208 protein-coding genes, 1 tRNA gene and 1 riboswitch (2 of these 210 running past the window's edge) are annotated in these 225,725 nt (G+C 71.5%); of the genes, 113 read left to right on the forward strand and 96 right to left on the reverse strand.

Annotated features, from left to right (window positions below):
• The 5 genes from BLT23_RS20300 to BLT23_RS20320 form a co-directional block, all read left to right on the forward strand.
• On the forward strand, positions 1-241 hold the 3' end of the coding sequence (locus BLT23_RS20300) for a S8 family peptidase (protein ID WP_245744062.1). Its footprint begins 851 nt before the window's first position; the window shows 241 of its 1,092 coding nt (coding positions 852-1,092); its start codon lies beyond the left edge, outside the window; the stop codon is at positions 239-241.
• Between the two features lie 110 nt (positions 242-351).
• Positions 352-1,530 carry a S8 family peptidase gene (locus tag BLT23_RS20305; protein ID WP_090051379.1) on the forward strand — a complete coding sequence of 393 codons (1,179 nt, stop codon included), beginning with the start codon at positions 352-354 and terminating at the stop codon, positions 1,528-1,530.
• A 139-nt stretch (positions 1,531-1,669) separates the two neighbouring features.
• On the forward strand, positions 1,670-3,445 hold the full coding sequence (aspS, locus tag BLT23_RS20310; RefSeq protein ID WP_090051380.1) for an aspartate--tRNA ligase: 1,776 nt from the start codon (positions 1,670-1,672) through the stop codon (positions 3,443-3,445).
• Positions 3,445-4,386 (forward strand): DUF389 domain-containing protein, encoded by a 942-nt coding sequence (locus BLT23_RS20315; protein WP_090051381.1) that lies wholly within the window; start codon positions 3,445-3,447, stop codon positions 4,384-4,386. Before aspS ends, BLT23_RS20315 begins: the two co-directional genes overlap by 1 nt.
• A gap of 112 nt (positions 4,387-4,498) precedes the next feature.
• Positions 4,499-5,671, forward strand: a complete 1,173-nt coding sequence (locus tag BLT23_RS20320) for a hypothetical protein (RefSeq protein WP_090051382.1) — start codon at positions 4,499-4,501, stop codon at positions 5,669-5,671.
• Here the strand turns inward: BLT23_RS20320 and BLT23_RS20325 are convergent.
• Together BLT23_RS20325 and BLT23_RS20330 are read right to left on the reverse strand one after the other, a co-directional pair.
• On the reverse strand, positions 5,653-7,047 hold the full coding sequence (locus BLT23_RS20325) for a sensor histidine kinase (protein WP_090051383.1): 1,395 nt from the start codon (positions 7,045-7,047) through the stop codon (positions 5,653-5,655). The genes BLT23_RS20320 and BLT23_RS20325 overlap by 19 nt on opposite strands.
• Positions 7,025-7,741, reverse strand: a complete 717-nt coding sequence (locus BLT23_RS20330; protein ID WP_281248865.1) for a response regulator transcription factor — start codon at positions 7,739-7,741, stop codon at positions 7,025-7,027. Before BLT23_RS20330 ends, BLT23_RS20325 begins: the two co-directional genes overlap by 23 nt.
• A 147-nt stretch (positions 7,742-7,888) precedes the next feature.
• On the opposite strand from BLT23_RS20330, the gene BLT23_RS20335 reads away from it, so the two are divergent.
• The 4 genes from BLT23_RS20335 to BLT23_RS20350 all read left to right on the forward strand — a co-directional run bounded on the left by BLT23_RS20335 (position 7,889) and on the right by BLT23_RS20350 (position 13,548).
• Entirely contained in the window at positions 7,889-9,538 is a 1,650-nt protein-coding gene (locus BLT23_RS20335; protein ID WP_090051633.1) for a bifunctional metallophosphatase/5'-nucleotidase, read from the forward strand.
• 117 nt (positions 9,539-9,655) lie between these two features.
• On the forward strand, positions 9,656-9,982 hold the full coding sequence (locus tag BLT23_RS20340) for a sunset domain-containing protein (RefSeq protein ID WP_090051385.1): 327 nt from the start codon (positions 9,656-9,658) through the stop codon (positions 9,980-9,982).
• Between the two features lie 41 nt (positions 9,983-10,023).
• Positions 10,024-10,524, forward strand: a complete 501-nt coding sequence (gene mug, locus BLT23_RS20345) for a G/U mismatch-specific DNA glycosylase (protein WP_090051386.1) — start codon at positions 10,024-10,026, stop codon at positions 10,522-10,524.
• A 189-nt stretch (positions 10,525-10,713) separates the two neighbouring features.
• On the forward strand, positions 10,714-13,548 hold the full coding sequence (locus BLT23_RS20350) for an AfsR/SARP family transcriptional regulator (RefSeq protein ID WP_176946836.1): 2,835 nt from the start codon (positions 10,714-10,716) through the stop codon (positions 13,546-13,548).
• Here the strand turns inward: BLT23_RS20350 and BLT23_RS20355 are convergent.
• Positions 13,538-14,089, reverse strand: coding sequence for an NlpC/P60 family protein (locus tag BLT23_RS20355; RefSeq protein WP_090051388.1), 552 nt, complete (start codon positions 14,087-14,089; stop codon positions 13,538-13,540). The genes BLT23_RS20350 and BLT23_RS20355 overlap by 11 nt on opposite strands.
• A 194-nt stretch (positions 14,090-14,283) precedes the next feature.
• Here BLT23_RS20355 and BLT23_RS20360 point away from each other — a divergent pair, with 194 nt between their 5' ends.
• From BLT23_RS20360 to BLT23_RS20375, 4 genes are all read left to right on the forward strand, one after another.
• Positions 14,284-15,753: an alpha/beta hydrolase gene (locus tag BLT23_RS20360; RefSeq protein WP_218133803.1), complete on the forward strand. Its 1,470-nt coding sequence runs from the start codon at positions 14,284-14,286 to the stop codon at positions 15,751-15,753.
• A gap of 87 nt (positions 15,754-15,840) precedes the next feature.
• Complete coding sequence (locus tag BLT23_RS20365) at positions 15,841-16,311, forward strand: hypothetical protein (protein WP_090051390.1); 471 nt, start codon at positions 15,841-15,843, stop codon at positions 16,309-16,311.
• A gap of 43 nt (positions 16,312-16,354) precedes the next feature.
• On the forward strand, positions 16,355-17,104 hold the full coding sequence (locus tag BLT23_RS20370) for an LLM class flavin-dependent oxidoreductase (RefSeq protein WP_090051391.1): 750 nt from the start codon (positions 16,355-16,357) through the stop codon (positions 17,102-17,104).
• A gap of 50 nt (positions 17,105-17,154) precedes the next feature.
• Complete coding sequence (locus BLT23_RS20375) at positions 17,155-17,610, forward strand: SRPBCC family protein (protein ID WP_090051392.1); 456 nt, start codon at positions 17,155-17,157, stop codon at positions 17,608-17,610.
• A 7-nt stretch (positions 17,611-17,617) separates the two neighbouring features.
• On the opposite strand, the gene BLT23_RS20380 is transcribed toward BLT23_RS20375, so the two are convergent.
• The 3 genes from BLT23_RS20380 to BLT23_RS20390 are packed head-to-tail and all read right to left on the reverse strand — an operon-like array spanning position 17,618 to position 20,552.
• Positions 17,618-19,156, reverse strand: a complete 1,539-nt coding sequence (locus BLT23_RS20380) for a phytoene desaturase family protein (protein WP_245744063.1) — start codon at positions 19,154-19,156, stop codon at positions 17,618-17,620.
• Positions 19,153-20,016, reverse strand: a complete 864-nt coding sequence (locus BLT23_RS20385; protein WP_090051394.1) for an NAD-dependent epimerase/dehydratase family protein — start codon at positions 20,014-20,016, stop codon at positions 19,153-19,155. Before BLT23_RS20385 ends, BLT23_RS20380 begins: the two co-directional genes overlap by 4 nt.
• Complete coding sequence (locus tag BLT23_RS20390) at positions 20,013-20,552, reverse strand: hemerythrin domain-containing protein (RefSeq protein ID WP_090051395.1); 540 nt, start codon at positions 20,550-20,552, stop codon at positions 20,013-20,015. The genes BLT23_RS20385 and BLT23_RS20390 overlap by 4 nt, the downstream gene beginning before the upstream one ends.
• A 209-nt stretch (positions 20,553-20,761) precedes the next feature.
• Between BLT23_RS20390 and BLT23_RS20395 the strand changes: the two genes are divergently transcribed.
• Positions 20,762-22,000, forward strand: a complete 1,239-nt coding sequence (locus tag BLT23_RS20395) for an ABC transporter substrate-binding protein (RefSeq protein ID WP_090051396.1) — start codon at positions 20,762-20,764, stop codon at positions 21,998-22,000.
• 63 nt (positions 22,001-22,063) lie between these two features.
• Here BLT23_RS20395 and BLT23_RS20400 read toward each other — a convergent pair whose 3' ends face one another.
• On the reverse strand, positions 22,064-24,397 hold the full coding sequence (locus BLT23_RS20400) for a Tex family protein (RefSeq protein ID WP_090051397.1): 2,334 nt from the start codon (positions 24,395-24,397) through the stop codon (positions 22,064-22,066).
• Between the two features lie 48 nt (positions 24,398-24,445).
• Between BLT23_RS20400 and BLT23_RS20405 the strand changes: the two genes are divergently transcribed.
• From BLT23_RS20405 to BLT23_RS20415, 3 genes are all read left to right on the forward strand, one after another.
• Entirely contained in the window at positions 24,446-25,534 is a 1,089-nt protein-coding gene (locus BLT23_RS20405) for an alkaline phosphatase family protein (RefSeq protein ID WP_245744064.1), read from the forward strand.
• Positions 25,535-25,593: 59 nt separating this feature from the next.
• A complete protein-coding gene (locus BLT23_RS20410; RefSeq protein WP_245744065.1) occupies positions 25,594-26,457 on the forward strand; it encodes a patatin-like phospholipase family protein in 864 nt (287 codons plus the stop codon).
• Positions 26,458-26,536: 79 nt separating this feature from the next.
• A complete protein-coding gene (locus BLT23_RS20415) occupies positions 26,537-27,436 on the forward strand; it encodes an alpha/beta fold hydrolase (RefSeq protein WP_090051399.1) in 900 nt (299 codons plus the stop codon).
• Here BLT23_RS20415 and BLT23_RS20420 read toward each other — a convergent pair.
• The gene (locus tag BLT23_RS20420; RefSeq protein ID WP_245744066.1) at positions 27,433-28,815 is read right to left on the reverse strand and encodes a WS/DGAT/MGAT family O-acyltransferase; all 1,383 of its coding nucleotides are present in this window, start codon (positions 28,813-28,815) and stop codon (positions 27,433-27,435) included. The two genes, BLT23_RS20415 and BLT23_RS20420, sit on opposite strands and share 4 nt — an antisense overlap.
• 221 nt (positions 28,816-29,036) lie before the next feature.
• Between BLT23_RS20420 and BLT23_RS20425 the strand changes: the two genes are divergently transcribed.
• A complete protein-coding gene (locus BLT23_RS20425) occupies positions 29,037-29,858 on the forward strand; it encodes an esterase/lipase family protein (protein WP_143035985.1) in 822 nt (273 codons plus the stop codon).
• Here BLT23_RS20425 and BLT23_RS20430 read toward each other — a convergent pair.
• Positions 29,855-30,634 (reverse strand): helix-turn-helix transcriptional regulator, encoded by a 780-nt coding sequence (locus tag BLT23_RS20430; protein ID WP_218133804.1) that lies wholly within the window; start codon positions 30,632-30,634, stop codon positions 29,855-29,857. The genes BLT23_RS20425 and BLT23_RS20430 overlap by 4 nt on opposite strands.
• Positions 30,635-30,700: 66 nt before the next feature.
• Here BLT23_RS20430 and BLT23_RS20435 point away from each other — a divergent pair, with 66 nt between their 5' ends.
• The gene (locus tag BLT23_RS20435) at positions 30,701-31,438 is read left to right on the forward strand and encodes an SDR family oxidoreductase (protein ID WP_090051402.1); all 738 of its coding nucleotides are present in this window, start codon (positions 30,701-30,703) and stop codon (positions 31,436-31,438) included.
• A 109-nt stretch (positions 31,439-31,547) separates the two neighbouring features.
• Here the strand turns inward: BLT23_RS20435 and BLT23_RS20440 are convergent, their stop codons facing one another.
• The 3 genes from BLT23_RS20440 to BLT23_RS20450 form a co-directional block, all read right to left on the reverse strand.
• On the reverse strand, positions 31,548-32,804 hold the full coding sequence (locus BLT23_RS20440; protein ID WP_090051403.1) for a hypothetical protein: 1,257 nt from the start codon (positions 32,802-32,804) through the stop codon (positions 31,548-31,550).
• A 320-nt stretch (positions 32,805-33,124) separates the two neighbouring features.
• Positions 33,125-34,042: a hypothetical protein gene (locus BLT23_RS20445; RefSeq protein ID WP_176946837.1), complete on the reverse strand. Its 918-nt coding sequence runs from the start codon at positions 34,040-34,042 to the stop codon at positions 33,125-33,127.
• A gap of 11 nt (positions 34,043-34,053) precedes the next feature.
• A complete protein-coding gene (locus BLT23_RS20450) occupies positions 34,054-35,022 on the reverse strand; it encodes a DUF2332 family protein (protein WP_176946838.1) in 969 nt (322 codons plus the stop codon).
• A gap of 102 nt (positions 35,023-35,124) precedes the next feature.
• On the opposite strand from BLT23_RS20450, the gene BLT23_RS20455 reads away from it, so the two are divergent.
• Complete coding sequence (locus tag BLT23_RS20455; protein WP_090051404.1) at positions 35,125-35,883, forward strand: enoyl-CoA hydratase/isomerase family protein; 759 nt, start codon at positions 35,125-35,127, stop codon at positions 35,881-35,883.
• A gap of 88 nt (positions 35,884-35,971) precedes the next feature.
• Here the strand turns inward: BLT23_RS20455 and BLT23_RS20460 are convergent, their stop codons facing one another.
• From BLT23_RS20460 to trxA, 7 genes are all read right to left on the reverse strand, one after another.
• On the reverse strand, positions 35,972-36,571 hold the full coding sequence (locus BLT23_RS20460) for an MBL fold metallo-hydrolase (RefSeq protein WP_090051405.1): 600 nt from the start codon (positions 36,569-36,571) through the stop codon (positions 35,972-35,974).
• Positions 36,571-37,659, reverse strand: a complete 1,089-nt coding sequence (locus BLT23_RS20465) for an S-(hydroxymethyl)mycothiol dehydrogenase (protein ID WP_090051406.1) — start codon at positions 37,657-37,659, stop codon at positions 36,571-36,573. Before BLT23_RS20465 ends, BLT23_RS20460 begins: the two co-directional genes overlap by 1 nt.
• A 46-nt stretch (positions 37,660-37,705) precedes the next feature.
• A complete protein-coding gene (locus BLT23_RS20470) occupies positions 37,706-38,224 on the reverse strand; it encodes a VOC family protein (RefSeq protein WP_090051407.1) in 519 nt (172 codons plus the stop codon).
• Between the two features lie 114 nt (positions 38,225-38,338).
• Positions 38,339-38,608, reverse strand: coding sequence for a DUF4235 domain-containing protein (locus BLT23_RS20475; protein WP_090051408.1), 270 nt, complete (start codon positions 38,606-38,608; stop codon positions 38,339-38,341).
• Positions 38,605-38,895, reverse strand: coding sequence for a DUF3618 domain-containing protein (locus BLT23_RS20480; protein WP_090051409.1), 291 nt, complete (start codon positions 38,893-38,895; stop codon positions 38,605-38,607). The genes BLT23_RS20475 and BLT23_RS20480 overlap by 4 nt, the downstream gene beginning before the upstream one ends.
• Entirely contained in the window at positions 38,892-39,281 is a 390-nt protein-coding gene (locus BLT23_RS20485) for a phage holin family protein (RefSeq protein ID WP_090051410.1), read from the reverse strand. Before BLT23_RS20485 ends, BLT23_RS20480 begins: the two co-directional genes overlap by 4 nt.
• 33 nt (positions 39,282-39,314) lie before the next feature.
• The gene (trxA, locus tag BLT23_RS20490) at positions 39,315-39,686 is read right to left on the reverse strand and encodes a thioredoxin (protein WP_090051411.1); all 372 of its coding nucleotides are present in this window, start codon (positions 39,684-39,686) and stop codon (positions 39,315-39,317) included.
• Positions 39,687-39,835: 149 nt separating this feature from the next.
• Here trxA and BLT23_RS20495 point away from each other — a divergent pair, with 149 nt between their 5' ends.
• Genes BLT23_RS20495 through BLT23_RS20510 form a run of 4 tightly spaced genes read left to right on the forward strand, consistent with a single transcriptional unit; the run spans position 39,836 to position 44,002 of the window.
• Entirely contained in the window at positions 39,836-40,741 is a 906-nt protein-coding gene (locus tag BLT23_RS20495; RefSeq protein WP_090051412.1) for an ABC transporter substrate-binding protein, read from the forward strand.
• A complete protein-coding gene (locus BLT23_RS20500; protein WP_090051413.1) occupies positions 40,731-41,567 on the forward strand; it encodes an amino acid ABC transporter permease in 837 nt (278 codons plus the stop codon). The genes BLT23_RS20495 and BLT23_RS20500 overlap by 11 nt, the downstream gene beginning before the upstream one ends.
• A complete protein-coding gene (locus tag BLT23_RS20505; protein ID WP_176946839.1) occupies positions 41,554-42,312 on the forward strand; it encodes an amino acid ABC transporter ATP-binding protein in 759 nt (252 codons plus the stop codon). Before BLT23_RS20500 ends, BLT23_RS20505 begins: the two co-directional genes overlap by 14 nt.
• A 1-nt stretch (position 42,313) precedes the next feature.
• Complete coding sequence (locus BLT23_RS20510) at positions 42,314-44,002, forward strand: aminotransferase class V-fold PLP-dependent enzyme (protein WP_090051415.1); 1,689 nt, start codon at positions 42,314-42,316, stop codon at positions 44,000-44,002.
• Here BLT23_RS20510 and BLT23_RS20515 read toward each other — a convergent pair.
• A complete protein-coding gene (locus BLT23_RS20515; protein ID WP_090051416.1) occupies positions 43,975-44,787 on the reverse strand; it encodes a helix-turn-helix domain-containing protein in 813 nt (270 codons plus the stop codon). The genes BLT23_RS20510 and BLT23_RS20515 overlap by 28 nt on opposite strands.
• Before the next feature lie 143 nt (positions 44,788-44,930).
• On the opposite strand from BLT23_RS20515, the gene BLT23_RS20520 reads away from it, so the two are divergent.
• The 5 genes from BLT23_RS20520 to BLT23_RS20540 all read left to right on the forward strand — a co-directional run bounded on the left by BLT23_RS20520 (position 44,931) and on the right by BLT23_RS20540 (position 50,316).
• The gene (locus BLT23_RS20520) at positions 44,931-47,249 is read left to right on the forward strand and encodes a chitobiase/beta-hexosaminidase C-terminal domain-containing protein (RefSeq protein ID WP_090051417.1); all 2,319 of its coding nucleotides are present in this window, start codon (positions 44,931-44,933) and stop codon (positions 47,247-47,249) included.
• Between the two features lie 116 nt (positions 47,250-47,365).
• Positions 47,366-47,755, forward strand: a complete 390-nt coding sequence (locus BLT23_RS20525) for a PPOX class F420-dependent oxidoreductase (RefSeq protein ID WP_090051638.1) — start codon at positions 47,366-47,368, stop codon at positions 47,753-47,755.
• Complete coding sequence (gene cbiE, locus BLT23_RS20530) at positions 47,736-48,881, forward strand: precorrin-6y C5,15-methyltransferase (decarboxylating) subunit CbiE (protein ID WP_090051418.1); 1,146 nt, start codon at positions 47,736-47,738, stop codon at positions 48,879-48,881. The genes BLT23_RS20525 and cbiE overlap by 20 nt, the downstream gene beginning before the upstream one ends.
• Positions 48,878-49,618 (forward strand): precorrin-4 C(11)-methyltransferase, encoded by a 741-nt coding sequence (gene cobM / locus BLT23_RS20535; protein WP_090051419.1) that lies wholly within the window; start codon positions 48,878-48,880, stop codon positions 49,616-49,618. The genes cbiE and cobM overlap by 4 nt, the downstream gene beginning before the upstream one ends.
• Positions 49,615-50,316: a cobalt-precorrin-6A reductase gene (locus BLT23_RS20540; RefSeq protein ID WP_176946840.1), complete on the forward strand. Its 702-nt coding sequence runs from the start codon at positions 49,615-49,617 to the stop codon at positions 50,314-50,316. The genes cobM and BLT23_RS20540 overlap by 4 nt, the downstream gene beginning before the upstream one ends.
• On the opposite strand, the gene BLT23_RS20545 is transcribed toward BLT23_RS20540, so the two are convergent.
• The 3 genes from BLT23_RS20545 to BLT23_RS20555 are packed head-to-tail and all read right to left on the reverse strand — an operon-like array spanning position 50,288 to position 53,351.
• Positions 50,288-51,739, reverse strand: coding sequence for a precorrin-2 C(20)-methyltransferase (locus BLT23_RS20545; protein ID WP_090051420.1), 1,452 nt, complete (start codon positions 51,737-51,739; stop codon positions 50,288-50,290). The two genes, BLT23_RS20540 and BLT23_RS20545, sit on opposite strands and share 29 nt — an antisense overlap.
• The gene (locus BLT23_RS20550) at positions 51,736-52,356 is read right to left on the reverse strand and encodes a precorrin-8X methylmutase (RefSeq protein ID WP_090051421.1); all 621 of its coding nucleotides are present in this window, start codon (positions 52,354-52,356) and stop codon (positions 51,736-51,738) included. The genes BLT23_RS20545 and BLT23_RS20550 overlap by 4 nt, the downstream gene beginning before the upstream one ends.
• Positions 52,353-53,351, reverse strand: coding sequence for a hypothetical protein (locus BLT23_RS20555; protein WP_090051422.1), 999 nt, complete (start codon positions 53,349-53,351; stop codon positions 52,353-52,355). The genes BLT23_RS20550 and BLT23_RS20555 overlap by 4 nt, the downstream gene beginning before the upstream one ends.
• A 37-nt stretch (positions 53,352-53,388) precedes the next feature.
• A riboswitch (adenosylcobalamin (AdoCbl) riboswitch) is annotated at positions 53,389-53,481 on the forward strand.
• A gap of 45 nt (positions 53,482-53,526) precedes the next feature.
• On the opposite strand from BLT23_RS20555, the gene cobN reads away from it, so the two are divergent.
• Complete coding sequence (cobN, locus tag BLT23_RS20560) at positions 53,527-57,090, forward strand: cobaltochelatase subunit CobN (protein WP_090051423.1); 3,564 nt, start codon at positions 53,527-53,529, stop codon at positions 57,088-57,090.
• Here the strand turns inward: cobN and BLT23_RS20565 are convergent.
• Entirely contained in the window at positions 57,051-57,728 is a 678-nt protein-coding gene (locus BLT23_RS20565; protein WP_090051424.1) for a helix-turn-helix transcriptional regulator, read from the reverse strand. The genes cobN and BLT23_RS20565 overlap by 40 nt on opposite strands.
• A gap of 112 nt (positions 57,729-57,840) precedes the next feature.
• On the opposite strand from BLT23_RS20565, the gene folE reads away from it, so the two are divergent.
• Positions 57,841-58,386, forward strand: coding sequence for a GTP cyclohydrolase I FolE (gene folE, locus BLT23_RS20570; protein ID WP_425434403.1), 546 nt, complete (start codon positions 57,841-57,843; stop codon positions 58,384-58,386).
• On the opposite strand, the gene BLT23_RS20575 is transcribed toward folE, so the two are convergent.
• Positions 58,351-58,887, reverse strand: coding sequence for an EF-hand domain-containing protein (locus BLT23_RS20575; RefSeq protein WP_090051426.1), 537 nt, complete (start codon positions 58,885-58,887; stop codon positions 58,351-58,353). The two genes, folE and BLT23_RS20575, sit on opposite strands and share 36 nt — an antisense overlap.
• 54 nt (positions 58,888-58,941) lie before the next feature.
• Positions 58,942-61,503, reverse strand: coding sequence for an AAA family ATPase (locus tag BLT23_RS40825; protein WP_176946841.1), 2,562 nt, complete (start codon positions 61,501-61,503; stop codon positions 58,942-58,944).
• Between the two features lie 280 nt (positions 61,504-61,783).
• Between BLT23_RS40825 and BLT23_RS40830 the strand changes: the two genes are divergently transcribed.
• Positions 61,784-64,399, forward strand: coding sequence for a helix-turn-helix transcriptional regulator (locus BLT23_RS40830; protein WP_176946842.1), 2,616 nt, complete (start codon positions 61,784-61,786; stop codon positions 64,397-64,399).
• Here the strand turns inward: BLT23_RS40830 and BLT23_RS20590 are convergent.
• The 3 genes from BLT23_RS20590 to BLT23_RS20600 form a co-directional block, all read right to left on the reverse strand.
• Entirely contained in the window at positions 64,353-64,766 is a 414-nt protein-coding gene (locus tag BLT23_RS20590) for a LapA family protein (protein ID WP_090051429.1), read from the reverse strand. The genes BLT23_RS40830 and BLT23_RS20590 overlap by 47 nt on opposite strands.
• A 51-nt stretch (positions 64,767-64,817) precedes the next feature.
• A complete protein-coding gene (locus BLT23_RS20595) occupies positions 64,818-65,171 on the reverse strand; it encodes a DUF742 domain-containing protein (protein ID WP_176946843.1) in 354 nt (117 codons plus the stop codon).
• A gap of 216 nt (positions 65,172-65,387) precedes the next feature.
• Entirely contained in the window at positions 65,388-66,311 is a 924-nt protein-coding gene (locus tag BLT23_RS20600; RefSeq protein ID WP_090051431.1) for an anti-sigma factor RsbA family regulatory protein, read from the reverse strand.
• 101 nt (positions 66,312-66,412) lie between these two features.
• On the opposite strand from BLT23_RS20600, the gene BLT23_RS20605 reads away from it, so the two are divergent.
• Positions 66,413-67,234 (forward strand): MerR family transcriptional regulator, encoded by an 822-nt coding sequence (locus BLT23_RS20605; RefSeq protein WP_090051432.1) that lies wholly within the window; start codon positions 66,413-66,415, stop codon positions 67,232-67,234.
• A 20-nt stretch (positions 67,235-67,254) separates the two neighbouring features.
• On the opposite strand, the gene BLT23_RS20610 is transcribed toward BLT23_RS20605, so the two are convergent.
• Genes BLT23_RS20610 through BLT23_RS20620 form a run of 3 tightly spaced genes read right to left on the reverse strand, consistent with a single transcriptional unit; the run spans position 67,255 to position 69,458 of the window.
• Entirely contained in the window at positions 67,255-67,887 is a 633-nt protein-coding gene (locus tag BLT23_RS20610) for a GTP pyrophosphokinase (protein WP_425434401.1), read from the reverse strand.
• Between the two features lie 16 nt (positions 67,888-67,903).
• Complete coding sequence (locus tag BLT23_RS20615) at positions 67,904-68,884, reverse strand: D-cysteine desulfhydrase family protein (RefSeq protein ID WP_090051433.1); 981 nt, start codon at positions 68,882-68,884, stop codon at positions 67,904-67,906.
• A gap of 43 nt (positions 68,885-68,927) precedes the next feature.
• A complete protein-coding gene (locus tag BLT23_RS20620) occupies positions 68,928-69,458 on the reverse strand; it encodes an NUDIX domain-containing protein (protein ID WP_090051434.1) in 531 nt (176 codons plus the stop codon).
• Between the two features lie 177 nt (positions 69,459-69,635).
• Between BLT23_RS20620 and BLT23_RS20625 the strand changes: the two genes are divergently transcribed.
• A complete protein-coding gene (locus BLT23_RS20625; protein WP_090051435.1) occupies positions 69,636-69,983 on the forward strand; it encodes a hypothetical protein in 348 nt (115 codons plus the stop codon).
• Positions 69,984-70,037: 54 nt separating this feature from the next.
• Here BLT23_RS20625 and BLT23_RS20630 read toward each other — a convergent pair whose 3' ends face one another.
• Positions 70,038-71,381, reverse strand: coding sequence for an IucA/IucC family protein (locus tag BLT23_RS20630; RefSeq protein WP_090051436.1), 1,344 nt, complete (start codon positions 71,379-71,381; stop codon positions 70,038-70,040).
• A 23-nt stretch (positions 71,382-71,404) separates the two neighbouring features.
• On the opposite strand from BLT23_RS20630, the gene BLT23_RS20635 reads away from it, so the two are divergent.
• The 6 genes from BLT23_RS20635 (at position 71,405) to BLT23_RS20660 (ending at position 80,012) form a co-directional block, all read left to right on the forward strand.
• Entirely contained in the window at positions 71,405-72,880 is a 1,476-nt protein-coding gene (locus BLT23_RS20635; protein WP_218133805.1) for an IucA/IucC family C-terminal-domain containing protein, read from the forward strand.
• A 34-nt stretch (positions 72,881-72,914) separates the two neighbouring features.
• Positions 72,915-74,141, forward strand: a complete 1,227-nt coding sequence (locus tag BLT23_RS20640; RefSeq protein WP_245744068.1) for a GDSL-type esterase/lipase family protein — start codon at positions 72,915-72,917, stop codon at positions 74,139-74,141.
• 152 nt (positions 74,142-74,293) lie between these two features.
• Positions 74,294-75,169 carry a CPBP family intramembrane glutamic endopeptidase gene (locus BLT23_RS20645; RefSeq protein WP_090051438.1) on the forward strand — a complete coding sequence of 292 codons (876 nt, stop codon included), beginning with the start codon at positions 74,294-74,296 and terminating at the stop codon, positions 75,167-75,169.
• Positions 75,170-75,270: 101 nt separating this feature from the next.
• A complete protein-coding gene (locus BLT23_RS20650; RefSeq protein WP_245744069.1) occupies positions 75,271-77,781 on the forward strand; it encodes a glycosyltransferase in 2,511 nt (836 codons plus the stop codon).
• Positions 77,781-79,181 carry a radical SAM protein gene (locus BLT23_RS20655; protein WP_090051439.1) on the forward strand — a complete coding sequence of 467 codons (1,401 nt, stop codon included), beginning with the start codon at positions 77,781-77,783 and terminating at the stop codon, positions 79,179-79,181. Before BLT23_RS20650 ends, BLT23_RS20655 begins: the two co-directional genes overlap by 1 nt.
• A 243-nt stretch (positions 79,182-79,424) precedes the next feature.
• Positions 79,425-80,012, forward strand: a complete 588-nt coding sequence (locus tag BLT23_RS20660; protein ID WP_090051440.1) for a LysM peptidoglycan-binding domain-containing protein — start codon at positions 79,425-79,427, stop codon at positions 80,010-80,012.
• Positions 80,013-80,036: 24 nt separating this feature from the next.
• Here the strand turns inward: BLT23_RS20660 and BLT23_RS20665 are convergent, their stop codons facing one another.
• Positions 80,037-81,578, reverse strand: a complete 1,542-nt coding sequence (locus BLT23_RS20665) for a sensor histidine kinase (protein ID WP_342713682.1) — start codon at positions 81,576-81,578, stop codon at positions 80,037-80,039.
• 84 nt (positions 81,579-81,662) lie between these two features.
• Positions 81,663-82,028: a VOC family protein gene (locus tag BLT23_RS20670; RefSeq protein WP_090051441.1), complete on the reverse strand. Its 366-nt coding sequence runs from the start codon at positions 82,026-82,028 to the stop codon at positions 81,663-81,665.
• Between the two features lie 58 nt (positions 82,029-82,086).
• On the opposite strand from BLT23_RS20670, the gene BLT23_RS20675 reads away from it, so the two are divergent.
• Positions 82,087-82,536, forward strand: a complete 450-nt coding sequence (locus BLT23_RS20675) for a MarR family winged helix-turn-helix transcriptional regulator (protein WP_090051442.1) — start codon at positions 82,087-82,089, stop codon at positions 82,534-82,536.
• 27 nt (positions 82,537-82,563) lie between these two features.
• Here BLT23_RS20675 and BLT23_RS20680 read toward each other — a convergent pair whose 3' ends face one another.
• The 5 genes from BLT23_RS20680 to BLT23_RS20700 are packed head-to-tail and all read right to left on the reverse strand — an operon-like array spanning position 82,564 to position 88,118.
• Positions 82,564-83,553 (reverse strand): ABC transporter ATP-binding protein, encoded by a 990-nt coding sequence (locus tag BLT23_RS20680; protein ID WP_090051443.1) that lies wholly within the window; start codon positions 83,551-83,553, stop codon positions 82,564-82,566.
• Complete coding sequence (locus BLT23_RS20685) at positions 83,550-84,455, reverse strand: ABC transporter permease (protein WP_090051444.1); 906 nt, start codon at positions 84,453-84,455, stop codon at positions 83,550-83,552. Before BLT23_RS20685 ends, BLT23_RS20680 begins: the two co-directional genes overlap by 4 nt.
• Positions 84,455-85,435 carry an ABC transporter permease gene (locus tag BLT23_RS20690; RefSeq protein WP_090051445.1) on the reverse strand — a complete coding sequence of 327 codons (981 nt, stop codon included), beginning with the start codon at positions 85,433-85,435 and terminating at the stop codon, positions 84,455-84,457. Before BLT23_RS20690 ends, BLT23_RS20685 begins: the two co-directional genes overlap by 1 nt.
• A complete protein-coding gene (locus BLT23_RS42270) occupies positions 85,432-86,463 on the reverse strand; it encodes an ABC transporter ATP-binding protein (protein ID WP_090051446.1) in 1,032 nt (343 codons plus the stop codon). The genes BLT23_RS20690 and BLT23_RS42270 overlap by 4 nt, the downstream gene beginning before the upstream one ends.
• The gene (locus tag BLT23_RS20700; RefSeq protein WP_090051447.1) at positions 86,460-88,118 is read right to left on the reverse strand and encodes an ABC transporter substrate-binding protein; all 1,659 of its coding nucleotides are present in this window, start codon (positions 88,116-88,118) and stop codon (positions 86,460-86,462) included. Before BLT23_RS20700 ends, BLT23_RS42270 begins: the two co-directional genes overlap by 4 nt.
• Before the next feature lie 198 nt (positions 88,119-88,316).
• On the opposite strand from BLT23_RS20700, the gene BLT23_RS20705 reads away from it, so the two are divergent.
• From BLT23_RS20705 to BLT23_RS20730, 6 genes are all read left to right on the forward strand, one after another.
• Positions 88,317-89,525, forward strand: coding sequence for an ROK family protein (locus BLT23_RS20705; protein WP_090051448.1), 1,209 nt, complete (start codon positions 88,317-88,319; stop codon positions 89,523-89,525).
• Between the two features lie 78 nt (positions 89,526-89,603).
• Positions 89,604-92,015, forward strand: coding sequence for a glycoside hydrolase family 3 C-terminal domain-containing protein (locus tag BLT23_RS20710; protein WP_090051449.1), 2,412 nt, complete (start codon positions 89,604-89,606; stop codon positions 92,013-92,015).
• 8 nt (positions 92,016-92,023) lie between these two features.
• Complete coding sequence (locus BLT23_RS20715; protein WP_090051644.1) at positions 92,024-93,037, forward strand: LacI family DNA-binding transcriptional regulator; 1,014 nt, start codon at positions 92,024-92,026, stop codon at positions 93,035-93,037.
• Positions 93,038-93,201: 164 nt separating this feature from the next.
• Positions 93,202-95,346, forward strand: a complete 2,145-nt coding sequence (locus BLT23_RS20720) for a discoidin domain-containing protein (protein WP_245744070.1) — start codon at positions 93,202-93,204, stop codon at positions 95,344-95,346.
• Positions 95,343-96,098 carry a substrate-binding domain-containing protein gene (locus tag BLT23_RS20725; RefSeq protein ID WP_090051451.1) on the forward strand — a complete coding sequence of 252 codons (756 nt, stop codon included), beginning with the start codon at positions 95,343-95,345 and terminating at the stop codon, positions 96,096-96,098. Before BLT23_RS20720 ends, BLT23_RS20725 begins: the two co-directional genes overlap by 4 nt.
• Before the next feature lie 346 nt (positions 96,099-96,444).
• Positions 96,445-96,996 carry a malectin domain-containing carbohydrate-binding protein gene (locus tag BLT23_RS20730; protein WP_090051452.1) on the forward strand — a complete coding sequence of 184 codons (552 nt, stop codon included), beginning with the start codon at positions 96,445-96,447 and terminating at the stop codon, positions 96,994-96,996.
• 122 nt (positions 96,997-97,118) lie between these two features.
• Here BLT23_RS20730 and BLT23_RS20735 read toward each other — a convergent pair whose 3' ends face one another.
• Positions 97,119-98,027 (reverse strand): DUF1996 domain-containing protein, encoded by a 909-nt coding sequence (locus BLT23_RS20735; protein ID WP_090051453.1) that lies wholly within the window; start codon positions 98,025-98,027, stop codon positions 97,119-97,121.
• Positions 98,028-98,211: 184 nt separating this feature from the next.
• On the opposite strand from BLT23_RS20735, the gene BLT23_RS20740 reads away from it, so the two are divergent.
• Complete coding sequence (locus tag BLT23_RS20740) at positions 98,212-100,332, forward strand: discoidin domain-containing protein (RefSeq protein ID WP_090051454.1); 2,121 nt, start codon at positions 98,212-98,214, stop codon at positions 100,330-100,332.
• A gap of 1 nt (position 100,333) precedes the next feature.
• Here BLT23_RS20740 and BLT23_RS20745 read toward each other — a convergent pair whose 3' ends face one another.
• On the reverse strand, positions 100,334-100,831 hold the full coding sequence (locus BLT23_RS20745; protein ID WP_090051645.1) for a mycothiol transferase: 498 nt from the start codon (positions 100,829-100,831) through the stop codon (positions 100,334-100,336).
• A 52-nt stretch (positions 100,832-100,883) separates the two neighbouring features.
• Positions 100,884-101,714 (reverse strand): helix-turn-helix transcriptional regulator, encoded by an 831-nt coding sequence (locus tag BLT23_RS20750; RefSeq protein WP_090051455.1) that lies wholly within the window; start codon positions 101,712-101,714, stop codon positions 100,884-100,886.
• A gap of 152 nt (positions 101,715-101,866) precedes the next feature.
• On the opposite strand from BLT23_RS20750, the gene BLT23_RS20755 reads away from it, so the two are divergent.
• Complete coding sequence (locus BLT23_RS20755; RefSeq protein ID WP_090051456.1) at positions 101,867-102,109, forward strand: Atu4866 domain-containing protein; 243 nt, start codon at positions 101,867-101,869, stop codon at positions 102,107-102,109.
• Positions 102,110-102,117: 8 nt separating this feature from the next.
• Here BLT23_RS20755 and BLT23_RS20760 read toward each other — a convergent pair whose 3' ends face one another.
• Complete coding sequence (locus tag BLT23_RS20760) at positions 102,118-102,858, reverse strand: SGNH/GDSL hydrolase family protein (protein WP_245744071.1); 741 nt, start codon at positions 102,856-102,858, stop codon at positions 102,118-102,120.
• 102 nt (positions 102,859-102,960) lie between these two features.
• Between BLT23_RS20760 and BLT23_RS20765 the strand changes: the two genes are divergently transcribed.
• From BLT23_RS20765 to BLT23_RS20775, 3 genes are read left to right on the forward strand one after another with little or no spacing between them, the layout of a single operon-like run.
• Positions 102,961-103,635, forward strand: a complete 675-nt coding sequence (locus tag BLT23_RS20765; protein WP_090051458.1) for a response regulator transcription factor — start codon at positions 102,961-102,963, stop codon at positions 103,633-103,635.
• Positions 103,632-105,044: a sensor histidine kinase gene (locus tag BLT23_RS20770; protein WP_090051459.1), complete on the forward strand. Its 1,413-nt coding sequence runs from the start codon at positions 103,632-103,634 to the stop codon at positions 105,042-105,044. Before BLT23_RS20765 ends, BLT23_RS20770 begins: the two co-directional genes overlap by 4 nt.
• Positions 105,041-105,514, forward strand: coding sequence for a GerMN domain-containing protein (locus BLT23_RS20775; protein WP_090051460.1), 474 nt, complete (start codon positions 105,041-105,043; stop codon positions 105,512-105,514). Before BLT23_RS20770 ends, BLT23_RS20775 begins: the two co-directional genes overlap by 4 nt.
• Here the strand turns inward: BLT23_RS20775 and BLT23_RS20780 are convergent.
• Positions 105,507-106,703 (reverse strand): acyltransferase family protein, encoded by a 1,197-nt coding sequence (locus tag BLT23_RS20780; protein WP_090051646.1) that lies wholly within the window; start codon positions 106,701-106,703, stop codon positions 105,507-105,509. The genes BLT23_RS20775 and BLT23_RS20780 overlap by 8 nt on opposite strands.
• Before the next feature lie 133 nt (positions 106,704-106,836).
• On the opposite strand from BLT23_RS20780, the gene BLT23_RS20785 reads away from it, so the two are divergent.
• Positions 106,837-108,099, forward strand: coding sequence for a GAF domain-containing protein (locus tag BLT23_RS20785; protein WP_090051461.1), 1,263 nt, complete (start codon positions 106,837-106,839; stop codon positions 108,097-108,099).
• Here the strand turns inward: BLT23_RS20785 and BLT23_RS20790 are convergent.
• Entirely contained in the window at positions 108,089-108,868 is a 780-nt protein-coding gene (locus BLT23_RS20790; RefSeq protein ID WP_090051462.1) for an NAD(P)H-dependent oxidoreductase, read from the reverse strand. The two genes, BLT23_RS20785 and BLT23_RS20790, sit on opposite strands and share 11 nt — an antisense overlap.
• Before the next feature lie 140 nt (positions 108,869-109,008).
• Here BLT23_RS20790 and BLT23_RS20795 point away from each other — a divergent pair, with 140 nt between their 5' ends.
• On the forward strand, positions 109,009-109,839 hold the full coding sequence (locus tag BLT23_RS20795; protein WP_090051463.1) for a helix-turn-helix transcriptional regulator: 831 nt from the start codon (positions 109,009-109,011) through the stop codon (positions 109,837-109,839).
• Positions 109,840-109,843: 4 nt separating this feature from the next.
• Here BLT23_RS20795 and BLT23_RS20800 read toward each other — a convergent pair whose 3' ends face one another.
• Positions 109,844-110,452, reverse strand: a complete 609-nt coding sequence (locus BLT23_RS20800) for a TetR/AcrR family transcriptional regulator (RefSeq protein ID WP_090051464.1) — start codon at positions 110,450-110,452, stop codon at positions 109,844-109,846.
• A 98-nt stretch (positions 110,453-110,550) separates the two neighbouring features.
• On the opposite strand from BLT23_RS20800, the gene BLT23_RS20805 reads away from it, so the two are divergent.
• Both BLT23_RS20805 and BLT23_RS20810 read left to right on the forward strand, forming a co-directional pair.
• Positions 110,551-110,943, forward strand: a complete 393-nt coding sequence (locus BLT23_RS20805) for an ester cyclase (protein ID WP_090051465.1) — start codon at positions 110,551-110,553, stop codon at positions 110,941-110,943.
• 29 nt (positions 110,944-110,972) lie between these two features.
• On the forward strand, positions 110,973-111,659 hold the full coding sequence (locus tag BLT23_RS20810; protein ID WP_090051466.1) for an SDR family NAD(P)-dependent oxidoreductase: 687 nt from the start codon (positions 110,973-110,975) through the stop codon (positions 111,657-111,659).
• 46 nt (positions 111,660-111,705) lie between these two features.
• Here BLT23_RS20810 and BLT23_RS20815 read toward each other — a convergent pair whose 3' ends face one another.
• A complete protein-coding gene (locus BLT23_RS20815; RefSeq protein WP_090051467.1) occupies positions 111,706-112,575 on the reverse strand; it encodes an alpha/beta fold hydrolase in 870 nt (289 codons plus the stop codon).
• Positions 112,576-112,661: 86 nt separating this feature from the next.
• Between BLT23_RS20815 and BLT23_RS20820 the strand changes: the two genes are divergently transcribed.
• The 3 genes from BLT23_RS20820 to BLT23_RS20830 all read left to right on the forward strand — a co-directional run bounded on the left by BLT23_RS20820 (position 112,662) and on the right by BLT23_RS20830 (position 114,635).
• On the forward strand, positions 112,662-113,141 hold the full coding sequence (locus BLT23_RS20820) for a MarR family winged helix-turn-helix transcriptional regulator (RefSeq protein ID WP_090051468.1): 480 nt from the start codon (positions 112,662-112,664) through the stop codon (positions 113,139-113,141).
• Positions 113,142-113,236: 95 nt separating this feature from the next.
• The gene (locus BLT23_RS20825; protein ID WP_090051469.1) at positions 113,237-113,968 is read left to right on the forward strand and encodes an Atu4866 domain-containing protein; all 732 of its coding nucleotides are present in this window, start codon (positions 113,237-113,239) and stop codon (positions 113,966-113,968) included.
• A 157-nt stretch (positions 113,969-114,125) separates the two neighbouring features.
• On the forward strand, positions 114,126-114,635 hold the full coding sequence (locus tag BLT23_RS20830) for a hypothetical protein (RefSeq protein WP_090051470.1): 510 nt from the start codon (positions 114,126-114,128) through the stop codon (positions 114,633-114,635).
• On the opposite strand, the gene BLT23_RS20835 is transcribed toward BLT23_RS20830, so the two are convergent.
• From BLT23_RS20835 to BLT23_RS20845, 3 genes are all read right to left on the reverse strand, one after another.
• Complete coding sequence (locus BLT23_RS20835) at positions 114,622-115,155, reverse strand: RDD family protein (protein WP_090051471.1); 534 nt, start codon at positions 115,153-115,155, stop codon at positions 114,622-114,624. The two genes, BLT23_RS20830 and BLT23_RS20835, sit on opposite strands and share 14 nt — an antisense overlap.
• 108 nt (positions 115,156-115,263) lie before the next feature.
• Positions 115,264-115,833 (reverse strand): TetR/AcrR family transcriptional regulator, encoded by a 570-nt coding sequence (locus BLT23_RS20840; RefSeq protein WP_090051472.1) that lies wholly within the window; start codon positions 115,831-115,833, stop codon positions 115,264-115,266.
• A 3-nt stretch (positions 115,834-115,836) separates the two neighbouring features.
• Positions 115,837-116,745 carry an oxidoreductase gene (locus BLT23_RS20845; protein ID WP_090051473.1) on the reverse strand — a complete coding sequence of 303 codons (909 nt, stop codon included), beginning with the start codon at positions 116,743-116,745 and terminating at the stop codon, positions 115,837-115,839.
• Positions 116,746-116,856: 111 nt separating this feature from the next.
• Between BLT23_RS20845 and BLT23_RS20850 the strand changes: the two genes are divergently transcribed.
• From BLT23_RS20850 to BLT23_RS20880, 7 genes are all read left to right on the forward strand, one after another.
• Positions 116,857-117,981, forward strand: a complete 1,125-nt coding sequence (locus tag BLT23_RS20850; protein WP_090051474.1) for a glycosyltransferase — start codon at positions 116,857-116,859, stop codon at positions 117,979-117,981.
• The gene (locus BLT23_RS20855; RefSeq protein ID WP_176946845.1) at positions 117,978-118,583 is read left to right on the forward strand and encodes a TetR/AcrR family transcriptional regulator; all 606 of its coding nucleotides are present in this window, start codon (positions 117,978-117,980) and stop codon (positions 118,581-118,583) included. The genes BLT23_RS20850 and BLT23_RS20855 overlap by 4 nt, the downstream gene beginning before the upstream one ends.
• 212 nt (positions 118,584-118,795) lie before the next feature.
• Positions 118,796-119,596, forward strand: coding sequence for a hypothetical protein (locus BLT23_RS20860; RefSeq protein WP_090051476.1), 801 nt, complete (start codon positions 118,796-118,798; stop codon positions 119,594-119,596).
• A 543-nt stretch (positions 119,597-120,139) separates the two neighbouring features.
• The gene (locus tag BLT23_RS20865) at positions 120,140-122,083 is read left to right on the forward strand and encodes an FAD/NAD(P)-binding protein (RefSeq protein ID WP_090051477.1); all 1,944 of its coding nucleotides are present in this window, start codon (positions 120,140-120,142) and stop codon (positions 122,081-122,083) included.
• A gap of 14 nt (positions 122,084-122,097) precedes the next feature.
• Positions 122,098-123,813 carry an AMP-binding protein gene (locus BLT23_RS20870; RefSeq protein ID WP_090051478.1) on the forward strand — a complete coding sequence of 572 codons (1,716 nt, stop codon included), beginning with the start codon at positions 122,098-122,100 and terminating at the stop codon, positions 123,811-123,813.
• 71 nt (positions 123,814-123,884) lie between these two features.
• Positions 123,885-124,304 carry a cupin domain-containing protein gene (locus BLT23_RS20875; protein WP_090051479.1) on the forward strand — a complete coding sequence of 140 codons (420 nt, stop codon included), beginning with the start codon at positions 123,885-123,887 and terminating at the stop codon, positions 124,302-124,304.
• A gap of 95 nt (positions 124,305-124,399) precedes the next feature.
• Positions 124,400-125,692: an MFS transporter gene (locus BLT23_RS20880; protein WP_090051480.1), complete on the forward strand. Its 1,293-nt coding sequence runs from the start codon at positions 124,400-124,402 to the stop codon at positions 125,690-125,692.
• A 190-nt stretch (positions 125,693-125,882) separates the two neighbouring features.
• On the opposite strand, the gene BLT23_RS20885 is transcribed toward BLT23_RS20880, so the two are convergent.
• The 18 genes from BLT23_RS20885 to BLT23_RS20970 form a co-directional block, all read right to left on the reverse strand.
• Positions 125,883-126,086, reverse strand: coding sequence for a hypothetical protein (locus BLT23_RS20885; protein WP_090051481.1), 204 nt, complete (start codon positions 126,084-126,086; stop codon positions 125,883-125,885).
• Between the two features lie 144 nt (positions 126,087-126,230).
• Positions 126,231-127,028, reverse strand: a complete 798-nt coding sequence (locus BLT23_RS20890) for an isocitrate lyase/PEP mutase family protein (RefSeq protein ID WP_090051482.1) — start codon at positions 127,026-127,028, stop codon at positions 126,231-126,233.
• Between the two features lie 9 nt (positions 127,029-127,037).
• Positions 127,038-128,465: a lyase family protein gene (locus BLT23_RS20895; protein WP_090051483.1), complete on the reverse strand. Its 1,428-nt coding sequence runs from the start codon at positions 128,463-128,465 to the stop codon at positions 127,038-127,040.
• Between the two features lie 177 nt (positions 128,466-128,642).
• Positions 128,643-130,619: an FAD/NAD(P)-binding protein gene (locus tag BLT23_RS20900; RefSeq protein WP_218133807.1), complete on the reverse strand. Its 1,977-nt coding sequence runs from the start codon at positions 130,617-130,619 to the stop codon at positions 128,643-128,645.
• A gap of 82 nt (positions 130,620-130,701) precedes the next feature.
• Positions 130,702-131,760: a 3-deoxy-7-phosphoheptulonate synthase gene (aroF, locus tag BLT23_RS20905; RefSeq protein WP_218133808.1), complete on the reverse strand. Its 1,059-nt coding sequence runs from the start codon at positions 131,758-131,760 to the stop codon at positions 130,702-130,704.
• A gap of 108 nt (positions 131,761-131,868) precedes the next feature.
• On the reverse strand, positions 131,869-133,545 hold the full coding sequence (locus BLT23_RS20910; RefSeq protein WP_090051484.1) for a class I adenylate-forming enzyme family protein: 1,677 nt from the start codon (positions 133,543-133,545) through the stop codon (positions 131,869-131,871).
• Between the two features lie 11 nt (positions 133,546-133,556).
• Positions 133,557-134,426, reverse strand: a complete 870-nt coding sequence (locus tag BLT23_RS20915; protein ID WP_090051485.1) for a prephenate dehydrogenase — start codon at positions 134,424-134,426, stop codon at positions 133,557-133,559.
• The gene (gene pabB, locus BLT23_RS20920; protein WP_090051486.1) at positions 134,423-136,468 is read right to left on the reverse strand and encodes an aminodeoxychorismate synthase component I; all 2,046 of its coding nucleotides are present in this window, start codon (positions 136,466-136,468) and stop codon (positions 134,423-134,425) included. Before pabB ends, BLT23_RS20915 begins: the two co-directional genes overlap by 4 nt.
• 33 nt (positions 136,469-136,501) lie before the next feature.
• Positions 136,502-136,807: a chorismate mutase family protein gene (locus BLT23_RS20925; RefSeq protein WP_090051487.1), complete on the reverse strand. Its 306-nt coding sequence runs from the start codon at positions 136,805-136,807 to the stop codon at positions 136,502-136,504.
• Positions 136,808-136,945: 138 nt separating this feature from the next.
• Positions 136,946-137,557: a mycothiol-dependent nitroreductase Rv2466c family protein gene (locus tag BLT23_RS20930; RefSeq protein ID WP_090051488.1), complete on the reverse strand. Its 612-nt coding sequence runs from the start codon at positions 137,555-137,557 to the stop codon at positions 136,946-136,948.
• Complete coding sequence (locus BLT23_RS20935; protein ID WP_090051489.1) at positions 137,554-138,771, reverse strand: aminotransferase-like domain-containing protein; 1,218 nt, start codon at positions 138,769-138,771, stop codon at positions 137,554-137,556. The genes BLT23_RS20930 and BLT23_RS20935 overlap by 4 nt, the downstream gene beginning before the upstream one ends.
• A gap of 42 nt (positions 138,772-138,813) precedes the next feature.
• Entirely contained in the window at positions 138,814-139,866 is a 1,053-nt protein-coding gene (locus BLT23_RS20940) for a histidinol-phosphate transaminase (RefSeq protein ID WP_425434404.1), read from the reverse strand.
• The gene (locus BLT23_RS20945) at positions 139,866-141,113 is read right to left on the reverse strand and encodes an MFS transporter (protein WP_090051491.1); all 1,248 of its coding nucleotides are present in this window, start codon (positions 141,111-141,113) and stop codon (positions 139,866-139,868) included. The genes BLT23_RS20940 and BLT23_RS20945 overlap by 1 nt, the downstream gene beginning before the upstream one ends.
• Positions 141,110-142,363 (reverse strand): ATP-grasp domain-containing protein, encoded by a 1,254-nt coding sequence (locus BLT23_RS20950; protein ID WP_090051492.1) that lies wholly within the window; start codon positions 142,361-142,363, stop codon positions 141,110-141,112. The genes BLT23_RS20945 and BLT23_RS20950 overlap by 4 nt, the downstream gene beginning before the upstream one ends.
• A complete protein-coding gene (locus BLT23_RS20955; RefSeq protein WP_090051493.1) occupies positions 142,360-143,679 on the reverse strand; it encodes an ATP-grasp domain-containing protein in 1,320 nt (439 codons plus the stop codon). Before BLT23_RS20955 ends, BLT23_RS20950 begins: the two co-directional genes overlap by 4 nt.
• 248 nt (positions 143,680-143,927) lie before the next feature.
• Entirely contained in the window at positions 143,928-144,122 is a 195-nt protein-coding gene (locus tag BLT23_RS20960; RefSeq protein ID WP_090051494.1) for a hypothetical protein, read from the reverse strand.
• The gene (locus BLT23_RS20965; protein ID WP_090051495.1) at positions 144,119-144,772 is read right to left on the reverse strand and encodes a hypothetical protein; all 654 of its coding nucleotides are present in this window, start codon (positions 144,770-144,772) and stop codon (positions 144,119-144,121) included. The genes BLT23_RS20960 and BLT23_RS20965 overlap by 4 nt, the downstream gene beginning before the upstream one ends.
• A 50-nt stretch (positions 144,773-144,822) precedes the next feature.
• Complete coding sequence (locus tag BLT23_RS20970; RefSeq protein ID WP_143035989.1) at positions 144,823-145,701, reverse strand: hypothetical protein; 879 nt, start codon at positions 145,699-145,701, stop codon at positions 144,823-144,825.
• A 194-nt stretch (positions 145,702-145,895) separates the two neighbouring features.
• Between BLT23_RS20970 and BLT23_RS20975 the strand changes: the two genes are divergently transcribed.
• Positions 145,896-146,099 (forward strand): hypothetical protein, encoded by a 204-nt coding sequence (locus tag BLT23_RS20975; protein ID WP_090051497.1) that lies wholly within the window; start codon positions 145,896-145,898, stop codon positions 146,097-146,099.
• 105 nt (positions 146,100-146,204) lie between these two features.
• Here the strand turns inward: BLT23_RS20975 and BLT23_RS20980 are convergent, their stop codons facing one another.
• A complete protein-coding gene (locus BLT23_RS20980) occupies positions 146,205-149,321 on the reverse strand; it encodes an AfsR/SARP family transcriptional regulator (RefSeq protein WP_090051498.1) in 3,117 nt (1,038 codons plus the stop codon).
• A 167-nt stretch (positions 149,322-149,488) separates the two neighbouring features.
• On the opposite strand from BLT23_RS20980, the gene BLT23_RS20985 reads away from it, so the two are divergent.
• The 9 genes from BLT23_RS20985 (at position 149,489) to BLT23_RS41325 (ending at position 160,539) form a co-directional block, all read left to right on the forward strand.
• Positions 149,489-150,700: an MFS transporter gene (locus tag BLT23_RS20985; RefSeq protein WP_090051499.1), complete on the forward strand. Its 1,212-nt coding sequence runs from the start codon at positions 149,489-149,491 to the stop codon at positions 150,698-150,700.
• Positions 150,701-150,867: 167 nt separating this feature from the next.
• Positions 150,868-151,470: a serine O-acetyltransferase EpsC gene (epsC, locus tag BLT23_RS20990; RefSeq protein ID WP_176946846.1), complete on the forward strand. Its 603-nt coding sequence runs from the start codon at positions 150,868-150,870 to the stop codon at positions 151,468-151,470.
• Between the two features lie 37 nt (positions 151,471-151,507).
• Positions 151,508-152,464: a PLP-dependent cysteine synthase family protein gene (locus BLT23_RS20995; RefSeq protein WP_090051500.1), complete on the forward strand. Its 957-nt coding sequence runs from the start codon at positions 151,508-151,510 to the stop codon at positions 152,462-152,464.
• Positions 152,461-153,744 carry an ATP-grasp domain-containing protein gene (locus BLT23_RS21000; protein ID WP_090051501.1) on the forward strand — a complete coding sequence of 428 codons (1,284 nt, stop codon included), beginning with the start codon at positions 152,461-152,463 and terminating at the stop codon, positions 153,742-153,744. The genes BLT23_RS20995 and BLT23_RS21000 overlap by 4 nt, the downstream gene beginning before the upstream one ends.
• Positions 153,741-154,985 (forward strand): ATP-grasp domain-containing protein, encoded by a 1,245-nt coding sequence (locus tag BLT23_RS21005; RefSeq protein WP_090051502.1) that lies wholly within the window; start codon positions 153,741-153,743, stop codon positions 154,983-154,985. The genes BLT23_RS21000 and BLT23_RS21005 overlap by 4 nt, the downstream gene beginning before the upstream one ends.
• Positions 154,982-155,119, forward strand: coding sequence for a hypothetical protein (locus tag BLT23_RS40835; protein WP_176946847.1), 138 nt, complete (start codon positions 154,982-154,984; stop codon positions 155,117-155,119). Before BLT23_RS21005 ends, BLT23_RS40835 begins: the two co-directional genes overlap by 4 nt.
• Positions 155,116-156,333, forward strand: coding sequence for an MFS transporter (locus BLT23_RS21010; protein WP_090051503.1), 1,218 nt, complete (start codon positions 155,116-155,118; stop codon positions 156,331-156,333). The genes BLT23_RS40835 and BLT23_RS21010 overlap by 4 nt, the downstream gene beginning before the upstream one ends.
• A 156-nt stretch (positions 156,334-156,489) precedes the next feature.
• The gene (locus BLT23_RS21015; protein ID WP_218133809.1) at positions 156,490-160,305 is read left to right on the forward strand and encodes a non-ribosomal peptide synthetase family protein; all 3,816 of its coding nucleotides are present in this window, start codon (positions 156,490-156,492) and stop codon (positions 160,303-160,305) included.
• Between the two features lie 12 nt (positions 160,306-160,317).
• On the forward strand, positions 160,318-160,539 hold the full coding sequence (locus BLT23_RS41325) for a tautomerase family protein (RefSeq protein WP_090051504.1): 222 nt from the start codon (positions 160,318-160,320) through the stop codon (positions 160,537-160,539).
• 33 nt (positions 160,540-160,572) lie between these two features.
• On the opposite strand, the gene BLT23_RS21025 is transcribed toward BLT23_RS41325, so the two are convergent.
• From BLT23_RS21025 to BLT23_RS21035, 3 genes are read right to left on the reverse strand one after another with little or no spacing between them, the layout of a single operon-like run.
• Positions 160,573-161,016 carry an SRPBCC family protein gene (locus BLT23_RS21025; protein WP_090051505.1) on the reverse strand — a complete coding sequence of 148 codons (444 nt, stop codon included), beginning with the start codon at positions 161,014-161,016 and terminating at the stop codon, positions 160,573-160,575.
• A gap of 13 nt (positions 161,017-161,029) precedes the next feature.
• Entirely contained in the window at positions 161,030-161,440 is a 411-nt protein-coding gene (locus BLT23_RS21030) for a DUF6069 family protein (RefSeq protein ID WP_090051506.1), read from the reverse strand.
• Complete coding sequence (locus tag BLT23_RS21035; protein ID WP_090051507.1) at positions 161,437-162,666, reverse strand: FAD-dependent monooxygenase; 1,230 nt, start codon at positions 162,664-162,666, stop codon at positions 161,437-161,439. Before BLT23_RS21035 ends, BLT23_RS21030 begins: the two co-directional genes overlap by 4 nt.
• Before the next feature lie 128 nt (positions 162,667-162,794).
• Between BLT23_RS21035 and BLT23_RS21040 the strand changes: the two genes are divergently transcribed.
• Positions 162,795-163,463 carry a TetR/AcrR family transcriptional regulator C-terminal domain-containing protein gene (locus BLT23_RS21040; RefSeq protein WP_245744072.1) on the forward strand — a complete coding sequence of 223 codons (669 nt, stop codon included), beginning with the start codon at positions 162,795-162,797 and terminating at the stop codon, positions 163,461-163,463.
• Between the two features lie 99 nt (positions 163,464-163,562).
• Positions 163,563-165,146: an alpha/beta hydrolase gene (locus BLT23_RS21045; RefSeq protein WP_090051652.1), complete on the forward strand. Its 1,584-nt coding sequence runs from the start codon at positions 163,563-163,565 to the stop codon at positions 165,144-165,146.
• Positions 165,147-165,290: 144 nt separating this feature from the next.
• On the opposite strand, the gene BLT23_RS21050 is transcribed toward BLT23_RS21045, so the two are convergent.
• From BLT23_RS21050 to BLT23_RS21060, 3 genes are read right to left on the reverse strand one after another with little or no spacing between them, the layout of a single operon-like run.
• A complete protein-coding gene (locus BLT23_RS21050; RefSeq protein WP_090051508.1) occupies positions 165,291-166,073 on the reverse strand; it encodes an MBL fold metallo-hydrolase in 783 nt (260 codons plus the stop codon).
• Entirely contained in the window at positions 166,034-167,281 is a 1,248-nt protein-coding gene (locus tag BLT23_RS21055) for a multidrug effflux MFS transporter (protein WP_090051509.1), read from the reverse strand. Before BLT23_RS21055 ends, BLT23_RS21050 begins: the two co-directional genes overlap by 40 nt.
• The gene (locus BLT23_RS21060; protein ID WP_090051653.1) at positions 167,278-168,138 is read right to left on the reverse strand and encodes an NAD(P)H-binding protein; all 861 of its coding nucleotides are present in this window, start codon (positions 168,136-168,138) and stop codon (positions 167,278-167,280) included. Before BLT23_RS21060 ends, BLT23_RS21055 begins: the two co-directional genes overlap by 4 nt.
• A 124-nt stretch (positions 168,139-168,262) precedes the next feature.
• Here BLT23_RS21060 and BLT23_RS21065 point away from each other — a divergent pair, with 124 nt between their 5' ends.
• Positions 168,263-168,706, forward strand: coding sequence for an Rrf2 family transcriptional regulator (locus BLT23_RS21065; RefSeq protein WP_090051510.1), 444 nt, complete (start codon positions 168,263-168,265; stop codon positions 168,704-168,706).
• A 68-nt stretch (positions 168,707-168,774) separates the two neighbouring features.
• Here BLT23_RS21065 and BLT23_RS21070 read toward each other — a convergent pair whose 3' ends face one another.
• Both BLT23_RS21070 and BLT23_RS21075 read right to left on the reverse strand, forming a co-directional pair.
• Positions 168,775-168,984 carry a DUF2795 domain-containing protein gene (locus tag BLT23_RS21070; protein WP_090051511.1) on the reverse strand — a complete coding sequence of 70 codons (210 nt, stop codon included), beginning with the start codon at positions 168,982-168,984 and terminating at the stop codon, positions 168,775-168,777.
• Positions 168,977-170,371, reverse strand: a complete 1,395-nt coding sequence (locus BLT23_RS21075) for an XRE family transcriptional regulator (RefSeq protein WP_176946848.1) — start codon at positions 170,369-170,371, stop codon at positions 168,977-168,979. Before BLT23_RS21075 ends, BLT23_RS21070 begins: the two co-directional genes overlap by 8 nt.
• Positions 170,372-170,587: 216 nt before the next feature.
• On the opposite strand from BLT23_RS21075, the gene BLT23_RS21080 reads away from it, so the two are divergent.
• A complete protein-coding gene (locus BLT23_RS21080) occupies positions 170,588-172,813 on the forward strand; it encodes an ATP-binding protein (protein ID WP_090051513.1) in 2,226 nt (741 codons plus the stop codon).
• Positions 172,814-172,988: 175 nt separating this feature from the next.
• The gene (locus tag BLT23_RS21085) at positions 172,989-173,648 is read left to right on the forward strand and encodes a helix-turn-helix transcriptional regulator (protein ID WP_090051514.1); all 660 of its coding nucleotides are present in this window, start codon (positions 172,989-172,991) and stop codon (positions 173,646-173,648) included.
• Between the two features lie 214 nt (positions 173,649-173,862).
• Here the strand turns inward: BLT23_RS21085 and BLT23_RS21090 are convergent, their stop codons facing one another.
• Entirely contained in the window at positions 173,863-174,204 is a 342-nt protein-coding gene (locus BLT23_RS21090) for a hypothetical protein (RefSeq protein ID WP_090051515.1), read from the reverse strand.
• 643 nt (positions 174,205-174,847) lie between these two features.
• On the opposite strand from BLT23_RS21090, the gene BLT23_RS21095 reads away from it, so the two are divergent.
• The 10 genes from BLT23_RS21095 to BLT23_RS21140 all read left to right on the forward strand — a co-directional run bounded on the left by BLT23_RS21095 (position 174,848) and on the right by BLT23_RS21140 (position 185,930).
• The gene (locus BLT23_RS21095) at positions 174,848-175,969 is read left to right on the forward strand and encodes a cytochrome P450 (RefSeq protein ID WP_218133811.1); all 1,122 of its coding nucleotides are present in this window, start codon (positions 174,848-174,850) and stop codon (positions 175,967-175,969) included.
• A gap of 30 nt (positions 175,970-175,999) precedes the next feature.
• Positions 176,000-176,839, forward strand: a complete 840-nt coding sequence (locus BLT23_RS21100) for an SAM-dependent methyltransferase (protein ID WP_090051517.1) — start codon at positions 176,000-176,002, stop codon at positions 176,837-176,839.
• An 89-nt stretch (positions 176,840-176,928) separates the two neighbouring features.
• Positions 176,929-177,702: a hypothetical protein gene (locus BLT23_RS21105; RefSeq protein ID WP_090051518.1), complete on the forward strand. Its 774-nt coding sequence runs from the start codon at positions 176,929-176,931 to the stop codon at positions 177,700-177,702.
• Between the two features lie 24 nt (positions 177,703-177,726).
• Positions 177,727-177,984 (forward strand): acyl carrier protein, encoded by a 258-nt coding sequence (locus tag BLT23_RS21110; RefSeq protein ID WP_090051519.1) that lies wholly within the window; start codon positions 177,727-177,729, stop codon positions 177,982-177,984.
• Entirely contained in the window at positions 177,981-179,081 is a 1,101-nt protein-coding gene (locus BLT23_RS21115) for an SDR family oxidoreductase (RefSeq protein ID WP_090051520.1), read from the forward strand. Before BLT23_RS21110 ends, BLT23_RS21115 begins: the two co-directional genes overlap by 4 nt.
• Entirely contained in the window at positions 179,078-179,857 is a 780-nt protein-coding gene (locus tag BLT23_RS21120; RefSeq protein WP_090051521.1) for a hypothetical protein, read from the forward strand. The genes BLT23_RS21115 and BLT23_RS21120 overlap by 4 nt, the downstream gene beginning before the upstream one ends.
• Positions 179,854-182,484, forward strand: a complete 2,631-nt coding sequence (locus tag BLT23_RS21125) for a phosphoenolpyruvate synthase (protein ID WP_090051522.1) — start codon at positions 179,854-179,856, stop codon at positions 182,482-182,484. Before BLT23_RS21120 ends, BLT23_RS21125 begins: the two co-directional genes overlap by 4 nt.
• The gene (locus BLT23_RS21130; RefSeq protein WP_090051523.1) at positions 182,481-184,115 is read left to right on the forward strand and encodes a hypothetical protein; all 1,635 of its coding nucleotides are present in this window, start codon (positions 182,481-182,483) and stop codon (positions 184,113-184,115) included. Before BLT23_RS21125 ends, BLT23_RS21130 begins: the two co-directional genes overlap by 4 nt.
• The gene (locus BLT23_RS21135; RefSeq protein WP_090051524.1) at positions 184,102-184,803 is read left to right on the forward strand and encodes a dTMP kinase; all 702 of its coding nucleotides are present in this window, start codon (positions 184,102-184,104) and stop codon (positions 184,801-184,803) included. Before BLT23_RS21130 ends, BLT23_RS21135 begins: the two co-directional genes overlap by 14 nt.
• Positions 184,800-185,930: an acyl-CoA dehydrogenase family protein gene (locus tag BLT23_RS21140; protein WP_090051525.1), complete on the forward strand. Its 1,131-nt coding sequence runs from the start codon at positions 184,800-184,802 to the stop codon at positions 185,928-185,930. The genes BLT23_RS21135 and BLT23_RS21140 overlap by 4 nt, the downstream gene beginning before the upstream one ends.
• A gap of 28 nt (positions 185,931-185,958) precedes the next feature.
• Here the strand turns inward: BLT23_RS21140 and BLT23_RS21145 are convergent, their stop codons facing one another.
• The 4 genes from BLT23_RS21145 to selD all read right to left on the reverse strand — a co-directional run bounded on the left by BLT23_RS21145 (position 185,959) and on the right by selD (position 188,787).
• Positions 185,959-186,363: a VOC family protein gene (locus tag BLT23_RS21145; RefSeq protein ID WP_090051526.1), complete on the reverse strand. Its 405-nt coding sequence runs from the start codon at positions 186,361-186,363 to the stop codon at positions 185,959-185,961.
• A gap of 12 nt (positions 186,364-186,375) precedes the next feature.
• A complete protein-coding gene (locus BLT23_RS21150; protein ID WP_090051527.1) occupies positions 186,376-187,092 on the reverse strand; it encodes an SRPBCC family protein in 717 nt (238 codons plus the stop codon).
• The gene (locus tag BLT23_RS21155) at positions 187,089-187,721 is read right to left on the reverse strand and encodes an ArsR/SmtB family transcription factor (protein WP_245744073.1); all 633 of its coding nucleotides are present in this window, start codon (positions 187,719-187,721) and stop codon (positions 187,089-187,091) included. The genes BLT23_RS21150 and BLT23_RS21155 overlap by 4 nt, the downstream gene beginning before the upstream one ends.
• 61 nt (positions 187,722-187,782) lie before the next feature.
• A complete protein-coding gene (gene selD / locus BLT23_RS21160) occupies positions 187,783-188,787 on the reverse strand; it encodes a selenide, water dikinase SelD (protein ID WP_090051529.1) in 1,005 nt (334 codons plus the stop codon).
• A 67-nt stretch (positions 188,788-188,854) separates the two neighbouring features.
• Here selD and BLT23_RS21165 point away from each other — a divergent pair.
• From BLT23_RS21165 to BLT23_RS21175, 3 genes are all read left to right on the forward strand, one after another.
• Positions 188,855-188,949 (forward strand) — tRNA-Sec (locus BLT23_RS21165).
• 20 nt (positions 188,950-188,969) lie between these two features.
• Entirely contained in the window at positions 188,970-190,244 is a 1,275-nt protein-coding gene (gene selA / locus BLT23_RS21170; RefSeq protein WP_090051530.1) for an L-seryl-tRNA(Sec) selenium transferase, read from the forward strand.
• Complete coding sequence (locus BLT23_RS21175) at positions 190,235-192,082, forward strand: selenocysteine-specific translation elongation factor (RefSeq protein ID WP_090051531.1); 1,848 nt, start codon at positions 190,235-190,237, stop codon at positions 192,080-192,082. Before selA ends, BLT23_RS21175 begins: the two co-directional genes overlap by 10 nt.
• A 131-nt stretch (positions 192,083-192,213) precedes the next feature.
• Here the strand turns inward: BLT23_RS21175 and BLT23_RS42070 are convergent, their stop codons facing one another.
• Positions 192,214-192,345 carry a hypothetical protein gene (locus tag BLT23_RS42070; protein WP_281248868.1) on the reverse strand — a complete coding sequence of 44 codons (132 nt, stop codon included), beginning with the start codon at positions 192,343-192,345 and terminating at the stop codon, positions 192,214-192,216.
• On the opposite strand from BLT23_RS42070, the gene BLT23_RS21180 reads away from it, so the two are divergent.
• Positions 192,344-193,561: a HEAT repeat domain-containing protein gene (locus BLT23_RS21180; RefSeq protein ID WP_090051654.1), complete on the forward strand. Its 1,218-nt coding sequence runs from the start codon at positions 192,344-192,346 to the stop codon at positions 193,559-193,561. The genes BLT23_RS42070 and BLT23_RS21180 overlap by 2 nt on opposite strands.
• 80 nt (positions 193,562-193,641) lie before the next feature.
• Here the strand turns inward: BLT23_RS21180 and BLT23_RS21185 are convergent, their stop codons facing one another.
• The 6 genes from BLT23_RS21185 to BLT23_RS21210 all read right to left on the reverse strand — a co-directional run bounded on the left by BLT23_RS21185 (position 193,642) and on the right by BLT23_RS21210 (position 200,749).
• On the reverse strand, positions 193,642-194,400 hold the full coding sequence (locus tag BLT23_RS21185; RefSeq protein ID WP_218133812.1) for a helix-turn-helix domain-containing protein: 759 nt from the start codon (positions 194,398-194,400) through the stop codon (positions 193,642-193,644).
• Between the two features lie 651 nt (positions 194,401-195,051).
• On the reverse strand, positions 195,052-196,938 hold the full coding sequence (locus tag BLT23_RS21190) for an FG-GAP repeat domain-containing protein (RefSeq protein WP_090051533.1): 1,887 nt from the start codon (positions 196,936-196,938) through the stop codon (positions 195,052-195,054).
• A 23-nt stretch (positions 196,939-196,961) separates the two neighbouring features.
• A complete protein-coding gene (locus BLT23_RS21195; protein WP_090051534.1) occupies positions 196,962-197,894 on the reverse strand; it encodes a DUF1702 family protein in 933 nt (310 codons plus the stop codon).
• Positions 197,891-198,088: a hypothetical protein gene (locus BLT23_RS21200; protein WP_090051535.1), complete on the reverse strand. Its 198-nt coding sequence runs from the start codon at positions 198,086-198,088 to the stop codon at positions 197,891-197,893. Before BLT23_RS21200 ends, BLT23_RS21195 begins: the two co-directional genes overlap by 4 nt.
• Positions 198,085-198,933, reverse strand: coding sequence for a class I SAM-dependent methyltransferase (locus tag BLT23_RS21205; protein ID WP_176946849.1), 849 nt, complete (start codon positions 198,931-198,933; stop codon positions 198,085-198,087). The genes BLT23_RS21200 and BLT23_RS21205 overlap by 4 nt, the downstream gene beginning before the upstream one ends.
• Before the next feature lie 70 nt (positions 198,934-199,003).
• Positions 199,004-200,749: a PD40 domain-containing protein gene (locus tag BLT23_RS21210; protein ID WP_090051537.1), complete on the reverse strand. Its 1,746-nt coding sequence runs from the start codon at positions 200,747-200,749 to the stop codon at positions 199,004-199,006.
• A 177-nt stretch (positions 200,750-200,926) separates the two neighbouring features.
• On the opposite strand from BLT23_RS21210, the gene BLT23_RS21215 reads away from it, so the two are divergent.
• From BLT23_RS21215 to BLT23_RS21235, 5 genes are all read left to right on the forward strand, one after another.
• On the forward strand, positions 200,927-201,688 hold the full coding sequence (locus tag BLT23_RS21215; RefSeq protein ID WP_218133813.1) for a nuclear transport factor 2 family protein: 762 nt from the start codon (positions 200,927-200,929) through the stop codon (positions 201,686-201,688).
• Between the two features lie 36 nt (positions 201,689-201,724).
• The gene (locus tag BLT23_RS21220; protein ID WP_090051539.1) at positions 201,725-203,221 is read left to right on the forward strand and encodes a vanadium-dependent haloperoxidase; all 1,497 of its coding nucleotides are present in this window, start codon (positions 201,725-201,727) and stop codon (positions 203,219-203,221) included.
• A 111-nt stretch (positions 203,222-203,332) separates the two neighbouring features.
• The gene (locus tag BLT23_RS21225) at positions 203,333-204,298 is read left to right on the forward strand and encodes an enediyne biosynthesis protein UnbU (RefSeq protein ID WP_218133814.1); all 966 of its coding nucleotides are present in this window, start codon (positions 203,333-203,335) and stop codon (positions 204,296-204,298) included.
• Complete coding sequence (locus BLT23_RS21230; RefSeq protein WP_090051540.1) at positions 204,295-209,700, forward strand: type I polyketide synthase; 5,406 nt, start codon at positions 204,295-204,297, stop codon at positions 209,698-209,700. The genes BLT23_RS21225 and BLT23_RS21230 overlap by 4 nt, the downstream gene beginning before the upstream one ends.
• Positions 209,693-210,109 carry an acyl-CoA thioesterase gene (locus tag BLT23_RS21235; protein ID WP_090051541.1) on the forward strand — a complete coding sequence of 139 codons (417 nt, stop codon included), beginning with the start codon at positions 209,693-209,695 and terminating at the stop codon, positions 210,107-210,109. The genes BLT23_RS21230 and BLT23_RS21235 overlap by 8 nt, the downstream gene beginning before the upstream one ends.
• 292 nt (positions 210,110-210,401) lie before the next feature.
• Here BLT23_RS21235 and BLT23_RS40070 read toward each other — a convergent pair whose 3' ends face one another.
• Positions 210,402-210,830, reverse strand: coding sequence for an ester cyclase (locus BLT23_RS40070; protein WP_143035990.1), 429 nt, complete (start codon positions 210,828-210,830; stop codon positions 210,402-210,404).
• A gap of 151 nt (positions 210,831-210,981) precedes the next feature.
• Here BLT23_RS40070 and BLT23_RS21245 point away from each other — a divergent pair, with 151 nt between their 5' ends.
• Positions 210,982-211,833 carry an SRPBCC family protein gene (locus BLT23_RS21245; RefSeq protein WP_090051542.1) on the forward strand — a complete coding sequence of 284 codons (852 nt, stop codon included), beginning with the start codon at positions 210,982-210,984 and terminating at the stop codon, positions 211,831-211,833.
• Positions 211,834-211,837: 4 nt separating this feature from the next.
• Here BLT23_RS21245 and BLT23_RS21250 read toward each other — a convergent pair whose 3' ends face one another.
• A complete protein-coding gene (locus tag BLT23_RS21250; RefSeq protein ID WP_176946851.1) occupies positions 211,838-212,353 on the reverse strand; it encodes an SRPBCC family protein in 516 nt (171 codons plus the stop codon).
• A 104-nt stretch (positions 212,354-212,457) separates the two neighbouring features.
• On the opposite strand from BLT23_RS21250, the gene BLT23_RS21255 reads away from it, so the two are divergent.
• The 5 genes from BLT23_RS21255 to BLT23_RS21275 all read left to right on the forward strand — a co-directional run bounded on the left by BLT23_RS21255 (position 212,458) and on the right by BLT23_RS21275 (position 215,985).
• Positions 212,458-213,747, forward strand: a complete 1,290-nt coding sequence (locus BLT23_RS21255; RefSeq protein WP_090051544.1) for an ABC1 kinase family protein — start codon at positions 212,458-212,460, stop codon at positions 213,745-213,747.
• A gap of 32 nt (positions 213,748-213,779) precedes the next feature.
• On the forward strand, positions 213,780-214,712 hold the full coding sequence (locus tag BLT23_RS40840; RefSeq protein ID WP_090051545.1) for a hypothetical protein: 933 nt from the start codon (positions 213,780-213,782) through the stop codon (positions 214,710-214,712).
• 7 nt (positions 214,713-214,719) lie between these two features.
• Positions 214,720-214,974, forward strand: coding sequence for a hypothetical protein (locus BLT23_RS21265; RefSeq protein ID WP_090051546.1), 255 nt, complete (start codon positions 214,720-214,722; stop codon positions 214,972-214,974).
• Entirely contained in the window at positions 214,974-215,513 is a 540-nt protein-coding gene (locus BLT23_RS21270; RefSeq protein ID WP_090051547.1) for a nitroreductase family protein, read from the forward strand. The genes BLT23_RS21265 and BLT23_RS21270 overlap by 1 nt, the downstream gene beginning before the upstream one ends.
• 115 nt (positions 215,514-215,628) lie before the next feature.
• Positions 215,629-215,985 (forward strand): hypothetical protein, encoded by a 357-nt coding sequence (locus BLT23_RS21275; protein ID WP_143035991.1) that lies wholly within the window; start codon positions 215,629-215,631, stop codon positions 215,983-215,985.
• A gap of 58 nt (positions 215,986-216,043) precedes the next feature.
• Here BLT23_RS21275 and BLT23_RS21280 read toward each other — a convergent pair whose 3' ends face one another.
• Positions 216,044-216,628, reverse strand: coding sequence for a PadR family transcriptional regulator (locus BLT23_RS21280; protein WP_218133815.1), 585 nt, complete (start codon positions 216,626-216,628; stop codon positions 216,044-216,046).
• Between the two features lie 181 nt (positions 216,629-216,809).
• Here BLT23_RS21280 and BLT23_RS21285 point away from each other — a divergent pair, with 181 nt between their 5' ends.
• The gene (locus BLT23_RS21285) at positions 216,810-218,009 is read left to right on the forward strand and encodes an FG-GAP repeat domain-containing protein (RefSeq protein ID WP_090051550.1); all 1,200 of its coding nucleotides are present in this window, start codon (positions 216,810-216,812) and stop codon (positions 218,007-218,009) included.
• A gap of 5 nt (positions 218,010-218,014) precedes the next feature.
• Here the strand turns inward: BLT23_RS21285 and BLT23_RS21290 are convergent, their stop codons facing one another.
• Positions 218,015-218,392 carry a VOC family protein gene (locus tag BLT23_RS21290; RefSeq protein WP_090051551.1) on the reverse strand — a complete coding sequence of 126 codons (378 nt, stop codon included), beginning with the start codon at positions 218,390-218,392 and terminating at the stop codon, positions 218,015-218,017.
• Positions 218,393-218,544: 152 nt separating this feature from the next.
• Between BLT23_RS21290 and BLT23_RS21295 the strand changes: the two genes are divergently transcribed.
• The gene (locus BLT23_RS21295; RefSeq protein ID WP_090051657.1) at positions 218,545-219,549 is read left to right on the forward strand and encodes an ATP-binding cassette domain-containing protein; all 1,005 of its coding nucleotides are present in this window, start codon (positions 218,545-218,547) and stop codon (positions 219,547-219,549) included.
• The gene (locus tag BLT23_RS21300; RefSeq protein WP_090051552.1) at positions 219,546-220,349 is read left to right on the forward strand and encodes an ABC transporter permease; all 804 of its coding nucleotides are present in this window, start codon (positions 219,546-219,548) and stop codon (positions 220,347-220,349) included. The genes BLT23_RS21295 and BLT23_RS21300 overlap by 4 nt, the downstream gene beginning before the upstream one ends.
• Before the next feature lie 54 nt (positions 220,350-220,403).
• On the opposite strand, the gene BLT23_RS21305 is transcribed toward BLT23_RS21300, so the two are convergent.
• Entirely contained in the window at positions 220,404-220,835 is a 432-nt protein-coding gene (locus BLT23_RS21305) for an ester cyclase (RefSeq protein ID WP_090051553.1), read from the reverse strand.
• Positions 220,836-221,127: 292 nt separating this feature from the next.
• Here BLT23_RS21305 and BLT23_RS21310 point away from each other — a divergent pair, with 292 nt between their 5' ends.
• Positions 221,128-222,315, forward strand: a complete 1,188-nt coding sequence (locus tag BLT23_RS21310; protein WP_218133816.1) for an FG-GAP repeat domain-containing protein — start codon at positions 221,128-221,130, stop codon at positions 222,313-222,315.
• Between the two features lie 115 nt (positions 222,316-222,430).
• On the opposite strand, the gene BLT23_RS21315 is transcribed toward BLT23_RS21310, so the two are convergent.
• Positions 222,431-222,820 carry a VOC family protein gene (locus tag BLT23_RS21315; RefSeq protein ID WP_090051555.1) on the reverse strand — a complete coding sequence of 130 codons (390 nt, stop codon included), beginning with the start codon at positions 222,818-222,820 and terminating at the stop codon, positions 222,431-222,433.
• 133 nt (positions 222,821-222,953) lie between these two features.
• Between BLT23_RS21315 and BLT23_RS21320 the strand changes: the two genes are divergently transcribed.
• The 3 genes in view from BLT23_RS21320 to BLT23_RS21330 are tightly spaced (at most 12 nt apart) and all read left to right on the forward strand, a layout consistent with a single transcriptional unit that may run on beyond the window.
• Complete coding sequence (locus BLT23_RS21320; RefSeq protein ID WP_090051556.1) at positions 222,954-224,156, forward strand: cytochrome P450; 1,203 nt, start codon at positions 222,954-222,956, stop codon at positions 224,154-224,156.
• A 12-nt stretch (positions 224,157-224,168) separates the two neighbouring features.
• A complete protein-coding gene (locus BLT23_RS21325; RefSeq protein ID WP_090051557.1) occupies positions 224,169-224,771 on the forward strand; it encodes a hypothetical protein in 603 nt (200 codons plus the stop codon).
• 2 nt (positions 224,772-224,773) lie between these two features.
• Positions 224,774-225,725: the 5' portion of an ABC1 kinase family protein gene (locus tag BLT23_RS21330; RefSeq protein ID WP_218133817.1), read on the forward strand. 242 nt of this gene lie beyond the right edge of the window; 952 of the gene's 1,194 nt are visible here — the first part of the coding sequence; the start codon lies at positions 224,774-224,776; the stop codon falls past the right edge of the window.

Below are 225,725 nucleotides of genomic sequence, written 5' to 3' on the forward strand. Positions count from 1 at the left end.
GCTGGTGGACCTCTACGCGGCGGGCGTCAACGTCCCGTCCGCCTGGAACACCGGCGACACCGCCACCGCGACGCTGAGCGGCACGTCCATGGCCGCACCGCACGCGGCCGGTGTGGCGGCACGGTTCCTGGAGCGCAACCGCACCGCGACGCCCGCGCAGGTGGAGAGCGCGCTGGTTACCACGGGCACCCCCGGCACACCACCCGTCAGTCGTATCCTCTACTGGCCGCCCTCGCTGTGAACCGTGAATTGTTGGGCTGCGCAAGACCGTCTTAAAAACTAAGACACCCTTGGCAGGAACCGGATCCGTCCATAGCGTCGGAAGCGCATCGTTCCCCTGCAACGAACGGAATGCGCACCATGACGCGAAAGATCCGGTTCCTGGCCGGTGCCGGCGCGGCGAGCCTCGCCCTGTCGGTTCTGATGGTCCCCAACGCCTACGCCGCCGAGGGCGAGGTCCTCTCCCTGGGCGCGCCCGAGAAGATCGCGGGCAGCTTCATCGTGAAGCTCAAGGAGGGCAAGGGCAACTCGCACTCGCTCGCCTCGCGGTTCGGCGCCAAGGTGGAGCGCGACTACACCAGCTTCGGCGGCTTCAACGTGAAGCTGACGGAGAAGCAGGCCAAGCGCCTCGCCGCGGACCCGTCGGTCGAGTTCGTCGAGGCCGACCAGGTCGTGCACACGCAGGCGACGCAGACGAACCCGCCGTCGTGGGGTCTCGACCGCATCGACCAGCGCAACCTCCCGCTGAACCAGTCGTACAGCTACACGTCGACCGGCTCCGGCGTCACCGCCTACGTCATCGACACCGGCGTGCGCATCAGCCACTCCACGTTCGGGGGCCGCGCCTCCAACGGCCGCGACTTCGTCGACAACGACAACGTCGCGCAGGACGGCAACGGCCACGGCACGCACGTCGCCGGCACCATCGCGGGCTCGCAGTACGGCGTCGCGAAGGCCGCCAGGATCGTCGCGGTCCGCGTGCTCGACAACAACGGCTCCGGCACCCTCGCCGGTGTCGCGGCGGGCATCGACTGGGTCGGCAACAACGCCGTCAAGCCCGCCGTCGCGAACCTGTCGCTCGGTGGCAGCGCCAACACCACCCTCGACACCGCCGTGCGCAGCGCCATCTCCAAGGGCGTGACCTTCGCGGTCGCGGCCGGCAACTCGAACGCGAACGCGTCCGGCTTCTCGCCGGCCCGCGTGAGCGAGGCGATCACCGTGGGCGCCACCACGAACACCGACGCCCGCGCGTCCTACTCGAACTACGGCTCGCTGCTCGACATCTTCGCGCCGGGCTCGAACATCACGTCGGCGTGGAGCACGTCCGACTCGGCCACCAACACCATCTCGGGCACCTCGATGGCCACCCCGCACGTCGCGGGTGCCGCGGCGCGCTACCTCTCGACCAACCGCTCGGCCACGCCCGCCCAGGTCGCCTCGTACCTGATCGCGCAGTCGACGGCGTCGAAGGTGACGAGCCCCGGCTCCGGCTCGCCGAACCGCCTGCTGTACCTCGCGCCCACCGCGTGAGCTGATCTCGTGAAGTGGAAGGCCGCGTCCTCCGGGCGCGGCCTTTCGCGCACCCGCGACTCGACCTCCGTGACAATCTGTCGGTGGCTCCGGCTAGCCTTGACGGAAAAGCTGACTTCGTCTACAAGGAGCCACCACCGTGTTGCGCACGCACGAGGCCGGATCACTCCGGGCCGAGCACGCCGGGCAGTCCGTCACCCTGACCGGGTGGGTCGCTCGCCGGCGTGACCACGGCGGTGTCATCTTCATCGACCTGCGCGACGCGTCCGGTGTGGCCCAGGTCGTCTTCCGCGAGGGCGAGATGGCCGAGCGCGCGCACCGGCTGCGCAGCGAGTACGTCATCAAGGTCACCGGCGAGGTGAGCAAGCGTCCCGAGGGCAGCGAGAACCCCGACCTCGCGACCGGCGCCATCGAGGTCTACGTGTCCGACCTCGAGGTGCTCAACGAAGCCGCGCCGCTGCCGTTCCAGGTCGAGGCCGAGGGCGAGATCGGCGAGGAGGCGCGCCTGCGGCACCGCTACCTCGACCTGCGCCGCAGCGGCCCGGCCAAGGCCATCCGGCTGCGCAGCGAGGTCAGCCGCATCGCCCGCGAGGTGCTGCACGCCGAGAAGTTCGTCGAGGTCGAGACGCCGACCCTGACCCGCAGCACGCCCGAGGGCGCGCGCGACTTCCTGGTGCCCGCCCGCCTGCGCCCCGGCTCCTGGTACGCGCTGCCGCAGTCGCCGCAGCTGTTCAAGCAGCTGCTCATGGTCGGCGGCCTGGAGCGCTACTACCAGATCGCCCGCTGCTACCGCGACGAGGACTTCCGCGCCGACCGGCAGCCGGAGTTCACCCAGCTCGACGTCGAGATGAGCTTCGTCGAGCAGGACGACGTCATCGCGCTCACCGAGAAGCTCCTGTCCGCCATCTGGAAGGAGCTCAAGGGCGTCGAGCTGCCGCTGCCGTTCCGCCGCATCTCCTACGCGGAGGCGATGGCGAAGTACGGCTCGGACAAGCCGGACCTGCGCTTCGACGTCGAGCTCACCGAGCTGACCGAGTACTTCAAGGACACGACGTTCCGCGTCTTCCAGGCGCCGTACGTCGGCGCCGTCGTCATGCCCGGCGGTGCCTCGCAGCCGCGCCGCACGCTCGACGGCTGGCAGGAGTTCGCCAAGCAGCGCGGCCACAAGGGCCTCGCGTACGTGCTGGTCGGCGAGGACGGCACGCTGGGCGGCCCGGTCGCGAAGAACCTGACCGACGCCGAGCGCGACGGCCTGGCCAAGGCCGTGGGCGCCAACCCCGGCGACTGCATCTTCTTCGCGGCGGGCGAGGCGCGCGACGCCCGCGCCCTGCTCGGCGCCGCCCGCGTCGAGATCGCGCACCGCGTCGGCCTGGTCGACGAGAACGCCTGGGCGTTCGCCTGGGTCGTCGACTTCCCGATGTTCGAGGCGGTCGACAAGCTGGAGTCCGGTGACGTCGCCGTCGGCGGCGGCAAGTGGACGGCGCTGCACCACGCGTTCACCTCGCCGACCCCGGAGTGGATCGACAGGTTCGAGGAGGACCCGGGCAACGCCCTGGCCTACGCCTACGACGTGATCCTCAACGGCAACGAGCTCGGCGGTGGCTCCATCCGTATCCACCGCGCGGACGTGCAGCAGCGCGCGTTCAACGTGATGGGCATCGGCGCCGAGGAGGCGCAGGAGAAGTTCGGCTTCCTGCTCGACGCGTTCAAGTACGGTGCCCCGCCCCACGGCGGCATCGCGCTGGGCTGGGACCGCCTGTGCATGCTGCTCGCGGGCGCCGACTCGATCCGCGAGGTCATCGCGTTCCCGAAGTCCGGCGGCGGCTACGACCCGCTGACCGCGGCCCCGGCCCCGATCACCGCCCAGCAGCGCAAGGAAGCCGGCGTCGACGCCAAGCCCGACCAGAAGAGCTGATGATCCGGCTTCGGGTGGTCTGTCCAGCGGATCGCACCGAGGCCGCGCTGGCGGTCCTCCGCGGCCACGCGGGAGCCACCCACCTGGTGCTCCTGCGTGGCGCGGCGATCGACCCCGAGGGCGACCTGGTCACGGCCGACGTCGCGCGCGAGGCCGTCGACGAGGTCGTCGGCGCGCTGTGCGAGCTGGGGATCGACCGCGCCGGGGGCATCACGATCGAGACGATCGACACGTCGCTGTCCGACGCGGCCGACCGGGCGCAGGAGGACGCGCCCGGCGACGGCTCTGACGCGATCGTGTGGGACGAGCTGATCGCGAAGACGGGGGAGGAGTCCCGCCCGAGCGCCACGTTCCAGGCGTTCCTCACGATCGCGTGCCTGCTCGCGGCCGTGGGCATCGCCACGAACTCCACGGTCACGCTCGTCGGGGCGATGGTCGTCGGCCCGGAGTTCGGGCCGCTCGCCGCGATCGCCGTCGGGCTCGTGGCCAGGCGCCGGGACCTGGTGCACCGGGCCGCCGTCGCGCTCGGCCTCGGGTTCCCGCTCGCCATCGCGGTCACGGCGGCGCTCACCTGGCTGGGCGCGCGGGCCGGCCTGCTCGACCGCGAGACGCTGCTGCACGGCACCGAGTCGGAGTTCATCTACCAGTTCGGGCCGTTCTCACTGGTCGTCGCGCTGCTGGCGGGCGCGGCGGGCATGCTCTCGATCACGTCGGCGAAGTCCGCGGCGCTGGTCGGCGTGTTCATCTCGGTCATGACGGTGCCCGCCGCCGGGTACGCGGCGCTGGCCGCTGTTCTCGGAGTGTGGGACAGGGTGGGCCCCGCGGTGGCTCAGCTCGGGATCAACTTGATCGGTATTGTCGCCGCGGCCTCGTTCGTGCTGGTGATCCGCCGCCGAGGGGCCGCGGAGGGTGTTTTCACACGTCCGCTGTCCAGGGGATGATCACTGGACATCCGATAACGGCGCGAGCCGTTATCAACGAGTGGTGGTGGTCGCGGCCTTGCCCGATTAGCGTCGGTTCGGCTCACGGATCTGGGGAGTAGGGTCGGAGGGGATGAGCGTGGAGATCACCGCGGGCCCTCCCGACACGACATCGCCGGAGATCGACGACGCGGTCGGGGCGGCGGAGCGGGTACTGACCAGGCGACTGGGCGCACAGGTGCGCCTCGCGGACCCCGAGACCCTCGGGGGTACCGGTCGTTCCGTCGTGATCCGGGTGAGAGTGGCGTCCTCGCCGTTCTCGATGCCCCGCACGCTGGTGGTGAAGCGCTACCCGGCGGGCAGCGGCGACCGCGACCCGTGGGCGCACGAGGCCGTCAGCCACCAGCTGCTCACGGCGTTACCCGCGGAGGAACGCGCCGCCCCCGAGCTGTTCGCGCACGACGCGCCCACGCGCCTGGTCGTGCTGGAGGACCTGGGCCGGGCGCCGCGGCTGTCGGAGAAGCTGCACGCGAAGGACGCGCGGGCCGCGGAACGGGGCCTGCTCTCCTGGGCCCACGCGATGGGCCGCCTGCACGCCACGACCGCGGGCCGCGACGCCGACTTCGACGCGTTGATGCGGCGGGCGGGCGCGCAGTGCTGCCAGGACCCGATCGCGGTCGACGTGCACGCGGCGATCGCGGGCTTACCGGGGCTGCTCGAGTCGACCCTGGGCGTCGAGACGTCCACGCAGGCCGTCGAGTTCGCGGCCGAGGCCGCCAGGGCGTTCAGCACGTCCCGCCGCCGCGCCTTCAGCCCGTCGACGTCGTGCCCGGACAACCACCTGGTGACGTCGCGCGGTGTGCGGTTCGTCGACTTCGAGGGCGGCTGCGTGCGCGACATCGTGTTCGACGCGGCCGCGCTGCGCGTGCCGTTCCCGTCCTGCTGGTGCGGGTGGGGCCTGCCGCCGGGGATGTCCGAGGCCATGGTCGCCGCCTGGCGGGCCGAGGTCGGGTCGGTGTGGCCCGAGATGGACGACGACGCGGTGCTCCTGCCGCGCCTGCTCGAAGCCCAGCTGCTGTGGGTGTGGCTCGCGACGTGGCGCGCGCTGTCCAAGCCGATGCCGGCCCCGGACAACTCGCCGCCGCGCAGCGTCGTGCTGGCCGGGCGCTGGGTGCGGCTGCGGTCCGACGCGGTGATCCTCGGTGAGAAGACCGTGGCGGCGCACGCGGACGCCGTGATCGGCGCGCTGGCCGACCGCTACGGCCCCGAGGTGTTCGAGCTGCCGCTCTACCCGGCCTTCCGCTGACCGGCAGGGTCCCGTTCGCCGGTGCGCAGCGAGACGGTGAACGTCGTGCGCCCCGGCTCACTGGTCACCGACACGTCGCCGTGGTGCGCGCCGACGACGGCCGCGACGATCGACAGGCCCAGGCCGGTGCCGCCGGCCGACCGTGAGCGCGACGAGTCGCCGCGCGCGAAGCGTTCGAACACCTCCAGGCCCTCGGGGACGCCGGGGCCGTCGTCGGTGACGGTCAGGTCGGCGCGGTCGCCGCGGACGGTCAGCCCGGTCGTGACGGTGGTGCCCGGCGGGGTGTGCGCGCGGGCGTTGGACAGCAGGTTGCCGAGCACCTGGTGCAGCCGCTGGACGTCGCCGATGACGTGCACGGGCTCCTCCGGCAGCGCGATTCGCCAGACGTGGCCGGGGCCCGCGATCCTGGCGTCGCCGACCAGGTCGAGCACCAGCCGGGACAGGTCGACGTCCTCCCGCTCCAGCGGGCGGCCCGCGTCGAGCCGGGCCAGCAGCAGCAGGTCCTCGACCAGCGACGTCATCCGCACCGCCTCGGACTCGACCCTGCCCATCGCGTGGGTGACCTCCGGCGGCAGGTCCTCGCCGGTCCTGCGGGTCAGCTCGGCGTAGCCCCGGATCGCGGCCAGCGGCGTGCGCAGCTCGTGCGAGGCGTCGGCGACGAACTGGCGGACCCTCGTCTCGCTGTCGTGCCGTGCCTTCAGCGCCCGGTCGACGTGGCCGAGCATCGTGTTGAACGCGAGCCCGACCTTGCCGACCTCGGTGGCCGGGTCGGTGTCCTCCTCCGGCACGCGTTCGGCGAGAGCCACCTCGCCCTCGTGCAGCGGCAGCTCGCAGACGCGGGTGGCGGTCTCGGCGACCCGGTCGAGCGGCACCAGCGCGCGCCGCACGACCACCCTGCCCGCGAGCGCGACCGCGACGGCTCCCGCGACGATCAGCCCGGCGAGGATCCAGACCATCCGCCACACGACGTCCGTGACCGGCCGCAGCGACAGGCCCTTGATCCCCAGCCGGTCGGTGACCACGCGGAACTCGCCCGCCTCGCCCAGGTCGACGGTGCGCAGACCGGCCGGGGTGGCCGCGAGCACGCCGATCTCGGCCTCGGTGAGCGGGCGGGCCTGCTGCGACTCCGGGAGCTGGACCGTGCCGCGGATCGTGCCGTCCGGCTGGATCCGCGCGTTGATGCCGGGAGGGCCGTAGGGCGAGCCCAGCGGTGCCGGTCGCAGCGTCAGGACCTCCCGGTCCAGGTTGTCCACCAGGAAGGTGTCCAGTGCGAGCACGGCGACGCCGCCGATCACCAGGGACAGGGCGGTGAGCAGGACGATCTGGCCGGTCACCAGCTGGGCCCGCAGCGTCCTAGGACGCAGGTCGGAGGACATACCCGGCGCCTCGCATCGTGTGGATCATCGGGGAGCGCCCGGCGTCGATCTTCTTGCGCAGGTAGGAGATGTACAGCTCGACGATGTTGGCCTGACCGCCGAAGTCGTAGCTCCACACGCGGTCGAGGATCTGCGCCTTGCTCAGCACCCGCCTCGGGTTGCGCATCAGGTAGCGCAGCAGCTCGAACTCGGTCGCCGTCAGGTCGATCGGGGTGCCGCCGCGCTCGACCTCGCGCGTCTCCTCGTTGAGCGACAGGTCACCGACGACCAGCCGGGTGCCCGCGTCCGCGTCCGTCACGCCGGTGCGCCGCAGCAGTGCGCGCAGCCGCAGCACGACCTCCTCCAGCGAGAACGGCTTGGTGACGTAGTCGTCGCCGCCGACCGTGAGACCGGCGATGCGGTCCTCCACCGCGTCCTTCGCGGTGAGGAACAGCACGGGCAGGACCGGTGACTCCGCCCGCAGCCTGCGCAGCACCTCGAACCCGTCGAAGTCGGGCAGCATCACGTCGAGCACCACCACGTCGGGGCGGAACTCGCGCGCGACCCGCACCGCCGACCGGCCGTCCGGGGCCGTGCGGACGTCCCACTTCTCCATGCGCAGCGCCATCGACATCAGCTCGGCCAGAGTGGACTCGTCGTCGACCACGAGCACCCGCACCGGCTGCCCGTCCGCCCTGCGCAGTTCCGTCTTCATCACACGCACGGCTCCCATCCTGAACGCCGGTCCTGTGTACCAGCTGTGCACCGCGGGTCGCCGGTCAAGTGTGAGTGGTTATGGTCGGGACCAAACGCCCGACCACTACCGGAGGTGAGCGGCCTGCGCACGTTCACACTGACGGTGATGGGCACGACCGACCTGCACGGCAACCTGTTCAACTGGGACTACTACCGCGACCGCGAGTTCGACGACTTCGCGCACAACGACGTGGGGCTCGCGAAGATCTCCACGCTGGTGTCGCGGGTGCGGGCGGACGTGGGCCGGCACCGGACGTTGCTGCTCGACGCGGGCGACACCATCCAGGGCACGCCGCTCGCGTACTACTACGCGCGCGTCGAACCGATCACGCGCACACGCGTGCACCCGATGGCCGCGGCGATGAACGCCATCGGCTACACGGCGGCGGCGGTGGGCAACCACGAGTTCAACTACGGGCTGCCGGTGCTGCGGATGTTCGAGCGGCAGCTGGACTTCCCGCTGCTGGCCGCCAACGCGCTGGACGCGTCCACCGGGCTGCCCGCCTTCCAGCCGTACGTGGTGAAGACGGTGTGGCGCACCGGAGGGCCGCCGCTGCGGGTGGGCGTCCTCGGGCTGACCAACCCCGGCATCGCCGTGTGGGACCGCGCGCACGTCGAGGGTGTGATGACGTTCCCCGGTCTGGTCGAGCAGGCGCTGCACTGGGTGCCGGAGATCCGGCGCAAGGCCGACCTGGTGGTCGTGGTGGCGCACTCCGGCGCCGACCTGTCGTCGTCGCTGGGCGACCAGGTGCCGTTCCCGGAGAACTGCGCGGAGCTGGTGGCCGAGACGGTGCCGGGCATCGACGCGGTCCTGGTGGGGCACGCGCACGTGGAGATCCCCGAGCGGTTCGTGGTGAACAAGGTGACGGGGCGGCGGGTGCTGCTGACCGAGCCGTTGTTCTGGGGCAAGCGGCTGTCGCTGATGGAGTTCGACCTGCGGCACGACGGCCGGTGGGAGCTGGAGGGGTCCAGGTCGTCGGTGCTGTCGACGGCGACCGCGGAGGAGGATCCGCGGATCGTGCGGCTGCTGCGGCACGACCACGAGAAGGTCGTGTCGTACGTCAACGCGCGGATCGGCACCTGCGTGGCGCCGATGTCCGCCGAACGCGCGCGGTTCGAGGACACGCCCGCGTTGCGGTTCATCAACCACGTGCAGGCGCTGGAGATCGCCAAGTCCACGTCGTTGCCGGTGCTGTCGCTGTGCGCGCCGTTCAACCGGGCGGCGGCGATCCCAGGCGGCGAGGTGTCCGTCCGCGACGTCGCCGGGCTCTACATCTTCGACAACACGCTGGTGGGCGTGCGGCTGACCGGGGCGCAGCTGCGCGACTTCCTGGAGGAGTCGGCGCGGTACTTCGCGCGCGTGTCCGGCCGGGGCCCGTTCACCGCCGCCGAGGTGTCCGCGGACGTGCCTGACTACAACTTCGACATCGCCTACGGGCTGACCGCGCCGCTGACCTACACGATCGACATCGCGGAGCCGGAGGGCTCGCGGATCACGCGGCTCGCGTACGACGGAGAGCCGGTGGCCGACGCGGACGAGTTCGCGGTGGCCGTGAACAACTACCGGCACGCGGGCGGCGGCGACTTCCCGCACATCGCGTCCGCCCCGGTGCTGCACGACCGGCAGCAGGAGATCCGCCAGCTGCTGATCGACTGGGTCAGGGCGGCCGGCGTGCTGGACCCGGCGGGCTTCACCGGCACCGACTGGCGCCTCGTGGCGGGCGGCGACCCCGTCATCGTCTCCACGAACGAGTGAATTCACCGCCTCTGACCTGGTGTTTCAGCTCACTTCGGTGGCACAGGCCGCAGGGAATGGGATTAGGTCAGGCCCATGCGGTCGTCGCACCGCGTGGGTCTGACTAGGAGCTGTTCGGTGTTCGGGTTCTTCTTCCAGATGTTCCTGCTGTGCGCGGGGGCCTTCCTCGCCGGCGTGGTGCTGACCTGGCTGACGATGCGTTCACGCGAGCCCTCCGCACCGTCAGCACCGTCCGCCGAGCCCTCCGCACCGCTGTCGCTCATGGAGGAGCAGCAGCCGGCGGAACCGCCCGCGATCAAGGCGAACTCGCGCACGATGATGTTCCACACCCCGGAGTCGCCCTACTACAAGCGCATGAAGGGCGACGCGTTCTTCCACTCACCGGAGGACGCGCGCCGCGCCGGGTACACGATGTGGACCCCGCGCCCGCGCATGCCCGTCTAGGTGTGACGCGTCACCGCGCCGCTGCCTCGTAGGCTGGGCGGATGATCGCCGACCTGATCGAGCCCGGCCTGGACGTGCTGTTCTGCGGCATCAACCCCGGCCTCGTCTCCGAGGCCACCGGGCACCACTTCGCGCGGCCGGGAAACCGGTTCTGGCCCGCCCTGCATTTGTCGGGGTTCACGCCGCGGCAGTTCGCTCCGGCGGAGCAGGAGCGGCTGCTCGAACTGCGGCTCGGCATCACGAACGTCGTCGCGCGGCCCAGCGCCAGGGCCGACGAGTTGACAATTGACGAATTGCGGCAAGGTGGCGCGGTGCTCGCGGAAAAAGTCGAGAGATATTCACCCCGGGTTCTCGCGGTGCTCGGCGTGACGGTGTACCGGGCCGCGTTCGACCGGAAGAAAGCCCAGGTGGGACCGCAGGACGAGACGGTGGGCGGGGTGCGGGTGTGGCTGCTGCCCAATCCGAGCGGGCTCAACGCGCACTACCAGCTGCCCGCTCTCGCGGCGGAGTTCGCGAAGCTCAAAGCGAGCCTCGGTAACTGAGCGGGAAATTCACATTAACGAACACTGAAAGTGCGTCTGGACGCGTGTTCGGTGGTCTGGTTGTATCCAGCACTGCGTCCGTTGGAGTGCTCTTTCCGGTGAGGTGGAACTCGGTGGCGCCGGGCTGCGTCAGAATTTGGCAATGCCCAGCGCAACTTGGTGAACCGTCAACACTGGTGGGGGCGCTTCGTGAAGGTCAGGATTCTCGGGCCGGTCGAACCCCCGGTGCCGCCGAAGCCCGCGCAGATCCTGGCGGTGCTGGCCGTCGAGTGCGGCAGGGTCGTGCCGGTCGACCGGCTCATCGACCTCGTCTGGGGTGAGCAGCCGCCGCCGCAGGCGCGCAAGTCGCTGCAGGTGCACATCTCCAGCCTGCGCAGAGCGGGGCTGCCGGTCGAGCACCGGGCCACCGGGTACGTGCTCAACGCCGACCTCGACGAGGTGGACCTGCACCTGTTCCGCAAGCTCGTGTCCCAGGCCGCCGAGGAGCCCGACCTGCGGGTCAGGGCCGCCCGGCTGACCGAGGCGCTGCGGCTGTGGCGCGGCACGCCCGCGGTGTTCGCGCAGACGCTCGACGGGCAGCGCCTGGCCGCCGCGGAGGCGCTCGTCGACGCCGAGCTGGCGCTGGGCAGGCACGCGGAGATCGTCGAGCGGCTCGGGATCTTCGTCGCCGAGTACCCGCTGGCCGAACGGCTGCGCGGCCAGCTGATGACCGCGCTCGCGCGGGCCGGGCGGCGCGCCGACGCCATGCGGGTGTTCCGGGAGACGCGCAAGGTGCTCGTCGACGAGCTGGGCGTCGAGCCGGGCGAGCAGCTCCAGCAGCTCTACCGCGACGTGCTGGAGGGGAGCAGGGACAGCCGCCGCAACTACCTGCCGCGCGACGCGGGCGACTTCACCGGCCGCGACCGGGAGCTGGGCAGGCTGCTCGACGCCGACGGCGGCGTGTGGTGGGTCGAGGGTCCGGCGGGCGTCGGCAAGTCGGCGCTGGCCGTCCACGCCGCGCACCGGCTCGCGGACCGCTACCCCGACGGGCAGCTGTTCGTCGACCTGCACTCGCCCTCGGGCGCGCTGGACGCGTTGCTGCGGGCCATGGACGTGCCCGGTGAGCGGATTCCGGAGTCCGCCGAGGAGCGCGCGGCGCTGTGGCGGGCGACGGTCGGCGGGCGGCGCGTGGTGATCGTGCTGGACGGCGTCACGAGCGTGTCCCAGGTCAGGCCGCTGCTGCCGGGCACCCCGGGCTGCCTGACGCTGATCACGAGCCGCAGCAGGCTGTGCGGGCTCGAAGGCGTGCACCGCATCCCGCTCGACGTGCTGGACGGCGACGAGGCGGTGACGTTGCTGGGGCGCATCCTCGGCGACGACCGGGTGGCCGACGAACCGGCGGAGGCGCGCGAGGTGGCCCGGCTGTGCGGCTACCTGCCGCTCGCGGTGCGGATCACCGGCGCCCGGCTGGCGGGCCGCGCGCACTGGCCGGTGTCCAAGCTGCTCCAGCGCCTGTCCGGTGAACGCGGCAGGCTGGACGAGCTGGTCGCCGACGACCTCGCCGTGCGCTCCACCCTGGAGCTGAGCTACCGGTCGCTCGACGACGACGTCCGCCGCGCCTACCGCGTCCTCGGGTTCCTCGGGCTGCCCGAGGTGCCGAGCTTCCTGTGGGCGCACCTGCTCGACGAGGACGTGCTGGACCGGCTCGTCGACGCGCGGCTGCTCGACGTCACGGGCAGCGCGCGGTACCGGATGCACGAGCTGGTGCGGCTGCACGCGCGTGAGCTGGCCGAGGCGGAGGACCCGCGCGAGGAACGGGAGGACGTCGTCCGCAGGGCCGTCGTCGCCGCGCTGTCCACTGTAGACGGTCTGACCGAGCACCTCTTCCTGGCCGTGCCGCGGATGCAGGACTCGCTGGGGGTCGTGCGGGCGGCGACGCGGCCCACCGACAAGGACGCCTGGTTCTCCCGCGAGGAACCGCTGCTCACCAGGCTCGTGGAACGCGCGGCGGAGCTCGGTCTCGCGCGGCACGCGTGCCAGCTCGCGGAAGCGCTGGTGTTCGCCTGGTTCGGGCTGCGGAACCGGTACGAAGCCTGGGAACGCAGCCACACCGCGGCGCTGAAGGCGGTGTGGGAGACCGGCGACGTCCGGCTGGAGGCGGTGCTGCGGTGCAGCCTCGGGCAGATGAACTACAAGCGGGACCACCTGGTCGAGGCGAGGTCGTGGTTCGAGACCGCGCGGACGTTGTTCGTGAACATCGGCGACAAGCACGGCGAGGCCGTCGCCATGAACGGCATCGGCATGGTCTGCCGCGAGCTCGGCGAGTACCCGCCCGCGCTGGCCGCGCTCGGCCGCGCCCGTGAGCTGCTGGAGTCGGACGACCCGGAGGGCGTCGCGCACGCGCTCTACGGAATCGGCTCCATCAAACGGGAACTGGGAGACGACGCCGCCGCGTTCGAGACGCTCGCGACCGCGGAGTCCTGCTACCGCGCGGCGCGCAGCCGGCGCGGCGAGGCGCTGGCGGCCCGCGGGACGGGGCTCGTGCACCGCGCCCGCGGCGAGCTGGACCTGGCCGAGGAGCACCTGGTGCGCGCGCACGAGATGGTCACCGGCACCGGGGACGCGCTGCTCGGCGGCTACACCGCACAGGCGCTCGCGAAGCTGTTGCTGCGCAAGGGTTTGCTCGACCCGGCGGAGACGTTGCTGCGGCAGGCGATGGAGGGCTGCCACGACGTGGGCGACCGGTTCGGGGAGGCGCTCGTCCGCCGCACGCTGGGGGAGTGGCGGCTCGTGGCGGGCGACCACGCCGGTGCCCGCGCCGTGCTGACCGAGGCGCTCGCGGCGTGGGACGACCTCGGCCTGCCGTTGTGGCGCGCCAGGACGCTGCGGGACCTGGGAGCGGTCCACGCCTGCCGGGGGGACGTGGCAGACGCGGACCGCTGCTGGGACGAAGCCGCCGGGGTGTTCGCGCGGATGGGAACCAGGGAGTCGGGGGAAGTGGCCCAGTGGCGTGCGCGATGGCGGCCCGCCGCGATCAGCCGCTGATCTTCTTGTACTTCCAGGGCAGGTAGCCGCCGCTCTTGAGCGACGAGACAGACACGGTCTCGTGGTCCATGTCGGTCGCCGTGCTGCCCTCCTCGTAGATCCACGCGGACGTCTTCGCCGAGTTGGCCCACTTCTCGAACAGCTTCACGTGGCCGTCGCGCAGGATCATGTCGCCCGGCTTGAGGTTCGCCCACGACACCCTGGTGGCGACCTCGTGCAGGTTGCGCGTGTTCCGGCTCGTCGTGAGCTTCCACGTCATGGACACGAAACCGGAGCAGTCGGTGCGGTACTTCTTGCCCTTGCCGATGTCCCAGGCGTAGGCGGTCTGGCTGTACGGGACCTTGCGGTCCCACCAGTTCTTGGCCCGCTTGATCACCTCGGCGCGGGTGATCTTGCCGCCGTACCCGGCCGCGGCCTCGACCTGCGAGACGGCGACCTCCCGCTCGGCGGGCCCTTCCGGCGCGGCCTGGGCGGCACCGGTCAGACCTCCCAGCAGCGCCAGGGAGATCGCGGCCGCCCCGGCGGCTTGGCGGATGCGCATTGCGTGGCTCCGATCGTCGGTGACGGCCGGGACTGTCCCGTGCGGCGCCAAAGATCGGCCTAAGACCGGTTTAAGGAGTCGTTGCGACACAAGTGGGACACGACCTGGACGGGGCGGGGACGTCCGGTGGACAGGGTGGGCGGGGTCATCGACGTCGTGAGGAGAACGGTGTGCCTGGTGTCCGACGAACGGTTGTGGCGGCATTGCTGCTGGCCGTTGCCGCTGCGACCGCTGTGCCCGTGGCCGCGTCCCAGTCCGGTGGTGTGCGCGAGTTCTACGAGCAACAACCGCGGTGGAGTCCGTGCGACTTCGACGCCGAGGTGTCGTGCGCCTCGATCGAGGTGCCGCTGGACTACGGGAACCCCGGCGGGAGAAGGATCTCGGTCGCCGTCAGCCGGCAGCCCGCCACCGATCCGGCGGCACGGCGCGGAGTGCTCTTCTCGAACCCCGGCGGCCCCGGCGGTTCCGGGCTCGTGACGGTGAACTCCGGCGGTGCCACCGTGTCCTGGCCGAAGGACAGGTTCGCGAGCACGTCGCTGAGCCGCCACTACGACCTGGTCGGCTTCGACCCGCGCGGTGTCGGCAGGTCGACGCCGCTGGCCTGCGAGGAGCCCGCGGTGGAACGGCCGCTCACGTCCCGGCCGTCCGAAGCCGACTTCGCCGCGGTGGCCGAGTGGGCGCGGCGGTCGCAGGCCGGGTGCGAGCAGGTGAGCGGCGACCTGGTGCCGCACATCAACACCAGGGACACGGCGCGGGACATGGACGTGCTGCGCGGAGTCCTGGGGGAGGAGAAGATCAGCTACGTCGGGTACTCGTACGGCACCTACCTCGGAGCCGTGTACGGCACGCTGTTCCCCGAGCATCTCGACCGCAGCGTGCTCGACTCCGCGGTGCCGGGCGACATGGACTGGCGCCGCACCCAGATGGCCGGCGCGGTCGCCGCGCGGCGCAACGTCGAGCAGTGGGCCGCGTGGACGGCGGGCCGCTACGACCTCGGCACCACCCGCGACGAGGTGCTGACCGTCGTGGCGGCCGTCTCCGGGGCACTGCCGGAGACGCCGGAGCGGTTCGGCAGCCAGCGGTCGCGGTTCGACCGGGAGGTGGGCTACCTGGCGACCCTGCGCCCCGACTGGGACGACCTCGCCGAGCTGGTCCGCGAGACCAGGGAGACGGGCACGTTCCCGAGCCCGGTTCCACCCGGCGAGCCGGTCTCCGGCGTGGTGACGGGCTACGTCCCGGTGAACCAGACCGTGCACTGCGAGACGGAGTGGCCGGCGGACCTGGACGTCTACCGGCGTGACACGGCGAGGTTCAGCGAGGAGTACCCGTACGGCGCCGGAGCCGCCACCGCGATGCCCGACCCGTGCACGTTCCGCACCGGCCCGCCCAAGGAGAGGGCGACGGAACCGCGACGGCACGGCTACCTGGCAGGGTTGGTCGTGCAGGCGGAGGGCGACGTGCAGACCGAGTACTCCGGCGGCGTGGAGATGGCCCGCAAGCTCGGCCACCGGCTCGTCACGGTGGCCGACGACGGCGACCACGGCCAGTACGCCCGGCGCGGCAACACGTGCGTCGACGACGCCGTCACCCGCTACCTTGTGGACGGCACGCTTCCCGCCGCCGACCTGACGTGTCCCGGCAAGCCCCGGCCGGACGTTCCCTAGTGGCCGGGATGTGCGGCTTGGGCGACTCTTTACCGCTCCTCACTAGCTTCGCGGGACCTTTTGCTTCGGGCCACGGGGAGAGAGCACATGATCTTTCGCACGGTCGCGACCGGGATCGCGGTGTTCGCCGCTCTGCTGATGGGAGCGTCGGTCGCCACGGCGGCTCCTGCCAAGTACACGCACGCCCAGGCCGCCGCGCAGCTCAGCGCGGCGGGCATCGGCTGGACGTCGAGCGGGGGCTGCAGCAACCGCAACCAGTCGAACTGCACCTCGTTCGAGCAGATCAACCAGACCACGATCGCGGGAGCCAAGACGTTCAAGAGCGCGTCGGGCTGCGCGCTGACGATCACCGGTGGCACGGAGACCGGCCACGCGTCGGGCACGTACTCGCACTGGAACGGCTACAAGCTCGACTACCGGCTGACCACCTGCGTCACGAACTACATCAAGGGCAGCTTCGCGTCCATCGGCGGCAACAAGTGGCAGTCGGCCGCGGGCAACGTCTACTACCTCGAGTCGAACCACTGGGACGTCACCTACTACAACTGCGGGTGCTGAGGTCCTGTTGCCGACAGGGGGCGGGGGCCGGTAGTAGTGGGGAGTGACCACACTCGGCGCTGTCTACCGGCCCCAGCTCCCGCCGGAGAAACTGCGCTCCGTCGTCCTCGCGGCCGAGGAGTCCGGTGTGGACTCGTTGTGGCTGTGGGAGGACTGCTTCCTGGAGAGCGGCATCGCCGCCGCGTCCGCCGCGCTCGCGTGGACCTCGCGGCTGAAGGTCGGCGTGGGACTGCTGCCGGTGCCGTTGCGCAACGTCGCGCTGACCGCGATGGAGGCGGCGACGCTCGACCGGCTGTTCCCCGGCCGTGTGACGATCGGGATCGGGCACGGCGTGCAGGACTGGATGGGCCAGGTCGGCGCGCGGGTGTCGTCGCCGCTGACGTTGCTGCGCGAGTACACCGGGGCGTTGAAGGCGCTGCTGGCCGGTGAGCGGGTCACCGTGGACGGCCGGTACGTGCAGCTGACCGGCGTCGCGCTCGACTGGCCGCCGTCCGCGCCGATGCCGGTCTACGTGGGCGGGCACGGCGCGAAGACGCTCGCCCTCGCCGGTGAGGCCGGGGACGGCACGATCCTCGACGCGTCGGCGGACCTCGACCTGGTCAGGGCCATCCGGGCGTCCCGCGAGCACCCGGTCGTCGTCTACGTGGAGACCGACTCGCGCGACCGCGGGTTCGTCACGGACCTGGTCTCGCGGGTGGCCGCGGCGGGCGCCACCAGCGTGATCTTGCAGCAGTCCGCGGCGAGTGAGGACCCGGAAGGGTTCGTCGAGTTCGTCGGGTCACTCACGGGGTGAACGGGAGCCTGCCGCGGGTTGCGTCCTGACCCAGCGGGTACCTCTCAGGCGTGGCTGAGGTATCTCTGAACGTCGAAGCGCCCGTGGGCGCCGTCTGGGCCGTGCTCGCCGACGGCTGGTCCTACGCGGGCTGGGTGGTCGGCGCGTCGCACATCCGCGACGTGGACGCGGCCTGGCCGGAACCGGGCCAGCGGATCCACCACAGCGTGGGCCCGTGGCCGCTGACCATCGAGGACACCACCGAGGTGGTGCGCTGCGAACCGAACCGGCTGCTGGAGCTGGACGCCAGGATGTGGCCCGCGGGCGCCGCGCGGATCACGCTCACCCTGACGCCGCGCTCCGAGTCGGTCACCGAGGTGGTCATGGCCGAGCGGGTGGTGCGGGGCCCGACGACGCTCATGCCGAACGTCGTCCAGGACGCGCTGCTGGTCCCGCGCAACCGCGAGACCTTGCAGCGGCTGAGCGCACTCGCCCAGGGCCGCGCGGGCAGCGACCCCAGCAAGTGAGCGGGTTCTAGTAGATCGCCCGGTGGGCGCCCTGGACGAGGGCCTTGTAGAGGCCGCCCGCGGCGCCCCACCTGGCGAGTGCCGCCCGTGCCGCGTTCGCGCCCGCCGCGCCGTGCACGCCGCCGCCCGGCCAGGCCGACGAGCCGGTCAGGTAGAGGCGGTCGAACGGCGTGTCCGCGCGGCCCAGGCCCGGGACCGGGCGGAAGACGAGCTGCTGGTGGATGGCGCTCGTGCCGCCGTTGACCGAGCCGATCTCGTCGGGGCCGAGCACGGAGCGGCCGATGACGCGGTCGCGGAAGCCGGGGGCGTGGTCCTCGATCACCTGCTCCAGGCGGTCGGCGCGGCGCTTGAGGCGGTCCGGGGTCCACGAGCCGCCCAGCGGCACGTGCGTGTACGCCCAGGCGGCCTCGGTGCCGGCGGGGGAGCGGGTCGGGTCGGTCGTCGTCATCTGGCCCATCAGGACGAACGGGTTGCGCGGCACCTTGCCGCACGCCAGCTCGTGGGCCGTGGTGGCGAGGCCGTTGACGTCGCCGCCGACGTGGACCGTGCCCGCCTGCGCGGCCTCGGGGTTGCTCCACGGGATCGGGCCCGACAGCGCCCAGTCGACCTTGATCGTGTCGGAGTCCCACTGGAACCGGCGGAGGTCCTCCACGAGCTTGCCGGGCAGCGCGTCGGCGCCGATCAGGTCCAGGTAGAGCCTCGGCGCGGGCACGTCGGCCAGCACGGCGCGGCGTGCGCGCACGACCGAACCGTCCTCCAGGCGCACGCCGACGGCGACGCCGCGGGCGTGCAGGACACCGGTGACCTTCGCGTTCGTCTCGACGCGTCCGCCGAAGCGCCGCACGAGAGAGGCGGTCAGCTCGCCCGCGCCGCCGCGGGGGACCGGGTTGCCGACGTCCTGGGCCAGCATCGCCAGCAGCCAGCCGAAGCCCGCGCCACCGGCCTGGTCGGGGCCGAGGTCCGTGTGCATCGTGTTGCCCGCGAGCAGCACACGGGCGCCCTCGCCCTCGAAGAGCTCTTCGCCCAGGCGGCGCACCGGGAGCGTCAACGTGCGTGCGAGACGGAGTGCGTCGCCGACGCCCGTGCTCTTCAGCAGTGACAACGCTCCGCGTACCGGCGGGAAGGGGCGCATCAGCGATTCGAGCACGGCGTCACGCATCGACATCCAGCGTGCGTGCTCCGCCTGCCACCGTTCGGCGTCACCGTGCGCGAACGCGTCCACGGACTTCGCCGTCACCTCGACGTCGCGAGAGAGAAGCGCCACGCGGTCGTCCGGTAAGACGTGGGCGAGCACAGCGGGGGCGTGCTCCCACTGCACGTCGAGGTTCAGCGCGCGGATGACGGGAGAGCCGAGCCCCAGGGGGTAGAACGCGCTGTAGACGTCGTTCGTGAACCCCGGCGCCGTGATCTCGGCCGAGGCGACGGCACCGCCAGGGGTGTCGCGCTGCTCCAGCACCAGCACGTCCCACCCGGCGTCCGCCAGGAGCGACGCGGCGACCAGGCCGTTCGGGCCGGAGCCGATGACGACAGCGTCGACCTCGTTCACGCACGTCCTCCCATCGCCGTGACGACCTCGCGCAGCACGTCGCGCGCGTCGTGTTCCGGCCACCATTCCAGATCCCGCTGCGCTCGGGTGGCCCGCACGAGCGGCGCCTGGTCGGCCATCTTGACCCACTCCGGGGTCAGCGGCTGCAGGCGGAGCTTCGCCGTCGCCCCAGCGAGCTTCTCGACCAGCGAGTACGGCACGGACAACCGGCCGGCGCCGACGATGTCGGCGATCATCGGCGCGGTCAGCACCGGTTCCGCGGCGAGGTTGAACGCGCCCAAAGCCTTGCGGTGCACGATCTCCGCGATGGCGCGCGCCACGTCGTCGGAGTGCACCAGCTGCAACCGCAGGCCGTCCCACAACGGGATCGGCAGGTACGGCAACAGCTTCGGTGGCAGGAACGGGCTGAGCAGCCACCGGCGCATCTGCGGCGCGGCGGACGCCTGCCCGATGGCGCACGGCCGGATCACCGTGTGCGGCAACGGGTAGCGGCGAAGCATGTCCTCCAGCCGCACCTTGTGCGCGCTGTAGGTGTTGCCCTCGATGCCGGTAAGCCGCCACGACTCGTCGACCCGGGACCAGCGCGGCGCCGGCCCGTACGCCGCGACCGACGACGCGACGACGAGGTGCCCGACCTCTTCCTTCACGCACGCGGCGAGGACGTGCTCGCTGCCGTCGATGTTCGTGTCGCGGTCGGTCGGTTTGATCGCCCACGCCAGGTGCACCACGACGTCCGCGCCTCGGATGGCGTCGCGCAACGACGACAGCGTGCGCACGTCCACGCCGACGTCCTCGAAGGTGAGGTGGCGGCGGAGCGCGGTGCCGACGTTGCCGGAGGCGCCGGTGACGACGACCCTCACCCGAGGACCTTCCGGATGGCGTCGCGCGCCTTGTCCACCACCGCGACGACCGGGCCCAGCGCGAGGTTCGCGACGGGGCTCTCGACGCCTGGGTGCGGCCGGGTCGGCGCGATGGCCTCCGCGGCCTCCACGGCCTTCGCCATGCGTTCGAGCCGTTCCTGGTCGTAGACCTCGCGCAGCAGCGGGAACTCGGACTGCTCCTCGTGGTCGGCGTGCGCGAGGACGTCGTCGCGCAGCTGCACGAGCAGCGTGTCGAAGCCCTCGGCGTCGGGCCCGATGCGGTCCATCGTGCTGAGGAGCTCCTTCGCGCGGTGCTCCTCGGCGACCCGTGCCTCGACGACGGGCTCGCCGCCGTCCACGCGCTTCACGGCGGGGTGGACGATCTCCTCCTCCGCCGTCTCGTGGATGGAGAGCAGCCGCACGAGCTCGTGCCAGGCGTCCTCGCGCTCGTCCCCGGTGGTCGTCTCGACCTGCGCGAAGAGGGACCGGATCTGGGCGTGCTGCCGGTGCAGGAGGGTGATCACGTCGTCAGCCATGTGCCCCGGATACCCGGAATGCGGCTGGTCACGCCGTTCCGCCACCCCCATTGGGCGGTGGTGACGACTACCACAAGATCGATGTGCGGCACAAGTCACATGAACTTCACGCGTTTGTGTTCCGTAGCACATAAGGGGCCATTGTCTCGGGCTCCGATCAATACTCGGTTACCGCCCAGTACGTCTCACCACGTGACAAGGACGCCTGCATGCCCTTCCTCCGCCGAGCACTGCCCACCACCGTCGCGCTGGCCGTCCTGGTAGCCGGCTGTGGTGCGAAGGACGACGAGAAAGCGCAGGTGGAGACCGGTCCGGGCGTCACGGACGACACGATCTCGCTCGGCATCCTGTCCGACATGACCGGGCCGTTCAAAGCGTCCTCGCTGACCCGGATCAAGGGCTACGAGCTGTACCTGAAGCAGGTCAACGACCGGGGCGGCATCTGCGGCCGCAAGGTCGAGCTCAAGCAGAAGGACCACGCCTACGACGTGCAGAAGGCCCTCGACGGCTACTTCGAGCTGGAGCCGCAGGTCCTCGGCCTGCTGGAGGTCGCGGGCGCGCCGATGACCGCCGCGATCGAGCCCGACATCATGCAGACCCGCACGCTCACCGCTCCCGCGTCGTGGTCGGCGTCGCTGCTCGGCAACCCGCACATGATGATCGTCGGTACCACCTACGACCTCGACGTCATCAACGCGCTCGACCACTACAAGCGCCGCGGCGTGATCGCCGAGGGCGACACCGTCGGGCACCTGTACGTCCAGAACAACTACGGCGAGAACGCGGTCGAGGGCAGCCGGTTCGTCGGCGAGCAGTGGAACATGAAGATCGCCGAGCAGGCGGTCGGCGAGACCGCGGCCGACCTCACCCAGCAGGTCGCGGCCATGAAGGCGGCCGGTGCCAAGGCCGTCATGCTGAGCACCACCCCCGCCCAGACCGCCGCCGCGGTGGGCGTCGCGGCGGCCTTGAAGTGGGACGTGCCGTTCATGGCGAACGTGGTCGGCTGGGACACCGCGATCCTCGACTCACCGGTCGCCGCCGCCGTCGAGAAGCAGCTGTCCGTGGTGACCTCGGTGGCGCCGTTCAGCAGCGACAAGCCCGGCGCGCGCCAGGTGGCGGACGCGTTCACCGCGGCCTACCCGGACGAGAAGCCCACGATCTACGTCGACCACGGCTACACCGTCGCGAAGGTCTTCCTCGCGATCGTGGAGAAGGCGTGCAAGGAGTTCGACCTCACGCGGGACGGCGTGCTGAAGGCGTTCCAGGACACCGCCGGCCTGGAGACCGACGGCCTGACCGGCCCGCTGCGGTACTCGCTGGTCGGACGGCCCTCGGCGACGCAGTCCTACGTCACCAAGGTCGACGCGAGCGCGCCCGGCGGGCTCACGACCGTGGAGGACCTGTTCGAGTCCGAGCTCGTGAAGGCGAAGGGCACCCGCGCCAAGTAGCTCCTCCGGCACGAGGAAGGGCCTCTCCCGCACGTGCGGGAGAGGCCCTTCCTCGTGTTCGGTCTACCTGCCGAAACCGGCCTTGCGGAGCGCGTCCGCCATCGAGCCGTTCGCGGGCGCGGGCGCGGTGCGGTTCTGGCCACCGCCGCCGCGCTGGCCGCCGCCGCGCTGCGGACGACGGTCCCGCCCGCCGCCCTGCTGCCCGCCGCCCTGGTGCTTCTGGGCGGGCTTGCCCGGCTCGTCGGTCAGCCGCAGGGTCAGGCCGATGCGCTTGCGGGCCTCGTCGACCTCCAGCACCTTCACGCGCACGACGTCGCCGGACTTCACGACGTCGCGCGGGTCCTTCACGAAGGTGTTCGACAGCGCGGAGATGTGCACGAGACCGTCCTGGTGCACGCCGATGTCGACGAACGCGCCGAACGCGGCCACGTTCGTCACGACGCCCTCCAGCACCATGCCGGGCTTGAGGTCGGCGATCTTCTCGACGCCGTCCGCGAAGGTCGCCGTCTTGAACGCCGGGCGCGGGTCGCGGCCGGGCTTCTCCAGCTCCTTCAGGATGTCCGTGACGGTCGGCAGGCCGAACTTGTCGTCGACGAACGTCTCCGGGCGCAGCTTCGTGAGGACCTTGGAGTTGCCGATCAGCTCCTCACCGGCCTCCTGCTGCATCTTGCGCACCACCGGGTACGCCTCGGGGTGCACGGAGGAGGCGTCCAGCGGCTCGTCGCCGCCGCGGATCTTGAGGAAGCCCGCGCACTGCTCGAACGCCTTCGGGCCGAGCCGCGGCACGTTCTTGAGCGCCGTGCGGGTGCGGAACGGGCCGTTCTGGTCGCGGTGCAGCACGATGTTCTCCGCGAGACCGGCGGTGATGCCGGAGACGCGGGTCAGCAGCGGCACGGACGCCGTGTTCAGGTCGACGCCGACCGCGTTCACGCAGTCCTCGACCACCGCGTCGAGCGACCGCGACAGCTTCGACTCGGACAGGTCGTGCTGGTACTGGCCGACGCCGATGGACTTCGGGTCGATCTTCACCAGCTCGGCCAGCGGGTCCTGCAACCGGCGCGCGATGGAGACCGCGCCGCGGATCGACACGTCGAGGTCCGGCAGCTCGGAGGAGGCGTAGGCCGACGCCGAGTAGACCGACGCGCCCGCCTCCGACACCACGATCTTGGTGAGGCCCAGCTCGGGGTGGCGCTTGATCAGGTCGGCGGCCAGCTTGTCGGTCTCGCGGGAGGCCGTGCCGTTGCCGATCGCGATCAGGTCGACCTTGTGCGCCTTCGCGAGCGCGGCGAGCTTCGCGATCGACTCGTCCCAGCGGTTCGCCGGCACGTGCGGCTGGATGACGCCGTGCGCGACGACCTTGCCGGTCGGGTCGACGACCGCGACCTTCACGCCGGTGCGGTAGCCGGGGTCGAGGCCCATCGTGGCGCGGGTGCCCGCCGGGGCCGCCAGCAGCAGGTCGCGAAGGTTCGACGCGAACACCTTCACGGCCTCGTCCTCGGCGAACGCCCGCAGCCGGCCGCGCAGGTCGATGCCCAGGTGCACGAGGATGCGGGTCCGCCACGCCCAGCGCACCGTGTCGGTGAGCCACTTGTCGGCCGGACGGCCCTTGTCGTCGATGCCGAACCGCGCGGCGATGCGCACCTCGAAGGACGACGGTCCGTCCTCGACCGGCTCCTCCGGCTCCAGGACGAGGTCGAGGACCTCCTCCTTCTCGCCGCGGAACAGCGCGAGGATGCGGTGCGACGGCAGCTTGGCGAAGGGCTCGTCGAAGTCGAAGTAGTCCGCGAACTTGGCGCCCTCGGTCTCCTTGCCCTCGCGGACCTTGGAGACGACGCGGCCGCGCGTCCACATCCGCTCGCGCAGCTCGCCGATCAGGTCGCCGTCCTCGCCGAACCGCTCGACCAGGATGGCGCGGGCGCCCTGCAGCGCGGCGGTGGCGTCCGCGACCTCCTTGGCGGGGTCGACGAACTTGGCGGCTTCCTCCTGGGGATTCAGGTTCGGGTCACCCAGCAGCGCGTCGGCGAGCGGTTCGAGCCCCGCCTCCTTCGCGATCTGGGCCTTGGTGCGGCGCTTCGGCTTGTACGGCAGGTAGAGGTCCTCCAGCCGCGCCTTGGAGTCGGCGGCGAGGATCTGCGCTTCCAGTGCCTCGTCGAGCTTGCCCTGCTCGCGGATCGAGGTGAGGACGGCGGCGCGGCGCTCCTCCAGCTCGCGCAGGTAGCCGAGCCGTTCCTCGAGCGTGCGCAGCTGCGCGTCGTCGAGGCCGCCGGTCGCCTCCTTGCGGTACCGGGCGACGAACGGGACGGTCGCGCCACCGTCGAGGAGCTCGACAGCAGAGCCGACCTGGCCGGGGGCCACGCCGAGCTCGTCAGCGATCTTCTGGTGGATGAGCGTTGTCACAGCGCGCCATTCTGCCCGTTGCCCGATCCGGCGTGGCACGGTGTCCTGGTGACCATCGCCGAGGTCGTCCCCTCACTGCTGTCGGGCCTGGACGTTCCGGGTGCCGACAACACGCTCGGCCTGCCCGCGGCCCGGCGTGTCGTCCTGCTGCTCGTCGACGGCCTCGGGCACGAGCTGCTCCGCGCGCACGCCGCGCACGCGCCGTTCCTCGCGGGCCTGGTCCCGCGCGACATCGACGCGGGCTTCCCGTCGTCGACCGCCACGAGCCTCGCGTCGATCGGCACCGGCCTGCTGTCCGGTGAGCACGGCATCGTCGGCTACACGTTCGCGATCGGCGACGAGGTGCTCAACTCGCTGAGCTGGTCGCGCGCCGGGGACCACCGCCACGACCTGCGCAAGGCGCTCGTGCCGGAGGTCGTGCAGCCGCACCCGACGGTGTTCGAGCGCGCGGCGGCCGCCGGGGTCGCGGTCAGCGCCGTCGCCCCGATGGCCCACCGCGGCAGCGGCCTGACGAGGGCGGTGCTGCGCGGGTCGTGGTTCCGCGGCGCCGCGGGCTTCGGCGACCTGGCGCTGGGCGCGGCGGCGGCCGTCCGGCAGGACCGCTCGTTCTGCTACGCCTACCACCCCGACCTCGACACGATCGGGCACCTGTACGGACCAGGTTCACCGGAATGGGTGTTGCAGCTGGAGTTCGTGGACGAGCTGGCCGCCCGCATCGCCGCCCGGCTGCCGTCCGGCACGCTGTTCGTCGTCACCGCGGACCACGGCATGATCACCGCGGGCGACCGCGTCGACTTCGACACCGAACCCCAGCTGTGGCAGGGCGTCCGCGTGATCGCGGGCGAACCGCGCGTGCGCTACCTGCACACGTCGACCGGCGAGGTGCTCGACGTGTGGCGAGAGCTCCTCGGCCCGCGCGCGGACGTCCTCTCCCGCGAGGAGGCCGTGGCGGAGGGCTGGTTCGGCCCGGTCGGACCGCTCGCGACCGACCGCATCGGGGACGTCGTCGTGGCGATGAAGGACTCGGCGGTCGTGCTGCGCAGCCAGGCCGAGCCGTCGTGGAACGCGATGAAGGGGTTCCACGGCTCCCGCACGCGGGACGAGCTGGCGATCCCGCTGCTGGTTCACATGACTTGATAGCTTCAGTGTTGACTGAAGTGGGTCGTTCGGCCTGGTGAGCCCTAGGATCGCCGGACGTGACGATCGAACTGCCAGGACCCGTGGGGTTCGTGCTCGGCGGTGGCGGAAGCCTCGGCGCGGCCCAGGTCGGCATGCTGCGCGCCCTGCGGGAGCACGGCGTGCGGCCCGACCTCGTCGTCGGCACCTCGGTCGGCTCGGTCAACGGCTCCCTGCTCGCCCTCGACCCCGACGAGGCGGCGTCCCGCCTGGCCGTGCTGTGGGAGGGCATGACGCGCCAGCGCGTGTTCCCCGGCGGCCCGATCGCCCAGCTGAGGTCGTTGCGCGCCAACAAGACCTACCTGTTCCCGAACACGGGCCTGGCCGGTGTGCTGGCCGGCGGCTTGGGAGGTGCCGAGGACTTCGAGTCGCTGGCCCTGCCGTTCGGCGCGGTGTCGGTGGACTGCGTGACGGGCGAGGCCGTGACCATCACCTCGGGTCAGCTGGTCCCGGCGATCCTCGCCAGCTCCGCCATCCCCGGCATCTACCCGCCCGTGCGGATCGGCGACCGCGTCCTCTACGACGGCGGTGTCCTGGCGAACGTCCCCATCCGCCAGGCCCTCGCGATGGGCGCGAAGTCGTTGGTGGTGCTGGACTGCGCGTTCCCCGGCCACCTGCCGACCGTGCCGCAGACGCTCGCCGAGACGCTGCTGTTCTGGGCGACGCTCGGCATGCGCAACCAGGCCGTGCTGGAGGTGGAGCTGGCCTCGCAGCAGGCACCCGTGCTGTACCTGCCGGGCCCGCCGGTGCAGGCCGTGACGCCACTCGACTTCTCCCGCACCGCCGAGCTGGTGGAGGCGTCGTACCAGGCTTCGGCCACGTTCCTGACGACGCTGGAGATCGCGGGGTCGGGCCTGTACGGCCACCCGTCACACGGCGTCTAGCACACGCTCGGTGTTTTGTTCGGCGATCGCGAGGCGCTGGAGGTGGATCACCCGCCGCGCGGTCTACATACTGATCGGTATGACAACTGTCGCTCACTTCGGCGGGACCAGCCACCACGCGGACCTCGACGGGCCCGTGCACTGGGTCGACTTCGGCGGGCCGGAGGACGGGCCGCGTGTCGTCCTCGTGCACGGGCTCGGCGGGTCGCACCTCAACTGGGTGCTGCTGGCGCCGTTGCTGGCCGAGAGGGCGCGGGTGTGCGCCGTCGACCTCGCCGGGCACGGCCTCACCCACCCCGAGGGCCGGGAGGCCACGGTGCAGGCCAACGCGCGGCTGCTCGGCCGGTTCCTCGCCGAGGTGGTGGGGGAGCCGGTCGTGCTGGTCGGCAACTCGATGGGCGGGATGATCTCGCTCCTGCACACCGCGGACGACCCCGCGCTGGTCACCGGCCTGGTGCTGGTCGACCCGGCGCTGCCGATGGTGCTCGGGCGGCCCGACCCGGCGATGCTGGGCACGTTCTTCGCGTACTCGGTGCCCGGTCTCGGCGAGCGGGTCGTGGCGAAGACGCGGACCGCGCCCGCCCGGCAGCAGGTCGACCAGCTGCTGGAGCTGGTGTGCGCCGACCCGTCGGGCATCCCCGAGGACGTGAAGGTGGCCTCCGAGCACCTCATCGGCGTGCGTGCCGACGTCGGCGGGCTCGACAAGGCGTTCCTCTCGGCCGCGCGCAGCATCGTGTCCACGCTGGGCAAGCGCGGCGCCTACCGCGCCGCGATGGGCAAGATCCGCGTGCCGGTGTTCCTGATGAACGGCGACAAGGACCGGCTCGTCAGCGTCGCCGCCGCGCGGGCCACCGCCCGCAGGCACCCGCACTGGCGCTACGACGAGTTCGCGAACGTCGGTCACGTGCCGCAGCTGGAGATCCCGGACGTCGTGGCCGAGCGGGTGCTGGGGTGGATGGAGACCAACAAGCTTCTCTAGACGTCCGCGGCCAGCGCCACCAGTTCGTCGAACCCGGCGCGGATGCCGTCGGCGAGCAGCTGCACGTCCGGCACGCCGTCGAAGTCGGCGTTGATGCCGAACGTGAACCGGTCGAGGTAGGAGAAGATGCCGACCGTGACGCGCATCGTGGACGCGATCGGCACGTACGGGAACATCTCCACGAGCGGCCTGCCGAGCATGTAGAGCGGGATGCGCGGGCCGGGGACGTTCGTGGTGACGGTCTGCAGGACCTGCTGCGGGAACCGCATCGCGGTCCGCGAGCCCAGCGCCATCAGGGTGGGCGCGGCGAAGTTCGACAGGTTCGTGATCACGTCGGCACCGGCGGCCTGGCGCGAGCTCTTCAGGTCGTCCATCTGCTCGCGGATCGACGCGAGGCGCCGGGCCGGGTCCGCCTCGCCGACGGGCAGGTTGACCAGCACGGCGCTGACGCGGTTGTTCAGCTCGTTGTGCTGGTCTGCCTTGCGCATCGACACGGGCACCATCGTGCGCACGACCATGCCGTCGGTCAGCTCGCCGCGTTTGTCCAGCAGGTCGCGGAAACCGCGCGTGATCGCGGTGAGGATGACGTCGTTGACGGTGCCGCCGGCCGCGGTGCGGATCTGCTTGATCTCCGCCAGGTTCGCCCGCGCCCACACCCAGCGGCGGTGCGGTCCGATGGGACCGTTCAGCGACGTGGCCGAGCGCGTGGTGAGCCGCTTCGCGGTGCCGGGCAGGGAGCTGAGCACGGACTTGCCGAAGTCGGCGATCTCGCTGAGGGAACGGAGGTTCCGCGCGAACGCGGGCAGCGCGGCGAGGTGCTGCACGGGCGTCACGACGGCGTCGCGCACCCCGTCGACGACGAGGTCGAACGTCGACGGCTGCGGTGCGGGCTTCCACTCGGCGGGTTCCGGGAGAACGCTTTCCTTCTGGAAGTCCAGCATCAGCTGGAGCATGTCCGAACCGGACACCCCGTCGATCATGCAGTGGTGGACCTTGGAGATGACGGCCCAGCGGCCTCCCTCCAGGCCCTCGACGAGCCAGGCTTCCCACAGCGGCTTCGAGTCGTCGAGCTTCTGCGCGAAGATGCGGCCCGCGAGGTTGCGCAGCTGGTCCTCGCCGCCCGGTGACGGCACGGCGGTGTGCCGCACGTGGTACAGCACGTTGAAGTGGTCGTCGTCGACCCAGACCGGGCGGCCCACGTGGAACGGCAGCGCCTTCACCTTCTGGCGGTAGCGCGGCACCTGGTCCATGCGCGCCAGGAAGAGGCGGATCACATCGCCGTAGGACGGGACCGGCCCGTCGAACACGAGAACGGACCCGACGTGCATGGGCACGTTCTCGTCCTCGATGAAGTAGAAGCCTGCGTCGAGTGAGCTCATCCGATCCACTTGGGAAACAGTAGAGCGTGTTTCCGTCTCAATCGACGTCCGAGCAGGTGAGAGGCAGTGCACACCGGCGTGGTTGCGGGCGGGTTACGAGCTCGTGGCGAATCGAGACTCGAAAGTGCTGGCGAAAAGATCGCTTCCGAAACATCATGGAATCACCGGGCGACGCGGCCCGGGGCGCCGGCTCGGGGTTGTCGACGTGTGGGGAGGCTCGTATGTCCGCCGTACCTTCGGACGAAAGCTTCGACGGAGCTGCCGCTTCATCCCTGCACCTGGTCAGAGGCAGAAGCGCTCCCGGCCTGTTCTGGTACCTCACCGAACCCACCCGCTGCGCGCTCGACGTCGGCGAGTTCGTCGCCACCAGGTCGATGCTGCGCGGCGCGCCCTCCGGTGACGGCCATCCGGTGCTGGTGTTCCCCGGTCTCGGTGCCGCCGACTCGTCGACGCTCATGCTGCGCCGGTTCCTGTCCGGGCTGGGCTACGAGGTCCACCGCTGGGGTCTCGGCACGAACATCGGCCCGACGCGCAAGGCCGTCGACGGCATGCACGCGCTGGTGAAGAAGGTCTCCGACGCGCACGGCGGGCCGGTGTCCATCGTGGGCTGGTCGCTCGGCGGGATCTTCGCGCGCGAGATGGCGCGCGACCACCCGCACCGGGTGCGTCAGGTGATCACGCTCGGGTCGCCGTACAACATGAGCGATCCCGTGCAGTCACGGGCGATGCCCGCGTTCGCGTTGCTGTCCCGCCTGCACATCCCGCGCGAGGAGTTCCCGCCGCCGGAGGAGATGAGGCCGCCGATCCCGGTGCCCGCCACGTCGATCTACTCCAAGACCGACGGCATCGTGTCGTGGGAGTCGTGCGTCGAGGAACCGGGGCCGCACCGCGAGAGCGTCCAGGTGTCGTCGTCGCACCTCGGCTACGGCTTCAACGCCTCCGTGCTGTGGGTGGTGGCCGACCGGCTGGCGCAGGCGGAGGGCACGTGGGCGCCCTTCACGGCGCCGCCCGGGATGGCCCGGTACTACCCGCGGGCCGCCTAGAAGGGCTTCGGGTCCGAGTAGATCACCAGGGTCTGGTCGGGCCGCTCGGCGGGGTGGAACGCGGTGTAGGCGTAGTCGACCGGCCCGGTTCCGGGGTGGCGCAACCGTTTCCGTCCCGCGAGGCGCTGTGCCCGCACCTCCTGCCGCGGCCACCAGTCGCGCACCTCCGGGCTGACCTCGTGCAGCTCGCCGACCAGCGCGGTGAACCGCTCGTCGCCCGGATGCCTGCCCGCCAGGGTGCGCAGCCGGGCGAGCAGGTGACGGGCCTCGGGTTCCCAGTCGACGACGACGCGCCGCGCCTCCTCGAAGGCGAACGTCCAGCGGGCGAGGTTCCACCCGGCGGCGTCGAGGTTCTCGAACAGGCGGGCCGCCGCGTCGTTGTGGCTGAGCACGTCGTAGGTCGCGCCGGCCACGTAGGCCGGGCTGTCGCCCAGCAGTCCCGGCACGGCGGCGATCTCGGGGCTCACCGCCTCCGCCTCGCGGGGCGGCGCCGGGGTGTGCCCGGCGAGCAGGAGCAGGTGGTCCTCCTCGGACGGGTCGAGCCCGAGCGCGGCGGCCAGCGCGCGCAGCACCTGGCCGGACGCCCGCACGTCGCGGCCCTGTTCGAGGTAGGTGTACCAGGTGGCGCTGATCCCGGCGAGGACGGCGAGCTCCTCGCGCCGCAGCCCCGGCGTGCGGCGGCGGGACGTGTGCGGCAACCCGGCCTCGGCGGGGGTGAGCCGCTCCCGGCGGCTGCGCAGGAACAGCCCCAGCTCACGGCGTCGGTCAGCGGACACGGGCACCTCCGGTACCAGAATAAGCTCGGTCTGGATACCAGGCTGAGGCCGGTCGAGGCTGGGTGCATGTCAGGAATCGACGGCAAGGTCGTGGCCATCACCGGGGCGAGCAGCGGGATCGGCGAGGAGATCGCGTTGCTGCTCGCGGAACGCGGCGCGCGGCTCGTGCTCGGCGCGCGCCGGGAGGACCGCCTCGCGGACCTGGTCACGAGGATCGGGAAGGCGGGCGGCACGGCCGTGCACGTCCGCACGGACGTGACCAGGGCGCAGGACCTGCGGGCGCTGGTGGCGCTGGCCCGCGACCGGTTCGGCGGGCTGGACGTGCTCGTCGGCAACGCCGGTCTGGGCATGGTGTCCCCGCTCGACGACCTGCGGGTCGACGAGTGGACCGCGATGGTCGACGTCAACGTGAAGGGCGTCCTGCACGGGATCGCCGCCGCGCTGCCGGTGTTCCGGGAACAGCGGTCCGGCCACTTCGTCACCACCGCGTCCACGGCGGCGTTCACCGTCGTGCCGGCCATGGCCGTCTACGCGGGCACCAAGGTCGCCGTCAGGGCGATCTGCGAGGGCCTGCGCCAGGAAGCCGGGCCCGAGGTGCGGGTGACCACCGTGTTCCCCGGTTTCGTGCACACCGGTTTCGCGGCGGCGTCGAGCAACGACGAGGTGCGCGCACGCCTCACGGCCATGCGCGACGAGATCGCCATCCCGCCGGACGCGATCGCCCGCGCCGTGGCGTTCGCGCTGGAGCAGCCGGACGGCGTGGACGTGAACGAGATCGTCGTGCGGCCGACGGCCCAGAGCTGACGGCCCAGAGCTGACGGCCCGGAGTTGACGGCAGGGGTCGGCGGGAGCGGGCGGGCCGGGAGAGCCGGGTCCGCCCGCTCCCGCGGGTGGTCAGGTCAGGCCGGTCGGGTCAGTCCTCGTCCACCTCGCTCTGGGTGGTCGCCCACGCGTGGGCGTCGCCGCCGTCGCCACCGTCACCGGTGCTGCCGCCCGCGGTGATGCTGTGGTTGCTCGCGTCGCCGGAGTCACCGGTGGAGGTGTCGCCGGAGTCACCGGAGGAGGTGCCGGTCAGGCAGGTGGAGTGCACGCACAGGACGTGGGCGTCGTTGCCGCCCGTGTCGCCGGAGTCGCCCGAGTCACCGGTGTCACCGCTGACGGCGAGGTTGCCGCTGAGCGCGTGGCCACCGTTGCCGGAAGCGCCACCGTTGCCGCCGATCGCGGTCGCGGTCGCGGTGGAGTCGTCGTTCGTCCAGCCGTGGTGGCCGTGACCGGTCTCGGTCTCGGAGTCCGTCGCCGCCGAGGCAGCGGCGTTGCCGCCGTCGCCACCGTCGCCGGTGTCGCCGCCCGCGGTGATGCTGTGGTTGCTCGCGTCGCCGGAGTCACCGGTGGTGGTGTCGCCGGAGTGGCCCGAGTTGGTGCCGGTCAGGCAGGTGGAGTGCACGCACAGGACGTGGGCGTCGTTGTCGCCCGTGTCGCCGGAGTCGCCCGAGTCACCGGTGTCGCCGGTGACGGCGGCGTTGTAGCTGGCGGCGTGGCCGCCGTTGCCCGAAGACCCGCCGTTGCCCGCGGTGGCGGACGCCGTGGCGTCGGAGTCGCTGGAGCCGGTCCAGCCGTGCGGGGTGTCCTTGCCCTTGTCCTCGTCCTCATCGGACTCGGTCTCGGTCTCGGCGGCCGTGGTGGCCGAAGCGGCGGCGTTGCCGCCGTCGCCACCGTCACCGGTGTCGCCGCCCGCGGTGATGCTGTGGTTGCTCGCGTCGCCGGAGTCACCGGTGGAGGTGTCGCCGGAGTCGCCCGAGTCCGTGCCGGTCAGGCACGTGGAGTGCACGCACAGGACCGTGGCGTCGTTGCCTCCGGTGTCACCGGAGTCGCCCGAGTCACCGGTGTCCCCGGTGACGGCGGTGTTCTGGCTGACGGCGTGACCGCCGTGCCCGGAGGAACCACCGTGACCTGCGACGGCGGAGGCGGCGGCGTGGTAGTCGGAGAGGTGGTGCCCGTACCCGTGGAGCCCGTGTCCGTGCCCGTGGTGCCCATGCCCGTGATGACCGTGTCCGTGGTGCCCGTGATGGTGCGGGGCGCCGATGACGGCGTTGGCGTTGGGACCGCCGGCCAGGACGAGGCCACTGGCCGCGACCACGGCCAAGAGGCCCGTTGTGACGTTCTTGCGCATGCTCTTCCCTTCACGCGAAGCGTCTACTGGGGTGCGGCCGTCCGGTTCGTCCACGTTCTGGAGCACTTCGTCGTCCAGGACGCAGGCCCCGCCTGCCGCCGCGCCGGTGTTCCGCGCAGAAAGTTCCTCCCCTCTCCCTGCGGAACAGTGGCTGCGCGGAGTCGAGTAGCCCCGCGATTGGGACCAAAACGCCGCGGAAGCGCGTCTAGCTGATCGGGCGACGACCGGTTACACCCGCGCCCAGGGCCTCTCCCACCTGTGCGGGGGAGAGGCCACCACGTAAGGGGACGCTTGATCGGATGACCGGTCACCACCCGCCGTCAGCGGAAGGCGTTGCGCGTGTAGGTCAGGCTGAAGTCGCCCTTGTTCGAGAAGTACCGGTCCACGAGCAGGGCCGGGTCGGTGGCCAGGTAGCCGCGGTAGATCGGGCCGTCGTCCTTGTCGTCCCAGCCCCACGGCGCGTGGGCGGCGTTGGCCTTGCCGTTGTCGCCGCGGAACGTGCCGAACGACGCGAAGGTCTCGGCGTTGCCGCGCCGGGCCCACAGTCCGTCCGGTTCGAGGACGTCCACCAGGCGATAGCCGACGTTCCGGTCGTTCCCGCTCGTCGGGACCCCGCCGGTCGCCGCGGGGCGGTAGACGACGCCGTCACCGCCGGGGAACTCCTTGCCGTCCCAGCGGTACAGGCCGTGGCCCTTGGCTTCCTGCCACGTGGCCGGACGTCCGTCGACCAGCAGCAACGTGCCGTCGACGGTCTCCGCGCCGGTGCGGTACGGCGACCCCGCGGGCACGTACGAGTAGAAGTCGCTGTGCGCCACGGTGACCGCGGCTTCGAGCGTGCCGAACCCGGTGTCGCGCCGGACGGCCAGCAGCACGCCCTCCAGGTCGTTCTCGTGCGTGCGCGTCCCGAACGGGTCGGGCTGGTCGTCCCAGTCGCGCGGGTGGTAGAAGGCGTAGATGATGAACCAGTGCGTGGCCGTCTCGGCCACCGAGTAGTAGGCGGCGCCGGTGAGCTTCGCGGTCTGCGGCTGGTTCTCCCAGTTGTCGCGGGTTTTCCAGTCGCCGTCGAAGTCCACAGTGGACAGGTAGTCGGCGTCGTGGTCGGACGAGTCGGTGTCCTGGTGGTGGACGGGCGCCCAGTGGAACGCGAGGTCGTGGTCGGAGACCGCGGCGTGAGCGGGAGCGGTCAGGGACGCCGTGAAGAGAGCGACGGCCAGCAGGGAGGCGCGAATCGTTTTCACGACGCCGCACGTCAGCTGTGGATGGTGACCGTCAGGCGGGGGTTGGAACGAAAGTCGGGTGACTCGTAGGCAACGCGGGCGAGCGTCATGGAGCCCGCCGCCGCCGTCAGCGTCGTCTCGATCTCGTCGCGTTCGTCCTCGGACAGGTACGGCCAGAACGAGCTGTGCCAGACGACCGTGGCGACGTCCTGCTCGGCGGGCGGCACCAGGTTCTCGCGCAGCCACCGCCCGGCGGGGGCGCGGTCGACCCGCAGCCCCACCTTCGCGGCGAGCTCGATGGCGTCGTCGAGGTCCCACCGCTGGGCGTCGTGCTCCGGCGGGATGAACGAGCGCAGGATCATCGCGTGCCGCGGGTCGGCGGGGTTACGCGGCTGCAGGTCGCAGCCGGCGCGGTGGACGATCTCCAGGTCCGGTGGCCGCGGCCCGGTCGCGGCCAGGCGCACGGGGGAGTCCTGGTCGCCCCACTCCCAGCCGAGCCCGAACCAGCGGTACCGGTCGACGATCAGGTTCAGCCCCGCGCACGCGCCCAGCTCGAGCAGGCGGACGCGCGGCGCGCCGATCATCGTCAGCCCGCGCAGGAGGTACCCGGCCATCTTCGGCTGGTGCTGCTGCACGGTCCGGTCCAGCGCCGCGAGGACCTCGCCGGGGTTGTCGATCATGGCGGTCCGCGCCGCGAGCCACGTGAGCAGCGCCGCCGACTCGGAGTCGCCCGCCATCGCGGCGGCGTGCGCGCTGGCGAACCGCCTGCTCAGCTCGGGCGCCCGGCCCGACAGCATCAGCAGCCGCACGCCCGCGAGCGCCTGGACGCCGAACAACGGGCTGTGCACGGCGGTGTGGGAGCAGAGCAGGTCTGCCACCTCCCCGCCGCGGTCCAGCTCGCCCGCCAGCTCGGAGACGATCCGCGCGGAGACCGGCGCGGTGGTGCGCAGCCGCACGGCGAACGTGCGAAGGGTCGAAGCGCCGATACTCGCCGCTGTCACGTGATCTCCCCCTGTAGGCAACGGCACCTTACAAGCAGGTGAACTCCGTGCCACACCTTCGAGCGAACCGTTCCTGCGGGAGCCGGTCGGTATCGTGCGGCCGTGAGTGAGTTCCTGGAGCTGTCCGCGGCCGGTCCGGTCGCCACGCTGACGATCAACCGCCCGGCCAAGCGCAACGCCATGAGCTACGACATGTGGTCGGCGCTGCCCGGCCTGATGGCGGAGGTCGACGCGGACGAGAGCGTCCGCGTGCTGGTCATCCGGGGTGGCGACCACTTCTCGGCCGGTGCCGACATCGCCGAGTTCTCGACGCTGCGCCGCGGTGCCGAGGGCGCCGCGCACTACGGCGAGGCCGTGCACGCCGGCGAACGCGCCATCGTCGGGCTGAGCAAGCCGACGATCGCCGCGATCTCCGGCTTCTGCGTCGGCGGTGGCTGCGAGATCGCGCTGGCCTGCGACATCAGGATCGCCGCCGCGGACGCGCGGTTCGGCATCACGCCCGCGAAGCTCGGCATCGTCTACAGCTTCACGTCCACCAAGCAGCTCGTGGCCGCGGTGGGCCCGGCGTGGGCGAAGCAGATCCTGTTCTCGGCCGACCTGATCGACGCGCCGACGGCGTTGCGCATCGGCCTGGTCAACGAGGTGGCGGACGCGCTCGACACGCGCGTGAAGGAGCTCTCCGAGCAGATCGCGGCACGGGCGCGGGTGTCGGTGCGCGGCGCGAAGAGCATCATCAACTCGATCGCGGACGGCGGCCACGAGGACGACGCCGTGCGCGCGTTGTACGCGGAGGCCGCCTCCAGCGCCGACTACGCCGAGGGCGTGACGGCGTTCCTGGAGAAGCGCCCACCCCGCTTCTGACCCCGGCGCCCTTTCATAAGACCGCACGCGGGGCCCCCACGTACTGTGTGACAGTACGAAAGCGCCCCGCGTGCGGAGAAAAGCGCGGCTAGAAGACCTCGGCGGCGATCGTGGTGTCCGCGCCGTGGCCCGTGTGCACCACGGTCTCGCCGGGCAATGTCAGCAGCTTCTCGCGGATCGACTGCTCGATCGTCGGCCGGTCCGAGAACGATCGCCCGGTCGCGCCCGGCCCGCCCTGGAACAGCGTGTCGCCGGTGAACACCGCACCCAGCGACGGCACGTAGAAGCACACCGCGCCGGGCGAGTGGCCCGGCGTGTGCAGGACGTGGATCTCCTCGCCCGCGACGGTGATCACCTGGCCGTCCTCCAGCGCCTGGTGCGGGATGACGCCCGTGTGCGTCAGGTTCCACACGACGTGGTCGGCCTGGTGCAGCGCCATCGGCGCGTTCGTCGCGTGCGCCAGATCGGGCGCCACGCGGACGTGGTCGTCGTGGGCGTGCGTCAGCAGGATCGCGACGACCTTGCGGCCACCGACGACCTTGAGGATCGCGTCCACGTCGTGCGGGGCGTCGATGACGACGCACTCGCTGTCGTCACCGATGACCCACACGTTGTTGTCGACGTCGAACGTCTCGCCGTCGAGCGAGAATGTGCCGGAGGTGACGGTGTGGTCGACGCGCAGTGCCATCAGAACACCACGACCGATCGCAGCACGTCGCCGTGGTGCATCTTCTCGAACGCACCCTCGACGCCGTCCAGCGCGATCTCCTCGGTGACGAACGCGTCGAGGTCGAAGCGGCCCTGCTGGTACAGATCGACGAGCATCGGGAAGTCGCGCGTGGGCAGGCAGTCGCCGTACCACGAGGACTTGAGCGAGCCGCCGCGCGAGAAGAAGTCGATCAGCGGCATCTCCAGCTTCATGTCCGGCGTCGGAACACCCACCAGGACCACGGTTCCGGCGAGGTCGCGGCCGTAGAACGCCTGCTTCCACGTCTCAGGACGGCCGACCGCGTCGATCACGACGTCCGCGCCGAACGAGTCCGTGAGGTCCTGGATCGCCGTGACGACGTCGTCGACCTCGCGGGCGTTGATCGTGTGGGTGGCGCCGAAACCCTTGGCCCACTCCAGCTTCCGCGGGTCCGTGTCGATCGCGATGATCTTCGCGGCACCGGCGATGCGGGCGCCCGCGATGGCGCCGTCACCGACACCGCCGCAGCCGATCACGGCCACCGAGTCGCCGCGCGTGACGCCGCCGGTGTTGATCGCCGCGCCGACACCGGCCATCACGCCGCAGCCCAGCAGACCGACGGCGGCGGCACGGGCCGACGGGTCGACCTTCGTGCACTGTCCTGAGTGGACGAGCGTCTTCTCGGCGAACGCGCCGATGCCCAGCGCGGGCGAGAGCTTCGTGCCGTCGGTCAGCGTCATCGGCTGCGAGGCGTTGAACGTCGAGAAGCAGTACCAGGGCTTGCCGCGCTTGCAGGCGCGGCACGTGCCGCACACCGCGCGCCAGTTCAGCACGACGAAGTCGCCGGGTTCGAGGTCGGTGACCCCTTCGCCCACGGACTCGACGACGCCCGCGGCCTCGTGTCCCAGCAGGAACGGGAAGTCGTCGTTGATGCCGCCCTCGCGGTAGTGCAGGTCGGTGTGGCAGACACCGCACGCCTGCACCTTCACGACGGCCTCCCCCGGTCCTGGATCGGGCACCAGCACCGAGGTCAGTTCGACGGGTTGACCTTTGCCCCGGGCCACGATGCCCTTGACCTCTTGCGCCACTGCGACTCCGTTCTCACTTGACCGACGTGCTCGCTGGACCAGTGTTTCACCTGATCAGCGTCGTACCTTCGAACTCACCGAGTTCTTCGAGGTAGAACTCGATCCCTACACCGTTGGGGTCGCGGATGTACAGGCTGTTCTCGACGCCCCGGTCGGGTCCGAGGTACTCGACCCCGCCCTCGTCGAGCTTGGTCCTGATCTCGTCGAACCGCTCGGCGGAGACCGACAGCGCGAGGTGCTGGACCGCGCCGATCGTCTCGGAGAACGGCGGGTGGTCGTGGCCGGGGAAGTCGAAGAACCCCAGCAGGTTCTTGCTGCCGATGTCGAAGAAGAAGTGGCTGGAGCCGCGGTAGTCGCGGTTCTCGACGAGCTCCACCAGCGGGAATCCGAGGAACTCCTGGTAGAACCGGATCGTCTCCTCGACGTCCTTGCAGATCAGCGCGATGTGGTGCACGCCTCGGGTGGGCGAGCCACCCCGGTCGGCGAGCGGCTTCACGTAGCGGTCGCGCAGTTCGTCGCGCTTGGCCCTGATGGCTTCGAGCTCGGCACCCTCTGGCTGTGGCATGGGAGCAGACTAGTTGAGGGTTCAAGCTCCCGCAGGCCCGAGAAAACCCGGCCACGGGGGGCCGGGTTCCTGGTCGTGCGCTGTCGGGCGGCTGTCGCCCTGCTGTCGGGAGGGTCAGTCCTCCTCGTCGCCGGGCCACTCGCCGGTGAGGCGCTGGAAGCCCTTGGCGCCGCCGCGGTCGATCGCGGCCTTGACCAGGCCGAAGATCGCGCCCTGCAGTGCCGCCGCCAGCAGCACCTCCCGCCACGTGCGGCCCCGCATCGTGGCGCTCGGAGCTTCCTTGTCGCCCGCGATGAGCTTCCAGATCTGTCCGAAGATCGCGCTCGCCAGGTAGCCACCCAGCGCGCCGACCAGCATGCCCAGCGGGCGGTACAGCAGCTTCATCGGTTCCTCCTGGTGATGGCCCAGAGCGCGAGGACGAGCGCGATCAGCGCCGCCGCGACCGCTCCTGGGTGCCGGCGCGCCTTCTCGACCTGCGCCGCCACGGGCTCGGGCAGCGAGTCGACGGCCTGGTTCGTCGCGGCGGTCATCCGCACGACCGTCTCGTGCGCCTGCTCCTTCACCCTGCCGGGCACGTCGACCTTGTGCGCCAGCGCCTCCACGGTCTCACCCAGCTCCCGCCGGGTGCGCTCGACGTCGCGCTGGAGCTGTTCCTTGTCCGGGTCGGTCATCGGTGCGCACTCTCCTTGATCGTCGCTATGTCCCGCTGCACGTTGTCCATCGCCTGCCGCGGCACCGGGGGAGCGGCCTGCTTGACCTGCCCCTTGCCGACGAGCGCGAACACGCCCGCGAACAGCAGAAGGGCGGCCGCGACGATCAGTGCGGCCGCCCACGGCGGAACTACGAGTGCCAGCAGCAGGATCAGGCCCGCGACGACGCTGAGCCCGCCCCACCACGCGAACACGCCGGCCACGCCGAACATCCCGGCGCCGACACCGGCGTGCTTGCCCTTGTCCTTCAGCTCGGCGACGGCGAGACGGATCTCGTCACGCGCGAGCCTGCTCACCTGCTCGGACAGCTGGTTCACCAGCTGTGCGGTCGACGTGTCGGTGTTCATGCACGTCGGCTACCCAGAGCGAGGTTCTGCCAATCAGCCCTGCTTGGCCTGCGCCTCGGCCACCTTCGCGCGGACCTCGTCCATGTCCACCTTGCGCGCCTGGTCGATCAGGTCGTCCAGGGCGTTACCGGGCAGCGCGCCCGGCTGGGAGAACAGCACGACGCCGTCGCGGACGATCATCAGCGTCGGGATCGACCGGATGCCGAACGTGGCCGCGAGCTCCTGCTGCGCCTCCGTGTCGACCTTGCCGAACGTGATGTCCTCGTTCTTGTCCGACGCCGCCTCGTACGTGGGCCCGAAGGCGCGGCACGGGCCGCACCACTCGGCCCAGAAGTCGACCAGGACGATGCCGGATCCGCCGACCACCTCGTCGAAGTTCTCCGTGGTCAGCTCGACCGTCGCCATGTGGGTCCTCCTCGTTTGCTGGGGGCACCCCGTCCAACGAACCGGGGTCCGCCGGAATTCCCCGCGTGCCGCCGGTCACCTCACGGCAGCGCAGCGTGTCTTCAACTTTTTGTGGACGTCTTCAACTTCACGTTGTACGGTCCCCGGTCATGATGCCGCGCCTGCTCGTGACCTCGTTGCTCGTGCTGGGGCTCGCCGCCTGCGGGTCCACGTCCGACACCGGTACGGAGAACTCCGCGCCCCCGTCCTCCGACCTGGGCTCCGTCCGCAAGGACGACGCGCTCGCCGCGCTGCTGCCGCCCGAGATCGCCTCGTCGGGCAAGCTCCGGGTCGGGTCGAACATCCAGAACCCGCCGAACAACTTCTACGACGCCGACGGCAAGACGCCGATCGGGTCGGAGGTCGACCTGATCAAGGCGGTCGCCGCGAAGCTCGGGCTCACCGCCGAGCACAGCGACATGGCGTTCAGCTCGCTGATCACGAGCCTGGAGACCGGCCGCGTCGACGTGACCATGGCCGCGATGAACGACACCGCCGAGCGCCAGCAGAAGATCGACTTCGTCGACTACTTCACCTCCGGCATCACGATCATGGTGCAGAAGGGCAACCCGCAGGGCGTCAAGTCCGTCGACGACCTGTGCGGCAAGGGCATCGCGGTCAACCTCGGCAGCTCGCAGGAGCAGTTCGCCAAGGAGCAGAGCGCGAAGTGCCAGGCGGCGGGCAAGCCGGAGGTGCAGCTCAGCGTCACCGACAGCGACACCGGCAACCAGAACCAGCTGCGCACCGGCCGCGTCGCGGCGATCCTGAACGACCTGCCGACCGCCGTGTACGTGTCGAAGACCGCGGGCGACGGCGAGTACTTCGAGGTCGTGCCTCTCGCGCCGATCAACGGCGGCCCGTACGGCATCGGCGTCAACAAGAAGAACGCGAAGCTGTCCGAGGCGATCAAGGGCGCGCTGCAGTCGCTGATCGACGACGGCACCTACGACAAGATCCTCACCACCTGGGACATCAAGCAGGGTGCGATCACGAAGGCCGCGATCAATGGCCAGTGACCTGCGCACCGCCGAGGAGGCCCCGTCCTCCGAGCTCGTCGTCGTGCCGCTGCGCCACCCCTGGCGGTGGGTCAGCGGCGCGGTGATCCTGCTGGTCATCGCCGGTCTCGGCTGGGCGATGTCCGGGGCGGCGATCCAGTGGGAGGACGTCCCGGGGTTCTTCACGCACCCGGTGATGCTCGAAGGTCTGCTCAACACCATCGTGCTCGCGGTCGCCGCGCAGGGCGGCGCGATCCTGCTCGGCGTCGTGATCGCGCTGATGAGGCTCTCCGCGAACCCGGTCGCGCGGTGGTTCGCGGTCGGCTACATCTGGCTGTTCCGCGGCCTGCCGGTGCTGCTGCAGATCCTGATCTGGTTCAACCTCGCGCTGGTGTTCCAGAACATCAGCATCCCGATGCTGTTCTCGGTGCCCACCAACGTGGTCATGACCGCGTTCGTCGCGGCGCTGCTCGGCCTGGGGCTCAACGAGAGCGCCTACATGGCCGAGATCGTCCGCGCGGGCCTGAGCAGCGTCGACTCCGGGCAGACCGAGGCGGCCAAGTCGATCGGCATGACGCCGTTCACGACGCTGCGCCGGGTCGTCCTGCCGCAGGCGATGCGCGTGATCATCCCGCCGACCGGCAACAACTTCATCAACATGATCAAGGGCACCTCGATGGCGTCGGTGATCGCCTTCCTGGAGCTCATCCACGCCGCGAACAACATCTCGTCGCGCAACCTGGAGATCATGGAGACCCTGTTCGCCGCCGCGGCCTGGTACCTCGTGATGGTGTCCCTCGCGTCGATCGGGCAGCACTACCTGGAGCGTGCGTATGGCCCTCGTTGAGGCGGTCGGAGTCCGCAAGTCGTTCGGCCACACCGAGGTTCTCAAGGGCATCGACCTGGAGGTCGAGCGCGGCGAGGTCGTGTGCCTGCTCGGCCCGTCGGGCGCGGGCAAGTCGACGTTCCTGCGCTGCGTGAACCACCTGGAGACGATCGACGCCGGCCGGATCTGGGTCGACGGCGTGCCGGTCGGGTTCCGGTCGGCGAACGGCAAGCTCTACGAGCTGCGCGAGCGGGAGGCCGCCCACCAGCGCCGCGACGTCGGCATGGTGTTCCAGCGGTTCAACCTCTTCCCGCACCGCACGGCGCTGGAGAACGTCATGGAGGGCCCCGTCCAGGTGCTTGGGCGTGACCGCGCGGAGGTGCGCGCGGAGGCGCTGGCGCTGCTGGAGAGGGTGGGGCTGGCCGAGAAGGCGTCCTCCTACCCGGCGCAGCTCTCCGGCGGCCAGCAGCAGCGCGTCGCCATCGCGCGGGCCCTCGCGATGAAACCGAAGCTGATGCTGTTCGACGAGCCCACGTCCGCGCTGGACCCGGAGCTGGTCGGCGAGGTGCTCGACGTCATGACGTCGCTCGCCCGCGAAGGCATGACGATGATCGTGGTCACCCACGAGATCGGCTTCGCCCGCTCGGTCGCCGACCGCGTGGTGTTCCTCGTCGACGGCGCGGTGGTGGAGACGGGCAGTCCGGCCGACGTGCTGGACAATCCGCGGCAGCCGCGCACACGACAGTTCCTCGCAAAGGTGCTCTGACTTGATCGACGCCTCGTACCTCTCCCAGTTCCGCGAACCGGAGGGGTATCTCGACTTCGCCCGCTTCGGCCCGCCGTCCCTGCCCGTGGTGACGGCGACCGCGCGCCTGATGGACCAGGCGTCGCTCGCCGGTCCCGCCACAGTGGACACGCTGATGCGCGAGGAGCAGCGGGTGAAGGCCGCCGTGGCACGGTTGTGCCGCACCGACACCGACCACGTGGCGCTCGTGCCGAACACGTCGACCGGCCTGTTCCAGGCGGCGTTCGGCCTGACCGGCACGGTCATGTACTCGGCGGCGGAGTTCCCGTCCAACACTTACCCGTGGGTGCGGGCGGGCCTGCCGTCCGTCCTGCTGGACGGTCCCGTGACGCCTTCGGCGGTTTCCTCACGTGTTTCCGAGGTGTCCGCGCTGTCGGTGTCCGCCGTGGACTTCCGCACCGGCCACCGCGCCGACCTCGCCGGGCTGCGTGAAGCCGTCGGCGACCGCCTGCTGATCGTCGACGGCATCCAGGGCTTCGGCGTCGTCGACGAACCGTGGGAGCTGGCCGACGTCCTGGTGGTCGGCGGCCAGAAGTGGCTGCGCGCCGGGTGGGGCACCGGTTTCGTGGTGCTGTCCGACCGTGCCCTGGACCGCCTGTCCCCGGTCCTGTCCGGCTGGACGGGCGCGGTCGACGCGGGCCTGTTCGACAACGAGGTCCACGACGCCGCCCCGGACGCCGCCGCGTGGAACATCACGAACCTCTCCCCGGTCGTGTCCGGCGCCTTCGCCGAAGCCCTGGAGCTGGTCGAGCTGGCCGGCGTTCCCGCACTGGACTCCGCGGTCGGCGCCCTGGTCGCGGAACTGGAGGACATCGTCCTGTCGTGCGGCGGCGAGATCGTCTCCGCCCGGGACCGCCGGGCGGGCATCCTCGCGTTCACCATGCCCCACGCGGCCCCGGTCGTGGGCGAGGCACTGAACGCCTTCGGCGTCACCGCCACGGTCCGCCCCGAGCACGTGCGCCTGTCCCCGCACGCCACCACGTCCCGCGGCACCCTGGAACGCGTCCGAGCCGCCCTCCGCTCGCTCTCCGGCACGGCCGCCTCCCCGGTCCCGGCCGCCCTGTCCGCACTGGTCCCGACCGTGGACTCGCTGGCATCGGCCCTGGGCCCGGACACCGAGGTGGTGGTGCACGACCTGTCCCGCCTGCCGAACTCGATCATCGCCATCGCGGGCACCCTGACCGGCAGGCAGGTGGGCGGCCCGATGACGGACCTGCTGCTGGGCCTGGTCCGCCGCGGCACCACCACCGACATGCCCGGCTACGAGACCTACGCCCCGGACGGCCGCGCCATCTGGTCGTCCACCACCTTCGTCCGCGACGCGTCCGGCGTCGCCATCGGCTGCCTGTGCGTCAACAAACTGGCCGCCCACGAGGCATCGGGCCCCGTCGAGTCGTTCCCGCAGGACGTGGACACGCTCCAGCGGGTCCTCGTCGAGAAGGCGGTCGCCGACGTGGGCGTGCCGGTCGAGCTGATGAAGAAGGTGCACAAGTCGCAGGTCGTGCGGGTGCTGGACGAGGCGGGGTTCTTCCTGATCCGCGACTCGGTCGACCACCTGGCGGGGGTGCTCGGGGTGACCCGCTACACGATCTACAACTACCTCAACGAGAGCCGGGGGACCGGTCAGACGACGGCGGCCTCGGAGAGGTAGCGGCGCAGCGTCGCGCGGGTGCGTTCCTCGTCCAGCGCGACCTTCCTCAGCTGGGTGAAGTGCTGACGGGCCTTGGCGATCGCGCCGGGGTCCTGCACGAACACCTTGGCGAACTCGCTCTCGCTGTAGGCGACCGGCTTGGCCTTCTCGTACTCCCAGAGCATGAAACCGGCCGAGACGGCGGCGACCTCCGCGGGCACGAGCCGGATCAGGTGCGCCTTGGTGAGCAGCCGCCGGTACTGGCCCTCCATCACCTCGCGGCTGCCCATCGGCTGCCGCAGCGCCAGTTCGTGGACGTAGAACACGCAGTCCGGCCTGTCGTGCCGGTTCAGGATCGTCTGCCGGTCGGTCCGGCACCGCACGAGCGCGGGAATGCGCTCCGGCGCGACCAGCCCGGTCACCTCGTACACGCCCTCCGCGTACTCCGCCGTCTGGAACAGGCCTGGCACCAGGAGCGGGTCGTAGCTGATGATCGTTCTGGCCGTGGACTCCGCCATCGCCACCGTGCGCAGGTTGCCGGACAGCTGCACGATGTACTCGTCGAACGCGTATCGATAGCGGTGCTTGAAGTCCTCGTACGCGTCGATGTCCTTGTCGCAGGCCGTGAAGTACTGCACCAGGTCGACCTCGCTGGCGCGTGCCTTGCCGTGCTCGATGGTCGACACCTTGCTGGGGTCCCAGCCGAGCTTCCTGGCGAGCTCGTGGCCGTTCAGGCCGGTGCACTTCTCACGCATGCGCCGCAGCTCATCGCCCAGGTCCCTGCTGTACGCGGTGGATGGAGTCATGCGCCGAAGCTATGGCTTGAAGCCGCTCCAATCCGCTCCCGCTCCGCTACTCGTTCGGGTGAAAACAACCCCGGACGGACATCGCATCCCGGTCGAATCCGACAGCTTTCTCGTAACTTACGTCTTCCCTTCCCTGTCATCTCATGTTTACCGTTCGTGGTGTGAGAGCGCTCTCAAAGGTGAGATGGCTGGCCGGCCTGGCCGCCACAGCGATTGCCCTGTCGTCATTCGCGTCGTCCTCCGTCGCCTCCGCGGCCGATGACTACACGCAGAGCGTGACGGCGCTGGACGCCACTCAGGCGAGAATCAACTTCACGCCGACGACCCCTGCCCTGTACGTCGACGTGCACTACTTGGTCAACGGTGCGAACCAGCAGAACTTCCGCATGACCAACAGTTCCGGCACCTGGCAGAAGACCGTCGGGTCGCTGTCGTCCGGTACGCGGCTCGAATACTGGTTCACCTACGAGAAGAGCGGGCCGCAGTACGACTCCCCGCACTTCACCTACACCCACGGCAGCGCGCCCTCCCAGGTCGCGACGCCGACGTTCAGCCCGCCGGGCGGTGCCTACACGTCCGGGCAGACCGTGACGATCTCCACCGCCACCAGCGGTGCGACGATCCGGTACACAGTGGACGGTTCGACGCCGACCGGCAGTTCGCCCGTGTACAGCGGGCCGATCTCCGTGCCGAGCAGCCGGACGGTCAACGCCATCGCGATCAAGTCGGGGCTGACGAACTCGGCCGTCGGCAGCGCGACCTACACGATCGGCACGCAGCAGGGCTGTGTCCAGTCGGACACCCCGAACTTCGGGCCGAACACGCGGATCTTCGATCCGAGCATGTCCTCGCAGTCGATCCAGACGCAGCTCGACATCGACTTCAACAACCAGAAGGACACGCTCACCGCGCAGATGGCGCCGCGGCGGGTCGCGCACCTGTTCAAGCCGGGTACGTACAACGTCCACGACGACGTCGGCTACTACACGTCCGTCGCGGGTCTCGGGCGCAACCCCGGTGACGTCGTGATCAACGGTGACATCACCGTCGACGCGTTCAACGAGTCGGACAAGGGTGTGGCGCTGCAGAACTTCTGGCGCTCCGCCGAGAACATGGCCGTCAACCCGAGCAACGGCACCAACCGGTGGGCCGTCTCGCAGGCCGCTCCGTTCCGGCGCATGGACATCCGCGGCAACCTGGCGCTCTACCCGGCCTCCTACGGGTTTGCGTCCGGTGGCTACACGGCCGACACGCGTGTTTCCGGCCTGACGGCGTCGGTCTCGCAGCAGCAGTGGTACACGCGTGACTCGAACTACGGCAGCTGGGAGGGTGGCGTCTGGAACATGACGTTCTCCGGAACGCCCGGCGCTCCGGCGACCACGTTCCCGAACCCGCCGTCGACCAACCTGGCGACGACGCCGATCTCGCGTGACGTGCCGTACCTCTACTTCGAGGACAACAAGTACCGCGTGTTCGTGCCTTCGACGCGCACCAACGCGTCCGGCGCTTCGTGGGTCAACGGTGGCACGCCCGGCACGTCGCTGCCGATGAGCCAGTTCTACGTCGTGAAGTCCGGCGACACCGCCGCGACCATCAACGCGGCGCTGGCCCAGGGCTGCAACCTGTTCTTCACGCCCGGCATCTACAACGTCAACCAGACGATCAACGTCACGCGGCCCAACACCGTCGTGCTGGGCATCGGCTACGCGACGATCGTGCCGCAGAACGGCGTCACCGCCATGCAGGTGGCCGACGTCGACGGCGTGCGGGTCAAGGGCATCCTGTTCGACGCGGGCACGACGCTGTCCCCGTCGCTGATGACCGTCGGCCCGGCCGGCTCGTCGGCCTCGCACGCCTCCAACCCGATCTCGCTGCACGACGTGTTCTTCCGCGTCGGCGGCGCGGTCGCGGGCAAGGCGACGAACAGCCTGGTGATCAACAGCCACAACACGATCATCGACCACACCTGGATCTGGCGCGCCGACCACGGCAACGCCGGCACCTGGGGCTGGAACGAGGCGATCGGTGACACCGGCCTGGTCGTGAACGGCAACGACGTGCTGGCCACCGGCCTGTTCGTCGAGCACTACCAGAAGACGCAGGTGATCTGGAACGGCGAACGCGGCCGGACGATCTTCTTCCAGAACGAGATGCCCTACGACGTCCCGAACCAGGCGACCTGGAACAGGCCGTCCGGGCAGGCCGGGTACGCCGCCTACAAGGTCGGCGACAACGTCCAGAACCACGAGGCGTGGGGGCTCGGCAGCTACTGCTTCTTCGACGTCAACCCGTCGGTGCGCTCGGAGAACGCGTTCGAGGTGCCGAACAGGTCCGGCGTGCGGCTGCACAACCTGCTGACCGTCTCGCTCAACTACCGGGGAACGATCACCCACGTCGTCAACAACGTGGGCGCGGTGACGCCGCCGGGCACGGTCCCGGTGAACGTCGTCAACTACCCGTAGCGACAACCGGAACCACGGCCCGTCACCTCGGTGGCGGGCCGTGTTCCGTTCCGGGCACGAGGGCTCACCTGGTCGTTCGGGTCCTGATTTCCGGTCGTGGGTCCGGGCGTTGCATGATGCGTGCCATGACGATCGAGCGGGGCCCCGAGTTCGCCGAGTTCTGGTCGGAGCGGCACCTGTGCACGCTGTCCACCGCGCGTCCGGACGGGACCGTGCACGTCGTGCCGGTCGGCGTCACGCTCGACCGGGAGGCAGGGATCGCGCGGGTGATCACCGACGGCGGGTCGTGGAAGGTCAAGCACGTCCGCAAGGCCGGGTACGCCGCGGTGTGCCAGGTGGACGGTGGGCGGTGGTCCACGTTGGAGGGTCCCGCGGTGGTCAAGGACGACCCGGCGGCCGTCGAGGAGGCGGTGCGGCGGTACGCGGAGCGGTACCGGCAGCCGCGGGTGAACCCGACGCGCGTCGTGATCGAGATCCAGGTGAAGCGTGTCACCGGAACGCTCTGACGTCGTGGTCGTCGGCATCGGCGCCGACGGCTGGGAAGGCTTGTCCCCGGCGGCTCAGGAAGCCGTGCGGGGCGCGAAGGTGCTGATGGGGTCGCGGCGGCAGCTCGGCCTGGTGCCGGGGGAGTTCGAGCGGGTGGCCTGGCCGTCGCCGCTGGTGCCCGCGTTGCCGGAGCTGTTCGCGAGGTACCGGGACGTGTGCGTGCTCGCGTCCGGCGACCCGATGTTCCACGGCATCGGCACGACGCTGGTCCGCCTGCTCGGCTCGCGCGTGCGGGTGGTGCCGCACCCGTCGTCGGTGTCGCTCGCGGCGGCGCGGCTCGGGTGGGCGTTGAACGAGGTCGAGGTCGTGTCGCTGGTCGGGCGGTCGCCGGACCTGCTGCGGGCGGCGCTGGCCCCCGGTCGGCGCGTGCTGGTGCTGGGCGGGGACCCGCAGGCCGTCGCGGCCATCGCCGGGCGGGTGACGGTGCTGGAGCAGCTCGGCGGGCCCGGCGAGCGGGTGTACGAGTGGGCGGGACAGACCGCGGACCCGTTGTGCGTCCTCGCGGTGGAGTACGCGGGTGAGGCGTACTCGCGCGTGCCGGGGCTGCCGGACGACGCCTACGAGACCGATGGCCAGCTGACGAAGCGTGAGGTGCGGGCGATTTCCCTGTCGAGACTGGCGCCCCTGCCGGGGCAGCTGTTGTGGGACGTGGGGGCCGGGACCGGGTCCATCGCGATCGAGTGGGCGCGGACGCACCCCACCTGCCGCGCGGTGGCCGTCGAGCAGTCGGCCGAGCGCGCGGACCGGATCGGGCGCAACGCCGCCTCGCTCGGGGTGCCCGGTGTCGAGGTCGTCGTCGGACGGGCGCCGGAGGCGCTGGCGCCGCTGGAGAAACCCGACGCGATCTTCGTCGGCGGCGGGCTGACGGTGCCCGGTGTGGTGCAGACGTGCTGGGACGCGCTGCCGTCCGGCGGGCGGCTCGTGGTGAACGCCGTGACGCTCGAATCGGAGGCCGTGGTGGCGCAGTGGTACGCCAGGATCGGTGGTGACCTGGTGCGGATCGCGGTGAACCGCGGGTCCTCGGTCGGCAGGTTCACCGGGTGGCGGCCGCACATGCCCGTGACGACGTGGAGCGTGACCAAGTGACGGTGCACTTCATCGGGGCGGGGCCCGGAGCGGCCGACCTGATCACCGTGCGGGGGCGGTCGTTGGTCGAGTCGTCGCCCGTCTGCCTCTACGCGGGCGCGCTGGTGCCCGTGGAGCTGCTGGACTTCTGCCCGCAGGGCGCGCGCAAGGTCGACACGGCCGAGCTGACGCTGGACGAGATCGTCGCCGAGCTGGCGGCGGCGTCCGAGCAGGGCCTCGACGTGGCGCGGCTGCACTCCGGCGACCCGGCGGTGTTCAGCGCGATGGCCGAGCAGATGCGCCGGCTGGACGCGCTGGGCATCGACTACGACGTCACGCCGGGCGTGCCCGCGTTCGCCGCCGCCGCGGCGTCGTTGCAGCGCGAGCTGACGGTGCCGGGCGTCGGGCAGACCGTCATCCTCACGCGGACGTCGCAGCGCGCCACGCCGATGCCGCCGGGCGAGGACCTCGACACGCTGGGCCGCAGCCACGCCACGCTCGTCCTGCACCTCGCCGTGCAGCGGATCTCCGAGGTGGTGGAAGAACTGGTGCCGAACTACGGCGCGGACTGCCCGGTCGCCGTGGTCGCGTACGCCTCGCGGCCGGACGAGGTCGTGCTGCGCGGGACCCTGGACGACATCGCGGACCAGGTGAAAGCCGCCGGGATCAAGCGCACGGCGGTGATCATCGTGGGGCAGACCCTCGGCGCGACCCAGTTCCCCGACAGCCACCTGTACTCGGCCACGCGCGTCCGATGATCCTCATCCTCGGCGGGACGGGGGAGGCGCGCGAGCTCGCGTCCCGCGTCCCGGCGGTCTCCTCGCTCGCCGGGCGGGTGAGCGCGCCGCGGCTGCCTGCCGGAGAGGTCCGGATCGGCGGGTTCGGCGGGGTGGACGGGCTCGCGCGGTGGTTGCGGGACAACGACGTCCACGCCGTCGTCGACGCCACCCACCCGTTCGCGCGGCGGATCACGGCGAACGCCTTCGAAGCCTGCGGGCGCGTCGGGGTGCCGTTGCTGGTGCTGCGCAGGCCCGGGTTCACGCCGCGGCCCGGCTGGCACTGGGTGGACAGCGTCGCCCAAGCGGCACAAGAGCTTCCGGGCGAGCGCGTGTTCCTCACGACCGGGCGGCAGGACCTCGCCAAGTTCGCCGGGTGCCCGCAGTGGTTCCTCGCGCGGATGGTCGAACCCCCGGAACCGCCGATGCCGCACCGGATCGAGGTGCTGCTGTCGCGCGGACCGTTCACTGTGGACGGTGAGCTGGAGCTGATGCGCGCGCACCGGATCGACGTCCTGGTCACCAAGGACAGCGGCGGCGCCATGACGTCGGCCAAGCTCGAAGCCGCTCGACAGCTGGGGATTCCGGTCGTGGTCGTGCGCCGGCCACCGCTCCCACCGGTGGAAGTGGTGGCCGACGTGGACGCCGCGGTCAGGTGGCTGGGTACCGCCGGGGCGTGAAGACGACGCCGTGCGGCGTCACGACCGTCTGCGAGGAGCCGATGATCAGCAGGCAGCGCATGTCGATCGTGGCCGGGTCGAGGTCGCCGAGCGTGAGGACGCGGATCTCCTCCTCCGGACCGCCAACGTCCCGTCCGACGACGACGGGCGTCTCCGGTTTCCGGTGCCGCAGCAGGAGATCGCGCATGTCGGCGACCTGGTGCGTGCGGACCTTCGACGCCGGGTTGTAGATCGTGATCACCAGGTCGGCCTGGGCGGTGGCCTCCAGCCGGGCGGCGATGACGTCCCACGGCTTGAGCCGGTCGCTCAGCGAGATCACCGCGTAGTCGTGGCCGAGCGGCGCACCCGCCTTGGCCGCCACGGCGTTCGCGGCCGTGACACCGGGGACGACCCGCACGGGCACGTCCGGGTGCTGCGCGGCGACCTCCAGCACGGCCGTGGCCATCGCGAAGATGCCGGGATCACCCGACGACACGACCGCGACCCGTGACCCGCGGCGCGCGAGGTCGAGGGCGAACGCGGCGCGCTCCGACTCGACCTGGTTGTGGGAGGAATGCCGCTTCTGGCCAGGGCGTTCGGGCACGCGGTTCAGGTAGGTGGAGTAGCCCACCAGCTCGTCGGCGGCCTCCAGCTCCTGGCGGGCCTCCGGCGTCAGCCAGTCCCGCGAGCCGGGGCCGAGGCCGACGACCACGACCTCCCCGCGCGGCTTCGCGGGCTTCGACCGGCTGGGCAGCAGCGCGAGCGAGAAGTACGGGACGCCGTCCGGGTCGACCTCGGCGAGCGGTGACGTCCGCTGGCGGCCGGTGGTGGCGCGTTCGACGTACCAGGCGCCGTCGAGGCGGCCGGACTCCTCCAGCGCCCGCCGGACGTTGCCGAACGTGCGGCCCAGCTTGAGGATCGCGGCCGAGTCGGTGTCGGCCAGACGGCTCGCCAGCTCGGCGGGCGGCAGCGTGCCGGGCAGGACCGTGAGCACCTCGTCGCGTTCCACGAGCGGGGTGCCCAGCACGGCGGACGCGCCGCTGACGGACGTCACGCCGGGGACCACCTCCCACTCGTACCGGTCGGCGAGGCGTTTGTGCATGTGCATGTACGAGCCGTAGAAGAACGGGTCGCCCGCGGCGAGCACGACCACGTTCCTGCCCGCGTCGAGGTGGGCGGCGAGCCGGGCGGCGGCCTGCTCGTAGAAGGCGTCGATCTCGCCCTGGTAGTCGTCGGTGTCCTCGGTGGTGACCGGGTAGACGAGCTGTTCGAGGACCTGGCCCTCGCGGAAGTACGGCGCCGCGATCGTCTTCGCCACCGACTTGCCGTGGCGGGCGCTGTGGAACGCGACGACGTCGGCCTCGCCGATGAGCCGCGCGGCCTTCACCGTCACGAGTTCCGGGTCACCTGGACCCAGGCCGACACCGTAGAGCTTTCCCGTCATTCTTCCTCGCTCGCGATCGCGTTGATGGCCGCCGCCGTCATGGCGCTGCCGCCCCGCCTTCCGTGCACCACCAGGTGCTCCAGGTCCGTCGCGGCCAGAGCTTCCTTGGACTCCGCCGCGCCGATGAACCCGACCGGGATGCCCAGCACGGCGGCGGGCCGCGGCGCCCCGGCGGCGATCAGGTCGAGCAGGTGGAACAACGCGGTGGGGGCGTTGCCGACCGCGATCACGGCTCCCGCGAACCGGTCCGCGAGCAGTTCGAGCGCGGCGGCGCTGCGGGTGTTGCCGATCCGCTCGGCCCTGGTCGGGGTGCGCGGGTCCTGGAGGTAGCACAGGACCTCGTTGTCCCTCGGCAGCCGCCGCCGGGTCACGCCGGACGCGACCATGGTGGCGTCGCACAGGATCGGCGCACCGGCGCGCAGGGCCGCGCGGGCGTCGCGGACGACGTTCGGCGAGAAGCCGACATCGGCGGTCAGATCGGTCATCCCGCACGCGTGGATCATGCGGACGACGACCTTCGCGACGTCGTCGGGGAACCCGGTGAGGTCCGACTCCGCGCGGATGGTGGCGAAGGACCGGCGGTAGATCTCCGCGCCGTCCTTGACGTAGTCGGTCACCTGTTGTGCTCCGTCACCCTGATCTCCTCGTAGCCGTCGCCGGTCGCGACGAACTCGATCACATCTCCGGCCGGGCGACCACATCGGCGCGCGCAGCCCGACCAGTGCACCGGCCGGTCGTGCGGGGTGCCGAGCCACGTGCTCGCGTCCGCCCGCACGTCCGACAGCGACTTCGCGCAGCCGGGGCGCCCGGTGCACGCGCTGACCCCGTGCCACGCCGACGCCGGGTCCGTGACCAGGCCGGACGTGTCCGTTCCCGGGGGCACCACCAGGCTGCGCCACGGTGTCAGCCGCACCGGCACGCCGGGCAGCAGGCGGGCGTCGAGGCGGCCCAGCGGAACGCCCGGTGTCAGCGGGGAAGGTGGGACGGGAGTCACAGCCGGGGTGACGCGCGGCGCGTCCGTCACGCCGAGGTGCTCGGTGATCTTCCGCACACCACCGTCCACTTCGGACAACCGCCAGGCGGTGCCGCGCAGCGACTGGAACAGCCGGGCCGCGGTGACGACGGCGTCGACGGGGTCGGTGACCCGGACGCCTGTATCGGTTCCGGCGAGCAGGAGGGCGTCGCCGACCAGGCCGAGGTCGCCGCCGAGCCCGCTCACCGAAGCCCCCACCGTCACGAGGAAACGGCCTGGCAGCGCGGCCAGCGACGGGTCCGCGCACAGGGCCGCGTCGAGCGCGTCGACCAGGTCCTGGTTGTCCTCCAGCGGTGCCGCGACGATGTTGCGGACGCGTTCGTGCGTCTCGGACGGCAGCAGTCCCGCCGCACGCAGCCGCGCACCCAGCTCCACCCCGTCCGCGAGGCCCCTGATCTGCAGGTTCGCCCGCGAGGTCAGCTCGATCTCGCCGCTGCCCAGCTCCAGCGCGGCGGCCCGCACGACATCCCACCGGGCGGCGGTGAGGGTGCCGCCGGGCACCCGGATGCGCGCCAGCCCGCCATCGGCCGCCTGGTGCAGCTCGACGGCGCCGGGACAGGAATCGGGACGTGCGCGCATGGCTCGGACTGTAGCTCGCCCGCTAGGGTGAGCCGAACGACGAAGCGCAGGAGGAAGCCGGTGCGAATCCGGCACGGTCCCGCCACTGTGACCAGCGAACCCGCTGGGAGTCAGGAACTCCGCTTCGCCGCGACCCGCAACCTGGGGCGAGGACCCCACGAGGGATGGAGCCTGCGTGATCCTGCTGTTGTCGACCTCCGACACCGATCTGCTGTCGGCCCGCGCGAGCGGCGCCGAGTACCGGCTCGGCAACCCCGCCCGGCTCTCCGCCGACGACCTGCCCGCGCTCGTCGAGGGCGCCGACCTGGTGGTCGTGCGCATCCTCGGTGGCCGCCGGATGTGGGAAGAGGGCCTCGACTGGCTCCTCGCGTGCGGGCTGCCGGTGGTGGTCCTGGGTGGTGAGCAGCAGCCGGACGCGGCGCTCATGGAACTGTCGACGGTGCCCGGCGGCGTGTGCGCGGAGGCGCACCTCTACCTGGCCCACGGCGGGCCGGCGAACCTCGCTGAGCTGCACAAGTTCCTCTCCGACACGATCCTGCTGACCGGGCACGGCTTCGCCGCCCCCGCCGCCACGCCGACGTGGGGCGTGCTGGAGCGGGAGAGCGGCGGCGAAGGCCCCACGGTCGCGGTGCTCTACTACCGCGCGCACCACGTCGCCGGGAACACGGCGTTCGTGCACGCCTTGTGCGACGCGATCGAGGCCAAGGGCGGCAAGCCGCTGCCCGTCTACTGCTCGTCGCTGCGCACCGCCGAACCGGAGCTGCTCGACACGCTGCGTCAAGCGGACGCGCTGGTCGTGACGGTGCTCGCGGCCGGGGGCACGAACCCGGCGAAGGCGTCGGCCGGTGGTGACGACGACGCGTGGGACGTCGGCGCGCTCGCCGAGCTGGACGTGCCGATCCTGCAAGGGCTCTGCCTCACGTCGAGCCGCGAGTCGTGGGACGCCAACGACGACGGGCTGTCTCCCTTGGACACCGCGACGCAGGTCGCGATCCCCGAGTTCGACGGCCGGATCATCACGGTCCCGTTCTCCTTCAAGGAGATCGACGCCGACGGCCTCACGGTGTACGTGGCCGACCCGGAACGGGCGCTGCGCGTCGCGGGCATCGCCGTGCGGCACGGCCGGTTGCGGCACATCCCGGTCGGCGAACGCAAGGTCGTCGTGATGCTGTCGGCGTACCCGACGAAGCACTCCCGCATCGGCAACGCGGTCGGGCTCGACACGCCCGCGTCCACCGTGCGGCTGCTCAAGGCGATGAAGGAGCACGGCTACGACATCGGCGACGAGCTGCCGGGCGTCGAGGAGTTGGACGGCGACAAGCTGATCCACGCGCTGATCGCGGCCGGTGGCCAGGACGCCGACTGGCTCACCCAGGAGCAGTTCGAGAGCAACCCGATCCGCATCGCGGCGGCCGACTACCGGGTGTTCTACGACACGCTGCCGGAGGACTTCCGCGAGTCGATGGAACAGCACTGGGGTCCCGCGCCGGGTGAGCTGTTCGTCGACCGCTCGAAGTCGGAGGACGGCGAGATCGTGCTGGCGGCGCTGCGCTCCGGCAACGTCACGGTGGTCGTGCAGCCGCCGCGCGGGTTCGGTGAGAACCCGATCGCGATCTACCACGACCCGGACCTGCCGCCGTCGCACCACTACCTGGCCGCGTACCGGTGGATCGAGTCGTCTTTCGGCGCCGACGCGGTGGTGCACGTCGGCAAGCACGGCAACCTGGAATGGCTGCCCGGCAAGACGGTCGGCATGTCCGCGTCCTGCGGCACCGATGCGGCGCTGGGCGACCTGCCGCTGGTCTACCCGTTCCTGGTCAACGACCCCGGCGAGGGCACGCAGGCCAAGCGCAGGGCGCACGCCACGCTCGTCGACCACCTCGTGCCGCCGATGGCCCGCGCCGACAGCTACGGCGACATCGCGCGGCTGGAGCAGCTGCTGGACGAATACGGCAACATCTCCGCGATGGACCCGGCCAAGGTGCCGGCGATCCGCGCGCAGATCTGGACGCTGATCAAGGCCGCGAAGCTCGACCACGACCTGGGCCTCGACGACCGGCCGCACGACGCGGAGTTCGACGAGTTCATCCTGCACGTCGACGGCTGGCTGTGCGAGGTCAAGGACGTCCAGATCCGCGACGGCCTGCACGTCCTCGGCGAGGCGCCGTCCGGGTCCGTGCGGGTGAACCTGGTGCTCGCGATGTTGCAGGCGCGGCAGATGTGGGGCGGTCAGGTGGCCGCGCTGCCCGGTCTGCGCGAGGCGCTCGGGCTCGACTCGCAGGCCCGCGAGGATGTCGACGCGGTCGAGGAGCAGGCGCGCGCCCTCGTGCAGGCGATGGAGGACGCGGGCTGGGACCCGGAGGTCGCCAAGACCCTGCACGAGTCCGTTGACGTGCAGCGGATTCTGGAGTTCGCGGCACTGGAGGTGGTGCCGCGGCTCGCGCGCACGACCGACGAGATGACGAACGTGCTGCACGCGCTGGACGGCGGCTACGTCCCGGCTGGTCCGTCCGGGTCGCCGTTGCGCGGCCTGGTGAACGTGCTGCCGACCGGCCGCAACTTCTACTCGGTGGACCCGAAGGCCGTCCCGTCGCGCCTCGCGTGGGAGACCGGGCAGGCAATGGCCGAGTCGCTGCTGGCGCGGTACCGGGACGAGAACGACGGCGAATGGCCGCCCTCGGTGGGCCTGTCGGTGTGGGGCACGTCCGCGATGCGCACGGCGGGCGACGACATCGCCGAGGTGCTCGCGCTGCTGGGCGTGCGGCCGGTGTGGGACGACCAGTCCCGCCGCGTCACGGGCCTGGAGGTCATGGGCCTGGAGGAGCTGGGCAGGCCGCGCATCGACGTCACGGTCCGGATCTCCGGGTTCTTCCGCGACGCGTTCCCGCACGTGGTGGCGTTGCTGGACGACGCGGTGCAGCTGGTGGCCGCCCTCGACGAACCCGCGGAGCAGAACTTCGTGCGGGCGCACACGCTGCGCGACCTGGAGGAGCACGGCGACGAGCGCCGGGCGACGCTGCGGATCTTCGGCTCCAAGCCGGGCGCGTACGGCGCGGGCGTGCTGCCGTTGATCGACAGCCGCAACTGGCGCGACTCGTCGGACATCGCCGAGGTCTACGCGGTGTGGGGCGGGTACGCGTACGGCCGCGGGGTCGACGGCGTGGCGGCACGGGAGGACATGGAGTCGGCGTACCGGCGGATCGCGGTGGCGGCCAAGAACATCGACACCCGCGAGCACGACATCGCCGACTCCGACGACTACTTCCAGTACCACGGCGGCATGGTCACGATGGTGAAGGCGTTGACGGGCAAGGCACCCGCCGCGTACATCGGCGACAGCACCCGTCCCGAGGCGGTGCGCACCCGCACGCTCACCGAGGAGACGTCACGGATCTTCCGCGCCCGCGTGGTGAACCCGCGCTGGGTCGGCGCGATGCGGCAGCACGGCTACAAGGGCGCGTTCGAACTCCAGGCGACGGTCGAGTACCTGTTCGGCTACGACGCCACGACCGGCGTCGTGGCCGACTGGATGTACGAGAAGCTCACCGAGACCTACGTGCTCGACCCGGAGACCCGCAAGTTCCTCCAGACCTCGAACCCGTGGGCGTTGCACGGCATCGCCGAACGCCTGCTGGAGGCGGCCGAGCGCAAGATGTGGGAGCACCCCGAGGAGTCCACTTTGGACGCCCTGCGGTCGGCCTACCTGGAGACAGAGGGCGACCTGGAGGACGGCGTCTGATCGACCCGGACGCAGCAGCGTTCCGGTGCCGGGTCGAGGCGCGCGGTCACCCCGTCCGCCTCGATCCCGTCGAGCAGCCCGCTGACCAGGCACAGGTTCATCCCGCACACCAGCCGGGTGTGCCGCTGGGCCAGGCTGTGGAACGGGCAGTTGCCGAGCAGGATCGACCCGTCGTCCTCACGCGGCTCGAACCCGAGACCCGCCAGCGCCTCGGTGACGTCCCGGTGCGCGGCGGCGGCCAGTTCGGTGCCCCACTCGTAGGCGCGCCGGTTCAGCACCTCGCGGACGGGGTCGCCGGTGGACTCCGCCTCCACCAGCGCGTCGGTGAGCAGGTGGCTCGCGGCCTCGTAGCGCCGGTCGGGCAGCGAGACCTCGATCTGCTCCCCGGAGCGCCGGTAGAGCTTCGCGGGCCTGCCCGCGCCGGGGCCGCCGCGGCCGGAACGCCGCTGGTGGACGACGGTGAGCAGGCCGAGCTCCACCAGCTTGTCGAGGTGGAACGCCGCTGTCGTGCGCGGCAGCTCGACGGCCTGCGCGGCCTCGTCCTTGCTGATGGGCGCGGCCTGGCGCGCGACGAAGTCGTAGAGCCGGCGCCGGTTCGGCTCGTCGAGTGCCGCGACGGCGGCGACGGGGTCGGCCATCTCTAAAACCCACTTTGGTTGACTTAATTCGCCCGACGGTTCTAACGTTAGCGGAAGTCGTCGTTAGAAGGAGGACGTCGTGACGCTCCCGAGTCGCACCGAGGCGAGCCCGATCGACACCGAGGCGGCCCGGCAGGCCGTGGCGGACCTGTTGAAAGCGCTGGGAAAAGACCCCTTCTCGGTCCACCTGGCCGACACTCCCCGCCGCGTCGCCGACGCCTACGCCGAGCTGCTCACCCCGCGCACGTTCACCCTCACGACGTTCCCGAACGACGAGGGCTACGACGAGCTGGTGCTGGCACGCGGGATTCCCGTGCAGTCGTTGTGCGAGCACCACATGCTGCCGTTCCACGGCGTCGCGCACGTCGGCTACCTGCCGGGGGAGCGCATCCTGGGGCTGTCGAAGCTGGCACGGGTCGTGGAGATGTTCGCCCGTGACCTCCAGGTGCAGGAACGCCTCACCAAACAGGTCGCGGACTGGTTGCAGGAACACCTGCGCCCCAAGGGGGTCGGCGTCGTGATCGAGGCCGAGCACATGTGCATGGCGCTGCGGGGTGTGCGGGTCGCCGGGTCGAGCACCGTCACCTCGGCGTTGCAGGGCGTGCTGCGCGAGGACCCCGCGTCACGTCAGGAGTTCTTCACCCTCGTGCACGCCTGACACCGGGCCGAACGCGTAGGAGCCGGGCGCCGTCTCGTCGTCACCGGCCCAGAACTCCATCCACAGCTGGGCGAACTCGTGGCGTGACAGCCTGCCGTCGCCGTCGAGGTCGAGCCTCGCGAAGTCCACCGGGCCGTCGTGGCCGAGCCACGCGCGGATCATCATCCGGTACTCGTCCTGCGAGACGTAGTCGTCGTTGTCGGCGTCGGCGGCCGTGAACATCGCGTCCGCGGTGCCGAAGACCGCCTCGGGGCTGCTCGGCAGGACGTCGACGACGCCCATCACGTCGTCGAGGGAGACGCGGTCGCGGCCCGCCGCCGTCCGCAGTGCCTCCCACCAGCCCATCATCACCTGGGCCAGCTTCTCCTCGTCGCCGCCGCGCACCTCCACCCAGCGCGTGGTCAGCGCCCGGAAGTCGTCCTCGGCCAGGTAGCCGTCGTGGTTGGCGTCCATCGCCTCGAAGACGGGGGACACCTTCTGTCTCTGGAAGTCGCTCGCCATGCGCCGAAGATAGGCCGAACGCCCTAAGGAGCCTATCGGCCGAACGGGTCCGAACTAGTCCACGAACAGAGCATTCGACAGCTGCGAACGGCCGCCCACGCCGAGCTTGCGGTAGATGCCCGGCAGCAGCGCCGCCACCGCGTCCGCGGGCATGAGCAGCACCGACGCGATCTCCTCGTCGGAACGGCCGCGCGCGGCCAGCTCCGCCACCTGGTGCTCGGCCGGGGTCAGCGCGGTGGGCCCGGTCTGGCGCATCCGCCGAGGTCCGGCGCTCGTCGCCACCAGTTCGGAGTAAGCCCGCGCGGCCATCGCGGTGGAGCCGCACTTCTGCGCGAGGTCGACCGCGTCCCGCAGGCACGCGCGGGCACCGGCCGTGTCGCCCTGCCGCCGCACCACCACGCCGAGGTCCACCAGCGCCCGCGCCAGTTCCAGGCGGGCGGGGGAGCCTCGCAGCACCCGCACGGCCTCCTCCAGCACCGTGCGTCCCGCCGCGCCCGCGGTCACCCGGCCCTCCGCGCGCAACGCCATGCCCAACGCCCGTGGCGCGCCCCAGGCCCGTGCCAGCTCGACCTCCTCCGACGCGAGATCCCGCGCCCGTTCGGAGTCGCCGATCGCCGCGCACGCCAGGGCCGCGCCGGAGCGCCACGCCAGCGGGGCCGGGTTGCGGTACGGCCATGCCGCGCAGTGCCGTCCCGCCGCCAGGAACGCTTCCAGCGCCTCGCGGTCCTCGCCCCGTGCCGTCAGCAGACGCCCTCGCACGGTCAGCAGCGCGGCGTACTGCCAGACGCGACGCGCCTCGTCGGTCGAGGACTCGGCGACCAGCGCCTCCGCCTCGTCCAGACGGCCTTCCTCCAGCAGGATGTCGGCGAGCAGCGCGGCGTGCCACACCGAGACCGCGTGCCAGCGCCGGTCCTGCCGCAGGTGGTCCTCCGCCAGTTCGAGGTCGGCGTGCGCCGAGACCAAATCTCCTTTGCGGCGCTGGACGTTCGCGCGCATCACGTACGTCAGCGCCCGCAACGGCGGGGCCTGCGCGCGGTCCACGTCGTCCAGCACGGCCAGCGCCTCGTCGAGCGAGTCCGCGAGGTTCAGCGTCATCGCCGACGTCAACGACGACAGCACGTCCGTCGGCACCATCTCACCGGCGGACACCCGTGACACGGCCTCCTCGGCCGTGATGTCCCCCACCATCACGTGGTGCAGCACTCCGGCCGGGGTGTCCAGACTTACCTGCGACGGCACGGCTTCCTGCCACGCCAGGCCGTGCACGACCAGGTGCGCCCGCGCCAGCGGAGACCCGCCGGCCAGCACCGCGGGCACCTCGGCCGCGTTCCCCTCGGCGTGCAGCGCGTACGACAGCGCCACCGCCGTCTCCTCCTCGTCCACATCGGACTCGAACGCCTCACGCAGCCGTGCCGTCGCGCCGGGCAGGTTGCCGACCAGCTCGGCGATCCCCAGCAACCGCAGGGCCCGTGACGGGTTCGCCACCGGCTCGCGCAACGCCCGCCACAGCAACCGTGCCGCACCGGGCGTGTCGCCCTGGTTCACCGCCTCCTGCGCGGCCCGGTCGAGCACCTCGGCCGCCCACGGCGGAAGTCCCGGCGAGGTCTCCAGCAGGTGGTCCGCCACCGCCCGGTCCGGTGCGCCGTGCGCGCGCAACGACCGCGCCGCACGCAGGTGCAGGTCGGCGCGTGCCGGTGCGGGCAGGTCGTCGAGCACCGCCTGCCCCGCCACGCCGAGCAGCCCGGCGCAGCGCCTGGCCTCCGCCAGCTCCAGCGGCCCCAGCCCGGTCAGGTCGGCCAGCACGGCGGGGTGCGGGTCCGGCCCGAGCACCGCGAGGCAGTGCGCGGTGACGACGACCGCGGCGGAACGGCGGCGCAACCGGGCCACCGCGATCTCGCCCAGCACCTGCGCGCCGCGTTCGGCGACCCGCCACGCGGACTCCTCGTCCGGAGCCACGCCCTCCTCGGCCAGTGCCGCCACCAGCCGCGTCACCGCCAGCGGGTTGCCCCCGGTCACGGCCAGGCACGCGGCGGTGAACGCGGGAGCGGGGCGGCCGAGCGACGCCGTGACCACGTCGGCGACGGCCTCGGGGGAGAGGTCCTCCAGCACGACGCGCCTGCCGACGGCCATGACCTCGGCGTGCGACGGGTCGTCGCAGCGCTCCCCGGTGCTCAGCGTCAGCACGAGGGCGATGGGCAGGCGCTGGATCCGCAACGCCAGGTAGGCGAGCCAGCGCCACGACGCCGCGTCGGCCCACTGCGCGTCGTCGACCACGACGAGCAGGTCCGCCTGACCCGCCAGCGCCGCCGCCAGCCGGTAGACGCCGTGCAGCACCGCGAAGTCGGCCGTCCGCGCGGTCAGCCGCACCGCGCCCACCGCCTCCGGCGGCACGAGGTCCGGGTCCACCAGGTCGAAGAGCTGGGCCACCACCCCGAACGGCAGGTCGCCGTCGAGGGCGCTGCACCGGGCCCGCAGGACGTGGCCCCGCCAGCGGGAGGAGAGGTCGTCCAGCACGGTCGTCCTGCCCGTGCCGGGAGCACCCTCCACGACGGTGGTCGTGCCCGGCGTCACCTGTTCGCTGATTCCGGCGCACCACGCATTCAGCCGGTTTCCCAAGATCTCTCCACAATCGGTGGCCGAATGGATCAGCGGAATTGATGCTAGGAGAAAGAGGGCCGCTTGCCCAGGTAAAGCTCGCCGGGCGGGAGGCGTCTCAACAGGGGTCCTGCACGTATGATCCCGCGGGCAACTACCCGAATGGGTAGCGGCAGCCGCACGGACTCCCCGCGTGATCGTCCCAACGGCCCAGGACGCTGTCCCGGGGCTGGTCGCCGGGTGGGGCGTCGTGGTAATGAGGAAGTCGTTCTCCGCCCCTCGCGGAGCGAAAGGAAAATGGGTGTCCGGGAATCGGGACGGGGTGTTCCGCGGCCGTGGGGCAGAACGGGAGCTGCTGCGCGGGGTGCTCGACTCGGGCACCGGTGTGGTGCTCGTCGACGGCGCACCGGGAACGGGCAAGACCCGGCTGCTCGCCGAGGCCGCCGCGCTGGCCGCCCGCCGCGGCTTCGAGGTCGCGACCGCCCGGGACGAGCTGGACCAGCCGTTCCTGCTGGCGCGCCTGGCAGAACGCGAGCCGGACGGTCCCGCGCTCGTCCTGCTCGACGACCTCCACCTGGCCGAGCCGGGAACGCTCGCGGCGCTGCGGTCCCTGCTGCCCGCCTCCACCCACGAGAAGGTCGTCTGGCTGCTCGCCCGCCGTTCCGGCGAGGGCGCCGACCGCCTGTTCGCCGCCGCGCTGGCCCGCGGTGCCGTCCGGATCGACCTGCGGCCGTTGCCGGAGGAGGTCGTCACCGACCTCGTCGCCGACCTGGCGGGCGGGGTCCCCGACCACGACCTGCGGGCGCTCACGTCGACCGCGCTGGGCAACCCCGCCGAGCTGGTCGCCCTGGTCGACGCCCTGCGCGAGGACGGCCTCGTCGAGGTCGTCGCCGGCAACGCCTCGCTGCGCTCCGGCCGCCCGCCGCTGCGCACCGAGGCGCTGCTGCTCGGCCGCTGCCAGTCGCTGAGCGGCAAGGCGCGGCACCTGTTGCAGGTCGCCTCCGTCCTCGGGCGGCGCTTCGAGCCCGCCGACGTCGCGGAGATGCTGGCGACCAGCACCGCGATCCTGCTGCCCGCGCTGGACGAGGTCATCCGCGCGGGCGTCGTGACGTCGCTGGAGGACAAGCTCGCGTTCCGGCACGACCTGCTCTGGCGGCTCGTCGCCGAGTCCGTGCCGCCGCCCGTGCGCCGTGCCCTGCACCGCGAGGCGGGCGAGATGCTGCTGGGCCGCGGCGACTCCGCCGTCCTGGCCGCCGGGCACCTGCTGCACGGCGCCCAGCGCGGTGACGTGAGGTCGATCGACGGACTGGTCACCGCCGCGCTCGCCGTGCTGTTCACCGCTCCCGACGCCGCCGCCGAGCTCGCGGTGCGGGCGCTGGAGCTCACCGACCAGTCCTCGCCGTCCCTGCTCGACCGCACCGTCATCGCGGTCCGCGCGCTGACCGCGGCGGGCAAGCTCGCCGCGGCGCAAGCGCTCGCGCAGGACGCGTTGTCCCGCCAGGTCTCGCCGGAGGCGTCGGCCCGGCTGCGGCACTGCGTGGCCACGACGACGCTGCTGTCCGCGCGGCACGCGGAGTCGGCGGAGCTCTCCGAGGCGTTGCTGCACGAGCCCGACCTGATGCCGCAGCTCGTGCCGTGGGTGGAGATCGTGCGCATGATGGCGCTGCTCGGCCACGACCGGCGCCGCGCGGAGGAGCTGGCGGAGGACGTCGTGCGCACCCACCAGGGGACGCCGGACGACGTGCTCGCGACGGCGCTCGCGGTGCTCGCCGCGATCGCCCGCGACACCGGGCAGCCCGGCGCGGCACTGGACCTGGCCCGCGCGGCCGCGCGGTCGGTGACCTCGCAGGAGCTCAGCGCCTACCCGCAGCTGCTGCTCGCGACCGTGCTGGGCGGGCTGCGCGAGCTCGCCGAGGCCGACAGCGTGCTGCGCCGGGCGCGCAGCGGGACGTCCGCCGTCGTCACCAAGGGCATCCTGATCGAGGTCGTGCAGGCCAGGACCCTGTTGCAGGCCGGGCGGATCGAGGAGGCGGCGGTCGAGGCGCGGGCAGCGCTGACCGCGGCGGAGGAGACGGGCCACACCGCGCTGGTGGCGCCCGCGCTGGCCGTGCTCGCGCTGGTCGCGATCCACACCGGTGACCTGCCGGCCGCGGTCGAGCACGTCGACCGCTACCGCCACGGCGTGCCCGCCGACGGGATCGTGTTCTCCCACGCCTTCTACCAGTGGACCGACGTCCTGGTCACCTACGTGGAGTCGGGGCTGGAGAAGGCGCTCGCGCTGCTCACCGACGAGTACCCGGACCTGGTGTCGTCCGGGCTCTTCGCCGAGGAACCCCGTGCCGCCGGGTGGTTCGTGCGCAGGGCGCTGGAGGCGGGCGACTCCGGGCTCGCCAAGTCCGTCGTCGCGAGGGTCGAGCAACTGGCCGCGGACAACCCCGGGTTCCGGGCGCTCGCGGCGGCCGCGCTGCACGCCCGCGGCCTGCTCGACGCCGACCCGTCCGCGCTGGAGCTGGCCGCACAGCAGGAAGGCGACCGGTGGGCGCGGGCGAACGCCGCGGAGGACCTCGGCGTGCTGCTCACCGACCGCGCCGCCGCGGTGAGGGCCCTGGAAAGCGCTCTCTCGCTGTACCGGGAGATCGGCGCGTCCCGCGACAGCGCCCGCGTGCTGGGCAGGCTGCGCAAGCTCGGGCGGCGCCGCCGGGCCGAACCCGCGCGTCCCGCGTCCGGGTGGTCGGGCCTGGACGACACCGAACGCGCCATCGCGAACCTGGTCGCGAAAGGACAGACGAACCGGCAGATCTCCACGCAGCTGTTCATGTCACCGCACACGGTGAACTTCCACCTGCGCAAGATCTTCCGCAAGCTCGGGATCAGCTCTCGGGTCGAGCTGGTGATGCGGACGAGGGACGACCGGTGAGCCGCTTGGCCTGACGGCGCAGCTGCAGGATGCGGGCCGCGCCGACGACCGCGACCAGCAGCGCCCCGCCGATCGCCGCGAAGAGCAGGGAGACGCCCAGCGGCAGGCTGAACTCGCCCCACAGGAAGTGGATCGTCGTCGTGCCCAGGTTCTGCAGGATGAACACCAGCAGGAAGATCAGCACGACGATCGCCACCAGCACGGCGACCCACGTCCCGCTGGTTCTGGTGGGACGGGTCGACTCGCGCGGGGTGTCCGGGGCCGTCAGGTCCGCCGGCGGGACGGTGGCAGGAGGACTGCCGGGCCTGCCCGCCGGGATCGGCTCGGTGACCGGGGCCTTCGGGGTCTCGTCGCTGGAGGTCGCCACCCGCCGATTATCGGCGACCTCCCGTCGTCGCGCCCGCTGGCGAACGGGGGACTACAGCCGGCGCAGACCGGCGAGCACGCGTTCGAGCAGCGCCATGTTCGGCTGGGCGCCCGGTTCGTGCACCGCGACCAGGTTCAGCGTGATCAGGTCGCTCAGCAGCACCCGCGTGACGCCGAGCGGGATCTTCATCAGCGCCGAGATCTCGGCGACCGACCGCGGCTGAAGGCACAGCCGCATCATCGCCGCCTGGTCGTTGTTCGCCTGGTGCAGCCGCTCCTCGTCGGTCGAGAGCAGCGTCTCCAGGCGCAGGTCGTGGCGGGCCGTCGTGCGGCCGCCCGTCCGCGCGTACGGACGGATCAGCGAGCTGTCCCGCGCGGGAACGCCGGGAGGTTCTTCTTCCTGCATCGGCCACTCCGGTGGCGGCTCCGGTGGGCGTTGGCGCAACGGTTGCTGAACGGGCATCTGCTGCGTGTCCGAGCCGTGCGAGTCACCTCGCTCGTCCGACTTCAGCCGTCTGCGGGTCGCCGGGGATCCGAATCGCGCCCCGGTGTAACCGATTTCCGTCGCTTCCTCGTCGTGCACGTGCCCAAGCTATAACGAAGTCGCCCAAATGTATGTCGATCACGTTGCCTTTTTGTCACCCAGATCGAATCTGACCTGGATTGCAGTGCCCGTCGCCGTCGTTTGGGTGCGCACGAGGTCCGCCAAACGGTTGACAAGCAACAGACCGCGACCGCCTGGTTCGTTTGCGTGAACAGGCGTGCGTCCGGCGAGAACATCCGTGATGTGTCCGTTGTCGTTGACTTGGCAAACAATGCTTTCGTTTTCGGTCCACACCCGGACCGTGCTCTGGCCGCCGCCGTGCCGGACGCTGTTGGTCGCCAGCTCGGTCACCGCGAGCGCGAAGTCGTCGAGCCGCGCCGCCGAAAGGCCCAGCCGCACCGCCTGCTCGCGGGCGAACGACCGCACCGCCGCCATCGCGCCCGCGCCCACCGAGGTGCTCACCGCGTCCACCGGGATCGTGAGCGGCAGCGAGTGCGCGGCGACGACCACCCGCGCCGGGTGGAAGTGGTCGCTCGGCCGGTGCCCGCCCGCGTCGATCACGACCGGGTGGGTCTTCTCGGCGTCGGCCAGCACCTCGTGGCCGAGCGCGGACGTGTCGTACGGGCACAGGATGCTCAGGTCGCGACCGCTGAAGGCGTAGTTGACGAGCGCCTCGTGCAGCGTGCAGGCCGGGTACTCGACGTCGGTGCGCCGGTCCCAGACCGGTTCGCTGATGATCCGGACGGCCCCGCGGTGCCGGTCGGCGAACGCGCGGAGATCCGGGATGATCCGGCCGGGGTTGCGGCCGGTGTCCGCCATGTCGAGGAAGGTGACGAGGTGTGCGAACCCGCTCAGCGCCTCCCGCAGCAGCTCGAGCTTCCTGCTGGGCACCGCCACGGCGACGGGCTCGCCGTTCGCCAGGCCCTCGACCACGAACGGGACCGTGCCGTCGATGTAGGACTCCTCGTCGGAGTAGAACAGCGCCGGATGTGCGAACGTCATGTGCCACCTCTCGTCAACTTCCCAGGGTGTCCACCCGAGCGGCCGCTCAAACCATCATTTCTTGACCCTCACACCGTGTCAGCCCCTACACAGGACCAGTCATGTTCACCATCGGAGACTTCGCTCACCTGGGCCGGGTGTCGGTGCGGATGCTGCGCCACTACGACGCCACCGGCCTGCTGCCGCCCGCCCGCGTCGACCCGTCGACCGGCTACCGCTTCTACACCGCCGCCCAGCTGCAGCGGCTCAACCGCCTCGTCGCGCTGAAGGACCTCGGTCTGACGCTCGACCAGGTGCGGGTCGTGCTCGACGAGGAACTGCCCGTCGAGCAGCTGCACGGCATGCTGTCGTTGCGACGAGCCGAGCTGCGGCAGCAGATCGCCGCCGACACCGCGCGCCTGCGCCGGGTCGAGGCACGTCTCCGCGCCATCGAGAGGGAGGGCACCATGCCCGCCGACGAGATCGTCGTGAAACCCGTCCCCGCCGTCCGCGTCGCCCGGCTGAGCGCCACCGCGGCGTCCTACGACCCGCAGGACATCGGCCCGGTCATCCAGCCGCTCTACCCGCAGCTGTTCGAACGGCTGGGCCGCGCGGGCGTCACACCGTCCGGGTGCGGCATCGCCACCTACGAACCCGCGCCCGGCGACGAGGTCCTCGTGCACGCCGGCGTGACCGTCACCGTCGAGCCGTCGCCCTCCTACGGCTTCGAGGTCGTGGACCTGCCCGCGCTCACCGAGGCGGCCACGGTCGTGCACCGCGGGGCGATGGACGACGTCGACGTGACCTACCAGGCCGTGGCGGCGTGGATCGAGGCGCACGGGTACAAGCAGAACGGGTTCGCCCGCGAGGTGTACCTGAACTACGGCGAGGGCGACCCGGCCGACTGGCTGACCGAGCTGCAGCTGGAGATCACCAAGCCGTGACATGAGCGCGGCGTGGCCGGTCAGCGGTCGTCGGTGTGGATGCGCCGGTGCAACGACTCCATCCGCTCGTCCAGCTGCGCCGCGATCATCGCCGACGACATCAGCTCGTCGACGAAGTCCGCGGGCGGGCTGTCCTCGTACTTGTAGAACAGCTTGTGCTCCAAGGTCGCCCAGAAGTCCATCGCGATGGTCCGCAGCTGCACCTCGACCTTCACGAGCTCGACCCGGTCCGACAGGAACACCGGGATGCGCACGATGAGGTGCAGGCTGCGGTACCCGTTCGGCTTCGGCGTGGCGATGTAGTCCTTGGTGCGCAGGATCTCCACGTCGTGCTGGCGCGCGAGCATCTCCTTGACGCGGTAGACGTCCGAGACGAACGGGCAGATGACGCGCACGCCCGCGATGTCGTCCAGCACGTCGCCCATCGACTCCAGGTCGAGCGGGAAACCCTTGCGCCGCAGCTTCTCCAGGATTCCTTCCGGCTTCTTCACCCGGTTGGTGATGTGCTCGATCGGGTCGTGCCGGTGGACCGAGTCGAACTCCTCGCTGAGGATGCGCAGCTTCGTCATCAGCTCCTCGATGGCGAACTTGTAGACGAGCAAACGCCGTTCGAGGTCGCGCAGGAGGCTCAGGTCGTCGGCCAGGTCGGTCACCACACCAGCGTACTGATCATCGGGGACCGAACCGCGCGACCGCTTGCGGGGCGTACCCGTAGAAACCGGGAAGTCCACCCGTGTGGAGGAACACGACCGGCGTGTCGCCGTGTGCCGCGATCTCGCGGAGCTTCACCGCGGCCTTGCCCGTGTACACCGGGTCGAGCAGCACGCCCTCGGTCTCGGCGAAGAGCTTCAGCACGTCCCACATCTCCGGCGTCGGCACGCCGTAGCCCGGTCCGACCGTGTCGTCGGTGAAGGTGACGTGGGACAGCTCCGGCGCGGGCGCGCCGAGCAGGGCGGCGGCCTCGGTGGCCAGGGCGCGCAGCTCCTGCTCCGTCTCCGCGGCGGGGTGCGAGACGCTCGGGGCGTGGACGGTGCCGGGCCAGCCGAGCAGCTCGGTGCCGAGCGCGATGCCCGCCGCCGTGGCGCCGCTGCCCTGCGGCACGACGATCCTCGCCGCGCCGATGCCGCGGTCGTGCAGCTGGTCCACCAGCTCGGCGGCCGCCGCGACGTAGCCGAGGGTGCCCAGGCCGTTGGAACCGCCGACCGGCAGCGTCACGGCCTTGTCGTGGTTCACCCGCGCGTAGACCTCGTCGGCCTCCTCGGCGTTCGCGCACACGTGCACGGTGGCGCCGAACATGTGGTCCAGCACGATGTTGCCGGAACGCTCGTACGCGTCGCCGTCCATCGGCACCTTGGCGGTGAGCACCAGCTCGCACCGCAGGCCGAGCTTCGCACACGCCGCCGCGGTCTGGCGGCCGTGGTTGGTCTGCAACGCGCCGAACGTGATGACCGTGTCCGCACCGTCGGCGAGGGCGCGGCCGAGCAGGAACTCCAGCTTGCGCAGCTTGTTGCCGCCCGCGCCCAGCCCGTTGACGTCGTCGCGCTTGAGCAGGACCGGAGGGCCGCCGAGCGCCGCCGTGAGCCGAGGGGCGTCGTCGAGCGGGGTCGGCCAGCTGCCCAGTGCGACTCGGGGGAACGCGCTCAGGTCCATGCCCGTGAGCTTAGGGCGTGCCCGCCGGTCCAAGGTGGACGGTTCAGGTCTCGCGGCCGAACTCGGCGTAGCGCGTGGTGCCGCTCTCCAGCGCCGTCACGGCGAGCGTGAGCCGCCGGTGCAGGGACGGATAGATGCGTGGCCGGGCGTCGTCGAGCGTCAGGTACTCCACGCCGCGCAGTTCGGGGTCGCAGGCCACCGCGCCGTCCACGACGCCGCCGTCGAAGACGAACTGGTGGCAGTCGCGCCAGACGCCGTTGCGCGGGGTCCAGTCGACCACCAGCAACCGTCCGAGCCGGACGTCCAGGCCCAGCTCCTCGCGGATCTCGCGCAGCGCCGCCGCCTTGGGCGACTCGTCGTCCTCGGTCATGCCGCCCGGGATGTCCAGCACCGGCTTGTAGACCGGCACGACGAACAGCACCCGCCCGGCCGAGTCGCGGACCAGTGCTCCGGCCGCGCTCGTCTTGACCGGCCGCCGCGACGCCACGCCGGGCTCGAACTCGATCTCGGCCGGTCCCTCGTCGAGGACGTCGGCGGCGAAGGTCGCGGGGTCTCCCGCGTGCTGGGCGGACATCGTCCGATGATCACACCACAGGGTGAATCACGCACCGGAGCGGCTGCCGTTCGGCGCTGGTGAGCGGCCGCCGGGCGATGACGGTGCGCGACCAAACGAACAAGCAGTACGCTCAGCGGTGTAACTCCGTGCGATCAATCGCCGATGTCCGAGGCAACATCGGTGGAGGTGACGCCAATGGGGGCAACCGGTGCCGCCAAGCGCAGACACGACGGCAGATCGGCCCCGTGGTCGGTGGTCATGCTGACCGTCGTGTTCGTCGTGGTGGCCCAGGTCCAGTTCGCCATCGCGATCGCGGAGGCCGTCTGGTGGCCTGCCGTGGTCGGGGTGCTGCTGCTGGGTGCCGCGATCGCTTTCGTGAAGACGGCGCGCAGGCTGCGTTGGGAAGACAGCGACACGTACGAGAAGCCGGTCGAGGTGGCCAAGCCGCTCCCCGCCGGGTACGAGCCGCACGTCGACGCCGACGGAAGCCTCGCTCGTGCGGTCGGCGAGGTGGTCGAGGCGTCCCGGCGCTGGAGGGCCTGACAGCTCCACGTCGCGAAGGCCGGCCCACGGGGTGGTCCGGTCATGTCGCCGTGTTCAGGATCGGAACGGGTTGGGCAGCCACGCCCACGCCGTCGTGGCCGGGTCCAGCCGCATGAGGGTGAGCGGCTTCGCGGGCAGCGGTTCGTGCAGCAGCGCGTGCCGGTCCGGCGTGGCGGGGACGGCGTCCGCCACGACCTGCCACAGCTCGGCGTCCGGCGCGTCGAACGCCTCCACCAGCCCCGCCACCGCCGTCGCGAAGAACGTGGCGAACGTCTTGGCGCGCAACGCCTCGGGGCTCGCGTGCAGCCGGGCGGGCAGGTCGGGGCGGGGGCTCACCCTGATGTCCGCGAGGTCGCGGTAGACCACCCGGCTCGGCCGTCCGCCGACCAGCCCCACCAGCAGGTTCTGCTCGTGCGCCTCCAGCGCGACGCCGCGGGCGAGCAGCGTCATCAGCGGCGGCACGGTGAGCCGCGCGAACTCCGCGAGCCAGGCGACCGGGTCCGGCGGAGGGGACAGGCGCAGCGCGGCCAGCGGCAGGAGCGTCTCGCCGGGGCGGGGCACCGGCGCGTCCCGCAGGATCACGCCCAGCCCGCGGTCCGGCTCGCCGTTCGTGAGCACCGCGGCGGACGCGCGGTTGGGTTGCAGCTCGATCCCCTCGACGACCCCGGCGAGGAACCCGGACACCGTCGTGGCGGTGGCGATCGACTCGGCGGAGATGTCCCGCACGGCCGAGGTGATCTGGGCGCTCAGCGTCGTCTTCACGTGCCACGGCCCGGCCGCGAGGGTCCGCAGCGCCATCAGCGGGCTCGCGTCCAACGTCCCGGCGCTCGCCACCTTGCGGCGTCCGGCCTGCCACGGGTGCACCGGCAGCAGGACGTGGTCACCGTCGGTCAGCTCGGCCGGCCAGTCGCCGAACACGACGTGGTCCTTCGCCGGGTGCAGCCGCAACCCGACGACGGGCCGGTGCTCCGGCCCGTACGCGAGGTGGTCGAGCGCGGTGAACCCCGTGCGGTTGCGGCAGCACGGGTGCAGCGGGTGGCCGTCCACGACGCTCTGCTCGTGCTCCGTCAGCGACCGGTCGGCGAACGGCGTCGTGAGCGGGGCGGCGGTGCGCGACAGCGCCAGTCCGGCGACGCTGTGCGCGACCTCGGAGACGAGGTTCTCCGACCGGGGCCAGCGCAGCGCCCGCAGCAGCTCGACAGGGTGGGAGAAGTCGTCCAGGTCCACGCTGACCTGCGGCAACGGTTCGACCGCCACCGCACGGCGCAGGCGCGCGAGTACCGCCGCACGCGCTCCCGGCAGCGCCGCGAGGAATCTCCCGGCACGATCGTCGTCCAGCGCGGCGGCGAACTCCGTTTCGATCGGCGTCTGCGTGAGAATGATCAGATCCTGACACATTCCCCTCAGGGAAGCGGGCCACCGTGGAAGCGAGCACCGTGGAAGCCAGCAGCACCGACCCCGACGGCGTCACCACGACGGCCCTGCTGAACTGCCTGCGCCGCGAGGTGGCCGTGCGGGAGCCGGACGGGACGCTGCTGCTGCCCCGCACGGGCGTGCGGCTGCGGGCGAAGGAGGGGCGCTGGCCCACCGAGCCCGAGATGTTCGCCGGGACCTGGCGGCCTGTCTCGTGGCACGAGCTGGCCGTGCTCACCGGCGAGGAGCTGGGCGACCCGCCGCCGGGGTTCCTCGACGAGGTCGCCGGGTCCCGCGCGGCCGTCGCCGCCGTGCTCGCCGCCCGCCCGGCCCCGCCCGCCGACCTCTACCAGCGGTCCGAGCAGGCGCTCGTCGCCGGGCACCGCTACCACCCCGCGCCGAAGGACCGCGGTGGCCTCCCGCCCGCCGAGTGGCTGCCGTACGCGCCGGAGGTGCACGCCCGCTTCTCGCTGGCGCACCTGGAGGGCTCGTTCACCGACGACGGTGACGTGCCGCTGCCGGAGGGCGTGCTGCTCGCCCACCCGTGGCAGCTCTCGCTGCTCGGCGTCGAGGCGGAGGTGGCCGACCACGAGGTGTGGCCGACGTCGTCGGTGCGCACGGTCTACGACCCGGCCGCCGACCTGTTCTACAAGTTCAGCCTCGACGTGCGGATCACCAACGACGTGCGCCGGCTGTGGGCGCACGACCTGAGGTGGATCCCGCCGCTGGCCCGCCTGCTGAGACCGGTGTTCGAGGACGTCTCGGCGGTGCACCCCGGCAGCGCGTTCATGGTCGACCGCGGCTACCGGACCTCGCCGAGCTGCCACGAGGGTCTCGCCGTCGTGGTGCGGGACGGCCTCCGGCAGCACGTGCTGCCCGGCGTGACCCCGTTGCTGGCGGCGGGGATCAGCGAGGGGTTCGAGGGGAACCCGGTGGACGGCCTGGACCCCGACGCCGCGCTGAGGTGGTTCCGGCGGTACGTCTCGGTCGTGGTTCCCCCTGTGCTGCACGCCTTCTTCGCGCACGGCGTGGTGATGGAGTGCCACCTGCAGAACGTCCTCGTCGGAGTGGACGCCGGGGGGATGCCGGTGCAGGCGATCTTCCGCGACCCCGAGGGGATGCGGCTGCTGCCGCGCCACGCCGACCTGCTGTCCTCAGTGGACGGACCGGGCAGTGCTCGCGGGGTGTCGGAGACCAAGGGCTGGGAGCGGTTGCAGTACTGCCTCGTCGTGAACCACCTCGTCGAGATCGCCGGTGCGGTGCTGGAGCGCCACCCCGGCATCGACGTGTGGGAGCAGGCGCGGGAGGTGTTCCTCGGCTGCGCGCGGGACCTCGGCCGGCCGGAGCGGCTGACGTCCCTGCTGGAGAGTCCGTTCGTGCCCGCCAAGGCGAACCTGTTGCTGCGCTGGGCGCGTGCGGAGGGCGCCGCGAGCCGGTATGTCGACTTCCCGAACCCACTGGACAGGAACGGTCCACTTCGTTGACAGCGTTTTCCCCGCGCCAATAGCGTGCTGGGACGTGACGAAACGCTGGCGCACCCTGACACCCACGGTCCTCGTCCTGGCATCCCTGCTCACCCCCGCCACCCCCGCGGCCGAAGCCGGTCGCGCCGTCTGGTTCACCTCCTGGGCCCAGTCGCAGCAGAACCTCGGTCCCGCCGTGCGCGACCAGTCGCTGCGCATGATCACCCACCTGAGCCAGGGCGGCAGCGCCGTCCGGGTGCGCGTGCAGAACACGTTCGGCACGCGGCCGCTGACGCTGGACCACACCACCGTCGGCCTGAGCAGCGGCGGCGCGGAGGTGTCGGACGTCCGCGACCTCACGTTCGGCGGCCGGCGCGCCGTGACGCTGCAACCCGGCGCGTCGACCTGGAGCGACCAGGTTCCGCTGAGGACGACCGCCGGGACGGACCTCGCCGTCAGCATGTACGTGGCGGGGGAGGCGGTCCCCGGCCGGCACGACACGGCGTTCCGGGACAACTACCTGACCCCGGCGGGCACCGGTGACCACACCGCGGCGCAGGCCGAGCCGTACAGCCAGAAGACCCAGTCCACCTACGTGGTGACCGCGGTGGACGTCTTCAACCCGCGGCTCAAGGGCGTGATCGTCCCGTTCGGCAGCTCCGTCGTGGACGGGATCGGCAGCACGAACTGCGGTCCCGGCTGCACCGAGATCGGCACCAACAAGCGCTGGACCGACTTCCTGGCCCGCCGGCTCGCCGCGGAGCTGCCCGCCCACGCCCAGCTGGCCGTCGCGAACGCGGGCATCAACGGCACGACCAGCGCCGTCTGTCCCGGGAACGCTCCCGGTATCAGTGGCCTGGACGCGGTGTCACGGTTGGAGCGGGACGTCCTGGACCTGCACGGCGTCACCGACGTCATCTACTACTACGGCACCAACGACCTCGCCAACGGGTGCTCGGGTGCCGACATCATCGCCAGCTACCGCACGGTGTTCGACCGGCTGCGGACCGCCGGGGTGGCCGTCCACGTCACGCCGATCACGCCCCGCCCCGGCTACAGCGACCAGAACAACGTCGACCGCCACGCCGTCAACTCCTTCGTGCGGCGGGGCAGCGACTGCTCCGGCACGTGCGAGTCGCTGACGGACTTCGACCAGGTGCTGGCCGACCCGACGAAGCCCAACAGCATCCACCCGCCCTACGACACGGGTGACGGCGTGCACGCCAACATCGCCGGGCAGCAGGCCATCGCGGGCTACATCGACCTGAAGGCGTTCCGCTGAGGCGTCATCCCGGCCGGAAGGAGGAGCGGGGTGCGGGCGAGTCCCCCGTGAGAGCTACCCCGAGGTGTCCTCCCGGGTGGGATTTCCCGTGCTCGCCGGGGTTCTAGCGTCAGCGGCACGAGTTTTCCGCTGACAGCCAGGAAGTCGGAGTCATGCAACGAAGTGCCGCCCGCCGCGTGTGCGCCGAGCCGTCCGGGTGGGAGCGGTGGGTGCGCCGGTTCCGGTTCCCGGTCCTGTTCGTGCCGCTGTTCGCCGCGCTGCTCGCGGTCGCGGAGGTCGCGTCGCGCCTCGCCCCGGTGCCGCTGCTGGCGCTGCCCGCCGGGGTGGGACTCGCCGTCGCCGGGCTGGCCTGCTACCGGTGGCTGGCGCGGGTCGTCGAGGGCAGGGACACCGTGCTGGAGGTGGCACCGCGCCACCGGTGGGCCGGTCTGGCCCGCGGTGCGGCGCTCGGGGCGTGGCTGTTCTGCTCGGTGCTCGCGCTGATCGGGATGCTCGACGGCTGGGGCCGGGTGACGTGGGGGTCGTTCTCCGGGGTGCTGGGGGTCGCCGGGGTGCTGGCGGCGGTCGCGACGATGGAGGAGATCGTGTTCCGCGGCGTGCTGTTCCGGATGCTGGAGGAACGGGCGGGGACCGCGGTCTCGGTGGTCGTGTCGTCGTCGCTGTTCGGCCTGGCGCACCTGCTCAACACCGGCGCGACGCCGTGGACGGCGCTGTCCGTCGGGCTCACCGGCGGCGGTGTGCTGGCCGCCGCGTACGTCGTGACCCGGTCGCTGTGGCTGCCGATCGGCCTGCACTTCGGCTGGAACTTCGCCCAGGCCGGGGTCTTCGGCGTCGAGCTGTCCGGCGCGGACGTCGAGCCGTCCGGGCTGCTGCTCCTGGAGCTCGACGGCCCGGTGGTGCTCACCGGCGGACCGTTCGGTCCCGAAGCGAGTGTGCCGGCCGTGCTGGTGTGCCTGGTCGCGACCGGTGTACTGCTTCGCCAGGCCGCGCGCACCGCCAGGATCAGGCCACGACCCCGATCGTCCTAAGTGGATTCACGACCCACTGCGCCGATTGAGACGCGATCTGGGCTGAGAGCGCTTCCGTGCTACGTTCGAGGAAGAGCTGACCACTCGGAGCGGAGCGGCCTGTGCCCGTCCTTTGGGGTGTCTCCTTCGACGCCACGGCCATGTCTGGTGTGGTGGTGGAGTTCATCAAGATCGCGAAGTCCTTCGCGGGCAGGGGGTTCGGGGTCCACCTCGACCTCGGCTACGACATCAAGGCCGACAAGGGCCGTTTCTTCCAGCCCTACCAGCAGGAACGCGTTCCGGACTGGGTCACCCTGGACCGGGTCGACGGCCTGCGCGACATCGCCGGGTACGACCAGGAGTTCGTCGCGGCGACCCTGGAGGACGTCCGGCACGACCGCGTCCCCGACACCGGCCACGTCGTCGAGCGGCTCGCCGACGCGATCGTGCGGACCTGGGAGGACCGCGGCGTCACGCTGGTGATGGTCGAGAACGGCACGCTGCCCGAGAACGTCGCCTACACGAAGGCGTTGTACCGGGCGATCGAGGTCTACGGCACGACCCACGGACTGGGCCGGTACGTCCTGTGGCGCGACCACGACCTGATGTGGCAGAGCGAACCGGACAAGTACGGCAGCTTCCCGTACCCGGCGACACCTCCGATGGTGAACTCGCCGCACATCCACTACTTCGCGCTGCACGAGGAGGCGAAGCGCCGCACGCTGGAGTGGATGCCGCACCTGCGCAACCTCGACGTGCTGCCGAACACCTTCACCCCGCCGAGCCGTCCGGGGCGCGCGGACTTCCGCGAGCACCACGGCATCCCGCCGGACGCGCGGATCGTCGCCAGGTTCACCAGGATCATCCCGCAGAAGCGCGTCGACAGGGACCTGCACCTCGTCGCGATGCTGCCGGACACGTGGCTGTTCGTCGCCGGGGACACCGAGGAAGACCCCGGCGAGACCGCGAAGCTGCGCGCACTGGCCGGACAGCTCGGGGTTCCCGTGGTGTTCGGCGGCGTGCTCGAACCGTGCGAGTCGGCGGGAGACGGGTTCTCCGTGCGCGACCTGCTGGCGCACGCCGACGTCGTGTCGTTCCTGACGTCGTACGACTACGAGAGCTACGGCAACCCGATCGGCGAGGCGATAGCGGCGGGCGTGCCGTACATCGCGAGCCGGTACGCCCTCTACGACACGGTGTACGCGGGCTTCGAAGCGCCTGTCCTGGACATCCTGTCCCACGACCTGCCGACGCGGGAGTTCGCCGCGCGGGTGCTGGAACTCATGACGAACGCGGAGAGGCGGGCGGAAGTGGTGGCGCACAACCAACAGCTCGGGATGCACAACCGCGCTGCCGCGGAGGACCTGGTGAGCGGGCTGTTCCCGCCGCCGATGGGCGAACGCGTGCGGCTCAGCGTCGTGCTGCCGGTGTTCGACGAGGCCGCGAACATCGAGGACGTGCTGCGGTCGTTGCACGACCAGGACGACATCGACCCCGAGACCTACGAGATCGTGCTGGTGGACAACAACTCCACGGACGCCACGGTCGAGCTCGCCCGTGCCTTCGCCGAGACGTCCAAGGTCGCGGTGCACGTGATCAGCGAACGCGAGCAGGGCGTCGCGTGTGCGCGCAGGACGGGCATGGAGTTCGCCGCGCAGCGCAGCCGCAACCGCAAGGACCCCGGCGAACGCTTCTACCTGGTCTCCGCCGACGCGGACTGCAAGGTCGACCGGCGGTGGCTCACCGAGCTGTTCGCCGTGATGGAGAAGGACAAGGCCGCCATCGGCGTGTGCGACTACTACTACAACGACGAGCACTTCGTGGGCAGGCCAAGACTCTGGGACGCGATCCAGCGCACGTTGCGCTGCCGCGCGGTGACGTTCTCGTTGTTCGGCGGTTTCCCGGACGGCAAGGGCTTCGCCGTCGAACGCGAAGCCTACGAGAGCGTCGGCGGCATCGAGATCTTCTACCAGCTGCGCGACGGGAAGTTCGTCAACCACCTGTCCGACGACTGGGACTTCGGCATCAAGGTCCGCGGGGCGGGCTACGACATCGCCTACGCCCCGAAGTCGCGGGTCGAGATCAACCCGCGCCGCGTCAACCACGCCCTCGACGAGGTGATCACCGGCAGGGCCTACGGCAACGACGGCATCATCGTCATGCGCGACATCCGGCCCGACGCGCCACCGCGCACCGCCGACCTCACCGAGGAGGAAGCGTTGCAGGCGTGGGAGTTCTCCATCAAGGACTTCACGCCCAAGAACACCATCCTGCCCGTCCTGCTCACACCGTCCTTCCTGGACGACGACGCGGTGGTGGCGTTCTTCGGCCAGGACCTCGCGGCCAGGCTGGGGGAACGCGCGGCGGAGATCAAGGCCGAGATGAGCATGACCGACTTCCAGCCGATCCACTCCTACAAGACGCCGTCGTACCGGCTGTACCTGGAGTTCCGCGACGAGATCTTCGCGCGGCTGCGGGCGACGGTCGGCGAGGACATCGGCTATCCGCCGCCACTCCCGGAGTGCTTCGCCGACGTGCCGGAGGAGCGGTTCGCGGAGTTCGTGAAGTACTACTGCGAGGACCGCGAGTCCGGAGAGGCCCACAACTACTTCGGCAACGGAGGCGTGTTCTGATGACCGGTGTCCTGACCGAGCGCGAACCGCGGGTGTGGGCCGCGCTGCAGAACCCCGCCAACTCCCACCTGCTCGACTACGTCACCGAGGACCCGTTCGGGGCGCACGTCTTCCCCGGCAACGTCCCCGGCTACGGCGTGGAGGACTTCCTCGACGACCTGAGCGACCAGCTCGTCGGCACCGCACCGATCCACCTGTGGTCCTACATCCCCACGTGCGCCTACAAGTGCCGCTTCTGCCAGTACCCGGTGGTGCTGGTCAAGGGCGGCCAGGCCGAGGAGAAGCTGACCCAGTGGGTCGACTGGAACATCCGCGAGGCGCGGCTGTGGCTGAAGCGGGTCCCCGAGCTGGCCGACGCGCCCGTGGGCGAGTTCAACGTCTTCGGTGGCACGCCGTCGTTGTTGCCGGAGAAGCAGATCCGGCGCCTGCTCGACTTCTACCGGGAGAACTTCGGGTTCACCGAGGACACGACGATCCGGTTCGAGGGCGACCCCAGCACGTTCACCGTGCCGAAGCTCGAACTGCTGCGGGAGCTGGGCTGCACCAAGCTCTCCAGCGGCGTGCAGTCGTTCGACGACCCCGTGCTGCGCGAGTGCGGCCGTGAGCACACGTCGGAGATGTGCGTCGACTTCGTGCGCAACGCCCAGGCCGCCGGGTTCGAGTGGATCAGCATCGACCTCATGTACGGCCTGCTGGACCAGACCGTCGACAGCGTCCGGCGCGACCTGGACGTGGTGCTGGAGAACGAGATCACCGCCGTCGTGTGCACCAAGCTGCACCTCAAGTCCTACGCCGAGACCAGGACCGGCGTGGCGGGGGAGCGGCCGGCGCCGTGGCAGCTGCCCGAGTACCGCGACCGGCTCGTCCGCAACGGCCACTTCTGGCCGGACCTCCTTCAGCAGTACCGGATGCGGGAGATCCTCACCGACGGCCTGCGCGCCGCCGGCTACACCGAGCACCCCACGATGTACTTCGCCCGCGACGGGCTCGGTCCGGAGAAGTGGAAGTCCATCATGGTGGACCAGGACAAGCAGGAGGCCGAGGTCGCGATCGGCCTGGGCGGCAGCTCCAGCTGCCGCGCGTCCGAGGCCATCACCGACGTGAACTGGAAGAACTACGCGAAAGCCGTCGAGGAGGGGCGCGTGCCCTTGGGCTCCGCCACCGGTTTCGACGCGGACGCGCAGGAGGCGCGGGCGGTCAAGATGGCGCTCTCGACCTTGCAACCGGTGCGCGAAGACCTGCACCGCGCCCGTTATGACCGGTCTTTGCACGACAGCCCGTGGCGGGAGAAGTTCGCCTCGCTCGCCGACCGCGGCCTGGTCGTGGCCGACTCCGACGGCATCACGCTGACCAGCGACGGAGAAGTGCTGGTGGAAGCCATCATCAACACCGAGCTGTGACGGCGCGGGTTGAAACCTCGGTGAGCTGATTGTCACCGGGTCGGGTGGTCTTGCCCGCGTCCGGCCCTGCGAAGTCGGCGCGGGCTTTCTACGGTCCTGCCCAGCGGCCGAAAGGTCGTCGCACCACCAGGGCAAGCCGTGCGCTCACCTGTCCAGCGGCTGCCTTGATCCGTATCACGGATCGAAGTCCCCGTCGGACAGGCGCCGCTCGCGGCGAGAGCGTGGCGGGGCGAGAAAAGGACCATGAGTCATCTTCGTGGCAATGCCACCACCCGCGCCCTGCTCATCGTCGTCTCCGCGATCGCCGTGCTCCTGGCTGGCGGCGCACTCGCGTCGGCCGCCCCTTCGGTCGACTGGGACCGCATCGCCCAGTGCGAGAGCGGCGGGAACTGGTCCATCAACACCGGCAACGGCTACTACGGCGGGCTTCAGTTCAGCCCCTCGACGTGGCGCGCCCACGGCGGCACCGGCCGCGCGGACCAGGCATCCCGTGAAGAGCAGATCCGCGTGGCGGAGAACGTGCTGCGCACTCAGGGAATCGGCGCCTGGCCGACCTGCGGCGGTCGTTCCGCCACGGTGAAGACCACCCCGCAGACCCACCAGCAGTACACGCCTCGTGCCGCGGTGGCGGCCGTCCCGGTGGTGCCGGTGGCACCGTCGTCCACGAGCAACCCGGACGGCGACTACGAGATCAAGGCGGGCGACACCCTCACCGGCATCGCCGAGCAGCTGAAGATCGAGGGTGGCTGGCAGGCCCTGGTGGCCAAGAACGCGCAGTTCCTGACCAACCCGGACCTCATCCAGGTGGGCCACAGGATCGCCACGAAGTGACCGGCTGAACGCCCGGCCTTCCAGTCAGTCCTGTTCGGCGGGGATCTCCGCGTTCGCGCGAGGCAGGGTGAACCGGATCGTCGTGCCGCCGGTGACCTCGGTGTCGAGCCAGATCCGGCCACCGTGGTACTCCACGATCTTGCGGCACATCGCGAGCCCGATGCCCGTTCCCGCGTAGCGGTCCTTGCCGTGCAGCCTCTGGAAGATGACGAAGATCCGTTCGGCGTACTGCTCCTCGATGCCGATGCCGTTGTCCCGCACGGAGAACACCCAGTTGTCGTCGTCGCCCGGTTCCGCGTCGACCCTCACGTGCGGCGCCTGCTCACCGCGGAACTTCACCGCGTTGCCAAGGAGGTTCTGGAACACCGCGGTGAGCAGACGGGCTTCCCCGCGCACCTCGGGCAGCTCGCCCACCTCGATGGTGGCGCCGGCGTCCTCCACCGCCTGCGCCAGGTTGCGGCGGGCGTCCTCGACCAGCTCGGCCGCGGGCACCACCACGTGCTTCTCGCGGTGGCGGCCCACCCGGCTGAACGCGAGCAGGTCGTTGATGAGCAGCTGCATGCGCTTCGCGCCGTCCACGGCGAAGTCGATGTACTGCGTGGCCCGTTCGTCGAGCTGGCCGCGGTAGCGCCGTTCCAGCAGCTGGCAGAAGCTCGCGACCTTGCGCAGCGGTTCCTGCAGGTCGTGGGACGCCACGTAGGCGAACTGCTCCAGCTCGGCGTTGGACCGGCGCAGCTCGGCCGTGGCGGCGTCCAGCGCGGCGTTGCGCTTCTGGGCCTGGTCGAGCTCGTCGACGATGCGGGTGCGCATGACGTCGACGTCCCGTCCCAGCTCGCGCAGCTCGGACGGGCCGGTGGCGGTGACGGTGTGGGCGAAGTCGCCACCCGCCACCATCGCCACGTGCTGCCGCAACCGGGTCACCGGACCGACGACGTGCATGAGCACCGCCGCGACGCAGCCGAGCACCGCGAGCAGCACGACCGCCATCGCGATGATGCAGGTGACGGCCATGCTCGTGGCCGAGTCGTTGAGCCCTGCCCTGCCCTGTGCCCGCTCCTCGGCCAGTTCCTCCTGGAGCGCGGACAAGGCGACGCGCACCGCGTCGAACCGCTCCTTGCCCACCGACTCGTCGGGCGGTTGCGCTCCGGCGCGGACGGCGGCGATGGTGGGGTCCGCGTACTCGGTGCGCCAGCCGGCCAGCGCCGCGTCCAGGGAGTCGAGGTCCGCCACGACCGTCGGCGTGTTCAGCGCGGCGACGGTGGCCCGCGCGGAGCTCTGCCGGTCGAGCCCGTTCTGGTAGGGCTTGAGGAAGTCGTCGCTGCCGCTCAGCACGAAGCCGCGGACGCCGTTCTCCTGGTCCACCAGGTCGGCGCCCAGCTGCTGCGCGCTCACCACGGCCGGCCCGACCACGTCGAGCAGCCGCGACCGCGCCTGGGAGAGCTGGCTGATGGCCAGCAGGACCGCGAGCGTGGCGCCCAGCAACACCGCGACCAGCGCCATCGAGATCCACACCGACCACCGCCGCAACGACGGACCCGCCGGCACCGCACCCGAACCCGTGCGCACTGAACCTCCCCTGTCACGACGCAGGACGCCGTCCTCAACACGCGTTGAGGAGCGCAATCCTAGAGCCGCCGCGGGAAGGGGCTGTCAGCCGTGCACGGTGATGACGTAGCCGTCCGGGTCGGCGAAGGCGAACGTCCGCCCGAAGGGTCCGTCGAACGGAGCAGTGACGACCGGGACGCCCTCGGCGGCCAGCTCGTCGTGCAGGCCCTGCGCGTTCTCCGCGTGCAGCCACAACGCGACGCCCACGCCCGGACGCGGCGTGGCGGCGTCCAGGTCGACGCCCGGCAGCGGCTCCCGCACCGCGAACGGGATCGGCGTGGTGGCGAACACCACCGCGCCGGGCGGGCTCGCGGGCACCCGGCGCAGCCCGAGCCGCTTCTCGTAGAACTCCGCCGAGCTGCCGAGGTCGCGCACCTGCAACGCGAGGAAGTCGGGTCCGGTCACGGTCATGACGCCTCCTGAGGTATGTCAATGTGCTGACATCCAGACGGTATGTCATGATGCTGACATGGGTCAAGCCGAGGTGGTCGGGCCGCTCGACGAAGCGGTGGGGTACATGCTCAAACGGGCGGCGACGGCGTTGCGCGCCGAGATGGAGGCGGCGTTGCGCCCGCTGGACCTGACGGTGTCGCAGTACTCCTGCCTGGAGGTGCTGGCGCAGCGGCCGGGGCTGTCCAACGCGGAGCTGGCGAGGGCGGTCTTCGTGACGCGCCAGTCGATGAACCTGGTGCTGCGCGGCTTGCAGGACAGGGGCCTGGTCACCCGCCCCGCGACCGCCGAGCACGGCCGCGCGCTGCCCAGCGAGGTGACCGATGCGGGCCGCGTCCAGCTGCGGGCCGCGAGCGCCGCCGTGCGCGCGGTCGAGAAGCGGATGCTCGCGCCGCTGTCGGAGGCCCGCCAGGCCCGTCTGCTGCGGGACCTGGCGGCGTGCATCGACGCGCTGTCGCCCCCGGCATAGGGCCGGGACGGGCGCGGACCCGTTCGGTCAGCCGACCGCGACGGGGTGCAGCCAGCAGGCGACCGAGCGGCCGTCCCTGCTCTGCCCCAGCAGCGGCACGCGGTCGCCGCAGACGTCCAGGGCGCGCGGGCAGCGCGGGTGGAACGCGCACCCGGCAGGCATGGACCGGAGGTCCGGCGGCGAGCCCGGGATGCCCGTCAGCTCCCGTTTTTCGCCCTTCAGCGCGGGGAACGACCGCAGCAGGCCGTCGCTGTAGGGGTGCAGGGGAGAGCGGTAGAGGTCGGCCGACGCCGCCTCCTCCACGACCTGGCCCGCGTACATGATCGCGATCCGGTCCGAGAACTCGACCAGCAGCGACAGGTCGTGCGTGATGAACACGACCGAGAACCCCAGGCGCTCGCGCAGGTCCACGAGCGTGCGCAGGATCTGCCGCTGCACCACCACGTCCAGCGCGGTGGTCGGCTCGTCCATGACCACCACCCGCGGGTCGAGCGCGAGCGCCATCGCGATCATCACCCGCTGCCGCATCCCGCCGGAGAGCTGGTGCGGGTAGCTGTGCAGCCGGTCGGCCGCGATGCCGACCAGCTCCAGCAGCTCGCGGGCGCGGTCCTGGCGGGCGCGCGGCGACGTCTTCGGCGAGTGCGCCTTGATCACGTCCACCAGCTGGGTCGAGATCCGCTGCACCGGGTTCAGCGAGTTGATCGCGCCCTGGAACACGATGGCGATCTCCGACCACCGCAGCCGCCGCAGCTCCGCGTCGCGGATGCGCAGCAGGTCGACGGTCGTGCCGTCCTGGAGGTGGTAGAGCACCTCGCCGCTCGCCACCACACCCGGCGGGGGCAGCAGCCGGGTCATGCCGTAGGCCAGCGTCGACTTCCCGCTGCCCGACTCCCCGGCGAGACCCAGCACCTCGCCGCGGTGCAGGGTCAGGTCGACGTCGCGCACCGCGCGCACCGAGCCGGGACCGGCGCCGTAGTCGACGTTCAGCCCCCGCACCTCGAGAATGCGTTCCTTCATGACGTCTCCAGCTTCTGCGCGAGCTTCGGGTCCTGGGGGAGCACGGGGGTGAAGCCGACGCGCATCCGCACACCCGGCATCGAGAAGCGGTTGCGCAGCCGAGGGTTGACGTACTCGTCGATGCCGAAGTTCACCAGCGACAACGCCGTGCCGAGCAACGCGATCGCGAGACCGGCCGGCACGAACCACCACCACGCGCCCTGCGCGAGGGCCTGCTGCGACTGGGCCCAGTACAGGACCGTGCCCCAGTTCCAGCCGCCCGCGTCGGACACGCCGATGAACGCCAGCGTGATCTCCGAGACCACCGCGAACAGCACGGTGCCGACGAAGCCGGACGCGATGACGGCCGTCAGGTTCGGCATGATCTCGAACAGGATGATCCGCCAGGCCGACTCGCCGTTCGCCCGTGCCGCCTCCACGTAGTCGCGCCTGCGCAACGACAACGTCTGCGCCCGCAGCACCCGTGCGTTCCACGCCCACGACGTCAGGCCGATCACCAGCGCGATCGTCAGGTTGCTCGTCTCGGGCAGCGAGGACGTGATGATGACGATCAACGGCAGCGCCGGGATCACCAGGAACACGTTCGACAGCGCGGAAAGGCCCTCGCCCGCCGACCCGCTGAGGTAGCCGGCGGTGACGCCGACCAGCACCGACAGCACGGTCGCGACGACGCCGGCGATCGCGCCGACCAGCACGACGCTGCGGGTGCCGGCGAGCACCTGGCTGAAGATGTCCTGGCCCAGGTGAGTGGTGCCGAACCAGTGCTCCGCCGACGGCGGCTGCAACAGCGCGCTGCTGCGTTCAGACGGGTCGAACGGCGCGAGCCACGGGCCGACGACCGCCATCAGCGCGAAGAATCCCAGCGCCACCAGCCCGGTGAGCGCCTTGGGGTTGGTGCGCATCAGCCCTCCCTGCGGGTGCGCGGGTCCAGCGCGAGGTAGGCGACGTCCGCGAGGAGGTTCGCCAGCAGCACGGACAGCGTGATGATGAGGAAGATGCCTTGCAGCAACGGGTAGTCCTTCGCGCCGACCGCCTGGAACAGCTGCAGGCCGAGACCGGGGTAGGAGAACACGATCTCCACCAGCAGGGTGCCGCCGACGATGAACCCGAGCGCCAGCGCGAAGCCGGACACGTTGGGCAGCAACGCGTTGCGGGCGGCGTAGGCGAGCATCACGCGCCGTTCGGGCAGGCCCTTGGCGTGCGCGACGGTGACGTAGTCGTCCGACGACACGGTCACCATCATGTTGCGCATGCTGAGGATCCAGCCGCTCACCGACGACACCAGGATCGTGAACGCGGGCAGCAGCGCGTGCTGCACCGTGCTGCCGATGAACTGCCAGTCCCAGTTCGGCACCAGGCCGATCGCGTAGGCGCCGGAGGCGGGGAAGAAGCTGCCGGGACCGGTGAGCAGCGCGATCGCCACCAGGCCGAGCCAGAAGTACGGGATCGACGAGACGAACGTCGTGACGGGGATCAGCGAGTCCGCCCACGTGCCCCGCCGCCAGCCCACCACGGCACCCGCCGCGGTGCCGAGCAGGAACCCGATGACCGTGGTGATGCCGACCAGGCCGACCGTCCACGGCAGACCGTCGCCGATCACCTCCGCCACGGGCGTCGGGAAGAACGTGAACGACAGCCCGAGGTCGCCGCGCAGCAGCTGGCCGAGGTAGGAGAAGTACTGGCTCGCCAGGCTCTCGTCCTTGTCCAGCCCGAACAGGACGTACAGCGACCGCACGGACTCGCTCGTCATCTGCCCGCGCTGCTTGGTGATCAGCGCCTGCACCGGGTCGCCGGGGATCATCCTCGGCACGAAGAAGTTGATCGTCACCGCCGCCCACGCGGTGAGCAGGTAGAAGCCGAACCGCTTGAGGAGGTAGCTCACGACGCGTCCTCCCGGTACAGCCAGCACGCCGCGAAGTGCCCGTCGCCGAGCTCGAAGCGCGGCGGCAGCTCGGTGCGGCAGACGTCCATCGCGAACGGGCAGCGCGGGTGGAACCGGCACCCGGCGGGCGGGTCGATCAGGCTCGGCGGCTCACCCGCGCCGCCGTCCTTCTCCTCCACCGCCGGGCGGTCGGGGTCCGGCGCCGACTCGATCAGCAGCTGCGTGTACGGGTGCGCCGGGCGTTGCGTGACGGTCTCGCTGTCGCCGCCCTCGACGACCTGGCCCGCGTACATCACCACCGTCTCGTCGGCGAAGTACCGCGCGGACGCGATGTCGTGCGTGATGTAGAGGATCGACAGGTGCAGCCGTTCCTTCAAGTCCCGCAACAGGTTCAGCACACCGAGCCGGATCGAGACGTCGAGCATGGACACCGGCTCGTCGGCGAGCAGCACCTCGGGGCTCGCGGCCAGCGCCCGTGCGATCGCCACGCGCTGCCGCTGCCCGCCGGACAGCTCGTGCGGGTACCGGTCGAGGTAGCGGTCCGCGGGCGTCAGGTGCACGCGGGACAGCAGGTCCGCCAGCGACTTCTCCAGGTCGTCGCCGCGGTTGCCGTGGATGGAAAGAGCCCTGGTGAGGTGGTAGCGGATGGTGTGCACCGGGTTGAGCGACGCGAACGGGTCCTGGAAGATCATTTGGACCCGGCGGCAGTACGCCCGGAACCGCCTGCCCCTGCCCCAGCCGCGCTGCACGGCGACGGGCTCGCCGTGCAGCCGGATCTCGCCGGACGTCAGCGGGTACAGCTGGGCGAGCAGCCGCGCGACCGTCGACTTGCCCGAGCCCGACTCGCCCACCAGCGCCGTGACGCTGCCCCTGCGCAGCCGCAGCGAGACGTTCTCGACCGCCCGCACGGCCTTCTTCTCGCGCGACAGCGCCGCCCGCACGGGGAAGTGCTTGGTGAGGCCGTCGGCCTCCAGCACGATCTCGGTGGAGACCGTGCCGGAGACCGCGGGCGCTACCTCGGCCGTCACGAGGCGGGCCGCAGCTTCAGGACGATGTCGAGCGCGTTCTCCAGCGTCGGCTGCACCGGCGCGTACTGGTCCTGCTCGCTCGGCCAGCCGACCCAGTTCTTGGTGCTGTACTGGCCACCGCCGTTGGCCGCCGAGGTGATGATGACCGGCATGTCCTGCACGAAGATCCGCTGCAGCTCCTGCAACGCGGCGGTGCGCACGGACTCGTCGGCGGCGTTCGCGAACTCGTCGAGCGCCTTGGTGGCGGCCGGGTTCTCGTACCGGCCGTAGTTGCCGTTCACACCGGCCTCGCCGATCGGCTTGTACAGCGCGCCGTCCATGATGGACTGGTAGATGTCGTAGAGCGTCAGCCCGTTGTTGGTCCAGTGCATGGCGGCGCCGAAGTCACCGGTGTCGAGCGCCTTGGTCCACGAGTCGGCGTTCTGCAGGTTCACCGTCGCCGCGATGCCGATCTTGGCGAAGTTGTCCTTGATGATCTCCAGGTCGGTGACGTAGTCCGACCAGCCGGTGGGCACCGTCAGCTCGATCGTGACGGGCTGGCCGTCCTTGCCCTTGAGCTTGTCGCCGTCGAAGCTGTACCCGGCCTCGGTCAGCGCCTTCTTCGCGCCCTCGACGTCGACGGTGACCTTCTTGTCCTTGAACTCCGGTGCGATGAACGCGTCACCGGCGGGCGTCGGGATGCCGGTGATGTTGTCGACCTTCGGGTAGAAGTAGCCGGCCTCGCCCTGCATGAAGATGTCGTCGCGGTTCACCACCATGTTCGCCGCGCGGCGCAGCGCCGGGTCGTCCCACGGCTTGGTCTTGGTGTTGAACCACAGGCCGTGCACGCCGAGCACCGGCGGGAACCACAGCTTGTGGTTCTGCGGGTCCTTGCTCGTGTAGGCGGCCTGGTAGTTCGGGATGAAGGTGAAGCTCCACTCGGCCGCGCCGGTCGCGAGCGCGTTCGTCTGCGCGTTGTTGTCGCTGTAGGAGGTGTAGCGCAGCTCCTTGACCTTCGGGAGCTCCTGCCAGTACTGGTCCCTGACCGACAGCGTCACGGCTTGCGGCGTGAACGACTTCAGCGTGTACGGGCCGCTGCCGACCGGGTTCTTGAGCGTCTCGGTGCTGGGGTTCGAGAACGTCGACCACTGGTGCTTGGGCACGACGAACTGTTCGAGGATCTTCTTCTGGTTGACGTACTGCGACTTCGGGAAGCCGACGGTGACCTCGTTGCCGGAGAAGGAGATGTCCTGGTACGGCACGCCCTCGATGTTCAGGCCGGGGTTGTTCTTCAGCAGCTCGAAGGTGTACGCGACGTCCTCAGCCGTTAATGGTTTGCCGTCGGACCACGTGACACCGTCCCGGATGGTCAGGGAGAGCTTGTGGAAGTTCTCCGACCAGGTGAACTTGGTGGCGAGCCACGGCTTCGGCTCGTCGGTCACCTTGACCTCGTTGACCATGGCGAGCGGTTCGAAGAGCAGCCGTCGGTAGCCCAGCGACGAGGACGCCGACGAGTTGAGGAACGGGTTGTTGTTCTCCGTTTGCGGCCCGTTCGGCATGCCCACGTTCAGCACGCCGGCGGAGTTGCCGGCACTGCCGGGGTTCGTGGCCGAACAGGCACCGGTGAACGCCAGGGCGGTCGCGGTGACGGCAGCGCAAACACGCCTCAGTCTCATGGGAACTCCTTGTTCTCCAACGAAAGCAGGAAGAAGCAAGTGAGCGCTGTGAGGTGGTGACCGCGCGTGCCATCGCGGGTGGGGCCGGGGGTGGCCCTCTGGTCGCCGTAGAGTAGACGCCCGTTCTCGTGGTCAAGTCAATAACGAAGAGGTCACGACCCGAGGCTTATTTTTAGGCGCGAACTAACCTCGGCGCTCATGGTGCGTGCTCGTGCGACTGTGCGGGACCTCCGCCGGCAGAACCGATCCGTCCTCCTCACCGCCCTCTTCCTCGACGGCCCGCTGAGCCGTCTGCAGCTCAGCGCGAGCACCGGGCTCAGCGCCGCGACCGCCAGCACGATCACCGGCGAGCTGCTGGACGAGGGTCTGCTGACGGAGGCGGGCTCGGTCGAGTCCGACGGCGGCAGGCCCCGCGTGCTGCTGCGCGTCAACCCGGTGTTCGGGCACGTCGTCGGGGTCGACGTCGGGGAGACGGGGATCAAGGTCGAGCTGTTCGACCTCGCCATGACCCGTCTGTCCACTGTGGATCTGCCGGTGGCCGCGGTGCGCCCGGGGCCGGTCAGCGAGCTGGTCGCGGCCGGGGTCGCGCAGGTGCTGTCCGCGAGCGGTGTGCCCGCGTCGTCGGTGCTCGGCGTCGGCGTGGGGGTGCCGGGCACGGTCGAGCGGGGGACCTCCGCCGTCGTGCACGCGCAGACCATCGGCTGGGACGCCGTCCCGCTGGAGCGGATGATCCGGGAGGCGGGCGTCGAGCCGCCGCTGTTCGTCGAGAACGGCGCGAAGACCCAGGGGCAGGCCGAGATGTGGTTCGGCGCCGGTCGGGGGGCGCGGCACGCGGTGATCGTGCTGGTCGGCTCGGGTGTCGGCGTCGCGGTGGTGACCGGCGGCGTGATGCACCGGGGCGCGACGAGCAACGCGGGGGAGTGGGGTCACACCACGATCGTCTACGGCGGCCGGCGCTGCCGGTGCGGCGTGCGCGGATGCCTGGAGGCGTACGCCGGTGCCGAGGCCATGCTCGGCCGTTACCGGGAGGCGGCGCGCGACGGGAGCTCCGCGCCCGACCAGGTGTCCGCGCTGGAGGAGCTGCTCACGTCGCGGTCGGCCGCGGCCCGCCGGGTGGTCGAGGAGTCGGTGGGCTACCTGGGCGCCGGGATCGCCAACCTGGTGAACCTGTTCAACCCCGAGCGCGTCGTCCTCGGCGGCTGGGCGGGGCTCGCGCTCGGCGCGCGGCAGCTCGACCGCATCGTCGCCGCGACGGCCGAGCACGCGTTGCGCCATCCGTACGCACAGGTCCGCATCGAGCTGGGCAGGACGGGACCGGACGCGGTGGCGGTCGGAGCGGCGACGTTGCCGGTCGCGGCCCTGCTGGAGACGGGTGCGGACCCCCGTTCCGCGCGGCGGGCCGGGTGAGAAGGGCCCTTCCGCCGCATTGACACCGATGTCGTTGACCCCCGACTCTTTGGAGAGCGCTCTCCAAGGAGGTTCTCGGTGCACGACGCCCACGAGCTGGCCCGCCTGGTCGGCAAGCTCGACCTGAACGCCAAGGTGCGACTGCTGGCGGGGGGATCGGTCTGGCGCAGCCACGCCGAACCGGCCGTCGGGCTGCGCGCCCTGACGTTCTCCGACGGCCCGGCGGGCGTGCGCGGTCCCGGCTGGGACGAGCGCCGCACGTCGCTGGCGCTGCCGTCGCCGTCGGCCCTCGGCGCGACCTGGGACGAGGACCTCGTCGGCAGGCTCGGCGGCCTGCTCGCCGCCGAGTCGCGCCGCAAGGGCGTGGACGTGCTGCTCGCCCCCGTGCTGAACCTGCACCGGACCCCCTACGGCGGCCGCCACTTCGAGTGCTTCTCCGAAGACCCGCTGCTCACCGCCCGTCTCGGCGTCGCGTACGTGCGCGGGGTGCAGGCCGGTGGTGTCGCGGCGACCCCGAAGCACTTCGTCGCCAACGAGACCGAGACCGACCGCCTCACCCACGACGTGCGGGTGGACGAGCGGACCCTGCGCGAGCTGTACCTGGCCCCGTTCGAGGCGGCAGTGGAGGCGGGCGCGTGGGCCGTGATGTCGGCCTACAACGGCGTGAACGGCCACCCGATGTCGGAGAACCCGTTGCTCACCACGCCGTTGAAGGACGAGTGGGGCTTCGACGGCCTCGTCGTGTCGGACTGGGGCGCGGTGCGGACCACCGCCGAGTCGGCGCTGTCCGGCCAGGACCTCGCGATGCCGGGGCCGTGGGGTCCGTGGGGCGAGCGGCTGGTGGCGGCGGTCGAGGCGGGGGAGGTGCCGGAGAGCCTGGTCGACGACAAGGTGCTCCGGCTGCTCCGGCTGGCCGCGCGGGTGGGGGCGCTGGAGGGGACGGGCTCCGAGAGCGCTCCCACCGCCGCGGGCGCGGAGGAGCCGGTCGCCGCGGGTGCGTCTGCCGTCGCCAGTGCGGGGGAGGCGTCCGCCGCCGACCTCGCGCTGCTTCGCGAAGCGGTCGCCGCGAGCACGGTTCTGTTGCGCAACAACGGGGTCCTGCCGCTTCCGTCCACCACGCGCATCGCCCTCATCGGTCCCGGCGCCATCGCTCCCCGCGTCCAGGGCGGTGGCAGCAGCGGGCTCTACCCGGCCGCGGAGAACTCCCTCCACGACGTCCTGTCCGTGCGGGCGGAGGTCGTCACCGAGCCCGGCCCGGTGATCGACGAGCGGCCCACCCCGGTCGCCGCTCCCGTGCTGGTCCGCGTGCTCGGCGCGGACGACGCGGTGCTGTTCCGCGAGCACCGCCTGACCGGCCGCATTCTGGAGACCGCGGAGGTGCCGGGGGCGGCGACGCTGGAGATCAGCGCGGCGCTGAGCGTCACCGAGACCGGCCGGTGGCGGTTCGCGGTCGCCGGGTACGGCAGGCTGACGCTGGACGTCGGCGGGGAGCGGGTCCTCGACGTCGTGCAGCCCGTCGACACCGACGACCCCGCCGTGAAGCACCTCCGCCCGCCGCACCACGAGGTCGAGGTCGCGCTCACCGAAGGCGACGAGGTCGAGCTGGTGGCCCGGCGCGAGCTGGCCGAGGACAGCGGCATGGCCTCGATGCTGGCCGCGGACCCACCGCGCAGGCCGGCGGGAGAGGCGTTCGCCGCCGCCGTCGCCGCCGCGGAACGCAGCGACGTCGCGATCGTGGTCGTCAGCACCACGGACGCGATCGAGAGCGAAGGCAGGGACCGGTTCACGCTGGCGTTGCCGGGGAAGCAGGACGCGCTGGTCGGCGCGGTGTGCGCGGCGAACCCGAACACCGTCGTCGTGGTCAACTCCGGCGGCCCGGTGCTGATGCCGTGGCGCGAGGAGGCCGCGGCCGTGCTGCTCACCTGGTTCCCCGGCCAGGAGGGCGGCACCGGGCTCGCGGACGTGCTGTTCGGCGACCGCGAACCCGGCGGGCGGCTGCCCACGACGTGGCCGCGCGAGGAGACCGACGTGCCGGTGCCGGACTTCCTTCCGGTGCACAGGGAGCTGCCGTACCGCGAAGGGCTCGACATCGGGTACCGGGCGTGGGCCGTGAACGACGCCGCGCCCGCGTACTGGTTCGGCCACGGACTCGGCTACACCACCTGGGACTACGAGGAAGCACGCGTCGAGCGCGACGTGGTCCGCGTCCGGGTGCGCAACACCGGGCGGCGTCCGGGGCGGGAGGTCGTGCAGGTCTACCTCAGCCGGCCGGACAGCGCCGTCACCAGGCCGGCGCGCTGGCTGGCGGGCTTCGCGGCCGTCACCGCCGGGCCGGGTGAGGCGGTGGAGGCGCTCGTGCGGGTGCCGCAACGGGCCATCGGCCACTGGGACGGCGGGTGGGCGGTCGAGCCGGGCGCGTTCACGGTCCTGGTCGGACCACACGCCGGTCACACGCCCTTGACGCTGACCGCGGCCCTCCGCCCGTGGTGAGACGGATCATGATCAGGTCCACGCCCACGCTGGAGGACGTCGCCAGGCTCGCCGGGGTCTCCAGGGCGACCGTCTCCCGCGTCGTGAACGGCACCCGCAACGTCGACCCGCGCATCCAGGAGACGGTGCGCGACGCGATCGCGCGGACCGGGTACATCCCCAACCACGCGGCCCGCTCGCTCGTCACCCGGCGGACCGGGACGGTGGCGCTGGTCATCTCCGGTGCCGGTGGCGGGTCCGACGTGTTCGTGGACCCGTTCTTCGGCCGGATCACGGCCGGTGTCGTCGACTTCCTGCGCACCCGCGGCGTGCACCCGGTGCTGATGCTCGCCGACACCGACCGGGCCAGGGTGGAGGTCGTGGAGTTCCTGCGCCAGGGGAGCGCGGACGGCGCGCTCCTGGTCACCACGCACGCCGCCGAGACCTTGCCCGCGCGGCTGCTCAAAGCCCGCGTGCCGACGGTGCTCTTCGCGCGACCGGGCGACCCGATGCCGGTGAGCTACGTCGACCTCGACCACCAGGGCGGGGGAAGGCTCGCGGCGGCGCGGTTCGTGGAGATCGGGCGCACCCGCGTCGCCACCATCTCGGGGCCGTTGGACGTCCACGCCAGTCAAGACAGGCTCACCGGGTTCCGCGAAGCCATGGCGCGCAACGGTTTTCCGTACGTCCCCGCGGTCGAGGGCGGCTTCACCGCGGCGAGCGGCTCGGCGGCGATGCTCCGCCTGCTCGACGAGCACCCCGACGTGGACGGTGTCTTCGCGGCGAACGACCTGATGGCTCAGGGAGCCGTGGAAGTGTTGCTGGCACAGGGGAAACGGGTTCCCGGCGACGTCGCCGTCGTCGGTTTCGACGACAGCGCGCCCGCGCTGGCCTGCCGTCCCGCGCTCACGACCATCCGGCAGCCGGTGGAGCTGATGGCGGCGAAGATGGCCGAGGTGCTGGTCACGGCACTCGACGATCCCGAGGAACCGCCGCGGTCGGTCATCTTCGAACCGGAGCTGGTCGTCAGGGCCTCGGCATGATTGACCTGGGTGACACCACGCGTTAATCTACGGGAGAGCGCTCTCCCGGCGTCCGGTGCCACGGACGCCACCGTTCGGGCTCACTCGGCCCCAAAGGTGTAGGCAGGATCATGAGCTCTCCCCTGTCCAGGTCGGCTGCCCTGGCGGCCGCTGCTCTGTGTCTCGTGACCACCGCAAGCATCACCACCACCTCCGCGGGCGCCGCGGACTGCGGCGCCACCAACGTCGCGCTCGGCAAACCGGCCACGGCCTCGTCGACCGAGAACGGCGGCACCCCTGCTTCCGCCGCCGTGGACGGCGACGCGGGCACCAGGTGGTCGTCGCAGTTCTCCGACCCCCAGTGGGTCCAGGTCGACCTCGGCTCCACCCAGGAGGTCTGCCGCGTCTTTCTGAGCTGGGAGTCCGCGCACGGCAAGGCGTTCCAGGTCCAGGTGTCCGACAGCGCCACCGACGGCTCGTGGAGCGACGTCTACTCGACCACGACGAGCGCGGGCGGCACGCAGTCGCTCGACGTCTCCGGCACCGGCCGCTACGTGCGCGTGCTGGGCACCCAGCGCGCCACCGGCTGGGGCTACTCGTTGTGGGAGCTGGGAGTCTTCACCACGACGACCAGCACGCCGGGCGTCACCCCGACCGACCCGCGCAACCCCGACTTCGGCCCCAACGTGTTCGTCTACGGCCCCGAGTCGTCCCAGGCGGACATGCAGGCTCGCTTCGACGCCATCTCCGCGCAGATGAAGACGAACCAGTTCGGTCCGCAGCGCTATGCCGTGCTGTTCAAGCCCGGTACCTACAACGCCGACGTCAACCTGCGCTTCTACACCCAGGTCGCGGGTCTCGGCCTGATGCCGGACGACGTGAACGTCAACGGCCACATCCGGGTCGAGGCCGACTGGCTGCAGCAGGGCGACGACCCGAACAACCTCGGCAACGCGACCCAGAACTTCTGGCGCGGCGCGGAGAACCTGTCGGTGACGCTGCCCGCGAACCAGGTCGAGCGCTGGGCGGTCTCGCAGGCCACCGCGTACCGCAGGATGCACCTGCGCGGCCAGGCGCACCTGTGGAACGGCTACGACGGCTGGGCCAGCGGCGGCCTGATCGTGGACAGCAAGATCGACGGCACCGTCATCTCCGGTTCGCAGCAGCAGTTCCTCACCCGCAACAGCAACCTGGTGGACGGCTGGGCGGGATCGGTGTGGAACATGGTGTTCGCCGGCACGCAGGGCGCGCCAGCTGACCACTTCCCGGACCCGTCGCACACGACCGTCGACACCTCGCCGGTCACCCGCGAGAAGCCGTACCTCTACCTGGACGGCTCCGGTGAGTACCGGGTCTTCCTGCCCGCGCTGCGCCGCGACTCCCGCGGCACCAGCTGGGAGAACGGCAACCCCGGTTCGTCGGTCTCCCTCGCGGACTTCTACGTCGTCAAGCCCGGCACCCCGGCGGCCACCATCAACGCCGCCCTGGCGCAGGGCAAGCACCTCCTGCTCACGCCGGGCATCCACCAGCTCGACGACACGATCCGGGTGACCCGCCCGAACACCGTCGTGCTCGGGCTCGGCCTCGCGACCCTCACGCCGACCACCGGCAAGGCCGCGCTCACGACGTCCGATGTGGACGGTGTGCGGCTGGCGGGGTTCCTCGTCGACGCCGGGGTCCAGAACTCCCCGGTGCTGCTGGAGATCGGTGACGGCGGCGCGAACGACCACTCGGCGAACCCGACCTCGCTGCACGACGTGTACCTGCGCGTCGGCGGCTCCCAGGCGGGCAAGGCGACGGTCAGCATGCGGGTCAACAGCAGCGACACCATCATCGACCACACCTGGGTGTGGCGGGCCGACCACGGCGAGGGCGTGAGCTGGACGGCGAACCCCGGCCGCAACGGCGTGGTCGTCAACGGCGACGACGTGGTGGCGTACGGCCTGTTCGTCGAGCACTACCAACAGCACAACCTGGTGTGGAACGGCAACGGCGGCAAAGTCTTCCTGTACCAGAACGAGCTGCCGTACGACCCGCCGAACCAGGCCGCGTGGATGAACGGCTCACAGCGCGGCTGGGCGGGCTACAAGGTCGCGGACCAGGTCACCACGCACGAGGCGTTCGGCGTCGGCGTGTACGCCTTCAACCAGGCGGACCCGAGCATCGTGACGGACAACGGCTTCGAGGCGCCGAACCGGCCGGGAGTGCGGTTCACGCACCTGGTCACCGTGTCGCTCGGCGGCGTGGGCACGATCGCCAACGTCATCAACGGCACCGGCGGTGTCGCGGACCAGGCCAACCAGGTCCGTTACCTGGTGAACTATCCGTGAGCCTGATCGGCGTGCTCTCCCGGGACACCCTTCCCGGCGAGAGCACGCCCGCTCTGGCGGGCATCGGGCACGCGGCGCACCGGGCGGGCAGCGGCCTGCTCCTGTGCGCCGACCTCGACTTCGTCCAGAGCAGGGACGTGCCGTTGAGCGGCTGCGTCCTGCTGGACCGCACGGCCGACGAGCACGACCTCACCACGCTGATCGAGCACGCGATCCCGTTCGTGTCGATCGGCAGGCGTGAGGTCGTGGGAACGAGCGTCCCGTGCGTGGACGTCGACTACGCCGCGGGCGTGCGCGACCTCGTCGCGCGCACCGCGGCTCTCGGCCACCGCCAGATCGTCTACATCGGAATGCCGAGCGGGGCGGCGTCGGTGGAACGCCTGCACGCCTTCCGTGCCGCTGTGGCGGAGTTCGGCGTGCACGGCCGGCACGCTCCCGCCGTCTGGCTCGACCAGGTGCTGCGCCTCGGCGTGACGGCCGTCATAGCGGAACACCCCGACGACGCGGCCGGGCTCATCGCCGCGGCACGGCGCCGGAACCTGTCGGTGCCGGGCGACCTCTCGGTGATGACGCTCGACACATCGGAGCACGACCCGCAGGGGATCACGGGGGTGCGGGTGCCGAGGTGGGAGACCGGCCGGAGGGCGGTGCACCTGCTCGCCCGTTTGCCGCAACGCGCACCGCAGGTGCTGGTGGAGTGCGAGTTCGTCGGGGGGACGACGCTGGCGGCACCCCGTCCGCCGGCGCGCTAGTGCTGTGTATGTCCCAGGGTGTTCAGCCTGTCGAGACGGACGTTTGACATCCATTTGTCTTGCTTCATAGCATCGCCACCAGGGCTGGGAGAGCGCTCTCAGGCAGCTCGGAACACCCCTCGTCCTCCGCAGGAGACGTCATGTCCCGCCTTCACTAGACCTGCACCGCGGCTCCCGCGCCCCTGGCACCCGCACAGGTGTGCCGGGTGCGGTCGCAGCCGCGTGTGCACCGCTTTCCCCGAACGAGTTCGGCGCCTGCCGGCGCCGATCCGCGCACGGCTGGGAGAACGCTTTCCCGGTCGGGCGCACCCCCGTTGAGAACAACCAAGGTGGTGCTACTTCTCGCATGCGCAAATTCATTCGGATGATCACGGCGGGCGCGGCGGCGGCCGCTCTGCTGCTCGGCACGGCGCAGACCTCGCTCGCGGCCGACCCCGTGGTCGTGGACGCCGGCGGTGCGGGTGACATCGGCGTCGGCGGCCTGGTGGACACCAAGCCGGCCGACAAGCGCTCGAACGTGGTCTTCAGCCGCACGGTGAAGAACAGGATCGACCCCGAGATCTGGTACACCTCCCGGTACCTGGAGTCGTCCTACGAGCTCACCGGCCTGACCGCGGGTGCCTCGTACGAGCTGCGCCTGTACTTCCTCGACTGGTACTTCTCCCGCCCCGGCCAGCGGGTCTTCGACGTCGACGTCAACGGCACCCGCGTGCTGAGCGACTTCGACATCATCGGCACCGCGGTCGCCGCCGGCGCGGACGGCCCGCAGACGGCCTTCGGCGTGGAGAAGGACATCCCGGTCACCGCCGACGCCGACGGCAAGGTGCGCGTCGACTTCCTGCGCGGCGCGGTCGACCAGCCGCAGATCAACGCCCTGGTGATCGTGCCTGCCGCGTAGCCATCCCCGCGCGCAGGCTGGAGGCGGGGCGCCAGGTCCACGAGACCGGCGCCCCGCACTCGTTCCCGCTGACGGAAGAACACCCCCGGGACACGTCCCGGGGGTGTTCTTCCGTCCGGCGACTACCTGGGGAGCCGGTAGTCCGGTCCGAGCGCGGCGCCCCGGTGGGGCTTGTACTGGTCGTAGCCGCGCGGGTCGCACTGCAGGCCGCCGTTGATGCAGTGGCCGACGAGCGCGGCCTGGGTGGGCGCGTCCCAGGCGTTCATGAAGTCGTAGTGCCAGGTGAAGCCGCGGCCGCTGGACAGCCGGACGCGGGACATGTCACCGGACACCGGGAACGCCATCTTGAACTCGATCATGGGCACCGCGACCGGGTGCGACGGCGGGCACACCAGCGTCGCCCGGTCCGGGTAGGCCATGTGGGACTTGTGGTCGGCGGAGTCGAGGTCGCGGCCGTTCCAGCAGGACGGTGCCTGGTAGCGGACGTTGAGCTGGCTGCCGGGCGCGCAGTGGGCCGGGATGTCCCAGTTGTGGAAGCTGTCACCGCACTCCCAGCCCTCGACGGCGCCGGGGGAGGTGCGGAACTCGTCCTGCGTCGCCGTGGGGCTGCCGACGACGAACCGGATGCCCGGCGGGAACGGCACGACGTCCTGGTACCTCAGGATTCCCGACTTGTAGTAGATGACCTGGTCGCCGATCGGCCGCACGACCTCGTCGCCGTTCAGCACGGACGGGAACCAGTAGGCGGACTTGTCGTCGGGGGTCTTGCAGTTGGTGCTGCCCGCCTTGAGCGAGTCGTTGGTGCTGCTCGCGTTCGTGGAGTCGTTGCCGAGGAACGTGTGCAGGTGCGACGCGCCCGGAAGGCCGGGGAAGACGATCGGGTCGTCCGGGCGGTCCGCGGTGAAGGAGCAGTTCGCTTGGAACTCGTGGTGGCTGACGTAGTCGTCGGCCTGGGCCGAGTGGGTCGCCACCGCGAACGCGGCGGCGACGAGGCCGGCCGCGACGGCCAGCGAGGTGAGTTTCCTGGACAACTGTGTCCTCCTGCCGACGTGGGGTCACCGGCTGGGAGAGCGCTCTCCCAAGAAGAGTCCCGCCGTCGGCGGGGAGTGTCAAGGGGTTCGTTGACATCGCGGATGTGTGTTCGTAACATTTGCGGCCAGGGTTGTGAGAGCGCTCTCCCGCATCTCGTTCCCCCACACCCCTGCAGGAGACGCAATGTTCCGCCTCCGCTCGATCGGCACGGTGCTCGCCGTGCTCGTGGGACTCGCAGCCGCACCGGGCACGGTCAGCGCCGCGCCCTCGCTGCTCTCCCAAGGCAAACCCGTCGCCGCCTCGTCGGTGGAGAACGACGGAACCCCGGCCTCGGCCGCCGTCGACGGCGACCCCGGCACCCGCTGGTCGAGTGCGTGGAGCGACCCGCAGTGGCTGCGCGTCGACCTCGGCTCGACAGCGACGCTGACCAGGGTCGAGCTCGACTGGGAGACGGCGTTCGCGACCTCGTTCGACGTCCAGGTCTCCGGTGACGGCACCGCGTGGCGGACGATCCGCTCGGTGACCGGTGGCACGGGCGGCCGTCAGGGCTTCGACGTCTCCGGCACCGGCCGCTACGTCCGCGTCCACGCCACCCAGCGCGCCAACGGCTACGGCGTCTCCCTGTGGGAGTTCCGGGTCTTCGGCGAGCAGGGCGGGACGAACCCGCAGCCCGGCTCCGGTGTGCACGTGACCGGGTCGCAGGGCGACTGGCAGCTCACCGTGGACGGCCAGCCGTGGACGGTGAAGGGTCTCACCTGGGGCCCGCCCGCCGCCGATGCCGCGAGGTACATGCCCGAGCTGAGGTCGATGGGCGTCAACACCCTGCGCACGTGGGGCACCGACGCCACCACCCGCCCGCTGCTCGACGCCGCCGCTGCCAACGGGTTGCGCGTCATCAACGGCTTCTGGCTGCAACCCGGCGGTGGTCCCGGTTCCGGCGGCTGCGTCAACTACGTCACCGACGGGCAGTACAAGGCGGACATGCTCGGGCAGATCCGGCAGTGGGTCACCGAGTACAAGGACCACCCCGGCGTGCTGATGTGGAACGTCGGCAACGAGTCCATCCTCGGCCTGCAGAACTGCTACTCCGGCACGGAGCTGGAGAACCAGCGTGTCGCCTACGCCCAGTACGTCAACGAGGCGTCCCGGGCCATCCACGCGATCGACACCAACCACCCGGTGACCAACACCGACGCGTGGACCGGTGCGTGGGCGTACCTCAAGGCCCACACGCCCGACCTCGACCTGTACTCGGTCAACTCCTACGGCAACGTCTGCCAGGTCCGCCAGGACTGGATCAACGGCGGCTACACCAAGCCGTACATCCTCACCGAGGCAGGGCCCGCCGGTGAGTGGGAGGTTCCCGACGACGCCAACGGTGTTCCCGACGAGCCGACCGACGTCGAGAAGCGCGACGGCTACACCGAGGCGTGGAACTGCATCACCGGCCACCGCGGTGTCTCGTTCGGCGGCACGTTGTTCCACTACGGCACCGAGTACGACTTCGGCGCGGTGTGGTTCAACCTGACCCCGGCGGGCAAGAAGCGGCTCTCGTTCTACTCGGTGCAGCGCGCGTTCGGCGGCGCCACCCCGGCCAACACCCCGCCCGTCATCTCGGCGATGAACCTGCCGCAGACCGTCGCCGCCGGTGCCCCGCTGACCATCGACGTCGCCGCGTCCGATCCGGACGGTGACGCCATCACCTGGTCGGCCGCCTTCAACAGCAAGTACATCGACAACAGCGGTGGCCTCGCCGACGCGCCCGTCCAGGTCGGTGGCAACCGCCTCACCGTCACCGCTCCCGACCGGCTCGGGGTGTGGAAGGTCTACGTGATGGCCGAGGACGGCCGCGGCAACATCGGCATCGAGACGAAGTCCGTCCGCGTCGTCGCCCCGCAGCCCGCCGGCACGAACATCGCCCAGGGCAAGCCGGTCACGGCCTCGTCGTACCAGCAGGTGGGCGACGGAGCGCCGTTCCCGCCGTCCAACGCCGTCGACGGCAACGCCGCCACGCGGTGGGCGACCGACTGGTCCGACCCGCAGTGGCTCCGCGTCGACCTCGGCGCCGTCACGACCTTCCAGCACGTGCAGCTGGTGTGGGAAGGCGCGTACGGCCGGGCCTACGAGATCCAGGTGTCCGACGACGGCACGAACTGGCGTTCCGTCTACGGCACGACCACCGGCAACGGCGGCGTGGACTCGATCGACGTGACGGCCACCGGCCGCTACGTCCGGTTGCACGCCACCGAGCGCGGCACCGGCTGGGGCTACTCGCTCTACGAGCTCGGCGTCTACCGGCGCTGACTCAGGTCAGCAGGCCGCGCACGAACGCGGCCTGGCCGGCGTGCTGGAGGTCGTCCTCCAGCACGCTGACCAGCCGCACCGCGCGGGTGACCGGCGGGTCCCACGCCTCGTCGACCACCTCGGCGAGGTCCGCGGGTTTCACCGAGCGCAGGTAGTCGGCGGTGCGGGCGTGCACGGCCTGGTGGTAGCCGAGCAGCAGCTCCGCGGTGGTCTCGACCGAGGCGACCTGCCCGGAGTCGTGACCGTAGCCGGTGTCCTCCTCGGGCAGCGGCAGCCCGAACCGCTTCGACCAGCCCTCCGTCCAGACCTGGCTGGTGCCCGCGAGGTCGGCCACGTGGTCGTCCTGCACGCGGGTGAGGTGCCAGACGAGCCAGCCGATGGAGTTGCCCGCCCCGTGGACGCGGTGGGCGAGCTGGTCGGGGGTCAAGCCGTCGAGCAGCTCGGCCACCGTCTGCTCGACGCGGCCGAACCCGTCGAGCAGGACGTCCGTTGCGCTGATCTCACTCATGCGCACCGGGTACCCGCTACGGCGCGGACGTGCACACCGCGCCTCAGCGGCGTGCCCCGGTGGCGGCCAGGCTGCCGAGCAGCCGCAGGCCGTCCTCGCTGGGGCTGCCGGGCATCGCCTGGTAGACGACGAGCTGCTGGCCCGGTGAGGACGTCACGTCGAACGTCTCGTACGTCAGGTCGAGGTCGCCGACGGACGGGTGGGTGAAACGCTTGTCCTTGCGCGTCTTGGCGACGACCCGGTGCCGTTCCCACAGCTCGCGGAAGCGCGCGCTGCCCGCGCTCGCCTCGGCGACCAGGTCCCGCAGCCGCGGGTGGCCGGGCTGGTGCCCGGTCGCCAGCCGCAGGTGACCGACCGTCTCCCCGGCGACGCGGTCCCAGTCGGTGAAGAACCGCCGCCCGAACGGGTCCAGGAACGTCATGCGCACCAGGTTGTCGCCGAGGGTGAAGCCGGAGTGCAGCGCGGTGGCGAGGTCGTTGCGCGCCAGCACGTCCAGCGCGCGGTCGACGACCAGCGCCGGGCAGTCGTCCCACCGGTTCATCAGCCGCCGCAGCTCGGGCGCGACCGTGCGGGACGTCGTGCCGACGCCGGCCGCCGGGTCGAGGCCCGCGAGCCGGTACAGGTGCCGCAGCTCGTCGTCGCGCAGGCCGAGCGCCCGGCTGAGCGCCTCGACGACCTGGCCGGACGGGCGGCACTCGCGGCCGCGTTCGATGCGCGTGTAGTAGTCGGTGCTCAGCCCGGCCAGCACCGCCACCTCCTCGCGGCGCAGCCCCGGCACCCGCCGCCTGCCCGTCGTGGGCAGGTCGACGTCGTGAGGTGCCAGCTCCTCGCGCCGTGACCGCAGGAACCGTCCCAGCGCGTTCTCGTCCGTCATCCCGGCCTCCTCCGTGCTCGGTCCTGGCCAGCGTAGGTCGGCGCGGGAGCCGTTTCCTGGGTGCGTCACACCCTGGTTGGCCGCGGCCTGGCTACCTCGTCCCACTGCTCGCAGGATCGAGGCGGACCACACGACCGGAGATGAGGAAACCCATGAGCGACAACGTGGACGTGGTGGGCATGTGGGTCACCGAGGACGGCCACATCCGCCAGGAGCTGCGCGCAGACGGCCGGTACGACGAGGCCCGCGGCAACCGCAAGAGCGCTTACACGGGCGGTTACACCGTGACCGGCTCGCACATCGACTACGTCGACGACACCGGTTTCACCGCGACCGGCGACATCCGCGACGGAGTCCTGTACCACGAGCACCTGGTGCTGTACCGGGAGTCCTGAAAGGACATTCAGCAGCCGGCGAAGTGCCGGTCGGCGGACCAGCCGCTGTTGGCCCACTTCTCCGGCTCTGCCGGGGAGAAACCGGGGTGCAGCTTCTTCAGCTCGGTGAGCAGCCACTGGGTGAAGCGGGCCGCGCCCTGCGGGCAGGTGTGGATGCCGTCGGCGCTGCGGTCGGCCTTGCCGTCGCGCTGCTGCTGGTAGGACGTGCCCCACACGGCACTCGCGTCGAGCAGGACGGCTTGACCGGACGAGGCGTCGGCCATCGCCTTCACGACGGACGGCACGCGTTCCAGCTCGGCCATGTGCGGCGCGTAGAACTCGTCGGGCCGGATCGGCGGCGCGGTGACGAGCACCAGCTGAGCACCGGCCCCGGTCACCTCCTGGAGGAGCCGCCGGTAGCCGGCGCGCTGCTCGTCCTCCGCACCCCAGTCGTAGGTGGTGAGCTGGTGGACGACGACCGCGGGCCGGGCGGAGCGGACGTGCTCGGCGATCTTCGGCCAGTTCTCCTCGGAGAACGGGCCCACGACGTTGCCGCCGCCCTCGGAGGCGATCGACTGGAACTCGACGCCGCTCGCCTCGAACGCGGCCCGCAGGGGGAGCGCCTCGCCCGCCGCGATGGAGTCACCGCCGAAGAGCACCTTGCCCAGGGGCTGCTGCTGAGCCGGAGTGGTGGTGGCCGGTGCGGTGGAGCAGGCCGCGGTGAACAGGGCCGCGGCCAGGCCCAGTGCGAGAGTGCGTGACTTGGTCATGCCGACGACGGTGCCGGGCGTGCGTCGTGACGGCTCCGCCGTTGTGTCCCGGTTCTGTCGCAGACCGGGGCCGCCGGGTGCGCGGCTGGCCATACTGGTGCGGTGGCCGCGATTCTGCTCGTCGAGGACGACCCGCTGGTGCGCAGAGGACTCGAGCTCGCGCTGACCAGGCTGGGCCACGCCGTGGGCACCGCCGCGACCGGTGAGGACGGGCTGGCGGCGTTGCGTTCGTCCACTCCGGACCTGGTGGTGCTCGACCTGATGCTGCCCGGTGTGGACGGTTTCGAGGTGTGCCGCCGGATCCGCGCCACCGGCGACACCCCGGTGATCATGCTGACGGCCCGCGGCGACGACTTCGACGTGGTCGCCGGTCTCGCGGCGGGCGCGGACGACTACGTGGTGAAGCCCGCGCGGCCGACCGTGCTGGACGCGCGCATCCGGGCCGTGCTGCGCCGCGCCGCCGGGCCGGGCGAGGGCGTGCGGACGCACGGCGACCTGCGCGTCGACACGACCGGCCTCACCGTGTGGCTGCGCGGCGAACAGGTGTCGCTGACCCCGACGGAGCTGCGGCTGCTGCTGACGCTCACGCGGTCGCCCGGCCGGGTGTTCAGCCGCGAGCAGCTGTTGCAGGAGGTGTGGGAGCACGACTACCTCGGCGACTCCCGGCTCGTCGACAACTGCGTGCAGCGGCTGCGGGCGAAGATCGAGGACGACGCGGGGAACCCGGGGTACGTGCAGACCGTGCGCGGGTTCGGGTACCGGTTCGGGCCCCTGTGAGCCGGCCCGCCGGACGGCGCTGGCGCGCGGGACTGCGGCCCCGGCTGCTGGCCGCGTTCGTCGCGGTCACCGTGCTCGGCGCCGCCGCGGCGGCCTGGTCCGGTGCGGGGTCGGCGAGCGCGGCACTGGTCGACTCGGCCCAGCGCAGGCTCACCGAGACGGTGACCAGCCAGATCGCCGCGGTCACGCCGGGCCTCACCTACCCGCCCGGCCAGGACGCGCTGGAGCTGCTGCGCACCGCCGTGAGCCCGAACGCCGTGGTGACCTACCGCGACCTGCGCGCGGCGGACGGCGCCGACCTGACCACGGACGCGCTGCGCGAGGCCGTGCGGACCGGCGGGCGGCTCGTCTCCCAGCGGATCGACGACGGCGACCGGCCGTGGCTGCTGATCGGCACCCCGGTGATGATCACCGCGGTCGACGGCACGCGCACCCCGTCCGGCATCGAGGTCTACGTCGCCCGCGACCTCACCCCGGTCGGCACCGAGATCGCCGGCATGACCAGGAGCGCGGCCCTCACCGCCGCGCTGGCGCTGCCGCTGGCGGTGCTGCTCGCGCTGCTGGCGGCGTCGAGCGTGCTGCGCCCGGTGCGGGACCTGCGCGACACCGCGCGCAGGCTGGCCGCGGGCGACCTGGACGCGCGGTCGCGGCCACGCGGGTCGGACGAGCTCGCCGAGCTGACCGCGACGGTCAACGAGATGGCCGGGTCGGTGCAGTCGTCGATGGCGGCGATGCGGCGGATGCAGGCCGACGCCAGGAGGTTCGCCGCGGACGTGTCGCACGAGCTGCGCACGCCGTTGAGCACGCTGACCGCCGTGGTCGAGGTGCTGTCGATGACCGCGGACCGGATGGAACCGGACGCGCGCGAGTCGGCGCGGCTCGCGATCACCGAGACCCAGCGGCTGGTGACGCTGGTCGAGGACCTGATGGAGGTGTCGCGGTTCGACGCGGGCACCGCCGAGCTGCGGCTGGAGGACGTGGACGTGCCCACCGCGGTGCGGCAGTGCCTGCGGGCGCGGTCGTGGCTCGGCCGGGTCGAGCTGCGCACGCCGCCCGCGCTGGTCGCGCGGCTGGACCGGCGGCGGCTCGACGTGGTGGTGGCGAACCTGGTCGGCAACGCGCTGCGGCACGGCGCGCCACCGGTCCGCGTCACCGTCACCGGGACCGGGCACGAGGTGCGGATCGAGGTCGCCGACCACGGCCCCGGCATCCCGGAACGCGTGCTGCCGCACGTCTTCGACCGCTTCTACAAGGCCGACGCCGCGCGCACCCGTACGCCCGGCAGCGGGCTGGGGCTCGCGATAGCGCTGGAGAACGCCCGCCTGCACGGCGGCGACATCACCGCGGCCAACCGGCCGTCCGGCGGGGCGCGGTTCCTGCTGCGGCTGCCGGGGGAGGGGGACGGGTGAGACTGCTGACGGCGCTGCTCCTGCTGGTCGTCGCGGGGTGCGGTGTGCGGCCCTCCGGGGTCACCGAGCACGGCGAGGCACCGACCGGTGTCGCCCCCGGCGTGACGCTCTACTTCCTCGACGACGCGGGCGGGTTGCGCCCGTCCTTCCGGGAGACCGAACGCCTCGGCTCGGTGTCCGAGGCGCTGTCGTTGCTGCTCACCGGCCCCGGCACGGCCTCGGGCCAGCGCACGGGGATCACCTCGGACACGACGCCGCGCGTTGTCGTGGTCACCAAGGCGGGCCTGGTCCAGGTGGTGGTGCCGCTCGCTCTGAGCGAGGTGACACCGCGGGGCATCGACCAGATCGTCTGCACGACGCTCGCGGTGCACGTGCAGAGCGGCGGTGACCGGTCGACGAAGGTGCAGGTCCGCTTCACGCAGCCGACGCCGGAGTCGGAGGTGGAGCGGACCTGCCCGGTGATCAGCTGAGCCGGGTGAGGTCGACCACCGGCGCGGCGGGTTCCGGCAGCAGCACCCACAGCAGCGCCAGAGCGGTCATCGCGGCGGCGAACACGACGAGCCCGGTCCGTCCGCGCGCCCACCCGGCGCGGAACCGGACCGGGTCCTCGACCAGGTACCTCGACAGCGTCGCCAGCCCGATCGACAGGGCGAACGCCCCGGCGGTCCTCGCCCCGCCCTCACCGGCGCCCAGCAGCACGAAGACCGGCCAGTGCCACAGGTAGAGGCTGTAGGAGATCTCGCCGCACCACCGCAGCGGCGGCCGGGAAAGTCCCTTCGCCACCACGGTGTCCGGCGACTGCGCGGTCAGCGCGACCAGCACCGCGGCGCACACCGAGTGCGCGAAGAGACCGCCGGTGAACAGCCACACCGAGTCCACCCCGTTCGCGAGCACCCAGCTGACGGCCAGGCAGACGGCGAGCAGCCCGGTCACCGCTCCCACCGACCGCCCCACCGCGCGCAGCAGCGCCGTCCGCACCGGCCGTGCCGCCACCACGGCTCCCACCAGCAGGGAGAACGCCCTCGTGTCGGTCCCCGTGTACACCCTCGTCGGGTCACCCGCGTCGGCGAGCAGCACCATCAGCACCAGCGAGACGACGCAGACCAGCGCGGCGACCGCGGCGACCCGCTGCTCGACCCGGCCGCCCGCGCGCACCAGCAGCAGCACGGCCACCGGCCACACCAGGTAGAACTGCTCCTCGACCGCGATGCTCCACAGGTGCTCGAACACCCGGTGCGCGCCGAAGCGGTCCCAGTAGCCCGACGACTCGGCGAGCAGGTGCCAGTTCACCAGGTTCGCCTGCACCCACGGTCCGTCGGCCAGCGTCGTGCGCACCAGGTCGTCCGGCGCGAACGCCCACACCCCGACCGTCACCACCACGAGCACGGTGAGCAGCGCGGGCAGCAGCCGCCGGACCCGCCTGCCCCAGAACGCGGTCAGCGACACGGTGCCGGTCCGCCCGGCCTCCCGCAGCAGCAACGCGGTGATGAGGTAGCCGGACAGGGTGAAGAAGAGGTCGACGCCGAGGAAGCCGCCGGGCAGCAGGTCCGCGTGGAACAGCAGGACGCCGAGCACCGCGACGCCGCGCAGGCCGTCGAGCGCGGGCACGTGCGTCCCGCGGTGCCCGGCGACCCGCTGATCGGACTGGAGTTCGGTCATGACGGTCACCGTGCCGCGCGCGGGTCGGGACCTCGTCCCGGCACTGTCGCAGTCGTGTCGCGGTCCGGCTCGAACCGCGTGATCCCGTTGCGTACCATCATGTGTGTTCCGAACTGGGTGGAGGGGTGCGGACTTGAGCGCGTTGAGTGACCGCGGAATCGGTGACGAGGCGGATCTGCGATCGCTGTTCGGGCAGTCCACGGCCGTGTACGCGTCGTTCACCGGGCCGACGCACGTGCTGGAGACCCTGAACGACGCGTTCGGCGGCTCCGTGGCCCAGGAAGGCGCCGAGACCGGCGTCGCGCTGGTGGACGCGGTGCCCGAGCTGGCGGGACAGGGTGTCGTCGAGCTGCTCGACGAGGTCTACGCCACCGGCGAGGCGCGCACCGTCCGCGACACGCGGATCGTGCTGGGCAGCGCCCCGCACGAGCGCGAGGCGTTCTTCGACCTCACCTGCGAACCGCGCCGTGACGCCACCGGCGAGGTGACCGGGGTGCGGGTGATCGGCGTCGAGGTCACGCAGGTCAAGCACGCGCAGCGGCTGATGGCCGAGCACAGGGCGCTGCTGGAGCAGATCGCCCGCGACGCCCCGCTCACCGACGTGCTCGACGGCATGGCCCGCTGCATCGAGCAGCTGGTGCCGCAGGAGCTGTTCGTGTCGGTGCTGCTGGCCGATCCCGACGGCCTGCACCTGCGGCACGGCGCCGCGCCGAGCCTGCCCGACTTCTACAACGAGGCCATCGACGGCATCGCCACCGGCGAGGGCGTCGGCTCGTGCGGCACCGCGGCGCACCGCAGGGAGCCCGTGGTCGTGGCGGACATCGGCACCGACCCGTTCTGGGACGACTTCCGCGACCTGGCCGTGCGGGCGGGAGTGGCCGCCTGCTGGTCCACGCCGATCCTGGCCCGCGACGGCGCGCTGCTCGGCACGTTCGCGCTGTACCACCCGGAACCGCGCGTCCCGCAGGACACGGACCTGGCCCTGATCGAGGTCTTCACCGGCACCGCCGCACTGGCCATCGAACGCCACCGCGGCGAGCAGGCGAACCGAGCGGCCGAGGCCCGCGCCGAGGCGGCGCTGGCCGAGCTGGCCAAGGCGGTCGAGGCCGAACGCGAGCTGCGCGCCGACGCCGAGAAGCGTGCGGCGGAGGCCGCGGAGCTCGCCGCGAAGATGCGGGTCGCCGCGGCCACCCACGCCCAGGCACCCCGTCCCGAGAAGTGCCAGCTCGGCGGCAAGGCCGGGTGCGCGGAGGCCGCCGAGATCAAGGTCGCCGACTCGTGGGGCGACGCGGCCTGGGGCTGCGCCGTGCACGTCGAGGAGGCGCTGATCCACGTGCGGTCGATCTTCATCGCGAGCGAGGAGCTGGGCGGCCTGGCGGCTTACCTCAACCGCTGACGTGCAGCCCGAAACCGGTGCGGCCCACCGGTTCCAGCCCGTCCTTCAGGCGCAGTGACGGGATCTCGTAGTCCCCGTGGTTCTGCCGCCGGTACGGCACCGGCTCGGTCGAGCCGAGGGTGAGCAGCCGCTGCTCCCACGCCTTGGCGACGTCCGCGAAGTCGTCGTGGGTCAGCCGGTCGGAGCCGTACACGACGAACGGCGGCAGCACCTCGAGGCCGGGGTAGTGCAGGATCCCGTGCTGGATCGGGAACAGCAGGTCGTCGACGGGACCGTTGACGCCGCGGGCGGAGTAGTGCGACTCCGCCCCGCCGACGGTCACCGACAGCAGTGCCCGCCTGCCCGCGAGGGTGCCCTCGCCGTAGCGGTCGCCGTACCTGGTCTCGTTGTGCTCGCCCACGCCGTAGGCGAAGTGGTAGGTGAACACGCGGTCCACCCAGCCCTTGAGGATCGCGGGCATCGTGAACCACCACAACGGGAACTGGAAGATCACCGTGTCGGCCCACAGCAGCTTCTCCTGCTCGGCGCGGACGTCCTCGGTGAGCGTCCCGGTGTCGAAGGCGCGGCCGGAGTCCCGCGCCACCCTGAGCGGGCTCGACGCGGCCGGCCCGTAGTCGGCGGCGTCGACGGTGGCCTTCCACCTCATCGCGTACAGGTCGCTCACCCGCACCTCGTGCCCCGCACCCTCCAATGTGGACACGGCGAGGTCCTTCAGTGCGCTGTTGAACGACTTCGGTTCGGGGTGGGCGTGGACGATCAGCGTCTTCACGGGAGCTCCTCCTGGTCGGGTCACCACCGATCCTGGACACCTCCGCGCCCGCCGTTCAGGGACGGCTCGACCGTCGGACCGGGCTTCCTGGTAACGGCGGTACCACCCTCGTGCGCACCGCCGCGGCCATACTGGGGGACATGGACGATCTCGCGGGATTCCTGCGGACCAGGCGTGCGCGGGTCGACCCGGCGGCCGCCGGCATCCCGGCCGACCGCCACCGCCGCGTCGAGGGACTGCGCCGGGAGGAGGTCGCGCACCTGTCCGGCGTCAGCGTCGACTACTACGTGCGCCTGGAGCAGGGCCGCGCGACCCAGCCGTCCGAGCAGGTCCTCGACGCACTGGCCGGGGTGCTCGACCTCGACGAGACCGAACGGGAGCACCTGCACCGGCTGGCCAGGCAGCGGCGCCGCCGCGCGCGGACGCCGAACAGCCGCGTCCGCCCCGAGCTGCTGCGCATCCTCGACCTGGTCGCCGGGTCGCCCGCGCTGGTCGTGGACCACCGGATGGACGTCCTGGCCGCCAACCACCTCGCCGACCTGCTCTACGGCCGCCCGGCGCGGGGCATGAACACCGCGCGGCACATCTTCCTGGAGGAGACCGGGCGCGGCCTCTACGCGTCCTGGGAGCAGTGCACCCTCGACGTCGTCGGCCACCTGCGCCTGGCCGCGGGCAAGTACCCCGACGACGCGCGGCTGGCCTCGCTCGTGGGCGAGCTGGCGATGGGCAGCGAGCGCTTCCGCCGCCTCTGGGCCCGCGCGGAGGTGCGGGCGCGCACGCACGGGCCGAAGGTGTACCGCCACCCGCTGGTGGGGCTGCTGGACCTGCACCAGGAGAACTTCGCGCTGCCGGACGAGTCCGGCCTGGAGCTGATCGTGCTGTCCGCGGCACCCGGCAGCGCCGCGGAGGACGGCTTGCGGCTGCTCGCGGGCCTGGACGACGCGCGCGACGGCGTCAAGACGGGCCGCTGACCTCTCAGACCGCGGGCCAGTGCCGCAGGGCGGCGTCGGCCAGCGCCCGCAGCTCCTCCCCGCTCACCCCGCTGGCCGCCTCGACGGCGATCCCGCCCTGCAGCACGTGCACGTACCGGGCCAGCAGCCCGGCGTCCGTGCCCGGCGGGAGGTCGCCCTCCTCGACGGCCCGCTGGAACCGTTCGCGCAGGAGGGCGTGGCCGTTGTTGCGCCAGTCGGAGAGCAGGGCGCGGATCTCGCGCCCGGCGTCACCGGTGGCCAGTGCCGCCTGCACGCCGAGGCAGCCGTGCGGCTGGTCGGGGCAGGTCGTGGTCCTGACGGTGCCGAGCAGCAGGCCGCGCGCCACCTCCAGGGCGGTGGGCGCCGCGAGCGCCGAGACCACGTACGCGCTCGGCCCCTGCTCGTAGCGCTCCAAAGCCTTGCGGAACAGCTGTTCCTTGTTGCCGAACGTCGCGTACATGCTCGCCGTCGAGATGCCCATCGCCTCGGTCAGGTTGGCGAGGCTCGCGCCCTCGTAGCCCTTCTCCCAGAAGACCAGCAGCGCGCGGCCGAGGGCCTCGTCGGCGTCGAACTCGCGCGGCCGTCCCGTCCCGCGTCGTCGTGTCTTCTCCACCCCACGAGCCTACCTCTTCTGGAGTGATCGCTTCAGAACGTGCTACGGTCGACTTCTGAAACGATCGATTCAAAAATGGCGACGACGAGAGGTGCCCGATGTCCGAGCAGGACCTGCGCGCGTTCTACCTGCGTTATCTCGACGACATGAACGCCCACCGGACCGACCGGATGGACGAGTTCATCGCCGACCGCACCACGTTGAACGGCGAGCCGGCCACCCGCGACGACCTGCTCGCCGTGCAGCGCGCCACCGTGGACGCGGTGCCCGACCTGCACTGGGAGCTCCAGGAGCTGCTCTTCGACGGCGACCGGCTGGCCGCCCGCCTGGTCAACACCGGCACCCCGGTGAAGGAGTGGCTCGGCGTCACGCCCACCGGCTCCTCGTTCGAGATCACCGAGTACGCCATCTACCAGGTCCGTGACGGCCGGTTCGTGCACATGACGGCCCTGCACGACGCCGCCGGGCTGCGCCGCCAGCTCACCCGCTGACCCCACCACCCCCCCCGAGAGGAACGAACATGACCACCACCCTGATCACCGGAGCCAACAAGGGCATCGGCTTCGAGACGGCCCGCCAGCTGCTGGCCCTCGGGCACACCGTCTACGTCGGCGCCCGCGACCCCGAACGTGGCGAGAAGGCCGCCGCGGACCTCGGTGCCCGGTTCGTCCAGCTGGACGTCACCGACGACGCCTCGGTCCGCGCCGCGCTGGCGAAGATCGACGCGGACGAGGGCAAGCTCGACGTGCTGGTGAACAACGCGGGCATCCTCGCCAGCGAGTCCGTCGACGGTCCCACCGCGCTGAACGCGTTCGACGTCAACGCCGTCGGTGTCGTGCGTGTCACGGAAGCGGCGCTTCCCTTGCTGCGCAAGGCGTCCAGCCCGGTCGTCGTCACGGTGTCGAGCAGCCTCGGGTCGTTCGGCACGGTCACCGACCCCGAGCGGCCGGAGTTCGGGCTGCCGCTCGCGCTCTACTCGGCGTCGAAGGCGGCGGCCACCATGCTGACCGTGCAGTACGCCAAGACCAACCCCGGCATCAGGTTCAACGCGGTCGAACCCGGCCCGACGGCCACGGACATGACCGCGGCCTTCGGGATCGGGCGGCCCGTGGCCGAGAGCGCCGCCGTGGTCGTGCGGTTCGCGACCATCGGCGCGGACGGGCCGACGGGCACCTTGCAGGACGAGAACGGCGTCCTGCCCTGGTGATCCGGCCCGCTCGGCGAGGCCGCCGGCCAGTTCCCGGGCGCGGCGGTCAGCCCGCGTCCACCCCGGCGAGGAAGTCCAGCACGGCTTCGGCGAGCGCGTCCGGGGCCTCCTGCGCCACGAGGTGACCGACCCCGTCGAGCCGCACCGCGGTGACGTCCGCGGCGACCTGGCGGAAGGTCTGCTCGGTGAACGGGGCGCTGACGCCGTCGACCGCGAGCACCGGGACGGTCAGCCGGGGCAGTGCCCTGGTCGCGCCGCCGTCCGAGAAGATCGCCTGGTAGAGGACGGCGGAGCCGCTCCACCCGCCGGGACGTGAGTAGGTGCGGACGAACTCGTCGAGGTCCGCGCCGGTGACGGCGCCCTCCGTCGCGGTCATCGCGGGATAGGCCCAGTCGGCGATCATCCGGCGTTCCGCGCCGGACAGGAACAGCTCCGGAACGCCTGGCGTGCCGAGGAAACCGACGTGCCACGACCCGCCGTTGGCGACGTCGGCGAAGCTCTCCAGGCCGAACCCGGGCAGGGCGGCCTCGATCGCGGTCAGGCTGAGCACGTCGCCGGGGTGCGTCGCGGCGAGCCGGAAGCCGACGGCGCCGCTGATGTCCTGGCAGGACAGGTGGACCGGGCCGACGCCGAGGTGCTCGACGAGCGCGTGGAGGTCCTCGGCGTGGTCCGTGCCCGCATCGGCGGCGGCCGAGTCGCCGAACCCGCGCAGGTCGACGGCGAAGACCCGGTGCGTCCGCGCGAGCAGGGGGATCAGGGCGCGGAACGCCCACCACGTCTCGGGCCAGCCGTGCACCAGCAGCACGGGTGAGCCGGAGGTCCCGGCCGAGACGTAGTGCAGCCGGGTGCCGCCGACCTCGGCGAGGTGGTGGGTGACGCCGGGGACGGTGGCGCCGGCGGGCGTGATGACGGACATCGGGAGTTCCTCAAATTCGACAGCTTGGGTGTCGAAATTTAGACACCCAGGCTGTCGAAGTCAACCGGCTTGCTAGGCTTCGCCACGTGTCCCGATCCGGCGCCGACCTCGCTCTCCTGCTGCTGGGCGGGTTCCGCGACCTGGTCGACCGCGCCACCGCGGAGCTGGCCGAACGCGGCTACGAGGACGTCCGCGCCGTGCACGAGTTCGCGCTCACGGAGATCCTTTCGGGCGCGGGCAACGTCTCCGAGCTGGGCAGGCGGCTGTCCATCACCAAGCAGTCCGCCGGGAAGATCGTGGCCGTCCTGGAGGAACGCGGGTACGTCACCCGCGAGCCGGACCCGGTCGACCGCCGCCGGATGCGCCTGCAGGTCACCGAGCACGGACTCGCCATGCTGAGCGCCGGCCGGGAGATCTTCGACGACCTGCGCCGGCGGTGGGAACAGCAGGTCGGTGCCGAGGCGCTGAACGCCGTCGAGGACGCGCTGCGCCGTCTGCTCGGCGACGGCGCGGGACGCCTCGACTCTCCCGGCTGGCTCATCCGCGACCTGCCCGCCGACCCCTGAGCCGGGGTGTGGCACACCCAGGACGCGCGCGACCTGGATAGCCGTCTCGCGGTCTCGCAGGCTGGAAGCCGAGACCTCGAGAACGGAGAACCGGCATGACCACGACCGGACTGACTCGCTGGAACGCGCAGGCGCTGGAACGGGCGGGCGACGGAAGCCCGTTGCTCTTCACCAACGCCATCATCCTGACCGGTGACCCGGTCATCGGGAACCCGGCCGGTGACCTGCTCGTCGGCGGCGACCTGGTCGTCGGGGTCGGGCCCGGCATCATCGCCGCGGCGGAGGACGACGGCGCCAACGTCGTCGACTGCACCGGCACGGTCATCGTGCCCGCCGTGGTCGACGGGCTGGGCCTGCTCGGCCTGCGCGGCTCCCGCCAGGACCTGGCGGGCGTGCTCGTGCCCGGCCGGCGCGCCGACTTCCTGGTGGTGCCGGGAGGGTCCGAAGTGGACGCCGCCACCGCACTGCGCACCCGCCCCGAGGACGTCCGCGCGGCGGTCGTGGGCGGTGTCCCGGTGCTCTGGGACGGCGAAGTCCTGGCGCCGCAGGAGGAACAGTCCGCCACGTCGATCTTCGACGACGCCGATCTCAGCGGCCATCCGCGCCTGGGCACGTGGATCGACGAGTCCGGGTTCCTGCACCAGCACCTCACGGCGGACGGCCGCTACGACGAGACCCGCGGCGGTCGCGAACACGCCTTCCAGGGCCGCTACACCATCATCGGCGACCGCATCGAGTACCTGGACGACCTGGGTTTCTGGGCGTTCGGCGACTTCGTCGGCGACGAGCTGCACCACGCGGGCTACGTCATGCGCCGGGCCTCCTGACTCCGACGCGACGGGGTCCTGTTCCACGAACACCTGGCGCCGCACCACGAACGCTGACGGCGCCGGTGTCGCGGATCACCGTCTCAAGTGGACCGGCGGGCGGTCGCCGCTGGGATGATCGACCGGCCCGCACCCCCCGCCTCCACCGGAGAACACCATGCTGTCCGCAGACCGGGAGATCCTCGGTTTCCGCACGATCGCGCTCATCCCGTTCGCGTTGTTCGCCCCGGTCGTCGTCTCCTTCGCGGTGGCGCCGGGCGTGGTCGGGTTCGAGTACGTCGGAGTGCTGTTCCACCTGTCGGTCCTGTTCCTGGTGGCCAGGATGGACGCGCCGGAGTGGGCGCGGGCGGCGGGCTACGGCTGGCTCGCGCTCGACGTCGCGGTGGGCGCCATGATGATCAACGGTGTCTCGCCGGACGTCGCGAGCCCGATGAGGCTGGGCGGGCACGTGCTGGCCGGGGTCTGGATCGTCACCGCGTCCCTGCTCGCCAGGTCCGTCGTCGTGCGGGTGCTCGGCGTGGCGGGCGGCGGGTGGCTCGGCCTCTACACCTTCTTCGCGCCTTTCCTGCCCCAGGGCGCGCTCGGCCCCGCCGCCGTGCTGGTGCTGGCCTGGTTCGTCAGCCTCGCCTGGAAGTACCCGCGGCCCGGACCTGTCAGCGGCGCGTGAAACCGGCCTCGTGCAGGCGCCGCGTCGCACGGTCGTCGATGCTGGTCCTGCGCAGCGCGCCGGAACCGCCCGCCCCGCTCGCCAGCATCGCCAGGAGCAGCAAGGGGAACAGCACGACGCGCACGTACATGGCCCAGCAGGCACCGAGGCCGATCCGGCCGCCGTCCTTGACTCGGACGAGGCGGGTCTTGGTGACCATCGCGCCGATGGCGCGGCCGTTGCCGTAGAACAGTCCGTACACGATCGGCACTCCGGCCAGCAGACCGAGCATCGCCAGGGCGTTCGCGCTCTCGGAGATCCCGCTGTCGCGGGAGACGAGCACGAAGACGACGATGGCCACCGCCGCGCAGAACAGGTAGAAGACGAAGTCCACCAACCACGACAGCAACCGCGTCAACGAGCCGGCCGTGACGTGGAGGGTCCCGTCGTCGAAGGTGTCGAGCCGTTGCGCGACCCTCCGGCCGAACTGCTGCTCGACCTGCTCGGCGACGTCCGCGCGGCCGGCTCTGGCGGCGGTCATGGTGTGCTCCCGGTAGTGGATCAGCTGTTGCCGCCACGATAAGCCATGCACCCGTTGTCTTGAGGGTGGTGCACTTGCCGCAACCCTTTGACGCCACGAAGACGTGGCTCACCCGCGACTGGTGACGATGCGCACGGCGACACGGACCCGCCGCCGGTACTCGTCGAGCGAAGCGGACTCGTACTTGGCCCCGGCGGAAGCGTCGAAGAGGGCCTGGGCCAGCTCGGCGGCGCTCAGTCCGGCCTCCTCCCACGCGGCGGCGTGCCCCGTCTTGCCGAGCAGGGTCGCCACGTCCGCGACGAGCTCCTGTTCCATGCGGGTCATCCGGTCCGCCGCGAACGACTGCGCGGAGCTGAGCAGCTCGCCGTGGACGTCGCGGTCGACCGTCCCGACCGTGACACCGTGGAACGCCTCGAAGGCGCGGGCCAGCCGGTCGGCGGTCGGTGCGTCCCCCTGCTCCAGCGCGCCCCAGGTGGTGTCCCGCAGGTCGTCCAGCATCTGGCCGATGACGGCCTGGAACAGTTCGTCCTTGGTGACGAAGTGCAGGTAGAGACCCTGCCTGGAGATCGCCGCCGCCTTGGCGACGTCGTCCATCGACGTCTTGCGGAGACCGAAACGCAGGAAGACCTCGGTGGCGGCGCGGAGGATGCTCGTGCGCCGCTCGGAGTTGCCGTCCATCGCTCAGTTCTCCAGGTCGTCGTACCGCACCTCGGTCAGGCGCGTGCTCTCCTCCCACAACCGTCCCGCGACCGCAGCGTCCTGCGCCCGGCGCGGAACGCGGGCGGGTTCAGGATGCCCCTTCGTCTCGAACAGGTGCGCGGGGCCCCAGCAGCTCCCGTTGGGAGCAGCCGGGTCCGTGGCCGCGCGCATCGTGGGCAGCACGCCTTTCCCGGGAGGCATCCCGATGAGAGGGCTCACCTTCCGCAGCACCCCCGGCGAGTGCCGGGTGAGCTCGGTGGCGGTCCAGCCGGGGTGGGACGCCGTCGCCACCACGGCGGAGCCGGCCGCCCGCAACCGCCGCCCCAGCTCCAGCGTGAACATCATGTTGGCGAGCTTGCTCTGCGCGTACGCCGCGGTCGTCGAGTACTTGCGGGTGTGCCAGTTCAGATCGTCGAAGTCGATCTTTCCCGTGCCCTGCGCGAGGCTGGTCGCCGTCGTCACCCGTGCCCCCGGGGTGCGCAGCAACAACGGCAGCAGGTGCCCGGTCAACGCGAAGTGCCCCAGGTGGTTGGTGCCGAACTGCACCTCGAAACCCTGCGCGGTGCGGGTCAGCGGCGACCACATGACACCGGCGTTGTTCACCAGGACGTCGAGGCGGTCGTGCTGCTCGCGGAACTCGTCGGCGAACCTCCGCACCGAGCCGAGGTCGGCGAGGTCCAGCACCGCGGCCCTGACCGAACCCGCCTGGTGCCCGATCCGCAGGACAGCGGCCTCGGCCTTCGCCTCGCTGCGGCAGGCCAGCACGACGTCCGCGCCCTTGGCGGCGAACATCGCCGCGGCGGCGAAGCCCAGTCCCGAGTTCGCGCCGGTGACGACGACCGTGCGCCCGTCCTGACGCGGGACGTCCGCCGCGCTCCACTGCCTGCTCATGCTTTACATGGTTTACAAGATCCGTCATTTCTGTCAAGCGAACCGAGACGCCGCGGCCGAGGTGATCTAGAAGACAGCGTCTCTTTTCGTTAGATGCCTATTCTGACGAATATGCGCATTCTCTTCTCGGGTGTCCCGCAACACGGCCACCTGCTGCCCCTCTTCCCGCTCGCCCGCGCGTTCCGCGACCGCGGCCACGAGGTCGCCGTGCTCACGGCGGCGGGGATGGCGCCGGTCGTCGAGGCCCAGGGGCTCCGGCACCTGCCGGCCGGACCGCTGCCGGACGTGCTGTTCGCCGAGGTCGCCCGCCGGACCGGGGCCGACCCGGCCACCGCGCCGACGCCCGAGGCGGTCGCCGAGTTCTTCGCGGGCACGCGGCTCGACCTCACCGCGGACGAGGCACTGGCCGCCGCGGGGGACTTCCGGCCCGATCTCGTCGTCGCGGACCTGTGCGACTTCGTGGGACCGCTGGTGGCGGCCGCGGCGGGCGTGCCGGTCGCGACGCTGGCGTACGGACCTCCGCTGCCGCCCGTGTTCACCGACGCCATGGAGGCACTCGCCCGCGTCCGGCACGAGGCCCGCGGGCTGCCGTGGCAGCCGCGGAAGTGGCTCCTCGACACCTGGCCCCCGTCCATGCGGTCCGGCGAGTGGCGGCAGCCGGAGGGCTGGCTCGCGCTGCGGCCGGAACCGTTCCGGGAGCCGCGCGCCGCGGAGGGCCCGGTGCTGCCCGCGCCGGTCAAGCACAGGGTGCTGGTCACGTTCGGCACCTACTTCGGCGACCCGGCCACGCTGAGCCCGCTGGTGCGGGCGCTGTCCACTCTGGACGTCGAGGTCGTGGTGACGCTCGGCCTGCTCGCGCGTGCCGACCAGTTCGACGTCGACCGCGAGCGGGTCACGTTCGTCGGGTTCACGCCGATGGAGGACCTGCTCGGCGGAGTGGACGTCGTCGTCACGCACGGAGGCGCGGGAACGACCGCGGCCGCGCTGGCGAAGGGAGTGCCGCTGGTGGTGCTGCCGCAGGGCGCCGACCAGTTCCTGCAGGCCGAGCGGACCACCGCCGCGCGCACGGGCATCGCGCTCGACCCGCCGGCGCAGACGCCGGAGGCCCTGGTCGACGCCGTCCGGCGCGTCCTGGATGATGTGAGCTACCGGGAGAACGCCGCCGCCGTCGCCAAGGAGATCGCCGCCATGCCAGACGCCCACGAGATCGCGGCGGCACTGGAATCCCGTCTGTGACGAGGCCCTACCACTCTCCGCGCCGCGCGCAGGACGCCGCCGACACCCGGCGGGACATCCTGCGCGCGGCCGCGGAGCTGTTCTCCACCAAGGGCTACGGGCGGGTGACGGTCGCGGAGATCGCCAAGAAGGCCGGGGTGGCGCCGCAGACCGTCTACTCCAGCGCGGGCAACAAGTCGCAGATCCTGCGCGAGATCCTGGGCGAGTCGATCGTGCGCAGCGACGCGGCGTCCGCCCTGGACGCGATCCGCCGGACCGACAGCGTCGCCGAGGCGATGGCGCTGCTCGCCAAGGGCACCCGGATGGGCAACGAGAGCGAGCAGCGCGTGGTCGACGTGCTGCTCGCGGCGATCCCGGTGCACGAGGACAGCGCCGAGCTGTGGGAGCAGGCCACCGGGAGCTACCGCGAGGCGCTCCGCGAGACGGCGCTCCACCTGCGGGACAAGGGACTGCTGACGACGGACGTCGACCGCGCGACGGACGTGCTGTGGTTCTGCTTCGGCTTCGCCGCGTGGCGGACGCTCGTCAAGGAGTGCGGCTGGTCCTGGGACGACGCCGAACGGTGGCTGGCCCGTCAGGCCGTCGCGATGCTCAGCCCCTGAGCGCCGGTTGGTGTCCACACAGGACTTTCGGTGTTCGTCGAACCTGGACAGTCTCCCGGAAAGCCGTCTCCGGCACCAAAAACCGGTCGTTCGACCCACAGTGCCAGCCGGGCGGAGCTGATAGTTTGGCCTCACGCCGCCGCAGACCGCCGCCGAACGGTGCGGGGCCTCTCCAGTCGCCGCACCGACGGCTCTATCAGGGGGAAAGTCCTTTGGGGAACATCAGGAAAGCCGCGCTCGCTCTGGGCGCCACGGCCACGTTCGTCGCCGGCGCGTTCATCGCCGCGCCCGCCGCCCAGGCCGCCACCACGTGGCAGGCCCACGACAAGACCTGCCGCACCCTCACGATCTCCGAGGGCGTGACCGCCGGCACCGCCTGCGCGGAAGTGCAGAAGCGCGTCACCGACGCCGGTGACATCACCGGTTACCGCGCCAGGATCACCGTCGCGCCCGCCGGGGGCCACTGGATCAAGCCGACCACCCAGACGTGGAGCACGGACGGCACCACGACCCAGATCTGCTCCGGCGGCTGCGCTCAGCAGACCTCCGCGTGGAACTCGTCGTGGACGCCGGTCAAGACCGCCGCCGGGTCCTACATCGCCAGGGGCGAGTTCGAGGGGAACTACGTCTTCGACGTCTCCGCCTCGTGGAGCGCCTGGAACGAGGTCGCCAGGAAGTGCTCGACCTGGACCGCGGGCAAGGTGTGCGTCTACCGGCACGAACGCGCCTACCGCGACACGTACCAGGAGCGCGGCAAGCTGACGGTCGTCCCGGCCTCCGGCCGGTGGATCGAGCCGAGCTGGGTCCGGGTCGGCATGGTCTCGAACGGCCAGGACACCTACAAGACCGCCGACCTGTGCGACCCGTCCTGCACCCGGCGCACCGGCACCTGGTCGGCCACGGTGAGCCGCACGATGGGCGGCCTCGGCAGCGACCTCGAGCTCTACGCCTCCGCCCGCGTCGTCCTCTCCACCGGTGAGGCGAAGCTGGTCAAGGCGTCGATCACGGGCTGACTCCGTCACCACGGGCCCGGCTCACCGCTCGGTGGGCCGGGCTTCCGGCGTTCAGAGTCGTTGTTCCCGCTCCGCGAGCCGCGGGTGCGTGTTCCGCGCGGCACCGGATCGTCGCCGGGCCCATCGGCCCGGACGCCTGCCTCGCCGAAGGCGGCTGAGCACTTCTTCGAGGAACCCTGCAAGCAGGCCCCGTTCCCCCGTTCGTGGGTGCGGGGCTTTCGCGCGCCATCTTGACCCGTTCGCCGCAGCCCGTCCGCTTCCGGACGGCGGTTCCTCGGCGGCTGGGAAGTCCTCAAAGGACCGAAAAGCTTCGAAAGCCTTTCGAAACAAGGCTTTCGGCGTCCGTTCGGCCGCATCGGCGACGGCGAAACTGCCCCATAACTGACCGATAGCCGATCGAGAGCGCCTCTCCCGATCGTTGTCCCCAGCAAGCCCGCCGCGACCGGAAGAACCGGGACACGTTCCCCGGGACACCTCTTCCGCCGCCAGGGCCGGCCGAGAACGAGACGTCCGGTGGAGACAACGAACCTGGAGAGGAAAGCCATGACTGACTTCGTCCCGCGAGCGGACCTGGATGTGGTGATCGTCGGTGCCGGTCCGCGAGGGCTCTCCGTGCTGGAGAGGCTGGTGGCGCGCCTGACGGACTCCCCCAGGGAGGGCGAGGTGCAGGTGCACGTCTTCGACCCGGACGAGCCGGGGGCCGGGCGGATCTGGAGAACGTCGCAGTCGACCTGTTTCCTGATGAACACCGCCGCCGGCGAGGTGAGCGTGTTCTCCGCGGCGTCGGACGGCGGGCCGGTGAGGGCGGGCTTCGGGCCCTCGTTCGCCGACTGGTTGTCCACCCATCCGCGCTGGTCGCACATCGGGCCGGACGACTACGGGCCGCGGGCGGTGTACGGCGAGTACCTGCGGATGGCGTACGAGGCGATCGTCGCGAACGCGCCGGAGGGGGTCACGGTCCGGCACGTGCCGGAGAAGGCCGTGGCGCTCGCCCGGCAGTTCGGTCTCACGACGGTGACCGGGTCCGGGGGCACGGCGGTGACGGCCGACAAGGTGGTCCTCACGACCGGGCACCCGCGGGTGCGGCCGGACGACGGCGAGAAGGAGCTGCTGACGTTCGCCCGGCACCGGACCGGGCTCACCTACCTGCGCGGCGACTCCGCCGCCGACATGCCGCTCGGGGTGATCGCGCCCGGTGAGCAGGTCGGGGTGATCGGGCTCGGGCTGACGTTCTTCGACGTCATGGCGGAGCTGACGGTCGGGCGCGGTGGCCGGTTCGTCGAGCGCGACGGGCGCACCGAGTACCTGCCCAGCGGGCTGGAGCCGCATCTGGTCGCCGGGTCCCGCAGCGGGCTCGTGATGCTGGCCCGCGGTCGCAACCAGAAGCCGCCGACCTACCGCTACCAGCCGAAGTTCGTCACCGAGGCCGCGATCATGCGGGCCCGGCGCGGCGCGCAGCGGGTCACCGGGTCGGCGCAGCTCGACTTCGTGCGGGACGTGTTGTCGTTGCTGCGCTTGGAGATCGAGCACGTCTACTACGCCACGCACGTCCGGCGCCGGCAGGGCGAGGAGGCGGCGGCGCGGTTCGCGGAGAGCCACCTCGGCTCGGCCGACCGCGAGGCGCTGCTGGCCGAGTGGGGGCTCTCGGACGTGCCGCCGCTCGACCTCGAACGGATGGCGCGCCCGTTCGGCGACCTCTCGTTCGACGGTCCCGGCGCCTTCCACGACGCGTTGCTGGAGCTGCTGCGCGAGGACGTCGCGGAGGCGAAGGAGGGCAACGTCGACAACCCGCTCAAGGCGTCGCTCGACATCCTGCGCGACACCCGGTCGATGGTGCGGCAGGCGGTCGACTTCGCCGGGCTGCGGCCCGAGTCGCACCGCGAGTTCGTCACGTGGTTCAACCCGATCAACACGATGGTGTCCGCGGGGCCGCCCTGGCTGCGGGTGGAGCAGGCGTCGGCGGTGATCCGCGCGGGGCTGCTGACCGTCGTGGGACCGGAGACGTCCGTGCGGGCGGACCACGTGAGCGGCGCGTTCGTGCTGGAGTCGCCCCGCGTCGCCGGGTCGCGGCGGGAGGTCACGACGCTGGTCGACGCCCGCATCCCGCGGCCGACGCTGTCGTCCAACTCCGACGCGCTGATGGCGGGTCTGCTCGCCGACGGGCTGATCACCGAGCTCGTCAACACCGACTCCGCGACCGGTGAGCGGTTCCCCGCGGGCAGCGTCGCCGTCACCCGCCGCCCGTTCCACGTCGTCGACGTGCTGGGCAACCCCGACCCCGACCTGTACGCGCTGGGCGTGCCGACCGAGAACACGCGCTGGTTCACGCAGATCGGCAACGGCAGGCCCGGTCCGATGACCGGGTTCCACACCGACGCCGACGGCATCGCCGAGGACGTGCTGCGCCACCGCGCGGTGCTCCGTGCGCCCGTGACGCCCACCCCGCCCGTGACGCCCGCCGTGCCGCACCCGGCCGCCGCGATCTGAGGAGAAACCCCGTCATGTCACCGAGAACGGCTTTCGAGAAGTTCCGGGCAGCCCGGGACCTGCTGCTGGAGCTCCGCCAGGACCACGACCGCGCGCACACCGAGTTCCGGTGGCCGGAGCTCGACGAGTTCAACTGGGCGCTCGACTGGTTCGACGTCGTCGCCAAGGGCAACGACCGCACCGCGCTGCACGTCGTCGGCGGGCAGACCGAGGAGAAGGTGTCGTACGCGGAGCTGTCGGAGCGGTCCGACCGGCTCGCCAACGGCCTGCGCGCCGCGGGAGTGCGGCGCGGCGACCGGCTGCTGATGATGCTCGACAACCAGCTCGCCGTGTGGGAGGCGCAGCTCGCCGCCATGAAGCTCGGCCTGGTGGTCGTCCCGACCTTCACCACCGTGTCCGGTGCCGACCTGGTCGACCGCGTGGAACGGGCGGACGTGCGGCACGTGCTCACGACGCCGGACCTCACCGAGGGTTTCGCGTGGTTGCCCTCCCACGTGACGAAGATCTGCGCCGGCCGCGTGCCGGGCTGGCTCGCGCTCGACGACCTGAGGTCGGCACCGGCGGGCTTCGTCCCGGACGCGCCGACGCGAGCGGACGAGACCCTGTTCCTGTACTTCACCTCCGGCACGACCTCGCGGCCGAAGCTGGTGCGCCACACCCACGTCAGCTACCCCGTCGGGCACCTGTCCGGCATGTACTGGAACGGTGTCCGGCCGGGGGACGTGCACCTGAACGTCTCCGCGCCCGGCTGGGCCAAGCACGCCTGGAGCTCCTTCTTCGTGCCGCTCAACGCCGAGGCGTCGGTGCTGAGCGTCACGACGGCCAACGCCAAGGACCTGATGGACCGCATGGTCCGCCACGACGTGACGACGTTCTGCGCGCCGCCGACGGTGTGGCGGATGCTCATCCAGGAGGACCTGCGGAACTGGAAGGTGTCGCTGCGCGAGGCCGGTAGCGTCGGCGAGCCGCTCAACCCCGAGGTGGTCGAGCAGGTGCGCGCCGCGTGGGGCGTGACCGTGCGGGACGGGTACGGGCAGACCGAGACCACGGCCCAGATCGGCAACAGCCCGACGCTGCCCGTCCGGCTGGGGTCGATGGGCAAACCGCTGCCCGGCTACGACATCGTGCTCGTCGACCCCGCCACCGGCGCGGTGGGCGACGACGGCGAGGTCTGCGTCAGCCTGTCGCCGCGGCCGCTCGGCGTGATGCCCGGGTACGTCGACGACGAGGAGAAGAACGCCAAGACGTTCGCCGGCGGCTACTACCACACCGGTGACATCGCGCACCGGGACGCCGACGGCTACCTGCACTACCTCGGGCGCACGGACGACATGTTCAAGTCCTACGACCACCGCATCTCGCCGTTCGAGCTGGAAAGCGTTCTCCTCGAACACGACGCGGTGGCCGAGGCGGCGGTCGTGCCCGCACCGGACCCGGTGGGTCTGGTGGTGCCCAAGGCGTACGTGGCGCTCGCGGCGGGGGAGAGTCCCGACCTCGCGACGGCACGCCGCATCCTCGACCACGTCAGGGCGAACCTGGCGCCGCACCAGTGGGTGCGCCGCCTGGAGTTCGCGACCCTGCCCAAGACCACGTCCGGGAAGATCCGCCGCAACGAGCTGCGGGCCCGCGACGTCGAGCGGGCCGCGGGAACCGAGTTCCCCGGCACCGTCGAGTACCTCGCCGACGAGCTGCTGGAGGCCGCGCTGCCCGCGGCCCCCGGAATCGGCTGACAGCAAGCATTTCCCGGCAAGACAGCGTTTCCTCTTTCACCGCACCACCACCTCACAAGGAGAGAACTGCCATGCGCGACATCAAGATCTACTCGTCCCTCTTCGCCGGCGGCCTGCACAACGGCCAGATCAAGTGGGAGGAGTACGTTCAGCCCGGTCGCAACGCGGTGGACGTGGAATGGCTCTACACCGCGGCGGACACCGGTCCCACGGGCGCCGAGGCGTACATCGCCCACTTCAAGCCCGGCTCGCACGGCGACCTGCACGAGCACCTCGGGTTCGAGCTGCTGCTGATCCTGGAGGGCGAGCTGCACAACGACAACGGCGACCGCTACCCGGCGGGCACGTTGTTCATCGAGAAGCCGGAGAGCGTGCACCAGGTCTCGTCGCCGACGGGCTGCTACGCGCTGGTGGTGCGCGAGAAGGGCACCCGGCGGCTCACCGACGACGAGGTGAGCGCCACCGCCGCCGCGGGCGCCGCGGCCCTGTAGGTCCCCTTCGCGGCGGGGCCGCCCCCGGCCCCGCCGCACCACGCCCGTGTCGTCTCGACCGGCGAATCCGTGCAACGACCCAGGAGAAGCTTCCGATGTCCCAGCAGACACAGGAACGACCACAGCCCACCCTGCCCCCGAAGGACGAAGACGTCGTCATCGGGCGCACCGGAAAGAAGCACTCGTCCCGCTACCGCTGGGGCATCCTCGGCATCGGGATCTTCGCCCAGGCGGCGTTCAGCGCCGCGTTCCAGGGCATCCCGACGTCCGGTTCCATCCTGGCCGCCGCGTACGGCTACTCGCTGTCGGAGCTGGGCCTCGTGCTCGCGGCCGTGACGGCGGGCATCTTCATCACCGACGTGTTCTGGGGCATCCTCTCCGACCGCATCGGCGAGCGCATGGTGCTGATCGTCGGCCTCGGCGGCACGACCGCCACCCTCGCCTACGTCACCGCGTTCCTGGTGCCGAGCGGTGATCTCGCCCCGGCGGCCTGGGCGCTCGCCGCGGTGCTGTTCCTCTCCGGTGCGCTCGGCGGATGTGTCAACGGCGCGTCCGGCAGGGCCGTCATGGGCTGGTTCCCCGCCAACAAGCGGGGTTTCGCCATCAGCCTGCGGGTCGCCGCGGTGCCGCTGGGCGGTGCGCTCGGCGCCGCCATCCTGCCCTCGCTCGCGCTCGGCGCCGGGTTCCGCTGGGTCTTCGCGTTCCTCACGGTGTTCATGCTCGCGGCGACGATCGCCGTCGTGCTGTGGCTCGACGAGCCGCCCATCGCCCGCACCAAGGCGTCCGGTGGCATCGCGGCGACGACGACCATCAGCCCGTTGCGCCGCTGGGACATCTGGCGCGTCGCCATCACCGCCTTCCTGCTCGACCTGCCGCAGTTCACCGTCCTCACCTTCGGCACGGTGTTCCTCACCGCGGAGATCGGCCTGCCGATCGAGGGTGTCGTCGTGGCGCTCGTGGTGGTCCAGGTCCTCGCCGCCGCCTCGCGGGTGTGGAGCGGCCGGTGGACCGACAACAGGGGAGGCCGCTACCGCCGGACCCTCGTCCGCGGCTACAGCTGGGCCATCGCGGCCGCGTTCGTCGGTGTCGCCGGGTACGCGTTCGCGCCGACGTGGCTGGTGGTCGTCCTCTTCGTGACCGCGGGCTTCCTCGCCTGCGGCTGGCACGGCGTGCACTACGCGGAGATCGCCACGATGGCGGGCGCGGAACGCTCCGGCACCGCGCTCGGACTGGAGAACACGATGGTGTTCGGCGGCGCGTTCGTCACGCCGCTGCTCATCCCGGTCGTGCTGTCGGCGTCCTCGTGGCCCGTGGTGATGCTGGTCGTCGGCGCCGTGCCGGCGGTCATCTCCGCGCTGATGATGCCGCGCGAGCTGCCGGTCGGGTGAGACCCGGGCACGCCGAAAAGGCCGGGAAGCCGTCAGACGGCTTCCCGGCCTTTCGGCATGCCCGGGTTTTCGGCGCCTGGTGCCGGGAACGCGAAAAACCCCCGTCCTGCAGGGGCACAGGACGGGGGTTTGTCAGGGGGCGGGTCGGCCGGCGGGCCGTGTGCGAGCGGACAGCGGAGGAAGAGACGGCTCACCAGTGGGTGTCTTCGACGCAGATGCCCAGGTCCGCGCTCCAGTGGGTGTCCACGGGGCAGTTGCCGGGGCCCTCGGTGGTCACCGACGCCTTCCAGTGCGTGTCGGCGGAGGCGGTGCCACCCAGGGCACCGAGGAGGGCGACGGTCAGAACGGCGAGGGAGACCAGCGTCGAGGCGGCGGACTTGCGGCTGGCGAACATCTTCTACCTCCGGTTTTCCGGGGCATTCCTGCCCGGCTGGAAGTAGTTCACCGGCCGGCTCCATCCATCCTCGTTCCATGCTCCATCGGTCTGTGCAGAGGACTTCGATAGCCGGCCAAAAGAAGAGCGACAACGCCTTCGAGGTCAGAAGAGCGAGTTCAGCGTGCCGTAGTCGACCCCCTCCTCCAGCTCGGTGCACGTGCCCTTGACCAGCAGTTCCGCCGCGGCCCGCCCGGCGACGGCGTACGCGGCCTGGGCCACGAGCGGACCGGCGCTGACCCGGCGCACCCCCGCCGCCGCGAGCTCGGCCGTGGTGGGACCACCGGGGAAGGCGAGGGCGTTGAGCGGCAGCGCGACCGCCTCGCTGATGCGGCGCAGCACGTCGAGGTCGCTCAGGCCGATCACGTACAGGCAGTCCGCCCCGGCCTCGGCGTACGCGCGGGCGCGGGTCAGCACGTCGTCGAGCCGTCCCTCCGGAGCGCCGATGCCGAGCAGGTAGACGTCGACGCGGGCGTTGATCACGAGGTCCGGCAGCCCGGCCGCCTCCGCCGCCGCACGGGCCTCGCGCAGGCGCTCCGCCTGCTCGGCGGGGTCGAACAGGGTGCCGTCACCCTTCGAGTCCTCGATGTTGACGCCGACCGCGCCCGCGGCGACCACGCCGGTGATGGTGGCGCCGAGGTCGTCGTAGCCGCCCTCGACGTCCGCGGTGACCGGGACGTCCACCGCGCTCGCGATCCTCGCCACGGCCGCGGTCAGCTCCTCGCGGGTCAGCCCGTGACCGTCGCGGCGGCCGAGCGACCACGCCACCCCGGCGCTGGTCGTCGCGATCGCCTTCGCTCCCGCCCGCGCGATCAGCACGGCGCTGGCCGCGTCCCACGCGTTGGGGAGCACCAGCAGGCCGTCGTTGTGCAGGGCGCGGAACGCCGTCGCCTTCTCGTTCACTTCATCGCCTCATTCGGAGTCGGTGCGGGGCCATGCCAGAGCGGCCAGTGTGTCGTCCACCAGTGCCCGCGCCGCCCCCAGGTAGCCGCTGGGACGGGTCAGGGCGGTGAGCTCGGCCGCGGAGAGGTGCGCGGTCACCGCGGGGTCCGCGGCGAGCACGTCGTGCAGAGGTGTCCTCGTGTGGTGGGCGGCGAGCGACGCCGCCCGGATGACCGCCGCGGCCTCGGTGCGGCCGAGCAGCGGCACGAGGGTGGCGGACAGCCGTTCGGAGACGACGAGCCCGTGCGTCAGGCCGAGGTTGGCCTCCATCCGCCCGGCGTCGACGGTGAGGCCCTCGACGAGCTCGGCGGCGGTCTCGGCCGCGCCCGCGGTCAGCCGCAGCAGCTCGCGCAGCGGGTGCCACTCGGCGTGCCAGGCGCCGGCGGGCCGTTCGTCCTCGGCGGGCAGGCACGCGGCGAGCGTCGCGGCGAGGCCCGGGGTCTGGGTGGCCGCCGCGCGGATGAGCGTCGCGAGCGCCGGGTTGCGCTTGTGCGGCATGGCGGACGACACGCCCCGGCCGTCCGCGACGGGCTCGGCGGCCTCACCGATCTCGGTGCGCGCCAGCACCTGCACGTCGGCCGCGATCTTGCCGAGCACCCCGGTGACGAGCGCCGCGGTGAACCCGGTGTCCGCGATCGGGATCCTGTTGGTGTGCCAGGGCAGCAGCGGCGCGGACAGGCCGGTCTGCTGGGCGAACTCCTCGCCCAGCAGGCGGGCGTAGCCGTCGGCGGCCTCTCCGCCGGACTCCACCTTCGCGCTCTCCAGGTAGCCCGCGAGGGTCCCGGCGGCGCCACCGAGCTGGATCGGGAGGTCGAGCCTGTCCCAGCGCTTCGCGGCGTCGTGCACGGCCGTCGCCCAGCCCGCGGCCTTGAGGCCGAACGTGACGGGGACGGCGTGCGCGCCGAGCGTGCGGCCGGCCATCACCGTGTCGCGGTGTGCCGCGGCGAGCCGCAGCGCGGCGGTTTCCACGCGCCGCAGGTCGGCGAGGACGACAGCGCTCGTGCGCGCGACGACGAGCATGGCGGCGGTGTCGAGGATGTCCTGGCTGGTCGAGCCGCGGTGCACGTACTGCGCGGCGGCCGGGTCGACCGCCGCCACGGCCGCGCCGAGCGCGCTCACCACGGCCACCACGGGGTTCGCGGCGCCACGGGCCGCGCGGGCCAGGGCGACGACGTCGAAGTCCGCGGTCTCGACGACCTTCGTGATGACGTCGGCGGCGTGCGCCGGTGCCACGCCGAGCGTCGCCTGCGCCCGCACCAGGGCGGCCTCGGCGTCGAGCATCGCGCGCAGCCAGGCGGAGTCGTCGGTCAGGGACGCGGCCGCGACCCCCGCGCGCACGGGGGCGAGCAGTCCGGCGTCGAGGGGCGGGCTGGTGGCGGGGAAGGCGCTGTCGGGCATGACTGGCTCCAGGGAGGAGGGACGGAAGGGGCGCGCGGGGCACGGCCGGAGGCGTGGCGTGCCCCGCGCGTTCGGGGATCACCGGGGGAGGGTGGGTTCGTGGCGGTCTCCGTTCTGTGGCGGGGGAAGGGGGATCGCGGGACGCCGCGGGGGAAGGGGGTCGGCGTCCCGCGTGGCTCAGAAGCCGGCGATGAGCGACGACCGCGGCACGGCCACCGCCACCGCCAGCGACGCCTGGGCGACCGCGTCGGCGTCGGCGAGGATCACCGAGTTCACGCCGGGACGGATGCCCGCCGCGGTCACCCAGTGCACGGTCTCCGTGGGCACGCCGAAGGCGAACCGCCGCGGGTGCGGCACCCGGCCGGGGCCGAGCACGGGGTACGGGCGCGGCCCGACGGCGAGCCCGCCGGTCTCGTAGTGGCCGCCACCGGCGATCGGGATGCGGTGCAGCACGCACTCGCCGCGGGCGAGGAGGCCGCCCAGCAACGGGTCCGTGGTGGTGCGGATGTCCGGCTCCGGCAGCCGCGCCTCGACCAGCGTGGTCACCCGCACCGGCTCGCCCGGCACCTGCGACGAGCTCACCAGGAACGAGGACCCGTCCGGCGACGGGCGGACCTCCATGCCGGGACCCACGACCCGCAGCACGCCCGCCTCGATCAGCGCGACCATCTCCTCGATGCGCCGCACGGGCGGGCCGATGGAGACGAACGCGTTGAACGGGGTGTACCACTTCTGCAGGTCGTCGCGGTACGAGTCACCGGTGATGCCGCTGTGGTCGACGATCTGGCGGATCTCGTTGCGCAGGTCCCGCATGGCGTCCAAAGCGGACTTGACGGGGCTCTGCACGTTGCCGCGCAACGCTTCCTTGATGTCGTCGCGCAGGTACCCCACGAGCCACGCGCGGTAGTCGTCCGCGTTCTCGAACTCGCGGTCGCCGTAGGGCTTCGAGATGGCGTTCCAGTCCCACCGGTCGGCGGGGGCGATCCCGAAGCGGTCGAGGAGCATGTTCTCCGCCTCGGACCTCGGCTGGTCGAACGGCTCGCCGATCGGGGTGTTCGCGAACTCCTCCTCGCACATCGCGCGGTAGCGCCGCGAGAACACCTCGGACTCGCAGGAGCACGACCGCTGGGCGACCAGGGTGGTGTAGTACACCGAGCGGACCTCGCGGTCGATCAGCGGCCACACCTCGGTGCGGAAGTCGGCGGGACGGCCCCGCTCGGCGCGCCGGCGCAGCGTCCGGATCACCCACGGGGTCAGGAAGAGCGGCTCGTGCCTGCCGAAGGCTCCCTTCTGGTTCTCGCCGCGCGCCGTGTACGGGACGCCGCGGCGGGAACCCGCGATCAGCACCGGCTCCGCGCCGGACGGGTGGTAGGTGAGCGAACCGTCGTCGGCGCGGGAGAACCGGCCGCCGCGCCCGGTGGTGAGCAGGGCCATGTGGTCGAAGAAGTTGAGGCCCATGCCGCGCAACGCGACCTCGTCGCCCGGCTTGACGAACGACAGGTCGGCGTTGGCCGGGTTGCCGGGCGCCACGTAGTGCAGTCCGTTGCGGGCGGCGTGCTCGGCGAGCTCGAACTCCGCCTCGGACATCATGGTCGGCAGGTGGCCCTGGGTCAGGACCACCGAGTCGAGTCCACTGAGGACGGTGCCGTCGTCGAGCTCGACGACCTGGGTGCCGTCCTCGGCGTCGGTGAGGTTGACGGCGGTGACGGTGTGCAGGGTGATCGTCAGGTTGGCGGGCGCGGTCCGCAGCAGGTGCCGCAGCACCCACCGCAGGTAGTGCCCGTACAACGCGCGGGTGGGGTAGGTGTCCGGGCCGAGGTCGCGGCACTCCGCGCGCACCCAGTCCGGCAGGGCGTCCTCGGGACCGAGGTGCTCGGCGAACCGCGCCCACTCGTGCAGGCTCGGTCCCGGCACGATCGGTCCCGCGCAGGTGACGGTCTCGTCGGCGAACATGGTGATCTGGGCGGCGACGGTGTTCATGAGCAGCTCGCGGGACTGGTCGGTGCGCCACACCGCGCTGCCGTTCAACAGGCTCGGGTCCACGACGTGGACGGTGATCGGCTGCGGCGGGTGCTGTGCGGCGGCCGTCGAGTGCAGGCGCTCCAGCACCGACAATCCGCGCGGTCCCGCGCCGATGATGCAGATGTGCGTCACGGTGTCCTCCAGTGGGGCACGACCACACTCGACCCCCAGCGGCGGGTGGAGTCGGTCGGGGAGTGTCGGGGAAGAGGGGAGATCAGCGCTCGGCGTCGGCGAGGGCGGGGCGCACGACTCCGGCCATCTTGCGGCCGAGGCCCATCGCGAGGAGCTCGAGCTTGCCCATGAGCGAGCCGAAGTCGTCGGGCAGCAGCGCCTGCTTGCCGTCGCACAGCGCCTGCTCCGGCGCGACGTGCACGTCGATCAGCAGCGCGTCCGCGCCGGCGGCGGCCGCGGCCATCGAGACGGGCTCGACCAGCGCCGGGATGCCGACGGAGTGGCTCGGGTCGACCATGACCGGCAGGTGCGACCGCTGCTTCATCAGCGCGACCGCCGAGATGTCCAGGGTGAACCGGGTGGCGTGCTCGAAGGTCCTGATGCCGCGCTCGCACAGGATCACCTGGTCGTTGCCCTGCGCCAGCACGTACTCCGCGGCGGCCAGGGTCTCGTCGACCGTGCAGCCGAAGCCGCGCTTGAGCACCACCGGCAGGCCCGACTTGCCGACCTCGGTCAGCAGCTCGAAGTTCTGCATGTTGCGGGCGCCGATCTGCAGGCCGTCCGCCGTCGCGGCGACGCGCTCGACGTGCCGCGGGTCGAGCACCTCGGTGAGGATCGGCAGGCCGGTGTGCCTGCGGGCCTCGGCGAGCAGCTCCAGGCCGGCCCACTTGAGGCCCTGGAAGGAGTACGGGGAGGTGCGCGGCTTGAACGCGCCGCCGCGCAGGCCGACCGACCCGTAGTGGGCGGCGACGTCGGCGCAGGCCAGCAGCTGCTGCTCGTTCTCCACCGCGCACGGGCCGGCGAAGACGCTCAGCGACCCGTCGCCGACGGAGGTCTCGCCGATGCGCACGACCGTGCCCTGGGGGCGCAGCTCGCGGCGGCCCAGCCGGAAGTCACCGGTGACGGCCACCTTCGCGACGGGCGCGGGCAGGCCCGACGGCGGCCGCGTATCCACGCCGGGACCGTGGGCGATGATCACGGGTGCGTCGCCGAGGAACTGGCGGGTGGCGGTCGTGCCGGTGGAGTCGAAGAACCGCATCCACTCGGCGAGCTGCGAGGCGGGCGTGCCGGGGACGAACGAGAGGATCGACTGGCTGGACATGGTGTGCCTCCGTGACGGTGAGGAAGTCTGATGTGGACGCTCGCGCCCCGCGGCAGTGGGACGCCGCGGGGCGCGAGCAGAGGGAACCGGCGCGTGGACGCCGGACGGTCAGTCGGCGGTGGCGAACGACAGCGGGTCCGCCGTCACCGCGTAGCGGGTCAGGTCCGCGTACTTCTCGCGGAGGCTGCGCTTGAGCACCTTGCCGGTGACGCCGACCGGGAAGTCCTCGTCGGTGCGGGCGAGCTCCAGGGCGTCGAGCGTGAGGTGGCCCGCGCGGGCGAGCTCCTCGTTGGCCAGCAACAACATCTTGCCGGGGTCCGGGTCGCTGCCGGGCTGCGGCACGACCACCGCGACCGGGACGACGGCGCCGTCCCTGCGGCCGGCCACGACCGCGCAGTCCACGACGTCGGGGACGTCGGCCAGCAGGATCTCCTCCATGAACACCGAGTAGCCGGTGCGCTCCGCCGTGACGAGCGCGTCGATCGTGCGGTCCACCAGGAAGTAGTCGCCGTTGGAGTCGCGGTAGCCGTTGTCGCCGGTGAGCCAGTACCCGGACAGGCGGCTGCGGTAGTTGAGGTCGTGGTTGCTCCAGTAGCCCGGTGTGATGGCCGGGCCCTTCGCGGCGAGCAGACCCACCTCGTTGTCGTCCGCGTACGTGCCGTCCTGGCGCAGGATCGTCACCTCGGCGACGCCGACCGGCTTGCCCGCGCACCTGTCGTTGCGCTCGGTGTCGAGGTCGCGGATCTTGAGCAGCACGCCCCAGCCGAGCTCCGTGGTGCCCAGCCGGTCGAAGAACGCCGACTGCGGCTTGCCGGGGCTGCGGCGGCCGAGGATGTCCTTGATGTGCGCCTCGTGCACGGCGTCGCCGATCGACACCCACACGTTCACCGAGTCGAGCGCTCCCGGGGCGAGGTCCAGCGCCGGGATCTCCGAGTAGGCGTGGGCGAAGGACATGACCGTCGTCGGCTGGTACTCGGCGACGGCCTGGGCCAGCTCGTCACCGGGTCGGTCGAAGCCCGCCGTCGTCTGGGAGCCGGACAGCACCGCGTAGACCGTGTAGGCGATGCAGCCCAGGTGCGACTGCGGGAGGCTCGTCATCGTCATCGAGCCCGGCTGTTCCTTGAAGTCGACCAGGCGGAACTTCGGGCCCGCGACGATGGAGCCGTGGGTGTGGATCGTCGGCTTGGGCAGGCCCGTGGTGCCCGACGAGTGCAGGATCGTGACGGGGTCCTCGTCGTTGTGCCGGAACCTCGCCGTGTCCGGCAGCTCGGCGCGCTCCGGGAACGGGTGCTCCTCGGCGACCTGCGTCCACACCACCGAGGGCAGCGTCGCGGCGAGCCCGGACAGGACGTCCATCCTGGACCTGTCCGCGTAGATGCCGACCGGGGTGGTCTGGGTCGTGAGCGACTCGGCGATCTCCTTGGACGCCTTGGTGTTGATGAGCACCGCGATGGCGCCGATCTGCGCCAGCGCGTAGAAGTGCACGTGGTAGGCGAACGTGTCCTCGATCCAGATGACGACCCGGTCGCGGGGACGGACGCCCTTCACGTCGTGGTACCAGACCGACCAGCTCTGCACGAGCTCGTCGAGCTGCAGCAGGCTGAACTCCTCCTGCGGCTCGCCCGCCGTGTTCAGCACTGGTCGCAGCGTCCGCAGGAACGGCTTGTCCGGTGCGGGGCTGGCGGCGATCGCGGAGGGGAGCAGGTTGCCGCCACCGATGGACTTGTCGGCGGCGACGGCGGCGCGCTGCTCCACGGAGAGAACGGTGGGAGCGAACGTGGTCATGTGAGATCCCTTCAGGTGGCGGTGGCGGTGCTGCCGCTCTGGCTGTGCTGCGTCTGGAACATCCGGGCGCAGTGCTCGCCGTACGGGGCCAGCTGCTCGCCCAGCACGGACCGCAGAGCGGTCAGGAGATCGGTGAACTCGGCCTCGCCCGCGCCGACGGTGGCGGCGAGAGTGGCCGTGCCCGCGCGCAGCGCGTCACGGGCGGTCTCGGCGAACGGGTTCGCCGACTGGACGTCCCAGTAGACCTCGGGGGTGCCGCCCGCGATCCGGGCCAGCAGGGCCAGCAGGGTCGCGTGCGGGGGTGGTGCGAGTGCGGCCAGCTCGTCGGCGGTGACGCCGAGCTCGGCCAGTGCCGCGCCGAACGACAGCACGGCGGCGTGCGTGAGCGCCTGGGTGGCCGCGGCGAGCCGGTCGTGCCGCTCGGCACCCACCCGCACGACGCGGGCTCCCGCCGTCGTCAGCAGGCCGAGCAGCGACTCGGTGCGCGGGCCCCCCGCCAGCTCCACGGCGGCCACCGGCCGTCCGGGGAAACCGAGCGAGGGGGCGAACATCGGGTTGAGCCCCAGCAGCTCCACGTCGGACCGGAGCCCGGCGGTGGCCTCGGCGTACCGCGACTTGACCGACAGCGTGTCGACGAGCAGCGCGCCGGGGGACATCGCCGGGACGAGCACTCCCAGCGCCTTCAGCGCGACCGCTTCCGGCACCGCGAGCACCACGACGTCGGCCAGCGCGATCTCCGCGGCGAGCACGACGTCCGGAGCGGTGATGTCCTCGCCGGCCGCGCTGTCCGAGACGCGCACCGAAGCGCCCGCCCCGGACAGCAGCTCGGCGAACAACGTGCCCACCGCGCCCGCGCCGCCGACGACGAGGCACCTGGTCATGCCACGTCCTCGAACTCGTCGACCGCCGTGTCCAGCGCCGTGTCGAGGACGGCGGTGATCATCGCCCGCGACTTCACCGCGGTCTCGGCGAACTCCTCCTCGGCGTCGGACAGGGCGATGATCGCGCCGCCGACACCGAAGCGGACCCCGGACTCGGTGGCCACGAGCGTGCGGATGACGATGTTCAGGTCCACCGCGCCGCTCAGGCCGAACCAGCCGATCGCACCGGAGTAGACGCCGCGCGGGCCCTCCTCCAGCCGGTCGATGATCTCCATCGTCCGCAGCTTCGGCGCACCGGTCATGGACCCGCCGGGGAACGCCGCCCGCACGCACCCGACCGGCGACTGCCCTTCCCGCAACGTGCCGCGGATCGTCGACACCAGCTGGTGCACCGGCGCGTAGGTCTCGACGTCGAACAGCTTCGGCACGTGCACCGAGCCGATCTCCGAGACCACGTTGAGGTCGTTGCGGATCAGGTCGACGATCATCAGGTTCTCGGCCTGGTCCTTCTCGTTGGAGAACAGGTCTGCCCTGAGGGCCTCGTCCTCCTCCGGCGTCGCGCCGCGCGGCCGGGTGCCCTTGATCGGCTTGGCCTCGGCGACGCGGTCCACACCGATCGACAGGAACCGCTCCGGCGAGGCGCTCATGACCGCCACACCGGGGAAGTCGAGGAACGCGCCGTACGGGACGGGGCTGATGCCGCGCAGGTGCGTGTACGTGGTGAGCGGGTCGATGCGGACGTCCATGCTCACCTCGTTGGTGAGGCAGACCTCGTACGACTCGCCGTGGTCGATCTCGTGGAAGCACTCGTTGATGCGCTTGAGGTACGCGTCGTGGTCGTGGCGGAGCAGGGTGACACGACGGGCCTGCGGCGAGTTCATGTCCGTCCACTCGGTGACCCCGCGTGCCTTCAGACCGGCACGAGGAGCGGACGCGACCTGGTCGCCCATGACCGAGAGCCAGGACAACGCGTCGGCGTCCACGCCGTTCTCGCTGAGCGCCAGCAGGTACGTCTCGCCGGCGACGTGGTCGATGGCGATCATCCGGTCGGCGAACACCATCGCCGCGTCGGGTTCCTCGGCGTGGTAGGCGATCTGGGCGCCGGACTCGGCCTTGAGCTCGTAGCCGAGGTAGCCGACGTAGCCGAGGTTGAAGTCGAACGGCACGCCGTCCGGCGTCGGGATCGCCCTGGCGGCCAGCTGGCGCTCCAGGTAGGTGAAGAACGGCGACTCGACCTCCGTCGTCGTGCCGTTCTTCTCGACCGTGACGGTGTTCTCCGAGATCCGGTAGCTCAGGTACTCGGCGAGCGGGCCGGACGCGTCACCCATGAACGAGAACCGCGACAGGCTCTCCACCACCGAGCTGCTGTCCAGCCAGAACGGGTGCTTGCCGCCCGCGAAGAGCTTGCGGAACAACGCCTCCGAGTCGGGGTGCACCCCCAGCTTGCGCACGTGCACCCGGTAGCCCCGCTCGCGGGACAGCGCGAGGTCGCGGAAGTTCGCGAGCAGCTCGCGGCCGTACTCACTGCTGATGGACTCGGGGTGGAACTGCACGCCCCAGATCGGCAGGCTGCGGTGCCGCACGCCCATGACGATGCCGTCGGTCCAGGCGATCGGCTCCAGGCAGTCGGGCAGCTCCGTCGCCGCGAGCGAGTGGTAGCGCACCACGTTGTACGGCGAGGGCAGGCCGGCGAAGACGTCCACGCCGGTGTGCTCGACCGGGAACACCCTGCCGTGCACGGGGGAGGGCGCCAGTCCGACCTTGCCGCCGAAGAGGTGGCAGATGCCCTGGTGGCCCAGGCAGACGCCGAGGACCGGCAGGCCGCTCTCCAGGATCGCCCTGGCGCTCACCCCGAAGTCGGTCTCGACGTCAGGACTGCCGGGACCCGGCGAGATCACGACGGCGTCGAACTCGCCCAGGTCGATCGAGGACCAGTCGGCGTCGTTGCGGACCACCGTGGGCGCCACGCCGTTGACCTCGCCGAGCAGCTGGAACAAGTTGTAGGTGAAGGAGTCGTAGTTGTCGATCAGAAGCGTGCGCATGGTGGGCCGCCCTTTCGCAGCACTCGGATGGCTTCAGGCGCCGATGACCTCGTCCTCCACGCGGCAGGTCTCAGCGATGATCAGGTCGTAGAGGTTGCGCAGGAAGTCGAGGTCGATCCCGTGCAGCAGGCCGAAGTCGGCGGCACGGCGCTGCACGATCCCGATGCGGTGCGGCTGCATCATCGGGACGCCGTGTTCTCGTTTGTGCACCGCGATGTCCACGCAGATCCCGATGCGCCGGCGCAGCGCGTCGAGCAGCTCGACGTCGGTCGCGTCGAGCTGGGCGCGCAACGCCTCCAGCTCGTCGGCGGGAACGAGGACGGTGGTGTCGGTCGTCATGGAGGTCCTCCGGGGACGCGACGAGGCCCCCGGCTCGGTGTGTCCGGGGGCCTCGTCGGCTCGGTGTGGGGTCTGTGCACTGCGGGGTACGCGGCGAGGCCCCTGGGTCGTGCGTCCAGGGGCCTCGCCGGTGGGGTGTCAGCTGAAGTCGAACTCGCCCGTGCGGGTGCGCTTCAGCTCGAAGAACCGGGGATAGGCGGCCAGTTCCACCGCGGCGTCGAACAGGCGGGCCGCCTGCTCTCCGCGCGGGATGGACATGAACACAGGGCCGAAGAACGCCACGCCGTCGATGTGGATCGTCGGCGTGCCGACCTCCTCGCCCACCGGGTCCATCCCGCGGTGGTGGCTCGCCCGCAGCTTCTCGTCGAAGGCGTCGGAGTCCGCCGCCTCGGCCAGCGACGGGTCGAGGTCGAGGGCGGCCAGCGCCTCGGCGACGACGGCGGGGTAGTCCTTGTTGCCGCCGTTGTGGATCCGCGTGCCGAGCTCGGTGTAGAGGTCGCGCAGGACCTCGTCGCCGTACTTCTCGGCGGCGGCGATCGCGACCCGCACCGGGCCCCAGGCCCGGTCGCAGAACTCGCGGTACCAGGCGTCGATCTCCTTGTGCTCGTTGAGCACCGAGAGGCTCATCACCTGGAACGAGAGGTCGATGTCGCGGTGGGACTCCACTTCGAGGATCCAGCGCGAGGTGATCCAGGCGAACGGGCAGGCCGGGTCGAAGTAGAAGTCGACGCGCGGTTTCCGGTCCGTCATGAGGGTGTTCTCCGTGTTCGGTCGGTGTCGGCGGCTTCCCTCACGACGCGGGCGAGCCTGCGCACGCCCAGCGTGATGGCAGCCGGTTCTGGGTAGGAATATGACAGGCGCAGGTGGTCGTCACCGGCGCCGTTCGCGAAGAAACCCGTTCCGGGGACATAAGCCACCCCTTCCCGGATCGCCCGTGGCAGCATCTCCTTGGCGCGGGCGCCCTCCGGCAGCGAGAGCCACAGGAAGAACCCGCCTTCCGGGACCCGCCAGCGGGTTCCGCGCGGCATCAGCGTGGACAGCGCGCCGACCATCGTCTGCCGGCGCTCCCAGTAGAGCTCCCGCAACGCCTTGACGTGGTCGGTCCACGGCTCGTCGGCCAGGTAGCGCGCGACGGCGAGCTGCGCGGTGCCGGAGTGGCACAGCATCGCCGCCTCCGCCGCCAGGACGAGCCTGCCGGTGACCTCGGGCGGCGCGAGCGCCCAGCCGACCCGCAGTCCGGGGGCGAGGATCTTCGAGAACGACCCGAGGTAGACGACGCCGGGGTCGGAGGCGCGCAACGAGGGCAGCGGTTCCCCTTCCAGCCGCAGCAGCCCGTACGGGTTGTCCTCCACGACCTGCAGGCCGATCCGGTCGCACATCGCGAGCACCTCGGCCCGGCGGGACGCGCTGAGCGTGACGCCGGACGGGTTCGCGAAGTTCGGCACGGTGTAGAGGAACGCCACCCGCCTGCCCGCTCCGCGGGCCCGGCCGACCAGCTCGGCGATGGCGGGGCCGCTGAGCCCGCCGCCGTCGTCCGGGACGTGGCGGACCTGGAGGCCGTGCGCGGAGAACGTGGCCAGCGCGCCGACGTAGGAGGGCGACTCCGCGAGCACGACGTCACCCGGATCGGCCAGCACCGCGGTGACGAGGTCGAGCGCCTGCTGGGCGCCGGTGGTGACGACGACGTCGTCCGCGTCCGCGACGACGCCCTCGTGGGCCATCACCGTGCAGATCAGTTCGCGCAGGACGGGGTCGCCCTGCCCGGTCGCGTACTGCAACGCGCCGGGCTGGGCGGCGACCTCCCCGAGGATGCGTGCGAGCACCTGGCCCGGCAACGCCTCCGCGGCGGGCATGCCGCCCGCCAGCGACACCACACCGGGCCGTGACGCCACCGCGAACAGCGCCCGGATCTCCGAGGCGCGCAGTCCCGCGCTGCGGTTGCTGAATCTCGCCGAGGGGTCCATGGACTCCTCCTCTCTGCCGTGCCGAGCGATCAGGACCCCTTCTCAGAGGGACGGGAAGTGCGCGGCGGCGGCGAGGAACTCGTCGTTCTCGCGTTCGGTGCCGATCGTCACGCGGACGCCTTCGCCGGGGAACGCCCGCACGGCCACGCCGGCGGCCGCGCAGGTCGCGGCGAACGCCGCGGACTCGTCACCGAGCGGGAGCCACAGGAAGTTCGCCTCCGACTCGGGCACGGGCAGGCGCAGGTCGAGCAGCGCGGCCCGCACGCGGGCCGACTCCTTCACCGTGGTCTCCACGCGGGCGGCGAGCTCGTCGGCCGCCAGCAGGGACGCCACCGCGGCCTGCTGGGCGATGCCGCTGACACCGAAGGACAGGCTCGCCGTGCGCGCGGCCTTCGCGAGCCGTTCGCCCGCGACGGCGTACCCGACCCGCAGGCCAGCCAGGCCGTGCGCCTTGGAGAACGTGCGCACCACCGCGAGCGACGGCCGTCCCGGCAGCAGGTCGAGCCCGTCCGGCACCTCCGGGTCCCGGACGTAGTCGACGTACGCCTCGTCCAGCAGCACCAGCACGTCCGGCGGCAGTGAGTCCAGAAAGGACTCCAGCTCCGCCCGCCGCACCACGCTGCCGGTCGGGTTGTTCGGGTTGCACACGATCACGGCACGGGTCCGCGGTGTCACCGCCGCCGCCATCGCGGCGAGGTCGTGCCGCCCGTCGAGCAACGGCACCGGCACCGGCGTCATCCCGGCCAGCTTGATCATCTTCGGGTAGGACTCGAAGGAGCGCCACGCGAAGACCACCTCACCGCCGGGTTCCTCGACCGCGGACAGCAGGTCCGCGATCACCCCGCACGACCCGCAGCCGGCCGCGACCTGGGCCGGGGGGACGCCGAGCGTGGTGGCCAGCACGCCGACCAGCTCGCCCGAGGTGTAGTCCGGGTAGCGGTGCGCCTGCGCGGCCGCGCGGGAGATCGCGGCCGCGACCGACGGCAGCGGGCCGTACGGGGACTCGTTGGCGGCCAGCGGGAAGGTCTCGCCCGAGGGCGAGACGACCGGCGGGCCTGGCTGGAAGGTGACGAGCGACTCGACGACGGGCCGGATCACGACGCCACCCCCGCGGGAGCGACGGCGAGCACGGCCCGGTACTGCCGCACGATCACGACGCCGAGCGCCAGGTACAGCGCGGCCATCGCCCAGGCCGGCACCACCGCGCCGAGCGTGATGCAGGCGGCGGCGAGGCCCTGGGCCACCCGGATGTTCAGGTTGTAGACGGCCATGTACCGGGTGCGGCTGTGGTCGGGCACCAGGTTGGCGAGCAGCGCCTGCTTGACCGGCACGCTCATCAGCTCGCCGACCGTGAAGACCACGCCGGCCACCATCAGCACCCAGCCGGAGTCGCTCACCGCGAGCACCGCGTACCCGCCGACGAACAGGGCGGTGCCGAGGTACAGGCCCGTCCGGTCGGTCACCTTGCGGAACAGCACCGCGGAGAACAGCGCGAGCACGACCACCAGGATCGTGTTCTCCGCCCGCAGCAGGCCGATCATCCCGACGCCGTCGACGGCGGGCAGTCCCGGCAGCAGCCGCTGCTCGGGGAAGTCCGTCGCGAGCCGCACCGCGATGTGGTTCACGAGCTGGAACTCGATGGCGAGCGTCAGCGTCCCCGCGACCATCAGCCGCAGGAAGGTCTTGTCCCGCAACACGAGCCGGTACCCCTCGCCGAACTCGCGGAGCACGGCGGCGACGCCCTGGGGCTTGTCGCGCACCACGTCGCTGTCCGGCTTGGTCTCCGCGATCAGGAAGTACGTCGTCGCCAGCACGGCCAGCGTCGCGGCCGAGGCGAGCGCGAGCACCACGGCGAACCGCGAGTACAGCGCCGCGCCGACCAGGGCGCCGATCGCGAGCGCCAGGTTCGTCGCCCAGAAGTTGATGGTGTAGACGCCCTTGCGGGTCTCCGGCGAGGTGAGGTCCACGATCATCGCGTCGTTGGCCGGCAGCGCGACGCTGGCGGCGAACTTGTTGACGAGATAACCGAGGTACACCAGCAGCGCGCTCGCGAGCACCGGCGAGTCGGCCAGCGCCATCACGCCGAACGTGACGGCGGCGCCCGCCTCGGCGGCCAGCAGCGTGCGCCGCCTGCCGTGCAGGTCGGCGACGTGCCCGCCGACGAGCATGCCGACGACGCCGAGCGCCACCACGGCGATCAGCAGCACGCCCGCCGCGGCCACACCCCAGGCCAGCGCCAGGTGCACGGCCATGAAGGACGTGATCATCGAGTCGACGAGCCGGTTCACGAACCCGACGCCGATGCGGATCCGCAGGCTCGGGTGCAGGGTCAGGACGTTCACCGCTCCTCCCTCCCCGCGCCCTCGGGCTTGCGCGTGGTCTCGACGTCCACCCGCAGCAGCGACTCCACCTTGGTGACCCGCCGCGCGGCCTCCTCGTGCGAGCCGGCCGACACGACCACGAAGCCGTGGCGCGTGCGCCAGTCGACGATCGCGGGCACGCGGGAGCCGGGCTCGAACGGGAACGACAGCTCGTCCACGAACGGCAGCGCCCGGATCTCGTCCAGGCCGTCGACGGACCGCAGCACGCCGAACGGCAGGGAGAAGTAGTGGATCCAGGCCACGTCCGGCCGCGACCGGCCGCCGGGGGAGCGTCCGGCGAGACCGCCGAACACGGCGCGTTCGAGGTCGATCCCGGTGGCGAGCTCGACCAGGCGCGGGATGCGGTCACCGCCGAGGCGGGCCTGCGACTCGATGATGCGCGGCCCGGCCGGGGTGAGCCGCAGCTCGGTGTGCGCCGGTCCCGTGCGGTACCCGGTGGCGTCGAGCATGGCGACCACGGCGGCACCGAGCGCGGCGACGTCGTAGGACTCCGGCGCGGGGTGCGCGTGCCCTGCCTCGACGAACAGCGGGGGTGGTCCCAGCCGCTTGTGCGTCACGCCGATCACGTGGTGCCTGCCCTGCACGCTGATCGTCTCCACGCTGAACTCCGGGCCGACGAGGTACTCCTCGACCAGCACGGGACCGGTGTAGCCGGTCTCGTCCAGCGCCGCTCCCCAGTCCTCGAACTCGGCCCTGTCGTGGACCAGGACGACGCCGCGGCTGCCGGAGAGCTGGGTCGGCTTCACCACCACCGGGAGGTCGAAGCCGCCGAGCAGCGCGCGGGCGGACCGCCAGTCCGGCGCGTCCGCGTACCGCACGGGGGACAGGCCGTGCTCGCCGAGCAGGCGGCGCAGCGCCACCTTGTCGTTGAGCCGGTGCACGGCCTCCGCCGAGTTCACCGCGAGGCCCAGGTCCTCCGCCACCCTGGCGGCGAGACCCATGCTCTCCTCCTGGCCGACGTGGTAGACGAGCTCCGCGCCGAACTCCGCCGCCGCCTCGCGCAGGACCCGTTCGTAGCCGGCGGGGTCGGCGAAGTCGGCCTCCCAGAACGCGTCGGCGAGGCGCCGCACGTCGTCCAGGTACTCCCCGGCGTGCCCGCCGAAGATCTCGGTCGCCACCTTGGGGTCCCAGACGGCGCCGACGCGGAAGCCCTCGGCCTTGGCCTTCGCCAGGTACGCGCGGTAGGGCATGACCATCAGCAGGCCGGTCATCTCGCTGCCTCCTCGGCCGGTGCGGGCGTGGTGCGGATGGTGATGGCGCTCCGGACGCGTTCGGTGACCTCGTCGAGCGCGTCCGCGGTGGGGGCGTCGACGAGGAACGTGACCGAGCGGTCCTCGGAACAGGTGATCGGGCCCAGCACGGCACCGCGCTCGGCGTGCACGTGCACGGCGCGCAGCGCGGCGGGGGCGTCGGCGGGCAGCGGTTCCGGCTGCTCCCACACGCCCGCCTCGCCGACCCACTCGACCGGCACGCCCGGCCAGTCGACGACCACGTCCTCCAGCACGCCCTCGGGGTGTTCGAGGTAGACCTGCCGGGTGTGGCGGCGCGGCGCCGGGTAGTCGGAGTGCTCGCCGAGCGCGATGCGCAGGACCTCGGTCTCCAGCGGCCGGCCCGTGGCGAGCTCGTAGAGGGAGCACAGGCCGTCGCCGGGCGGCCTGGCCGCGATCTCCATCAGGACCGCACGGCCCTCCGCCGTCACCCGCCACTCGGCGTGGGTGATGCCGTCGCGGACGTCCAGGCGGTCGAGCACCCGGTGGTTCGCGTCGAGCAGCAGCTCGGTCACGGCCGGGTGGTCGCTCGGCACGGTGTGCGCGAGCTCCACGAAGTGCTTGCCGTCGCGGTCGTTGGTGTCCTTGCGGGTGACCGACGCGAAGATGACCTTCCCGTGCTGCACCAGGCTTTCCACCGAGTACTCCGGGCCGGTGACCTTCTCCTCGACGAGCACCGTCTCCTGCTCCTCGTAGGCCGACAGCGCGACCCGCAGCTCCTCCGCGTCCGCCACGGTGACGACACCGGAGCTCGAGTGCCGCCCCGACGGCTTGACGACGGCGGGGAACGTCACCTCGCCGAGGTCGTCTCCCGCGAACGCCACCCGCGGGCTGAACTCCGGCAGGTACCAGCGCTGGAGGTACTTGCTGCGGCACACGCGGCTGGCGCGCAGGCCGGGACCGGGCACGCCGAGCGCGTCGGCGATCAGCCCGGTCGGCTCCACCATCGTCTCGCCGACGGCGTACGCGCCGGTGATCTCGTACCGCCGGCGCCAGGCCAGTGCGGCGGCGACCGGTCCGGCGAGCAGCGACCCCTCGCGGCGCACGCCCCCGTCCACGAACGCGATGTCCTCGACGGTGGCGAGCGGGTGACCGGGGTCGCCGGCCACCCGCTCGGCCTCCGCGCGCCAGTTCTCGGAGGTGATCAGCAGGACGCGGAGTCCGCGTTCACGCAGTTCCGCGAGATAACGAGGAGCACGGCACACGGCCAGCAACGAGCCGGTGAGGATGAACGCTCTCGGCAGAGATGGATTCGACATGGCGGCGGCTCCAAGGAAGGTAAAACTGAATGCTGTTGCCTCCGTAGCGGTCGGAAAACGCCGGAGGAAGTAATTCGAAGAGGCTGTGGCCCGTGTGGGCAAAGCTGTGCCCCGAGAACAGCGTGACATCTCGGTGTGTGCTGGTCAACCCCGGTCCCGAGATTTGTTGAGTTGTATTTTCAGGCGCTTTTTCCGGACATGCGAACAGGGGTCCTCCCAAGGGGAAGGACCCTGTTCGCGGGCGTTTTTCACTTGATTGTTCTCGCCGAGTTCTCGCGGAGGATATCCCGCAGCTCGTCGAGGCTGTACTCGGCTTTTCCGCGGCTGCCGTACCGGGTGAGCTTTCCGCGGCTGGCCCATTTCCGGATGGTGGCGGCCGAGACGCCGGCGGCGAGGGCCGCGAGGTCCGTGGGCACGGTCCGGCCGCGGGTGTGCTGCTTCATGCCGGTGTTCCGTGTGCCGAGCGCTGGACGGCGTCGTCGGACTCCTCCAGCAGCAGCCACTGGCTGGCCGACAGGTGGTGGCCCGCGCCGCAGGACGCGCTGTGCGCACCGGTCTCGCCCGCCACGCCGATCGCCGCGTACACGGTCATGCCGCAGCCGGCCTCGCCGCACGGGCCGAGGTCCAGGCGCTCGCTCATCGACGGGTCCAGCACCGCCCGCGCCGCGTCGGCCAGGTCGGTGATCTCCTCGGCGAAGTCCTGCGCGACCTCCTGGCGCAGGATCCAGTCGAGGTTGCGGTACAGGAACGTCGACAGGACGTGCACGCGCCGCGACGGCGGCCTGGCCGTGCCGGTCTCCTCGATGACGAGCGACGACCACGAGGCCAGCACACCGAGGATGCTGCTGCGCACCGACACGGCGGTGAGGTTCAGGCTCATGGCACCGGGCACGCGCGTGTTCTTGATCTGCACGACCTCCGGCCGGCGACCGGGTGTGAGGGACTGCGCGCACTGTTCGTGGAGTCCGGGCAGGGCCCGCAGCTCGTCGCGCAGGGCCTGCCGGCACTGGTCGCAGCTACGGGAGTCCGCAACCGCGCTCGCGGTGCAGGAGGGGACGACGCGCAACTCGCAGTGGCTCTGGGACACGGACATTGTCGCTCCTAAGGTGTGTGGCCGGGTGCCGTACGTGCCAGGTGGTGGGTTCAGTGCGGTGCCACGGTGCCGAGCCCGGCCGCCGCGGCGGCGTGGTGGATGCGGCCCGCGAGAACGGGATCGAGCTCCGCCCCTCCGCCGACGAGCTCGACGAGCAGGACGTGGTTGTGGTCGGTGCGGCCGGGGTGGTCGCCCGCCAGCACCCGTCCCAGGTCGGCGACGACCTCGGGCGACCTGTGCCCGCGACCGCGCTGCCTGCCGGGACGGATCGCGGAGAACGTCCTGTCGCTGCCGGCGAGACCTTCCCGGTCGTCGACGTAGACCGCGTGCACGTTCTCGAGCAGGGCGGCCGGCAGGTCGACACCGGTGGTGTTGACGAGCACCGCGCCCTTGGCCAGCCGCGGCGTCCCGAGCGGGGCGGGCCCGGCGAGGACGACGAGGTTGGCGCCGAACACCGCGTCGGCGGGGGAGTCCACGAGGGACAGCCCGATGCCGTCGCGGTCGAGCTGGTCGAGCACCGCCTGGCTCGGCGGCAGGTTCCCCACGACGGCCACCGCCACGTGGCTGATGTTGGGAACGTGGGTGCGCAGGATCGCGAGCTGCAGCTCCAGCGCGAGCCCGGAGCCGATGACCGAGGCGGTCACGACGCCGGGGGACAGCAGGTGCCTGCTCGCCAGTGCGGTGAGCACCGCGAGCCGGTAGTCCCGCAGGCCGGCCGCGGACATGCAGCAGCGCTGCCCGTCCTCGGCCGACTCGAACACGGCCGTGTCGTCACCGGGGGTGCCGACCCTGCCCGTCGCGTGGTCCAGCCAGTCCTCACGACCGGAGGAGCGTGCGATCAACGCCGTCGCCACCGCCTGCACCACGTCGGCGTCGTCGACCACGCGTCGAAGATCGCCGTTGCTGAGCCGGAGCGTGGGAACGTTCATCGCCGGTCCCTCCAAGGTGCGTTCGTTCCAGGTGAACGGGACGAACACTGACCGGCCGGACTGTCGATGTCCTTTCGACGCGCTATCGGACGGCCCAGCACGGGCCCATGGTGAACGGATCGAGAACGGATGGAGCCGGCCGCTGAACTGGTGTCAGCCAGGGGGAACACCCCCGACAGACCGGGAGGTACACCATGTTCACCAGCCGCAAGCCCGCCGCCGCCACGCTGGTCTCGCTCGCCTTCGCCGCCCTCGCGTTCCTCGGGCTCTCCGCCGGCACCGCCTCGGCGGACACGGCTTCCCCGGCGCCGGTCGTGGCGCTGGGCCCCGGCGACTGCCCGCAGGACACCCACTGGAGCGCCGACCTGCTGACGTGCGTCGAGGACACCCACTGGTGAGCAGGCGGACCCGGCTCGACGACGACATCACCGGCGCGCCACGGGAAGGTGCAGCAGATGGGGGAGCGCGTCGGTGCGGAACGGCCGGGACACCCGGCCGTGCGGTCAGGACCCGGTTTCCAGGTACCCGCCCACCTGCACGGTGGACTCCAGTGCGGAGCGGGCGATCTCGATCTCCGCGAGCAGCTGCGCGGACTCCTTCGACTCCAGCGGGGCGAGCAGCTCCGCGGCCCGTCCGACGGCCGTGAGCGCCTGCTGCCCGTCCTCGGCGGCCTCCGACAGCGCGAGCAGCGTCTTCGCCTGCCACAGCGCGGAGCCCAGCTCCTCGAACAGCAGCCGCGCGCGTTCGAGGTGCGTGGTGCCCGCCCCTCCGCCGCCGCTGCGGGCCAGGTCGATCTGGCCCAGCGCGTAGAGGGCCTTCGCCTCGATCAGCCGCTCACCCACCTTGCGGGCCAGGTCCAGCGCGTGCACCAGGGTCGTCTCGGCGTTGTCGAGGCGGCCTTCCTTGTGCCGCACCACTCCCAGGCTGTAGAGCGCGTACGTCTCGCCGATGCGGTCGCCGGTGTCGCGCACGATCTGCAGGACGCGGTGCAGCGACCTGCGCGCCTGGTCGATCTGGCCGGTGGCGACGTACAGCTCGGCCACGCGGTGCTCCACCTGCGCCTCGACCCGCAGGCACTTGGTCTCGCGCGAGATGCGCACGGCCTCGTCGAGCAGCTCGCGGGCGGTGGCCGTGCTGCCCTCCTCCAGGTGGTGCTTGGCGAGGCTGCGCAGGATGTGGGCCTCGCCGATGCGGTCGCCGGCCTTGCGCATGGTCACGAGCGCTTCCGCGTACTTGTCGAGCATCAGCTGCACGTTGCCGCGCAGGCCGTCCACGTGGGCGTCGTTGCGCAGCACAAGCGCCTGACCGTGCTCGTCGCCCTCCTCGCGGAACCCGTCGAGCGCCTCGCGGAAGTACCGCGCCGCCTCACCGAGACGGGTCTGGAACATGTGCAGCGTGCCGAGCGAGTACCGCATCGCCGCGATGCCGGTCCGGTTGTCCGCGCGTTCGGCGGCGGTCATCGCGATCTGCGCGCACTCCATCCAGTCGTCGAAGTAGCCCTTGGACTCGAAGAGCGTGACCGAGGTGAGCGCGAGGTCCCAGCACAGCTCGTCGAGGCCCGCCTGCGCCGCCTGGCGGACGGCGGCCACGAGCGACCGCCGCTCGCTGTCCAGCCAGTCGATCGGGTTCGACGTGATGCCGACCTTCGCCCAGGTCGCGTCCGGCCAGCGCGGCGCGTCCCCGTGCAGGATCGTGAAGTCGCCGCCGTACTCGCGGCGGTGCGCCTCCTCGGCGAGCGCGAGCCACGCGCCCAGCAGCCGGGCCAGCGCCTCCGTGCGTTCCTCCGCCGTCGTCGACTCGGCGAGCTTCTCGCTGGCGTAGATCTGGATCAGGTCGTGGAAGCGGTAGCGGGTCGTCGTCGTGTCGGCGTACTCGACCGTGTCGACGAGCTGCGCGTCCACGAGGCTTTCGAGGATGTCCTCGGCGTCGAAGATGTCGATGTCGAGCAGCGCCGCGGCCGTCCACGACGGGAACTCCGGGGCGCGGATCAGCGAGAACAGCTGGAACAGCCGCTGCGCGTCCTGGTCGAGCGCCTTGTAGGTCAGGCCGATGTTGGTGCGCAGCCCCAGCCCGTGGTGCTCGAACTCGTCGAGCCGGCGCGCCTCGTCGCGCAGCCGCCGGACGAGCCCGTCGATGCGCAGGTGCGGGCGCGACGCGAGCCGCGCGCCCGCGATGCGCAGCGCGAGCGGCAGACCGCCGCAGAACCGGATCAGCTCGACGGACGCCTCCGGCTCGGTGGCCACGCGTTCGTGGCCGATGATCCGCGCGAGCAGCTCCGTGGACTGGTCCACGTCGAAGACGTCCACGTCGAACCACTGCGCGCCCGGCAGCCCGGACAGCCGCACGCGGCTCGTCGTGATCACGGCGCACGACGCGCTGCCCGGCAGCAGCGGGAGCACCTGGGCCTCGCTCGTCACGTCGTCGAGCACCAGCAGCAGCCGCTTGCCCGACACCCGGCTGCGGTAGAGCTCCACCCGTTCCTCGAGGTCGCTCGGCACCGCCGTGCCGGGAACGCCCAGCGACCGCAGGAACCGGGCGAGCAGCCGCGCGGTCGTCTCGTCGCCGCTGTGGGTCCGCAGGTCCGCGTAGAGATGGCCGTCGGGGAACCGGTCGGCGACCTCGTGCGCCACCCGCACGGCGACGCTCGACTTGCCGACGCCGCCCTTGCCGGAGATGGCCATGATCGGCACCGCGTACCGGGTCTGCGAGGGGTCGGACTCGAGTCCCGCGCGCAGCACCGAGATCAGCTCGTCACGGCCGGTGAAGTCGGTGATGCTCGCCGGCAGCTGGCGGGGGATCGTCATCGGAGCCTCGGCGGCGGGCGCGTGCTGCGCCGCCGGGCCGGAGGCCGTCTTCTTCTTCGGCGCGGCCGGTGCGTTCAGCGACGGGTCGCGGTTCAGGATGGCGCGTTCGAGGTCCTGCAGCTCCTGGCCGGGCTCGATGCCGATCTCCTCGATCAGCACGGCGCGGGCGGCGCGGCCGACCTCCAGGGCGTCGGCCTGTCTGCCCGCCCGGTAGAGGGCGAGCATGAGGAAGCCGTGCAGGCGCTCGCGCAACGGGTTGTCGTCGAGCAGGGTCCGCAGCTCCCCGCAGAGCTCCTCGTGCTTGCCGAGCGCGAGGTCGAGCCGGATGCGCTCCTCGACGGCGGCCAGGCGCTGGTCGTCGAGCGGCAGGGCGGCGCGCTGGACGACCTCGCTGGAGATACCGGACAAAGCGGAACCGCGCCACAGCCCGAGCGCCTCGGACAGCGTGGCGGCCGCCTCTTCGAGCCTGCCGGAATCGCTTTCCTGGCGTGCCCGCGAGACGAGTGCGCCGAACTGCAGGATGTCCAGCTCGCTTTCGGCGATCTCGAGGATGTAACCGGGTGGCCGGGTGCGGATCGCGTCCGGGGCACCCGCGTCGCCGAACACCTTGCGCAGTGCCGAGATGCAGATCTGAATCTGGCCTCGCGCGGTCGACGGGGGAGAGCTGTTCCACACGGCGTCGATGAGCTGGTCCACCGGCACCACCCGGTTGGCTCTCAGCGCGAGCATGGTCAGCACGACACGTTGTCGAGGACCTCCCAGGTCAAGCGATCGCTGGTCGCTGATCAGCTCGACCGGCCCCAGAAGTCTCAGCATCGCCGATCCGCCCCTCAGTCCCACGGCTCGCTTGTTCGCGCTGTCGATGGACCGGCTTCGTGTTCGCTCAGTAATCTTCTGATCACCATTCGCTACTGGTGCTGACCGGTCGTATCAAGACAGATGATGTCACGTGACGAGGAAAAAGGTGCGCGGTGCTGAAAAAAATGTTCCCATCTGCCGGTCCGTCCCAAGGGCTGGCGATTGCGCAGTTAACCAATGCGATCGGTGATGGTGCCTATTACGTTTGCTCGGTACTGTTTTTCACTCGGATAGTCGGCTTGACGCCGACGCAGGTCGGCCTCGGGTTGACCGCGGGCTGGGCGCTGGGCACCTTCGCCAGCGTTCCGCTGGGACATCTGGCTGACCGGCGCGGACCCCGGGGTGTGGCCGTGCTGCTCGCGGTGGCCACTGCCGTCGCCGTCGCCGCCTTCGCCCTGATCAGGTCTTTTCCCGCGTTTCTCGTCGTGGCCTGCGTCTATACGATTTGTCAATGCGGGTTGGTCGCCGCCAGGCAGGCATTGCTCGCGGGAGTAGTGGACGCGGCCGGGCGGACCAAAGCACGTGCGTACATGCAGTCGACCGCGAACGCGGGAATCGCGATCGGGGCGGCGGTCGGGGGTATCGCGCTGCAGATCGACACCGAGGCCGCGTACATGGCGGCGTTCGGTCTGGACGCCCTCACGTTCCTCGCGGCGGCCCTCGTGCTGCGGCGGCTGCCGCACGTGCCCGGCGTTCCCCGCGCCGAGAAGGGCGAGCCCGCGCTGGTCGTGCTGCGCGACCGCCCGTACGCCGTGCTGACCGCGCTCAACTCCCTGCTGATGCTCTACATGCCGCTGCTGAGCGTCGTGCTGCCGCTGTGGGTGGTCGGGCACACCGGCGCGCCGCGCTGGATGGTGTCCGCGCTGATGGTGATCAACACCGTGTCGGTCGTGCTGTTCCAGGTGTCGATCGCCGGCAAGGTCCGCGACCTGACCAGCGCCGTCCGCATCGTCCGCCTCGCGGGGCTGCTGCTGCTCGTGTCCTGCGTGGTGTTCGCGTTCTCCTCCGGTGACAAGGCCGCGTGGGTCGCCGCCGCCGTGCTGGTCGCCGGGGCCGTGCTGCAGGTCGCGGGCGAGATGATGCTCGCGTCGGGCTACTGGGAGATCAGCTTCGGGCTCGCGGTGGAGGGCAAGCAGGGGCAGTACCAGGGGTTCTTCGGCAGCGGCATCGCCGTCGCGAGGATGCTCGGCCCGCTCGCGCTCACCGCGCTGGTGATCGACGGCGGCGTCACGGGCTGGCTGGTGCTCGGCGCGGTGTTCATGGCGGCCTCCCTCGCCACCGGTCCCGCTGTCGCGTGGGCGAGGCGCACCCGCCCCGTACCCGACCCCGTCGCCTGAACGACCTGGCCGACAGCGCCCCCACCTGCGGTTTTGCCACGCCGCACGGGGGCGTTGCCCGTTCTATCGATCCGCTATCGGTGACGCCCCCGGCGGGGAAAGCCGACCCAAAGGGCCCCCGCCCACCCTGAGGTTCCTGAAACCGACGGACGGAGGGGGCCCTCATCATGGAGCGGGTCACCACAGCCGCCCCCGCACCGGGCACCACGCCCCGGTTGCTGAGGTTGTGCGGCGAGGACTGGAACACCGTGGTCGCGCGGGATCCCTCGATCCGCGGTCACGGGGAGGGACTGCTGCACCCGGCGCTGCCCGCGATGTGGACGCACCGCGTGGCCCACCGGCTGCACCAGCGCGGGCTGCGGCGCAGCGCGCGGACCCTGATGTGGGTCGTGCGGGCCGTCACCGGCGTGGAGATACACCCCGGGGCGCGGCTGGGCCGCCGGGTCTTCATCGACCACGGCGCCGCCGTCGTCATCGGGGAGACGGCGGTCGTCGGCGACGACGTCACGATCTACCACGAGGTCACGCTCGGCGCGGTCGGGTGGTGGCGCGACAACCTGCGCCCTCCCGGCGAACGGCGGCACCCGCAGATCGGTGACCGCGTCGTCCTCGGCGTCGGCGCCACCGTCCTCGGCCCCGTCGTGATCGGCGCCGACTCCGTCATCGGGGCGCGGGCGCTCGTGGTCGCCGACGTGCCGGACAAGTCCCTCGTGCTCGCGCCGACCGCGACCACCTCGGCCAAGCAGGCGCCGCGCAGGAGGGCGTCGTGAGCGCCGCCCAGCTCCCCACCCACCCGGAGGACGAGTCATGACAGCGACCTTCCACGCCCGGCGCGTGGCCGAGTCCATCGACGACCTGGTAGGCAACACCCCGTTGCTGCGGCTGCCGTGCGAGAACGCGCGGGTGCTCGCCAAGCTGGAGTCCGCGAACCCCGGCTCCAGCGTCAAGGACCGGGCGGCGCTGTGGATGCTGCGCGGCGCCGAACGCGCGGGGCTCCTCGTCCCCGGCAGGGGCACGGTCATCGAGGCGACGTCGGGCAACACCGGCATCGCGCTCGCCGCCCTCAGCGCCGCCCGCGGCTACCGGTGCGTCATCGTGCTGCCGGACAACGCCACCCCGGAACGGATCGGCCTGCTGAAGGCACTGGGCGCGGAGGTGGAGCTCACGCCCGCGGCACTGCGCTACCAGGGGTGCATCGACCGGGCGAAGGAGCTGCACGACGCCACGCCCGGCTCGTGGTTCCCGCAGCAGCACGCGAACCCGGACAACCCGGCCGCGCACTTCGAGTCGACCGGCCCGGAGATCTGGGCGGACACCGCGGGCACCGTGGACGTCCTCGTCGCGGGCATCGGCACGGGCGGCACGCTGTGCGGCACCGCCGCGTTCCTCAAGTCCCGCAACCCGCTGGTGCAGGCGGTCGGCGTGGAGCCGGAGGGCTCGCCGTTGCTGACGCGGGGCTACGCGGGCAGCCACACCATCCCCGGCCTCAACGGCGGGTTCGTCGCCCAGACCACCGACGTCGCGCTGATCGACGACGTGCTGGCGGTCACCGACGCCGACGCGGCGAACACCGCGCTGTGGCTGGCCCGCCAGGTCGGCGTGCTGGCCGGGATCTCGTCGGGGGCGGCGGCGTTCGGAGCGCTGCGCGTCGCGGAGAGGCCCGAGAACGAGGGCAAGACGATCGTCACCATCCTGCCCGACACCGGCGAGCGCTACCTGAGCCTGCTGGCGTCGGACGACATCGCGAGGGGAACGGACCGATGAGCATCCTGCTGCTGGTGGGAGGAACCGACGAGACCGTCGTCAAGGCGAAGGACCTCGGCATCACCGTGCTGCTGCTGCAACACCCGACCAAGGTCAGCGACGCGCAGCGCGCCGCCGCCGACGAGGTGCGGGTCGTCGACTTCACCAGCTGGGCCGAGGTCGAGCCGGTGGCGCGGGAGCTGTGGGAGAGCCGCGGTTTCGACTTCGCGCTCTCGCTCACCGAACCGGGCCTCGACAACGCGGGCCGGATCAACGACGCGTTCTCCTTGGGCGGCACCGGTCTCGCCGTGACCCGGCTGTTCCGCGACAAGCTCGCCATGCGGGCCCACCTGGCGCTGCACGACCCCGGGGCGGTGCCGGCCGCGCCGCTGCGCACCCGTGACGACCTCGACACCTACGCGGCCCGGTACGGCTTCCCGTTCATCGTGAAGCCCACCGACGCCACCGCGGGCATCGGCGTGCTGAAGGTCGAGAGTCCCGATGAGCTCGACACGGCCTGGGCGCACGTGTCGCGGCTGCGCGGCACCCGCACCGACCGCGTCTCGACGCTGTTCGTGCTCGGCGAGTTCCTGATGGAGCGGTACATCGACGGCGCGGAGTACAGCGTCGAGACGTTCGGTTTCGACGGGCGGCACGTCGTCGTCGCGGTCACGGAGAAGTGGGTCGACCCGCGGTCGTTCGCGGAGATCGGCCACGTCGTGCCCGCGCGCGTCAGCGGCGTGGACGAGGAGCTGATCCGCGCGGCGGTGCCGAGGTTCCTGACGACGATGGGGCTGCGCGACGGTGTCGCGCACACCGAGGTCCGGGTGGGGTCGCGCGGTGTCGAGGTGATCGAGAGCCACAACCGGATCGCCGGTGACGCCATCACCGACCTCGTCGAGGGCGCGTACGGGATCGACCTGATCTCCTACTCCGTCGGCTGGCCGTTCGGGCTCGTGCCCCGGCTGCCGGACCGCCCCGTCGCCCGCGCGGGGGCCAGCACCCGGTTCGTCGTCGGCGCGCCCGGCAGGGTCGTGTCGGTCGCCGGGGCGGAGGAGGCCGCCGCCGCACCGGAGGCGCTCGTGGTCAGGGTGAGCGCCAAGCCGGGCGACGAGGTGCGGGCGCTGCGCGACAACTGGGACCGCCTCGCGCTCGTCGCGGTCACCGGCGCCGACGCCGACGCCGCGATCGCCAACGGCGCCAGGCTGATCGACGAGGTGATCGACATCCGGGTCGAGACCGCGGACGGCGAGATCGTGCGCGCGGGTGCCGCCTCGGCCGCCGAGGCGGTGCCGGCATGAGCGCGCTGATCATCCACCGCAACCCGTTCGAGCCCTTCCCCTACCGCGACTGGCTTTCCGGCTACGACGAGGACGTCGTCGTGCTGGCCGCCAGGGACCGCATCGTCGGCGCGGGGGAGGAGGTGCCGGCCGACCACCTCGGGCTCACGCACCTGGAGGTCGTGCCGGACTTCCTCGACGAGGAGCTGCTGTTCGAGCGTGCGCTGGCACTGGCCAAGAAGTTCGAGGTCAGCGACGTCGTCGCGTTGCACGAGGGCGACGTCCTGGCGGCCGCACGGGTGCGGGAAGAGCTGGGCCTGCCCGGCCCGTGGGCCGAGGACACCGTGCCGTACCGGGACAAGGTCGTCATGAAGCGGATGCTCGCCGCCGCGGGCGTCGAGGTCGCTCCGCACGCCGAGGTCACGACGGCGGACGAGGTGTGGGCGTTCGCCGAGACCCACGGCTTTCCCGTCGTGGTCAAGGAGATCGCCGGGTTCAACGCGATCGGCCTGCGCATCCTGGCCGGCCGCGAACCGCTGGAGCTCGACGGCAGGGCCCTCGTCGAGAAGTTCGTGCCCGGCGGGATGTGCCACGTCGACGGGCTCGTCGTCGGCGGGCGGATCGTGCTGTCCTGGGCGTCGCAGTACCAGTACTCGCTGTCGTCCTTCGGTGCCGACCCCGGTGCCAGGGTCGACCTGACCCTGGACGTGACGGACCCGTTGTCGGCCCGGCTGCTGGAGGTCGCGGAACGGTCCGTCGCCGCGCTGCGCGTCTCGGACCGGCACCTCGACCACGCCTTCCACGCCGAGGTGTTCCACACCCCCGACGACCGGCTGGTGGTGTGCGAGATCGCGGCGCGGCCCGGCGGCGCGAAGATCCGGGACGTCGGCGTGGCGATCTTCGGGATCAACACGGGCGAGTACGCGCTGAGGGCGCAGCTCGGCCTGACCCTGCCGCTGCTGGCGGGGACGATCGCCGGAGGGCCGCTCCCGGTCCCCGCGCGGATGTCCGGGCAGGTCCTCATGATGAAGCGCCCCGGCCTCGTCGAGGCGCTGCCGCCCGCGCTGCCCGAGCCCTGGGTGTCGCGGTTCTGGCGCTACGCCGACGTCGGCGACGTCATCCCGCCGGCCGCGGGCTCGGCGGACTTCCTCCTCGCGGCCGTGGCCACCGGCGCGGACCGGGCGGAGGCGGAGTCCCGGCTGCGCGCGCTCGGCACCCGGTTCGAGGAGCAGACCAGGATCTTCGAGGAGGCGACGCGATGAGCAAGCGCAGGCGCACGGAGATGGACGCGCTGAGACAGGTCGACCTGCTGCTGGCCGCGATGGCGCCGAGCGGCGACCGCGTGGTGCGCACGGCCGTCTGGGTTCCCGAGGCACGCAGGGGAGAGCGCCGATGAGCGGCTGGCGCACCCGGTACCTCGCCGGGATGGTGGTCGACGCGACGGGTGCGGGCATGTACCTGCCGCTGTCCCTGCTGTACTTCCACCACGTCACGGGGATGCCGATCGAACGGGTCGGCGTGCTGATGACCGCGGGCGCGCTGTTCGCCCTGGTGGGCAACCCGATCGCCGGAACCCTCGTCGACCGGTTCGGGGCGCGGGCCGTGGTGGTCGGCGGCTACCTGGTGCGGGCGGCCGGGTTCGCGCTCTACCCGTTCGTCGACTCGGCCTCCGGCATGTTCCTCGCCGTGGCGCTGGTGGCGGTCGGCGACGGCTCGTTCCCGCCGTCGATCCAGTCCCTCGTCGCCGAGATCACCCAGGGCGCGGACCGCGACAAGCTCCTCGCCGCACAACGGAGCCTGCGCAACGCGGGCCTCGGCGCGGGCGGGCTCGTGGCGGCCGGCGCGCTGGCGCTGGGCAGCGACGCGGCCTACCAGCTGATCGTGCTCGGCACGAGCGGCATGTTCGTGCTCGCCGCGCTGATCATCGGGTCCATCCCGCACCGGCCGGTGGCACGCCCGCGGTCCGGTGTGAAGGGCGGCGGCTACCGGGTGGTGCTCGGCAACCGGCCGTTCCTGGTGCTGACCGCGTTGAACGTGCCGGTCGCGTTCTCCTACATGGTGCTGGCCGTGGCGTTGCCCGTGTACGTGACGACCAAGCTCGGCGCGCCGACCGCGGTGGTCGGCACGTTGTACGCGGTCAACACCATCGGGATCGCGTTGTTGCAGATCCCCGTCACGCGGTCGCTGGTCCGGTTCCCCAGGACCAGGACGACGGCGGCGGGCGCGGGGGTGATCGGCGTGTCGTTCGTCCTGTACGCGGCGCTGGGCGCGGTGTCCTCTTCGGACTCGGTGCTGCTGGTCGGCGCGTTCGCGGCCACGGCGTTGTTCACGCTGGGAGAGCTGATGCACGGCGCCACGGCGTCCGCGCTCGTGTCGTCCGCCGCGCCGGTGGAGACCAGGGGCAGGCACCTGTCGGTGTACCAGTTCTCGTGGGCGATCCCGACGGCCACCGCACCCGCGTTGCTGACGTGGCTGATGTCGTTCTCCGCCACCGGGATGTGGCTCGTGCTGGCGACGGGCGTCGCCGTCTCGGCACTGGCCCTGCTGCGGCTGGAACCCCGGTTGCCGCGGGAAGCCGTGCGCACGCAACCGGTACTGCAACCGGCCTGACCGTTTCGACCGCTCCTTTGTGGACGACAGCGCCCGGTGGGTTCGCCCGCCGGGCGCTGTCGTGCGTTGGTGGACGCATACCCCACCGATAGCACTTCGACAGAGGTTCTTCCCACTCTGAAAGGGAATGCGCCGCTGCTATCGAAGGGGGTCGCCGTGGAACGCGCCTTGTTGGACGCTGATACGCACACACGCGAGTTCAACCGAACCCTGCGGAACCTGCCCGAGTGGACGTTGGTGGACCTGCTCGAGGAACAGGTGCGTGTGCGCGGCCGTGACATCGCGGTGGTGGACGGCGACGAACGACTGACGTTCGCGGAGCTTTCGGCGCGGGCCAAGGAGCTGGGCGCGTACCTGCGGCAGCGCGGTGTGCGCAAGGACGACTGCGTGGGCCTGTTCGTGCACTCGTCGGCCGACCTGCTCGTGGGCGCGTGGGGCGTGCTGCACGCGGGCGGCGCCTACCTCCCGCTGGCGCCCGAGTACCCGGAGGACCGGCTGCGGTACATGGTCGAGGACTTCGGCGGCGGCCTGGTCCTCACGCAGGACGAGCTGGCCCCGAAGCTGCTCGGCCTGGTGCCGCCGCACACCGCCGTCGTGACCTTCGACGAGGTGACCGCCGCGGCCCCCGCGCCACCGCCCGCGCCGGGAGACCTCGCGTACGTGATCTACACGTCCGGCAGCACCGGGAAGCCCAAGGGCGCGATGATCGAGCACCGGGCCATCGTGAACCAGCTCGGGTGGCTCGCCGAGACGTACGGGATCGACCACCGCAGGGTCGTGCTGCAGAAGACGCCGATGAGCTTCGACGCGGCGCAGTGGGAGATCCTCGCCGCCGCCTGCGGCAGCACCGTCGTGGTGGGCGCGCCCGGCGTGTACCGCGACCCTGAGGCGCTCATCGAGACGATCAAGGCCCACGGCGTCACGACGCTGCAATGCGTTCCCACGCTGCTGCAAGCGATCCTGGACACCGAGCGGATCACCGAGTGCACGTCGCTCGCCCAGGTCTTCTGCGGCGGCGAGGCGCTCTCCCGGTCGCTCGCGCAGCAGTTCTTCGCGGAGATGCCCGACCGCGAGCTCGTGAACCTGTACGGCCCCACCGAGTGCACCATCAACTCGTCCTCGCACCGGGTCGACCCGGCCACCGTCGCGGACGGGCCGCCGACCGTGCCGATCGGCTCACCGGTCCACAACACCCAGTACTACGTCCTGAACGGCGACCGTGAGCCCGTCGCGATCGGGGAGATCGGCGAGCTGCACGTCGGCGGCCTCCAGCTCGCCCGCGGCTACCTCGGCCGGCCGGACCTCACCGTGGACCGGTTCGTCCCGAACCCCTTCGAGGCCGACTTCGGGTCACCGCGCCTGTACCGCACCGGCGACCTCGCGTACTGGAACCCCGACGGCACGGCGGTCTTCGTCGGCCGCACCGACAACCAGGTGAAGCTGCGCGGGTTCCGGGTGGAGCTCGACGAGGTGCGGCTCGCGCTGGAGACCCACGAGTGGATCAAGCACGCGGCCGTGGTCGTGCGCGACGACCCGCGCACGGGCTTCCAGAACCTCGTGGCGTTCGTCGAGCTGAACCCCAAGGAAGCCGCCCTGATGGACCAGGGCAACCACGGCGCGCACCACCAGTCGAAGGCGGGCAGGGTGCAGCTGCGCGCCCAGCTGTCGAACCTCGGCTGCCGGGACGAGGCCGAGCTGGCGGGCAAGGTCGCGGTCGTGCTGCCGGGCGCCGAACCGACGGCGCTGCAACGCCGGGCCGTGTTCGCCCGCAAGACCTACCGGTTCTACGAGGGCGGTGAGGTCACGAGGGACGACATCGTGACGCTGCTGCGCACCCGTCCCGCCGCGTCGGCGCCCCGCGACCCCCGTGCGGTGACCCGGGCCGAGTTCGGCGGCATCATGCGGTACTTCGGCCAGTTCCACAGCGTCAAGCGCCTCCTGCCGAAGTACGGGTACGCGTCACCGGGGTCGTTGTACGCGGCCCAGCTGTACCTGGAGATCGACGACCTGTTCGGCCTCGAACCGGGCTTCTACTACTACCACCCGGTCGAGCACCGGCTGTACCTCGTGCAGCGGAAGGAACCCGGGGCCGCACCACGTGCCAGGGTGCACTTCGTCGGCAAGCGCCGCGCCATCGAACCGGTGTACCGCAACAACATCCAGGAGGTCCTGGAGATCGAGGCCGGGCACATGGCCGGTCTCTTCGACCAGATCCTGCCGGCCCACGGCCTGGGCCTGCGCGCCGCGGAACACACCCCGGAGGTCATGGCGCACCTCGAATGCGCGGAGGACGACTACTACCTGGGGGCGTTCGACCTCGCGCCCGCGAGCCCGGCACCGTCCGGCGAGGAACCGATGGACGTCTACGTGCAGGCGCACGGCGACCAGGTCACCGGCCTGCCGGGCGGCTTCTACCGGTGGACGGACGGTGACTTCGAGCCGGTCTCCGCCGGAGTGATCGAGCGCAGGCACGTCATCGCCATCAACCAGCAGGCGTACGAGCGGTCCAGCTTCGGCGTGGCGCTGGTCAGCAGGACCGGCCACGCCTGGCGCTCCTACCTGGAGCTGGGCCGGGTGCTGCACCGGTTGCAGGCGGTGCGCGGCCTGGGGCTGATGTCGTCGGGCTACAGCTCGAAGACCGACAACGACCTGCCGTCGCACCGCCGCCTCACGGCGTTGCTCGGAGAACGCGGCCTGCCGGTCGGACCGTCCTACTTCGCCATCGGCGGCAGGGTCAGCGCCGAGCAGATCCGGCACCGCGGCATGAAGGAGGACGCGGTGCACATGAAGGGCCCCACCGAGCTGATCCGCGACGACCTGCGCTCGTTCCTGCCGGACTACATGATGCCGAACAAGGTCGTCGTGCTGGACCGCCTGCCGCACACCGCGAACGGCAAGATCGACACCCGCTCCCTGGCCGAGTCCGAGCTGGCCGCCTCCGACTTCTCCGACCGCCCCGTCGTCGAGCCCCGCACCGAGACCGAACGCCGCATCGGCGAGATCTGGCGCTCGCTGATGAAGGTCGACGTCGTGTCCGTGCAAAGCGACTTCTTCGAGACAGGAGGCAACTCGTTGCTGGCCGTGGGCATCGTCAACCGCATCAACCGAGACTTCAACAGCTCCCTGCCCCTCCAGGTGCTCTTCGACGCACCGACGGTCGAGGCACTGGCGAAGGTCGTGGACGGCGAGAGCGCCGACACGGCGTCCAGGCTCGTCCGCCTCAACGCCGCCGGCACCCTCGAACCCGTCTACTGCTGGCCGGGCCTGGGCGGCTACCCGATGAACCTCCGCCGGCTGGCGGCGCGCGCGGGCCGCCCGTTCTACGGCGTGCAGGCCCACGGCGTGAACCAGGGCGAGACCGCCTTCCCGTCCATCGCCGAGATGGCCGCCCGCGACCTCGAACTGCTGCGCCGCAGGCAACCCCGCGGCCCCTACACGCTGTGGGGCTACTCCTTCGGCGCCCGCGTCGCGTTCGAGGCGGCACACCAGCTCGAACGGGCGGGGGAGCGGGTCGAGCAGCTCCACCTCCTCGCCCCCGGCAACCCGATGGCGGGCGGCACCGACCGCACACCGAGCTGGCGCAGCCGCGGCTACGTGACGATCCTCTTCTCGGTCTTCGCCGGTGCCGTCTCCGGCGACCTGCTCGACGAGTGCCTCGCCGTGACCCGGGACGAGGCGACGTTCACCGAGTTCGTGAGCTCCCGGCTGGGCATCGACCAGGCCCTCGTGACCAGGATCGCCGCGGTCGTGCGCCAGACCTACCGCTTCGACTACACGGACCGGGAGCTCGAACAACGCGCCATCGCGGCTCCCGTCACCGTGTTCCGCGCGCAAGGCGACCAGCCGTCGTTCATCGAACGCCCCGCCGTTCGCGCCCGAGTGTCCTTCGTGGACGTTCCGGCGGACCACTACGGAATGCTCCGCACCCCACTCGTGGACACCCTCGTGGACCACATCCGTTCCGCACGCTGAGGAGACACCGCCATGCCCCACGTCACGATCAAGCACTTCCCCGCGACGCTCTCCGCCGAGCAGGCCGCCACCCTCTCGGCTGCGCTCACCACCGCCGTCACCGGCGCTTTCGGCTGCCCGGACACGGTGGTGTCGATCGCCCTGCAACCGGTGCCCGCCGAGGCGTGGGACGAGCAGGTGTACCAGCCGGAGATCGCCGGTCAGGAGGCACTGCTGAAACGGCCCGCCTACTGACGTCCCGTGCGGGGCCGGTGCATCCGGCCCCGCTCACGTCGCGAGGTGCCGGGCGGCGTGCGCCGCGAGGTCGTCGGCCAGCCCCTGCACGAGGCGTCGCAAGAAGCGCTGTGTGAACCAGCGCGACCACCACGACGTCGTGTACCGGCCTCGCCAGCGGATGAGGGTTCCGCCATCGGCGGGCTCCAGCTCGACTCGGGCCCGGTAGTCGCGGATGATCGGCAGGAACTCCGCCTCGTAGGCGAACAGGGCCGGCTCCCGCAGCTCCGTGATCCTTTCCTGGCTGACGTTCTTGCCCTTGCGGAAGGCGCGCACCGCTCCGACCCCGTCCCGGCCCGCCGGGTCGAGGTTGGCCGAGTGCCGCCGGTCCAGCTCGCCCAGCGAGGACCAGCGAGGCCACGACTCGGAGTCGACGAGCAGTGCCCAGACCGCTTCCCGGGGCGCTGGGGAGAAGGCGGAGATGTCGTAGTGGAGCATCGTGTCCTCCTGTTCATCGGATAGGTCGCCGGGCTTCGGGCAGCGGCAGCAGGCGTCGGAAGGTCGGAAGAGCGACGGCGAGCACCGCGAAGTGCATGAGCCCCAAAGCGATGCCACCGGCCGCGTCCAGACGCAGCGCGATGAGCACGTCGGGGATCAGCGAGACGACCACGACCAGCGGCACCAGCCAGGACAGGACCGTGGCGGGGTCTTCGGCGAAGCGGCGCACGATCGTCCAGCCCGCGGCACCCAGGACGACGCCGACCAGGGTCAGAGTGAGGTAGGCGGGCGGCGTCAGGCCCGGAACTGCGGCGGAGTCCGCGCCGAGGGCCTGCGCGGCGAGCGCGATCAGGGCGTTGAGGACGCAGGCGCCCGCGGTGACGGTCAGCACGGCCAAGCCGAACCCGCGGGCGACGGTCGTCATGACCGGTTCCCCGAGGCCGGTCCGGCACCGGTCAGAACAGGAGCCGGACGTTCGGTCGTCTCGGCGGCGCGTCGGCGGTGGACGATCCTGCGGGCGACGCTGAGAACGAGCCTGCGCAACACCACCACCGGCGTGCTCGACGGGACGAACCTCTGCTGCTTGATCTTCGCGATCCGCTGTTCCTCGGTGATGAACGGGCGAAGCCCGGTCTCCCACGCGTCCAGGGCCGCGTCGAGATCGCCGGGGTGCTCCCGCACGGCCTTGCCGAGAGCGGCGCCACCACGCAGCGCCGCCGAGGCGCCCATGCCCGAGTAGGTGGTCAGGCACCACGCCGCGTCGCCGAGCAGCACCACCCGGCCCGAGCTCCACCGCGGCATCTTCACCTGGTGGACCGAGTCGAAGAGGACGTCCGGTGCCGTTTCGAGGGAGTCGAGGATGTGACGCACCGCCGGGTCGTTCATTCCCGCGTAGACCGACCGCAGCTGCTCGGTCCGCGAGCCGCTGAACTGCTTCTGGATGTCATCGGTCCGGTACGTCAGCAACGTCGTGGGTGCGTGGTCAGCGAACCCGAACACCCACGCGGCGCGCTTGGCCCGCGGGACGACGATGGTGTCGGTCGGGGCGAACGAGGGCACGTGCTCCTTCAGCTGGAAGGCGCAGACCATCGCGTTCCAGTCCGTCATGTAGTCCTCGTGCGGGCCGAACACCATCCGGCGCACGGTCGAGCGCAGCCCGTCCGCTCCGACCACGAGGTCGAAGGTCTCGCTGTACCGCGCCCCGGAACCGGCGTCGTCGAGCAGGACCCGCACTCCATCGGGACCCTGGACGATCTCGGCCGGGGTGGTGGCGAACCGCACCTCGACGGGGTCTTCGGCGTCGGTGACGCTCTGCCACAGCGCGGCCTCGATGTCGCCGCGCAGCACCGCCGCCGGACCGGCCTGGTCCTGGTCCAGGAACCCCAGTTCCGGCTTCGGTTCGCCCCGGCGGTACAGCGCCCAGGTGTTCCCGCCCTCCTTCCACGCCGGGTTGCGGGTGTGCAGGTGACCGGCGACGCCCAGGTCGGCGGCGGCCTCCCGGCCCTGCGGGAATAGGAAGACGAAGTAACCCCCCGTCCGGCGCTCGGCGGCCCGTTCGACGATCACCGGCGTCCAGCCCGCCCGGCGCAGCCCGATCGCCGCGGACATCCCCGCGATCCCCAGGCCAACGATCAACGCACGCTTCCCCATGGTGTTCCTCTCCGGATGCTCCGTCGCCCGTCCCGATGACGAGACGACGCCGGGCGGTAGGTCCCGCCCTTAACTAAGTTCAATTCGCCCCTCCGGCAGCGTGCCTGAACTTTGTTAAGGTGTCAACCGTGGCCAAGGGCATGAGCAAGGAGCGGATCGTCGCGGCGGCGCTGGACCTGCTCAACGACAAGGGGATGGACGCGCTCACCGTCCGTGCGCTCGCCGCGCGGCTCGGGGTGCAGGCGCCCGCGCTGTACTGGCACGTCCGCAACAAGCAGGAACTGCTCGACGAGATGGGCACGTTCGTCATGCGCCGCGTCAGGGACGCGCTGGCGGCGATCCCGCCCGACGCCGGCTGGCGCGACAGCCTCGCCGGCTACGGCCGGGCCCTCCGCGCGGAGTACCTGAGCTATCGGGACGGTGCTCGCATCTTCAGCGGCACGCGCCTGGCCGACGCGGACGTGCTCAGAGCGAAGGAGACCTGGCTGGCGCGCTTCATGGCGGCCGGGTTCACCCTCGCCGACGCCAACGACGCCTTCGACGTCGTCACCGCGATCGTCGTCGGCTTCGTCATCGAGGAACAGGAGCGGGTGCAGTCGGACGAGGCCGACCCCGCTCGTTACTCGGCCGCCGAACGCGATGCCTTGCTCGGCGAGGGCGTCGAGCTGGTCAAAGCCGTGGACCGCCTGCCCGATGACCACGACACGCGGTTCGAGCGGCACCTGGGCCTCGTCCTCGACGGGCTTGCGACCAGGTTGCTGTCCCCCGGGAGGGCTACAGAGGACTGTCCACCCTGAGGGGATTCGTGAAGTCGTGCTCTCTCAATAGGTTTGTGCTGCCGACGACGCGAGTGCGTTGCGGTACGCCAAGAGTTGAGGGGCAGGGCGTTGAAGACGATGCAACGGTCGGTGGAAGCGGGCAGTCCTCGGAAGCTCGCGAGGGTGGTGATCACGGCGGCGCTCACCGTCGCGGCGGTGTCCGCCTGTGATGCCACGGAAGAGGCGCTCAGGGAGGACGCGCCACAGAGCGTCGCCGAGACGGCCGCCACGCCGCGCATCGCGTGGGGTGCGTGCCCGGAGCCGGCCGAAGGCGCCAGTCGCGATCCCCGGCTCACCTGTGGAACCGTGGAAGTCCCGCTGGACTACCGGAACCCCGGTGGTGAGAAGATCGTGGTCACCGTCTCGAAGCTGCCGGCGCCGGAGTCCCGCGACCGCCGCGGTGTCCTGCTGCTGAACCCCGGCGGCCCGGCGTTGTCCGGTTTGGACACTCCGGGTGTCGTGGCGCCGACCCTGCCACAGGCGGTGCTGGCGGCGTACGACCTGATCGGCTTCGACCCGCGCGGGGTCGGGCACAGCACGCCGCAGAGCTGCGGCCTCGACGACCCGTCCCTCCCCGGTCTCTTCCCGTACCCGGCCGCGGACGGCTCGATCACCGCGAACGCCGACCACGCCCGTTCCACCGCCGAACGGTGCGGGAAGAACGGCGGTGAGAAGATCCGGCACTTCACCACCGCCAACACGGCCCGCGACATGGATGTCATCCGCGCGGCGCTCGGCGAGGAGAAGATCTCCTACTGGGGCCAGTCCTACGGCACGTACCTCGGCACCGTCTACGAGTCCCTGTTCCCGGAGCGCGCCGACCGCGTGGTCCTCGAAGGCAACGTCAACCCCACCAAGGTCTGGGCCCACGCCAAGGACAACTGGGGCAAGGCCATGTCGGACCGCTTCCCCGACGCGGCACGGGTCGCCGCCGCGCAGCACGCCGCGCTCGGGCTGGGCGAGACCGCCGACGAGGTGACCAAGAGGTACCTGGCACTCGCCGACCGCCTCGACAGCACTCCCGCGCCCGTCCCCGGAACTTCACTGGCGCTGACGGGTGCGATGCTGCGCACCGTCACCTACAGCCTCCTGCTGGAGAACGAGACCCTGCCGGTGCTCGCGCAGTTCTGGAAGGCCGCCGCCGGGCTGGCCGACGGCAAGCTCACCGAGGCCGACGGCCAGGTGCTGCGGCAGGTGTTCGCCGCGCCGCCGCCGACCCCCGGCGTCCCGGCCGACAACCAGGCCACCATGTTCCTCGCGTTGACCTGTGGCGACGCGCAGTGGCCCGGCGATGTCGGCGAGTACTCCCGCCGCACCGCGGAGGACCGCGCGGCCTGGCCGCTCAGCGCGGGGATGCCCGCCAACATCTGGCCGTGCGCGTTCTGGCCGAAGCCGGTCGAAGAGCCCGTCCGCGTGACCGCCAAGGGACCGCGCAACACGCTGATCCTGCAGAACCGCAGGGACAACGCCACGCCGTGGGAGGACGGTCTCGGGCTGTACGAGGTCCTCGGCAACCGCGCGGCTTTCGTCGGCGCGGACAACGGCGGCCACTACGTCTACAACCGCGGCTCACAGTGCGTGGACGAGGCAACGGTGAAGTTCCTGACCGCCGGCCTGCTCCCGGACAAGCAGGTCGACTGCGCCGACATCACCCCGCGGTGAACCTGAGCCCAGACTCGCAGCGTCGGCCACACCACGTCCCAGGGCGCGTTCCGGTCGGTGGCGAGCCAGGTCTTCGTGCCCCGGCGCGCCGATCGTCTGCGCTTTGCGGCCACCGCCGTGACAGTCTCTTGTGGACGGTCGTGGTCAGGAGTCCAGGTCCAGCCATTCGCCGACGGCGAGCACGCGGGCCCGTTCTCCCGCCTGCTCGCGGAACTCCTTCGCGGGGTCGGCGACCTCGACGTAGCCGTCGATCTTGAACGGCTGCTCCACCTCGTAGTGGATGGGCACCGCGTGCCGGGCGCCGAGGATGTTCGCGGCGACGGCGGCCTGCCGCGGGTTCATCGCCGCGGTCAGCGGACTGGGCGGCTGCAGGTGGGGTGCGTCGACCACCGCGCCGTTGGCGGGCAGGAACACCGCGTCGAACGGGCCGAAGCGCCGCGCGACGAGCCACCACCAGCCGTGGAACATCGTGTCGCCACCGTGGAAGACGCGCTGTCCGCCCGCTTCCACCACCCAGCTCACCTGCGGGTCTCCCAGGCCGTCCAGGGACGGCACCGCGGTGACCTCGAACGGTCCGAGCTCCCGGGAGGACCAGGTGTCCACGACCTCGGTCGGCAACCGGTGCTCGATGATCTCGTGCTCGCTCGCCAGCGTTCCCGCGTTGTCCACGTCGTCACCGTGGCCGGGGGCCGGGCGGAGCAGGGGGACACCGGGAGGCAGGACGTCCACCAGCGCCGCCGGGTCGATGTGGTCGCGGTGCAGGTGGGTGACGAGCGCGGCGTCGACCTTGCCGCTCGGAGCCGTCAGTCCGATCCCGGGAAGCCAGCCGTGGAACAGCGGGGTCATGTCCCGGACGTAGTCGATCACCAGGCGCTTGCCGGCGGCCTCTACCTCAAGACCTGCCCAGCCCAGTCGTCGTGTTCGCATGTCTCGTTCCTTCGTGGAGTGGTGCCGGCGCTCGCCGGGCGCCGGGATCGTGTGGGAGGCAGGAGGAAAGCGGCACCGGCGGCCAGGGCGAACCCCGCCATCGCGGCGGCCGTCGGCAGTCCCGGCGCGGTGCCGCCCAGCCCTGCGAGCAGGGCGCCCAGCCCGCCGCCGAGGAACTGGACGAACCCGAAGCCCGCGGCCGCCGTGCCGACCCGGGACCGCTGGTTCTCGAGTGCCAGTGCGACCGTGTTCGGCTGGGCGAACCCGATGCTCGCCACGGCGGCGAACTGGACCGCGAGCAGTGCGGGCAGACCGAGGTCTCCCAGCACGACGACGAGGAGCGCGACGCTGCCCAGCGCCCCGCTCGCCAGGCTCGCGCCGAGCAGCGTCCGCACCGCGTGACGGCGAGCGAGGAGACCGCTGGCGTAGACCGCCACCACCATGCCGATGGCGTTCACGGAGAACACCACGCCGTACTGCTGGGCCGACATGCCGTACAGGTCCTGGAGGACGAACGGCGAGCCCGTGAGGTAGGCGAACAGCGCACCGAACACGAACCCGTTGACGACGGTGTACCCGACCAGTGCCGGGTCTCGCAGCAGGGCGAGGTACGAGGTGGGGGAGCTGCGGCCACGCTGTTCGGGCGGCAGCGTCTCCGGCATGACGGCCACGGCCCACGTGAGCACCGCCGCCGACAGCACGGCGAGCGCCGCGAACACCGCCCGCCAGCCCGCGAGTCCCAGCAGCAGCGCGCCGGTGAGCGGCGCCAGCACCCGGACGACACCGACCTGGAGCATCACCGACGAGAACGTGCGCGCCGCGGCGGCACCCGTCTCGCGGTCCCCGATGCAGGCGAACGCGATCACCGTGGTGAACGCACCGGCCACACCGTGCAGTGCGCGGAACGCCACGAGGCTCGTCGCGTCCGTCGCGACGGCGCACAGGACGCTTGCCAGCACGTACAGCGCGAGTCCCGCGAACAGCGGTCTGCGCCTGCCCAGGACGTCGCTCAACGGCCCGGCGGCGAGCTGTCCCGCCGTCAGCCCGACCAGGCACGCGGTCACCGTGAGCTGCACCGTCGACGTGCTCACCGAGAGGTCGCCCGCGATGCTCGGCAGTCCCGGCAGGTAGGCGTCGACCGACAGCGGGCCGAGGGAGGACAGGACCCCGAGGAGCAGGACCGTCGCTCTCGCGCCCTTCGGCGTCATGACTTCCGGCTGGCGCGCACCACGTCTTCGAGAGACCGGGGAGCGCGACCGGTGAGGTCCTGGACCGCCGTGCTGACGGTGGCGAGGTAGCCGTCCCGCGTGGAGGCGCCGAACGTGGTCACGAGCTCGGCGAGCGGCAGCGGCAGCCCCACCTGCCGGAGGTGGGCCAGCATCTCGTCGTCACCGACCTGCACGACCTCGACCTCACCGCCGCGGGCCTCGGTGGCGAGAGCCGCGAGGTCGTGCGCCGTCACCGCGTGCGGGCCGGTGATGTCGTACGCCTGGTCCTCGTGCCCGCCCTCGGCCAGGACGGCGGCAGCGGCCGCCGCGCAGTCCTCACGGGTGACGTACGCGGTTCCTGCGTCGCCGGTGTTCGTCACGAGCCGCCCTGCCGCCGCGGCTCCCGCGACCGTCCCGATCTGCGAGTGGGAGTACAGGTTGTTGCGCAGCGCGGTCCACCGCATCCCGCTCTCCCGCAGCGACTGCTCCGTGCCCGCGTGGTCGGGGACCACCACGGCGGGGTTGGCGGGCACCGGCTCGGGGACCGAGGTGTAGACGACGTGGCCCACCCCGGCGGCGGCCGCGGCCGTGACGGCGGCGCGCTGCGCTTCCAGGCGTGCGCCGATGGTGTCCACGGAGATCAGCAGCAGCCGCTCGACGCCGTGGAACGCCGAGGTCAGCGTCCCGGGCTCGGTGAAGTCCGCCCGGCGCACCTGAACGCCCTTCGCCGCGAAGTCCGCGAGCGACTCGGGCGAGCGCGTCGTGAGCACGACCTCGCGCGCGTCGACCCGGTCCAGGAGGAACTCCGCCGCGGCGCGTCCCAGCGGGCCGGACGCACCGGTGATGGCGATGGTCATCGACAGCTCCATTTTGTAGTCGCAATGATTACAGTTGAACTGTAATCACGACGATTACAATTTCGCAAGGCGGTGTGCGCCGGGAAACGTAGCCATCGCGGTGGCGATAGGTCACGATGGAGGGGTGGCCCGCTCGACGAACACCCGGTTCGCTGTCGCCGTGCACGTCCTCACGCTGCTCGCGGGCGTGGACGACGACCGCGTGATCAGCTCCGAGGAACTGGCCGACAGCGCGGGCGTCAACCCCGTGCACGTCCGCCGGGTGCTCGGCCCGCTCCGTGAGGCGGGCCTGGTGACCTCGCGCGCCGGGGCACGGGGTGGCTGGGAGCTCGCCCTCCGCCCGGAAGGCATCTCACTCGGCACGGTGTGGCGGCTGCTGCAAGGTGACGACCCCGTGCTCGGGCTGCACGGGCCCAATCCCTCCTGCGCCACGGGAAAGGGTGTCCAGCAGGCGCTCACCGCGCTGGACGTGGCGATCGCCGACGCCCTCGTGGCTCAGCTGGAGAGGTTCAGCGTGCGCGACGTGCTGGACGGCGACATCCCGGCCCAGTTCACGTCCGCGGTGTGATCAGCTGTGGCAGCGAGTGCGTTCCGCGGTGGAACGCACTCGCTGCCACATCCACAGTGGACGGAGCGTCACGCCTCGCGGCTCTGGTCCACCGCGACGACGTCGAGCACCTCGTCGAACGACTCGTACCGGCGCTCCGGAACCGAGTGCAGCGCGTGCACGGTGTCCTCGTCGGCGTTGTTGCGCGAAGCGTGGTCGACCAGCTGTCCCTTGTCGGCGGGATAGGCCACGTCGGCCAGCACCGTGCGCAGTCGCTCGATCGTGGTCGTGTCACTCATCGTCTGCCTCCGTTTCGGTTGCTGACGTCCTGGCTACCCGGTCCTCGGCACGGCTAACGCGAGGTGAGCGCCGCCTCACCCCGGCCGTCATCAGCTCGTGCGAGTGGAACGAGTCGCGCAGCCGCTCCCTGGTCCGCTCGGGTTCGTCGGCCAGGAACCGCTCACGGGCGAAGAGCCGGACGAGGTCGTGGAACCGCAGGCGCGTCGGTGACGGCCCCACGCTGAGCAGCGACATCTCCACGAGCTCGCACAACGCCCCGGCCACCTCGCCCGGCGGGAGGCCCGCCGCGGCCACCGCCAGGTCGCTGCCGAAGTCCGCTTCCGGGATGAGCGACAGGCGCCGGAACACGCGCCGGGCCCGTGGCGTCAGCTGCCGGAACGAGACCTCGAACGCCGGCCGCACGGCCAGGTCGCCCACCGACAACGTGTCGAGCCTCAGCCGTTCGTCGCGCAGCTGACCCGCCAGGTGCGACACCGGTTCCCGCCAGGAAGCCAGCCGGTTGCCCACGATCCGCAGCGCGAGCGGCAGCCGCCCGCACAGGGAGACGAGCTCCTCGGTCCCCTCCGGGTCCTGCCGCACCACGTCCTCACCGGCGATGGACGCGACCAGGTCGGCGGCGGCCTGCTTGGAGAGGACGTCGAGCGGCAGCTGCCGCGCGGACACCTTCGACAGCAGCCGCCTGCTCGTCACGAGCACGAGGCTTCGCCCCGAGTCGCTCAGGAGGGGCTCGACCTGGCTCTCGTCCCGCGCGTCGTCCAGCACCACCAGCACCCGGCGGTCCCGCAGCATCGTCCGGTAGAGCGCCGCGCGGCCGTCCTCCGAGCGCGGGACCCGGTCGCCGGGCACCCCCAGCCAGGTCAGCAACCGCTCCAGCGCGGAGTGGGGAGCCGTCGGCCGGTCGTCGGTCCCGTGCAGGTCGATCGCCAGGCAGCCGTCGGGGAACCACCGCGACAGCTGGTGGGCGGCGGTCACCGCCAGCGCCGTCTTGCCCGTTCCCGGCGCGCCCCACACCGCGACCACCCCTCCGTCGCCGGCACCGGAGGCGAGCCACCGCAGCTCGTCCTGCCTGCCGGCCAGCCGGCTGACCGCGGGCAGGGTGTAGAGCAGCGCCCGGTGCTCGCCGCGGCCGGAGCGGCGGCGCCCGTCCTTCGCCAGCAGCAGGAATGACGTCGTCTCGTGTTCGTCGAGCCCCAGCGCGGTGGCGAGGAGCCCGGCGGACCGTTCCTGCGGTGCCGCCGCACGGCCGTTCTCCAGGTCCCTGAGCGCGCGGACGCTCATCCCCGACGCGGCGGCGAGCTTCGCCTGCGACAGCCCGGCCGCCCGCCGGTACCGGTGCAGGCAGTGGCCGAACACGGTGGTGCCCTCCGAGCCGGGTGATCCGGTCACAGCCCGCGGTTCCACCTCGTTCCCGCCCGTCTCCGTCGCACGTGCACATCCGTCCGCCACATCATCCCCAAGTTCCGGGACGATCAGCGGAACCCGTCTCAACCGGTTGCGGGGGCAGCGAGTCCGGCCGTCCGAGTCGGACTCGGCGGTATGATCGCCGCGAACGGGGGGATGACGCCTCCCCGTGGTTCACGGTCAGGCCGAGGGTGATGCGCGATGACGACCTCACCCGGCGGTCCGCCCGCCTTCGGCGAGCTGCTGCTCCGTCACCGGCGTGCGGCCGGGTTGAGCCAGAAAGCGCTGGCACAGCGGTCCGGCATGAGCGAACGCGCGGTGCGCGAGCTGGAACGCGGACGGGCACGCGCGGCCCAGCGCCGCTCGGCCGAGGTGCTGGCCGACGCGCTCGAGCTCACGGGCGCCGCGCGCGCCGAGTTCCTCGAGGTGGCGCGGGAAAGCCGCCGCCGTGCGCCCGAACCGGTTGCCGCCGCCGGGTTGCCGCCGCTGCCGTCCGACCTCACCGGGCGCGAGGAGGTCCTCCGGCAGCTGCGCGAGCACGTCTCGACCCGGTCCGCCGTCGCGGTCGTGGGCCAGGCGGGTGTCGGCAAGACGGTGCTGGTCGCGGTGCTGGCGGAACAGCTGCGCGACGAGTTCCCCGACGGCTGCTTCGCCGTCGACCTCCGCGGTGTCGACGAGCAGCCGCTCTCCGCGCACGCCGTGTTCGAGAGGCTGCTGCGGGCGATGGGGGTGCCCCAGAACGAGATCCCGCCGGACGAGGTCGAGCGGTCCGGCGCGTACCGGGAGGTGCTGAGCACCCGCCGGGTGCTCGTGCTGCTGGACAACGCCGCCGACGAGGCCCAGGTCCGCCCGCTGCTGTCGACGCCTCCCGGCTGCCGGACCCTGATCACCTGCCGGCGCATCCTGTCCGGGCTGGAGGAGGTGCGGTGGCTCCACCTGGAACCGCTGGGGGACGACGAGGCCGTCGCGCTGCTCGGCGCGATCGTCGGCGATCGGGTGCGGGAGGCGCCCGGTGACGCGGCGGACATCGCCGCGCTGTGCGGAAACCTGCCGCTCGCGTTGCGGATCGCGGGCAACCGCCTGGCCAGCAAGCCGGACTGGTCGCTGCGGTACCTGGTCGGGCAGCTGGACGACGAGAGGACGCGTCTCACCTCCTTGTCGGCGGGCGACCTGCACGTGCGGTCCGCGTTCGAGGTGTCCTACCGCCGCCTGTCGCCGCCGGGCAGGACGCTGTTCCGCCGCCTCGCGGCCGTCCCCGGCGCCGACTTCGGCCTCGAGCTGGTCCGATCGGTCGGCGAGGTGGCGCAGCGAGAGGCGTTGCTCCACCTCAGGGAGCTCGTCGAGACCAGCATGGTGCTCGTCTCCCCGGTCGCGGGGAGGTTCCGGTTCCACGACCTCATCAGGATCTTCGCGCGCGAGCAGTGGGAGGCGGAGGAGCCGGAGGCCGAACGGGAACGCGTGCGCGAGGGCATGTTCCGCACCCTGCTGAGCAGGGCGACGGCGGCGGGGGAGGCGTGTTTCCCCAACAATGCCGCCGAGGACGGCGCTCTCTCGTACAAGGAGGCCGTGGCGTGGCTGGACCAGGAGGTGTCCAACTGGCAGGCGGCGGTCGAGGAGGCGGCGCGGCGCGGGTGGCACCGCGAGGCGCTGCGGCTGGCCAAGTCGATGCACTGGTACTCCGACGACCACTGGTACTCCGTGCCGTGGGAGGAGATCTTCCTCATCGGCGTCGACGCCGCCCGTGCTCTGGGCGACCGGTCGTCCGAGGCACAGCAGCTCAGCTTCGTCGGATGGGCCCTGCGCGCGCAGCCCGCCGCGCTCGGGTACTACGAGCAGGCGCTGGAGGTGGCCGTCGAGGCGGGGGACGAGCTGGAGCAGACCTGGGCGCTCGCCTACATCGGCGCGGTGCACAACCGGCGCGGTGACCGGGTCCTCGCGCGGAAGTTCGTGGCGGAAGCGGCGGAGCGCAGCGGCCGGTTCGACTTCTGGGACGTCCAGATGGCGATCCGCTTCCGGTACGGGGACCTGCTGCTGGACCTCGGCGAGGTGGACGAGGCGCTGGCGGTCCTGCGGGACCTGGTCGCCGCGGCCGGCGCGTACCGGACACCGGAGATGCCCCAGACCCGCCACCGCATGATCGGGGTGGCGACGGAGGCCACCGGGCTGTGCCTGCACGCGATGGGCAGGTGCGGCGAGGCGGCCGAGGTGTTCGCGCGGGTCGGCGCGACCTACGTCGAGAACGGGTCGCTGATGCTCCAGTCGCGGGTGGCCTACCGGGAAGGCCGGTGCCTGGTCGACGCGGGTGACCACGACCGGGCCGCGGTCGTGCTGGAACGCGCGCTCGCCGGGTTCGAGCAGCTCTCGATGCCCGAGGACGGCGCCGCGGTGCGCGCGGAGCTCGCCCGCCTGCCCCGGCGGCAGGGGTGAACGTGCCACTTCAGGGGTGCTGAAGGGCCGAACAGGGCCGGACGTCTGTCCTGCGGGGCGGTGTCCGGTGCAGTCTGGTCAGGCCGGTGGGAACCGACCGGCAGCTTTTCGACCGCGGAAGCCTGCCGCCCCCGTGAGCTGGCGCCGCGGTCTCGTCGCGCGGTTGTCTGGACCCATGACTTCGCAGATCGCTTGGCCGGGTGGCCGCGGCGCCGACCTCCCGGCGCACGCGCGCCGCGCGGACGTCCGCATCTCCGTGCTCGCGACGGACCCCCTGGTGGCCTCCGGCCTGCGGGCGCTGCTGCACCTCACGCCGGGGGTCGAGCAGGTGCAGGAGCCGGCCGACGCGGAGGTCACCGTCGCGGTCGCGGACGCGGGACTCCCCGAGCTGCTCGGCCACGACGTCGGCAAGCTCGTGCTCGTCGCGGACGACCTGCGGCAGAACGACCTGTGGACGGCCATCGAGCGCGGCCTCGTCGTGCTGGTGTCGCGCAGCGAGGCGACCGACCGGATGCGGCTGCTGCGCGCCATCCGCGACGCGCAGGAGGGCAGGGGAGACCTGCCGGCGGAGCAGCTCGGCGTCCTGCTGCACGGCCTCAAGCGGTTGCAGGAGAACACGCTCGGTCCCAGGAAGCTGACGCTGGGCGGGTTCTCCGAGCGCGAGGCCGAGGTGATCAGGCTGCTCGCCGACGGGCTGGACACCGCGGAGATCGCCGAGAAGCTGATCTACTCGGAGCGCACGGTGAAGAACGTCCTGCACACCCTGCTGAGCAGGCTCGGTCTGCGCAACCGCGCCCACGCCGTGGCCTACGCGCTGCGCAACGGCGTGATCTGACCCGGCGTGCCCGCCACGTCGCCGGGGTGAACGCCTCCGGGGCGCGGGTCGGCTGGGGCGTGTCGGTCGCGACGTGACCGCGAAAGTCTATTGAGGACGGACGTGGCCACGGGCGGCGACAACCGGGTGGCCACCGGTCGGCCGGGCGGGGAGACCCGGCGGTGGCCACCCGGCCCCTCCGCCCGCGCGGGGTGGGCGGGCGGAGGGTGGGGGATCAGCCGTTGCTGGAGATGGTGACGTCCTCGACGCCGAAGAAGCAGTTCGAGTCGGCCCTGGAGGTCGTCTTGCCGCCGAGGTAGTTGTTCTGCCAGTTGCCGTAGTACGAGAAGCCCCAGCTGCACTCGACGAGGGAGCGCCAGGTGTTGCCCTGCAGGCCGTTGCACTCCACGGCGCCGTCGCCGTCGGCGTAGGCCAGCGTCTTGCAGCTCAGTGCCCCGTACTGGAAGGCGGTCCCCGGCGGCATGGCCGAGGCCGCGGGCGCCGTGGCGAGGGAGATCCCGGTCAGCGTCGCGGCGACGGCCGCGGCGGTGGCGAGACGGCGAGTGAGGTGCCGCATGGCTTGCTCCTTCTGCGATCAGCGGTGCGGGGTTTTCCCGCCCTGACCGATCGTCGCGCAGGGGTGCGGCGCGCCCCAGTGCCACTACGCGACTCCTCGCGGTGCACCACTTCGCCTCTCCGGGCTCCATCGTGGAACGGCCGAAACGCTTTGTGTGGAACTGTGCGTGCGGACTGCATCACAGCGAGCAACGAACTCGGCGATCAATCGGCGCCGCAACAACTTCGTGAGCCGGCCTCGGCCTTTCGGAGCCCGGCTGGAGCGGACACCTCGCCCCCGCTCGGCAGGGCCGTCACGGCGAAGTCGTCCACGAGTGCCGCCACAACGCCTGACCTGCGTGGACCTGATCTCCGGCCCCGGTGCGAACAGGGCTGTGCGCGGCCGTCGGCGTCCCTCGCGAGGACGTGACCTTCGCACGTCTGCGAAACACCTGAACCGGTCCTCCGCCGACTTCCTTGCCTTGTTTTGACGCGCGTGCCTACTATGACGATTAGTCATACACCTTCGGGTGTGTTGCTCGAGATGAGGGGCGAGCATGACGGAGTTGTCCGACGTTTCGGCGCGACAAGAACCACAGGAGAGCGGTACTCCGCGACTGACCTTTGGCGACGGTGGGGACGCGGTTCTCACGTGGCTCAAGGGGATGCGCGACGACCGCCCCGCGTGGTTCGACGAGTCGAACGGCACGTGGAGTCTGTTCCGCTACAACGACATCGTCCGGGCACTGCGCGACACGGACACGTTCTGCTCCGACCCGTCGCGCTCGTTGCCACCGGAGATGACCGAGGAGGCCGAGGGCAGCATCGTCTCGCTCGACCCGCCGCGGCACGGCCGGTTGCGCGGGCTCGTGTCCCACGCGTTCACGCCGCGGCTCGTGGAGCAGCTCGGCCCGCGGATCGAGGAGATCGTCGACGAGCTGCTCGACCGGGCGCTGGACGGCGGCAGCGGGCGGTTCGACCTCGTGGGCGACCTCGCCTACGAGCTGCCGGTGGTCGTCATCGGTGAGCTGCTGGGACTGCCCGCGTCCGATCGGGACTTCCTGGTGCGGTGCGCCGACGAGTTCTACGCGATCGAGCACGACGACCCGTTCAACGGCGAGTACCTGCAGTCGATGCAGTCCACTTTGGACGAGCTGAACGAGTACATGCTCGACCACGCACGGCGGCGCAGGAACGAGCCCGCCGACGACCTGATGACGGCGCTCGCACTGGCCGAGATCGACGGCGAGCGGCTGAACGACAGGGAGATCCGCAACTTCGCCGTGCTGCTGCTGACCGCCGGGCACATCACGACGACCGCGTTGCTGGGCAACACCGTGCTGGCGCTGGGGGAGCACCCCGACGTGATGGCGTCCTGGCGCGACGGCACCGTGAACTCCGCCGCGGTGATGGAGGAGGTGGTGCGCCACCGCAGCCCGTTCACCGAGGTCTACCGCTTCACCACCAAGGACGTCGAGATCGGTGGCACGGTCATCCCCGCCGACCAGCTGGTGCGCGTGTGGCTCGTGTCCGGCAACCGCGACGAACGCCAGTTCGCCGACCCCGACGAGTTCCGGCTCGACCGCGCGACCGGCAGGCACCTCGGGTTCGGCCTGGGAATCCACTACTGCCTCGGCGCGGGGCTCGCCAGGGTCGAGACCACCGCCGCGTTGCGGGTGCTCGCCCGGCGCACCGCCGGGATCACCCCGGTGCTCGACGAGCTGAAGTTCTACGACGCCCCCGGAATCTTCTGCCTCCGCAGCCTTCCGGTCACCTTCCACCGCTGACGGATCTCACGAGGAAAGCGAGCAGCGCCGATGTCGAGCACGGACGACCGGACCACCGAGGCCAAGTACGACTACAAGGCCGATGAGGACATGCGCACGGACGTGTGGGACGAGAACCTCCACGTCGGGTACTGGTCCGGGCCGGAGGACACCAGCGCGGTCGAGGTGGCGACCGACCAGCTCACCGACTTCGTGCTCGAGCGCACTCGCATCGGGGCGGGACAGCGGCTGCTCGACGTGGGCTGCGGGCTCGGCAAGCCGGCGCGGCGTGCCGCCGAGCGGACCGGCTGCACGGTCGCCGGAATCTCCGACGACCCCGCGCAGGTCAAGCGCGCCAACGAGGCCGCGGAGGCGGCGGGCGCCACCGAGCAGGTGAAGTTCCTGCACGCGGACGCGATGGAGCCGCTGCCGTTCGGGGCGGCGGAGTTCGACGCCGCGTGGGCGATCGAGTCGCTCGTGCACATGCCGGACCGGGAGAAGGCGTTCCGGAACATGGCCGCGGTCCTCAAGCCGGGAGCCACGCTCGTGGCCACCGACTTCTTCGAGAACGTGCCGTTGACCGGTGAGCGCAAGGAGGCCGTGGACGCGTTCCTGGGCGTCGCGAGCCTGGGGCCGATCCCGCGCCTGGAGGACTACCCCGTGCTGCTGCGGTCGACCGGGTTCGAGCTGGTCGAGTTCCTCGACATCACCGAGAACACCCACCGCACGTACGCGTTGTTGCTGCAGTCCTTGTACGACACCGAGAAGGAGCTGCGCGCCGACCACGGCGACGCCGTCTACGAAGGATTCGTGAAGGCGTTCAGGGGCTGCGCCGAGTGGCTCGTGCCCCGCTACATGCTCTTCGTCGCCAGGCGCTCCGCCGACAGCTGACCCCTGCGGCACGTCCACCACTCCCGCGCGGCCGTTCGGCCGCGCGGGTGATGACGCACGCGTTTTTTCCTCCCCGACAAGGAGAAGTCATGAAGAAGTCATCGCTCGCCCTTTCGTCCGTCCTACTGGCACTGACGGCGACGCTGGTCCCGGCGTCCGCGTACGCCGCCGGCTCCTCGGTCGTCGTGACCTCGGAGGGCGACTGCCTGGAGTTCGGCGAGATCACCCAGATCACCACGGCCCAGGCCCGTGCGCTCGTGCCGTCGCGGTACAAGGTGCGCGAAGCGGACGGTACACCGGGCAAGGTCAACGTCTACATGGGCGACTACTCGTGCGACGGCATCTCCGTCAACGGTGGCCGAGCGAAGCCGACCATGATCACGATGGCGACGGTCGAGATCTCCCACCGCGACGGCGTCGAGCAGCCGTGGGGCACGACGCAGCCGCTGTGGTGGGGCACGAACCAGCCCGCGCTCACCGACGCCGTCCAGCGGCTCGGCGCGCCCGCGCGACACGTCCAGGCCACAAGAAAGATCACACGCCTGCCCAACGGGATGCTGTTAGTGCACAACAAGTACAGCGGGTCCAAGGTGGACCACGAGCGCATCGCCGTCGTCGAGGACATCTCGTCCCAGCCCGTGCAGAACTTCGGCACGCCGACCGGGTACTACACCGGTACGAAGGGTGAGATCGAGTTCGTCTACGACATGCAGTTCCGCGCCAAGGAGAACGCCGCGAGCTCGATCCTGGTGTCGGGTCCCCACACCGACCTGGTCCGCAAGTACGGGTTCCCGATCACGCTGACGTCGAAGAACACCTTGATGACCGGCAAGTGGACCATGCGGGCCGAGCTCAAGCGCTGACGCGACGTGGGCCCGGGGACACCGATGAGCAACGAGGCAGTGCGTGAGGCCGTGCACGGGATTCTGCGGCACATGTCGTACGGGGACGCGGAAGAGCTGTCCGACGAGGCGCGGATCGCCACCGATCTGGGGTTCGACTCGTTGCGGCTGCTGGAGCTCGCCATCGTCATCGAGGAGCGGTTCGAGCTCGCCGCCGTCGACGTCGACGAGGCGCTCACCGTCTCGACGGTGCGGGAGCTGGTCGACCTGGTCACCGAACGCGTGGCGGGGACGGCGGCGTGAGCGGGCTGCGCGTCCTCGTGACCGGTGCGGCCGGGTTGGTCGGTGCCGAGGTCGTGGCGAGGCTGGCGGGTGAGGGTCACACGGTCCTCGCCCTGGTGCACAAGAGGCCGGCGATCGTGCGCAACGACGGTGAGGTCGTGCGCACGGTCCCGGCCGGGCAGTCCGGGCCGGGGCTCGTGTCCTGTGTGGCCGGTGACGTGACGAAGCCGATGCTCGGTCTCACCGCCGAGCGCTACGAGGAGCTGGCCGCAGGCGTCGACCGCATCGTGCACTCCGCGGCCACCACGGACTTCGGCCGGCGTTGGGAGACCTACGAGTCGCTCAACGTGGACGGCACGCGCAACGTCGTCCGGCTCGCCTCGGAACGTGCGGTGCCGCTCGTGCACGTGAGCACGGCGTACGTCTGCGGAGAGCGCACGGGCCGGGTGCTGGAGGACGACCTCGACGTGGGCCAGCGGTTCGGCACCGGCTACGAGCGCAGCAAGTTCCTCGCCGAACAGGAGGTCAGGGCCGCCGCCACACCCGTGGCGGTGGTGCGGCCGAGCATGGTCGTGGGCACCCAGGAGTCCGGGGTGATCCGCGACTTCAAGAACATGTACGTGGTGCTCAAGCTGTTCACGCAGGGGCGCGTCAGGTCGGTGCCGGGCTTCTACGACGCCCTGCTCGACCTGGTGCCGGTGGACTACGTCGCCGCGTTGATCTGCCAGGTGGTGAACCGGTTCGACGAGGCACGCGGGCTCACCTTCCACGCAGTCGGGGCCGCTCCGCACACGTTGCTCGACGTGAGCAACGCACTGGCGGAGTACCCGATGTTCGAGGTGCCGCACTACGTCTCGCCGTCCGCGTTCGACGTCGACGCGCTGCCACCGGACGAACGCGTCTACTACCGGCGGATCATCGCGATGTACGAGAGCTTCTTCCGCAGGCGAGCCAGGTTCGACGACACGAACGCGGCGCGGCTGGCACCGTGGCGCCCGGAGGCGACCGGCGTGGACTACCTGCGCACGCTGCTCGACCACTGCGTCCGGGTGGGCTACCTCGGTCGTGCCGAGGCGGGCATCGGTGACGTGCTGCGCCTCACCGGCGGGCCGCGGTGATCGCCGCGACGCGGTACGTGCGGCTGCGGTTCCCGCCGCGGACGCACGGGCTCGCCGCGGTGCTGACCTACGCGAGCGTTGTTGCGCTGAGCGTCCGCACGTGGCCCGGCGTGGTCCCGCTGCTGCTCGGCGGGATCACGTTCGTGTCGCTGTTCCTCTTCCTGCGCCTGGTCGACGACCTCGACGACGGCGAGGCGGACGCGGCGGGACTGCGGGCGGGCATGGTCGCCGTGGCCGCCGCCGTGGTGCTGCTCAACCTCCAAGACCACCTGGCCCTCGCCCTCGCGGGTGGGGCATGCGCCGCCGCCCTCGCGGCACCGTTCCTGCCGCGCCACGGGATCAAGCAGCCCGTGGTCCTCTTCGTCGCCTACGAGGTGGCACCGCTGCTGGTGCTCGCGTACGGCGGCGTGACGGCGGGAGCACCCCCGACGGTGGCCGTGGGGGCGGCGGTGGTGCTCTGGAGTGCTTACGAGCACTGGAAGTTCACGCGGAAGCTCGACGAGCCGGACTACCGGCCGTTCGGTCTGGGCCAGGGCGCCCGGCTCGTCGCGGCGGGGGCGTTGTCGGCCACCGGGGTGGTCGTGGCGGCGCTCATCGCGGTGCCGTGGGTGGTCCCGGTGGCCTTGGGGCTGCTCGCCGCCGCCTTCGCGGCCGGGGCGCTCTCGTGGTGGAGGGCCGGTCGCCGCGGAGGGACGTGGTGGTCGGGGCTGACCTACGTGCTCGCCGTCGACCTGGCGGTCCTGGTCCTGTGTACGACGTGGGGAGTGTGGGAATGACGGCAGTGACGAGCGAGGTGGACGGCGCCAAGGCGCGCGGGCTGCGCGAACTGGCCGACGCCGGGTTCGTGGTGCCGCCGTGGCACGTGATCGGCGCGGACGTCCTGCGCCGCCACCTGGACACGACCGGTCTCGCCGGCCTGATCGGCGACGAGCTCCGCGACCTCACGGCGGATCGTGCGGAGTCCGCGTCCGCCGCCGTGACCGAGGCGGTCCTGAAGACCCCGCTGGGGCCGGACGTGCTGGCCGAGATCGCCTCCGCCGTCGACGCGGTCGGCGCGGGGCCGGTCGCGGTGCGGTCGTCCGGGCTCGACGAGGACGGCCCGCGGTTCTCCTTCGCGGGCCAGTTCGACACTTTCCTGAACGTGGAGGGACTCGACGCGGTCGCCGAGCACGTGCGGCGCTGCTGGGCGGGCGCCTACTCGGCCCGCGCCCTCGCGTACCGGCTCGCCCACGGCCTGCCGCCGGGCGGCGCGGGCATGGCGGTGATCGTCCAGCGGCTGGTGGTGGCGGAGAAGAGCGGGGTGCTGTTCACCGCGAACCCGATGTCGGGCGAACGGGCCGAACGCGTGGTCAGCGCGGTGTTCGGACTGGGCGAGGGACTCGTCGGCGGCGCGGTGGACGCCGACACCGTCGTGCTCGACCCCGCCGGGAAGGTCCTCCAGGTCACGGTGGGGGAGAAGCGCGAACGGTACGACCCGGACGCCTCCGGGGGCTGCCGGGTGACCGAGACCGCCACCGCGGTGCGGGACGAGCTCGCGGTGACCGACGCCGAGCTGCGCGAGCTCGTCGAGCTCGCGGGCCGGATCGAGGAGGCGCGCGGCGCCCCGCAGGACGTGGAGTGGGCGATCGCGGACGGCACCCTGTGGGTGCTGCAGAGCCGGCCGGTCACCGCGGGCCTCGACGAACCCGGCGAGCTGCACGTCTGGGACAACTCCAACATCATCGAGAGCTTCCGCGGCATGACCTCGCCGCTGACCTACAGCTTCGCGCGCCGCGTGTACCAACGCGTCTACGAGGAGTACTGCCGCGAGCTGAAGGTGCCCGACGCGCAGCTGAGCCAGGCGCAGGAGTGGCTGCCCGCGCTGCTGGGCTACTTCCACGGGCGCGTCTACTACAACCTGCTGAACTGGTACCGGCTGGTGCGCCTCGCCCCGCTGTACCGGCTGGGCCGCCGCAGCCTGGAGCTCACCCTCGGCGTGGAGGAGTCGCTCGATTCCGAGCTGGCCGACGAGCTGCGCCCGTTCACGTTCGGCTCGCGCGCGGAGGAGATCCGCGTGACCGCGCGGTCACGGCTGCGGTTCGCGAGCAGGTTCGCGATGATCGAACGCACCGGCGAGCGGTTCATCGAGGACTTCTACCGCACCTACGAGGAGTTCGGCGCCACGGACTACGACGCGCTGACCGCCGACCAGGTCTACCGCCGCTACCAGGCGCTCGAACGCACGCTGGTCGCGCGCTGGGGCCGGGTCGCGGTGCTCGACGCGGTCATCGGGCTGTCCTTCGGGACGTTGCAGCAGCTCAACCGGCGCTGGCTGCCCGACGCCCCGATGTGGTTCACGTGGGCGGTGGCGGGTCCGGCGAACTCGGTCGAGTCGGCGGGTCCCGCGCACCGCATCGCCGAGCTCGCGGCCGTCGTGCGGGCCGACGAGGAACTGCGCCGCATCGTCATCGAGACCGACCCGGCGCACGCCAGGAAAGCGTTGCTGGACGGCGGGCACACCGCTTTCGTGTCCGATGTGGACGACTACGCGGCGCGCTACGGCGACCGCAGCCTCGACGAGCTGAAGCTGGAGGCGCCGAGCCTGCGCGACGACCCGTCGACGTTCTTCCCGATGCTGCGGGCCGCCGTGGCGTCGGTGGAGAGCATGTCGGGACGGGCCGACGCCGACGCCGTCGTCGCGGGGCTGTCCCCGGCGCGGCGGCAGGTGTACGAGCGGGTCAGGGGCAAGGTGCGCAGGGCACTGGAGCTGCGCGAGCGCATCCGCTTCTGCCGCACCCGCGCGTTCGGCACGGCGAAGGTGATGATCAGGGCGATCGGCCGCCGGTTCGCCGAGATGGGGCTGATCGACGCGCCCGAGGACGTCTTCTGGCTCTACCTGGAGGAGATCGGCGGGTGCTTCGACGCGTCCACTGTGGACACCGATCTGCGGGCACTGGTCCGTGCGCGCAAGGCCGCCGCCGAGTCGGACCGCCTGCTGACCGCGCCGTCCCGCTTCACCACCCGCGGCGCCGTCGGCACCAGGGCGAACCGGGCCGCGTGGGCGCGTGCCGTTCCCGGAGGCACCGCCGCGGCGGCGGGGGCGGAGTTCACCGGCGTGCCCGCCGGACCGGGCCGGGTGCAGGGCCGTGCGCGGGTGGTCGAGCTGCCTTCGGAGGCCCAGGGCGACATCCTCGTCACCTACCGCACCGACCCCGGCTGGGTGGCGTGGCTGCCGTCCGCCTCCGGCCTGCTCGTCGAGCGCGGCAGCCCGCTGACCCACGTCGCCATCGTCGCCCGCGAGCTGGGCGTGCCCACCGTGGTGCAGGTCCCCGGCCTGACCACCCGCGTGCGCGACGGGATGCGCCTCGACGTCGACGGCGGGACGGGGAGCATCCGCGTGCTGGCAGGACCGGAGGAGTCGTGATCATCGACCGCGCGGAGCTCACCGCGCTGCTCGGCGAGACGCTGGACCTGGTCGAGGCGCCGCCGGGGTGCGCGGCTGTGCTGGAGGGCTCGATCGCCGAGGGGTTCGGCAACTCCGCCTCCGACGTCGACTTCCTGCTGCTGGCCGACGACGACCACGACCATCCGACGATGCCCACGATCGTGTTCGCCCGCGGACGCCGCGTCGAGGTGCGCACCCGCTCGCTGCGGCAGGTCCGCGAGCAGGCCGACGAGGTGTGCGCGCACGTGGCGGAAGGGTTCGGCGGGCTGCCCGCGGCGTTGCTCGACCGGTGCCAGCGGTTGCGCGGTGCCGTGGTGCTGCGCGGCGACGACCTCGTGCGACGGGCGCGGAAGTGGCCCCTGTCGCTGTCCGAGGTCGTGTCGGGCTGGTACGCGCACCACAGCAGGCAGGCGATGCGCCACGCGGTCGCGTCGTCCGTGCTGGGTGAGGGCCGCGAAGCCCTGGCGTGGGCCGGGATCGCGGCACGGCACGCGGCGAAGTCGTGGGTGGCGGCGCGGGGAGAGACCTACCTGGAGCCCAAGTGGCTCGACCGGCAGTTCGACCGGCTGGTCGCCGGTGGTGACCAGGAGGCGGCGGCACTGCGGGACCGTCTCGCCGCCGTGCGGCGAGGAACCGCCGGGATCGAGCAGGCGGTCGCGGCACACGCGGAGCTGGTCGCGGACTTCGGCGTCGACGGCTGCCCGGCCGACGCCGCCCGCGTGCTGCTCGGTCTGCGCGCGGGCGTCACCACCTGGCCGATCGGCGGACGTCTGCACGTGGTGCGGGACAGGGCCGACGTCTTCGTGCTGGGTCCGTCCGCCGGACGCACGTGGCGTTCGATCTCGCCGGGACGCCCGGTGGCCGAGGTGCTCAAGAGCGCGGAGGACCCCGCGGCGGCCGCGGGCGCGCTGGCCGAGTTCCACCGCGTCGGGCTCGTCGAGCTGCACTGGCGTGACGGCGGGCCGATCTCCTCCGCCCAGCCCTGGGCGCCCTCCGAGCCGGTCACGCCGCCGCCGTCCGCGCGGATGCCGGTCCTCGGCCTCGCCGGCGGCACCGCCGACGGGCACCTGTCACTGATCCCTTTGCCCGCCAAGCGGTTCGCGGCGGCGGGGATGGCGCTGGTGTGGTCCAACATCATGGTCGAGAACGCGCGGGAGGACCTGTCGGGAGCGTTCGACGGCGGGCAGCGGGAGGTGGCGCGGACGAGCGGGACGCGGTTGCTGCACCACGCCTGCCGCGTCGTGCTGAGCGCGTGCGGGACGAGCCCGTTGCCGCCCGACGCCGCGATCGTGGCCGGGCTGGACGCGTCGGCCGCGGTGCCTGCGGACCTCGCCGCGCTGGCCACCGCCGTCGAACGCGACCTCGGTGGCGACGGGTGGGAGACCTGGCTGGACCGGCTGGACGAGCTCGTCGGCGGGGTGCGGGACCTCGTGCGCGCCGAGGTGTTCCCGGCGTCGTTCGACTCGGCCGCCGCCTGGGAGGCCACGCTGCGGATCGGGCACGACTGGATCCGGCTCGGCGCGTACCTCGACGCGGACTTCCCGATCGAGGAGGCCCGCGACCTCCTCACCTCCGGCGGGGCCCAGCCGCACCGGCGTGGCGGCGGGTGAGGGGGTGTTCGTCGCGCTGGAGGGGATAGACGGGGCGGGCAAGACCAGCACCGCCGCCGAGGTGGCCGCCCGGCTCCGCGACAGGGGACAGGCGGTGCGGCTGGTCCGCCACAACGCCGCCGAGCCCGACGACCCGTTCGTCGCCGAGTACCTGGAGGGGCTGCGCGCGTTGCAGCAGATGTCGTTGCGCGGCCCGTACTTCCGGCTCGGCGACCCGCACTGGGTGCTGATCAGGGCGAGCTACTACGCGCTCGTCGACCGGTGCGTGGTCACCCCGGCGCTGGAACGGGGACAGGTCGTCGTCGCGGACGGCTGGTTCCACAAGTTCGTCGCCCGCGTCGCGGCGGGCGGGGTGCGGGAGAGCGGGGACTTCGACCGGCCGGAGCAGATCCTGCCGCTGTTCGCGCCGGTGCGGCGGCCGGACAGGGTGTTCCTGCTCGACACGCCCGTGGCCGTGGCCGCCGCGCGCCGGATGGCCGACGTCAACCCCGGTGAGCTGGGACCGCAGAACGCGGAGACCTCCACTCCCGAGACGGCCTTCGTCACCTACCAGAGCGCGGTGCGCGGGCACCTGTTGTCGATGGCGGTACCCGGCCGCTGGCACGTCGTGCGCACGGAGCTGCGGGACGTGGCCGGCATCGCGGCCGAGGTGTGCGCCGACGTGGAAGTGTTGCGGGAGGCGGGATGAACGACTACCGAGCGAGGATCCGCCGGGTGGTCGCGGGGTTCGTGCCCGACATGCCGTCCTGGGAGCGGGACGGGCACCTGCCGCGCGAGCTGTTCCGCGCTCTCGGGGAGGCGGGAGCGTTCCGCGAGCGGTGGGCGCTCGGGCCGGTGGGCGGACTGCCGCGGGCACGGGTGCTGGTCGAGGAGCTGGCCGTCCACAACGGAGGCGCGGCACTCGCGGTGTCGTTGCACAGCGAGGTCTTCCTGCACGCCCTGCACCGCGCGGGCGGGCACGACGAGGTCGTCGAGGGCGCCCTGGACGGGACGGTCATCGGGTGCGCGGCGGTGACGGAGCCCGGTGCCGGGTCCGACGTGCCCGCCGTGACGACGTCCGCCCGGCGCGAGGGAGACGGGTGGCGGCTGACCGGCACCAAGTGCTTCATCACCAACGCGGGCCGGGCGACCCACGCGCTGGTGCTGGCGAAGACGGGCGAGCCGCGGTCGTTCGGGCTGTTCGTGGTGCCGCTCGCGGGCGTGACGCCCACCCGGTTCGTGCCGACGCTGGGGGTCAGGTCCGCCGACACCGCCGTGCTCGACCTGGACGTGACCGTGCCCGCCACCGCCGTGGCCGGCAACCCCCGAGCCGGGCTGGTGCACCTGCTGCGCGTGCTCGACTTCGAACGGCTCGCCGCCGCTGCCGGTCTGGTCGCCACCGCACGGGCGGCGATGACGCTGGCCGTGGCGCACATGCGCGACCGGACCGCCTTCTCGGCGCGGCTGATCGACCACCAGGCGCCGCGGCACCGCCTCGCGTGGCACTGGGCGCGCGTGTCGGCGGTCGACGCGCTGCTCGACGCGGCGATGGCGCCGGGGCACGGGGGCGAGGTGTCGCACTCCGCCGCGGCGGCCGTGAAGCTGGTCGCCGCCAGGGACTGCGCCGACGCGGTCGACGCGGCGCTGCAGGCGTTCGGCGGACGCGGGTACTCGGAGGACTTCCCGCTCGCGCGGATGTACCGCGACGTGCGGCTCACCCGGATCGGCGGTGGCACCGACGAGGTGCTGTGCGAGGTGATCGCCTCCACCCTCGACGCCGACGACGCGGCCGGAACCGCGCTGCTGCGCGACATCGCCGGACGGAGCGGGTGGTGACGTGCCCGCCACCCGCTCCGTCCGGGTGCTACCGGCCGTCGTCCCCGTCGGGGTAGGGGTTCTGCATGAGCGCGAGCGTCGCCCCGGCCGGGTCCTTGATCAGCGCGAAGGCGCCCGGCCCCGCGCCCGCGGCGGGACGCACGACCTCACCGCCCCGCGCCGTCACCTTCTCCAGGCTGGCGGGCAGGTCGTCGACCGCGACGTAGGTGATCCACTGCGGGGGCAGGTCGGCGTTGCCGCCCGCCTTGCGGCAGACGCCCGCGACGGGGTTGCCGTCCGGCGCCAGCATCATGTAGTCGTCGTACGCGCCCATGCCCAGCGGCTCGGGCTTCCAGCCGACGACCTCGGCGTAGAAGTCCCGGATGCCGGGGGCGTCGGGGACGGTCAGGTCGAGGCCCACGATCGTGCCCGCCCGGTTGCGCTTGTCAGCCATCGGAAACCTCGCTCACTTGCCCGTGTTCTCGGCCCACCACTGGGACCACCGCTTGTCGAGCAGGGAGTACGCGTCGTCGTCCAGGCCGTAGGTGCTCAGCAGCGCCATCGACGTGCCGGACGGGTCGGTCGAGGAGGGGCCGGTGCCCGCGATGACCAGCAGGCCCTCGCCCCACGAGTCGACCGTGAGACCGAGCTGGTGCTCGGAGCGGAACCACACCTCGCCCTCGACCGCCTCGCCGGCCAGGGTGGCGGTGTAGCGGCTGCCCGGCTCACCGGCCGAGTCCAGCGCGAGGCGTTCGACGACGGTGCCCGAGTAGGTGTCGCGGTTGCCGAAGAACAGCGTGCGCCGCTGCTCGCCGGGCTTGCGCTCCAGGGCGAACCGCAGCTGGTGCAGGAACGAGGTCCAGCCCTCGGTGACGTCGTCGTAGTAGGCGTCCCACTCGGCGTCGCCGCTCAGCGGGGCGCGGACCAGCGTGATGAGGACGCCGTCGCTCTCCTCGGTGATCTCGAACCGGTCACCGCCGTTGGGGACGAGCGTGTGGTTCGCCTCGTCCTCGACGACGTCGGTGAAGTAGATCGAGTCGAGCTCGGCCTCCAGCTCACCGGACTGCCACGCGTGCCACTGCCTGATCACGTCCTTGTCCCGCAGTGCCCGCCAGGCGGCGTCGACCGTCGTCGCCACCCGGACCTGCAGTCGCGGGGTGTCGGTGGCCTGGACGTCACTCATCGGTTCTCTCCCTGTTCGTTCGGCTTCTCGGTCGGTTTGGGGGTCGGGTGACCGCCGACCACGACCCGGTAGGGGCGACCGCCCCTGGTGTCGTACCGGGCGGCGATGTCGCGCAGCGCCGAGGTCAGCTCGTCGGTGAAGCCGTGCACGTCCGCGGGGCTCGCGAACCGCACCTCGGCGTCGGCGGTGAAGGTGAGCAGCCGCTTGCCCGTCTCGTCCGCCTTGACCTGCATCTTGGCGACGTCGCGGACGGTCGCGGCGGCGACCTCCACGAGGTGCTCGGCCGCGTACTGGTCGTGGACCAGGCTGAGCCGCTCCGGGGCCGCCCGGTCGTGGTCCACCACGGTCGGGTCGACGACGACGGCACCCGGCCTGGCCCGCACGATGCGTTCCACGAACCCGCGGCGCCTGCGCTCCTCGACCAGCTCGACGAGGCCCGCCGCCTCGAGCGCCCGCAGGTGGTAGTTCACCTTCTGCCGCGGCAGGCCCAGCGCCGCCGCGAGCTGGGTGGCGGAGGCCGGTTCGCGCAGGCTGGCCAGCAGCTGCCTGCGCAACGGCGCCAGCACGACCGCCACCGCGTCCGGCTCGCCGAGGTAGTTGATGCCACCGCCCATGACGTCATCGTTCAATTGACAATTTCATTTGTCAAATGAGGTCACACGTTCGGAGGAACCGGCCGAAACGGACAGATCAGCGCACGACGACGAGGTGCTCGCGGCGGGGGACCAGCTCACCGACCACCGGCGCCCCCGGGATCTCGCCCGCCAGCAGCAGGCCCCCGGACGTCTGCGCGTCGGCCAGCAGCACGGCGGTGGCCTCGTCGACGGCGTCCAGGTCGGCGTGCGGCCGGACCCACTCCAGGTTGCGCCGGGTGCCGCCGCTGACGAAGCCGTCCCGCACCGCCTCGCGCGCCCCGTCGAGCAGCGGTACGGCCGCGCTGTCGATCACCGCGGTCAGCCCGCTCGCCCTGGCCAGCTCCAGGGTGTGCCCGAGCAGGCCGAAGCCGGTGACGTCGGTGCCGCACCGGATCCCGGCGGCCACCGCGGCCCGTGACGCGCCCGCGTTCAGCGTCACCATCGCGGCCACGGCGTGGGCGAACACCTCGCCCGTCGCCTTGTGCCGGGTGTTGAGGACGCCGATCCCCAGCGGCTTGGTCAGCGAGAGCGGCGTGCCCGCCACGCCGGAGCTGTTGCGCAGCAGGCGGTCGGGGTGGGCGATGCCGGTGACGGCCATGCCGTACTTGGGTTCGGGGTCGTCGATGCTGTGGCCTCCCGCGACAGGGCACCGCGCCTGCGCCGCGATCTCCGCCCCGCCGCCCAGGACCTCGGCGGCCAGCTCCATCGGCAGCGTCGCGCGCGGCCAGCACAGGAGGTTCACCGCGAGCACCGGTTCCCCTCCCATGGCGTAGACGTCCGACAGGGCGTTCGCGGCGGCGATCCGGCCCCAGTCGCGGGCGTCGTCGACCACCGGCGTGAAGAAGTCCACAGTGGACAGAACGGCGCGGTCGCCGTCCACCCTGATCGCCGCCGCGTCGTCCCCGGTGCCGACCAGCAGGCCGGGGAACGCGGGGACGGACCTGGAGAGGAGGTCCTCCAGCTCGCCGGGAGGGATCTTGCACGCGCACCCGCCACCGGCGGCGCTCTCGGTCAGCCTGGGGAGGTGCAACCTGGAACCGTCAAGCCTGGGAAGGGTCATGAGCCGACCTTGGCAAGCCAGGAGAAGCCGGTGTTCCGCTGTCTTGCCGATCCTGGAACGCGCACGGGGAGGCGTATCCGGTCTGGTGTCCGGCGCGGTCTTCAACACCGACGGGCGGCAGGACCTGCCGCCGGCGGGTTCGATTCCCGTCCGCCTCCGCCACAGACGACGGTGGAGGCTGCATGACGCGGCGGAGCATCCCGGGCACCGGGGCCCTGCTCTCCTCCTCGCCGTTGCGCGAGGCCGTGGCGGTGCACGGGCGCACGGCGGTCAAGGCGGCGATCCACAAGGCCCAGCAGGAGGCTCGCGAGGGCCGCCTGAGTTCCGAGGACGTCGCGTCGGCCGCGTTGGCCGCGCTCAGCCGCCTCGTCGCACGGCCGGTGCTCAACGCCACCGGCGTGCTGATCCACACCAACCTCGGCCGCGCACCGCTGTCCGAGGCCGCCCGTGCCGCGCTGTCCGCCGCCGCGGGGTGGACGGACGTCGAGTTCGACCTCGCCACCGGACGCCGTGCCGCACGGGGCAGGGGAGCCCTCGCGGCCCTGGGCGAGGCCGTCCCCGACGCCGGGGCGGTCCACGTCGTGAACAACAACGCCGCCGCCCTCCTGTTGTGCGCCTTGGCGTTGGCGCCGGGACGCGAGATCGTGATCAGCAGGGGCGAGCTGGTCGAGATCGGCGACGGCTTCCGCATCCCCGAACTGCTGACCGCGGGCGGAGCGAGGCTGCGCGAGGTCGGCACCACCAACCGGACCACCGCCCGCGACTACGCCGCCGCGATCGGGCCGGACACCGGGTTCGTGCTGAAGGTGCACCCGTCGAACTTCCGCGTCGAGGGCTTCACCTCGGCCGCGAGCGTGGCGGAGCTGGCGGGCCTCGGCGTGCCGGTCGTCGTCGACATCGGCTCCGGACTGCTCGCCCCCGACCCGAGGCTGCCCGGCGAGCCGGACGCGGCCTCGGCCCTGCGTGCCGGTGCGGCCCTGGTGACCGCGAGCGCCGACAAGCTGCTCGGCGGACCCCAGGGCGGGCTCCTGCTGGGCGACCGGGACCTCGTGACCACGCTGCGCCGGCATCCGGCGGCACGGGCGCTGCGGGCAGGGAAGCTGGTGCTGGCCGCCCTGGAGGCGACGCTGCGCGGACCGCTGCCACCCGTCGCGGAGATGCTGTCGGCGGACGCGGACTCCTTGCGGCGCAGGGCTCACGCGGTCGCCGCGGCGGTGCGGGGCGCCGAGGTCGTCGAGACGGACTCGGTGGTGGGCGGCGGCGCCGCGCCGGGGGTGCGGCTGCCCAGCTTCGCCGTGGCCCTGCCGGAACGGTTCGCCGCGGCGCTGCGCGCGGAACGGGTCGTGGGACGGGCCGAAGGCGGCCGGTGCCTGCTCGACCTGCGCACGGTCGACCCGGCCGACGACGAGGCGCTGGTGCGCGCGGTCCTCGCGGCGGGCGACCCGCGGTGCCGGTGATCGTGACCGCCGGGCACGTCGACCACGGCAAGTCCACCCTGGTGAAGGCTTTGACGGGCAGGGACCCCGACCGCTGGGCGCAGGAACGGGCCCGCGGCATGAGCATCGGGCTCGGCTTCGTGTGGACCCGGCTGCCCGGCGGCGCCGAAGTGTCCTTCGTGGACGTTCCCGGCCACCGCAGGCTGGTGTCCACGATGCTCACCGGAGCCGCTCCCGCCCCGGCCGTGCTGTTCGTCGTCGCCGCGGACGAGGGCTGGTCCGCCCAGTCCGCCGAACACCTCGCGGCCCTCGACGCCCTGGGCATCGCCCGCGGCGCGCTGGTGGTCACCAAGTCCGACCGCGCGGACCCGCGTCCCGCCGCCGCCGAGGCCCGCCGGGAGCTGGCGGGCACCTCCCTGTCCCACCTCCCGCACTTCGCGGTGAGCGCGGTGACCGGTGCCGGGATGCCGGAGCTGCGCGCGGGCCTGGACGCCGTGGTGGCGGGTCAGGACGAGGCGGCGGACGACAACGCGGACGTGCGGCTCTGGGTGGACCGCTCGTTCACGGTGGCCGGTGCGGGCACCGTCGTCACCGCCACCCTCGCGGCCGGGTCGCTGCGCCTCGGCGACCGGCTTCGCTGTGCGCGCACCGGTGCGCTGCTCCGGGTGCGGGGCTTGCAGGTGTGCGAACGCCCGGTGGCCGTCGCACGCCCGGTCCGCAGGGTGGCGGTGAACCTGGCGGGCGGCCGTGTGGACGTGCGTCGCGGCGACGCGCTGCTCGCACCGCCGGAGGTCTGGCGTCCGGTGGAGGAGTTCGACGTCGTGTGGTGTGGCGGTGCGCCGCGCGCTTCGTCGCTGACGTTGCACGTCGGCACCGCGGGCGTGCCCGTGCGGGTGCGCCCGCTGGGACCGGGGGCGGCGAGGCTGCGGACCGCGAGCGAGGTGCCGGTGCGGCCCGGTGACCGCGTGTTGCTCCGCGACCCGGGAGGCACCGGGCCGCCGGTGGGGGCGGTGGTCGTCGACGTGCGGCCGCAGGAGCTGACCCGGCGGGGCGCGGGCGCGCGCCGAGGCGCGGAGCTGGCGGCCCTGGCCGGGCTCGCCACCACCGTGCCGCCGCAGCCGGGCGCCGTGCCGCCGCAACCGGGCGCCGCACCACCACCGGCCCCAGCCCACCGGCACGCGCCGCGCCTGGACCCGGCCCAACTCGCCGCCGATTTGCTGAGGCGTGAGAAGTTCCTGGCCGCGGAAGCCTTCCGCTCCGCCGGGCTCCCCGTCACCGGACGGCCGGTCGCGGGAGGCCGGTACGCGGACCCGGCCACGTGGGAGTCGCTCGCCGGGCAGGTGCCGCGCGAGGTCGCGGACTGGTGCGCCGCACGGCCGCTGGCGCCGGGTATCCCGTTGCCGGTGCTCGCCGACCGGCTCGCGGTGCCGTCGGCGGAGGTGGCCCGCGAGCTGGTGCGGGCCGCCGGTCTGCCGGTGGAGGACGGTGTCGTGGTGGGGCGTCTCGCGCTGCCGGAGTCCGTCGAGAGAGGACTCGCGGCGATCGCGAAGTCGTTGCGGCGAAACCCCTTCCGCGCTCCCGAGTCACATCACCTGGCACGGGCGGGGCTCGGTGCGGCCGAGCTGGCCCGTGCGGTCCGGGCGGGCCGTCTGCTCCTCCTCGCGCCCGGCGTGGTGCTGCTGCCGGGGGCGGACCGGCTGGCCGCCGAGGTGCTGCGGGGGTTCGCCGGTTCCTTCACCGTCAGCCAGGCGCGCCAGGCGTGGGACACGACGCGCCGCACCGCCGTGCCGCTGCTCGAACTGCTGGACCAGGCGGGGGTCACCCGGCGCCGGCCGGACGGCGCGAGAGAGCTCACATAGGCATTTCCGGGCGTTTTTACGCTCGATTGCTCGATTGCCGCACCGCATTGACTGCGGCCGTGAACCCGGCTTTAGTGGAGACAGCGTTGAAGAGCACCCCGGAATCATCCGCTCATCCGGGATTAATGGCCTCAACGTGGTTCTCCAAAGCGGAAATGGATCGTCGAGTAGCTGGCCGGTGCGCTCTTGTAGCTGGTCAGGGCTAACTGGCGGCCACCGTTAGAGCCAATGTTGCTGATCGGTTCGGAAAGGATGACCAGCATGGCACTTGAGTCTGTCGATCTGGGACAAGTAAGCGGTGCAGAAGCACAGGCTCCTGTCTGGGATCACTACCTCCAGGGCGACCCCGCACGTCTCAACAGTGATTTCGGCGAGTTCCTCAAGCGGACCGCGATCCGGCTCGACGTCCGCACGGACGACCAGGTCGCACAGGAAGCGCTGAACCACCGGGACCCGATGATCCGGGAGCAGTCGCTGTTCCAGTACGTGGACCGCGGGCTGCCGGGCGCGGTCGACCTGCTCACCGAGGCGGTGAAGACCGACAGCGTGCGTGAGGTGCGCTGGAACGCGCTGTGGGCGCTGGAGAAGATCGGTGGCCCCAGGGCGCTCAAGGCGCTGCAGAGCTTCATCAACGACGACGACGCCGACGTCGGCGAGTGGGCGCGGCTGTTCGCGTCGGAGCTCACCACGGGTGTGCCCTCGTTCGACAGCCGCTCCTGGAAGCAGGACCCGGACCGCACGTTCGACGAGACGATCCTGCTCAACATCGACGTCGACGTCTACGTGCGGCTCGACGACACCGGCCGGCACTGGGGCAAGATCTCCCTCGCGCCCCAGGGCCTCGCGCGGAGCTACGGCCAGGCGCACGCCTGCCCGAACTCGGCGACGCGCGACAGCCAGCTGGTGATCAGCAAGAACCTGGCGGGCCTGCACGACGACGGCACGCCGCACGTGGAGAACTTCCTGTTCCGCGGCGTGACCAACCACGCCAGCGCGGGCCGGGGCAGCTTCTTCTTCGAGTCGCGGGGCCTGCGCCCGATCTTCCTGTCCGGCCAGGCGGACAACGACTCGCTCGGCCACCGCAACGAGATGGTCTCGGCCAAGCGTTCCGGCGAGTGGACCACCGACCCGCTGATGGAGGTCGGGGGCAAGCCCGCGATCCGCTACGTCCGCGGTTCCGTCCAGACGTGGGGCTACATCAACTTCGAGACGATGCGCGGCAGCTCGCTCGAGGAGATCCTGTTCCCGGGCAACAGCATCCTGGGCACGCTGGACACCCCGACCGGCCCGATGGCCAACGCCTACATCACGGGTACGTTCAAGGGCAAGCTGGTCGACTGGGACGGCGACGGCAAGATCGACGTCAACTCGCTCGACATCTACTCGACGCACGACGCCGAGGTGGACATGAACCAGGACAACATCGCGGACGAGCCGGGTGTGCAGTTCTGCACCCGCACCGGCTGGATGAACTCCTGACCCGGCACCTGTGAAGCGGGGTGAGCGGTTTCGACCGCTCACCCCGCTTTTTCGGCTTGCGGGACCGCGTCGGGGTCAGGTCACCCGATGGCGGGAGTCGAGTGGGAGATGCGCAGAACGCGCCGGCGTGCGAGCGACAGCAGCGGCCGGGTGAACTCGACGGGCGGGTCGAAACGGCGCTGCCTGCGCAGTGCGACCTGGAACGGGTGGCGGCACCGGCCGCCTGCGACGGTCACGGGGGTGTAGCCGAACCCTATCCGGCCGAGCACCCCGATCGGGGCAGCGAGAACGTCGCGCACCGTCGAGTTGGGACCGACCGCGACGGCGATCGGCTCGTAGTCACCGTCCGCGACCGGGGGAAGAGCGACCAGCCGGTTCGTCTCGACGGCGTGGAACACCGTGGGCAGCTCCTGCGGGCGGTTCATCCGGAAGAGCCCGAGCAAGGCGTTGCAGGGCTCGCCGTGGAGGCTCGTGACCGTCCCGATGGGTCCGGCGGCCGCCGACGGCGCGGGGCCCGTCTCGACGAGCTCCTCCACGGGAATGTGCCCGATCTGCTCGACCACGCACCGGAACCGCCGCGGCGACAAGCCGGTGAGCTTGCCGAACTGGCTGATGAACGTCCCGAGGCTGGAATAGCCGATCGAGGTGCACACGTCGGTCACCGTCTTCTGCGTGACCAGCAGCAGCCGGCGGGCCTCCGCCATTCTGAGCGAGGTCAGGAACCGGGCGGGCGTGGTGGTGGTGACGTCGCGGAAAACGCGGTGGAAGTGAAACGGGCTCAAAGTACCGGCGCGTGCCACGTCGCTGAGCTGGATCGGCTCCGACAAGTGTTCGATCATGTAGTCGACCGCCTTGGCTACCGACGTGATCCGGGCGGCTCCGGTGCTCTCGGCCAGACATCGGCCGACAGTGGAGCACAGTCCGATCTTGTCGCACTTGAGGCAGTTCGCCTCTGTTCGCCATTGGATTGCTGAATGGCCTTTCAAGGTGAGTCTCCTACCCCTTTGTCAGAGCCCCGAACAAAAACCCCCAGCCGCAGATGGCTCCACCTGCGGTGAATGTGCGGCACCTGTCCTGCGTGTCGGGCTGCTGGGTCAGGAGTACCGGCAGCGGAGTGAGAGTCTCGGCTATGTGGTCGGGACTGAACAGATTCCGGACGACGGTTGGCCCTCTTCTTTGTTGTCATCCTGAGCTAACCCTCTGTGACCGTGCGGAGGTAGTCGCGATCTTGCTATTTGTCAGATTTGTGGCGATCAGGAAGTAAGGGCTGCTCGCCCGTTCGGTCGGTATGGGGCCGGGGTCGATCAAAGTGATGATCTTCATTCGCCCTCGCATGGAATCACGGCTTGCGAACGTTCGTTCTGGTCTTTTCGGGCTATCTCCAAACAGTTCACCTGACCCACCGTAGCAACGAAAAAGCCCAGATGCGCCGTCAGAGTGACGCACTGGGCAGTCTCGTTGGATCTTTTGGGTGTCATCCCTTGTAATGACTACACTGCGGTGATCTTTCCGTCGTCTCCGAGCAATACGGAATGAGTGCCGGTGGGGAGTGTGATCTGGCCGGTCCGCGGCCCTGAGGGAGTGAGCCAGCTGATCGTGTATTCAGCCCGTTCGCCCGAACCCGTCGCGAAGAAGAGCTCGGTCGAGGAGACACCTGTGTGCCCATTCGCCGGAAAAAGCTGAGCGCGTTGTACCGGCTGGTTGTCGGCCTGCGCGACGACCTGCGCGCCAATGGCCGGGGTGGTCGCGCCGCCGCTCGCCGGCCGCCGCAGGCTCAACACCGTCTGACGAGGTTGCGAGGTCGAGGTGTTGAGCAGCAGCCGGGAGTCCTGCCACTGATTGGCGACCAGGGCGTCCGGCCTGCCGTCCGCGTTCACGTCGCCGATCGCGAGGCCGCGGGTGTTGTCGGAGGCGTCAAGGTGAAGATGTTTCGCCAAGTCGGCGTAACGGCCCGTCGACGTTCGGGCCCAAAACGGGTTGTGGTCGTCTCCGGAGAGATTTGATTCGGGTCCGAAACGTGGCCACGCGGCCGGGTACTTGAGCAGCTGGTCATTTCCGAGCGCCAATTCCTGCAACAGCGCCCAATGCCATTTCTCGCCTTTCAGGAATCCGGTCGCCTGCATGATCTCGTCGGTTCCGTCGCCGTCGAAGTCGGCGGTCTTGATATCCCATCCCCAGCCGCTGCGGGCCAGTCCGAGCTCTTCGCTGCGGTCGATGAACGGAACGTCCCCGGACAGCAGGTCCGTGCCCGGACCGGTCGGGGTGAACGCGAAGTTGCTCTCCTGCAGACCCCATTGCGCGGTGATGTTGCTGACCAGCATCGTCGGCATCTCGGCGCCGTCCGGATAGGTGAACGCGACGCCCATGCCCTTGAACGAGTCGTGCCCGAGCACCGTCGACTTGGGTGACACGAGGTCACGGGTGGCCTTCACGGTGCGTAGCCGGACCTGGCCCGGCGTGGACAGGTTGACCATCAGGTGGTCGGGGCCGAAGTCCTCGGCCTGGTAGATCTCCGGCAGGTGGTCGCCGGTGAGGTCCTGCAGGCCGATCGCCAGCGTCCACGCCTGCGACGCCTCCGGTGGCAGGGCCGCGCTCGCGTCGGTCCACTCGGGGGCCTGGTCCGCCCCGCGCGGCCGGGACAGCAGCAGCCGGTTCGTGCCGCCGTTGAGCGCGCGCGCCATGCTGTCCTGCATCCGCATCCGGTCGTCGGGACCGGCGTCCGGGTCGAGGACCTTGGCGTTGTCCGGGAAGTAGTTCGCCACCAGCAGGTCGAGGTTGCCGTCACCGTCGACGTCGCCGAAGTTGAGGGTCGTGGAGTTCCACACCTGCCGCGGCTCGATCAGCTCCACGGCGCGGAAGCCGTCGCCGGTGTTGAGGAACTGGACGGGGGAGCGGCCCCAGTAGTGGACGACGTAGTCGGTGTCCCCGTCCACGTCGAGGTCGACCGGCACGCACCCCATGGGGGCCATGGTGTCGTCGTAGTCGCTGTCGGGGACGAGGACCCGCGGGGTGAACCGGTCGCCGGTGCCCGGCGCGGGGAAGAGCCGCACCGAGTCGTCGCGCGGGTCGACCAGGCAGACGTCGTCGGACCGGCCGTTGCCGTCGTGGTCGGTGAGCCCGACCGCGGCGCCGACGGCGGAGATCCAGGCCCGGATGTGCTCGACGTCCGGACCGACCTGGCGCATGCTGCGCGCACCGGGAGGGGCCTCGTTCAGGGCCTGGGAGGTGAACCCGTACCGGGAGGCGAGGTCCGCCGCCTCGGTGTCCGAGAGCTCCGGCCGGGCGGTGGCGAAACCGGTGGCGGTGACCAGCACGGCCGCGACCACCGCGGGCAGCAGCCGCGCGGTTCGTGACTTGGGGACCGTTGGTGAAGTCATGGCGTTGTCTCCGAGGTGAGTTGTCAGACGTGCCGGGCCGCTCGTTCGCGGATGAGGTGCTGCCACTGGCGGTAGCCCGCGATGTCGAGCTCACCGGCGGACACGACGTGCGCCGCGGACACCGTCCACTCGACGGCCTCCTCGACCGGCACGCCGGCCAGCTCGCGCACCCCGACGGCGGTGTGCTCCGGCACGTGTCCCGCCGCGCCCCTGGCCCCCGCCGCGAACGCCGCCCCCTGCGCGAGGGCTGCGCGGTTGGGGCCGGTCAGCGAGGTGAGGTCGTCGAACGCGATGTCGTCCGCGCCGCCCGCGTAGCAGACGGCCAGCCCGACACCGGCCCACAGCTCGGCGTGCGCCTGAGGCGGGAACGTCGCGATGCGCCGCCGGATCGCGGCGGCGTCGGCGCACTCCGCGAACCACAGGGCCCGGCCGACGCCCTGGTGCAGCACGGTGTGCGAGGGCGCGTCGGACCACGACTTCCTGCGGAACCGCTCGTTCCACCCCTTGCCGCGCAGGAAGGTCCTGGCGAACCCGGCGCCGTCCAGGGTGAGCCAGCGCAGCAACGGGTCGAGGTTCGCGTGCCGCAGCACCGCCGAGGGCGGGGCGATCAGGCCGACCCAGCCGGCGCCGACGTGCATCAGGTGCGGGTAGCGCTCACCGGCGAGGGCGAACAGGTCGTCCAGCGTCGAGTTCTTCCTGCGCCTCAGCAGGAGGTCGTGCGCGGCAGCCGCGAACGCGGCGCCCTCGTAGGCGAACCCCTGGTCGTCGAGGGGGAGCGGGTCGAGGCGGAACGCGAGCTCGCCCACGCCGTGCCGCCGCAGCATGTTGTAGCCCGTGAGGAAGGCGCCCGCCCGGCGTTCCAGCAACGCTCTCGCCGTCGCGTTCTCGGTGCGGAAGCCCCGTTTCTCGAAGTCCGCCAGCCAGGACGGCAACGGCGGCAGTACCCGTGTGCTCATGGGATCTCCCTGAGTTTCGAGATGGGGGTGACCAGCCGGCGGGTCCACAGCCCGAGCGCCGCGGCGAGCACACCCACCAGCGCGGCCGTCTGCTCCGCGGTGAGGTCGAGGAGCCCGAAGGCGACCGCGAGGTTGACCAGCGCCAGGAACGTCGCCTGCACCAGCACGGGTTCGCGGCGCAGCAACGCGATCACGAGTCGCCCTGTGCGGGACGCCGCGCCGTGAACCGCCCGTAGGACAGCTCCCGGCGGATGAAGCTGTCGAGGTAGAACTCCGTCGACTCGCACCAGTGCTGGTACTCCTCGGGAGTGCAGACCTCCTGGATCGCCCGCTGCCGCACGGTCAGCGCGCCGGAGATGATCCGGAAGCAGTCGACGGCCGCCGCCGAGATGTCGGTGTACTCGATGTCGACGAAACCCAGGTGGCTCAACAGCTCCGCGGTGTCGGCGGGCTGCGGGAGCGGGCGGATGCCGTCGTACTCCCAGACCGTGCCGCGCACCCGGTCGCTCAGGTCGCGACCGGTGAGGGTGTCGGCGAACACCAGGTGCCCGCCGGGCCGCAACGCCGCGTGGGCCACCGCGAGCGCGTCGCCGGGGTCGTTCATCAGCGCGAGCGAGTCGACCGCGACCACGAGGTCGTAAGCCTTGTCCGGCATCCAGGTGTTGACGTCACCGCGCAGGTAGCGGACCCGCTTCTGCACGCTCGTCGGCAGCTGCCGGTGCTTGAGCCTGGCGTGGTCGAGCTGGGAGGAATTCAGCTCGATGCCGGTGATGCGGCAGTCGAAGCGGCCGGCCAGGTAACGGCACACCTCGCCGGTGCCGGAGCACAGCTCCAGCACGTCGTGCCCCGCGCCGAGGCCGAACTCGGTGCCGATGCTGTCGAGCAGCGCGGCACCGGCCATGTTGGTGAACTCCCGGCCCTCGTGCACCGGCTCGTACACCGCGAGGTGCCACAGCGCGCCCGCGGCGGTGTCGTAGATCTTGTTCTGGGCGGGCAGGGAGGCCGACAGCCGGTCGGAGTCGGTGGAGTTGCCGGTCATGCGAGATCTCTTTTCGGGAAGGTGGGCTGGACAGGGGCGGGGCCACCCGACCGGGTGGGCTTCACATGCGTCATCTGCGCCGGGTGTCGACCGGGCTGCGCACGGGTCCCATGCTCCAGGGAGCGGGGTCCTGTTCTGTCTCATGAGGACGGTCGGCCTCGCCCGCCAGGTCGGCGATCGGCGAGCCGGGCCCCCAGACGTTCTCCGCGAGCCAGTACTCGACAGTGCGGTACGTGCGGGTGAACACCACCAGCGAGCCGTCGCGCGACGGCACCGGGTAGCGGACGGAGGGACCGGCGGCGGAGACCACGCGTCCCAGGCCGTCCGGTTGCTGCTCGTGCAGCTCCTCGGCCCCCGAGGCCACGAGCGAGCACAGCAGGGTGCCGTCGGGCAGGAGGCGCGGGTTGTTGCGCTCCACGTAGTCGGGACCGGCGAGCGTGGTGATCTCCCCGGTGTCGAGGTCCTTGCGGTAGAAGCCCCACGTCCAGTCGCCACCCCTGGTCGACATGAACACGACGCCACGTCCGTCGGGGGTCCAGGAGGGAGCCTCGTCCCACCACGGGTCCTCGGTCAGCTTGTGCACCTCGCCGGTGCGCACGTCCAGCACGCACAGGTCGGCCTCGAACGGTTCGGTGTCCGACTTGAAGACGATCCTCGTGCCGTCCGGCGACCAGTCGAGCGGGCCGTGCATCCCCTTCAGCCACTCGATCCCGTGTGTCCACACGCGACGGACGCCCTCGGCGAGGTCGTAGGTCGTGATCTCCCACCGCGGCCGTGACGGGTGCCGGGACAGGTGGGCGATCATGCGGCCGTCCGGGGACCAGGCGGGGAACGCCGCCTCCCCGAGCGGGAGCACCCTGGCCGGACCGCCCGCGAGGTCGCGGATCTTCACCACCGAACGCCCGGAGTCCTCCGCCGCGTAGACGAGCTTCGCGCCGTCGGGGCTCAGCGAGCCGTACCGGGGCTGCTCGTCGGCGCCCACCAGCCGGCGCACGCGGCCGGTGCGGCGGTCGAGCACCCAGATGCCGACACCGCGGTCGATGAGCCGGTGGAAGAACAGGTTCTGACCGTCCGCCGTCCAGTTCGGCCAGCGGTCGTCCGCCGCCTCCGTGACGAGCGCCCTGCCGGTGCCCGAGCCGTCGAGCCGTTGCACCCAGATCACCGAACGGCCCTCGAAGCTGCGGGAGAACGCCACGACGGGGTGGGCGCTCGACACCGACGGCTTGTAGTCCCACGCGCTGCCGTCGGTGATCTCGACCGGCGCGGAACCGTTGAGGGGCAGCACGGAGATGGCGCCGGCACCGGTGTCGTAGGAGTGGCAGACGAGTGCGCGCCCGTCGGGCAGGTAGGAGCAGGCGCCCGCGCGGCCGGGGGTCCTGGTGACCGCGCGGGGCCTGCCTCCCTTGGCGGGGACCACGTAGAAGTGCCGGTGCCCCCACGGGCCGCCGGCGTACGCGATCTGCGTGCCGTCCGGCGACCACTGGGGGTACTCCTCCTCGTGGTCGGCGTGGGTGAGCTGGCTGATCCGGCCGTCGCGGGCCCGGTACAGCCAGATCGCCTTGTGACCGCCCCGCGACGAGGTGAAGGCGAGGCAGCTGGAGTCCGGGGACCACTGCGCCTCGATGTCCTCGCCGGCACCGCGCGTGCCCTGGTGCCACTGGTCCGTCGCGAGCTCGTAGAACCACAGGTTCAGCGATCCTGCGCGCCGCGACGAGGCCACGAAACGGGTGCCGTCGGGGGAGATGGCGCCGTCCCCCGCACCTGCCGGGTCGTGCGTCAAACGGCGCAACCGGAACTCCGATCCGTGGGAACGCATGGGTGGCAGATATCCGCTCACGTGTTCTTCCATCGTCTCTCCCCGATTGTCGAAAGCGCGCCGACCGGCTACTGGGACAGTAAGTTTGATCAGCTCAGGCTCCTTCTCATCCCTTGCGGGGAAATCCGGCGAAATCCAGCAAGGCAGAAGATGGACCTGCGGGCCGGGGGTGCTGGAATGACGTCAGAGCAACAGAGGAGAAGTCATCGCGGCCTGCGGGTGACTACAACGGACACCGGGCAAGAGCAGTCCGTCGCCACGGTCGGTCGGCTGGCGACTCTATTGATCGGAGAGTTGATTGTGACTGAAATCCAGGATTTCGGCAGGCAGCTGAGTGAATTCGCGCGGGGACTTCTCGGTTCCTCCGGCGGTTCGGGTGAAGGTGAAGTTTTCGAGGCGGACGCGAGCGCCGAGCTCGAGGTTCGCGGATTCCTGGCCGACTTGCAGGTGGCCTATTCGCGAGGCGACATCGACTACATCATCAACACCATCGCCGACGACTTCACCACCTACGAGCTGGTGGCGGTGAACGGCCGCCCGCTGAAGATCACGGGCCGCGAGAACATGCGCGAGTACCTGACGACGCTGTTCCCCACGAGCACCGACAGCCAGGTCAAGACGATCTTCGCGACGCAGGCGGTCGCGACGTCGACGCTCGGCCTCGTCAACGAGGAGGGCGACGTCATCATCACGCGCGCCGACCACAAGGAGCACCAGCCGCTGTACTCCAGCGCGGTCGCCGTGAAGACGGCCGACGGCTGGAAGTGGCGCCACTGGCACATGTCGGAGGCCGGCCCGCGCTTCCGCGTGAACCTGGGCGGCCAGCCGATCGACGACAACGGCCGGGTCATCCCCGGTGCCCGCGTCGTGGTCGAGAACGGTCTGGGCCGCGTCGTCATCGACGGCCAGACCGGCGGCGGCACCGCACCGCGCGACTAGGACCGTTCGCCGCGAACGGCCAGATAGGACGAGAACATGAGCCCACCTGTCGACCGGACGGCCAAGTCCGACGCGGACCCGCTACCGGTCATGCACGTGAGCAACGGTGACGAGAACCTCTACCCGGACTACCTCGGCAGCTACAGCAAGGGGTTGTCGCACAACGAGTTCGGCGAGGTCGACCCCGTCGTCTACCGGCAGTACCTGCGGGCGCTGCTGAGCGAGGACCCGGACGAGATCGAGCGCATCCCCCTCGCGGAGGGACGGCCGCTGACGAACCCGCAGGCAGGGCTCGCGGTCGACGCGGTCGGTCCGCCGAGCCACGCGATGACGATCCCGCCGGCACCGAGGCTCGACTCGGCCGAGCTGGCGGCGGAGGCGACCGAGCTGTACTGGATGGCACTGTGCAGGGACGTTCCGTTCACCAGGTTCGCGGACGACGGCTTGGTCGCGGCGGCGGCCGACGACCTGAGCAGGTTGTCGGACTACCGGGCGGCCAAGCGGGACGGCCGGGTGGAGCCGGACTTCGTGTTCCGCGGCGACACGCCGGGGGACCACGCGGGTCCGTTCATCTCCCAGTTCTTCTACCGGCCCGTCCAGTTCGGCACCTACCTGATCGATCAGCGTCAGGACACGGTGCGGCCCAACCAGGACTACGCCACGACGTTCGAGACGTACCTGCGGCTGCAGAACGGCTGGAACCGATCGCTGGCGGCGTCCGAACGCGACCAGGTCAACCGGCGCTACATCGCCACACCGAGGGACCTGACGCACTGGGTGCACTACGACGCGGGCCCCACGCCGGCGCAGGCGTTCATCAACGCGGCGCTGATCATGTACTACGCGCACACGCCGACGGACGCGGGCAACCCGTACGTCGACTCGACGACGCAGCTCGGGTTCAGCACCTTCGGCATTCCGCACCTGCTCGCGCTGGTGACCGAGGTCGCGAACAGGGCGCTGCGCGCGGCGTGGTTCCAGAAGTGGTACGTGCACCGCAGGCTGCGCCCGGAGAGCTACTGCGCCAAGGTGCACAACCGGATCACCGGCAGGCGTGAGTACGAGTTCCTCCACAACGAGGCGCTCGACTCCGACGCGGTGGACCGGGTGTACAGCAAGTTCGGCTCCTACCTGTTGCCGCAGGCGTTCCCCGAGGGGTCGCCGACGCACCCGTCCTACGCGGCCGGGCACGCCACCGCGGCGGGAGCCTGCGCGACGATTCTCAAGGCATGGCACGACGAGACGGCGATCCTGGCCGATCCGGTGCAGGCCAACGACAGCGGCACGGAGCTCGTGCCGTACACCGGCAAGGACGCGGACCGGCTGACCGTCGGTGGCGAGCTGAACAAGCTCGCCGCCAACATCGGGGTCGGCCGCAACATGGCGGGGGTTCACTGGCGGTCGGACTTCGTCCAGTCGGCGAAGCTGGGCGAGAGTCTGGCGATCGAGCTGCTCCGTGAACAGAAGTCGTGGTTCAACGAGAGGCACCGCTTCTCGGTCACCCGTTTCGACGGCACCACGGTGACCATCTGATCCCGCGACGCCCCACCCGGCAGGCGCGGCGCGACTTTCCGTCCGCGCCGCGCCTGCCGCTGCCCCACCCCCTTCCACCCTGCAGCCCTCACCCCGGACGGTGACCTCGCGATGACCACGACGCCCGCTGACACCACCCCACCGTCGCCGAGCCACCGGCTCGCGGCCCAGCCGCCGGACAAGCGGCTCATGGCGTTGCGCCGCTTCGCCATGTCGATCACGGCGTTCAACGTCATCGGTCACCTGTTCCTCGGCTTCGAGCAGTCGCCGATCACCCCGATCGCGACCGTGCTGGTGGCCTACGCCGTCGACCTGCTGCTCGAGACCCTGGACGCGCGCGCCCGCGGCCGCACGCCGGGGTACGCGGGCGGCTGGGTCAAGATGCTCAACTTCCTGCTGCCGAGCCACATCGGCGGCCTCGCCGTGGCGATGCTGTTGTACGGCAACACGTCGCTGTGGCCCTACGTCTTCGCGGTGACCGCCGGCATCAGCACCAAGTACGTGCTGCGGCTGCGGGTGCGCGGCCGCAAGCGGCACTTCCTCAACCCCTCCAACGCGGGCATCGCGCTCACGCTGGTGCTGTTCCCGTGGGTCGGCATCGCACCGCCGTACCACTTCACCAACGAACCCACCGGCGCCATCGACTGGATCCTGCCGCTGGCCATCCTCGGCGCGGGCACGATGATCAACGCCAAGCTGACCGGCAAGCTGCCCCTGATCATGGGCTGGGTGCTGGGCTTCGCCGCGCAGGCCGTGCTGCGGTGGGCGTTCTTCGACCACGCCCTGTTCGCGGCGCTGCTGCCGATGACGGGACTGGCGTTCGTGATCTTCACCAACTACATGATCACCGACCCCGGCAGCACGCCGGTGAGCAAGCGCAACCAGGTGCTCTTCGGCCTGGCCACCGCGTTCACCTACGGGCTCCTGGTGCTCGGCGGCGTCGTGTTCGGCTTCTTCTTCGCGCTGGTGATCGTCTGCATCCTGCGCGGTGCCGTGCTGCTGGTCGTGGAGCAGCGCTCGGTCTCGGCGGACCGTGCGACGGGAAGGGCCTCGCTCGCGGGCGTTGATGGGCGGTGAGCACACCCAGGATCGCCATCGTCGGCATGGCCTGCCGCTACCCGGACGCCTCGACCCCCGAGGAGCTGTGGCAGACGGTTCTCGGCCGGCGGCGCGCGTTCCGCGCGATCCCGCCGGAACGGCTGGACCTGGCCGACTACGGCGGCGGTCCGTCCGATGTGGACAAGACCGTCGCGCGCAGGGCGGCCGTGCTGCGCAACTGGTCGTTCGACCGGGCGGGGTTCCGCGTTCCCGGAGCGCTGTACCGCGCGGTGGACCCGGCGCACTGGCTCGCCCTCGACACCGCGCACGCCGCTCTCGACGACGCCGGTGTCCCCGGCGGTGAGGGCGTCGACCGCGACCGCACCGGCGTGTTCATCGGCAACTCGCTGACCGGTGAGTTCAGCCGCGCGTCGCTGCTGCGGCTGCGCTGGCCGTCGTTGCGGCACGTGGTCGGCGCGGCGCTGGAGGAGTCCGGGGTGGCGGGCGACACCGCCGCCAGGGTCCTCGCGACCGCCGAGCGCGTGCTGAAGGAACCGTTCCCGGTGCCCGACGACGAGATGCTCGCGGGCGGGCTCAGCAACACGATCGCCGGCCGGGTGTGCAACCACTTCGACTTCCACGGCGCGGGCTACACCGTCGACGGCGCCTGCTCGTCGAGCCTGCTCGCGGTGATCACCGCCTGCGAGGCGCTGGCCAGAGGCGAGCTCTCGTTCGCGCTCGCGGGCGGGGTGGACCTGTCGCTGGACCCGTTCGAACTGGTCGGGTTCGCCAGGGTGGGCGCGCTGTCGAGCGGCGAGATGAGGGTGTACGACGCGAAGCCCACCGGGTTCCTGCCGGGTGAGGGCTGCGGGATCGTGGCGCTGATGCGCGCGGAGGACGCCGAGGCACGGGGCCTGCGGGTCTACGCGCACCTCGTCGGCTGGGGCATGTCGTCGGACGGCGCCGGTGGTGTCACCCGGCCCGCCGTCGGCGGCCAGGCCAGGGCGCTGCGCCGCGCCTACGCGCGGGCGGGCCTCAGCCCGGCGGCCGCGGGGCTGATCGAGGGCCACGGCACGGGTACCGCGGTCGGGGACCAGGTCGAGCTGGAGGCGCTGCTGGCGGTGCGGGGACAGGACTCCCCCGTCGCCGCGCTGGGCAGCGTCAAGGCCAACATCGGCCACACCAAGGCGGCGGCCGGTGTCGCGGGGCTGATCAAGGCGGCACTCGCGGTCTCGCACCGCGTGATCCCGCCGATGACCGGCGTGCGCGACCTCCACCCCCTGCTGGCCCGACCGGCCGCCGGTCTGCGGCTGCCGGACGAGCCGGAGCCGTGGACGCACCGCAACCCGGTCGCCGGCGTGTCCTCGGCGGGGTTCGGCGGGATCAACACGCACGTGGTGCTCGACGCGGGCGTGCGCACGGCGACGGCGAGGAAGGTGCCCCGCAGGCTCGTGCCCGCGGCACCGGAACCCCCGGCGGGCCTGCCCGAACCGGCCCGCCGGTGGGCGGCGCCGCTGCCGGAGTGGGAACCGTTCCTCATCACCGCGGGCGACCTCGCCGAGCTCGACGGCCGCCTCGCCACGCTGAGCGAGCGGTGCGCGGCCATGAGCGAGGCGGAGCTGCACGACCTGGCGGCGACTCTGACCGCGCGGCACGACCCGCGGGCCGCTGTGCGGTGCGTCCTCGTGGCCGCCGACCCCGACGGGCTCGCCGCCGCCGCCGTCGCCGCGCGCAAGCGGTTGCCGGGGTGGGACTCGAACCTGCTGGTCGACGAGACCGCCGGAGTCGTGCTCGGGCGCGGCTCTGGTGTGCGGGTCGGTCTGCTGCTGCCGGGGCAGGCCGCACCCGTGCGCGCCTCCCTGGGGCTCCCCGGTGCGCTGCTGCCCACCCCACCGTCCACTCCGGACGGTCTGGTGGCCGGTGCCGCGGACACCGCGGTCGCCCAGCCCGCCGTGGTGTGGCAGTCCCTGGTCGGCCTGGCGTGGCTGCGGCACCTCGGGTGCGACCCGGTCGCGGCCCTCGGGCACAGCCTCGGTGAGCTGACCGCACTGGCCTGGGCCGGTGCGCTGACCGAGGAACAGGTCCTCGGCCTGGCCGCGCACCGCGGCCGGGTGATGGCCGAGCACGGCGCCCCCGGCACCGGGATGCTCTCGGTGGCGGCGCCGGCGGAGGTCGCGCTCGACCTCGCGGAGAGCACCGAGGCCGTCCTGGCGGCCGAGAACGGGCCGGAGGCCGCGGTGCTCGCGGGTCCCGGCGCGGCGCTCGACGTGGTGGCCGTGCGGGCGGAGGCGGCAGGTGTCCGCGTCACGAGGCTGCCGGTGTCGCACGGGTTCCACAGCTCGGCGATGGCGGCCGCGGTGCGGCCGTGGCGCGAGCACCTGGACGAGGTCGGCATCGCCGCACCGGACAAGCCGGTGTTCTCGACGGTGACCGGCACGCGGCTCGGCGCGTTCGACGACATCGCGGCACTGCTGGTCGAGCAGCTGACCGAGCCGGTGCGGTTCCTGGACGCCGCCCGTGAGCTGGCCGCGCGGTGCGACCTGCTCGTGGAGGCCGGTCCCGGCACGATGCTCGCCACGCTGGCGGCCCCGCTGGGGGTCCCCGCGGTGAGCCTCGACTGCGGCGGGTCGCCGCGGCGGACCGCGTTCGCCTCCGCGACCCTCTTCGCCTCCGCGACCGCGAGGCCGCAGGCGTGGTTCGGCGACCGCGCGCACCGGGTCGTCGACCTCGACACCCCGCTCGAGTTCCTGGCCAACCCGTGCGAGTCGCTGCCCAAGAGCGGGTTCCGGCCGGCGGCGGCCTCGCCGGTCGCGGTTCCCGAGGAGGTGGCGACCCCCGCCGCCGGGGACACCGACCTGCTCACCGCCGTGCGCGAGTACCTGGCGGACGAGCTGGAGCTGCCGGTCTCGGCGATCACCGACGACACGGTGCTGCTGTCCGACCTGCACGTCAACTCGCTGCAGGTCGTGCGCCTGGTCAGCGAGATCGCGGCACGGCACGGCAGGCAGCTCGTGCTCGACGAGTCGCTCGACGGCGTCACCGTGGGCGCTCTGGTGCGGCAGCTGGAGGACATGCCGCGCGACCAGCAGGACGGACAGGCCGAGCTCACCGGTGTGCGCCCGTGGGTCGGGCTGTTCAGCCACCACTGGGTGCCGCTCGTGCCCCCGCCGGAGCGTTCCGCGGGCCACGACCCCGCGGAGCTGGCGGTGGACCTGCCCGGCACCGCGGGCACCGCGGAGATCGCGCGGCTGCTGCGCGAGGTCGCCGGGAGCGCGCCACGGCGGTTGCTGCTGACGCACGCCGGGCACCCGGCCGCGGCGGCGGTGGGCAGGGCGGTCTCGGCCGAGGTCCCGGGGTGCGCCGTGACGGTGCTGGACGCACCGCCCGGCGAGAACGCCGCGGCCGTGACCTCGGCCGCCTCCGTCCGGCCCTCCTCCGGGTACGCGGAGCTCCGCGTGCGCGGGGGAGTGGTCGAACGGCTGGTGACGCGGCCGCACGCCGGTGCGCCCGGAACGGCGGCGCTGCCGCTTTCGGCCGGAGACGTGTGCCTGGTCAGCGGCGGGGCCACCGGCATCACCGCGCGCTGTGCCGCCGCGCTCGCGCAGGAGACCGGCGCCCAGCTGGTCGTGCTGGGCAGGCGGCCCGCGGACGACCCGGAGGTGGCCGCGGCGGTGGCGGCGCTCGGCGCCGACTACCTCAGCTGCGACCTGACCGACCCGGCGGCCGTGCGGGCGGCGGTGCGCGAGGCGTCCCGCTTCGGTCCCGTGCGCGGTCTTCTGCACGGCGCCGGCGTCAACCAGCCGCGGCGGCTGGCCGAGGTGGGCGAGGAGGGTCTCGCCGCCACGGTCATGCCGAAGGTGGACGGGCTGCGGGCACTGCTCTCCGCCGTCGAGGACGTGCAGCCGGGTGAGGAGCTGCGGCTGGTGGTCGCCTTCGGGTCGATCATCGGCAGGCAGGGTCTCGCCGGGCAGTCCGAGTACTGCGTGGCGAACGACTGGATGCGCGTCGAGCTGGAGGGCTGGGCGCGGCGCAACCCGCGCTGCCGCACGCACCTGCTGGAGTGGTCGGCGTGGTCCGACGTCGGCATGGCCGACCGGATGCAGGTCACCACGCAGCTGAGCAGGCGCGGGCTCGCGCTCGTCGACCCGGGACAGGGTGTGACGGCGATGCTCGACGCGCTCACCGACCCGAGCGCTCCGGTGACCCTGCTCGTCGCGGGCCGCTTCCCGGCGTCGGCGACGTTGCGGGTCGAGCCGGAGCACCACCCGTCGCCCGCGGGGCTGCGGTTCGCCGAGGAGCTGCGGAGCTGGGTGCCGGGGGTGGAGACCATCGCGGAGGCGACGCTCAACACCGGCACCGACCCCTACCTCGCCGACCACCGGGTGTCCGGGGTGCTGGTGCTGCCCGCCGTGATCGGCGCGGAGGCGATGGCCCAGACCGCGGCCCTCACGACCGGGCCGCGCGGCTCGTGGACGTTCCGCGACCTCCGGCTGCTCCGGCCGGTGACCGTGGGCGACCGGTCCGACCGGGTCGTCCGGGTGGCGGCGCTGGCCCGGCGCGACCGGCAGGTGGACCTGTCCGTGCGCCAGGACGGCGACGGCTTCGGTGCTGAGCACTTCAGCGCGAGCATCGTGCCCTCCGCGCCACCACCGGCCCGCCGGGCGGCGGTCGAGGCCGTGCCCGCTGGAGGTGCCCACCACGCCTACGGGTCCGTGCTGTTCCACAGTGGACGGTTCCGGCGCGTGGTGCGGTACGACGTGCTTTCCGCGTTCACGGTCACGGCCTGGGTCCACGCCCGGGAGGACACGTGGTTCGCCGAGTACCACGGCTCCCGCCTGCTTCTCGGCGATCCCGCGGCGCACGACGCCACCATCCACGCGTTGCTCCCGTGCGTGCCCCACAAGCGCGCGTTGCCCGTGGAGGTGGAGGAGCTCAACATCTGGCGCAAGCCGAAGGGGATGCTCCTGGTGCACGCGGTCGAGACGTGGCACTCGGCGGACGAGTTCCTCTTCGACGTCGACCTCGTGCAACCGGACGGCCTGCCCGTCGCCCGGTGGACCGGGTTGCGGCTGAAGGTGGTGGGGGACAACGACCTCGCCACGCCGCTGTCGTGGGACCACGTCGGGCCCTGGCTCAGCCGCCGGTTGGTCGAGTGCGGCTGGGCGCACCGGATCGAGCTGTGGAACGACGGCGACCAGCTGGTCGCCGACCGCTCGGCCGGCCTGCACGTCGTGATGGGGGACGAGGACCCCGCGGCGGTGGCGGGACGGGCGCTCGCCCGGCTGGGAGCGTCCGGTCCCGTGGTGTTCGACGAGTTCACCGAGGACGGCCTGGTGTCCGGTGTCGTCCGCGGGATCCGGGTGGTCGTCGCCAGGACGGTGACGGACTCCGGACCCGTGACGGTGGCACTGGCTTTCGTTGAGGAGCACGACTATGCCTGAGCACTACGTCCACCGGCACGTGGTGACGCTGGACGAGACGAACCTCGTGGGCAACGTCTACTTCGCGCATTACCTGCGCTGGCAAGGACATTGCCGCGAGCACTTCCTGGCCGACCACGCGCCAGGTGTGCTCGGCAGCCTCACTTCGGGAGAGCTGGCGATGGTCACCGTGTCCTGCCGGATGGACTACTTCGCGGAGTGCTTCGCCCTGGAGGAGATCGACGTCCTGATGTCCCTGTCCCGCGCCGCGGGCAACAGGATCGTGATGGACTTCGAGTTCCGCCGCGGCGAGGCTGTGGTCGCGCGCGGCGCGCAGACCGTCGCGTGCATGCGCAGGACGGCGGACGGCGTGGCACCCGTGGAGGTGCCCGCCGAGCTGGCCTCCGCCCTGGCCGCCTACTCGGCCTGAGCCCTCCGCCAGAGTTTCTGTCCCTTCCCGCCCCACACCCGCCCGCGCGTCACCCACCCAGGCGGTCCCGCCTGCGCTGCGTGACGTGGCTTGGGAACGCGGGGGCCCTACGTCTCCGTACATGGGACGTAGGGCCCCCGCGTACTACACGGGAAACACGAAAGAGAGTCGCGAGCTGGGTGGGGTGTTACGGATAGCAGTGCTGGAAGCGTGCTTGGGCCGAGTAGGCGGTACGCGCGTGTGGTCGCGGCGCCGGGTGCCGGAGAGGTGTCCGGTCGCCGCGACGGGTGTGTCAGGCCCCCAGTTGGTGGGCCATGCTCAGCGCGTCGTAGTACACCGTGCAGCTGGCGATCCGGCCCGAGCGGAACCGCAGCACCTCGCAGCCGCGGACGTCGAGGCGGCGTCCGGTGGCGGGGTACGTCGTGCCGTCCGGCATGGTGAGCACGCCCGTGTGCGTGCCGTGGTTGCGGACCTCCGCGACGACCACGTCGCCGTCCTGGTGCAGCGCCAGCACTTCGGCCACGGCGTCCGGCAACCCGGCCCGGCTGCGGCGCATCCAGTCGCGGAACCCGTCGTGCCCGCGGATCGACTCACCGGTCGCCATGTCGTGGAGCTCGTAGTCCACGTCGAGGAGCCCGACCACTCCCTCCACGTCGTTCTCCGTGAAGTACCGGTACATCGTCCGCGCCGTGTGCGCGTGGGCCTGAGATGGTGTTGTCATGGCGTGGTTCCCGTCTGCCGCACGGTGGTCACCTTCCGGTGTACCGCCGGTGGCGCGCGCCCTCCTCTCGCAGGTTGCCGCATCTTCGCCGGTGGTCGAAAGGCGTCTTCCATCGACGGAGCATGGAGGTGGATGACGGGAGGTGCCTGCGATGGCAGACAAGGTGTTCGTGAAGGCGATGGTGTTCGCCCCCGCTCCGGCGGTGTACCGGGCGATGACGACCGGGGTGTCGCTGAGCACGTGGTTCGCCGAGCACGTCGACGTCCGGCTGGACGACGGCAGGTTCGAGTTCTGGGGCAAGCACACGCCGTTCGGGGACGTGCCGCGGCAGACGAACGTGTCGGCGGAGCCCGGTGTGAGACTGCGCTTCGACTGGGAGATCGAGGGCATGAGCACCGCGGTCGAGATGTCGGTGCACGGCACGGCTCGCGGTGACACGACGGTGTCGGTGCGCCACGAGCCCGTGCCGTTCTGGGGTTTCGACAAGGCGAGCATGAACGACTTCTGGGGGATCGCGGTCGGCAACCTCGCCAACTTCACCGAGGGGCGGACCCTCGCGCCGCGTCCGGACTACACGGTTCCCTGCGAGGACACGGCTTTCGCGACGATCGTGGTCGACAGGAGCCCCGAGGACGTGTTCCCCGTGCTGCTCGACCCGGCCCTGATCGACAGGTGGCTGCCGGCGGAGTCGGTGGTGGAACCGTGGGAGGGCGGGCGTTACGAGTTCGGCTGGGACCACGGCCCGGTGACGGTGGTCGGCATCGACGCGCCGAACCGGCTGAGCTACACCTGGCACAACGACGGCTGGCCGGACACCCTCGTGAGCTGGGAGCTGGACGAGGAGCCCGGCGAGGGGACGCGGATCAGCCTGCGCCACAGCGGTTTCGTCGACGGGCGCCCGTCCGACGGCTACCAGCTCGGCTGGCAGAACCTGCTGATCAACCTGCAGCGCATGGTGGAGATCGGCGAACGGTGGGAGGCGCCGCGGTGGCGGCACCGGTGAGGAGTCAGTGTCCCGGCAGCCAGCCGAGCGAGGCGGCCATCGTCCGCATGGTCTCGTTCATGTTGTGCCGCAACACGGTGCGCCGGAACTCGTAGAGGGCGTCGGCGTGGTCGGGCTGGGTCTCCATCGCGGTCACGAGGTGGCTGCCGCCCGGCCCGTGCCGGAACGTCTGCGTGATCAGGGTTCCCCCGCCCGGACGCGCGGTGAGCCGGTAGCGCCACGTGGAGGAGGGCAGCAGCGGGTCGTCGGAGAAGCCGACGACGATCCAGGAGAAGGTCTCCGGCCTGCTGACCTCGACCACCTCGCAGGTCACGTCCCACTCCCAGTCGCCCGCCCTGTTGCGCGCGTGGAAGCGCGCGCCCGGCTCGGGACCGTTCGCGCCGCCGGTCCAGCTGACCCGCACGCACTCCGGGCTCCACTGGGGTACGCGGGTCGGGTCGGCGATCGCGTCGAAGACCTCGGTGGCGGGAGCGTCGACTTCGAGTTCGACTGTCACGGCGAGAGCGGTCACGTCTTCCACGGGCGCACCTCCGGGTCGATGGATCTCCCCGCAGGCTAACGCAAACGCGATCCGCGCAAGCTGAGACAAGTGTTGTCCTGTCCTGGGGTCCTATAACCGTAGGCATGTTCCAGAGCGTCCAGGTGGTCCTGCGAGCGATCGCCGTTGTCTCGATCTCGTTGTGGCACACGGCGATCGCGGTTCCCGTGATCATCGTGCGCGCTTGTGCGAACCGCTCGGAGGCGGGTGCGGTGGTCCACCACCGCACCCGCCGGCTGGTGGTCGCGCTGGGCCCCGCCTTCGTGAAGGGCGCGCAGCTGCTGAGCACTCGCCGCGACGTGCTGCCCGCGGCCTGGTGCGAGGCGCTGGCGGACCTGCACGACCGGGTGCCGCCCATGCCGGTCCGCGTGGCAGGGAAGGTGCTGCGTTCGGCCTACGGCGGTGACCCTCCCTTCACCGTCGACTGGGACTCCGTGCGCAGCGGGAGCATCGCGTGCGTCTACCGGGCCGAGTCGGACGGGCTGTCCGTGGCGGTCAAGGTGCGCAGGCCCCGTGTGCGGGAACGGATGGAGCAGGACTTCGCGATCATGCGCGCCGGTGCCGCGGTGATGCAGCGGCTGCCGTGGTTCCGCGGCCTGCCCGCGGTCGCGGTGCTGCGCCAGATCGGTGACGCGGTCGCGGCGCAGGCGGACTTCGCCGCGGAGACCGCCGCGCTCGCCGAGCTGCGCGCGTTGCTCGCCGACGTGGACTACCTGCACATCCCCCGGCCGCTGCCCGAGCTGGGCGCGGAAGGCGTGCTGGTCATGGAGTTCGTCGACGGGCTCGTGCCGCTCGCCACCGAGGAGACCCCACCCGCGCGGCGCGCCGAGCTCGCCCGGCGGGTGCTGTACTGCGTCTACCGCATGCTCTTCCTCGACGGCCTGGTCCACTGCGACATGCACCCCGGCAACCTCTACCTGGGGCGCGACGGCCGGATCGTCCTGCTCGACGCGGGGTTCGTCGTCCGGCTCGACCCGAGGGTGCGCAGGCTCTTCGCCGAGTTCTTCATGCACATGTCCCGCGGCGACGGCCCGCACTGCGCGGAGATCCTCCAGGAGAGCGCGGAAGGCGTCGCCGAGTGGGCCGACATCGACGCGTTCCACCGGGGCACCATCGCGCTGATCGAGGAGTCGAGCGGCCGTGCGGCCCGCGAGTTCAGCCTCGTCCGGTTCGCCACACGCCTGTTCGACCTGCAGCGCGTCAACGGGCTGTTCGCCGCGCCGGAGTTCATCTTCCCGTTGCTGGCCCTGCTCGTGCTCGAGGGCCGGATCAACGAGCTCGACGAGGACGTCGACTTCCAGGCCGAGTCGATTCCCGTGCTGACCAGGGCGGTCATGTCTGGCCTGCTCAAGAACGGTTCCCGGGATCGGGCCTGACGGCCCGTCCCCTCCTCGACAGGAGAGAGCACATGCAACCGCAACCGACCTTCCTGCAGGCGCCGAGTCCGACGATCCCGAAGCGCGGACGGCTGGTGCTGCTCAGCGCACTCGCCGGGTTCGTGCTCACGGTGATCTGGTCGGCACCGTTCGTGGACCGAATCATCGGCGACAACGTCGCGAACTCGATGCTCGGCTACGACGCGAAGGCCACGCCCCTGGACGGTGTCCTGGCGGGCATCGCCTTCGCGTTCGTCACCGGGCTGGCCGGCTCCTTCACCGCGTGCAACATCGCGGTCTTCGGAGTCGTGACGCCTCTCGTCGGCGACCAGAAGGACACCAAGCCGCGCTGGCGGGCCTCGCTGCGCGCGCTGTGGTGGATCTGCGTAGGCGCGGTGGGCATCTCCGCGCTCTACGGCGCTGTGGTCGCGATCGTGGGCACCTCGATGCCGCAGTTCTCGACCGCGGCGAGTGTGGCCGGTGTGCTCAGCCCGCGCCAGGTCCAGTCGCTGATCGTGTTCGGCCTGATCGGCATCGCCTTCATCTACCTCGGTCTCGCCGCGCTGCGCCTGGTGCCGGACCCGTTCGCCCGCATCCGGGAACGCCACCCCGCCGTGCCGCTCGTCGTGATGGGCGTGCTGATCGGGGCCCTGCTGATCGGCCGGCCGTTCCCGTTGTTCCGGATCATGTTCCGGCACGCGGCGGAGAGCGGGAACGTGCTCTACGGGATGTCCGCGTTCGTCCTGCAGTCACTGGGAAACCTGGTGATCGCCGCCGTCGTGTTCCTCGTGCTGGCCCACGGCACCGGAGGCCGCGTGCAGCGCTGGCTGGCCGCCAAGCCCGGCCGCGTCGAACGGATCACCGCGGTCGCGTTCCTCGTGTTCGGCACCTTCACCCTGCTGTACTGGGACCTGCGGTCCCTCGGACGCGCCGGGCTGATCTGGTACCCGGCCGTCGGGTGGTGACACCCGGATGCCGTCCCGGCTGAACACCCGCCCGGTGCTGGCGGTCGTGACGGTGGGCGCGCTCGTGTACTGGGCGGAGCTCCTGCTGAGACTGGCCCAGACCCACCTGTTCCCCATCCCGGAGCCGTACGCGCTGGGACTCCTCGGTTTCGCGCTGCCGTGGCTCGCGGAGTCGGGGAGGGCGCACCACGTCCTGGCGTTCGCCGTCCTCGTCGTGTGCCTGATGGCGCACCACAGGGCGTCGCGTGACGGGGCGGCCTGATGCCCGGCGGGTCCGGCCCCGGCCTCCCGGCCGAGACGTGCGTGCGGCTGTTCGACGCCGCACGCACGTCGGACTCGGCCTGGAACCGGCAGCCGTGGCGGTTCGTCCTGGGCAGGTGCGCGGACCCGACGTACCGGACGTTGTTCGCGGCCCTCGCCGAGAACAACAAGGTGAAGGCGCACACCGCCGTCGCCCTGGTCCTCACGGCCGTCCAGACGTCCGACGAGACCGGCAAGCGGGTGCGCGGCACCGAGTACGAGCTCGGCCTGGCGGTCGGGGGACTGACCGCCAGCGCCCGTGCCGAGGGCCTGCACGTGCGGCAGTACGGGGGCTTCGACCGCGCGGCGGTCCGCGCGGCCCTCGCCGTCCCGGACACCCACGACCTGGTCACGGTGGTCGGGCTGACGTGGGCGCGGCCGGGCGGTGTGCGCCCGGCGACGCGGATGTCGTTGTCCGACATGGTGTTCGCGGGCCACTGGGGCACCCCTGCTGATCTCGCAACCGGGAAGAGACGCTGCTCCGCCGAATCACGATACTGAGGAGAGCAATGTTTCTTCACTGGCCGGAGAATGGCGTGCAATGGACTTTCTGCAGCTGGGCGGTCCCATAGCGGCGGTCGTCACCGCGTTTCTGAGCTTCCTCGGGGCAAGACGGATGATCAGACACGAAAGAGCCAAGGAAGAGTTGCGGCACGAAGAACAACTGCGCGCGGAGGAACAGGTCAGGAAGCGCGCCGCCGACGACCTCGTCGAGCAGGCGAGGGCGGCGGTGGCAGCCGAACGGGACCAGTTGCTCGGCCGCTGGCAGCAGACCCTCGACGAGGCGCACGAGGAGCGCCGGCGCCTCGTCGAGGACCACCGCGTCGAGATCGAACGGGTGCGCCAGGCGGCCCGCTGGGAGGTGGACCGGGTGCGGCGCGAGTCGGCGGTCATCGTCGCCCAGCTGCGCGCCCAGTTCGCCGAACGTTTCAACGAGCGCGACGAGCCCCGCCGCATCGAACCCGAGGAGTGAGCACGCGGACGGCGGCGTCTCCTGCCGGGCCCTGGAAGCTCCCCGTGCGGAGACGCCGTCAGTCCTGCTCCCGCGTCCCTTCGTCCATGCGGTCGAGATCGGCCAGCACGGTGTCGATCGCGGTGATCTCGGCGGCGAAGTAGGCGGAGCCCCAGGTCGCGACCAGCGCCGGGTAGGGCAGCTTCTGGTCCAGCTCGGTCCTGAGCAGGGTGAGCCCGTTCGTCTGCTCCACCGCCCAGTCCCGGTACTCGGTGAGGATCTGCCGCAGCCTGCGGTGGTCGGTGTGGTGCCCGAAGAACAGGCGCAGCGCGACGGAGTGCTTGAGCAGCGGGGGACCGACAGGGGCGTGGTCGAGCCAGTCGCGGAAGACCTTCATGCCGGCGTCGGTGATGCGGTACAGCCGCTTGTCCGGGCGGCTCTTCTGCTCCTCCAGGTGGACCTCGACGAGCCCGTGCTGCAGCAGCCTGCGCAGCTCCAGGTAGATCTGGCTCTGCGCGGGGCTCCAGTAGAAGTAGCGCATGTTCATCGCCCACTTGCGCAGGTCGTAGCCCGTCACCTCCTGCCCGAAGGACAACAGGCCGAGCACCGCGTACGCCGTCGCGGGCAGCGCCGGGTCCTGGCTGGGCACTTCATCCTGCGCCACGGGGGTCTCCTGCGTCCTGACGTGCGGTGAGCTGCTCCACGACAGTCTGCCATCCCTTCGTGTGTCCTAAGCGGACGAGCGGCGCCGCGAGGGTTTGGCAAGGCGGGATAAGCGACCGCCGCCGGTCGCGGGCTATCAATCGAGGTGAGGGAAAAGGCACGCCACCGCAAGGAGAATCCCGATGGCACAGCGCACCACGGCCCGGCACGCCAGGAACAGCTCCGCGGCTGTGATCGTGTTCACGGCGGCTCTCGCCGCCACCGCCTGCACGGGCGGAAGCGACAAATCGGGCCAGCCGCCCCCCAGTGCGCCACCCGCGTCCACCGCCCCGGCGGGACCGGGGCTGTCGTTCACGGCCGCCGCGAGCAGCCCGGTCGGCGACAACCCGCGCGCGATCTCGGCCGCGGACTTCGACGGCGACGGCGTCCTGGACCTCGTCACGGCGAACCTCGGGCCGGGCGACGCGTCCGTGCTCTTCGGCGACGGCCAAGGGGGCTTCCGGGAGGTCACGACGATCCCCGCCGGTCCGGCCGCCCTGCGCAACGTGACCGCGGACGTCAACGCCGACGGCTTCATGGACGTCGTCACGATCAACGTCAGCGACGAGACCGTCACCGTGCAGCGCGGGGACGGCAAGGGCGGGTTCACCGAGCCCACCGTCCACGCGACGGGAGACGGCCCGTCCGGTGTCACCGCCGCGGACTTCGACGGCGACGGCAACCTGGACCTCGCGACCGCCAACTACGACGGCGACAACGTGAGCGTGCTGCTCGCCGACGGCGCCGGCGGGTTCGCCGCGCCGGTGCACCTGCCGGCCGGCAACGGTCCCGCCGACATCGTCGCCGCCGACTTCAACGGTGACGGGCGGATCGACCTGGCCTCCGGCAACCACCACTCCGACGACGCGAGCATCCTGCTGGGCAACGGCGACGGCACGTTCGCCCCCGCGGTGTCCGCCGCGGCCGGCAACGGTCCACACGGGATCGTCGCGGCCGACTTCGACGGCGACGGCAACGTCGACCTCGCGACCCCCGACTACGAGGGCGACACGGTCTCCGTGCTCCTCGGCGACGGCGAGGGCGGCTTCGCGGCGCCTCTGGTGATGCCGGCCGGTGACGGTCCGACCGGGATCGCGGCCGCCGACCTCGACGGCGACGGCGACATCGACCTCGCGTCCGCGAACTTCGAGTCCGACGACGTCTCGGTCTTCGCGGGCGATGGCAGGGGCGGGTTCGCCGCGGCGATCGCGGTGCCCGCCGCGGACGGTCCGATCAAGATCGTCGCGGGAGACCTCGACGGCGACGGCAAGGCGGACCTGGCGGTGGCGAACTCCCACGACGACAACGTCGTGGTGCTCAGGAACACGACCGCCGGTCGGTGAGCTCGTCAGTCCCGGGGTTCCCACAGCTCGAACCAGTTCCCCTCCGGGTCACGAGCCCAGGCGAACCGCCCGTAGTCGTACTCCTCGACCTCGTCCCTGACGGTGGTGCCGGTGGAGCGCAGCCTGGCCAGCACGGCGTCCAGGTCCGCCACCCGGAAGTTGACCATCACCTGCTGGGCGGGGTCGTGGAAGTACGCGGTGTCCCGCGGGAACGGTCCCCACACCGTCGGCCCCGCCTGCTGGTCCCACATCCGCTCCTCGCCGGTCTGCTCGCCGTCGCCGGGGCTGATGGGGATGCCGAGGTTGTCGCGGTACCACCGGGCCTGTGCCCGCGGGTCCTTCGCGCGGAAGAAGACGCCGCCGATGCCTTGGACGAGGTCCATGTGTTCTCCACTGATGTCCGGAATATCCGAAGAGTGCAAGTTGTGTGACAAATAGTCATACCGACTGTAGGGTGTCCAGTCATGCGCCGCCCAGTGCGGCACGCGGTGTCCGGAGGGGTGTGCCGGCATTCGAGCCCGGCGGAGAGGCGATGATGACCGCAGCGATCGTGGCTCGGGAAGTCGTGAAGAAGTACGCGTCGGTGACCGCGCTCGACGGCTTCGACCTCGAGGTCGCCGAGGGCACGGTGATGGGCCTGCTCGGCCCCAACGGAGCGGGCAAGACCACGGCGGTCAGGGTCTTCGCCACTCTCATCCAGCCGGACAGCGGTCAGGTCGAGGTCGCCGGCATCGACGTCGTGGCGAACCCCCGCGCGGTGCGCGAGGTGATCGGCCTGTCCGGGCAGTACGCCGCCGTCGACGAGCTGCTGACGGGCTACGAGAACCTGGAGCTGATCGGGCGGCTCCACCACCTGGGCAAGAAGGGCGCGAAGGCGCGGGCGGAGGAGCTGCTGGAGCAGTTCGACCTCACCGAGGCCGCCGGCAGGCGCCTCAAGGAGTACTCCGGAGGCATGCGCAGGCGCATCGACCTGGCGGGCGCGCTGGTGCGCCGGCCCAAGGTGCTCATCCTCGACGAGCCGACGACCGGTCTCGACATCCGCAGCCGCGAGGCCACCTGGGACGCCATCGGCGAGCTGGTCGCGTCGGGCAGCACGCTGCTGCTCACGACGCAGTACCTGGAGGAGGCCGACCGGCTGGCCCACCGGATCGCGGTGATCGACCACGGCAAGCTGATCGCGAACGGCACCGCCGACGAGCTCAAGGACCAGGTCGGCGGCCACCGGCTCGAGGTGGCGCTGAGCGAGGCCGCCGACCTCGACCACGCGCGCGCCGTGCTGGCGCCGATCGGCCACGGCGAGCCCGTCACCTCGCACGAGGACCGCCGGGTCGTCGTGCCGGTCGCGGCCGCCGGGGGAGTGCTGGTCGAAGGTGTGCGCAGGCTCGACATGGCCGGCATCGAGGTGGTCGACGCCTCGGTGCGCAGGCCCACGCTGGACGACGTCTTCCTCGCGCTCACGGGCCACCGGGCGGACAAGGCCGGGCAGAACGGTGAGGGCGTGAAGGCCGAGGAGACGAAGGACGAGGAGCCTGTTCGATGAGTGCGGTGGGACTCGCCGTCGGTGACGGCGTGGTGCTGGCGAAGCGCAACCTCACCAGGACGTTGCGCGTGCCGGACCTGATGATGTCGTCGCTGATCATGCCGATCATGTCGACGCTGCTGTTCGCCTACATCTTCGGCAGCGCCATCCAGGTGCCGGGGGTGTCCTACACCGAGTTCCTGCTCGTCGGCGTGTTCGTGCAGACCGTGGTGTTCAACTCGGTGATCACCGGCTCGGGGTTGGCCGAGGACATCCAGAAGGGCATCGTCGACCGGTTCCGGTCGCTGCCGATCTCGCCGTACTCCGTCCTCATCGGACGGACGATCAGCGACCTGGCCAACAACGTGCTGTCGATCGTCGTCATGGTCGTGACGGGCCTGCTCGTCGGCTGGCGCGTGGACAGCTCGGTGGGCGAGGCCGCGGCGGGTTTCCTGCTGCTGCTGGCCTTCGCGTACGCGCTGTCGTGGGTCCTGGCCGTGGTGGGCCTGTCGGTGCGGGCGCCGGAGGTGGTGACGAACGCCAGCTTCATGATCATCATGCCGCTGTGCTTCATCGCCAACACCTACGTCAGCCCCGAGGGCTTCCCGTCGGTGCTGAGGGTGATCGCCGAGTGGAACCCGGTGTCCGCGGTGACGCAGGCGGTGCGGGAGCTCTTCGGCAACACCAACCCGGACTTCCCGCCCGGTGCGGCGTGGCCGTTGCAGAACGCGCTCCTGGCGTCGGTCCTGTGGATCATCGTGATGCTGGTGGTGTTCGTGCCGTTCGCGACCAGCCGGTACCGCAAGGCCGTTGCCCGCTAAGCGGTTCAGCCCTCCGCGCGCACGGACTCGTTCCGTGCGCGCGGTGTGCTGAGGTCAGAACGTCAGACCGAGCTGGTTCGCCACGGTCAGGAAGTCGTAGTACAGCGTGCCCTTCGAGATCTTGCCGTCGCGGAACTCGTAGAGCTCGCAGCTCAGCCCGCGGATCCGGTTGCCCGTCGGCGCGTGCTCCCCGCCACCGGGCAGCGGGAACGGCGCCGTGTGCGTGCCCTCGTTGACGACCTCGGCGACCGCGAAGTCACCCTTGACCACCAGCGACTGGATCGTCGTCAGCGCGTCGGGCATCGGGATCCGGTTCGCCGCCTGCCGCTGCTTCCAGCCTTCCCTGCCGCGCACCACCTCACCCGACGGCACGTCGATGCCCTCGTAGTCCTCGGTGAGCAGCGCGCTCGCCGCGTCGAGGTCGTTGTCGTTGAACTTCTGGTAGAGCGCGCGCAGCGTCTCTTCGTTGCGGAGTTCGTTCGTCACGCCGCCTTCTCCGTCCCGGCCCGCGAGCAGGCCGTGCGCAAAATCGCCGAGCTGTCGGCCGAATGATTCGATTTCGCTCATCTCTCCCCGTTTCCAGGCAGTTGTACGACCCGTTCTACGGGGATGCCTCCGAGTCTTTCTTCTTCCAGTGTGCTCAATGTCGATTTCGGGCTTCGTGTGATTGGGCAAGCGATGAAAAGCCTGGTGGCTGCCCTGCGCCGGACACTGGAAATCGCAGTCGACCGAGTGCGAGGAGAAGTACATGGGCGCCGCAAAACGCGTTTCCCGAAAAGTGGCCGGATCTCTGCTGGCGGTGCTGCTGGTCGCCGGCTGCACCACGAAGTCCGAACCGGGTCCCCCGCCGGACGCGTCGCCGCAGCCGCAGCCGACCGCGACCCTGCCGACCGCGGGCACGCCGGAGCCGGTGCCCGCGCCCGCGAAGCTCGCGTCGTTCGCCCCGGCCGCGACGTTCAAGGGTGGCGACGCCTCCGCCGACATCCTGGCGGTGGACCTCAACGGCGACGGTCACCTGGACCTGGCGACGCCCAACTACAACTCGAACGACGTGGCCGTGCTGATCGCCGACGGCAACGGCGGGTACGCGGAACCGCTGGTCCTCCCCGCGGGACGCACTCCCAACGGGATCGCGGCCGGCGACTTCAACTCCGACGGCCACGAGGACCTCGTCGCCGCGAACCTCGGGTCCGACGACCTTTCGCTGTACCTGGGCGACGGCACCGGGAAGTTCAGCGAGCCCACCACGTTCCCGGCGGGCGACGGACCGGCTCGCGCCGTGGCGCGGGACCTCAACGGTGACGGCTTCCTCGACATCGTGACGCCCAACCTCAACGGCGACGACGTGACGGTGATGCTCGGTGACGGCCAGGGCGGGTTCGCCGCGCCGTCGCACCACCCGGCGGGCGACGGCGCGTTGCGGCTGTCGGTCGCGGACCTCGACGGCGACGGGAAGCTCGACCTCGCGGTGTCGAACTACAACTCCGGTGACATCACGGTGCTCAAGGGCGACGGCGGTGGCCGGTTCGGCCCGCCCACGGCCTTCCCTGCCGGTGACACCTCGGCCGGCGCCGCGCTCGCCGACTTCAACAACGACGGCGCGCTGGACATCGTGAGCGCCCTGTACGAGGTGGACCAGATCGCCGTGCTGTTCGGCGACGGCAAGGGCGGCTTCGGCGGCCCGGTCGTGCTCGGCTCCGGTGCGCACCCCTCGGACACGGGCGTCGGCGACTTCAACGGTGACGGCTTCATGGACATCGTGGCGCCGAACTTCGACTCCGACGACGTGAGCCTGCTCTACGGCGACGGCAAGGGCGGGTTCTCCGCTCCGATCAGCATCAGGGTCGGTGCCGGTGCCCCCGCGATCGTGGTCACCGACTTCAACGGCGACGGCCTGGCCGACTTCGCGACAGCGGACTCGCTCGCGGACACGGTCTCCGTGCTGCTCAACACCACCGGCGGCTGACGCCGGCCCGGGCTGCTCGTTCCCCCCTCGCCCAGGGCCTGGCCGCGACCGCCGTGCCAGAAGGGGTTCTCCGCCGGTGTGGTCACCCGGCGGGGAACCCCTCGTTTCCGTTGTGTCAGGAAGACCAGAGGCCCACGTGGTTGCCGTCCGGATCGCGGATGATCGCGCACAACCCGTGGGCGCCACCGATGTTCATGAGCGGGCGGTGCAACGTGGCCCCGGCGGCCAGTGCCACTTCGAGAGTCGCCGGAATGTCCTCCACGAACAGGTACAGCACGCTCGACTCGCGCCCCACGGCGTCATCGGGAGTGGCCGAGCGCGCGATGCCGCCGTTGCCGCTGGCGCCGTCCGCCGTCTTGATGACCAGGTAGCCGTCGAGGCTTTCGTCGGCGTCGCCCAGCGGCTCGAACGTCCATCCGAACACCGTGCCGTAGAACTCCGCCGCCTTGGTGACGTCGCTGACGTGGATCTCGAACCACGCCAGCGCACCGCGTTGAGGGAACATCGGGCCTCCGATCGCAAGATCACTACTTTATAGTCAAGTGATCTGTGAAATAGCTAGGCGAGAGAACGCCTGCTCGTTGACCCAGTATATAAACCAGAAGTAACCTTGTCTTCTTCGGACAGAGGAGTTCGCGATGACCCAGCTCGCCGGACATCCTGGCCCGGTCGTGTGCTTCGACCCCTCGGCCCCCGAGGTCCAGCGTGATCCCTACCCCTCCTACCACTGGCTCTTGCGCCACGACCCGGTGCACCGAGGTGTCAACGGCATCTGGTTCGTGTCCCGTTACGACGACGTGCGCGCCGTTCTCGGCGAGGACCGCCTTGTGCGCCAAGGCATCCGTGACTTCTGGTCGCAGCTCGTCGGTCCCGGCCCGCTCAGCGGCATCCTCAGCAGGACCGTGCTGTTCCAGGACGAACCCGACCACACGCGGCTGCGGTCGCTGGTCGCGCCCGCGTTCTCGCCGCGGGAGGTCCGCGCCCTGGTGCCGAAGATCGACCGCCTGGTCGACGAGCTGGTCGACCCGTCGGCGGAGCGGCTCGACGTCGTCAACGACGTCGCCTACCCGTTGGCGCTGGGCGTGATCTCGGCCGTGCTCGGTCTGCCCGCGAAGGACAGGGACCTGTTCCGCGCGTGGTCGTTGCGGATCGGCCCCACCCTCGACCTCGCGGCCGGCCCGGCGGAGATCGCCGACGGCCAGGAGGCGATGACCGAGCTGACCGACTACCTGACGGACCTGATCAGGACGCGCCGCGGCGGCGACGACCTGCTCGGCGTGCTGTGCGCGGACAGTGCGGTCAGCCGGGAGGAGGTCATCGCCATGGTGGTCACGCTGATCTTCGCGGGCCACGAGACCGTGACCAACCAGATCGGCAACGGCGTGCTCGCGCTGGCACGGCACCCCGCCCAGCTCAGCCTCGTGCGCGCGCTGCCCGACCTGGTGCCGGGCGCGGTGGAGGAGATGCTGCGGTTCGACTCCTCCGTGCAGTCCAACAGCAGGCAGCTCGTGGAGGACATCGAGTTGCAGGGCAAGACGTTGCGCAGCGGCGAGCTCGTGGTCGCTCTCATGGGCGCCGCGAACAGGGACCCCTTGCGGTTCACCGATCCCGACCGGTTCGACGTCACCAGGAGCGGCGTGCACCCGCTGTCGTTCGGCAGCGGCATGCGGCACTGCGTCGGCGCGGTGCTCGCCAGGCTCGAGCTCGCCGCGGTGTTCCGCGCCCTCGTGCGGCTGCCCGGCTGGCGGCTGGCGGCGGATCCCGACGACCTCCAGTACCAGCGCAGCACGATGTTCCGCGGTGTGCTGTCGCTCCCGATCGCCTTCTCGGCGCAGACCTAAGAGGAGAACGCCATGACCACCGCCCCCGACCGCTCGGACCCGTTGGTGGTGCCGAACAGCCAGCACCACGTGGGCCTCAGCATCCGCGGCCGGCTGACCGTGCTCTTCTCCGACGGCGAGACGCTCGACTGCGCCGACGTGAAGGGCCTGAGCGCGGTCCGCAGCTCCGCGGAGTTCATCACGCTGCCCGACGGCAGGCCGCAGATCCCCGTCACCCGCCTGATGACCCACTTCCACTCCAACGAGACGGGCCTGCTGATCCAGCAGAACCCCGCCCGCCCCAACCTCGGCCTCCTCACCGGCCTGCAGCCGGGCGGGGCGGAGGCGCTGCTGCCCGCGGACGTCGTCTTCGAGCAGTACCTGATCATCAGCCTGCGCGGCAGCCTCTACCTGAACCTCGACCCGCTGGTGATGGAAGCCAAGGCCATCACGACGTTCCCGCCCGTCGGCACCACCTTCCTGTCCCGCACGCCGACGACGTTCTACGACGTGACGGAGCTCGAAGGCGGCCTGTACGCCACCGAGCCCGGTTCGGCGAAGCCGCGGCTCGCGCTGGCGTCGACGAGCGTCTGCGGCAGCCACGTCACGCACGAGATCGAAATCCCGACGGACTGACCGTGCGCGTCGCGGTCGTCCTGCGGGCTTTCGAAGTGCTGGCCGTCCTGGCGGTGACGGGCGTCCGCGCGCTCTTCTCGCGCAGGCGCCCGGAACTGCTGACGGACGCGGTGATTCGGCTAGGGCCCGCGTTCCTCAAAGTGGCGCAGCTGCTCAGCACACGGGTGGACGTGGTGCCGCTGGAAGTCTGCCGCGCACTCGCGCGTGTGCACGACGACCTGCCTGCGGCGCCCGTTTCGTTGGCACTGCGCCGTTTCCCTCCCCGGCTGCGCGACGAGATCGTGACGGTGGAGCCCATCGCGGCGGGCAGCATCGCGACCGTCTACCGGGCAGAGCTGCGGGACGGCCGCCACGTGGCGGTCAAGGTGCGGAGGCCGGGCATCGGCCGAGTCGTCGAACGCGACCTCGCGCTCCTCGCCGCCCTGGCCCGGCTGGCGGAGTCGATGCGCCTGCTCGGCGGGATGCCCGTCGTGAACGTCGTCAGCGAGATCGCGGACGCGGTGCGCCAGCAACTCGACTTCGACGCAGAAGCCTTGGCACTGCGGGAACTGAGCACGAACCTCGCCGCCCTACCCGGCGTCCGGGTGCCGGAGGTGGCCGAGGAGCTCTGCGGCCCCGGCGTCCTCGTCATGGAGCACCTGCCGGGGCTGCGCGGCGGAACCGTGTCCCCGGAAGCGAAGCGCGCGGCGACCCTCACCGCGCTGCGAGCCGTCTACCAGATGATCTTCCTTGACGGCCTCGTCCACTGCGACCTGCACCCCGGCAACCTGTACCCGATGCCGGACGGCTCCGCCGTGATCGTCGACGCGGGCTTCTGCCGCCGCACGACCGGAACGGGCCGCAACGCGTTCGTCGAGTTCTTCTACCGCATGACCCGCGGCGACGGCGCGGCCTGCGCGGAGGTCGTGCTGGCCACGGCAACCGCCGGCGAGCGCTTCGACCCGGAAGGCTTCC

This window comes from Lentzea fradiae, assembly GCF_900100955.1.
Lineage (GTDB): Bacteria > Actinomycetota > Actinomycetes > Mycobacteriales > Pseudonocardiaceae > Lentzea > Lentzea fradiae.

What these genes read in the sequence shown, in the direction of transcription:
- BLT23_RS20305 (WP_090051379.1), top strand. Translation starts at nt 352, where the DNA reads ATGCGCACCATGACGCGAAAGATCCGGTTCCTGGCCGGTGCCGGCGCG.
- BLT23_RS20315 (WP_090051381.1), top strand. Translation starts at nt 3,445, where the DNA reads ATGATCCGGCTTCGGGTGGTCTGTCCAGCGGATCGCACCGAGGCCGCG.
- BLT23_RS20320 (WP_090051382.1), top strand. Translation starts at nt 4,499, where the DNA reads ATGAGCGTGGAGATCACCGCGGGCCCTCCCGACACGACATCGCCGGAG.
- BLT23_RS20325 (WP_090051383.1), bottom strand. Translation starts at nt 7,047, where the DNA reads ATGTCCTCCGACCTGCGTCCTAGGACGCTGCGGGCCCAGCTGGTGACC.
- BLT23_RS20330 (WP_281248865.1), bottom strand. Translation starts at nt 7,741, where the DNA reads ATGAAGACGGAACTGCGCAGGGCGGACGGGCAGCCGGTGCGGGTGCTC.
- BLT23_RS20335 (WP_090051633.1), top strand. Translation starts at nt 7,889, where the DNA reads ATGGGCACGACCGACCTGCACGGCAACCTGTTCAACTGGGACTACTAC.
- mug (WP_090051386.1), top strand. Translation starts at nt 10,024, where the DNA reads ATGATCGCCGACCTGATCGAGCCCGGCCTGGACGTGCTGTTCTGCGGC.
- BLT23_RS20355 (WP_090051388.1), bottom strand. Translation starts at nt 14,089, where the DNA reads ATGCGCATCCGCCAAGCCGCCGGGGCGGCCGCGATCTCCCTGGCGCTG.
- BLT23_RS20365 (WP_090051390.1), top strand. Translation starts at nt 15,841, where the DNA reads ATGATCTTTCGCACGGTCGCGACCGGGATCGCGGTGTTCGCCGCTCTG.
- BLT23_RS20390 (WP_090051395.1), bottom strand. Translation starts at nt 20,552, where the DNA reads ATGGCTGACGACGTGATCACCCTCCTGCACCGGCAGCACGCCCAGATC.
- BLT23_RS20395 (WP_090051396.1), top strand. Translation starts at nt 20,762, where the DNA reads ATGCCCTTCCTCCGCCGAGCACTGCCCACCACCGTCGCGCTGGCCGTC.
- BLT23_RS20415 (WP_090051399.1), top strand. Translation starts at nt 26,537, where the DNA reads ATGACAACTGTCGCTCACTTCGGCGGGACCAGCCACCACGCGGACCTC.
- BLT23_RS20420 (WP_245744066.1), bottom strand. Translation starts at nt 28,815, where the DNA reads ATGAGCTCACTCGACGCAGGCTTCTACTTCATCGAGGACGAGAACGTG.
- BLT23_RS20425 (WP_143035985.1), top strand. Translation starts at nt 29,037, where the DNA reads ATGTCCGCCGTACCTTCGGACGAAAGCTTCGACGGAGCTGCCGCTTCA.
- BLT23_RS20435 (WP_090051402.1), top strand. Translation starts at nt 30,701, where the DNA reads ATGTCAGGAATCGACGGCAAGGTCGTGGCCATCACCGGGGCGAGCAGC.
- BLT23_RS20440 (WP_090051403.1), bottom strand. Translation starts at nt 32,804, where the DNA reads ATGCGCAAGAACGTCACAACGGGCCTCTTGGCCGTGGTCGCGGCCAGT.
- BLT23_RS20460 (WP_090051405.1), bottom strand. Translation starts at nt 36,571, where the DNA reads ATGGCACTGCGCGTCGACCACACCGTCACCTCCGGCACATTCTCGCTC.
- BLT23_RS20470 (WP_090051407.1), bottom strand. Translation starts at nt 38,224, where the DNA reads ATGCCACAGCCAGAGGGTGCCGAGCTCGAAGCCATCAGGGCCAAGCGC.
- BLT23_RS20475 (WP_090051408.1), bottom strand. Translation starts at nt 38,608, where the DNA reads ATGAAGCTGCTGTACCGCCCGCTGGGCATGCTGGTCGGCGCGCTGGGT.
- BLT23_RS20480 (WP_090051409.1), bottom strand. Translation starts at nt 38,895, where the DNA reads ATGACCGACCCGGACAAGGAACAGCTCCAGCGCGACGTCGAGCGCACC.
- BLT23_RS20485 (WP_090051410.1), bottom strand. Translation starts at nt 39,281, where the DNA reads ATGAACACCGACACGTCGACCGCACAGCTGGTGAACCAGCTGTCCGAG.
- trxA (WP_090051411.1), bottom strand. Translation starts at nt 39,686, where the DNA reads ATGGCGACGGTCGAGCTGACCACGGAGAACTTCGACGAGGTGGTCGGC.
- BLT23_RS20495 (WP_090051412.1), top strand. Translation starts at nt 39,836, where the DNA reads ATGATGCCGCGCCTGCTCGTGACCTCGTTGCTCGTGCTGGGGCTCGCC.
- BLT23_RS20500 (WP_090051413.1), top strand. Translation starts at nt 40,731, where the DNA reads ATGGCCAGTGACCTGCGCACCGCCGAGGAGGCCCCGTCCTCCGAGCTC.
- BLT23_RS20505 (WP_176946839.1), top strand. Translation starts at nt 41,554, where the DNA reads ATGGCCCTCGTTGAGGCGGTCGGAGTCCGCAAGTCGTTCGGCCACACC.
- BLT23_RS20515 (WP_090051416.1), bottom strand. Translation starts at nt 44,787, where the DNA reads ATGACTCCATCCACCGCGTACAGCAGGGACCTGGGCGATGAGCTGCGG.
- BLT23_RS20520 (WP_090051417.1), top strand. Translation starts at nt 44,931, where the DNA reads ATGTTTACCGTTCGTGGTGTGAGAGCGCTCTCAAAGGTGAGATGGCTG.
- BLT23_RS20525 (WP_090051638.1), top strand. Translation starts at nt 47,366, where the DNA reads ATGCGTGCCATGACGATCGAGCGGGGCCCCGAGTTCGCCGAGTTCTGG.
- BLT23_RS20540 (WP_176946840.1), top strand. Translation starts at nt 49,615, where the DNA reads ATGATCCTCATCCTCGGCGGGACGGGGGAGGCGCGCGAGCTCGCGTCC.
- BLT23_RS20545 (WP_090051420.1), bottom strand. Translation starts at nt 51,739, where the DNA reads ATGACGGGAAAGCTCTACGGTGTCGGCCTGGGTCCAGGTGACCCGGAA.
- BLT23_RS20555 (WP_090051422.1), bottom strand. Translation starts at nt 53,351, where the DNA reads ATGCGCGCACGTCCCGATTCCTGTCCCGGCGCCGTCGAGCTGCACCAG.
- BLT23_RS20565 (WP_090051424.1), bottom strand. Translation starts at nt 57,728, where the DNA reads ATGGCCGACCCCGTCGCCGCCGTCGCGGCACTCGACGAGCCGAACCGG.
- BLT23_RS20575 (WP_090051426.1), bottom strand. Translation starts at nt 58,887, where the DNA reads ATGGCGAGCGACTTCCAGAGACAGAAGGTGTCCCCCGTCTTCGAGGCG.
- BLT23_RS20595 (WP_176946843.1), bottom strand. Translation starts at nt 65,171, where the DNA reads ATGCAGGAAGAAGAACCTCCCGGCGTTCCCGCGCGGGACAGCTCGCTG.
- BLT23_RS20600 (WP_090051431.1), bottom strand. Translation starts at nt 66,311, where the DNA reads ATGACGTTCGCACATCCGGCGCTGTTCTACTCCGACGAGGAGTCCTAC.
- BLT23_RS20605 (WP_090051432.1), top strand. Translation starts at nt 66,413, where the DNA reads ATGTTCACCATCGGAGACTTCGCTCACCTGGGCCGGGTGTCGGTGCGG.
- BLT23_RS20615 (WP_090051433.1), bottom strand. Translation starts at nt 68,884, where the DNA reads ATGGACCTGAGCGCGTTCCCCCGAGTCGCACTGGGCAGCTGGCCGACC.
- BLT23_RS20620 (WP_090051434.1), bottom strand. Translation starts at nt 69,458, where the DNA reads ATGTCCGCCCAGCACGCGGGAGACCCCGCGACCTTCGCCGCCGACGTC.
- BLT23_RS20625 (WP_090051435.1), top strand. Translation starts at nt 69,636, where the DNA reads ATGGGGGCAACCGGTGCCGCCAAGCGCAGACACGACGGCAGATCGGCC.
- BLT23_RS20630 (WP_090051436.1), bottom strand. Translation starts at nt 71,381, where the DNA reads ATGTGTCAGGATCTGATCATTCTCACGCAGACGCCGATCGAAACGGAG.
- BLT23_RS20645 (WP_090051438.1), top strand. Translation starts at nt 74,294, where the DNA reads ATGCAACGAAGTGCCGCCCGCCGCGTGTGCGCCGAGCCGTCCGGGTGG.
- BLT23_RS20655 (WP_090051439.1), top strand. Translation starts at nt 77,781, where the DNA reads ATGACCGGTGTCCTGACCGAGCGCGAACCGCGGGTGTGGGCCGCGCTG.
- BLT23_RS20660 (WP_090051440.1), top strand. Translation starts at nt 79,425, where the DNA reads ATGAGTCATCTTCGTGGCAATGCCACCACCCGCGCCCTGCTCATCGTC.
- BLT23_RS20670 (WP_090051441.1), bottom strand. Translation starts at nt 82,028, where the DNA reads ATGACCGTGACCGGACCCGACTTCCTCGCGTTGCAGGTGCGCGACCTC.
- BLT23_RS20675 (WP_090051442.1), top strand. Translation starts at nt 82,087, where the DNA reads ATGGGTCAAGCCGAGGTGGTCGGGCCGCTCGACGAAGCGGTGGGGTAC.
- BLT23_RS20680 (WP_090051443.1), bottom strand. Translation starts at nt 83,553, where the DNA reads ATGAAGGAACGCATTCTCGAGGTGCGGGGGCTGAACGTCGACTACGGC.
- BLT23_RS20685 (WP_090051444.1), bottom strand. Translation starts at nt 84,455, where the DNA reads ATGCGCACCAACCCCAAGGCGCTCACCGGGCTGGTGGCGCTGGGATTC.
- BLT23_RS20700 (WP_090051447.1), bottom strand. Translation starts at nt 88,118, where the DNA reads ATGAGACTGAGGCGTGTTTGCGCTGCCGTCACCGCGACCGCCCTGGCG.
- BLT23_RS20705 (WP_090051448.1), top strand. Translation starts at nt 88,317, where the DNA reads ATGGTGCGTGCTCGTGCGACTGTGCGGGACCTCCGCCGGCAGAACCGA.
- BLT23_RS20715 (WP_090051644.1), top strand. Translation starts at nt 92,024, where the DNA reads ATGATCAGGTCCACGCCCACGCTGGAGGACGTCGCCAGGCTCGCCGGG.
- BLT23_RS20730 (WP_090051452.1), top strand. Translation starts at nt 96,445, where the DNA reads ATGCGCAAATTCATTCGGATGATCACGGCGGGCGCGGCGGCGGCCGCT.
- BLT23_RS20740 (WP_090051454.1), top strand. Translation starts at nt 98,212, where the DNA reads ATGTTCCGCCTCCGCTCGATCGGCACGGTGCTCGCCGTGCTCGTGGGA.
- BLT23_RS20750 (WP_090051455.1), bottom strand. Translation starts at nt 101,714, where the DNA reads ATGACGGACGAGAACGCGCTGGGACGGTTCCTGCGGTCACGGCGCGAG.
- BLT23_RS20755 (WP_090051456.1), top strand. Translation starts at nt 101,867, where the DNA reads ATGAGCGACAACGTGGACGTGGTGGGCATGTGGGTCACCGAGGACGGC.
- BLT23_RS20760 (WP_245744071.1), bottom strand. Translation starts at nt 102,858, where the DNA reads ATGACCAAGTCACGCACTCTCGCACTGGGCCTGGCCGCGGCCCTGTTC.
- BLT23_RS20780 (WP_090051646.1), bottom strand. Translation starts at nt 106,703, where the DNA reads ATGACCGAACTCCAGTCCGATCAGCGGGTCGCCGGGCACCGCGGGACG.
- BLT23_RS20795 (WP_090051463.1), top strand. Translation starts at nt 109,009, where the DNA reads ATGGACGATCTCGCGGGATTCCTGCGGACCAGGCGTGCGCGGGTCGAC.
- BLT23_RS20805 (WP_090051465.1), top strand. Translation starts at nt 110,551, where the DNA reads ATGTCCGAGCAGGACCTGCGCGCGTTCTACCTGCGTTATCTCGACGAC.
- BLT23_RS20810 (WP_090051466.1), top strand. Translation starts at nt 110,973, where the DNA reads ATGACCACCACCCTGATCACCGGAGCCAACAAGGGCATCGGCTTCGAG.
- BLT23_RS20815 (WP_090051467.1), bottom strand. Translation starts at nt 112,575, where the DNA reads ATGTCCGTCATCACGCCCGCCGGCGCCACCGTCCCCGGCGTCACCCAC.
- BLT23_RS20825 (WP_090051469.1), top strand. Translation starts at nt 113,237, where the DNA reads ATGACCACGACCGGACTGACTCGCTGGAACGCGCAGGCGCTGGAACGG.
- BLT23_RS20830 (WP_090051470.1), top strand. Translation starts at nt 114,126, where the DNA reads ATGCTGTCCGCAGACCGGGAGATCCTCGGTTTCCGCACGATCGCGCTC.
- BLT23_RS20835 (WP_090051471.1), bottom strand. Translation starts at nt 115,155, where the DNA reads ATGACCGCCGCCAGAGCCGGCCGCGCGGACGTCGCCGAGCAGGTCGAG.
- BLT23_RS20840 (WP_090051472.1), bottom strand. Translation starts at nt 115,833, where the DNA reads ATGGACGGCAACTCCGAGCGGCGCACGAGCATCCTCCGCGCCGCCACC.
- BLT23_RS20845 (WP_090051473.1), bottom strand. Translation starts at nt 116,745, where the DNA reads ATGAGCAGGCAGTGGAGCGCGGCGGACGTCCCGCGTCAGGACGGGCGC.
- BLT23_RS20850 (WP_090051474.1), top strand. Translation starts at nt 116,857, where the DNA reads ATGCGCATTCTCTTCTCGGGTGTCCCGCAACACGGCCACCTGCTGCCC.
- BLT23_RS20865 (WP_090051477.1), top strand. Translation starts at nt 120,140, where the DNA reads ATGACTGACTTCGTCCCGCGAGCGGACCTGGATGTGGTGATCGTCGGT.
- BLT23_RS20870 (WP_090051478.1), top strand. Translation starts at nt 122,098, where the DNA reads ATGTCACCGAGAACGGCTTTCGAGAAGTTCCGGGCAGCCCGGGACCTG.
- BLT23_RS20875 (WP_090051479.1), top strand. Translation starts at nt 123,885, where the DNA reads ATGCGCGACATCAAGATCTACTCGTCCCTCTTCGCCGGCGGCCTGCAC.
- BLT23_RS20880 (WP_090051480.1), top strand. Translation starts at nt 124,400, where the DNA reads ATGTCCCAGCAGACACAGGAACGACCACAGCCCACCCTGCCCCCGAAG.
- BLT23_RS20885 (WP_090051481.1), bottom strand. Translation starts at nt 126,086, where the DNA reads ATGTTCGCCAGCCGCAAGTCCGCCGCCTCGACGCTGGTCTCCCTCGCC.
- BLT23_RS20895 (WP_090051483.1), bottom strand. Translation starts at nt 128,465, where the DNA reads ATGCCCGACAGCGCCTTCCCCGCCACCAGCCCGCCCCTCGACGCCGGA.
- aroF (WP_218133808.1), bottom strand. Translation starts at nt 131,760, where the DNA reads ATGTCCAGCCAGTCGATCCTCTCGTTCGTCCCCGGCACGCCCGCCTCG.
- BLT23_RS20910 (WP_090051484.1), bottom strand. Translation starts at nt 133,545, where the DNA reads ATGACCACGTTCGCTCCCACCGTTCTCTCCGTGGAGCAGCGCGCCGCC.
- BLT23_RS20915 (WP_090051485.1), bottom strand. Translation starts at nt 134,426, where the DNA reads ATGACCAGGTGCCTCGTCGTCGGCGGCGCGGGCGCGGTGGGCACGTTG.
- pabB (WP_090051486.1), bottom strand. Translation starts at nt 136,468, where the DNA reads ATGCGCACGCTTCTGATCGACAACTACGACTCCTTCACCTACAACTTG.
- BLT23_RS20925 (WP_090051487.1), bottom strand. Translation starts at nt 136,807, where the DNA reads ATGACGACCGACACCACCGTCCTCGTTCCCGCCGACGAGCTGGAGGCG.
- BLT23_RS20930 (WP_090051488.1), bottom strand. Translation starts at nt 137,557, where the DNA reads ATGACGGACCGGAAACCGCGCGTCGACTTCTACTTCGACCCGGCCTGC.
- BLT23_RS20935 (WP_090051489.1), bottom strand. Translation starts at nt 138,771, where the DNA reads ATGGACCCCTCGGCGAGATTCAGCAACCGCAGCGCGGGACTGCGCGCC.
- BLT23_RS20950 (WP_090051492.1), bottom strand. Translation starts at nt 142,363, where the DNA reads ATGACCGGCCTGCTGATGGTCATGCCCTACCGCGCGTACCTGGCGAAG.
- BLT23_RS20955 (WP_090051493.1), bottom strand. Translation starts at nt 143,679, where the DNA reads ATGTCGAATCCATCTCTGCCGAGAGCGTTCATCCTCACCGGCTCGTTG.
- BLT23_RS20960 (WP_090051494.1), bottom strand. Translation starts at nt 144,122, where the DNA reads ATGAAGCAGCACACCCGCGGCCGGACCGTGCCCACGGACCTCGCGGCC.
- BLT23_RS20965 (WP_090051495.1), bottom strand. Translation starts at nt 144,772, where the DNA reads ATGTCCGTGTCCCAGAGCCACTGCGAGTTGCGCGTCGTCCCCTCCTGC.
- BLT23_RS20970 (WP_143035989.1), bottom strand. Translation starts at nt 145,701, where the DNA reads ATGAACGTTCCCACGCTCCGGCTCAGCAACGGCGATCTTCGACGCGTG.
- BLT23_RS20975 (WP_090051497.1), top strand. Translation starts at nt 145,896, where the DNA reads ATGTTCACCAGCCGCAAGCCCGCCGCCGCCACGCTGGTCTCGCTCGCC.
- BLT23_RS20980 (WP_090051498.1), bottom strand. Translation starts at nt 149,321, where the DNA reads ATGCTGAGACTTCTGGGGCCGGTCGAGCTGATCAGCGACCAGCGATCG.
- BLT23_RS20985 (WP_090051499.1), top strand. Translation starts at nt 149,489, where the DNA reads ATGTTCCCATCTGCCGGTCCGTCCCAAGGGCTGGCGATTGCGCAGTTA.
- epsC (WP_176946846.1), top strand. Translation starts at nt 150,868, where the DNA reads ATGGAGCGGGTCACCACAGCCGCCCCCGCACCGGGCACCACGCCCCGG.
- BLT23_RS20995 (WP_090051500.1), top strand. Translation starts at nt 151,508, where the DNA reads ATGACAGCGACCTTCCACGCCCGGCGCGTGGCCGAGTCCATCGACGAC.
- BLT23_RS21000 (WP_090051501.1), top strand. Translation starts at nt 152,461, where the DNA reads ATGAGCATCCTGCTGCTGGTGGGAGGAACCGACGAGACCGTCGTCAAG.
- BLT23_RS21005 (WP_090051502.1), top strand. Translation starts at nt 153,741, where the DNA reads ATGAGCGCGCTGATCATCCACCGCAACCCGTTCGAGCCCTTCCCCTAC.
- BLT23_RS40835 (WP_176946847.1), top strand. Translation starts at nt 154,982, where the DNA reads ATGAGCAAGCGCAGGCGCACGGAGATGGACGCGCTGAGACAGGTCGAC.
- BLT23_RS21010 (WP_090051503.1), top strand. Translation starts at nt 155,116, where the DNA reads ATGAGCGGCTGGCGCACCCGGTACCTCGCCGGGATGGTGGTCGACGCG.
- BLT23_RS41325 (WP_090051504.1), top strand. Translation starts at nt 160,318, where the DNA reads ATGCCCCACGTCACGATCAAGCACTTCCCCGCGACGCTCTCCGCCGAG.
- BLT23_RS21025 (WP_090051505.1), bottom strand. Translation starts at nt 161,016, where the DNA reads ATGCTCCACTACGACATCTCCGCCTTCTCCCCAGCGCCCCGGGAAGCG.
- BLT23_RS21030 (WP_090051506.1), bottom strand. Translation starts at nt 161,440, where the DNA reads ATGACGACCGTCGCCCGCGGGTTCGGCTTGGCCGTGCTGACCGTCACC.
- BLT23_RS21035 (WP_090051507.1), bottom strand. Translation starts at nt 162,666, where the DNA reads ATGGGGAAGCGTGCGTTGATCGTTGGCCTGGGGATCGCGGGGATGTCC.
- BLT23_RS21045 (WP_090051652.1), top strand. Translation starts at nt 163,563, where the DNA reads ATGCAACGGTCGGTGGAAGCGGGCAGTCCTCGGAAGCTCGCGAGGGTG.
- BLT23_RS21050 (WP_090051508.1), bottom strand. Translation starts at nt 166,073, where the DNA reads ATGCGAACACGACGACTGGGCTGGGCAGGTCTTGAGGTAGAGGCCGCC.
- BLT23_RS21055 (WP_090051509.1), bottom strand. Translation starts at nt 167,281, where the DNA reads ATGACGCCGAAGGGCGCGAGAGCGACGGTCCTGCTCCTCGGGGTCCTG.
- BLT23_RS21060 (WP_090051653.1), bottom strand. Translation starts at nt 168,138, where the DNA reads ATGACCATCGCCATCACCGGTGCGTCCGGCCCGCTGGGACGCGCCGCG.
- BLT23_RS21070 (WP_090051511.1), bottom strand. Translation starts at nt 168,984, where the DNA reads ATGAGTGACACGACCACGATCGAGCGACTGCGCACGGTGCTGGCCGAC.
- BLT23_RS21080 (WP_090051513.1), top strand. Translation starts at nt 170,588, where the DNA reads ATGACGACCTCACCCGGCGGTCCGCCCGCCTTCGGCGAGCTGCTGCTC.
- BLT23_RS21085 (WP_090051514.1), top strand. Translation starts at nt 172,989, where the DNA reads ATGACTTCGCAGATCGCTTGGCCGGGTGGCCGCGGCGCCGACCTCCCG.
- BLT23_RS21090 (WP_090051515.1), bottom strand. Translation starts at nt 174,204, where the DNA reads ATGCGGCACCTCACTCGCCGTCTCGCCACCGCCGCGGCCGTCGCCGCG.
- BLT23_RS21095 (WP_218133811.1), top strand. Translation starts at nt 174,848, where the DNA reads ATGCGCGACGACCGCCCCGCGTGGTTCGACGAGTCGAACGGCACGTGG.
- BLT23_RS21100 (WP_090051517.1), top strand. Translation starts at nt 176,000, where the DNA reads ATGTCGAGCACGGACGACCGGACCACCGAGGCCAAGTACGACTACAAG.
- BLT23_RS21105 (WP_090051518.1), top strand. Translation starts at nt 176,929, where the DNA reads ATGAAGAAGTCATCGCTCGCCCTTTCGTCCGTCCTACTGGCACTGACG.
- BLT23_RS21110 (WP_090051519.1), top strand. Translation starts at nt 177,727, where the DNA reads ATGAGCAACGAGGCAGTGCGTGAGGCCGTGCACGGGATTCTGCGGCAC.
- BLT23_RS21125 (WP_090051522.1), top strand. Translation starts at nt 179,854, where the DNA reads ATGACGGCAGTGACGAGCGAGGTGGACGGCGCCAAGGCGCGCGGGCTG.
- BLT23_RS21140 (WP_090051525.1), top strand. Translation starts at nt 184,800, where the DNA reads ATGAACGACTACCGAGCGAGGATCCGCCGGGTGGTCGCGGGGTTCGTG.
- BLT23_RS21145 (WP_090051526.1), bottom strand. Translation starts at nt 186,363, where the DNA reads ATGGCTGACAAGCGCAACCGGGCGGGCACGATCGTGGGCCTCGACCTG.
- BLT23_RS21150 (WP_090051527.1), bottom strand. Translation starts at nt 187,092, where the DNA reads ATGAGTGACGTCCAGGCCACCGACACCCCGCGACTGCAGGTCCGGGTG.
- selD (WP_090051529.1), bottom strand. Translation starts at nt 188,787, where the DNA reads ATGACCCTTCCCAGGCTTGACGGTTCCAGGTTGCACCTCCCCAGGCTG.
- selA (WP_090051530.1), top strand. Translation starts at nt 188,970, where the DNA reads ATGACGCGGCGGAGCATCCCGGGCACCGGGGCCCTGCTCTCCTCCTCG.
- BLT23_RS21180 (WP_090051654.1), top strand. Translation starts at nt 192,344, where the DNA reads ATGGCACTTGAGTCTGTCGATCTGGGACAAGTAAGCGGTGCAGAAGCA.
- BLT23_RS42070 (WP_281248868.1), bottom strand. Translation starts at nt 192,345, where the DNA reads ATGCTGGTCATCCTTTCCGAACCGATCAGCAACATTGGCTCTAACGGT.
- BLT23_RS21185 (WP_218133812.1), bottom strand. Translation starts at nt 194,400, where the DNA reads ATGATCGAACACTTGTCGGAGCCGATCCAGCTCAGCGACGTGGCACGC.
- BLT23_RS21190 (WP_090051533.1), bottom strand. Translation starts at nt 196,938, where the DNA reads ATGACTTCACCAACGGTCCCCAAGTCACGAACCGCGCGGCTGCTGCCC.
- BLT23_RS21195 (WP_090051534.1), bottom strand. Translation starts at nt 197,894, where the DNA reads ATGAGCACACGGGTACTGCCGCCGTTGCCGTCCTGGCTGGCGGACTTC.
- BLT23_RS21205 (WP_176946849.1), bottom strand. Translation starts at nt 198,933, where the DNA reads ATGACCGGCAACTCCACCGACTCCGACCGGCTGTCGGCCTCCCTGCCC.
- BLT23_RS21210 (WP_090051537.1), bottom strand. Translation starts at nt 200,749, where the DNA reads ATGCGTTCCCACGGATCGGAGTTCCGGTTGCGCCGTTTGACGCACGAC.
- BLT23_RS21215 (WP_218133813.1), top strand. Translation starts at nt 200,927, where the DNA reads ATGACGTCAGAGCAACAGAGGAGAAGTCATCGCGGCCTGCGGGTGACT.
- BLT23_RS21220 (WP_090051539.1), top strand. Translation starts at nt 201,725, where the DNA reads ATGAGCCCACCTGTCGACCGGACGGCCAAGTCCGACGCGGACCCGCTA.
- BLT23_RS21225 (WP_218133814.1), top strand. Translation starts at nt 203,333, where the DNA reads ATGACCACGACGCCCGCTGACACCACCCCACCGTCGCCGAGCCACCGG.
- BLT23_RS21235 (WP_090051541.1), top strand. Translation starts at nt 209,693, where the DNA reads ATGCCTGAGCACTACGTCCACCGGCACGTGGTGACGCTGGACGAGACG.
- BLT23_RS40070 (WP_143035990.1), bottom strand. Translation starts at nt 210,830, where the DNA reads ATGACAACACCATCTCAGGCCCACGCGCACACGGCGCGGACGATGTAC.
- BLT23_RS21245 (WP_090051542.1), top strand. Translation starts at nt 210,982, where the DNA reads ATGGCAGACAAGGTGTTCGTGAAGGCGATGGTGTTCGCCCCCGCTCCG.
- BLT23_RS21255 (WP_090051544.1), top strand. Translation starts at nt 212,458, where the DNA reads ATGTTCCAGAGCGTCCAGGTGGTCCTGCGAGCGATCGCCGTTGTCTCG.
- BLT23_RS40840 (WP_090051545.1), top strand. Translation starts at nt 213,780, where the DNA reads ATGCAACCGCAACCGACCTTCCTGCAGGCGCCGAGTCCGACGATCCCG.
- BLT23_RS21265 (WP_090051546.1), top strand. Translation starts at nt 214,720, where the DNA reads ATGCCGTCCCGGCTGAACACCCGCCCGGTGCTGGCGGTCGTGACGGTG.
- BLT23_RS21270 (WP_090051547.1), top strand. Translation starts at nt 214,974, where the DNA reads ATGCCCGGCGGGTCCGGCCCCGGCCTCCCGGCCGAGACGTGCGTGCGG.
- BLT23_RS21275 (WP_143035991.1), top strand. Translation starts at nt 215,629, where the DNA reads ATGATCAGACACGAAAGAGCCAAGGAAGAGTTGCGGCACGAAGAACAA.
- BLT23_RS21285 (WP_090051550.1), top strand. Translation starts at nt 216,810, where the DNA reads ATGGCACAGCGCACCACGGCCCGGCACGCCAGGAACAGCTCCGCGGCT.
- BLT23_RS21290 (WP_090051551.1), bottom strand. Translation starts at nt 218,392, where the DNA reads ATGGACCTCGTCCAAGGCATCGGCGGCGTCTTCTTCCGCGCGAAGGAC.
- BLT23_RS21295 (WP_090051657.1), top strand. Translation starts at nt 218,545, where the DNA reads ATGACCGCAGCGATCGTGGCTCGGGAAGTCGTGAAGAAGTACGCGTCG.
- BLT23_RS21300 (WP_090051552.1), top strand. Translation starts at nt 219,546, where the DNA reads ATGAGTGCGGTGGGACTCGCCGTCGGTGACGGCGTGGTGCTGGCGAAG.
- BLT23_RS21315 (WP_090051555.1), bottom strand. Translation starts at nt 222,820, where the DNA reads ATGTTCCCTCAACGCGGTGCGCTGGCGTGGTTCGAGATCCACGTCAGC.
- BLT23_RS21320 (WP_090051556.1), top strand. Translation starts at nt 222,954, where the DNA reads ATGACCCAGCTCGCCGGACATCCTGGCCCGGTCGTGTGCTTCGACCCC.
- BLT23_RS21325 (WP_090051557.1), top strand. Translation starts at nt 224,169, where the DNA reads ATGACCACCGCCCCCGACCGCTCGGACCCGTTGGTGGTGCCGAACAGC.